Source organism: Oligosphaera ethanolica, assembly GCF_030814695.1.
In the GTDB taxonomy this organism is placed as follows: domain Bacteria; phylum Verrucomicrobiota; class Lentisphaeria; order Oligosphaerales; family Oligosphaeraceae; genus Oligosphaera; species Oligosphaera ethanolica.
Window position 1 is genome coordinate 1,902,262 of record NZ_JAUSVL010000001.1, and the last position, 230,686, is coordinate 2,132,947.

Below are 230,686 nucleotides of genomic sequence, written 5' to 3' on the forward strand. Positions count from 1 at the left end.
ACTGGGACCGCCACCGCCCGCCGGCCCCACGAAAGAACATCGCCATGAAAAGCATCTTCGCGCATATCGACCGCTACTGCCGGGAGCGCCGACTGTACTGGGCGCCCGGCGTCGACAGCATCTGGTCGCCCAAGTGGCTGCTGGTGGCGCTGGCCTACATCTTCGCCATCGGCTTTATGGCGCGGGACCCGTGGTTCGGCCAGCGCTTTTTTGTCTGGAACCACGGCCTGCTGGCGATTCTTATCAGTTTCATCATCGTCGCGACGGTCAGCTTCGAATGGCATCTGCTTGGCCGGCCCGAGGGCATCAACGTCTTCCTGCAAGCCCTGTTGATCTTTCCCTTCTCGCTCTTTCTCGGCCGCATCATCGGCAAGCCATGGAATTACAACAACCAGACGGGGCTGATTGGCGATGCCATGAGCATGATCAAGGACCTGCTGCGGCTCAGTGGCGTCAACTCGGTCATCCCCAAGGCCTTCCAGGAGATATTCGCCTCGCCGGGGCTCGCTTTTCTGCTGATCGTTGTCTGCGTGGCACTGTCCTTCGGCCAGCGCAAATCCACGCGCATCGGCCTGCTCCTCACGGCCTTGCTAGTGCCCTTCATCCAAAGCATCCTGAATACGCCACGGCCGTCGCTGAGCTTCGTCATCGGCGCCATGCTGATGCTGCTGGGGGTCATCGGCCAATACATGGACGTGGCCAGCTACGTCTGCGACCGGAATATCCTCCGGCGCCTCCGCCAAGTCCGCGACGACGCCGAACGCACCAGCAGCATCCGCATCGTCAAACGAGCCCTGCAGGACGGCCAGATCGCCGAACAGAGCGTGCTGGAAATCATCCGCCGCAACTACACTGACGGCTACGGCGTGCCCGCAGAAGACATACCCGTGATCGCCCGGTCGCTTAGCCACCGGCTGGTTTATGAACACGGCCTGCTCACGGTCCACCTCAGCTCAGACGGGCTCTTCCTGGCACCGGCGCGAAGTCTGTCCACTTACGACTCGCTGCTGTCCGAGGTGTCCCTGTGGCCACGCAGCATCCTCCTGGGCGCCTTGGCGGTGTTCTGGTGGCTCATGCCGTTGGACATCATCCCCGATGCCATGCCCGTGGTCGGCACGATCGACGACATCCTCTTGCTCGTCCTCGGCGGCCTCCCGCTTTTTCATCAGCTGGCCGGCAGCCACCGCCGACAATTCGAACAAGGCCGCATCCGACAGCCGCAATGAGGCGCGAGTACCGCAGCGGCGCAATCACGGCCGGGAGTAGATGACCACGTCCTTGAGCCAGTAGTCAATCTGGTCGCTGGACGTGCACATGCCCACGCGAATCATCTTGTAAAGCCCGGCGCGGTCGGGATTGAATGACACGAAGACCTCGCGCCACTCATCCTGCGGGTCGGTATAGCGCAGGCCGTCGTACTTGCCCTTTTCGTTTTCGTCCTGGTAGGCCATCATGACCAGCGGCGCCCAGATGCGGCCAACATTGCCGCCGCGCTTGACCTTGATGCTGAAGCCAATGCCAACGGCGTTCGCCAGCTCCTCGCTCCCAGCATCAAGCACGTACTCGGGAAAGACCCACCGATCGCTGTTGCTGCCCGCAAACGTGGTCGAGACTTTCAACGCCTGCTCGACAGCATCAAAACTGAAGGTGGACGCGCCCGAGCTGTTCTGCCGCCAACGCTCAGGATTCAGAAAATCGAAGGTCTTTTTCGCCATGAACGACCAATTGACAAAAGGCACGCTGCAGCCAGCCAGCGGGAAGCCAGTGTCGTGCAGTCGAATGCTGTAATACACGTCTTTACAGCCACTGAAATCCAAGGTCCAGGTCAGCGGCGTTTCGCTGCGCGGCGGGAGCACGCGCGCGGCAGCTGTCGGCGCCTGGGCCACTGAAACGCCCGCAGGCAACTGCAGCTGCGGGGCGATGCGCTGCTCGTCGTCACTGAAATTATAGACATTGACGCTGAAGCGGTCGGAATCAGCGTGGTAACTGACGCCGTCCCACGACTTCACCTGCCAATGGTCAAACTGATAGACCACTGGCGTGGCCACGCGCGGCCGCAGCTCATAGCTTATTGCCTCGCTACGCAAGGCCATGGCCGCCGTGGCCATATTAAGTGCGGCGGTGTTCAGCTTCACCGCGTCCAGACCGACGTAGGCCATGCCGCCAGCGAAGCGGATGGCGCCATCGGCAATAGCCAGTGGCCGGCCGTCGATCGACCACGCGCCCGTGGCCGGCATGTCGGCGATGGACACCGTCTGTTCTCGAATATCGCCCGTGTAGATCACCGCGACGGCGCCATTTGGCCCTTTGAAGACCCGGCAGATCATGGCATGGGCCGGCAACGTCGGCCAGTCGCCCACATAGTCCTTGTGCGCGAGTTGCTGCACGAACAGCATATACGCCGCCAACGACCGCAACGGCGTGGCGTGGTAGTCCATCATGCCGAAGTTGTTGTTGTTCTCCTGGAAAAATGGCATGGTGAAGGGAAAATACTTGGCGATGCCGGCGGCGCGGGACTCGACGCCTTTCATGGTGATCCACAGGGCGCTAACCATGTCTTCATCGCGCTCGGGATGGAGTTTCCCCAGCGGTCCGCCGTGCGGCCTGCTCAATTGCACCGACGGATCAAGGCCCCGCGACCACGGCTTGCCACATTCCGTGATCCACATGGGCAAGCGCCCCTTGGGATGGTTTGCCAACATATCCCGGTAGGTCTGAATCAACGGCACGAGCTTCTCCGGCGCGCCGTAATTGTGAAAGGCAAAGACGTCGATGCTGTCCAGCAGGCCGTTGTCCATGCCGGCACGCAGGCAGTCGCGGGCGGATTCACCGCGGCAGAACGGCGCCGCGACCATCAGCAGATCGCGGCCGCGCATGGCATAGGCCGCAGCCTTGATAATGGGCAAATGCGCCTCGCCAGGTATGCTGCGGGCGTCATACTCGTTCAATATGTGGAAGGCCTCCAGCCCCGCCGCCCGGCGATCCAGCATGCCTGACACGGACGGCACCAGCCCCAGCAAATGCCGCGGCATGACATAGCGGTCATTGACCGGCTCGCCGCCATACCAGCGCGGAAAATCGTTGAAGCAGAAGATGGACTTCAGGCCCATGTCGCCCGCAATGCCGTAAAAGCGCTCGCGCTCGATCTTGTACTCGCCCTGTACGGGCTCTTCAGCCGCGTAATTGCACCACTCGCGATTGGAACGGATGCCCGCCCGCAGCAACACCGCGACCGTCTGCCTAATGCGCTCTTCGCTGCGAGTGCTGATCAGGCCCTCAATCGCAAAAAACGGATCCGGCGCGCCATCGTAGGGCTCCAGTACCGTCAGGCCAAAAACCAAATCGGCGTCAGGGAAACGAAGCTCATAATAGCCGCGAGGCAGGGTCACGCTGATGGCCACGCGACCATCGGCTACCACGGTGGACGCGCCACTGACCACCGCCGCGCCGGCGTAGTCCGTGATGTCGTAACTCAAGGCCTGGCCATCGGCAAAATGCCCTGTCGCGAACTCAATGCGCTGCGGCTGCTCCGGCAGCGCGTAGAACTGCAGCAGATTGTCGCCCGTGGTCAGTTTCATCACCCGCGACGGGTCTTTCTTAAATACCTGCATGACCTCGTTCTTAGCATTGAACACGGCGATATTCCTGATATAGCAGTCAATGGCCAGCGACGTCGTCGACACAACCATCTGCAAGCTGCGGACCTTAGCCATGTCGAAACCCGCGCGCTCAAAATGCAGTTCCACGGGCTGATATGCGCCCGGCACCGGCGGCGCAAAACTGAAGTGGCCCGACAGCGCGCCCTGGTCGGCAAAATGTACCCGACACGACAGGTCCTTGAGGCCCTCGGGCAGGAGCTTCATCTCAAAACGGATGCCGGCCGCGCCGGCCATACCCGCCGGCAGAGGCACCAGCGGCCACACGGAATGCTGGCCGGCCTTGCTGAACGCAGCCTGGAAATGCAGCGCGCCCTCGGCGTCCGACCACGCTACCCGCATGTCCTCCGTGCCCATGGGTTTCCAGCTCTTCGCATCATTGAGCAACGCCGTATTCGCGCGCAATGCCACCGCGCCCAACAACGCCGCGCCTGCCAGAAAGCACCGGGTCAACTTCGTCGTGATCATAGCGTCATTTTGTCCTTCTACTCGTGGATCATACCTGTGGTTGGCTACATCTCGGCCAAGCTGTCATTACGGCGGGGTGGCGACGCCATTGCGGGCGACCTGGGTAAAGCCCAGATTGCGTAGGCGGCCAATATCGACGCTTTCAGCATGGCCGTCCATAAAGGACAGGGTCGTGCGTTCACCATGATTGAGACTGATCGGATAGCTTGTGTTCTTAGGTCCAAAACACCAGTCCGGCGACCAGGCCGTGGCAGTAATGTAAATCCCGTCACCAAGCATCATGGTGTCACTGGGTTTTTTCATGACCACGCGATTGTGCATGATAACGTAGGGCGGATTGCTGCACATCGACAGCAAATTGCCATATTCCTCCTTGCGGTCGGCTGTCAGCCAATCGCTATTCAAGTAGGGGTTGAAGATCGAGTAGGTCCACTTGGAAGTGCTGGTCAACGTGCCCGCTTTTTGCATCATGTTCGGACAAAGCAACGCCGGCGTGATGTCAATCAACTTCAAATCATAAAGCACGGAATGCCAGCGCGGCCGCGCGTAACTGCCATGCCAGCCATAAATGACGTCGTTATGCCCATCCGCATAGAGCAGATGCGCCAGCGTACATTGCTTGATATTACTGACGCACGATATGCTCCGGGCCTTCTCCCGGGCTTTCGCCAAGGCCGGCAGTAGCATGGCCGCCAAAATCGCGATGATCGCTATGACCACCAAGAGTTCAATGAGCGTGAAGAGACGATGTCGCAGGCTGTTCATGATCGGTCCTCCTTGTTTGGCTCGGGCTAGCAAAGCAGAAATGCCATTCTATCCGCCGACCAGCGATGCAAATAACTGATCGGCCATGTCGGACAAACTCGTCGTGATGGTCATGCTCGGAAAGGGACAAAAATACGGCAACTCGCGGTTGCGATGAAAAATCGTCTGGAGGTCCTCCGGCACCCGCAGACCGAGTTGCAAAATGGCCTGGATCACACCCGGCACCGCGTTGTCGGGGTAAACAATAAGCGCGTCCGGCCGAGGCGATGCCGTCAGCAGCTCCATCGCCGCATGATAACCCAACTCACTCCAGTCCCGCTCTAAATACGCAGCCTCAGCAAATATCCGCTGCCGCCTGGGCGGCATACGCACACCGGCATTCTTGAAGCCCTCGACAACAAAACTCCACGTGCAATCCTGCCCTTCGGGTGAAATAATGGCCACCCGCTGGCGCCCCTGCACGCGTAACTCCGCAGCCATGTCGTTGAAGCTTGGCATGGGAAAGCGGTTCGCGGTGAGAAAAGCCTTGTGTATCGGCAACGCCCCAAACCAGCGCATGTCATAGCGGCGGATATTCACACCACATACCGCCTGGACGCGTTTCTGCGTAATCGCCTGACGCATGACCGGCGGCGGACCGGTATGCTCCGCCGCCGGACGACTGTCGCGCCAGATCACATAGTCAATACCACGCGCATCCAGCCGCTCACAGAGAAGGTCGCATTGCGTCGCGAAAGCAATGAAATTCTGGCGATTCTGCGGCGTCCCCGACATGTATATCCCAACACGACTGATTGCCTCAGCCTGCGGCTGGTCCACAAACATGCCGCGACCTTGGTGCTTGCTCAACAAACCAGCTTCCTGCAACGCATCCGTTGCCAATTTCACCGAAAAAAAATTCGTGCCCCACAGCTGCGCCAACTCCCGCAAGGACGGCAGCTGCGTGCCCGGCTGAAGCTCGCCACGCGTGATCTTGTCACGCAGATACGACACAATCGCCAACTGAATACCGCCATTGCTGCGACGCTTGAAATCCTGAAATAATGCTAAATCGGCAGGACTCATGAAAACGCTCCGTTTTCTGCAAAAAACTATTTACAGTTATAACAGTAACAGTATACACAACCCGCGCCGGAACACAAGCGCAATCCCCCAAAAAATGCCCCAACAGCAAAAACGCTGCCTGTTGCCCCATTGACAAGCAATGGCGGCAACAGGCAGCGCGTTATGAACTCCCCCCCAAGGCGAAGCTTTTTCCTCCGACTGATCCGACTGATCCGACTGATCCGACTGATCCGACTGATCAAGTCGACGATCCGTCCGATCCGTCCGATCCGTCCGATCCGTCCGATCCGTCCGATCCGACCGCGATAAAAGACAGCCGAGCAGACCGGTGCATCCGCGTGCTTATTTTATCAGGTAGTCAGGCATATCGGTGCGGAAAGGCGATGCCGGGAAGTTCTCGCGGTTGCAGAGATTAGCGTTACCGGGGTAGCTGGCCCATGCGTAGCGGACAGTTTTGGGTTCGGGCACCTTGTCACTCCAGACCACGATGGTCGTGCCTTCGATCTTGGCATTGGCCCAGACGAAGACGCCGTCGGCGCCGGCGATGGCGAACGACGTCGGTTCGCCGCCCTTGCTGACCAGGCCCGAATCGGCGTTGTCAAAATGAATGCGGATGCGATTGCCCTCGATGGCCATGTCTTTGTAGAGCGGTCCGGCGCTGACGCCTTTGAAGCCGTAGCAGATGCGCATGGCCTCTTTGGCCAGGCGGTAGCCGACGACCTGCTTGTTCGCCGGGTGAATATCCGAATGGTCGCCGGCATCAATGATCACCGCCATGCCGGTGCGAGGAATCTTGAGGGTCGCGGTCTGGACTTCGCGGAGCTTCGCCCAGCTGTCATCGCTGGGTTCGCGGCCGACCCAGAAATCGTCCGCTAGGCGCTCGGTGGGCTTGTGACGTTCATAGGCGGCGAGCTGCACGAAGATGAAGGCCAGATCGGGGTCCTGCCACAACCGGCGCCAATCCTGGATCAGCAACGGATGGAGCGTCATGTAGCGTTCATAGGCACCCGCATTGGACTCGCCCTGGTACCAGATGGCGCCGCGAATCGGGTAGATCGTCCACGGCGCAATCATTGCGTTGTAAAGCGTGGTCGGATGCCCCGGCTTGCGCGAGGAAAGGGTGCTCAAGCCCGCACCCGCCGGGTCGGGCCGCTTGCCAATGACCGCGAGGTCAGCCACAAATTCGGTGCGACTGTGCCACTGACCAGCCAGACTCTGGCGCTGCTCGCTGTCCTTCGGACCAATGCTCAGGTCGTCGGTCTGGCCGGTAAAACCGCCGTCGCCATAATAATCAATAACGCGCACTGCGACGACAGCCTGGCCGGCTTTGACCATGGCCGCCGGCACCGTGTAATTCCGCTTCACGGACCAGTACTCGGCTGTATCCGTGCCAGTCTTGCCGACGAGTTCGCCGTTGAAATAGGTCTCGTCGCAGTCGTCAATAGCCCCGAGGCTCAGCGAGAGGTCCTTCCCGGCCCAGTCCGCCGGAATGCTGATGGCTTTGCGGTACCAGATGACGCCGTCCATGTCGCGCGGAAAGCGCTCGCCAGGCAGGTCAGCTGCCACCCACCCATCCGCCGACAAGTCAGCCTGGGCCCACCCACGGGCAGCATCGATCTGCTGCTGGTACTGCGTGAAAAAGCGCTTCTCCCAGCCCGCGAAGGCCTCCTTGGCCTTGGCGGCGGACGCGGCCTCCAGCGCCTGGATTTCTTCGGCCGTGAGCTTGCCCTGGCGAATGCGCTCGAGGTCCTTCTCGAGATTGGCGGACCGGAAACCCTCTTCGCTGATCCAGCTTTCAATGGGCGTGCCGCCCCAGCTGCTGTCAATCAAGCCAATGGGTACGCCCAACTCCTTGAAAAGCTGCCGTCCAAAGAAATAGCCCGCCGCACTGAAGAGCGCGACGCTGTCCGGCATGCAGACCACCCACTCCGGCCCCGCAATCTCTTTGCGCGGGCCCTCCGGCGCCATCCCGCGCTTCTGGCTGGTGTTGTGCAGGCGGATCTGCGGATAATGCGCATGCCGAGCCTCGTCCTCGCCATTCATGGCCGACCAAAACTGCCGGCCACTGAACACCGGCATGGACATATTCGACTGGCCACTGCACAGCCACACTTCGCCAATCAGCACATCGTCAAACGTGACCTGCTTCTCGTTGGCGCCACTGATGCTGACCACGTGCGGCCCGCCCGCCGGCATGGCCGGGAGCACCGCCGTCCACTCGCCATTGACGTCCGCCATAGCCCTAGCGCTGTGGCCGGCCAGCTTTACCACCACCGCCTTGCCAACCTCGGCCGTGCCGGCAATCTTGATCGGCCGGTCGCGCTGCAACACCATGTGACTGCTGTATATCTTCCGCACCGCAAAATCACCCGCCAAAGGCGCCTGCTGTTGACCATGGCACAGCGCCGCCGCCGCCATCAGAATGCCACATGCACCAACCGTCAATGCCTTTTTCATACTGCCCCTACTTCCTCTGCTGATTCTGTTTTTATCGGACTGATCGGACTGATCTGACTGATCTTCTGTCTTTTATCGCGGACCAATCTTCTGTCTTTTATCGCGGACTGATCGGACTGATCGGACCGATCGGACTGATCTTCGATTTGATCGGTCTGATCAGTCGGATCAGTCCGATCAGTCGGATCAGTCCGATCTTCAATTTGATCAGTCGGATCAATCAGATCAAAAGTGAATTTCGTAGGCGAAGGCCTGAGCGTCAAGCTCGATCGTCACGCGGTCGCCCTGCTGGCTCATCACGGGCTGGCGGGCGAATTCGAGCCACGGCATGACCAGGTTGGCGCTCCGGGCGGTCTTGCCACCGTAGCCGAGCTTAGCCAAGTCCAGTTCCGCCCGGAAGGGCAAGGATCCCGCCATGGGTATGACGACCACCGTCTGCGGATTGGGCGTCTGCAAACGGAAAGAGCCGTTCGTACTCAGCATGCCGAAGTCAATCATCGGCAGATCGGTGGTACTTATGGCAATTTCATCCAGCTTGCTGATGTATTCCGACCGGACAGCGCCACCCTGACGCTCGACCTTGATGACGCCGCCATTGACGCGGCCGCTCGTGACATCGGCCGCGCTCAACGACAGGCGATTGCCGTGCTTGGCGCTGTAGAGCCCGTAGCGGATATTCAGCTCGCCAGCCAGGACGTCGTCAGGAATGTCCACGATTATCGCCGACGTGTACTTGCCAGGCTCGGACAACTTCAGGTCGCTCGCCTTGACCGCGCCGTGAAACAGGATGCTCTCGGGATGCGTGCTGTCCGGATGACACACGTGAATGAAATGATTGATGTCGGTGCTGGCAAAGGCATACTGGAAATCCCATGATACCTGCAGCAAGTACTGCTGCTCAGATAGCTTTTCGACCTTCTCGACGCGAGTGGCGATGCTGGTGCGGCCACTCAGCGCTCCCGCCGGCGGCAAGGTGTCCACAAACAACATATTGGGACTTTGGGCCATGCGGACGCGCTTGCCGTCAATGGCGAAGGTCCCGGCGCTGGCCTCGGGCGTCTCCACCCAGAAGCCGTACTCCGGCAGCACCCGGCCATCGGCCAGAGTCCAGTCTTCCGCCCCACGATTGGCCCAGACGCGGCTCGCGCCGCCACCGAAAACGGTGTGCTGCTGCCGCACGGTCCCGCCAAATTCGTGCCGGTCAAAACTCTGGCGAGCGAGGACGTCACAGACGTCGTGAAGCAGCCAGTAGGTCAGCACCGCCGCACGGCTGAAGGGCCCGTCACTCATGGGATTGCGACCGCCCAGCACAGTATTGGACAGATAGTCGTCGCTGCCGTAGTCATGCCCGGGCTCGTCCTTGCCATAACGGCCGCCGAGGCCGCCAGCGAGAAGCACCATTTTGCCGTGGGTGACAATATCGTGCCAAGGCGTGCGATCAGTATCCAAACACTGCGCGCCCCAACGCCGCGCGTGATAGTGGTCGGACTGCGCGCCGTCAAGCGAGCCAATCAGCCCGTCGTGCCCGCACTCGCTGAGCATCGGCGAGCCCTTCTTGAGTATCCGCCGGCAGGTGTCAAAGGCCTCAGACCACTCTTTGGCCATGCGCTTCTGATCGTAAAAACGACCTTCGCGATCGTAGTAATCACGGGGTGTAATGGCCGTGAAGACGTCAATGAACAGACTGTTCGGCGCAAAGCCGTCCCGCATGAGCTGCATATTCTCAACCATCCACGGCTGGAACGCGTGCGGCAGCCAACGGTAACTCTGTGCTTTGCGGCCCTTGTTGTACCAGGCTTTCTGCGGCGTCCCATCGGCATTGAAAATGATGTGGTCGTAGCTAAAGCCCTTGGCGTCGGGATAGAAATCGATGTAGTTGTCATGCGGGGAAAAGAGTATCCCGGTGTCGTGGCAGGCGTCAGCCAGGGCCTTGAAGGCATCCAGGCCACCGGCGGGGGGATAGATCTCCGGCAGGCGGTAGTCGTAGCCCCAGCGCTGCCAGACGTGCTTGACAAAAACAGAGTGGTCCAAGCCATAGCGCGCCGCCATACGAATCTGCTCGGCGGCGGCCAGGTAGTCGCCACCCCACTGGTCCAGACATTGCCGGCCCTTGAGCTCCTCCAGCCCAGGCGAGGCCTTGAAGCCGGCGACCTTGCCATATTCCTTCGCGGCACTGAACGCGCCACCACTGGACGGCGCCATGAAATAGGTCAAGTCGTGATGCGCCTCAAGCGTAAACAGCTTGTCCGCCGGCACCACCCGCAGGCGGTCCGGAAAATAATCCGACGCCAAAGCCATGCTCAGGCCACTGCGATAATCCGCACCAACATGGCGCGTACTCAGCGTGAAACCGCCGGCACCCAGCGTGAAAGGCGCCTGCAAGTCCTCAATGACATTGCCGAAACCCGCATAGACCCGCCAGGCCGCCTCGCGCCCCGGACCAACCGCAATCTTCTCAAAACGCGGTTGGCCACGCTGGTCGCGATCCTGCCCCGGCATGCTCCACTCCAGCTTGAGCACGCCGCCGTCAGCCTGCGCCCGCAGCCGGAAAGGCACCACGTCGCCGCGAATGTCGACCTGATGGTCAACGATGAAGTCGCCCAGCCAACCGCGCCGCGCCTTCACGCGACGCACCGGCGCGCTGCCGGCGGCAATGCCAATATCCTCGCCGTGGATACGCAAGGCAAAGCCGCGATAGCACAAGTCCTTCGCTCCGTCGGAAAACGCAATGACGCCGTCAACCATACCCTCATCACCGGGAATAATGGCCGCGCCGTACTGGCCGGCTTCGCCACGCAGGGTGAAGGCGCCGGTGCCGCGCTTGCCAACGGCCGCCTGGCGGGCCAAGGCTATCGCCTGCTCCTCGCGCTCTCGCCACGCTTCTTCGCTCAGCGGCTGCGGCTGCACGCCCACAACCACAGTGGGCACGCCCCAGAATGCGCTGTCGCAAGTGGTGTTGCGCGCCGGACCAGGACCGGCAAGCAATGACAACACGATCTCTTGGCCGGCATACGCCGACAAGTCGACCGCAACGGGCTCCCAGACCTTGCTGTCACTGAAGCGGCTGAAGAGCCGTGCTGGCGCCGCGTCGTCAGCCGTAGCGACCGCAACGACGAATTCCACACCATCACTAGCTGGCTCGGTCTCGGGATTGTGATCGCGAATGGCCGTCTGCGCCTGGAAAACCGCCGGTTCGCCCGCCGGCAACTGCAGACGATACGACACCACGGCCTCGCCCGTACCGCCACGATAAGGCGGATGGACGCTGATGGCCGGCAGAGCCGTGCCACCGCGAGTGGCCGTGACACCCTGGAACGACACGCCGCTCGTACGGTCGCCACCACTGAAATCATGGGCGAGAACGACCTCGGTCTTGCCATCCATGATGTAACTGCAACGGCGGTTGGGCAGCTCGCCGAGCTTCCACACGCCCTTGCTCAAGGGCAACGCCGACAACTCGACGCCCGCGCTGGCCGTACTGCGCGCATCGCCCAGTTCGAGCGTAACATACGATGACGGCTTTAGCCAATACTGCGAACCGGTCCCACCCAGCGTGTACTCGTTGCGCCGCCGACCGTAATCGGCATCGCCAAGCATCAGATTGAAACCCAGGCGCTTGGTGGCGGCAATGCCCTCGCCAATGCCCGCAAAGGGCAGCTGTACTTCGAAGCTATAGCCGTCCGGCAAGCGCCGGGTGGCGACCTTGATGCCGCCTGGAATGGCGTCCTTGAAATAACCCGGGGCCTTCAGCAAGGGCTGGCCGCCATCACCACCAAAAAGATTGATCGCTACCACCCGATCATGTTCGCCAAGGCCCTCATGATCGGCACGACCCACTGCCGGCGATGCGTAGATGCGCAAGTAATCGCTGTCCATAAAATCGTCAGACGTCTTGTCATCACACGAAATGTCGTCGTCCTTAACCACCCCAGCGACATAGAGATTTTCCTCGTCATGCAAAAACATCAGCGTGCCGTTGAAGCTCTGCAGGGTCTCCGGGCTGATTGTGCCGACGCTGATGTGCTGATAGCCAAAAGCTACCGGCTGCGCCTGCTCAGACCAGTCGCTGAGCCCCCCGTCCACAACCACCGGCGTCTGCAGCCGTTGAGCACTGATCACGCCACCCGCCGGCTGCGCCGAAACGCTCTCGCTGGCCGCCGCCGGCCGCACGGCCGAGAAGATGGCAATGGGATGCAACAGCGCCATGTCGCCGTCATCAAAGCGCAACTCAACCTCGGCATGCACAGGATACAAGGCCGTCAACACCCGCGGCAAGGCCCGACCCGTAAAGGCCTGCTCAAACTGCGCGCCAGCAGCCAGCGTCTGCCAACCCGCCGCCGCCTGCGGCTCAACCCGCCAGTCGTCATTCATGTACACCCGCAGACGAAAGGACACCGCGTCGGCACGCTCATTGCTCACCTGAACACGAAAAACCACGCCGTCGCTAACGCTCACCTCCGCCGGGACTTGCACAATCCCGGCCGCCACATCCGCCTGGCGGTCCACCGGCGGATTGTATGCCCAGACGCCAAGAACAGTCAGCAACAGCGCCAATAATGCGATCTTCTCGATTTTCATAACGATGCCTTTCGTTGTGTTCAGATGACTTTGGAAGAAGACTCGGAAAGTATGAATATAGCGCCCGCTGCGCCTACGCGGCGCTGATACTCAAAAGTATCACCGCCGCCGCACCGCTGAGCACGGCGCTGAGCTTGCGCAGGGAAAAACCCTCGCCCAAAAAGACAATGCTGAGAATGAAGGTGCCGATGAAGCTCATCTGCGCTATCGGCAATACCACCGACGCGGCGCCATGCCGTAACGACGCGGCCATGAAAAAGACGATGCCAGATACCAACAGGCCGGAAAAAACTCCGTAGCTCAACAAGGACCGATCACGTATGGACGCACGGCGCTCCAACACCAACGCATACGCCATGCCCCCAAAAAGCCAGAAGAGACTGTTGATCACCACGACGCCATTGGCGTCCGCGCCATGCGTAAAGCCGTACTTGTAACTCAGGCCCATGCCGGCACGCAATATCGCCGCCAGCAACGCGAGATAAAATCCCGCCGAACGCACGCTGAACAGATGACTGCCCGCTGGAAAAAATGCCAAAATGGCCAGCAAGGCCAGCAAAATACCCACAATCTGCATAGCCGACACGCTCTCACCTAACCACAAAAACGCCCCGGCGACCACAAAAATCAGATTCAGCCGATACAAGGTCGAACACATGCCGGCACTCTCGCGCTTCATGGCCTCCATCAACAACAAATTCGCACTGAGCGAAAACGCGCCGGATATCGCCCCCCACAGCACGGTCGCGCCAACATCGCTGTCGACACCCCAGGGCAGCCACACCATCAACACAAACCACACCAGGCCAATCAACGATACAAAGGCGCCACGGGCACCAAATCGATCCGCGTACTTCTTGAACACCAGGTCATTCACCGCCGCAAACAGTAAACAAAACAAAGCATACACAACTGCCATGATCTCGCCCGCCCTTTATTTCTCAAAACACCTGGCCTTTGGCCGAAAACAACAACGGCGCGTCAGTTCAAGACGCGCCTGCACTTCTCAACCTGCACCGCAAATGGCAAATTCTGCCTAAGCCCCTACAAACCATCACCCGCGTTTCTACACTCCCCATGCATAGCCCGCATGGTAATCCGTATGCGTCGCCCGCATAACTGGCCATCGTCCAAAACCCAACAAACTCCGCCTGCAAACCACAAATACTCGGCGCTCGCCGAAACACCGCCATAAGTAAGCTCAAGGACCATCCCCGACGCAAACCGACCGACTGCCGCTTTACCTTGGGAGGGGGTCCCCCCAGGCTGGGTGGGCCATCCGAAATGACGAGCAAAAAACTACCCCGGCGACAGGCCATTTGCAACCGTAAACTTGAAATTGCATAGAGGAACATGGCTTTTGACAGCGGGCTGCTCAGCAGTCGTGAAGTAACCTAGCCGAAATTAGAGCCCGCTAACAGAATTTTTCCGCTCATAACCAAGCGTGCGGCAAGGCGTCAGGCCATCCCCAATGAGTCAAAATCAGTTCCCGCAGGCCAAGCCACCCACGGCAACACTAGGGACATTTTTGCCGCCGGGACGGCGGCGCTCCCAGGAGTCCCAAGAGTCCCCAAGCAGTCGAGGGCGTCTCCACGGTCCCGGCCATGGGGCGTGGATCGTGAGTCTTCGTCCCCGCGCCGTTGCCAATTAGTCACTATGGCCCCGTTGTCCACTGAAGTCGGTCGCCAGCAGTGGCTGACCAATTACCACTATTCATTTCGTCCCCAGTGATTTTCAGGGCAAGCGGCGCATAATGAGCTACATTATATCTTTTGACCGGCCTGTTTTACGCGGGCCATTTGTGTCTGCGAAAAAAACATTGTAGACTACTTGGCGATTGGCTCTATTGTCGCCACGCTGTTATAGCTCACGCGCCCACGCAACGGAGTACGAGGCCACTATGGGATCTTTTCGTTTTGCTGTGATTGGCGACACCCACTATTGCACCCTGGCCGGCCGGCCGCTGTCACGGCGCCAGCAAGGGATGCCGGCCCTGCCGGATTATCTGCGCTACGCCGGCATGAAAGAGCGCGTGCTCGACAAACTGGCCGCCAAGCTGGCCGCGCTGCGGCCGGAATTTCTGATTTCCACCGGCGATCTTATCGAAGGCGGCGCCGACTCGGCACTGGACGAAGCCGAAGCGCGCAAGCTCTTCACGGCCGCCGTACCCGAACTGCATGTCGCCCAGGGCACCCACGACCGCCGCAAGCCTCAGGGCGAGCAAAGCTACTACTCGTTCAAATATGACGGCGCGGTCTTTTTCATCCTCGACTACATCAACTGGAACAAGCAGCAGAGCACCTGGTTGCAGCACGAACTCGGCGCCGCCCACGGCGCCCGGCACATCTTCGCCTTCGCACACGCACCGTTGTATCTGTGGGGGCGGCATTTTTTTGACAGCCCGTGGTTCACGCAGGAAGTCCGCGACATCTTCACGCAGTACCCCATAGATATCTATTTTTGCGGCCACACGCACAACCAGGCCGTCAGTTGGCACCGGGGCATGCTACAAATCAAGGGCTCGGCCGTGGGCTACCCGCAGATGGACGTCGTGCCCCTGGAACGCATGCACGCGCTGGCGCCCGATGATAACGACAACCGCTTCTACTGGGGCATCGTCGAAGACAGCGCACCGGCTTTCTTCACCGTCGATGTCGACGACGACCGCCTGCATGTCCGCTGGCATTCCCTGCGCGGCTCGGCGGAGTTGCGCGTCCCGGCCCGTTTTGCACGACCGGAGATACTGTCCTTCCCGCCGCATCTCCCGCGCAATCAGCAACTCAGCGACTGGGATTTCGCACAGGTCCGCGCCGGTTGGCTCAATATCTTCAGCAGCATCAAGCAGGACAACAAGTCGCAGCTGCTGCTCAATGACGTGCCTCTGGGCGAGATACCGGCAAGCACCAGCTATGCCGCCCGCCGCGCGGCACCTCTCAGCATTGACGCCATCAACAGCCTGCGGCAGAAAAACACTCTGCGCATCCGCATGCCGGACTCGCCAGTGTTTGCCATCGGCTCCATGTCGTTGGAGCTGCTCCTGCTGGACGGCCGCATCCTCCACTCGCCCGTGGCGCCAGAGCTGTTCGTCTGCGGCGAATCACCCGACTACACCTTTGCCTCCGCCCGCGCCCAGCGGGTCACCCCCGGCGCCGATCTGACCATCACACTCGCTTTTGCCCCATAGAACCCACGCGACGCGGCCAACGACTGCCGCCAATCCAAAGCATGTCGACATCATGAGGAGGGAACTGCCTTTGTCAAAACATTTCATCAAGATTTTCACTCCAAAGATCATCCTGCTGGCCTTCGTGCTGCTGATAGCAGGAGGCAGTAGCGCCCTCTTTGCCTATTATCTGGTCCGGGGGCACCAGCGCACCATGCGCTTTCAGGAGGCGCTCAAGCAGCTGGACGCGGGCAACATCACCTTTGCCAAACGACTGCTCAACATCAGCATCAATGAAGATCCCAACAACGAGCTGGCATTTGTCAAAATGGCCGAACTGATGGTCCAGGAAGGCCGTTGGAACAACGCAGCCATACTGTGGCGGCGCGCCACCATCCTCAACCCCCTCAAGGCCGAGTACCGCCAGGCGGAAATCGATGCGTTGCTCCGTGGACGCCTCTACAACAGTCTGCTCACTGTCCTCGAACAGGACAGCAAGGACACGAAACTCACTCCGCAGCAAAACAGCTACCTGGCCTACGCCAACTACAAGCTCGACCGCGTCCTCGTCGCCGAAGATATTTACCTGAATATCACCGACCGCGAGACCCTGCTCTCGCCCATGGCGAGGCTGCTGGAAATTGTCTTGAACATCAAAAAGAACAGCCCCGAAGCGCGGCTGGGCCAACTTGCCGAGCTCGCCGAATCCAAAGACCCCGTTGTAGCCTTCGAAGCGCTGGAGCACCTCGCCCGCCAGTTCGTGCTGGACGACCAGCCCGAACGCGCTGAAAACGCCCTCAACCGCGCCCGTGACCTCAACCCTGAATGCGGCACGCCACTGCTTGGCCAATTCTACTTCTTCAACAACAACTTCGCAGCCGCCATTCCCATTTTTCAGGAGATCCTGGATAACGGCATTGACCCCGCCACCGCTGTGATGCTTGGTGAGGCCCTCGCCAGTCAAAACCGGTTGGACGACATCCACAAGCTGAGCGAAAAATACCGCGTCGGCAACAAGACCATCCTGCAGGTCGGCACGTACCTCGACGCGTTGCAGGCCTTCGGCCGCCAAGACTTTGAAGCCCTGCGGGACAACATCAAGCGCGTCAATGGCGTCTACAAGACTCCCGTCGCCTTGATGATGTCCCTACACGCCGCAGTCTACGAGCGCGATGTCAATGGCATTCGCCAAGTCGTTGACAGCATTCGCGTCACCCGGGACGACACCGGCCTCCTGGAACAGGCGCAGGCCATCGTCCTGCCGCTCATCAAGGCTTTCTTTGACGAGCAGAACCTCATCGCCGCAGCCAATCTGGCAGATCTCTTCCGAAATCCGGACAAGCCCGACCTCTTTCTCACCCGAGTATCGCTGACCGGCAACTTTGACAAACGGCTCCTGCAGCGCCGAGACGTCTTGACGGCCCTGCAGGCCTTTCCGGACGACCCGGTCGTGTTGCGCATCGCGGCCGCACTGGCGATGCAGAATCGCCAGTTTGACGAAGCCATCACGCACATTGAGCGCAATCTCCGCAACGGCAACAACACCGAGCCCATCCGCCTGCAGTACATCTTGGCCCTGCAGAATACCGGTCAGAGCGACCGCGCCATCAGCCAGTATCAAGAAGTACTCAAGGACAATCCCGACAACCGCGCCATGGTCTACAGCTATTTCGCCTTCTGCGTCAGCAACAACCGCAAAAACGAACTGCAGGCACTGCTGACTGACACCAAACAACGGCCTCAGCCCGAGCAACGCTACCTGGTGCCCTATATCGAGGCCGAGCTCGCCCTGCTGAACAACGACATCGTTAGCATGGTCGCGGCCCTGAAAAAAGCCATCGTCGAGCAACCGCTGAGCACCGACCAGCGCGAAGACGTCGAGCTGATCTACCGCGTCGCCTATCTGTTTGCACTGGTGGACGAAATTCAGCCCGCCATTGAACTCTACCAGCGCATTGCCGATGTCTATCCCATGCCCATCATGATCCAGCTCAATCTCGCCGAACTCTACGCCAGCATCGGTGAACACGAGCGGGCTCTGGAACTGGCCCAGGCCGCCTGGCAGGCCAACGGCTCGCTGCTGGCGGTGCAGGAATGCCTCGGTCTGCGCCTGGTAGAAACCAAACGCTACGCCCGCGCCGTGCAGCTGCTGGGGCTGCCCGTCGACAGCAAAAAAGCCACGCCGCGCGCCCTCGACGCCTGGCGCATCGCCACGGAAGCGCTGATAAAAGAGGCCTTCACCGCCAAAAAGTATCTCGACTGCCTCACTCTCAGCCAGCATCTGCTACGGCATTTCAGCAGCAACCAGGTGGCGCTCGATCATGCCGCGCAGTGCCGCGCTGCCCTGGGTGACGCCGCACCCTGACTATCCTCGCGGCGCAGCTCTCCCGACGGGCGCTGCAGACTGCACCGGTTATTAATATCCACACTTCGCTCAGACAAGGACCACCTGCATGAAGAACAGCTCGACAGCGACCGATGCAAAGCCTTCGCTGTTTCATCTGCCCGTGATCGGCGGTGCCCTCCTGATCGGCGCCATCCAGGGTTTGCGTAGTGCATCGGGGCACTGGGAGAACATCCTCATCATCGGCACGATCGTCGCACTCATGAGCTGGGACAGCCGCCACCGGATGTCGCCCAGCCGAGAAACTGTGCCGGCTCGGGAACGCCTGCTGGCCTGGGTTGCCCTGGCGCTGGCACCGTGCTTCCTCCTCATACCCGGCTCAGCCGTCATGGACCTCAATGCCAACGTCATTCTGCTTCTGCTGGCCTTTGCCTTCAGCGCCTTCCAGCGCGGCGCCCGCACGGCACTATGGTCTCTGCCGCCGTTACTACTAGCACTAGTGGCCATGCCGCTACAAGAGTTTATCTACCTCTCTTTCAGCTATGTTCTCCGGCTGCTGTCGACCATTCTCTGTTGCGAGACCATCCAGCTCTTCAACGCCAGCGTGAGCTACCACCACACCACAATCTACGTGGGGGACGCCAGCATCGCCATCACCGATGCCTGCAGCGGCATCTCGCAGCTCTTCGCGCTGTTTCTGCTTAGCTACCTGATTGTCCGCCGGCAGCACCGGCAGCTGCGCCGGGCACTGCTGCATTACTCGCTGCTCCTGCCCGTCGTCGTCCTGGCGAATGCGCTACGCCTGATCATCACCATCGTCCTGTTTCAGCGCATCGGCACCGTCATTTTCGCCGATTTCTTCCACATTCTTTTCGGCCTGCTGCTGGTCGTCGTCACCGTGGTTTTGATGTACGCCGCCGGCAAGCTGTTTCCCGAGCAGGAGTCCACCCCCGCTGACATTGCCGCGTCCCCCGAGTCCCCGGAGTCCCCCCATGACGCTAACTAAACTCACGCGAGCCTTTACCTGGTTGCTCCTCCTCGGCAGTTTTCTGCCCTATGCGTGGAAACTGCCCTACATGACTAATGCCTGGCGCAGTTCGCCAATGGACCGCTTTGACTGGCTCTTCCTCCTCATTGCCGCCGTAGCGCTCTTGGTGACATTACGGGTCCTCCTGGCCCGCCGCAGCCGCACTCAGGGCGTGTACATGGTCGCGCTGCTGCCATCCCTACTGCTCATGGCACTAGGCGTGGCTCTGGAAATTCATGCCGCTGCCATCATGGGCGCAGTCGCCTTTTCCTGGTCGATGCTCTGGCTTGCGCTCGGGTGGCGTTCAGCCTACACGGCCTTTCCCATCTATGCCATCATGGGCTTGTCCTGCACCAGCACCAGCTACTGGCTGGGATACTTTTCCGGTCCGCTGCAATGGAACGGCCTGGCCATCAAAGGCACGCTCACGCTGCTGCTACTCGCCTGGCTGCTGCATAATGTCTTGCGTGAACGCCAGGTCCGCCGGGAAACGTTCTGCTTCTACCTGGCCTTCGCCGTCCTCACCTTCGGCGCCTGGCAGGCTCGAACACTCTACCACACCGCCGCGCCCTTCCTTCCCGATTTCAGCACCCTCGATCGCGGCGAATTCTTCGGCCAGACAATGGAAATTACCCCCGCCGACGAACGCTTCTTCGGCACCAGCAGTTTCGGCAAATACATCTTCGCATCCGATGACCACATCGTCACTGTCCTGACAGTAACCTGTGTGGACGACATCCATCAGATTCATCCGGCCAGCCACTGCCTGCGGGTGTCTGGGTGGGCCATCGACGCCGAAAACATCGACAGCGTCGATGTTGCCAGCCAAAAACTATCCGTCAGCGAAATTATCGCGCGGCGCGATGGCCAGCGCATCATGGTGTGGGTGTGGTACAGCTCTGCCGATGCCTCCACCGGCAATTTCCTCGCCTTCCGCCGCCTCTGGCGCCAAGGCACGCCGTGGTTCACCGCCCAGGTCAGCACGCCCTGCGCCCAAGGGACCGAAAACGACGCCCGCGCCGTCCTCAGCAAATTCCTGGCCATCACCACGCCCTGAGCGCACGGACGCAGAAGCCGCAGCCCGAAAGAGCGCGCAACCACAGCTGCCAGGAGCGCCGTCTCCCCCCCGGTCTATCCTGCGCTGATTGCTGGCAAAGAAGCCAAGGCAGGATATTGTTTTGCCTACAATGAACCACGATATGGCCAAAAACGAAGATCGGGAGAAATGACCTTGTTGTCCGCAACGCGCTGCTTCTTGGCAATAATGCTCTGCCTCGGCGTCCTGCCGGCGCTGGCTGATGACAGCGCGCGCATCCGCTTGGCGACCTTCAATATCCGCTGCCCCATGGACAAGCCACCCAACGACTGGCCCAGCCGCGCCCCGCGCGTCAAAGCCCTCATCACCAGGCATCAATTCGACATCGTCGGCCTGCAGGAAGCAACCCATAAACAGCTGCAGTTCCTGCTCAGTGACCCCGACTGGGCCAGCATCGGCGTCGGCCGCGCCGACGGCAAGCGCGGCGGCGAGTACAGCTGCATTCTCTTCCGCCCCGCGCGGTTTGAGCTACTGGCCTCAGACACTTTCTGGTTATCGGAAACGCCAGAAGTGGCCGGGTCCCAGTCTTGGGAAAGCGCCAATCGCCGTATCTGCACCTGGGGCCGCTTCCGCGATAAGATCAGCGGCAAGGAATTCGTCCTCTTCAATACCCACCTGGATCACCGCAGCAAAAAGGCGCGCCTCAATGGCGTGAAGCTGATTCTACACAGGATGGACGGCATCGCCAATGGCGCGCCAATCCTTTTCACGGGCGACTTCAACACCCTCCCCAACAGCAAAACCATCCTGGCCGTGCGGGAAAAACTCCACAACAGCAAAGCACTCTCCGAGATCGCCCACCTCGGCCCCGTCGGCACTCTCAATGGCTTCGTCTATGATCGCGATCAGCCGCCGAAACGGGAAATCGACTTCATCTTCGTCAGCAAGGGCGTACAGGTTCACAGCCACCGCACCATCGATGACACCGATGACGGTCTCTGCCCATCGGATCACTTCCCAGTCCTGTGCGAAATCACCCTGCCCTGAGCGGCCCGGCCTTAATTACCCTCGCCGCCCCCGTCAGCGCGGAGGGGATAGCGGCTCGTGATAATTGTAGGTAGATAAGTAGCGCTCGCCCGTATCCGGCAGAATCACCACTATCCGCTTGCCCGCCAGCGCCGGGCGCTTGCTCAACTCCAGTGCCGCAAACAAAGCCGCACCGGCCGATATGCCCACCAATATGCCCTCGCGCTGCGCCGCCAGCCGCGCTGCACTCATCGCTGCGTCTGCCGCCACCGGCATCACCTCGTCCAGCAAAGCCATATCCATGACGCCGGGAACAAAGCCCGCGCCAATCCCCTGTATCTTATGCGGGCCGGGCAGCCCACCGGACAGGACCGGCGAATCCTCCGGCTCCACCCCGACCAGCATCACCTTGGGCAGTCGCTTGCGCAGTGCCCGGCCGACGCCAGTGAAAGTCCCGCCGGTGCCAATGCCCGCCACCAAGACATCCACCCGGTCAGCCGTATCATTGAGTATCTCCTGCGCCGTGGTCACTTCGTGCATCGCCGGGTTGGCCTCGTTCATAAATTGCTGCGGCATGAAAGCGCCGGGATTGGCCGCCAAGATTTCTTCCGCCTTGGCAATGGCGCCGAGCATGCCCTTTGTGCCGTCAGTCAGCACCAGCTCGGCACCATAGGCCGCCATCAGCTTGCGCCGCTCAATGCTCATGGTCTCCGGCATCGTCAGGATCAGCCGATAGCCCTTGACGGCCGCTACCAGCGCCAAACCAATGCCGGTGTTGCCACTGGTCGGCTCCACAATCAAATTGCCCGGACGCAAACAGCCCCGCCGCTCGGCGTCATCAATCATCGCCAGCGCAATACGGTCTTTGACACTGCCACCCGGATTGAAAAATTCGACCTTGGCCAGCACTTCGGCCGCACCGCGATTGATCTTCGCCAGGCGCACCAGCGGCGTCTTGCCAATGGTGGCCAGGATATTATTCGCAATGGCTTCCATCTCCACATCTCCCTTGCCTGCCTTGTTCAAATGCTGTAATCGACCCCACCATGCTGCTTCAGCCAGCCTTCCAGCAGCATGCGCAACGTGTACTTTTTCAACACCTCTTCATAGGCCTTCGCCAAATCGCACCACACATCGCGGGTCATGCACTGACCCACAGCCTTGCACATGCTCGGCGTATGCACACATTCAACCGGCTCAATGCGCCCCTCCAACGCCGTCACCACGTCGTAGGCGGTCATCTCGTCCGGCGGCATGGCCAACTCATAGCCGCCATTCGGACCACGAATCGCCCGGACCAATCCAGCCGTCTTCAACGAATTCATCAGCACATGGATGTAATTGATGGTGATCTCTTCACTCTCTGATAGTTTGTCGACCTTGACAACGCCCTTGCCGTACTGCGCCGCTAAAGCCGCCATCAACCTCAGCCCGTACCTTCCCTTCGTCGATACCTGCATGACACCCTCTCTTTTTATGTGATTCAATTATGATAAGATCAATAACTTCTTGGGGATTGATTCCTAAATTATTGTATTGATCTGGAATATCAAATAAATCACTTAATAATAGTAAGTTTTTTCGCATACGACTCTATGAGAACAAGTTACGTCAAATTTAACGCCAAATTACACCCTGCTCACAACGCAAATGCCTGTCAGGAATCAAATAGTCGTGTATAATGCCGCCATACCCGCCCTCAGACTTTGACGCAGTCCGATCCGACTGATCCGACTGGTCCGACTGATCCGACTGATCCGACTGATCCGACTGATCAAGTCGTCCGATCCGTCCGATCCGTCCGATCGGTCCGATCCGTCCGCGATAAAAGACCGAAGATCCGACTGATCCGACTGATCAAGTCGTCCGATCCGTCCGATCCGACTGATGCTCTTAACTTAACGATTTCCCTGGCGCAAGTTGTTTCAACCAACACAGCCTTTTGTCATCGCGGCATTTCATCGCCGCGAAGCGGCAGAAGCGCTGAAAGCGCGAAATATGACAGCCCAGGGCGTCGCGCCGCCTTCGGCGTCGCTTGCCCTGGGCTATCTTAGGTCGCGCCTTCGGCGCTCAAAACCTCGGCGAATGATCTTGCGCATGGTTACCAATCAACTCCTCGCCAACCATTGCCAGTACACTAAATGAAGAGCATTGGACTGATCCGACTGATCCGACTGATCAAGTCGTCCGATCGGTCCGATCGGTCCGATCCGTCCGCGATAAAAGACCGAAGATCCGACTGATCCGACTGATCCGACTGATCCGACTGATCAAGTCGTCAGATCGGTCCGATCGGTCCGATCCGTCCGATCGGTCCGATCCGTCCGCGATAAAAGACCGAAGATCCGACTGATCCGACTGATCCGACTGATCCGACTGATCAAGTCGTCCGATCGGTCCGATCGGTCCGATCGGTCCGATCCGTCCGCGATAAAAGACCGAAGATCCGACTGATCCGGCTGATCAAGTCGTCCGATCGGTCCGATCGGTCCGATCGGTCCGATCCGTCCGCGATAAAAGACCGAAGATCCGACTGATCCGACTGATCAAGTCGTCCGATCGGTCCGATCGGTCCGCGATAAAAGACAGTTGCTCCGGCGGAAAAACAAGTTGCGGCATTTCATCGCCGCTTCGCGGCAAGGGAAAAGTAGGCTGGTGGCAAGGTATTACATGTGAGAGCGTTTGCACTGCAAAGTGTAAACGTAATTTACGCCCGTCGCGCTATCGCCTTGGCGTTGCGTTCAGATTTTCCCGCGCACTTCCCACAGGGTCAGGGTGCTCGGTTCCGGCCATGGTTCGGGGCGCGGCCGATCGCGATTAACCGGCATGGTTTCCCAGCGCAGCAGGTAGATGACATCCGAACCGTCATCGGCTGTACTGCGCACCGACTTCACCTGCAGGCCAGGAAAGGTCCCTTGCACCTTGCTCCAGTCCGCCGGCATCTTATCCCGCTCGATAGCGATTTTGCCAACGGGCTTGAGGGTCTGCGGGTCGAGTTTCCAGGTCCCGCTGCCCTTTTCGCGATTGCGGTAGCCCTGGGCAAGAAAACCATCGTCCGTCGGCCTGACCGCATCGCCGCTCACCTCGCAGGGCACGCAGCCGCCACCGGTGAACTCCCAACGCCAGTCCCAATCGCTGGTCTGAACGATGTTCCAGCGGTCGCCTTCGCGACGCGCGTTGTAGATCTGACTGTTGCCCTGCGCGTCGTACTTGTGATAGCTGAGTATCACCCGCTGCTCGGCATCAAAACCGATAGTGAAACCCATGTTGATCATGCCACTGAACTCGCGCGGCGTGGGGTCGACAATAAGCCCGGGTGTCTCCAGGGTCATCGGCAGCGTCACGGGCTGGCCGTCGGCTGTTTCCCAATGCCGCAGGTCGCGGCTACGCGCGTAGGACAAATTGTGGTTCGTCTCGCACTTGTACGTGTCCCGCCACATCCAACAGAGATGGAAATAGCCGTCGGGGCCGGCTTTGGGACCCGCGCAGTAGGCGTTCATCAAGCCCTTGCCGTCAGTCAGCGGCTGATCCAAAAGCCGTCGCCACTGGCGAGTCTTGAGGTCATAGACGTTGTAGATGTCATTGCCGCTGCCGCTCTGGCCATCGCGATAGGCGAAAATCAGCTCGTTTTGCGCACCGCGCAGGAAGCGCGGATAGGTGCAGCGTTTCTCCTCGCTGCCGACCATCGCCGGCACCTGCTCGAAGCTGCTGATGTCCAACGGCCGCGTCGTGCGGAAGTAAATCAGCGGCACGCAGTGCATATTGCCAGAGAGATGGATGTGATTGTCGTCATCAATGACCATGGTGAGATAATTGTGGCTGTCCCAGCCCGTGGTCGACGGCAGCAGCTGGTAACGCCAGGCGTCACTGCCCAATTCGCGTGACGCCACCGTCAGGCGCCGCTCAGCATCGTAGTAGGCAATAAACTGCTGCCCGCCCTGAGTCAAAAACGCAAAGCCCACCGGGTGGCCCGCCCACACCTTGCCAATCTCATGCTTCTTCAACACGTCCGCCATCCTTTGCTGCGAAAACGCCATGACACTACTGAAGACAAAAACCCAAAAAACACCTTGCTTGCGTATACTTGGCACGATAATATCTCCTAACTGGCCTGGCAATACCGCATTGCCACCTTTATGGTGAAAAGCTGCTTGGTCATTCGTTTGCACAACGCTCCAGTCATCGCCATTACTGGCAACACCCCGCACATTTCCAACCCGAGCAGCTTTTGCCCCCACACCCACACTCCTCTGGGACAACACCCATGCCACACCTCGATTTGAGCCATGACCTATCGCGCCAAACCGTCGTCGCCGACGGCCGCGACCTCTACCAAGGCCATCCCAGCAGCATACTGCTGCCCGACGGGCAGACTGTCGTCGCTGCCTGGACCGTCCAGCACGGCGGCCCCTGCGGCCCGCTCAAAATCAGCCGTGATGGCGGCAAATCCTGGGGCGAGCTCATACCCGTGCCCCACAACTGGTCGCGCTTCCGAAATTGCCCGACGCTCTTTCACCTGCCAACGCCGCCGCAGCCGCGACGACTCGTGGTCTATGCGCTGGAAATCGGCACCGACCACCTGGCCTGCGCTGAATCCCTGGACTACGGCGAAAGCTGGTCGCCTATGCGCGTCTGCGGCGGCACACCCATCCGCTGCGTCATGCCCTGGTGTTCCGTCTGGCGCGATGGCGCCGTCCTGCGCGCCCTCAGCAATGCCCGTGACCCCGACAGCGCCGATCCCTTCTCCAACCTGATCATCGGCGCCACCTCCCACGACGACGGCTTGAGCTGGGGCGACGCCCACACGCAAATCAACATCCCCGGCGCCAAGCTCTGCGAACCATGGGTCATCCCCTCCCCGCAGGGCGACGAGCTGGCCTGCATCATGCGCAGCAACCAGCCCGGCCGCCGCTCCATGATCGCTTTCTCGCAGGACGCCGGCGCAAGCTGGGCCGTGCCCATCGAACTACCCGAAGAACTGCACGGCGACCGCCATGTCGCCAGGTACCTCACCGACGGACGCATCATCGCGGCATTCCGCCGCGTCAGCACTCGCAGTTTTGATTTCTGGATCGGCAGCTGGGAGGACCTCAAAGCCCAGCGCCCCGGCGAACTCACTGGCACTTTCCTGCACCAACAAGGCACCGCCACCAAGCCCGCCAACGCCGACATCGGCTACCCCGGCCTGGAAGTACTCGCCGACGGCAGCGTCCTCGCCATCACCTACGCGCACTACCGCGAAAGTGACGCCGGCAACTCCGTCGTCGCCATCCGCTGCCACCCGCAGGAACTGCAGAAATCAGGCGCGATATAACACGCGCCAAGATAACAGGCCTTAAGCAAATAAAGCTGGCATTCCAGTCCTCGCCAGCAAATAAAACGGCCGAGACTCACTCACGTGAATACCGGCCGGTATTATTACTTTGCTGTTGCCCCAATACTTCTCAGGCCTTTTGGCGGCGGCGTTTCTTCATGCCCGCCGCGCCGCTGATGGCGCCACCAATGAGCAAGGTCGCCAGAACGCCCGGCAGGGGCTTACCAGACGGCCCTTCTTCACCAACACCGTAAATCGTAAAATAATTCGAACCCGTACCCTTAAATGACAGTTCATGATAAGCGGTTCCGGTGGCATCAGTATCTATAAAGGGTTTGCGATAGACCAATTCGGGCGAGTTTATCGGATTGTCCTTGCCAAAGATCGTCGCACCCGTGAATTTCTGGTCATTGGGGGTCAGCCACACGCCAAACTGATCACCAACAGTAAATGTGCCCAACTCATAGCCGGTCTTGATTATCGGGCCGTCGGTACCTTTGGCAACCAAAATTTCTTGTGTTTTTCCCGTGGCAACAACGGCCTTGCCGGAGCTCATATCCGCCCAACCATAGTGTTCCGGTGAACTCATCTCCGCCGTTATACTCAAAAGCTCTTTGTTTCCTGACATTTTTTTCAAGTCGTCAATCCGGTCCGCAATGTAAATGGACCCCGTACCCTCGGTAATACGCACATAGTAGGGCATACCTTTGATGCCAGGATCGATGCCAACGCCCCCAACGCCAAATGGCCCCGTAACAATTTCATATTGGAAGACGGCAAAGACGGGCATAGCCATCAGCGCCAACACCAACACCAACACCTTCGTCCTCATAATCTCCTCGCTTTCTGCACCAGCCGGTCACAATAAGAAATAACTCCACACATGGCTGCTCGTTGCTATATAGTGTAACGACAGCGCATTCTTTCCACAATGCCGAAAATTTATAACTTGTTGCTAACAAGTAATCTTTTGCACTCGATAGGAATAGCCGAAAAGGCAGGCACAGCACTAGCCACGCCACTTGGGAGAGCGCTGCGATACGTTTATTGTGCCTAACCGCAACCAGCCGCCAATTGCCATTGTGATAAATTTGTCAATTCCTGCTGGCACATGCCTAGATCCTTCCCTATTAGGAACTACCTGCAGAAACCGCCTTGCTTTGCCTTGTCGTAACCGTAATCGGTCACTCTTTGCTACCAGCCGTGCAACAGCATTATGTTTTCAGCACCTTCCCGGCGCCAGAATGCGGTTTTCGGCCCGAAGGGCCGCCTGGAGTTTGGCATTTTGCGGCTGGGGAAAACCTTCCGGCTCTGGTCGGTTTTGAGCCGGAACGGAGAAAAACTGGCTTGGCTTTTGTGCGCTGTAGGCGCAAAAACATGGCCCTCGAATGATGGTGGTTTTTTGCCCGGATCGGACAAAGCACGTCGTCAGATCGGCCAAGTTCGGCCCGAAGGGCCGTACCATGCATAACCCCAGGTGAGGCGCCCGGAGGGCGCCGCAACCCGGGGTATAGCAGCAACCAAGAATTACGCCCGGAGGGCGCCACATTGGCCAGGTACGTCGCGCCCCACCGCGCCAGAGAAAGGCATTACTGGCATCCAATATCAATGGTGACCGATTACACAAAAAACCGGCCGGTACTCACTCTCGTGAATACCGGCCGGTTTTTTAGCTATTCAGTTGTCTCGCTATGCCGCTCAGGCCTTCTGGCGGCGGCGCTTCTTCATGCCCGCCGCACCGCTGATAGCGCCGCCGAGGAGCAAGGTCGCCAGCGCGCCCGGCAGGGGCTGGCCTATCGGCGCACCCGGGCTGGCAACGCCGGCCAAGCCGAAGAATATGCTACCAACGCCGCCCGTAAAGTCCAGCTGATGCAATGTCATGCCAGTAGAATCCGTGCCCACGTAGGCATTCCGGTAGTTCATCGAGTCAGAGTTGAGATCGGCTCTGGCCTTGTCTAACACCGACGCGCCAATGGCACCTTTTTTCTTGGTCGTCAGCCACACGCCAATCTCGTCGCCGGCGCTGAACTCGCCCAGTTTGTAGCCCGTCTGGGTGACTAGGTCGTTGTTTTCATTCATTTGATGGTTGTAGAACGTCGTGGTCGACCCTTCGGCGCTATATTTGGTGCCCGTAGCTACATCCACCCAGCCGTATTTGGTCGTAGAACTCATGTCGGCTTTCATGCTCAGCAGCTCTTTGTTGCCGCTCATGCTGTACAGGTTGTTGATTTTGTCCACGATGTATATGGACCCCGTGCCCTCGGTCACTTGGATGGTGTAAGCAAAGCCATTAACAGCAGCGCTACCACTCCCGGCCACCGTGCTTTCCACAACGCTCCACTGGAACGCTGCAAAGGTCGATGCGCTCATTAAGGCCATCGCTAAGGTCATCAGTATCTTTTTCATTGTCGTACCCTCTTTCTACACGTTCCGCATGCTCACACTGTTGTTATTCAATCTCGCGTCGTGTCATGCAATAGTATAGCATTTCACATATGGATGACAATAGCTAGAACAGAACCATTCCTAAAAGAAGCAGGATAAGACAAAAAGCACAACTTGTCACAAAAAGTCAAAGCATGACATTGGCTACGGGAAGCAATGTTCACGCTTGTCGGGCACCCTGCCTTCGTCGTCTGTAGGGTGTTGTTTGCAAGCGATCTACATCATTCTATAATCGCATAAAAAAGCCCATTGCCACCGGTGCCGACCCACAGTTTGTTTGGGCGCTGTGGGTCAAAGGCAATGCTGCCCGCAGAGAGATTGTGCAACTTTTCGTTGTTGAGGCACTGCCAGGTGCCACCGCCGTCATTACTCAGATAGACCCCGTCGCCAGTACTCTGGTCGTGGTAAGGGTGATCCACCAGACCAATGACAAGGCGCCGGGGATTGCGCGGATCCACCGCGAGGCCCTGGGCAAATTTGTTCGCAAAAAGCTTTTGCCAGGTCTTGCCGTCATCACGACTGGCAAAAAGCCCGCCCTGGTGATCACGGCTGACGCGCGCGACCACGTAGATCACGCCGTCGCTGGCGACCACGATGCGTTTGAGGTCCGAACAGGGCATGTCGCCGGCCTTGGCCCAGCTCTGGCCGCTGTCCAGCGACAGGTACGCCGCAGGCTCGCGGTCCTTGCCGGCGCTAAAGATGCAGATCATCTTGCCGGCCGTCGTGGGATGCGCGGCGAACAGGCGTATGCCCGTTTCCGGCAGGCCCGCATTGCGCGGCTGCCAACTCTGGCCGCCGTCAGTACTGCAGAGCAGCCCCTTGGAAGCCTGGGTGAGATAGAGCACGGTGCCACCGTCGACACCGGGCAGCGCCGTGAGATTACCGGGCTTGTCGTCACCGAGACCGCTGTTCTCGCGGTTCAGCGGTGTCCAACTCTGCCCGCCGTCCCGCGTTTCGGCCATGATGCCGCTGCCGCGGCCGCCCCAAGACCCGAAGACACCCCAGGCGCGAGCGTCATCACGGCAATCGAAGACCATGGCAAAGCACGAATTCTGATGCGAGCCGGGAATGCCCTTCAGTGAGCGCCGGAAACTCTGGCCGCCGTCCTCAGTCCAGAGCAGGCCGATGTCGAAGTAGCCGAAGAACACCTTGTCGGCGATGCGCGGATGGGGCATGACGTTGTGCAGGCAGGTGACCTCCAAGCCAGTGCCGGCGACGCGCCCGTCGTCGAATTGCCGGCAGTAACGTTGTTCCCAGCTGCCGCCGTCGTCGTCCGTGCAAATGACATGGCCCGACGTGCCGAAGTAGAGGCGATCGGGTTTGACGGGCGACAGCGTCAGGCAGGTGACGCTCGGGCCCCAGAAGTTAATCCAGCCAGGCTGGTAGTTGCTGTTTTCGTCGCGGGTGTTCCTGAGCAGAGCCTGCCAGTTCCGGCCGCCATCGCGGCTCAGATAGACCGTGGCATTCACCCAGGCGTAGCCGCCGGCCCAAACTTTGTCCGCATCACGCGGATCCACCTGCAGGCGATCGACATTGCAGGTGAGCATCACTGTGTCGCTGGCCTTAGGCGCCGCCCGATCCGGCAGCCCCGCGCTGCGGGCCTGCCAGCTGCGGCCGCCATCGTCCGAGCGGTACACGCCACCCTGCCAGGGCGTTTCGCCAGACGCGGCGCGCATGCTCAGATAAATCACATCGGGATTGCTCGGCGCCATAACCATACGCCGCGCGCGACGATGCGCCGGCAGGCCGTCGTTGCTCTCCTGCCAGCTGGCACCGCCATCGACACTGATGAAGACACCACGGCTGCTGGCGATCAGCAGGCGCTGGTCATTGCGGGGATCAATCTGCAACGCCGTGATATTGCACTTCTCCGGCAACTGGCCCGCAGGCACAATCTGCGACCAACTGTCGCCGCCATCCAGCGAACGGTAGATCTCGCTGCGGAAATGCTTGTCGCCGCGTGGGTCGCCGATAGCCGCATAGACCACCTGTGGCTTACCGGGCACAAAGGAAATAGCCGATATGGGCGCAGACCAGCCGTGCTCGTTGATCGCCGGAAAGCCCTCGCGCAGCCATTGCCACCTGCGGCCACGATCGCGACTGCGATACACCCCGCTACGGCAACCGAGGAAGATCAACGCGGGATCTGCCGGGTGCGGCGCAATCACCTCCACGAAGTAATCCTGCAAGCCCGTGTTGTACACCCGGTAGCTCTTGCCACCATCCGTCGAACGATAGAAGCCGCCGACATCACAGCCGACGAAAAGCTCGTCGGCGTCAAAAAGGCTGGCGGCGATACTCTGGATCCAGCCGCCGCCGCCAGGGCCGACATTGGTCCACGCCACCGCGCTGGGGGGCTGTTGCTGCTGAACTTGCGCGAGGGCCGCCGTAGCCGCCACGAGCAGGCAGGCGAGGGTCTTCTTCATTTTCACTCTCTCCTTGGGGTTGCCTGGCGACTGCCGAGCGGCCAACACGTGTCAGCGGCCTTCGTCGCCTCAGAGTTCTATCACGCGGTTGCTCTGCGCGGACTCGATCAGAGCCAGCGCGACTTTGACGGCATTGACGCCGTCTGCGACCGTCACTTTTACCTTGCCCTTGCCCAGAATGGCGTCCAGCCAGACATTGTCTTCAGCCTGGAAAACTGGCAGCGGATCGGGAGTTTTATAAACCACGGGGTCCTGGCCCTTCAAAGTCAGCGTCACTTCCGGCACGCCCCACTTGTAGCTCACGCAGCCATTCTCGCCATACACGTCCATGTAGTTGTTGCTGCGACCAAAGCGCTGCCAGCCGCCGCTGAGATTACAGATCACGCCATTGCGGAAAGTCATCGTCCCCGAGATGTAGTCGGCCGGCTCCGCTTGGTCGCGGCTGAGCAGGGAGCTCTGCGCATACACCCGCTGCGGCATACCAAATGACCAGTTGAACAAATCAAAATGATGGATGAACATGTCGAGCGCCATGCCGCCACTGCGGGCAAAATCCACAAACCAGTCGCCGTCCAGCCGCTTGAAAGCGCCGAACATCATATCAGCCGTCGCCACACGCAGGGTGCCAAGCACGCCCGAAGCGACAATCTCGTGAAATTTCTGTTGACCAGCGCCGTGCCGGCGCACAAAGCCCACTGTCACCGGCGCCTGGTAGCCCTTGAGCAGCTTGAGAATCTCGTCGGCTTCGGCCAGACTGCGACACAGCGGCTTTTCGCAGAATATCGGCTTGCCGGTCGTGGCCGCAGCGCGAATGCCCTCGATGTGCGCGAAGGTCGGCGAACAGATCATTACCGCATCGACATCGGCCCGCCCGGCGAGCTCCGGCGCCGACGCGCAGATGGCCGCGTGGTACTTGTCCCTGACGCCCTGCGCGGCCGCCGGCAACGGATCGTACACTGCGGTAATGGCCACGTCCTCGCGAACCGTAATCGCCGGCGCGTGCGTCGTCGCGCCCATCCGCCCAGCACCAATCAAGCCAATACGAATTGCCATCGCTCTACTCCTTACTCCTGCATTCTGTGATGAGACCAAACCCCATAACACCACGGGCCAAGGAAGCCAGTAATATACCCGCCGATCTCCCCCGGGCCATATAACAAAATGGACACGATGGACGCAATGGACACGAGGGACACGATGGACACGATGGACACGATGGACACGATGGACGCGATGGACACGCGGCTATGCGCGCTCGTATCGCGGCCGTGGAGTGGGCGTCTCGCCCACTCCGACAAGACGGCTCATGACACCGTCCTCGTCATCCACGCCGACCGTACCCGGCCCATCTCCCCCGCCGCACGAGCCGTGCGCACAGCGGCCGTGGAGTGGGCGTCTCGCCCACTCCGACAAGACGGCTCATAAAACCATCCTCGTCATCCACGCCGACCGTACCCGGCCCGTCTCCCCCGCCGCACGAGCCGCTGCTACTCTGGACCCGCTTTGACTCCGCTGCCGCAAAGATCGGCGGAAATCAAGGTCGAATGGTTGGGCGGCGGTTGGCCGTGGGTTTCCTGCAAATTGTCCCCGGTGTTTTCCTCACCGGGGTGGTTACTGACCGATTACGACCCATTCGTCCTTTTCACGCCCCCGCTGTTCTTCTCGCCGATTTTGCGACTACATTATCCCTGTTTCGCTACCTTCGCCCCCTTCACGCTTTCCCACCCCACCAGCCACAAACGGAGCACACCATCATGGAAATCTACGATGTCTGCATTGCCGGCGGCGGCACCGCCGGCGCCATTGCCGCAATCCAATCCGGCCGTCTCGGCGCCAAGACCATCCTCATTGAAATGACCGGCCAGCTCGGCGGCACCATGACCTCCGGCGGCGTGTCGGCACCGGCCTACTTCTGGAGCCCGCTGCGGCAGATCATCGCCGGCATCGGCTGGGAAATCGCCACGAAATGCCAGCAGCTCGGCGGCGCCAACATTCCGGATTTCACCGTGCGCAATCCGCGCCGCCCGAGCTACCACCTTGGCGTCAACGCGCCGCTGTGGGCCATCCTCTGCGAAGAAGCCTGCATCCAGGCCGGCGTGCACATCCACTACCACGAAGTGTTCTTCAAAGTCGCCAAGCACGACAGCGAATTCTGGCACGTGGAAACCGTCGGCAAAAACTGCCATCATAGCTTCCTGACCCGCGAGATCGTCGACTGCACGGGCGACGCCAACATCGTCGCCATGCTCGGCCTGCCACGCACCCGCGACGAAATTCGCCAGCCCGGCACCCTCGAATTCCGCATCGGCGGCATCGACCCCAACACGCTGAACGCCGACGCCGTCCAAAAGGCCTACGACCAAGCCATGGCCGACGGCACCCTCAAGCACGGCGATTTCTGCTACGCGAATCGGCCCTTCATCGACTACATCAAGAGCGGCGGTGGCAATCTCCAGCATGTCTTCGGCGCCGACAGCACGACGTCGCCCCTCCTCACGCAAGCCAATATCGACGGCCATCAGGGCCTACTGCGCATGCTACGCTTCCTCAAGACCGTCCCCGGCTGCGAAGGCGCCAAGATCACCTACATGGCTGACGACTGTACCGCGCGCGACACTTGGCGCATCGTCGGCGAAACCACGGTCACCTACGACGACTACATGAACGCGCGACATTTCCCGGACGCCGTCGCCTACACCCTCTACTTCATCGATGTCCACAATGACACCGGCACCTACCAGGAATTCCTCCCGCCGGAAAAAGTGCCGACGCTGCCCCTCGGCTGCCTGATCCCCAAAGACGCCGAACGCATCATGGTCGCCGGCCGCATTCTCGCCAGCGACAAGCTGGCGCACTCCGCCCTCCGCGTCGAGGCGTCATGCATGGCCATGGGCCAGGCCGCCGGCGCCGCCGCAGCCATGGGCGCTCTCCGCAAAATGCCTTCACGGAGCGTCCCGCTGGCAGACCTGCGCCAGGCCCTCCGCGACCACGGCGCCATCGTGCCTTGAGCTTTCCCAATACCCGCCTTGCCTCGCGCCATGCAGCACAATCGTCCAGTCGCCCATCCCTCAACCTCGAGGTGCCCTATGCGAATTCTGCTGACATTTCTGTCCATGACCGCAATGACTCTTACCGCCGCTGACAACATGCTCGGCAATGGCGGCTTTGAGGGCGACTGGCAAGATATCGACATCGCGGCCAAGGACGGCGGCCGCATTCAAGGCCAAATACCCGCCGGCTGGCGAGATAATTCCAACTGGGCCGCCGTGTCCGCCGTCTACAGCTGCGACCGCCAAATGCCCAACAGCGGCGACGCCTGCCTGAAGGTCACGGCCGCGCAGGTCAACAGCGGCAATGTCCAACTCGCCGCACAGACCTTGACCCTCACCGAGCCCGGCATCTATCGCATCAGCGTCCACCTGCGCAGCGAACGCGCCGGCGCCCTGCGCCTGCAACTGCGCCAGGAGGCCGCGCCCTATGCGGCCTACGGCGGCATGCTGGTCATGCCCACGCCCGAATGGGCCAAGTACGAATTCATCGCCGATGTACCCGCCGACATTCCTTTCATGCTCTTGATTCTCACCGGGGCGCCCACCGAATATTGGGTGGACGACGCCATCCTCGCCAAGGCCGACCTCCAGAATGTCCCACCGCCGCCCGGCGGCAATCTCGTCGCCAATGGCTCCTTCGAAGCCGGCATCGGCAACGGCTGGTCCGTGCAAAATGGCGAAAAATTGACCTGGGCATTTCAGGACAACCGACCCGAAGTCGTCACCGATGGCAGCGCCACCGCCGGCGAACGCTACCTGCGCCTGCGCGTGCCGCCAGGCAATAACGGCCAAATCCGTAGCCAGCTGATCCGCTGGTCGCCCGGCTACAACTACCGAGCCGGACTCTGGATCAAAGGCACCAACGGCGGCAAGGCCGCCCTCCGCCTGCGTGGCGCCACCCGCAACTCGCCCGTCGCCGCCAGCCACGACGTCGTTCTCAGCGGCGTCTGGCAACGCGTCGCCATGCCTTTCAAACTCGATAAGTTCATTGAGCTGGGCTGGCTGACCCTGGAAGTGCCCGCCCAGGAACAGGAAGTCATCGTAGCCATTGACGATCTGCGCGCCGAGGTCGATCCACCCCTACCACCGCAATTTGCCGCCAATGCCGAAATCACCATCGCTCTGGATACCCCCGGCAAGATCGTCCTCGACGGCGAAAAACAGTCCTTCGCCATCGCCTGCCACGGCGGCAACGCCGCCAGCGACGATCTGCTGCTGACTATCACCGATTTCCGCGGCAAAACCATCCTCACCCGCCGCCTGCCACCCACCAGCCAGACGCTGCCCGTGCCCAATCTCGCCGGCCATGGCGTCTTCAAGGCCCGCCTGGAACTGCGGCGTGGCGACGCCCTGCTGGCCCATCCCGCCGAACAACTGTGGTCGCAACTGCCCCAGCCGCGCGACATTCCCCCGACCGCATCGCGCTTCGGCGTCCACATCTCCCTCTCGCCATACTTCTTCGCGCTAGCGCGCCGCAGCGGCCAGCGCTGGCTGCGCCTGCATGACACGTCCATGATCGCCAAATGGGCCGAACTCGAACCCGAAGAAGGCCAGTTCCTCTTCTACGACGACGCAGTGTCCGGCGCCCACGACGCCGGCCTCGCCATCCTCGGCATGCTCGACGGCATTCCCTACTGGCTCACCAGCGGCAAACGCGAAACCGGCTACTGGAGCCGCTGGCATATCCCCGACCGCCCCGACACCATGGCCAAATGGGAACAGTACTGCCGCACCGCCATCAGCCACTACCAAGGCCGCATCGACCACTGGGAAATCTGGAATGAACCATGGGGCCGCTGGTGGCTCACCCGCGGCGGTAAACCCGAAATGTACGTCGAGTTCATGCGCCGCGCCTACCAAATCAAGCAGGACATCCACCCCGACGCGGTCATCGTCGGCGTCGATACCTACCGCGGCAATGAAAAATGGACCAGCGACGCCCTCGCCGGCGGCACGGGCATCTTTGATGTCTTCAGCTACCACGAATACAACAACGCCCTCATGGGCGAACCCGGCGCTCCCATCGGCGTCGCCACCAGCACCGCGCGCTGGCGAGAACTCCTGGCCGAGCACGGCGGCGAACGGCCCATCTGGAACACCGAGGGCGGCTCGGAAAGTATCGGCTCTTGCTACCGCCCCGAAACCGGCGGCATTCCGTACCTGCTGCAGCCAGCCTACATCGTCCGCTTCGATGTCTGCGGCATGGCCGCCGGCGTCGAACGCTTCTTCCTTTACTCCCTGCACCCGGACCGCGGCGAAGGCAATATCTTCTGCGCCAATCTCGAACACGACCGCGCCATCAAGCCCCTCCTCGCCGCCCGCGCCGTCCTCGCCAGTCTCATGGACGGCAATGGCCTACCCACTGAAATCGCAGTCGCCGACGGCATCCGCTGCTTCCGCTTCCCACCCGAAAATGGCCGCACCCTCCATGTCCTCTGGGGCAATGGCAATACCCCACTGCCCGACTCCATCACCAAAGACGCCGACATCATGGACATCTGGGGCAATCCCCTCCCATCAACCACCATCACCCCCAGCTTCGAACCCATATACCTGCGCAAATAAGCCCCCACAATCACTTTTGCCCGCCACAGCTTCCGCAGTGTGTAAGAGCCTTATCAAAAAATCGGCGGTATTCTGCGACATCTAATGTCAGCATGCATCCCCTCGCGCGCTCGTATCGCGGCCGTGCTGCGGGCTCTCAGCCCGCAGCACGATCGGGAGACACAACAGCAACGATCATTTTTCCCTGCCGTGACGATTGCAAACGAAACACCGCCAGCTACATTAATCACCGCTCATCAGCCGGAGTGGCGGAATGGCAGACGCGCTAGACTCAAAATCTGGTGTCCGTAAGGGCGTGCGGGTTCGACTCCCGCCTCCGGTACCACTGATAATCAAGGACTTACAGCTTCGGCTGTGGGTCCTTTTTTATTGCCCGAATAGCGCCATTTGGTGTCAAAAACGATGTCTTTTCATCAGACAAACGGATAAAAAGCGGATAAATTCCCCCTCACCCCAAAAAAGAACCGGCCGGTGGCGGAGGGGGTCCGCTACCGGCCGGTGTGCGTTCAATGGTGACGTGATGAGGGTTACGGAACGACTCCCCAGAATTTATCGGTATCGCCGGTATTGGCGTCGATTGGCAGGGCATTGAGTTTCATGCTGGTGACGTGGCCATCCGCGAAGCAGACATTGAGCATGGAGTTTGAGCTATGGCGGAGGAAGCCGCCGCCGGACATAGCCTCGGAGCGTTTGCTAAGGTAGCAGCTGACGCCCCACTGGGAGGTGGTGATGCGGCTCATGTCCATGCAGAAACTGCGGCTGGACGGATTCGTGATGTTCATGATGGTATTGACTTTGTCGGCGGCGCCGGTGACGCCATAGGACAGATAGCCGGCGGCGTTGCCGCCATAGTGCAGGGACTTGTAGCTGTAGTCGCAGCCTTCGGAGCTGGGGCAAGCGAAAGGATCGCGGGGTATGCGGCCGGTACTGGTGGTTTTGCCAAAGTGGAAGCTCCAATCGCCTGGGGTGACACCGGGATAAATGTAGGGCATGAGCACATCGGGCCATTTCCCGTAGGTCGTCGGCCGGATGGACCCGCTGCGTTTCTGGATGACGCCGTCGTTGTCGTCCAGGTACATGGTCTGGTAAAGACCGATCTGCTTGAGGTTATTGACGCAGGTGATGCTGCGGGCCTTGTCGCGCGCCTTGGCCAACGCTGGCAGCAGCATGGCGGCAAGAATAGCAATAATGGCAATAACGACCAGCAATTCAATGAGGGTGAAAGACATACCATTCTTCATTCGTCTCCAAGACATCGTAGGCTTCTCCTAAGTTTGTTCGTCGTTCTGTCAAAATTAACACCTGTTATGAAATCTTAACTAGCTTTAGTAGAACCACTTGCGACCTTTTCTTTCTCTATCCTGCAATTTAACTGAAAAACATCCTTGCATTTTGGCTTGAAAAGGGTCAACGTGGAGACTTTGTTTTTGTTGCACCAAGAAGCAAAGGAGCTCCACGTGACCACATCATTACCACGACTTGCCCGCTGGATTTGCCGCCAGCTCACCTACAACATGTTTGCGTCGTTGATGGTTATTCTCAACGAGATTCTCTCCGGCCAGCGCAGTGAGTATCCCTTCAAGGCGGAGAAGCCAAGCGAGAACTTCCGCGTTTTCCGCGTTGATTTGGAGCCCCCGCTGACCGAGGAACCGGCGTTGGACCGGTCGCCGGCAAGAAACTCCGACTATCGTCGTCTGCTTGCTGAATATGCCCAAGCTCATGGCAAGGCGCTTACGCCGGTGCGTTCCCGCAAGGGCGTACGCGTTCCGGAAGCTTGCCAGTGCGAACACTGTGGAGCTCCGGCCGCCTATCTTTATGTGAATGACGGGCGTCTCGCCAGTCAGTACCGCTGCAAAATCTGCCACGCGTTGGGACAGATTGCGCCGACTCGCCGGAAAAGTGAAGCCAAGTATTGGTGTCCGAGCTGCTCGCGTGCGCTTTACGTATGGAAGCAGTCCGAAACGGAAACCATCTACAAGTGTGGCAATGACCAATGTCGGCATTACCTGGACCGACTGGCGCGGCTGACGCCGGAGGAACGCGAAGCCAGGAAAAGGAACATATACGATCCCAACTACAAGCTGCGTTATCAGTTCCGCGAATTTCACCTCAAACCCGAGGATCTGGCCTGCCGACGTCCCCAAGGCGGCTCCAACGTCGACCTCTCGCGCATCCACAACTCTCCGCGGACCTTGTCCCTGGTGCTTAGTTGTTTCGTCAATGTTGGACTGAGCTCCCGGCAGACGCGCAACCTACTGGCCGGATTCTTCGACATTCATATCTCGCACCAGACGGTGATCAATTACGTCAACGCCGCGGCGGAACTGCTGGCGCCATGGGTGGACAAGCACATGCCCGTGCCGGAAGCAATGGCGGCCGCCGATGAAACCTACATTCAAGTCAACGGCCAATGGAACTACACCTGGCTGGTCGTGGAAGAGAAACGAAGAGCCATCTGCGGCTACAATCTCTCGCAGACGCGCGGCACGCAGCCAGCCGTCGCCACGCTCTACAACGCCTTCGGGCCGCCAGACGCCACGACGCCCACGCACACCTTTGTCAGAGACGGCTGCCCGTCGTACGACAACGCCGTGCATGCCTACAACAACGCGGCGCTCGAGGCGGGGCGGGAAGCGACCAACAAGGCCATAACCTCCATAACCGTCATCGGACTGGAAAATCGCGACGAAGTCTCAGCGCGATACAGAGCATTCAAGCAGCTTATTGAACGCTTGAACCGGACCTACAAGTTCCATACCAGGCCAAGAGCCGGCTTCAAAAGCTTTGATGGCGCCTGCGCGCTCACGACGCTGTTCGTCGCCTTTTACAACCACTTAAGACCTCATTCAGCCATTGGCAACGAGGTTCCGGTGCCTCTGCCGGAACTGGCCGGCGTCAAGCTCTATCAGGAACAGTGGAAGAGGCTGCTGGCGCTGGCCGCCGCGTAACGAGAAGCCTGAGAACCGGTTCGGCCGGAACGTGACCGTCTCAACGTTTGCCGGCGACGACGTCAAGGAAACCGTGGAATAACTTGCCTTGCTGAAGCAAGGCAAGCTTATGCCGCGAAAGTTCCTTGACGCAGAGGAGCCGGCAAACCCGCTTGCAGAACGTTCCGAGCCGAATACCGGGGCGAGGGCTTCGACAAAGACGCCCCAAATCGGTGATGTTTTTCAGTTTTTCAAAGAGCAATGCACTGAGTTGCCTCAGTTTTCATTCTTTCATGGAGATTTTACAGAACCTTGTTCGTGAAAAAATAATAGAAGCAAGAGGGACTGCGGCATTATACAAAAATAAAGCATGCAAAACAAGTGCTAATATAAGAATAGTTGCGTATTTACCAAGACAGCAGGGGAAAATAATCGCAGCGTGACGCAGAAGTTGTGACAGCCCACCGCGGCGCTGCCCACCATCAGCCAATGAAATAGCAGTTTGCAGAGCGCAAAACAATGCTGTGGGGCCATACTATTGTTTTCTGCCGAAGCTGGTGGATCGGACGGATCCGACGGATCGTCGACTTGATCGGTCGGATCCGTCTGATCCGTCCGATGATTCGTAGAGCGCAGCCGGTTGATGCGGCTGCGAACGGGAGCTTATAGCATGCACATCGTGATAGCGGCTGATTCGTACAAAGGCTGTATGCGCAGCGACGACGTCTGCGCGGTGATTGCGGCGGGTTTTGCCGCCGAATTGCCGACGGCAGAGCTTTGCTGCGTGCCCATGGGCGATGGCGGCGAAGGCACGCTGGCAGCGGTGGTCGCTGCCACCGGCGCGACCTTGCGGAGCGTGCCGGTACTGGATCCTCTCGGCCGCGGCATCACGGCGCAGTTCGCGATGATGCCGGACGGCCGCCGCGCCTTCGTCGAGATGGCCGCCGCCAGCGGCATTGAGTTGCTGCGGGCAGCCGAGCTGGATCCGCTCCGCGCCACTAGCTACGGCACGGGCCAGCTCATCCGCGCGGCCATGGACGCCGGCGCCAAGGAGATCGTCGTCGGCATTGGCGGCAGCGCGACGGTTGACGGCGGCGCCGGCCTGCTCCAGGCGTTGGGCTACCGGCTGCTGGACGCCGATGGCCGGGAACTGCCGCACGGCGGCGCGGCGCTGGCGTGCCTGGCAGCAATTGATAGCGGTGGCTGCGACAAGCGCCTGCGGGCGCTGCGCCTGCAGGTCGCCTGCGATGTCACCAATCCGCTGACGGGGCCCCGCGGCGCCGCGGCGGTATTCGGTCCACAGAAGGGTGCGACGCCGGCCATGGTCGCCGAACTCGACGCGGCATTGACGCACTGGGCGGCGGTCCTGCAGGCGCAAGGCCTGGCGAAGGACCTGGACCAGCCCGGCGATGGCGCCGCCGGCGGCGTCGGTTTCGTACTGCGGGCCATCGCGGGCGCCGACATGCGCTCCGGCGCGCGCATGGTCGCTGAACTGGTCGGCCTGCCGGAAAAACTGCGGCGCGCCGACCTGCTGATCACCGGCGAAGGACGGACGGACCGCCAAAGTCTCGACGGCAAATTGCCCGTGGTGCTGGCCGACCTGGCGCGCGCCGCCGGCGTGCCTTGCGTGCTGCTCTCGGGCGCCATTGAGGGCGACCAAGAGCCATTGCGCGCGCATTTCGCGGCCTGCTTCAGCACGGTACCGGCAGTCATGCCGCTCGACGAAGTCCTGGCCCAGGCGCGGCAGAGCCTCTACGACCAAAGCCGCGCCATCGCCGCCATGCTGCGCCTACCACACCCATACTGAAATGCGTTTTTCCGCAGCTGCCGCAGCTGAATGATCATTCTTCAAAAACTGCGATAAGCAGCGGTATCGGCGGGGAAAAAGGCCCAAGTGAACTGCGCCTAGGTTCTGGCAGGATGACGATCGGCGCATTACTGTAATTTACGGTACAGCTCCGGTATGGGGCGAATCCCAGAATGCAGGTAAAGGAGGATATCACGTGGGCATTGTCGTTGATCATGATGAACGGCAGCGGGAGATACTCATAAAGGCTTTGAAATTGTTCGGGGAGCGCGGTTATCCGGATGTGACTTACCAGCAGTTGGCTGCGGTCTGCGGATTATCGCGGACCACCTTATACAAGTATTTTCAGAACAAGCGGCAGATTTTTGGCAATGCGATCATGTACCAAGTCGGTGTAATCGGCCACCGTTTTCAGGAATCGATCAAGAGCAATCCCGACCTGAACGCATCTGAGAAACTCAATTTAGTGTTGAGTCAGGCGATAGACCTGCTGTTTCGCAGCCGGCATCTTTTGCAGGCCATTGTCGAGTACTTGATCAACCAGCGGCGGCAGGAGCAGCCCGTGGCGCGCAAGATCCGCCGCCACACGGTAGCCTTTCGGCGGACACTGAAGAAGCTGGTGCAGGAAGGCATAGAGACAGGGCTTTTCCGCGTGACGGATCCCGATTTGGCGACTAATCTGCTGTACGGCTTGATGGAAAGTGCCTCGCTGCGCATTACGCTGATCGAAGACGCCGACCGCGATGAGTTGCAGCGGCTCTGCCGGCTGATGATTCGGTCCATGGAAAAATAAGCCGCCGGAGTACAAGACTTGCCGACCTGCGGCCGGTGGCGCGCCAACATATTTTCCCCAACAACGGGTGTGATATAAACAGTGAATGACCAGGATGATATTCGATGGCAGCGCCGGGCGCTGCGTTTGGCGCAGCGGGCGCTGGGGCTGTGTTCACCCAATCCGATGGTCGGCGCCGTGGTGGTTCGCGACGGCGAGGTGGTTGGCGAGGGTTATCATCACCAGGCGGGCTGCCCCCACGCCGAGCCGCTGGCTTTGGCGCAGGCCGGCGAGCTGGCCCGTGGCGCGACGCTTTACGTCACGCTTGAGCCTTGTTCGACCTGGGGGCGCACGCCGCCCTGCACGGACGCCATCATTCAGGCCGGTATCAAACGCGTGGTCGTGGGCTGCGTAGACCAAAATCCCAAGCACGCCGGCATCGCCGTGACCAAACTACAGAATGCCGGTATTGAGGTCCGCTGCAATGTGCTGGAAGGACCTTGCCGGCGCCTCAACGAGGCTTTCTTCTTCTGGGTCACCAACCAGCGGCCCTTTGTCTGCCTGAAGATGGCCATGACACTCGATGGCCGCATCGCCACTGCGGACGGTCATTCACAGTGGATCAGCGGCCCGGCCGCACGCCTCGCCGTGCAGAAAATGCGCCGCTGGGCCGACGCGGTCATGGCCGGCGGGGACACCGTCCGGCACGACGACGCGTCCCTGCAGGTGCGCATGCCGGCCGACTGGCCACGGCAGCCACTACGGGTCGTCTGGACCTCCGCGCCGGCCCTGCCACCGGAGCTCAAGATGCTCCACGACGGCGGCGCCAAGCCCATCCTGGCCAAGCCCCGCAGTCGCGAGGAATGGCTGGACTTCCTGACGGCGCTCGGCCGGCACGAACAACGACCGGTGACCGCGCTGCTGCTCGAAGGCGGCGGCGAACTGGCCGCGTCGGCGCTGCGCGCGGGCATCGTCAACAAAGTGGCTTTTTTTGTTGCCCCGAAGATCCTCTGTGGTCGTGGCAGCCGTCCGGTCGTGGGCGGCGACAACCCGTTGGCACTCGCGGAGGCAAAGGAACTCATCAACATGCGTAGTCGCTCAGTGGGCGACGATCTGCTCATCACGGGGTACTGCAAAGATGTTTACCGGCTTGATTGAAGATATCGGCTCGGTCACCGCGCTGAACAGCGCCGGCAAGGCTGCGAAACTTTCCGTGCGCTGCGCGTTGCCGACGGCCGCCATCCGCGTCGGCGACAGCATCGCCGTCAATGGCGCCTGCCTGACAGTGGAAGCCGTTGGCGCCGACAGCCTGTCCTTTCACTCCCTGCGCGAGACCCTGTCGCGAACCAACCTCGGCGGTTGTCGCTCGGGCAGCCGCGTCAACCTGGAGCGGGCTCTGCGCCTGGGCGACGCCCTCGGCGGTCATCTCGTCAGCGGCCACGTGGACTGCAGCAGCGAGGTGACGCGCATTGGCCGGGATGGCGACGACTTTGTGCTCGACGTGGCGTTGCCGGCAGACATGCGCGAGCTAGTCATCATGAAGGGCAGCATCGCCATCAACGGCGTGTCGCTCACCGTCGCGCGCCTCACGGACGACGCCTTCGGCGTGTCTATCATCCCTCACACCTGGACGCACACGAATCTCCAGTACCTCAAGGCCGGCAACGCCGTCAATCTCGAATTCGACATGATCGGCCGCTACATCCTCCGCCACCTCGCCCTGCGCGAAGGACGAGGCGACAGCACCGTGACCATGTCCGCATTGGAAAAGGCCGGTTTCCTCTAAGTGCCACGCCGTCACCAGCCGGACCTGATCGGTCGATTGGTTTTTTTGCATTTTTCTAGTATCGTAATGCGCTTTACCCCCCAATCGGCGCTCCTTCCCAGGCAGCCACGGATCACATTTCGGCTTATGGATGCAATTTTTCAACAACAGACCATCCGCGTGGCGCTGGTTGGCCGCAATCTGGCAGACATCCTGCCATTGTTGGACCAGTTTCCCGTGCAGCTGGTTGAAGAGACGCCCGACCTGGTCATCTCCCACGGCGGCGACGGGTCGTTGCTCGGCGCGGAACGCAGCTACCCCGGCGTGCCGAAGTTTCCCATTCGCGACCGTCGCCAGAACCCCAAGTGCCCGCAGCATGACGAGAAGGCCGTGCTGACCAAGCTGTTCCGCGGCGAGCTCCGGCAGACACAGTTGCGCAAGCTGTCGGCCACAACTGAAGACGGCGAGGAACTCCGTGGCATCAACGACATCGTCCTGTCGCGCGAACTTGCCACGAGCGCAATCCGCTACCGGCTGTGGCTGGACGACGTGTTGTACCGCGGCCAGATCGTCGCCGACAGCCTGGTGGTAGCCACGCCTTTTGGCAGCACGGGCTACTTCCAGAGCATCACCCACGGCAATATCCAGACGGGTATTGGCCTGGCCTTCAACAACAGCATGGACTTGCTGGGCCACACCGTCGTGCCCGAAAAAACCAAGCTGACGGTCCAACTCCTGCGGGGACCGGCGGTACTGGTGGCGGACAACGACCTCCAGCAAATTCCGCTCAAGACGGATGATCTGCTCCACATACAAGTCATGCCGCAAAAGACTCCGGTCTACGGCATTGATGTCTTTCGCTGTTATGACTGTTACCATCTCCGCAGGGATGGCGTGATGTAGAGTGACGGCCAGGACGCGCCGGATGACGCGCCCGGAAGGTCAATCACCTCCGCGGCCGCAAGGCGCCGGCAGCAACCCGGAGTGGGTGCAGCCACTGGCCAGTCAGCACAAATGTATAACTTGATCGGCGGGCGCCGGCACGAGGCATACCAATGCCAAACGGCCGCTGCGCGACGGTAAATGAGGTGATTGTCATGCCCGATTCGCATTTTGTCAGTAGCGCCCTCGTCGTCTTTCTGCTTTCCTACCTGGTCGGCTGCACGCCCTGCGGCTTTCTCATTGGCAAATTCAATGGTTTGGACATTCGCCGGCACGGCAGCTGCAACATCGGCGCGACCAATGTGCGGCGGACACTCGGGCGCGACTGGGGCCTCCTCTGTTTCTTCCTGGATTTCTTCAAGGGCTACCTGCCCGTACTGGTCATCGGCCACGGCCTGGGCGCGGCGACAGCAGTGGGCTTTGAATGGGGCGGCATTTTCGCGGCCTTCGGGACCGTCCTCGGCCACGTCTATCCCTGCTGGCTGAATTTCAAGGGCGGCAAGGGCGTGGCCACCAGCCTCGGGTCGGTCCTGGGCGTGGCCTTTTGGCCGGTGCTCATCGGCGGCGTGTTCTGGCTGCTGAGTTTCCTGCGCTACCGGATTGTGGCCATCGCCAGCATGGTCGCTGGCGTGGCCATGGCCTTCACGGCGTTCGTCATGCGCGTGGCCGGCAACGACAAGGTGCACTGGCCAGCGGTGTTCCTGCTGACCATCCTCGCGGCACTCATCATCTACCGCCACAAAGAAAACATCCAGCGCATCCGCGATGGCAAGGAACTCGCATTCGGTAAGATCAGGCGCTGATAACATGGCCCGGCGCGCTGCACCCCGGCCCGCAAGGAGAAGACACGATGACGCGCAACCACATTACCGCCCGACGCAGCTTGTTGGCCGTGGCCATCACAGTAGCTCTGCTCACCAGCGTGGTGCGCGCGCAGGTCGCGCCTGCAGCCGCTGCCGGCGCTGAGGCTGACGCCCTGCCCATTGGTGCGCAGCGCCTGGCCGACGGCTCGCTGAAGGTCGGCGACATCATGGTGCGGCGCGAGCAGCGCGAGCTGGCCTTCCCGGCGCGTTTCATTCTCCAGGCGGGCGCGCTGGAGGCGATCATCGTCCATCCCCACGGCCGTCTGCACGAAGCGCTGCTGTGCACGGACGTCAAGGCCCTGCAGGTGCAGGCGATGCTCTATCTCCTCGGCGCCGAAAACGGCCCGCGGCAGGATGGCCTCACCGGCAAACGCGGCGACCTGGTGGATATCGACATCGAATGGACGGATGCCGCCGGCAAGACGCGCCGCGACCCCGTCGAGGCGTGGATCATCGACAACCGTACGGAGAAGCCCATGACGCGCGTCGGCTGGGTCTTCGTCGGCTCACGCGTGAAGGACGGCAATTTCTTGGCTGACGGCGAGGGCAACATCGCCATCAATTACGCCATTGGCGAAAGCGTGCTGTCCACGCCCGATGCGCAGGGCGAAGACGACACCATCCACTCCGTCAATCACCAGCAGCCACAGCCCCCAAGCGACGCCACGGTCACCGTTGTGCTCAAACCACGGCCAAAAGACGACGCCAAACCCTGAGCGGCGGCCACGCGCGCGGGGGGAAGCCAGCCACGCGGCCAGGTGCTCATCGCCATAGGCCGCGGCGGTCACGCGCGCGGGGGGAAGCCGTCGCTTGACGAAGATCTATGCGCCCGTTGTGGGCGGCGGCCACGCGCGCGGGGGGAAGCCCTTGTGACGACACCCGCGATATCGGTCAGCTTGGCGGCGGCCACGCGCGCGGGGGGAAGCCAGCGGCACGCGTACCGCACCTCCCGGCCCCCTGCGCGCAAAAAACGCGCAATGCGGCGCCGCCGGCACCGCAGATCCCGGCTCAGCCCCTGGGCGCGTAGAAGACGCTGCGGAATTCGACGTCGCCGCGGCGGGCGACCAGCCCCAGCGCGCCATGACGCGCATGTCCGGCGAGCGCGGGCGCTGCCAAGTCGTGGGTGCTCAAGTCCTGGCCGGCGATGGACAGCGTCACCTTGCCGTCCTGACAGACAATCTTGGCTGCCCGCCAGCTTGAGGCGATGCCGCCGATGCCCTTGGTGGCGGGTGAGAGACCGCGAATGGCGCCCGTCGTCGCCAGTCCCGGGGGCGCCTGGGGATCATCGGCGATAACGATTTCCAGACCGGACTTCGGGCCCTTGCGGGGATCGGCCCAGAAGATCACGCCGGCTTCGCTGCGACTGCCCAGGCGGATATCAAAGCGCAGCTCAAAATTGCCGAGGTCCTTGTCCAGGTAAATCCACGCCTCGGTCTTGTCGCTGCAGAGGATGCCGGCGCGACTGCGCCACGAGCGCTGCGGGGCACAGGTGAGGCCGCGGAGGTTTTTGCCGTTGAAGAAGAAGCGGAAGCCATCCTCCTCGTCCTGGGCGGAGATGTAGGTCGGCCAGTCAGGAATGACGATGTCGCCGTTGGCGAGCATGCTCAACAGCGGTGAGTCGTCTATCTCCAGTGGCAGAAAGACGCGTTCGCGACGCCGGGATGATTCGTAGGTGGCGAAGATCAACGACGTCGCCCGCAAGGCATTTTCGCTGCAGAGGATCGACTGGCGCTTGTTGAGCAGGCATTCGATGGAATCAAGAATGTGCAGGTAGGTATCGTCGGGCCGCTGCTCGCCGAGGGGCACGTCCGTCCACTTCTGGCCTTCGGCGAATATCCGGCATTTGCCGTGATAGACATCAATCATACCGGCGCTGCCCATGAGGCGTATTTCGTATGGGGTGGCGTTGCCCTGGCCGGTGGTGAGCAGGCCGGTGACGTCGTTGGGCCATTTGACGTAGGCGATGCCGGCGGTCTCCATGGTCGCGCCGAAAATCTTGTTGTCGGCTGCGCAACCGATTTGGCCCATGACCCACGACGCCTGCAAGTCGTTGTTGAAAAAGTGCATCATATCAAACCAGTGGGTGCCCCAGTCGAACATGTTGCTGGTGTTCATTTCCATGCGCTGTAGGGTGCCGATGGCACCGCTGTCCAGCAGCTTCTTGGCGGTGGACCAGCTGGCGCCAAAACGGCGCTGGTGGCAGAAAGTCAGCATAATGTCGCGATGCACGCAGGCCTCATGCATCCGCACGGCTTCGCCAAAGGTCGGCGCCATGGGCTTCTCGGAATTGATCAGCCGCGGCGGGTGATGCAGTGACGCGCAGTCCAACACGGCCTGGCAATGCAAATGCGGCCACACACAGACGCTGACCACGTCCAAATGCTCGCGTAATAGCATGTCGCGATAGTCCGCATAGCATTTCTTGAAACCGAACTTGGTCTTAAAGAAGTCCCGCGCGGGCTTGAATACGTCCGCGCAGGCCGCCAGCACGACTTTGTCAGAACGCATATACGCACTAGCATGCGCCCAGCCCCGACCACCACAACCAATGACACCAACCCGAAGTTTCTTTTCTGCCATCGACATCACGCTCCTGTGTAATGACCACGGTTCCTCTGCAACCGAGCCCTAAGATAGCGCCACTTGCCACGCACGTGGCTACATTGCTATTATTTTCGCGGACAGATCCGACTGATCCGACTGATCCGACTGATCAAGTCGACGGATCAAGTCGACTGATCGGTCCGATCGGTCCGATCCGTCCGCGAAGAAGACAGAAGAGCGGTCCGCACCGTCCGCGCCGTTTCCGCGGCTAGCCGTGCTGCAACAAATCTGCGGAAATCTGCGTAATCTGCGGATAGGCAATGCCGCTTGGTTCAGGCGCGGCGGCTGGTTAGGCGTTGGCGGCGATTGAAGCGCCAGCGGGTATCGGGGTCGTAGCCGGCGCGCGCCATGAGGTCGTAGGCGGCGGAGAAATTACGTTTGACGTTTGGGCAGCGGTGGGCGTCGGCAGAGACCATCACGGGTATGCCCAGGGCGCAGGCGCGCTGGAGGAGCGACAGCGACGGGTAGGGCTCGGCGCAGGGCTTGTCCAAGCCGGCGCTGTTGATCTCAATGACCATATTGGCGTCGCGAATGGCCGCCAGGGCGGCATCCTCTTCGGCGCGGAGATCGACGGTGGGATAAAAGGCGAACTTTTTGGGTAGATCGAGGTGGCCGACGATGTCGTAGAGGCCGCTGCGGGCGAGGTCGCGGATGCGCCGCCAGTATAGCCGCCAGATGTCGTCGATGCGCTCCTGGGATAATGGCGCCCACGTGTCGGCGCTGATATCGACGGAGAAGCGATCGACAAAATGGACGGAGCCAATGAGGTAATCAAAAGGCCGATCGCCAAGCGCGGCGACAACGACGGCGGCGTTTTCGGGAAAGAAGTCCACTTCCAAACCGAGGCGGACCTGGAAGCTGCTGTCACTGTAGTCTTGTTTGGCCTGGAGGACGCCCGCGATATAGTTATCCAGCTGGTCATGGGCCATAGACCAGGCTTTGATTTCGGGGTCGGCGAAAGGCGTGACCACCCAGTGGTCGCTGAGGCCGAATTCGGCGAGGCCGGCGGTCTTGGCGGCCTGAACCATGTCGTTGATGCTATCGATGCCGTCGCTGAAACGGCTGTGATTATGGTAGGAGATGTCGGTCATGGCGATGGCTGCCCTGTGGATAGGAGATGACGCTCAGGCGTTGCTTAGGGAATACGGCTGCGGAAGCCCTGCTTTTCGAACCACTTGGCGGCGCGTTCGCGCTGATCGCCCTGGAGTTCGAGCATGCCGTCAACAAACCGGCCGCCGATGCCGAGGGCCGTGCGGGCGCTGGCGCAGAGTTCCATCTGCGCGGCGGTGTCGAGGCTGTTGAGACCGCGCACGAGCGTGAGGGTTTTGCCACCATGGCCTTTGCGTTCAATGGTGAAGGTCAGTAGTGGCCCCTTGGGCAAGGAGATGACCTCGCCTTTGGCATTGGTGCTGCCGCCGCCGAAAGCCGCGAGCAACGCCTGGTCTTCCTTGCTCAATTGCTGCTTCTTGCGCTCTTCGGGACTGAGCGGCGGCGGCTCGGGAGCTTTCGCCGGCTCGGCTTCGGGCAAAGCGATCTTGAGGTCGCGAAAGGGGTTGGCCCAGGTATCGCCAAGGCGCTCTTCCAAGGGCAGGTCTTCTGGGCGTTGTTTTTTCTTTTTGCTCATGGGGAGTGTCATCCACGGGACCAAGGTACTGAAGGGGCGACCGATAAGGTCTTTGCCGAGGGGTAGCAGAGCACCATCCAGCCGCAAGAAACGCGTTCCATTGCCTCTTAGGTCCCGGTCAGCTTCGCCGACCGGGACCTAAGAGGCCGAGGAACACGGCCTTAGTTGGCGTTTCACCCAGGGCGGCGCACGCTTTCAGCGTGCTTGCCCTGGGCTATTATGTTTCGCGCTTTCAGCGCTTCTGCCGCTTCGCGGCGCTGAAATGCCGCGACGACCTAATGCTGATGGTTGAAACAAAAGGCGCCAAGTAAATCGTAACCGAAAGAGCATTGCGTCCACGGGTGTGGTCGTCTCGCTGGCGACGTCGGACATCAGCCAATGAGGCGATCGCAGCTCACGTAGCAGCTGGGGAAAAGCGCGTCGAGTTCAAGCATCAACTCGGGCGAGTTGAGGAATTCGTCAAGCAGCGCCAGATAGTCGCTGCTAGGGAGATGCACTTGCGACACTGGTTTGTTCAGTTCGCGATCAAAGACGATGAACACGATCTTGTCCTCGTCCTGATTGGAAAAATCGAAGAGCAGCCGGTGGCGGTTTTGATTGAGCTGTTCCTCGGGGATATTCTTAAAGAGCTGGAACTTGGCGTACTCGACCAGTCGGTCGTCGTAGCCGGCGCTGCGCAAAGCGATTTTTTCAATGAAGTCGCTGCGGGTGAACGTGGCTCTGACGGTCGGCCGTTCAGTTTCCTCACGGCTGCTGATGTCGGTGGCCATACAGTCGATCTCCTGCTCGATGGCGCTGGTGTCGCCATCATCGGGCATGGCGACTTGGTAGGCGATGAATGCCGAGGCGGTATCGCGGTAAACCAGCGGCTCGTCAATGAGGAACAGCGTCCCGCAATGCGGGCATTCCGGGCGGTTCAGCGTGCCGGCGAAGAGCGCCTTGATGTCCGGACTGCCGGGCAGTAGCGTCGTCGTGACCACCGTGTCCAGCACCGTACCGCATTTCGGGCACGCTACGCTGCGCACATTGGTGGCCGTCGCTGTCGGCGCTTTCTTCGTGGATTTGCGAGCAGGCATCTTACAGTTCCTGGAAAAACTCAATGATCTCGCCGTCGGGGCCTTTGCAGAAGGCCAGACAGACGGGAATTTCCTTCGGCTTGCTGGGAATGGTCAGGGTCTTGATGTCCATGGTGACCACCGCGCCTGCAGCAACCGCCGCCGCCAGGCAGGCCGCCGTATCAGCCACGCGGAAGGCAAAATGGGTGACGAAGCCGGCCGGCTTCTCGCCAGCGGCGCCGCCCGCAAAAAGCTCAAGGTAATTGCTGTTGCCGCAGTCAATCATGACCGCCCGGCCATCGCCCTCGCCCCAGGATGCCGCCACCGACATGCCAATGGCCGCGTAAAAAGCGATCGATTTGTCCAGGTCGGCGACTTTCATCGCCACGTGATGATAACCATTCGTCATGGTTGCGCTCATGTGGGTGCTCCGTGGGTGAGTGTTGTGTATAACCAAGACGGCCGACAGGGCCGTCCCAGCCAATACCAGCTGGTTACTTTTTCTTATTGCGGTTTTTCTTCTTGGATTTTTCAGCCATTTTCTTGCGGGCGAGGCGTTTTGCGGCCTGGCTGGCACTTTGGTTGCTGCTGCCGCCACCCATACCCATGCCGGGCATCGGTGGCATCCCGCCGCCCATGCCGCCCATACCGGGCATACCGCCCATACCGGGCATGCCGCCGCCGAAGAGCCCGCCTAGCGAGGGGCCGCCGGCCTGGCCGAGTTTGGCCATGACGGCCTTCATTTGGCTGAACTGCTTGAGGAGTTGATTGACCTCGTTGACCTGCACGCCGCTGCCCTTGGCGATGCGTTGCCGGCGGGGCAGGCCAATGATTTCGGGCTGGCGCCGTTCTTTCACCGTCATACTGTTGATAATGCCCTCAATGCGTTTGAATGCGTCATCATTGATATGCTGGTCAAGCGGCAGATTGCCCATGCCCGGGAGGAATTTGAGCAGTGAGGCGAAGCCGCCCATTTTGCGGATCTTGTTGAGCTGGCCGAGGAAGTCGTCAAAACCGAACGTGTTCTTGAAGAGGCGTTCTTCGAGCTCCTTGGCCTCGTCCTCCTCGAATTGCTCGGCGGCCTTCTCGACCAGTGACACCACGTCGCCCATGTTGAGAATGCGCTGGGCCATGCGGTCGGGATGGAAGACCTCCAGGTCAATGGGCCGCTCGCCCACGGTCACAAATTTGACCGGCTTGCCGGTGACCTGGCGCATGGACAGCGCCGCGCCGCCGCGGGCATCGCCGTCGAGTTTGGTCAGGATGATGCCGGTGATGCCCAACGCCTGATCGAAATGCTCCGCGACCGACACGGCCTCCTGGCCCAGGGCGGCATCGCCAACCAGGAGAATTTCCTTGGGCTGCACGCGCCGTTTGATGTCGGCCAATTCCTGCACCAGGTCCTGGTCGATCTGCAGCCGGCCGGCGGTGTCGAGGATAAGCGTGTCGCAGCCCTGTTTGCGGGCGGCGTCAACGGCCAAGAGCGCCAGTTTGGGGACGTCTTTGAGGTCGCGATCCAGGAACACCGGCACGCCAAGTTCCTTGCCGAGGAATTCGAGCTGGTCAATGGCCGCGGGGCGATTGACGTCACAGGCCGCGAGCATGACCTTGCGCTTCTGCTTGTCACGCAAATACAGGGCCAGCTTGGCGCTGGTCGTGGTTTTGCCGCTGCCGTGCAGACCGCAGAGCATGATGACCGCCGGCGAGCCGGACAGCTCCAGCGGCACGGCGCTCTCGCCCAGCAGCGCCACCAGTTTGTCGTGAACGACCTTGACCGCCTGCTGGCCCGGCGTGACGCTCTTCATCACCGCCTCACCAAGGCATTCCTCACGAACGTCAGCCACGAATTGCTTCGTCACCTGGTAATTGACGTCGGCTTCCAGAAGGGCCTTCCGGATCTCATTCAACGCGTCGCTGATGTTGCTTTCCGTCAGATGGCCGCGGCCGGTGAGGCTGCGGAAGGCCTGTTGAAAACGGTCGGTCAATTTATTGAACATGGCGTGTACTTCCTCATTCGGATAACGGCGCGGGCGCGGGAACTTATAGGGACAGCAGCTCGGCGCCGTCGGCGGCCTTGCAGATCATGACGTCGGCCTTGAGGCCGCTGCGCGTGGCGTAGGCGTCAATCAGCGCCTGCTGGTACTCGTTGGCAACTTCAGCTCTGACCAGATGCACGGTGATGCCGCCAAAACCACCGCCGCTGAGACGGGCGCCGAGAGCACCAGGCAACTCGCGGGCGATGTCCACGAGCATGTCGAGCTCCTTGCAGCTGTTTTCAAAATGGTGGCTGGAGCTGTACTGGGATTCATACATCAGGCGGCCAAAGCCCTTGATGTCACCACGCTGCAACGCCGCGACGCCATCGGCCACGCGGGTAATTTCGCCGACCACATGGAGGGCACGGCGATACGACAGCGGCTTGAGCCGCTCTTTGGCCGCCTCAAGCTGCTGCAGACTGACATCGCGCAGGGTCTTGACGCCGGGGTAGATGCCGGCGAGGGTCCGGGCAGCGTCTTCACAGGCTTCGCGGCGCTCGTTGTACTCGTTGGTCAGATTGTGCTTGACCATGCAATTGGCGACGACGAAGGCCGTGCCGGCCGGTATGGGCACATTCTGGACTTCGAGGCTGCGGAAATCCGAATAGACCAGCTGGCCGGCCTTGCCTTTCAGGGAGCTGAACTGGTCAAGCAGGCCCGTCTTGGCGCCGACGTAGTTGTTTTCGCAGGCCTGGCCGATGCGGGCGCAGTCCTGCCAGCTGATATCATCGGCCTTGGCAAGCTGGCGGATGATGAGAGTCATGGCCATTTCGAGGGCCGCCGAGCTGCTCATGCCCGCCGACATGGGCACGGTGCCGCCAATGGCGGCGTTGAAGGCCGGCACGGTCTTGCCGCGCTTTTGGAATTCCACAATCAAACCCTTGATGTAGTTCGCCCAGTCACCGCGCTTGGGCCGATCAAGCTTGTCGATCTCGAAACTGCGTTCGCTGCCGGTGACGGCGTCGAGAAGCCTGCAGGTCTTGCCGGCTACTGGTGCGGCGGCGGCGGTCATTTCGCGGTCAACCGCGACGCTCAGCACCGTGCCTTCGTTGTAATCCGTGTGATTGCCCAGAATCTCCAGACGGCCCGGAGCGCGGCTGAGGACAGTCGGGGCCTGGCCAAACTTTGCCGTGAATGCCTGTATAAGACGTTCTTTCATTGCGTATCCTCTTGCTGCTTGCGTAGCGGACTGATGCTCAGCGACTGCTCAGCGTTTGACAGCCAGACCGGCCTCGCGACCGGCGGCAAAAGCCTTGAGATTGACAGCGATGACCTCCGGGCCCTTGCGCGCAAAGGTGTCGCGGATGGTCGTCGCCAACAGATCATCGGGAAATTCCAGGAAGGGCGACACCGCGCCGAGCATGACCATGTTCATGGCGCGCGCATTGCCAGCGTCCTGCGCCACCTGCTCAGCGTCAATGACCACATTGAGCGGAAATGCCCGTAACGCGGCCAAAATGTCGTCCAGCTCCGGGTAGTCGCCGATGTTGCGCACGGGCCGCGCATTGGCCAGAATGACGCCGCGGGGCGACAGCGACTCGGCCTGGCGCAGGGCCTCCATGGGCTCGACGGCGAGAACGACGTCGGCGCTGCCAGCGGCGATGAGATCAGAGTGTATGGGGTCGCTGCTCAGGCGCAGGTGCGCCAGGACGGCGCCGCCGCGCTGGGCCATGCCGTGCACTTCGGACTGCTTGACGTGCAGGCCCTGCCGCACCGCCGCTTCGCCAATGATAGCCGCGATGGTGAGGATGCCCTGGCCGCCTACTCCTGCTAAAACTATGTCGTGTTTCATGAGCTGTTCCTGATATCTGCTGCGGGTGAAATGTGCTTCAGTGCTGCCGGTTTGGCACCTGCTCAGCGTTTTTTCTTGCGCAGGGTCTGCACGCATTCGCGACGGGCGATGATGACCGAGAGGCCGCGGTAGGCCGCTTCCTCGCGGATGATCTGCACATTGGCCGCGTGATTCTTGGGCAGCGGCACGAATTCGCGAATGTGGTCGCGGCTGACGCCGATGCCGGCACAGATCTCGGCCATGCGGCCGGTGCCCATGGAATCCTGCCCGCCGGTCATGCCGGTGGTGCCGTTGTCGAGAATCATGACAGTGATGGGGCTGTTTTCCCACACGGCGTCAAGGAGGCCGGTCATGCCGGAATGCGTGAAGGTCGAGTCGCCAATAACGGCAATCGCCGGAAACACGCCCGCATCGCCAGCGCCTTTGGCCATGGTGATGGACGCGCCCATGTCCACGCAGCTGCTGATGGCGTTGTATGGCGGCAGCGCCCCGAGGGTGTAGCAGCCGATGTCGCCAAAGACTTTCGCATCGGCAAAATCCTTCAGCGCCTCGCCGAGCGCGTCGTAGGTGTTGATATGCGGGCAGCCGTCGCAAAGCCGCGGCGGCCGTATCTTCACCAGCGGCGACAAGGTCGTCACCGCCGGCAACTCGAGCTTGAACGCCTTGCCCACCAGGCGGGGATTAAGCTCGCCTGTGCGCGGCAGCTCGCCGCTCAGACGGCCCAGGATGCGGTCGTTGCCCAGCGGGCCGCGTAGCATCTGTTCGACGAAGGGCATGCCGTCTTCCAACACCATCACGGTCTGGCAGCTGGCCACGAGCTGCGCGAGCTGCTTTTTCGGCAGGGGATACTGCGAGAGCTTGAGCACGGGATGCGGGCACTTCCCCCCAAAGGCCTCCTGCAGGTAGTTGTAGGCGATGCCGCAGGCGATAATGCCGACGCTCTTGTCCGCGCCGTCTTCATAGCGGTTGAACGGCGACGCTTCGCTGCTGGCGACCAGCGTGTCCTGCTTGGCGCAGAGCGCGTCGTAATTGCGCTTGGCAATCGCCGGCAACAGAATGAAACGGCGGGCAGCGGCGTCCGCCGGCTGCAGGCCGTTCTGCGCGGTCTTGCTCGCGGCTGTGCGCACGTCAGCCCGGGAATGGGACAGACGCGTGCAAAGGCGCAGCATGATGGGCAGCTGCTGCTGTTCGGACAGGCCGAACGCGTAGCCGGCCATGTCGTAGGCCTCCTGCTGAGAACTGGGCTCCAGGCAGGGTATCATCGCAAACTGCGCATAAAAACGCGAGTCCTGCTCATTCTGCGACGAATGCATCGACGGGTCGTCCGCTACCGTCACAATCAGCCCGCCATTGGTGCCCGTAATCGCCGCGTTGACAAAGCCGTCCGCAGCAACATTCAGGCCGACGTGCTTCATGCACACCATCGCCCGCTTGCCCGCATAGGACATGCCCAACGCTTCTTCCATGGCCACTTTCTCGTTGCTCGACCACTGGCGGTGAATGCCGCGCTCAGAAGCCTCCGCAGACGCCTGAAAATACTCCATGATCTCCGTGGACGGCGTGCCCGGATAGGCATAACAGCCGGAGAGCCCGGCGTCAATCGCGCCTTGCGCGAGCGCCTCGTCTCCAAGCAACAATTGTTGAGCCATGACAAACTCCTGATATGTCGTGATTAGGATGTATTATTGATGATCAACGGTAAACTGCCTAATATACCCCCGCCCTACCCTCTCGGCAATCGCAAAAAATGCACGGAACGGCAGAAGCGCAGAAGGCATTCTTTTCTGATCGATCGGACTGATCGGACTGATCGGACTGATCAATCGACCTGATCGGTCCGATCGGTCCGATCAGGCCGCGAAAAAAGAAAAAGAAAACGCCCGCCCCGGCCGCGAAAAAAGAAAAAGAAAACGCCCGCCTCGGCCGCGAAAAACAGCCGCCTCCGGCTTTTCTCCCGCAGTGTATATTCATGGTCTTGGCGCCAGCGCGATGCTTTCCGGTGAAACCGGGCCTCGTTTGAGCCCCGGCGGGCGCGCTATGCTGACGCCGCAGACGTGCCCGTTTTTCTCAGCCGAGGGCTTTAGCCAGTTCGACGCCGCAGGCGAAGAATGCTTCGAGGTCGGCGGTGGTGGGCATGTACTTCACCTGGCGGAGTTCGACGGGCTGCTGCGCGCCCATGGCGTCGAGTTCGGCGGCAATATTTTTCGCGCCCTCGCCGCTCCAGCCGTAGGCGCCGAAGGCGAAGCCGATCTTGTTTTTGGGCTTCAGGCCTTTGACGTAGGTGAGGACGTCCGCCATGGCCGGAAACATCTGGTTGTTCATGGTCGGGGCGCCGAAGGCGATGATGCCGGCGTCGCCGACTTCGGTCATAACCGCGCTGCGGTCAGAGACATTCAGGTCGGTGACCACGACGGTGACGCCCTGGCTGCGGAGGCCGTCGGCGAGCGCGTTGGCGCAACGCGCGGTGGCGCCCCACATGGTCGCGTAAGCAATCAGCGCCTTGCGTTTGGGCAGCTGTTCGGCGGCGCGGTGATAGATGCCAATGATGGTCTCCAAGTCCTTGCGCCAGAGTGGGCCATGGTCGGGGGCGATGATGCCAATATCAAGGCCGAGACTGGGCAGGGAATCCAGCAGCGCGAGCACCTTAGGCGCCTGGAAATTGAGGATGTTCGCGAAGTACTTGCGCGCTTCGTAGTCGAGGACGTAGGGATCCAGCTGGTCGGCCCAGCGGGCGCTGCTGGCTAGATGCATACCGAGGGCGTCTTGGGAAAACAGCACCTTGTCGCGGTCATAATAGCTGATCATGCTGTCGGGCCAATGCAGCATTTTGGTATCGACGAAGCTGAGGGTGCCCTTGCCGAGGGACAGCGTGTCGCCGGTCTTCACCGCATCAACGGCGAGTTCTTCGCCGTAATAGGCGCGTAGCGTCTTCACGCCCGTGACCGACGCCACGACCTTTTCCGGCTGCGTCGCCGCGATGACCGCCGGCAGGCCGCCCGAATGATCCGGCTCGGCGTGGTTCGAGATGATGATGTCGATCTTCGACGGGTCGATGACCGACGCCACCCGCGCCAGCAGCTCGCTCACAAAGGGCGCCTTCACCGTGTCAACCAGGGTGATCTTCTCGTCGATGATCAAAAAGGCGTTGTAGGTCGTGCCACGGCTGGTCTCATAGCCGTGGAAATTGCGCACGTTCCAATCAATGGCGCCGACCCACCAGACATTCTCGCTCACGCGTTCAGCTTTGAAATACTCTTTCATGACCTCGATGTTTCTCCTCTGGAAATGGCCACGCCGGCAGCAACACGCGCTCGCCGGCGTAGTGGGGGATTTTTGCATGCCGCCAGGCGGCGCCGGCGACGGGGGTTATATTTCCGCTTCAATATACACCAAGTTGACGGATTTATTTCAGAATCATTCCTGATTTCCAGGCAAAAAGACATCATGAAGGAAGGGGCAGTCATGGACAAATTGACGAAGATCGGCGAAGTCGCGGCCGTGCCATCGACGGCGGTGAAGACTTCCAAAATCGGCATTGGCTTTGAGAAGCTCGACCGCGGCGTTTTTGATCCCAGCAAGGCCTACGACAAAGTCGCGGCCATTGGCGTGAAGTGGATACGCCTGCAATCCGGCTGGGCGCGGACGGAAAAAAGCAAGGGCGTCTATGATTTTGCCTGGCTGGACGACATCGTGGACAACCTCTGCCGGCGTGGTCTGCAGCCCTGGCTCTGCCTCTGCTACGGCAACGGCCTCTACGACGAAGAAGCCGCGAAGGTGTTTGGCGCCGTGGGCTGCCCGCCCATCAAGACCGACGAGCAGAAGCAGGCATGGCACAACTATGTCGTCGCCGTCACCAAGCGCTACCAGGGCCGCATCGGCTGGTACGAAGTGTGGAATGAGCCCGACGGCAAGTGGTGCTGGAAGCACGGCGTCAGCGGCACGGAATATGGCGAGTTCGTCAAGGCCACGGCTGCCGCCATCAAGGTCGGCGATCCCGACGCCAAAGTGATTGGCGGGTCCATGTGCCTCACCGGCCTAGGCTGGCTCAACGACGTCCTGCAGACCGGCGCCGGCGAATGCATGGACGCCCTGACCTACCACAGCTACAGCCCCGACGAAGTCGGCGGCTTCGAGCGCGTGCGCAGCCTCCGCGCCGTCTGCCACGCCTTCAATCCGCGCATGGAGATCATCCAGGGCGAGACTGGCACGCAGTCCCGCGATGACGGCGCCGGCGCCCTCCGCGGTGGCGCCTGGACGCCACTGCGCCAGGCCAAATTCCTCGCGCGTCACACCATGGCTGATCTTTTCGACGACGTCATGTTCTCGTCGTACTTCTCCTGCATGGACATGATCGAGGCCCTCAATGGCGTGGTTGGCGACAAATCGAGCTACCTCGACTACGGCTACTTCGGCGTCCTCGGCGCGGATTTTGACGAAAATGGCGTCGCCACCGGCGACTACACGCCCAAGCCGTCCTACCGGGCCTTGCAGACCATCGCTGCGATCTTCCGCGAGGACGTCAAGCTGGCCGAGATGCCGCTGCAATTCAGCGCGGGCAAGGGCAGTCCGCGCTTGTTGCGTGGCGACGACTCGTTCAAGGACCTGCAGTACCACGGCTTCCGCAAGAGCAACGGCTCGGCCGGCCTGGTCTACTGGCGTTCCACCGAGCTACTGACCACCAGCTACGAATCAACCGTGTCGCTGGAGGCCGTGAAGTTGCCGGAACAGGTCCGCCTGGTCGATCTGGTCGACGGCTCCATCTACACGCTGCCGCCGGCGATGATCGAAGACAATGGCCGCGGCGTGCGCAGCTTCCTGCACCTGCCTCTGCGCGATTACCCGTTGCTCCTCACCTTCGGCGATTTCATCTGATCGCAGGCAGAAGAAAGCCCCCCGGGCCATGATGACTGCGGGGGGCTAATTATGCGGTGCCCTCACAGGGCACTATCGGATGTTGCCGATCTACCCCGGCCTGCGGCCGGGGCGACGATGAAAACGCCCCTCCGGGGCTTCGAAGAAGCAATTCCACGGTGGTGCGGGCATAAAGGATGTTAAAGTCGCTCTGCAAAGATACGGCAAAAGCGCCCTGGAAGGGCGCCATCAACGTAGCCCCGGGCAACGCCCGGGGTACGATTGCTTAATCACGAGGATGCCCTGAAAGGGCATTTCAACACCATCGGTTTTGCCCCGTGTGGCTTCTTTTGCGGTGCCCTCACAGGGCGTTTCGGCCGGTGCTGCCGTCTGCTCAGAATTTGCTGTTTTTGCGGATCATTTCCGTAACGCGGACGACCTCGAAGGCCTCGTCATTCTTGACGGGGAAGGGCTGGCCTTCGCGGATGGCCAGGTAGATGTACTTATAGAGATCGGAGACGGTGTCGCCGGAGCTGGGAGCGACGGGGACGGTCTCTTCGATCCACACCAGGCCGTCGGCGCTGCCGAAACCGCCTGCCATGGGCGGCGTGTCGCCCGTGGCGACCGGCGGCGGGGAGCATTTGGCGACGTCGAGATACTTGAGCTTGAGCTCCTTTTCGTTGTAGGCAACCAGCGTGCCGCGCTTGCCGTACACGGCGTAAACCGGCGAGGGAATCGCCACGCCGCCGGAGACTTCGACGTCAATGATGCGGCCGTTGGTGCCACGGATGACAGCCTTGAAGTGGTCTTCGGCATCACCGCTGGCGGCTACGAGCTTCATGTCGCCCCAAACGGATTCCACGGGGCATTCGAGGAACTGCAGCGCGTGGTCAATGAGGTGCGGACCCCAGTTGTTAAGCTGGCCGCCACCGCAGCCCTTAAGACTCTGCCAGTCATTGCGACGCTGATAGTTGTGGCGGCAGAGCTTGATTTCGAAAACCTCACCGAGCTTGCCGGAGGCGATGATCTCGCGCACATGCAGAAATGCCGCTTCCAAACGGCGGTTGTGACGGCAGAAGAGCTTGCCGGGATGTTTCTCGGCGGCGGCCTTGAGTTTGAGCACTTCGGCGTAATTGAGCGCCAACGGTTTTTCGATGAGCACGTACTTGCCGGTCGCGAGTGCTTCAACCGCCGCGGCGACATGTTCGGGCGAGCGGATGGCGACCGCGATGAGATCGACGTCCGTCGCCGTGTAGAGCTCCTGCGCGGAACCGTGGCTTTTGCAGCCCGGGTAGCGCTCGGCCATCTTCGCCATGCGTTCCGGCAGGACATCAAAGCAGCCGGTGATCTCGAACATCTCTTTGAAGCGATCAATTTCGTTGGTGTGCATGCCCCAGCCCGCGCGGCCAAGACCGATGATGCCGACTCTGATTTTATCTGCCATGATGCCCATTCTCCATGCTGTGGTGGTGTGACCGCCGGCGCCAGCAGAATCGCCGGCGCCAAGCGCGTTGCAAAGACGAGTAAAGACCGCGCGCGGCCGCCGTTGCTGTAAGCCCAAACAAATGCCCCGGCGAATGGCCCCGTCGAGCGTTGTTTTATACGGCCTCGCGCTTATTGTTAACGCCGGCAAATATAGCCGACGGACACCGGGCCGTAAAACCATCCAAACGGGGAATGCAGCCCTTTAGTCCGGTAAAGATGGACAGGATGGACAGGATGGACGGTGCACGCTGAAAGCGTGCGACATACCAGCCCAGGGCAAGCGCCTTCAAGGCGCGCCGCCCTGGGTAAGCGTCCCCCCAGAAATTGCACCCTGAAGGGGTGCGACATAGCAAACAAGATAAATGAGTTCCATTGTCCCTTTGGCGGCAGGAACGGCGAGTATCAATGGCTGACCGGCCACGCAAACCGGCGGCGACGACTTCAAAACACAACAACCGGCGACACGGCGGTCGTCGCAAACAGCATTTTTCCGGAGGGCATTTATGGCGCATATCTGGCGTGAAGCGGAATCCTTTGAGCATTTGGGCGGCTGGCAGATCGACCCGCAGTCCATGCGGCAGATGGGATCGGCTTATGTGATGGCGCACGGCCTGGGTCGGCCTGTCGCCGACGCGACGACGACCATCGCCATCCCCGAGGCCGGCGAGTGGACGCTGTGGGCACGCACCCGCAACTGGACCGCGCCGTGGGGCCGCGGCCGCGCGGCCGGGCGCTTCCAAGTGCTGGTCAACGGCGCGGCCCTCCCGCAGGAACTGGGCACCAATGGCCCGGAATGGTCATGGCAACTGGCCGGCAAAATCGCTCTACCGGCGGGTTCGGCGCACATCGCCCTGCACGACCTCACGGGATTCAATGGCCGTTGCGATGCGCTGTACCTGAGCAACGACCCCGCCGACGTGCCCGAGCGGGACCCGGCGAAGCTGGCGGCCTGCCGCCGGGCCAAGGCGGGCATTGTCGTCGAAGATGATCCGCGCGAGTACGACCTGGCGGTGGCTGGTGGCGGCATCGCCGGGCTCTGCACGGCCATTGCGGCACTGCGCTCGGGCGCCAGCGTGTTGCTGGTACAGGACCGCGGCGTCCTTGGCGGCTGCAACAGCTCCGAAGTGCGCGTGGGCTTGGGCGGCTTCGCGCATGCCGACCCGTATCCCAAGCTCGGCAATGTCGTCACCGAGATTGCGCCGGCCTTTGGCGGCCCCGGTACCTACCCCGCCAAATGCTACGAAGACGACCGCAAACACAATGTGTTTTTCATGCAGAATCCCAAGACCTACACCCTGGCGCTCAATGAAAGCGTCATCGCCGTCGATAAAGACCCCGCCGACTCCACGCGCATTGCCGCCATCATCACTCGCAGCGCCATCACCGGCAAAGAAAAACGTTATCGCGCCAAGAATTTTGCCGACTGCACGGGCGATGCGGTGGTCGCCCGGCTCATGGGCGCGCGGACGATGTACGGCCGCGATGGCAAGGAGGAATTCCGGGAGAATCTCGCGCCGGCGCAGCCCTGCCGGCAGGTGATGGGCCAATCCGTGCAGTGGTACACGGAGCCCTGCGCGGACGGCGACGGGGATTTTCCCGACATCGACTGGGGGCTGGAATTCAGTGACGACAAAGCCTATTTCGTGAACGGCGGCGACTGGGAGTGGGAAAGTGGCCAGTACCGCGATCAGGCGGAGGAGACCGAGTACATTCGCGACTACGGCCTGATGACGATCTTCGCCAACTGGTCATTCGTCAAAAATCGTTCGTCGCGCAAAAGCGAGTGGTCTCGGCGGCGGCTGGCGTGGGCGTCGCCCTGCGGCGGCAAGCGCGAAAGCTACCGCGTGGTCGGCGATGTCATCCTCACCCAAAATGACATTGAGGACCGCCGTAGCTATCCCGACGCCACGGGTGCCATGACCTGGAACATCGACCTGCATTTTCCGGATCCGCACAACGAAGCGCGTTTTCCGGAGCCGTTCCGTTCCTGCGCCTATCACCGCGATATCGGGGCCTTCTATCCGGTGCCCTACCGCTGCCTCTATGCCAGCGATGTCAGCAATCTCTTCTTGGGCGGCCGGCATATCAGCATGACGCACGTGGCTTTTTCCTGCGCGCGGGTGATGCGGACCCTGGGCATACTCGGCGAGGTCGTCGGCATGGCCGCAGCGCTCTGTGCGCGCCATGGTTGCGCGCCACGTGACATCTACGCCAAGCACCTCGACGAGCTCAAGGACATGATGCGGCAGGGCGTGCCGCAGCCCGTCTACCACGCTTACGCCTGCAACGACCACGAGTCGTATCACTTCAAAGACGTCGGCTATGTGCGCATCTATCCCGGCAAGCCCAACATCCCTATCACGCCCGAACTGCGCGAGCGCATCCGCGCCCTCGGTATGGTCCATAAACACGGCGTGCCCGAACTGGAGTCGTAACACTCATTACCGCGCCGCTACTGGTCAGAACCTCTCGGTAAAGAAGCGTGGTTTACGCGCGAAGACGCGTTGCAGCAGGTCGTGTTTGGCATTGACGGCCAGGTCCGTGCGCAAAGCGGCGCCGGCCAGATCGCAGAAGCCCAGGCAGAGCTGGGTGAAGCACTCCTGGGAGCAGCGCATATCGACGGTGGCGGTGGCGTATGGCTCGACGGCGCGGCTGCCGTCGGCCTGGAAGGCCACCCGGAAAGTGCCGCTGACTTCGGGCAGGAACACGTCGTCCACGGCGATGCTGAAACTGCCGTTTTCCGCCGGGTAGCGCATGAGTTCGAGGACCGCCTGGACATCGAGCACGCGGCCCTGGCCGCAAGCGCGGCAGGACTTCTGGCAGTCATAGGCCTCCGGCAGCGCGACGGCCAGATCAATGTCCGTCGGCAGACTGATTTCCAGCTTGGGGTACTGGGCGCTGAGGGTCGCCAGAAAGCCAAGGAGATCGCGGCCGGCGCCGGCGTCCACAAAGGCGTAATCGGTGACCTTGATGCTTCTGCTGCCATCGACTGACCCGGGGGTGAAGATCACGTAGGCGACCGGGCATTGCTGGGCGTCGCGCAGCAGATAGCGGTACACCTTGTCCTTGAATGGGTCTGGTGACAGCCGTCGCGACCACATGTCATCCGTCCGGCAGACGGACAGATTGCGGCCGCGGGTGAATTCGGCGAAGATCAGCTCGTAGGGCGTGCGGTCGTCATCAGGCAGTCCCAGGGTGGCTTCACAGCGGCTGCTTTTGGCGTATGCCGCGAGTGCCTTGGTGGGCAATGTGTACACTTCATTGAAATTGCACACGTCGTAGCCGAATTGCCGGTAGTAGGAATTGGCGAAAGGATAGAGCGTGGAGAAGAGCCAGCCGTCCTGCCGCTGCTGCAACAGCAGGTGCCGAAAGATTGCGCGGACGGCGCCTTTCCCGCGCGCTTCCACCAACGACGCGACGCCGGCGACGCCAGACATCTTTACCCGGTGCCCGTCAAAGATCATGTTGTAGGGGCAGTGCTTGAGCTTGGCGCAGAGACGGCCGCTCTCATCGAAGGCGCCGTAGATGCCCTGCGGCTTGGCATTGGCGGCGATGTTCTTCGCCGTCTCCTCCATATCGCAACTCGTGTTGAATGCCAGGACGCCGATTTTTTGCGCCGCCAGCAAATCGGCGTCGCTTTGCAGTTCACGGACGATCATGGAACAGGCCCTCCCTTGGCGAAGGTCGGCCGCCGCGAGCAGGCGGCGGCAACGGTGGTGTTATTTGTATTTCAGGAGCACATCGAGCATTTTTCGGTCGAGTTTATGGCCATTGAAGTCCTCGTAGGCCACGTCGGCGCGGCCGCTGTCGAGGACGCCGAAAGAGCCGCGGAAATTCCACATAGCCCAGCCCCAGCCGGCCTTCTGCCAGTTCGCCAGACAGTCATCAAGCCAGCGGAGGACGACGTCATGCGGCGTCTTGTTGAAGGCGCCGAATTCGCCGACCATCACGCCGATGCCCTGCTCGCGGAGTTTTTCCCAGGGCATGACGCTGTTGTCCCAATGGTATTGGCGATCGTACTGGTTATCGCATTGCCAGGCGCCCTTGGCGAAGCGGATGGGCTGGGGCTTGTTGCCGTAGCCAGTTAGCAGACTGACCTTCGCCTCGGGTTGCTCGCCGCGAGTGACACCGAGCTCCGAGATCTCCACCCAGTCGCCACTGATGGCCTCCAAGGTGAGCTCACGGGTGCCCGCCGGGATATCGATGATGCAGTCCAAGTCGTACTCATTCTGGTAGATTTGCCATTGTTCGACGAAGCGGGCTTTCTTCCACTCGCCTTCGCCAGGGCCACAGACGAATTTGCGGTCCCAGAGCGGCTCGCCGTCGGCCTTGAGCTGCAGGTGAATATGCTGGGAGACGGTGCCGATCCGCAGGCGCAGCGTGCTCGCGGCGCCTTCGTCCCAGGTGATCGGCAGTGGCGCGCTGAGGTCCTTCTTGACGGGCCCGGCCAGCCAGCCGACGATCACGGGCTGCGGCCAGGTTGGCAGCGCGTATTTCTCGCCGCCGGCCCACGACGCCTGATAGTGGCTGATGTTCATTGGCCAGTAGCCACGCGTCGCCTGCGCCACCTGCAAGGGCACGAGCTCCAGACAGGGTTTCTTGCCCCATTGCAAGCCATCGCAGATGACCAGCCGTTCCGGGTCTTCCTTGCGAATGGCGTCGGTGATGATCTTGACCACCTGGGCGTAGTTCTCGCCACTGATCGAGCTAGGTTCGTTGAAAAGATTGAAGCTCAGATTGGCGTTGGGCACGCCGCGGTAGCGCCGGGCGAAGGTCGCCCAATGCATGGCGCAGACGCGCTGGGCGTCGGCATCCGTCCACAGGTCCTTGGGCTCTTTCGGTTTGGCGACGGTGTAGCCAGGCGCGCGATGGAAGTTGATACTCACGTGTACGCCGTACTTCTTGCCGAAGGCGACCGCTTCGTCAATGTGCTCGAGGACGCCCTCGTCGATCTTCTCCCAATCGCCGTCGACGATCCAGTGGCGGTAGTCCATGGGCAAACGCACGAAGTTAAAACCAAGCTCGCTGATCAGCTGGAAGTCCTTCTCCAGAAAACGCCGTTGCTGGCCATTCCACATAAATTTTTCCAGCAGATTGAAACCGCGCCATTGGGGCAGTTGCTGGTAGCTGGCCGGCGGCAGTTCCGCCGCCTGTGCCACGGTCATGCCAGCCACAGCCATCATCACACAGGTCATTTTATGCCACATCATCGCGCACCTCCGGGTCATGGGTGAATAGGGAACTGAATTGCGGCGCCGGTGCTTGCCGACGCCGGCCTGGTTGTTGCGACCTTAGAAAAATTCGGGTTCGACCACTGTATGCCTAGTGGCGTATTTGCCGGGCTGATGGACGGTCTGGGTGCCTTTGCTGAGCAGCTCCGGCAGCGTTTCCGGCGAGATGAACGCCGGAGCGACGGAAGTATAGCGCCTAACGGTGAATTCCACGCAGCGGCCGCGATAGCGCTCGGGGACGTCCCAGAAGAAGGGCGGCCAGCAGCGCTTGCCGAGTGACACGCCGTCGACGAGGACCTCCGTGACCAATTCATCGGTCTCCAGCGAAAAACCACTGGTATCCGCGGGAATCTCCAGCCGCCGGGTCTGGGAAATGGCGCCGGCGTAGCATTCCAGGCCGCGGCCGTCCTGGCGGTCGGCGGCGAGGACGCCGGGTGCGAGGCCGACGAAATCGCCGGCGATCCACACCCGCGGCAGGAATGGATATTCCGGCGCGTCGTTCAGCAAGCTCAGCGTGTGTTTGCCGGGGCTGAGAGACATGGGCGCCGAGCTGCCGTAGAGGGCCTGGAAGCCCTCAGACAGGCGCGGCGCGGTCGCCTGCGCGGCCTTGAGCTCCGCGCCATCCAAGGCGACGCGCACGTCACCGCCGTAGCTGCGGATCGCGAAAACGACGTCTGCGAGCTCGTCCTGCACGGTGATGTCTACGCTCTTGGCCTCCGTCGCCCATTTTGGCCGGTAGAGATTGGGGCGATCACGGGTGACTTTCCAGCCGCCAAAGAGCTGTCGGCCGCGCCCGGGTAGATTGAAGGTGACGGACTGACCACGGTTGTCGAGGGTCAGCGCCCGATCCTGCGGGCGGTCGCTGAGATCCAGCACCAGCAGTGTCCCGTCGGCATATTCTTTCAACAAGAGTTCGCTGGCAAGATCGCCATTGAGCTCGCGCACGGCGGCGCGGCGGGGAACATGGCGGTCCAGATAGGCGCTGACGGCCTGCGGGCTGTCTAACAGCAGCCCGCCGCGTTCGAGCGCGTAGCCCCTCGCCGAGGCCACGATCACCTCCGGCACGTCATCGCCAACGGCGTCCTCGGCGGCGATCAGCCGCCATGGGCGCTGCTGCTGAACCAGCTCAAGTAGCAGTTCGCCGACCGACGTCTCGTCCACCGGATAGCGCACGGCGATTTCCGGCGCACTGGCCTTGCGCGCCAGGGCTGCAGCGCCGGTAGCATCGTCGCCGAGTTCTTTCATGCCGTGTTCGAACCACGGCTGATCGACGGAATAGGGGTTATACCAGCCGGCCTTGTCGGCACGGCCATTACCGCGACTGTCCAGCTGGGCGACGGCGAGGACGTAGTGGTCAACGCCGAAGGCCGCCGCGAGCCAGATCATCTGGCGCAGGCGCGCTAGCGGCAGGTCCGCCGGCCCGTAGGCGAAGAGCTCGGCGAGGCCGCCATTGCCGCGGGCGTCAATGCCGTAGCGGGCCGTGGCGAACGTCAGCCATTCGATGGTTCTGGCGTGGGTGCGGGTAGAAATCTCATCCAGCCCGGGCAGCGAGAAGCCCTGGATCGCCTGCAATGGTATGCCGCTGAACAGTTTGGAGTTGGAGACGGGCGATTCGCCCATGAGGTGGCCAGTGAGAAGGATACCGTGCGCGTCGCACCACGCGCGCAATTTATCAAAGTAGGTCGTGCGGAAGCGGCGGCCGATGAGCTGGTGGTGCAGTTCGGTGAAGTGCGGCGCGTCCAAGTCCTGGCGCATAGGCGCGCCACTGAGCTTCTCGTAGTCTTCTTCAATGCCGGGGTACCAGCTGAGCAGGCGCATGTCGGCGCTGCTTTTCTCGCAGTAGCGGCCGGCGTAGCCAGGCGATGGCTCGTCGGTGAAAATGCCCTTGATGAGCCCGCCGAAGTACTTGCCCAGGCGCTGCCAGTACTTCTCGTGGGTGAGCTCAATAAAGTAGTCCATGGCCTCGGGATTGAGCAGATTGGGGAAGCGCGGATTGCATTCCACCCGGCAGGCAAAGCTGCCGTCGGCCTGTTTTTCGGCCACGAAAGTCTGCAGCGCGAAGTCCTCCCGCGCGGCTTGGACTTTGCCGCCGCACTGACCGCTCGGCCAGTTGAATTCGTCGTAGAGCCAAACCGAGGTAAAGCCGAGTTTTTCCGCGCATTCGACGACATTCTGGCAGCAGTCCAACCACTCTTCGCTCATGTACTCCAGTTCGCAGCCCGAACGCGGGTAAAGCAGGAACTGGGTGATGCCCTGCCGGCGGTACTGCGAGAGTTTGTGCTCAATGAACTCGCGACTGGGCCGGCCGGTGATGGCTCCCATCGGAATCAACGGACATTCGGACATGACGGACTCCTTGCTCTCTGCTCCTGCCCCCCGGCGCTCCGGCCGGGGGGACTGCCTGCGTGAATAAACTCTAGCGGGGCTATTCCAGCACCGCGCTGGCGATGACGAAGCGCAGCGCCTCGCGCTCACGAGCATTCGCACCGCGCACTTTGTAGTAGAAGAACAGTTCGCCGCGCATGGTCGGGTAGCTGAAATGCGCGCCGGCGCGCATATCCTCGCCAATGCGCAGGCGGTAGTTGTGGAATTGGCCGTCGCCAATCAGCGTGAGATTGCCATCCATGGTCGATTTCCACGATTTTTCGGGCAAGGATACCATAATTGACGCCGGCCGGTCGCTCTTGATCCGCAGGGTCAGGTAGTCATAGCCGTCGCCAAGTGCCGCCTGGTCCAGCGTGAACTTGAAGAAGACCACGGGAACATCGCCCGAGCCCACCGCCGGAAAGTCCGCCTGCCAAGCGCGCCGGCCGTCAAGCTCAATCTCAGCGATGGCGCCCATGGTCTCGGAGCCGATGTCCTTGGCGCCGGCGCAGCTCTCGTAATAGTCGCCGAGGATGTCATAGCGCTTGGCGTGGGCCGTTTCCGCCGTCACCGCCACTAACACCGGCACGCCCGTGCTGCCGGGCAAATAGTCCACCTCGTTCTTGTCGTTGTACAGCGGCGACAGAAAATCCAGCGCCACCAGCGGCTCGGCCGGCCGCGGATTTTCCCACTCGGTGACGTATAGACAGACCCGCTGCCCCGCAGCATTTTTCTCCGACAGGCCAATGATCGCGTCGGGCAGCGTCGCGTTGTTCCACCAGTCGCCGATATTGTGGTTGCCGCGCAGGGGCAGTTCTGCCGTGCTGCCGTCGGCGTAGTGCATACGATAGCGGCCGACATTGTCCGCGCTTCCCCAGGCGGCGGTGTGCAGGAAGAACAAGCGCGAGAAAGTGCCCGCCAGCGCGATGCCCTTGGCCGCGTGCGGAAAGTCGGGTCGTCCCGTACCAGCGAGCACGACGCAGGACTTGCCGTCATTGGCCGCCGGATCGAGGATGGTGAAGGGCACGCCGGCGAGGACCTTGTCGCCCAGCGGCATCATGCGAAAGTCGTTTTCGCCCTGGTCAGTCCAGCCGCCGGCGCCATCGCCGTCCTTCTCATCGCTGAAGCTGCGGTTGGCGGCAGTGCGAATATCGATGCTCTGCGCCCGCTCGGGTTTGACGACGTAGCCCATGAGTTGCGCCGGCACCAGCTCGTAAGTATTCGCCCACCATTCCTCGCTGGCAAAAGCATAGTTGAAGAGATTGCGCAGGAACAGCGCGGCCGCGCTGTCGCGGTCCGCCGCCGCAAAGGCCGCCAGTTGCGAATAGACGACGCGGCCGCGGCCGTAGGTGCCCTCGACCATGGCCATGCCGGCGTTCTTCTGGCCCAGGCGCGGCCCGCGCGCAGCGACGGCATTCACGGTGAAGGGCATGTAGGCGGCGCGCACGACCATGCACAGCTCGCCGTCGTCCCAGGTGTCCAGATGCCGCAGAGTCATGCCGGCAAACACCGGGTGGTCGGGCAGAACCATGTCACAGAAGGTGGTCTCGCCAATTGCGACCGAGTAGGCGCCAGGCAGCTTGCTGGCGAGATCCTGCTGCTCCAACGCCAGGAGGACGCCGCCCTTGTTCACAAAGCGCTCCAGCGATTGCGTCAGGACCGGCCCGATGACCTGCGGGGCGATCTCCGGCGGCAGCACCAACACGGTCCCGGCGGCGACCGCGTCTGGGTCCTTGGCGAGGCTATAAGGCACACCGAAGGCATCCAGCCGCGCACACAGCGCGCCGACATTCGCGGCCACGCCGTTGTCCAGCACCGCCACCGGCCGCCGCGCCGTGATCGGCCGCGTCACGTCAGCTCGCTGCTGCAGCGTGATGTCGTAGTAGTTCTGGCCGATGCGCTGGCCCGCGCTGTCCCGCAAGGTCAGGCGCAACTGGTATTGGCCCGCCGGCACCACGGGCAGCTCCAGGCGCGCGGGATTGACACTGTTGGCCTGCGCTGGCAACGCCGGCACCGGCCAGTTCCCCAGGGGCCGCACGTCGTCATCCGTGGGGCCGACCAGCTCGCCCACCAGGACGAGGTCGCTGTAGGCCTGGTTGCTGCTGTTTACCACCTCGCAGAGCCAGTCACTGCCCTCGCCGGCAAAGAGGTGCCGCGGCGGGAAATTGCGCTCGGAATGCAGCGTCGGCAGCACCGGCTGGTTCCATAACGGCGCGCATTCGAGCGTGTCAATGTTGAACCACGGCGCAAAGCCCGTGTAGCGCCGGTCCAGGCGATAGAGCTCCAGAATGCGCCGGCCGTAGAGATTCATGGGCATCGCGGGGCTCTTCCCCGGCAACAACGCCTCGCTCAGGCCGATGGCGCCCGTGAAGCCGATGCCATTCGGCTGCCCCCACTTGGTATCGGCCTTCGCATACTTGAGATAGTCCTCGGCGTTGCCCACGCGGAAATTCTTGTCGGTTTTCCAGCCCCAGGAGAAGCCGACATTTTCCCAGGCGACCAGCGGCCGCGTCAGCCGTTCCTGCTCGCCGTAGATTTCGAGCAGCCCCTGGTAGATACTGTTGCTTTGCCGGTCGCGTTGCGTCCAGGGATTGGACAGCGCCACGTAGGTATGCAGATCAAGCACATCGGTGTCCAGCGGATCGCGGCCGTAGCTGCCCCAGCCGGCGGCACCAGAGAAATTGCTGATGGGGCGGCGCTGGCCATCGAGCTCGCGAACCAGGCCGACCTGCGCGTTGAGCTGCCGCCAGACATCCGGCCGGCCAGCATGGCGCACTTCGTTGCCCATGGACCACATGCACACCGACGGATAATTGTAGCTGTCCACCACAAATTGCCGGATCTCGCGCAGATTCTGCTCCGCGAAGGGCTCTTCGTCAATGGCCACGGTGAAACACCACGCCCACTCGTTGAAGATCATCATGCCGAGCTCGTCCGCAATGGCCAGGGCAATGGGCACCATGGGCATGTGGGAATTGCGGATGATGACGTAGCCATTGTTGCGCTCGTTCCGGATGCTGTCGGTCAACCGCGCCTCCAGCTCCTCGGCACTTTCGGCGTAGCCGCCGTAGCTTGGCGAGGCAATGTTCTCGCCAAAAAGATAGATTTCCTCGCCGTTGAGGTAGAATTTGCCCTCGCGGACTTCGAAGCGGCGGAAACCGAAGCGCTCGCTGCGGGCGGCGAGGACGCGGTCGTTGCTATCCAGCACCAGCAGGGTAAAAAAGTACAGATAGGGCCGGTCCACATGCCAGAGTTGCACCGGCAGCGCGTCGTCCAGGACCATCTGCACCTGGCCGCTGTGTGCGTTGGGCTGATCGGCCAGCGTCTTATACTCGGCGGCATTCCAGTCGGCAATGCGCTGCGACAGCTGCGCCGGATTGGCGGCATTGGCGTCGGCCTGCATCGCGCTACTCACCACGCCCACCAGGCGGATGTCCGTCGTCACCCCGCTGTAGTTCTGCACCACGTAGGACGCCCGCAGCTCATGCCGCTCCTGGTCATGTCCCGGACAACGCGGCCGCGGATCAATCAGCAGCCGTTCAATGCGGACCTGCGGCTCCAAGCGCAACGTCGCATTGCCCCAGATGCCGCCACGGATATTCGACATGCTCCACTGCGAGCCGTACGCGTGCGTGGCGGGCTCCCGGCGACCAAAGGCCGGCCCGAAATCCGTCAGCACCCGCAAGGCGATGCTGTTCGCGCCGGGCCGCACGGCATCCGTCACATCCACTTCGTACTCGGTGAAATCGCCCTTGTGTTCTCCCACTTGTCGCCCATTGACGAAGAGCAGCGCCTCGTAGCCAATCCGCTCAAAGTGCAGGACCACGCGGCGGCTGGCCAGGTCCGCCGCGCTGAGTTCGATCTGTCGGCGGTACCAGCCTTTGACATACGGCTGGTCCTTTTTGTAGGCCTGACGGTACTGCCGGAACCAGTCCAGCGGCACGGCAATGTCCTCCCAGCCACTGTCATCAAAGTCGGGCCGTTCATAGCCGCTGGCCAGATCGACATCCGCCGCAAAAGGCCCCGCCGCATTGACCAGACCAGATATCTTCCACGTGCCATTGAGCGAACGCCGCTGGACGAACTCCGCCGGCCGCAAGGCCTGGCCCGCCACGGTCACACTTACCGCCGCCGGCGCAATCACCGGCACGCGCTGAAAATCATGCGGCGGCGGCACGTACGCCGATGGCTCCGCAGTCGCCGCCATCACACACAAACCAAACAACACCGCAAGCGTATTCTTCATTCGTCACGTCCTCTTCTTTTTTGGAAAAAGAACCGGCACTTTCGCCGAAAATGCGCCGCCGGCCAGTCAGGATTTTTGGCGGTTGCAGCCCGCCTCAGCCGAAAATCTATAACATAGCGCCGCTTTCGCCCCCGCAAGAGGAAAAACCAGGCACGCAACCAGGCGCAATGGCCACTTTGCTTCTTCGCAGACCAATCCGACTGATCCGACGGATCCGACTGATCGGACTGATCAAGTCGACGATCCGTCCGATCGGTCCGATCCGTCCGATCCGTCCGCGATAAAAGACCGCTGATCAGACTGATCAAGTCGACGATCCGTCCGATCGGTCCGATCCGTCCGATCCGTCCGCGATAAAAGACCGCTGATCAGACTGATCAAGTCGACGATCGGTCCGATCGGTCCGATCCGTCCGATCCGTCCGCGATAAAAGACCGGCTGATCCGGCTGATCAAGTCGACGATCCGTCCGATCGGTCCGATCGGTCCGATCGGTCCGCGATAAAAGACCGCTGATCCGACTGATCAAGTCGACGATCGGTCCGATCCGTCCGATCCGTCCGATCGGTCCGATCGGTCCGCGATAAAAGACCCTTGATCCGTCCCCTCGGTCGGAAGAAAAAAGCCCTTTTCGCGGTATATATTGCGATTATGTCACGACACCTCCGCAAACAAAAAATGCTGTACGGCCTGTTGCTCCTGCTTGTCGTTATGGCGGCGTTGCTGGGCGGCATTGCCGCGTTGTATTACCTCTTTCGCGAACGGACAGTCGCGAAGCACGAGCAGGATCTGGCGCCACTGATCGCCGCCGCGGCGCTTCGCCACGACCTCGCGCCGGCGCTGATCAAAGCCGTGATCTGGAAAGAAAGTCGTTTCGACCCGACCTGCATCGGCAGCAAGGGCGAGATCGGCCTGATGCAGCTCACGCCCGGCGCAGTTGAAGAATGGCGCCAGCGCCATCCGCGGCCCGAAGTCGCCCCTGACGAACTCAAGAACCCCGCGTTGAACATCGAAATCGGCGCCTGGTACCTCGCCTGGACCGGCCGGCACTGGGAAAATTATGTATCCAAGGACATCCTCCAACTGGCCGAGTATAATGCTGGCTACGGACGGGTCAGCAAACTCTGGTTACCACACTCCCCAGACCTGCCAATCACCCTCGAAAAGATTAGTTTTCCGGGAACCCGAAGCTATATTAAGCAGGTCTTAGAGCGTAAGAGCCATTACGAAGAACAAATGGCCAAAGAACAAGCTCTCGCCCCGGTCGCCGCTATAGACGAGGGGATTTGATATACGGAGGTTCCCCATGACCGACACGCGATTAAGCAGACAGACGCTCAATGCGCTGCTGAAGCTCCTGGATGACGACGAAGGCCAGGTCGCTTCTCTAGCCATGGAACCGCTGCTGAGCATGAAGGGCATTGACAAATTCATCGCCAAGCATCAGGATTGCGACAATCCCAAGCTGCGCCGACGCATACACCAGCTCTCCAATGTCATCGCCCGCAGGCGCTTGCGCGACCACTTCCTCAGCCAGATCGACAACCCCAATTTCAGCGCCTGGGATGCCGCCCTGGCCATCAATGTGCTGGCGGACACCCGCCGCACAATCGATGAACTCGAAGAGCAGACCCGCTCCTTGGCCGGAGTTCTCCGCCGCAGCAAGACCACCACGGCGCAGATGCGCAGCTTCATGATCAACCAGGGCTTCGCCGTACCGCCGGATTTCGGCATGCGCTTCGAATATTACACCATCGGCGACGTGCTGGAAACCCACGCCGGATCAGCCGTGTTGCTCTGTCTCCTCGCCCAACGCATTGGCAAACTCTGCGGCTGGCCATCCGGCATCTGCATGTACGAAGGCCGCTTTTGCCTCCTCGACGCCAATTTCAACGTCATTGACGTCACCCGGAACTGGGAGCAACGCCGCTGGCCGCGCGATAAGTACCACATGTGCCTGCGCAAGGAAATCATCGCCTGCATTCTGAGCTACCTCACCGTCACCGCCATCCAGGAAGGCAGTCTGCACGAGTTGCACATCTTCGCCTCATTGCTCTGTGACATGCATGGCCAGGAACTCAACGAGCTGCCATACCCCCTCGGGGACTTCAATATTCCGCAACACGCCCGCAAGACAGCACAGTTGCCCGGATAGCACCGCGCGGCACCGCGGCAACAGACCCTTCGCCGGAGAAAGACGCATGGCCGACAATTTCTACCTTGACAACCACGACTTGGCTTTCCATCTCAAAACGCCGGTCGTCGCTGAGCTGAGCCGCCTGCGCGAAAATGACTTCAAGGATGCCGGCACAAGGCCGGACGCCCCCGTTGACGAGAACGCCGCGCTGGCGCTTTACGAGCGCTGGCTGGCCAAGGTCGGCGAGTTGTCGGCGCAAAAGATTGCGCCGCGAGCCGCGGCTGTTGATCGCGAGGGCGTCGCCCTGCAGCAAAACGACGTCGTCTTTGCGCCGGGCACGCAGGAAAATCTGCGCGAGCTGGTCGAAGCCGGCCTCATGGGCGTGATGCTCCCCCGCCGTTACGGCGGCCTAAATCTGCCAGTGACCGTCTACAGCATGATGACCGAGATGGTCTCCCGCGCCGACGCCAGCCTGCAAAATCTCTTTGGCCTCCAGGACATCGCCGAGACCATCTTTCTCTTCGGCTCCGACGAGCAGAAGGCCCGCTTTCTGCCGCGCTTCGCCAGCGGCGAGCTTGATGGCGCCATGGCCCTCACCGAGCCCGACGCCGGCAGCGACCTGCAGTCCGTACAACTCGCCGCCCGCTATGACGAAGCCAGCGGCAAGTGGCTCCTCAACGGCAAGAAACACTTCATCACCAACGGCTGCGCCAAGGTGCTGCTCGTGCTGGCACGCTCCGAAGAAGGCTCCAGAGACGGCCGCGGTCTGTCGCTCTTCCTCGCCGAAAAATCGCCGCAGATCACCGTGCTGCGCCTGGAAGACAAACTGGGCATACACGGCTCGCCCACCTGCGAATTGCAGTTCAATGACGCCCCGGCCGAGCTTATCGGCCAGCGTCGCCGTGGCCTCACCCGCTACGTGATGTCGCTGATGAACGGCGCGCGCTTGGCCATCAGCTCGCAGGCCGTCGGCGTCGCCGAAGCCGCCCGCCGTTGCGCCTGGGATTACACCAGCAAGCGCAGCCAGTTTGGCAAGCCCCTCTGCGACATCCCGGCCGTCTGGGAAATGCTCTCGCGCATGGACGTGCTCACCGCCGCCGGCCGCACGCTCCTCTACGAAACCAGCGCTTGCGTCGACAAGCGAGACGCCCTCGCCCAGCTCAATGAAGCCGGCGCCGGCAATGACGACACCCGCAATGCCGAAAAGGCCTACGGGCGACTCGCCGACCTGCTGACGCCAATGACCAAATTCTTCACCACTGAAATGGCCAACCAGGTCGCCTATGACGCCATTCAGTGCCATGGCGGCAAAGGCTATATGCGCGAACTCAACGCCGAACGCTACTACCGCGACGCGCGCATCATGAATATCTACGAGGGCACCACCCAGATGCAAGTCGTCGCCGCCATCGGCGGGGTCATGAAGCAACTGCTGGCGCCTGTCATGGACGAGCTGGCGGCGCTGCCCTTCGGCGAAGGGCTCCGCCCCCTGGCCGCCCGCGTCGCCGATGCCCGCCGTCTCAGTCAGGAATGCCTGGAAATGCTTAACGCGGACGACCTCGGCAAACTTGATCTGCTCGCCCGCCGCATGGTTCGCATGGAATCACTCATCTTCGTCAGTCTGCTCCTGCTGCGGGACGCCCAGCGCGCCCCCGCACGCCGCGCGCTGGCGGAGCGTTTCATCTGGGAGTTTCTCCCCGAGGTCGCCATGCAGGCGACCATCGTCAAAACGGCCCTCAGTTAGCGCCGTGTCCGGGGTTCTCCGCTGCCCGGCACGGGTCGCGAGAGCACCCGGCCGCCCGACGCAGAAGGAGCAACCACATGCCATCGACAGTGCTAATCACCGGCGCGGCTCTGCGCATCGGCCGGGCCATCGCGAAGGCCTTTGCTGCGCAAGGCGACCGCGTGGTGATTCACTACCGGCACTCGGCCACGGCCGCCCACGAACTCCTGGCCGAACTTGGCGGCGAGGCCCGTGGCCATCGGCTGGTCCAGGCCGACCTGGCTGATCTTGGCGCTGCGGCGCAACTCATACCCGACCTTCTGGCCCAGGGCTTGAGCATCGACTGCCTGATCAACAACGCCTCGCACTATTCGCGTCGCCCCCTGCGCGACTGCGATCAGCAGGCCATGGCCAACGCCTTCGCCATCAACTTCTTCGCCCCCTTCGCGCTCATGCGCGCCTTTGCACTGCATTGCCAACGCGGCTGCATCATCAACCTCCTCGATCAGCGCGTCAATGCCGTCGACCCCCAGGCCGGCGCCTACGCGCTGGCCAAAAAAGCCCTCCGCGATGCCACCGAAGCCGCCGCCAGCGAATGGGCGCCGGCCATCCGCGTCAACGCCGTCGCGCCCGGACTGGTGCTGCCGCCGCCCGGCGTCCCCCCCGAACGCATGGCGGCGCTCATCCACAACATCCCCAGCCAAAAGCGCAGCACTGAAGAGGACGTTGCGGCCGCCTGTCTGTTCCTCGCCCAAGCACAGGCCGTCACTGGCCAGATTCTCTATGTCGACGGCGGCCTGCACCTCGTCGGCGGCAATGCCACCGGCGAACGCAGCCGCCAAGACCACGCCGTATCGGTGGAAAACAAAATCAGGCCTTCGCCGTGACCAGCCGGCTGCTTGCGTGTATATTGCCGCCCTTTATCGACTTGTCGCCTCTGCCACTGAAAAAGGAAATCACCTCATGCACGACTGGGTAGAATCTCTACTGGCCCTTCAGGAACTCGATATCCGCCTGGCCAAAATGGACGAACAGCTCCGCAGCATTCCCGATAAACGCAAGGAAGCTGAAAAACAATACGCCGCCGAAACCGAGGCCCTCAACCTCGCTAAAGCCGCCTTCAAGGAAGCCGAGCTGGCCGCCCGCAAATACGACGGCGAAATCAACGCCCTGCTGGAGAAAAAAAGGGCCTTCCAGTCAAAATCGGCGATGATCAAAAATAACGACGAGTATCGCGCCGCGCTCCTGCAGATCGAAATGTGTGACCACGCCGTCGGCACCCTCGAAGAAAAACAGCTCGAAGCCATGATGGCCCTCGATGGCCTGAAGGAAACCGTCGCCCTCCGGGAAAAAGACCTCGCCAGCGGCAAAAAACGCGCCGAAGGCATGCTCGAAGACCTCAAGACCCTCACCGCTAACTGCCAGGCGCAAATCGACGAACTGCAGGCAAAACGGCCGGAACTGCTCAAGCCCTTCGCTGAACGCTACCCGGACGAACCTTACTTGGAACGCTATACCCGCCTCCGCGCCGGCCGTGGCAACCCAACAACGCCATGCGTCGTGCCCGTCCTGGATGAATCATGCGGACGCTGCCGCATGAAAATTACCGCCCAGCTCAAAAACGACACCGTCAACGGTAAACTTACCTTCTGCCCCAGCTGCAGCGCCATGCTCTTCTGGGAATGAGGACAGACCGATCAAGTCGACGATCGGACTGATCCGACTGATCGGACTGATCAAGTCGACGATCGGACTGATCCGACTGATCGGACTGATCAAGTCGACGATCCGTCCGATCCGTCCGATCCGTCCGCGATAAAAGACAGTAGATCCGTCCGATCCGTCCGCGATAAAAGACAGTAGATCCGGCCCAGAGGGCCGCGATAAAAGACAGTAGATCTGGCCCAGAGGGCCGCGATAAAAGACAGTAGATCCGGCCCAGAGGGCCGCGCTAAAAGACTGTAGATACGGCCGATCCGGCCGCGAGCAAAGACCGTCGATTCGGCCCAGCCGCCCGGTCTGCCATTTACTCACCGCGGACAACGACCTTTTGGACGTAGCCGCAGAGGATGTCGGCAGCTTCCTGCAGGCGTGAAGGCCGGGTGCGGGGCTGCGTGCGCAGGGCGATCGCCGGCAAGTTCTCGTGCGGCACGAAGGGCTGCAGCACCAGCAGTTTGGCGCCCTGGATAAGCTTGCCGCAATCGTGGAGTTCCTCGTTGGTATGGAGCGTCTCCAGGAGCGTCGTGCGGAATTCGTAGTCGCGCGCCGAGCTCTGTATCAACCGCAGCGAGCGGCGGATGGCCTCGACGTCTTTCCAGCCAGTGAGGGCCGGATAGCTGTCAAGACTGCATTTGAGGTCCATGGCCACGTAGTCCAATTCCGGCAGCAGCCGTTCAAGCATGTCCGGCCGGGAGCCGTTGCTGTCCAGCTTGACAGCAAAACCGTGCTTTTTGAGGAAAGCGATGGTATCGGGCAGCGCCGCGTGGATGGTCGGTTCGCCGCCGGTGATGGCCGCAGCCCGCACCCACTGTTTGCGAAAGCGCTGGAGGATCTCTCCCAGCTCGTCCCAGGTATAGCATTTGTCGCCGCCGGCGAGAAGGTCCGGGTTGTGGCAGTAGCCACAGCGAAAATTGCAGCCACTCGTAAAAAACAACGCGGACATGCGGCCGGGAAAATCCACCATGCTGGTTTCCGAGCGCATGGCGTGAAGAACGGACTCGTTGTGCATAAGGCAGTAAACTCTCCGCCGCGCGCGGTCGGAACGGCTGTCCCGACTGGCGCGCGGCTGCTATCATCAGCAGGTCGCTGCTTCTTTCAGTACGTGCTCAATCATCTCCGGTGTGATGATACCCTTGCCTTCCGTGCCGTAATCGGTTTGAATACCCACGTACTGGTATAGCATGGACGCGCCGCAGACGGGGTCCACGCCGCCGGCCTCCAGCCGTTCGATGAAATCCTCGTGGCCATCCTGGCCGACCTTCGCCATCAGCAGGGCGGGAATACGGTTAGGATTCACACACTGGGCCAGGCAGAAGTAGACCAGGCCATCTGCGGTCTCGACATCGTTGTAGCGCTTCTCGACCAGATCTTTCCACGGCTCTTCCGCCAGCAATGCATCCAGCCGCCGGTTCAACATGGTGCATTTCGCGCAGCCCTTTTTCCCAAAAACGTGCGCTACCAATTTTTTTGTCGTTGCTTGTTGTGTCATGACGCTATTCACCCTTGCTTGCTCTTCAGTAGGTTAGTCGGCTGAACGGCCCGTCAGGCCTTGGCCTCGACGGCGTAACGGCCCTTCTGCCGGGCAACCAGTTCGCCATAGCGCTTGGACTTGTTCCAGTTCTGAATTTTGCTGAAATAGCCCACGACCCGCGTCTCGCCCATGACTTGCTCCGACCCGCACTCGCGGCATTTCTCCTGCAAGCCACGCGACTGGTGCCCGCACTCCGTGCAGTAGGTGAACTCCGGCGAGATGGTCACCTGCGCGGACTGCGTCCGGAAGAAGATGCCCTGCATCAACTCGGCAATCGCCGTCGCCGACGGCCGTTCCTCGCCGATAAACGCGTGGGTGATGGCGCCGGATTCAATCACGCTGTGGAACATCGCCTGCTTTTCAACGCGTTCCACCAGGCACACCGGCGCTTCCGCCGCCAGGTGGATGGAGTTGGTGTAGTAGGCCACGTCGTCATTGGCGCCCTTGACCACTTCGCGGGCTTCCGCCGGGAAGAATATCAGGTCGGCCTTCGCCAGCCGCCGCGCCGCACTCTCCGCCGGCGATTCCTCCAGCGTGAACTTCAGACCGTACTGCTTGGTGAACTGCTTGGCGCGCAAATACATGTGCGAGACAATGCGCAGAGCCATCTCAAAGGCCACCTTGTCCTCATGCATTTCTTTGCCCATGAGGAATTTCACCGCGTCGTTAACGCCGATCAAGCCGATGATGTAGGTCGCCTTGTCGAGCTCCACGTAGGGACGGCCGTCGCAGGCGGTCTTGCCGATCTGCCACAGGGGTCGGCCCGGGCCACTCATCATCTCGGCGATCTTCGCCTTCTTCTGCAAGTGCGCCTGAACCGCCAGCTCCATGGTCGCGTCAATCTCCGCCAAGACGCCGTCGAGATTCTTCTTGCCGGCACGCGCCGCACGATAGGCCGCCTGCGGGATATTGATGGTCACGTTCTGGAAGCCGCAGAAACGCATGCTCTCCGGATGCCGCAGCATGCGATTGTCGTCAATCGTCGTCCGCAGCCGACAGCAGGCCGACAGCGTCACTTCGTCACGGTCAAAAATGAAGTAGGTCGAGCCATTCTTGCTGGAGAGCTCACAGGCCTCCTGGAAAATGCGGTACTGCTCGGGGTCCTCGAAGGTCTCTTTGCTGATATGGAAATCGCACTTCGGGAATTCAAAGACGCGGCCATTGCGGTCACCATCGCCCCACACCGCCAGCAGCGCTGACGTGAAGCGGCGCGCTTCTGCCAGATAGTCGCCATACACCATGATGTGCTCGCCGCGCGCGGTCACATCGGCTTCCACATCCACGTCCGTGTAAACGCCACCCTTTTCGCTATAGCATTCGTGGAGCACCAGACGCTCGCTGCCGTCGGCCTCCACCGCATAGAGGTCCATCAAGCGGTTGCCCGCGCCGTCAAGCGCGTCCTGCAGGCGGTCAACCAGCGGCACAATCTGTCCATCCGCACGCCGCAGCAGATAGTGCCCGCCTGGGCCGATCGCCGGCACCGTCTGCAGGTAACCCGGCACACCCGTGTGAATGTTGAAATCCAGAAACAGCGTCTGGCCGCCGCGCGAAAACGCATTCTGCGAGCCGTTGAAAATCAGCTCCTGTGCGACCTGCTTGATCTCTTTGTTGCTCATGTTAATCAAATACGGCGCGTAGAAGATGTTGATGTAGGCAATGCCCAGCGCACCCGCGTAATTCGCCTGCATCGACGCCAGGAAGGTGTTCAGATGACCCGTCAACACCGATGCGCTCCGCGCTGGATTCGACTCGGTGTTCAGATTCGACAGATCCCGCAGGCCGTACTTCTTGATATACTCAATGGAGTGCGACGAGCAGTACACGCGATGCGGATAGCCCAGGTCGTGCAAGTGCACCGCGCCCGTGTCGTGCGCCACTTTCACCGCCGGGCTGAAGATCGTTTCCAGCCCCCACTGCTTGAGAATCAACTCCGCGATGCTCAAATTCACCGCCTCGGGGTTGTTGCTCACGATATTACTGTTCTCGGTCGGCTTCGCGTACATCAGATTCTTGATGAATTCCCGCGGCACGTGATACAGCGACAGGTCTTCCAGCCGGTTCTTGTAGCCGCGCTCAACCAGCACGTTGTTCACCATCTCGCGGATCAGCGTGGTCCCTACGCTCTTCATGTTGCTGGCGATGATCTGATTCTCAACTTCCTTCGCCACGCTCACCGCCGCCTCGTCATCCAGCTGCAGATGCTCCACCAGCTTCGTCACTATGCGACCGCGATCCCAAGGCAGAATCGTGCCGCCACTGGTCGATTCAACCAGCAGCAAGCTTTGATCCGTAATGTCGTTCTTGCTGTCGCCACCGCCCTGACGCCGCACATGGATCGCCTCGCGCGCCCGCTCACGCATCTTCCGGTAGCGCTTGAAGGCCGCAACTGTCGACGACAGCTTGCGCTCCGCTAGCACAATCTCCACCATGTCCTGCACATCTTCCAGGCGGGGAATGCGCCGGCCGTCGCTGTCAGGCAGGGTGTAATACTCGCACAGGGGATTGTCCAGCTGGGTGGCCACCTCGTTGGCAATCTCATCAGCCTGCTCCGCTGGGAACGGCGTCCCGTCGTTGCGCGCCGCCGCTTCGCCGGCCTTCAGCACCGCATGCGCTATCTTCTCCAACCGAAATGGCACCAGATGCCCGTCGCGCTTCCGAAAATACTCAAATGGACCCTTCGTCATGATCATGGTCGTTCCCTTTCCTCTCGCTGGACGCAGTCTTGCCAGATGCGCATAGTAGCAACTCCATGCGCTCAATAGCCTTGTGATTTACTCTATAGTAGATGTATTTGGCTCTATTTAGTGTGCTTCAATAGCAAAACACACTATATATGCCGTGCAACCACCCGCAAACCACGTTTCTCGCTTTTTCTGCACTTTTTTTCCATCACGTCCTAACATCGTCAAAATCAAAGAATTACGGAACTGCTTTTTAAGAATGAATCTGCAACTAGGGGTGGATTTGCCCGTTCTGCCACCTGTCAAGCCACCGCAGGCGATTTCTTTAACACTACCGCTAGTGCCGCTTGCGACCGCTAACGCTAGCCCTTTGCCTCCACGCGCCCGGAATAGCCGGTCTGCGGTTAACGACAGCATCTAGCCAGATGCCGCCGCCATGCCTTGATTTGTGCGATCTCTTGCGTTATTATTGACTTATGTTGTTTAGCCGGCTTTGGTAACGGCCATGACGGCTTTGCGGTCCCATTCACAACCCAAGAATTTCGGGAGGAAAATCATGAAACGCATTCTGTCCTTCACCCTGATTGAGCTCTTGGTTGTCATCGCCATCATCGCCATTCTGGCGGCCATGCTGTTGCCAGCGCTGTCCAAAGCGCGGGAAAAGGCACGGCAGATCTCCTGTACGTCGAACCTGAAACAAATATCCACGGCGCACACGATGTACAGTGATGACAACGGCGGCACCAATGTCCCCCAGCGCTACGGCAGCAACGACTCCACCCAGGCGTCCTACGCCGTCGCCGGCTCCTGGCGGGTCGGTCTCAAGGACTACGTTGGCGACCTAAAAGTCTACAACTGCCCCTCCTACACCACCAAGTACACCACGCACGCTTACGCCGGCCAAATGACCGGCTTGGAACTGGGCGCCCAAGGCGGCTACAGCGTCACCGTCACCCACTGGACTGGCGGCGCCCCCACCCCGCTCGTCAGCCAAAAGCAGTCCTCCATCGTCAGCCCCTCCACCGCCGCGATGTTCCTGGAATACTCCGGCTATGAATTTTCGCTGGGCACCGCCGGCAGCAACGACCCGCAGGGCCCCCGCACCGACACTCACTCCATCCGTCACAGCAACGCCAGCAACTATGGCTTCCTGGACGGCCATGTCGCCAGTCTCCCGCAAAAGACCCTGCAATGCTCCGCCAGCTACTGCCCCTGGAGCGCCGAAGGCAAACACTAAGCATTGAAGAACGCAATTATTGACACAAATGTCCACATTTTTGCCACAAACGTCCATTGTTATTTCGCTTCATTAGAACCATAGTCTTATTATATGGTGGCATTGTATTAGGAATTCCTGCTTGCGAGAAGTAAGAATCTGGGAATTAACAAACAAGGACTGACCATGAAACATCGGACTTTCACCCTGATTGAGTTGCTGGTCGTCATCGCCATCATCGCCATTCTGGCGGCCATGCTGCTGCCGGCGCTGGCCAAAGCGCGGGAGAAAGCCCGCGCCATCAGCTGCACCAACAACCTCAAACAGATCATCTTGGCCAACGCCATGTACACCAACGACAGCGACGACGCGCTGATTTCCTGCTGCGAGGCCCGCGGCGGCACCAACTACACCTTCCGCTATCTGCTGGCAAGCGGCAAGTACCTCGACAGCCCCTCCAGCTTCATCTGCCCCAACGACACCAAGACCGGATAAACCTTCAACACGTCCCATACCTCCCCCTGCTCCTACGGCCTCAACAATGTCAATCGCCTGCATGCCTATCTGACCACCGTCACCGTCGGCCTCAAACTCCACGACGTGGTGTACCCGTCGTCAGCCATGATCTTCGGCGATCTCGGCTACCTGGCCAGTTCCAGCACCATGCCGCGCCACACCGCCATCGGCTGGGAGGCCGGTGGCACCTCCAACTACGGCTATATGCGCATGCCCTACACCTACAACCGTGGCAACAGCAATACCTGGTATGCGGACTCGTGGTACAACACCACCAGCACCGACCCGTGGCTCTTCTTCCCACGCCATAGCGACACTGGTAACTACGCCTGCTACGACGGCCACTGCGGCAATGTCAAACAACTCACCGTTTGGACCGCAAACCCCCAAAAAGACCCCGTCGGCTGCTTCTACGCCGCACAGTAATTCCGCCAGAGACGAATTAGCGGTCTTTTTCGCGGACGGAGCCGACGCAGCCAACCGATATTCTTTCTCGTTTTCGCGGACCGATCGGACGGATCGGACCGATCGTCTTTCTTGTTTTCGCGTACGCAGCCGAGCGATCTTCTTTCTGACCGATGACGTCTCGCGGCCGTGGAGTGGGCGTCTCGCCCACTCCGACAAGACGGCTCATTAATCCGTCCTCGTCATCCACGCCGACCGTACCCGGCCCATCTCCCCCACCGCACGAGCCGTGCGCACAGCGGCTGGAAGCCGCTGCTACTCTGGGCCCGCTATGACTCCGCTGCCGCAAAGGTCGGCGGAAATCAAGGTCCAATGGCTGGGCGGCGGCGGGCCGTGGGTTTCCTGCAAATTGTCCCAGCGGAGCGCCGGGTTGTACACTGACCGATTACGCTGAAATGACCTTTTTCACCACGCACGCCTTCTCCTTTGTGGCTTTTCGGCATTATGTTCACGACTCTGCGTTTTGTCGCCCTGGCCGATCTGCAAAGGAGATTCCCCATGCTCATTCATCGTGTTGTTGGTTTACTGACCAGCCTGTGCCTCATCGTGTCCGTTTACGCCGCTGCTTCCACGACGGTGCTGTTTGCGCCTGGTGAGACCATGCCGCGCGTGGGCTTCCCACCCGTACGTCCGGGTAAGGCCGAGCTGGCCGAGTACGACGGCCGCAAAGCCATCCGTTGTTCCTGGGACGCCAAAGAAAGCGAGTGGTACGAATTCAGCTTCCAGGGGACTTACACCCTGCCGGACATCTATGTCGGCGAAATCGTCGTTGAGCTCTGGCAGCCCGCCGACTGCAAAGCCGAGGCGTTCAATCTGCGCCTGGCTGACCGCGACGGCGAAACCACGCAATTCACCATGCTGCTCGACCGTGCGCAAAGCGGCTGGCAGAGCTATTCGTTCGAGCTCGACACTGCCAAGAAGATGCCCGGCAGCTGGGGCAAAGAAGACACCCTTAACAAACACTTCGATCTGCCCATCCGGGTAGCGGGCGTGTCCATCCGTTTTGCGGACAAAGAGTCCGCCGGCGAGATCGGCCTGGGCGCGGTGCGGCTGAAGAGCATTCTCGCCCAGCCGTCGGTAGAGCTCATCACCGGCACTCCCATACACATTCTGCGGCCGGGAGACGAAGCGCAGCTGGCGCTGGCCATCAGCAATCCCGGCCTGGGCGTCCTGCCCATCAGCGGCCGCTATGTCATCAGCGATGCCTGGCAAGCCACCCTTCACGACCAGCCTTTCAGCCTGCCGTTGCCGGCCGGTCGTAGTGTGTCGCTGCCCTTGCCGGTGCCGACGAAACGGGGCGTGTACTACGTCGATATCACCCTCAATGACAGCCGCCAAGAGCTCAGCCGCCGCGTCAGCTACAGCTATATGACGCCCGCCGGACCCACCACCGAGCAGCCCAGGGGCTTCCTCTTCGGCGTGCAGTCGCACTCTTGGCGCTATCCCGTCGCCGATCAAAAACTGGAAGCGCAAGCCATGGCGCTGTGCGGCGCCAAAATCCGGCGCTGCAGCTCGACTTGGGCGCAGATACAACCCAAGGCCGATGACGAACGGAATTTCGCCGTCTTCGGCGATCTCCTCGCTATCTATGAGCAGCAGGGCCTGGACTCACAGGTGTGCTTCCTCAACTATCCCTCCTGGGCGCGCGATCCCAACTGGCAGCCAGCCAATCCCGACTACGCCAACCGCTTCGGCAGCCGCGGCGTCGCCATGCTCGATCTCAAGCACTATGGCGACTTCGTCCACGCCTTCATGACGCAATTCCGCCATCGCGTCACCTACGTCGAAAGCTGGAATGAACCCGACCTGCTCAGCTTCGCCAATTTCTCCGTCGAGGACTACATCGCCATCATGAAAGTCTTTTACGAGTCCGTCAAGAAGGCCTCCCCGGAAGCGCGGGTGCTGACAGGCGGTTACACGGCATTGAAGCTGCCCTACCCGGAGCGCTCAAGCCACCCGGACCACATGGCGCTGAGCATGGCCGAAGCAAAGGGCTTTTACGAGATTCACGCCTTTCACGGCCACGGCTCCCACGCCCGCTACATCCCGCAGATCATTGGCCTGCGCGAACTCCATCGCCAGCTCGGGCTGGACATCCCTTGGTGGGCCAATGAGACCGCCGTGTCAGCCATCAACATCGGCGAGCTGGCCCAGGCCGAAACGCTCTTCAAAAAGCTCCTCTTCAGCTGGGCGCAGGGCGCCATGGGCTACAACTGGTACGATCTGCGCAATGACGGCTATGACCCGAAGGAAAATGAGCACAACTTCGGACTGATCACCAAGGACTTCTATCCCAAGCAGGCCTACGCCGCTTACAACGCTCTGGTGACGCTCTACCGCGAAGCGCAGTACCTGCGCGAATACACGGCGCCGGAGGGCATGCAGGCGTATCTCTTCCAGGCCGCCAATGGCGACTATCTCATCCCCACCTGGTGCATCGATTTCAAAGGCGAAGAGCGGCTGCTGACTCTCAGCGGCATCAACGGTAGCGTCCACGCCGTCGATATCTTCGGCAATGAAACGGCCATCGCCAGCGACCAGGGCCTGGCGTTTGTCGTCGCCGGTAAGGCGCCCACGACCATCCGCGTCAGCGGCCAGCAACAACAACCCGAGCTCGTCAGCAATATCATCACCGCGCCGCAGGATATCAGCGTGCATCCCCGCCGGGACGGCACCTTCGCCCTGTCGCTTCACAACCCGACCGCCGGGCCGCTACAAGCTACCGTCAGCGTCCGCAGCGACAACGGCTACGCCATCACGCCAGCGGAACTCGCCGTCGACATCGCCGCCGGCACCACCCGGCAAATCGACTTCAGCGCCCCAGCAGCCGCTGCAGCCCCAGCAGCCCAGGCAGCAGCTCCCGCAGCCGCGCCCGCGCCGCCACAGGCGGAAATCACCGTCGCCCTCGGCGAGAAACTCCGGCAGCAGTTCAGCGTGCCTCTGCGCTACCTGACTGTGATCGGCAAGGACCTACCGGAGCAGCCCACTTTCGTCCTCAAGGACAGCGCGCAGCTGCACAGCACGGTCGTCAACGAGCCCGGCAGCAGCCATCTCTTCTGGAAAGGCCCCGCCGACCTCAGCGCCGCTATCCGCCTGGCCTGCAAAGACGGCATCCTCACTGCGCAGGTCGGGGTGACCGATGACAAGCATTCGCAGCCCTTCACGGGCCGCGATGCCTGGAAAGGCGACAACGTACAGCTGGCCATCGCCACGCCCGGCCAGGACGGGATGTGGGAAATCGGCCTCACCCGCCTCGCTGACGGCCAAAGCGAGGTCACGGCCTGGGCGGCCTTCAAGGGCGTCGATATGGCTGCGGCCCTGGCCCAAATCATCCTCACGACCACCCGCGATGATGAGCGCACGACCACTACCTACACCGTGGCAATGCCCCTCGCCGCGCTCGGCATCGACGCGGCTGCCGCCCGTCAAGGCATCGCCATCAATGTCCTCATCAATGACAACGACGAAGGCAGCCGCGAAAGCTTCCTGGTCATCGCCCCCGGCCTCGGCCGCGGCGACAACAACAGCAGCCGTTATCCCGTCATCTGCTGCGAATAATTATCATCTACCGCCATCCCCGGACAACTGCTTGTGGGCACCGCAAGCACTCACGGCATGGGACAGGTGGCAGCGACGAGCAGAATGATGAAAATCGGGATGCCAATGAGGAAGCCAATCATCCAGATGGCGCCGGCGCGGGTGCCCAGATTCAGAGTCCAGCCCATCCAGGGGATTTGCTTGGGCACCCAGGTGCGCGTGTCCTTCTTGCTGAAATAGAGTCCAACGGACCAATTGTCCGGGTTCTGCCATTCCGCCTGGTTGATCTCTTGCTGATTCATGGTCCACTCCCTATTGAGCGGCGTTGTTACCGGCACCAGCCCAAGCCTGCGATGACATTGGACGGCGGCCGGTTTGCAGTTCACCGTTGGCCACATAGCCTTCGGCGCGGTCGCTGAGCTTGGCAATCAGGCGCCGGCGCCACTCGGCCAGGCGCGCGGGTTGCTCTTTGCTCAGATCGTGGCATTCGTCGGGATCGTCGTCGAGATTGAAGAGCAGCTCGCGACCGTTTTGCGAGAACCAGCAGTATTTCTCGTGGCCATCGCAGAGCCAGTGATTCGACCATTCGGCGTTGGGGTGCTCGCCGTGTATGGGCTCCTGCCGCCGCGTGGCCGCGAGCAGGCTTTGCCCGTCCAGCTGCGCCGGCGGGGTGATGCCGCAGACTTCGCAGACCGTTGGGAAGAGGTCCCGCAGCTCCGCCAGGCGTGCATCGGTCACCCCGACGCGGCCTTGCCGCATGGATTTTGGCAGACGCACAATCAGCGGCACGCCGCTGCTGCCTTCAAAAGGCACCGACTTGCGCACAAGATTGTGATCATAGAGCATGTCGCCGTGGTCGGCAACAACCATAATCAAGGTCTCATCCCACACATTCCGATCAGATAATTCGATGAAGAGCCGGTTCAGCTCGTAGTCAATCTGCGAGATTAGCGCGTGATAGGCTTTGCGTGCCCGCTCCCGGAATGGCCTGTCCGTCGGCACGGGATTTTCCGCCTGCCCGTGGGGCAGCTCGTGCTCGACCCAGTCGCCACGCAGCGGCTCCGGAAAGTCCACGTCGGCATACATGTCGAAATAGGTCTGTGGCGGATCCAACGGCGAATGCGGCCGGTGATAGGACACTTTGAGGAAAAATGGCTTGGTGGGATCCCGACGCCGCAGGAAGTTGATGCTTTCGCTGGTGACCCAGCTGGTCGGGTGCCAGCGTTCATCCCACGGCCAGCAGCGGCTGGCGTAGCCATTGCAGCCGGGGCCAACGTCGCAGATGTCCGCCGCCGGTCCCAGACGCTCGCGCAGCCAGGGCAGGTAGTCGTCGTAATCGGCGGCGTTGCGGTACTGGCGGCGCTTGTCATGCAGGAAGCCATCGTGGAGCACGACATGGTGAAAGCCAATGAGGTTTCTGGCCGGCTCGACATGCATTTTCCCCACGCATTGGGTGTGATAACCGGAGTTGGCCAGGACGCCCGGCAAGGTCACGGGATAGTGCCATTCGGGGCGTGAATCATAGCCCGTGAAGCCGTGGTTGATGTGCTCCATACCGGTCCACATGGTCGCCCGTGCCGCTATGCAGGACGGACAGGCCGAATAGGCTCGCGTGAAGTTGACGCCCTCACGCGCCAGCTGGTCCAGATGCGGCGTGTGCGCGGCGCAGGCATGGCCATTGACCCCCAAGGCGCTGCGGCGCATCTGATCAATCACTATCATCACGACGTTCGGTCTGCTGTCCATGCTCTTCCTCTGCTGCTGAAGTTCATGCTGGGGAAAATAATGCGGGGTGGGCCGACTGCCTGGCCCCGATTCCGCGCCACTCACTGTTCGGGCTGCTCCCAGTTGCCATTCTGGGGCTCAAGGTCGTCCTGGCGGTTGAGACGACTACCCACCGGGGCCTTGACGGGGCCGGCCAACAGCGGGTCCTTCGTGGCAACCATCCACGCCTGCAGGCGCTGACGCATGTCAGCCAACACCGCTGCATAGGACGCTTCTCCTACGACCGAGTGGCAGGTCAGCGGGTCGTAGTAGAGGTCAAACAGCTGCTCCTCGGGGATGCGCGGACGCGCCCCCAAGTCGGCTTCATGTCGCAGAAAACGCTTGTTAAGACCATCGTCAATATTCGGCAGGACAACGCGCTCGTAGCCGTCGTAGCGCCGCACATAGCGGTAGCGCTTGCTGCGGACAGTGCGCTGGACGTCCCGCGCGGCATGGAAGTTGATCTCGGCAAAGAGGTCGTCGTGCAATTCGCGGTCCTCGCCGCACAGTAACGGCATGAGCGAACGGCCGCGCAGTTCATGTTGGGGGCGCGGCAAGCCGATCCATTCGCAGAGCGTGGGGTAGACGTCCATATGCGACACCAGCGCGTTGCTGACGACGCCCGCGGGCATGCCCGGCATGCGCAGCATCAGCATGATGCCGCAACCGGCGTCGTTGAGATTGCATTTCATCCACGGAAAAGCCGGTCCGTGGTCAGTGGTGACGATGACCAGAGTGTCGTCGGCCAGGCCCTGCTCCGCAAGCGTCGTCAGGACCTGCCCAAAACAGCGATCGACATGGCGGGCCATGATACAGAATGCCGCCCAGTCGCGGCGACAGTCGTCATTGTCCAATATTGGCAGCGGTGCCCGCAGGTAATTGGCGTCAAGATCCGCATCGGGCTCTTCCGGAAAGGGCCGGTGCGTGGAGAATAGACCCAGCGAGATGAAAAAAGGCCGGTCCTGAGCCTGGCGCAGTATGTCGCAGACGCGATCGGCGTGGGCGCTGTCGCGCGCCATGAAGCGCCGGCCGGGGTCGGCTATAGTCTGATCCGCTGGCGCCTGGATGTTCTCCTCATAACCCAGCGTTGCGGGCTTGTCGTTAGTTTCGTGCTGAATTCCGGCCAAGACCGTACGATAGCCGTTGCTGCGCAGGTAGTTGGCCAGATGCTTGCCGGGGTCGTTGAGTCCAAAACCCCGGTGGGCGAGGCCAAGCATGCCGCATTCATGCGGCACCTGGCCGGTCAGCAGCGCCGCCCGGGCGGGCGAACAGGTCGGCCCGCAGTCAAATGCCTGCCGGAACAACGCGCCCTGACGGGCGAACGCGGCCAGGTGCGGGGTCTCCACAGCATAACCGTAAGGCTGGATGCAACGACCGGTGTCATGCGTGTGCAAAAGCAGAACGTTCTTTTTCATAGCTAATGTCTTCCTGGGATATAAGGGGAGTGGCATGCGACATTGAGAGTGGTGACGCATTGGCGTAGCGTACTGCATTTTGCTGTTTTTGGCAAGAGGTCCACTAACAAACAGCAGTGGACGCATAATCCGGAGCAAAAAAAAAAACAGCCGAGCTGTTCGACAGCCAGGCTGGTTTTGTGATTTCTATCTGTTGGCGCCCGAATTAGCGGCGGCGGGAATTGACGGCATCATTTTCGCCCTCGGCAGCGAGGAAGAAGGGGCATTTCTTCGGGTTGTCACAGCAAGCACGATAGGCCGTATTAAGATCGACGTAACGATAGGGCATGCTCAAACCATTCTGTTTGGCGACTTTGAGACCGAAATTCTTCAAGGCGCCGCAGTCACCGGCAATGCCGTCGTATTCAGGAATCAAGTTGCCATCTGGGCCCATCTGGGTGGACATGATGCGCTTGATCTCAAACTTCGGTGCATAACGGCAGGTAATGTGCTTGTTCAGCAGGCCAATGATTTCCGCAGGAGCAACGTCCTTTGCCCACTCAGGGGTTTCAGCAGACCGGCCTTCATAGACCTGACGATTGCGAGGACGAGACACCGTCGTGTTGTTGGTATTCTGATTAACAGGTTTGGGGGCAACGGGTTTCTTCCCAAAAAGGCCGAGTAGCGAATCCAAAAACGACATGTCTCTCACCTGTTTGTGCTTGTCTTCACTGTGGTTACGGTCATCGGCTGATGTCCGCACGAAATAATAAAGTTCACAATATACAATAATTGTTGGTATTATCAACCGGAATTATGATGGCCGGCAAAGAAGAAGGTAATCGGTCTGTCATTGATACTGGCGATTTCAAGGGACGCCTGGGACCGTGGGGACCAGTTGGCGGCGGCGCGCACTGGGGCGAGGACTCACGGACTCATGAGGCATGATCTCATGGATTGGACCGTGGGGGCGAATTGGACCGTGGGCATTGACTCCCGACGCCTTGGACTGATTGGGGACTGATTCGACTCCTGGGAGCGCCGCCGTCCCGGCGGCATGTGAGCGCTGAAAACAAAAGACTACAGGAAAGGCCAGTATCAATGGGTGAGGCATTACGAAGAAGGTAATTGGTCACCCATTGATAATTCAGCCATAGAGCTTCTGGTTGAGTCAAACGCGCCCGTTTCCCTGGCCGCAAAGCGGCAGAAGCGCTGAAAGCGCGAAACATACCAGCCCAGGGCAAGCAGCGCTGAAAGCGCGCGCCGCCCTGGGTACAACGGCGACTACGTCCGTGTTCCTCGGCCTCTTTGGCCCCAGTCGGCGCAGCTGACTGGGGCCAAAGAGGCAATGGAACTCACTTACATACCCGGGGTTGACATCGGCGATATGTCTGTGCGTCCGTTCTCAATGGCTCCTATGAAACCCGCTGCCTAGTTAGCCACCCTTATGTAATGGCTGGACGGCGGCGGGCCGTGGGTTTCCTGCAAATGGTCCCAGCGAAGCGCCTGGGTGTACACTGACCGATTACAGAAGAAGTCTTGGGGAAAGCTGGCCACGCACCACCGGCGGGCATTCGTTTTGAACTCATTCTGCCAACGCAGCAAAATCATTGTTTCACATCAATTGCGGCAGCCTCAGCCAGCTGACCAATCTGCTGGCGAACCTTGAGCATGTTATCAGTACCTAGTCGCAGGAAAAGTTTCTGGACATCGCTTAGAGCTTCCAGCTCAAGATCAGCCCAGCGATAGAGCTTGCCATCATTGGTAACCAATTCCGGCGCGCTCGCCGGCACCGGCACCGCCAAAATGGTCGTCATCGCTGACCGCAGCAAATCGCGAACGCTGCGATCATGATAGCCCAGGGCATTCACCGCTTCTTGCACAGCGGGTTCCAAACGACCGAACAACGCAGCGGCAGCAGCAGGGTCAATTGCACAAAAGCCGTTGACGACGGCATCATAGCGTTTTGTGCTGGCGGTACTTTGGGTGATACGGCCACCCTGCCCGCTGGCTGTAAAGGGCTCCCGCGAACGCAGAAAGGCGCAGGCAGACAAAGGTATCTCCCCCAGCGCAATGTCGTCCAACGCCCGCACCAGACGCTGCAACAGCTTGCCTTGCTGCAGCCACTGGCCCCAGGACGGATCAGCGCTGAGCGTGGCCGCCAGCTCGGGCAACGCGGCCTCAGCCTGTACCAGCGTCATCGGCACTGGCGCCTCGGCAGGAACTAAGGTCGCCGCAGCCAACGGCACCGCACCGTCCGGCAATGGTGCCGGAGGAAGCTGCTCGCCACCGGCGTCAACACTACCCGGAACCAACGCCGGATCAACGGGCGGCAACGGCACCAGCGAATCCGCAGAATGGACGCTATCACCCGGAACGCTGTACGCGCTGGGCAAAAACCCAGGCTCTTCCGGAGCCACCGATTGCGGCCACAGATAATAACTCAAAACGCCTACACCCGCAAGTACAGGCGGCAGGCCGTAGGACAAGATGGCTCTCCACGGTAATGACATGACCAAATGCCTCCAAGTAAATCGCTGCTAGCTCGGGGAATAATACAATATAAAGCCCCCAACGCACCCAACACGATAACAATCAAAATTTACTCCGAAACCAAAACCACGACTGGGTCCACCCCGTCCACCCCGTTCTTATTCGAGAAAAAATTCTTCATTGCCACTTGCCAAACCCCGCCCGGCGGTGTTTATTATAGCTAGATACAAAAACATCGATGTTAAAATACCCACACCAAAAAACATTGTTGTTGTACGAGCATTTGACCGTCAGGCGCTGGTGTGTTGCCGGCGGAGCGGAAAACAGGGTAAAAGCCCGGAAAGGAGTCGACATGAACAAGCAAGTGAAGGCCCAGGACGTGAAGGCGGCTGCGGATGTGGTTGTGAAGGACGCCGATGCGGCGGCGAAGGCTGCGAAAGAGGCGTTAGCGGCGCAGCAGTTGTTGGAGTTAGCGGAGACGATCAAGCGTGTCAAGGCGGCGCAGGAGAAGTACGCGTCTTACGGCCAGGAGCAGGTCGACGAGATCTTCCGGGCGGCGGCTTTGGCGGCGAATGAGGCGCGGGTGCAGTTGGCGAAGATGGCGGTTGCCGAGACGGGCATGGGGGTGATTGAGGACAAAGTGATCAAGAATCACTTTGCATCGGAGTACGTGTACAACAAGTACAAGCAGACCAAGACCTGTGGGGTGATTGAGACCGACGAATCCTTTGGTATTCAGACGGTTGCTGAGCCGATGGGGCTGATCGCGGGCATTGTGCCGACGACCAATCCGACCTCGACGGCGATCTTCAAGTCGCTGCTGGCCCTAAAAACGCGCAATGGCATCATCTTCAGCCCCCACCCGCGGGCGAAGAACAGCACAGTGGCGGCGGCGAAGATCGTCCTGGACGCGGCGGTGGCGGCGGGCGCGCCGGCGGACATCATCGGCTGGATTCCGGAACCGACGGTGGCCTTAAGCCAGGCGCTGATGAGCAATGGCAGCATCAGCATGATTCTAGCCACGGGCGGTCCGGGCATGGTCAAAGCAGCCTATTCCAGCGGCGTGCCGGCGGTCGGCGTCGGCTCGGGCAATACTCCGGCGGTGATGGACGAGACCTGCGATATCCTGATGGCGGTCAGCTCGGTGCTGCAGAGCAAGACCTTCGACAACGGCATGATCTGCGCATCAGAACAGTCAGTCGTGGTCGTCGAAGACATCTACGAGGAAGTCAAGGCCGAATTTCTGCGGCGGGCCGCGTACATCCTCAATGCCGATGAGGCGGCGAAAGTCGCGGCAGTAATCATGATCGACGGCAAGCTCAACGCAAAAATCGTCGGCCAAAGCGCTTACAAGATCGCGCAGCTGGCCGGGATCAAAGTACCGGAGAATGCCAAGGTGCTGATTGCGGAAACAGACGGCGTCGGGCACGACTATCCCTTCTCAATTGAGAAGCTGTCGCCCGTCCTGGCCATGTACAAGGTCAAAGACTTCACGGCTGCGGTAGATCGCGCCGACGAGCTGATCAAGTTCGGTGGCCTGGGCCACACCAGCGTGCTCTACACCAACCCGCAGAGCGCCGACCGCATCCGCGAGTTCGGCCGCCGCATGGAAACGGGACGGACGCTAATCAATATGCCGGCCAGCCAGGGCGCCATCGGTGACGTCTTTAACTTCAAGCTCGACCCGTCACTGACCCTCGGCTGCGGCACCTGGGGCGGCAATTCCGTCAGCCAGAACGTCGCGCCCAAGCACCTGCTGAACCTCAAGACCATCGCGAAACGGAGAGAAAACATGCTGTGGTTCCGTGTCCCACCGAAAATCTACTTCAAGTACGGCTGCCTGACGGAGGGTCTCCGCGACCTCGCCGACCGCAAGCGCGCCTTCATCGTCACGGACCGCTTCCTCTCGAACTCCGGCATCCTCACCGAGGTGTTTGACGTCCTCGATCAACTGGGCATCAAGACCGAGGTCTTTGCGGACGTCGAGCCGGACCCGACCCTCGCCTGCGCCTACAAGGGCATGGAACGCATGAACGCCTTCCAGCCCGACACCATCATCGCCATCGGCGGCGGCTCGCCCATGGATGCGGCCAAGATCATGTGGCTGCTCTACGAGCACCCGGACGTCCACTTCAGCGACATCGCCATGCGCTTCATGGACATCCGCAAACGCGTGTACCAGTTCCCGAAACTGGGCGCGAAAGCCACGCTGGTGGCCATCCCGACCACCTCGGGCACGGGCAGCGAAGTGACGCCCTTCGCGGTTATCACCGACGAGAAAACCGGCAGCAAATACCCGCTGGCAGACTATGAGCTCACCCCGGATATCGCCATCATCGACTCACGCCTGGTACTGAATATGCCCAAGAAGCTCACGGCCTTCTCTGGCATGGACGTCTTGGTCCACGCCCTGGAAGCCCGCGTGTCCATCCTCGCCAGCGAATACACCAACGCTTTGAGCATGGAAGCCATCCGGCTGATCTTCAAGTACCTGCCGCCAGCCTACGAACACGGCGCCAGCGACGAGAAGGCCCGCGAGAAGGTGCACCATGCGTCAACCATCGCCGGCATGGCCTTTGCCAACGCCTTCCTTGGCGTCTGCCACTCCATGGCGCACAAACTGGGTGCGGCGTTCCACATTCCGCACGGCCTGGCCAACGCGCTGCTCATCACCGAGGTCATCCGCTTCAACGGCACCAGCAAGCCGACCAAACAGGGCACTTTCTCACAGTACAAGTGCCCCGAAGCCAAGGAACGCTACGCGAGCATCGCGGATTTCCTCGGCCTGGGCGGCGGCACCGACAGCGAGAAGGTCGAACGCCTGATGGACAAGGTCGACGAACTCAAGGCCAAGCTCGAAATACCCAAGTCCATCAAGGACTACGGCGTCAACGAACAGGAATTCCTCGCCAAGGTCGATGAACTCAGCGAACAGGCCTTCGACGATCAGTGCACCGGCGCTAACCCGCGCTACCCGCTGATCGCCGAAATCAAGGAGCTGTACCTCAAGGCATACTACGGCAAGTAATAACCCACGAGGCACTAACACGCGGGGGCCTGGCGATATCGCAACCACTGTCGCCCGGCCCCCAATTGCTTTCAGGAGTGGACAAATGGACAAACCACACATCGTGATCTGCATCGGCAGCTCCTGCTTCGCCCGCGGCAACGAACGTAATGTCGCCATCGCCGAAGAATACCTGACCGGAAATGGCCTGGCCGACGACGTCAATGTCGATCTCGCCGGCTCGCTCTGCTCGGGCCGCTGCGCGGACGGGCCCATCGTCGTCATCAACGGCGAGGTCTTCAGCCACGTGGATGGCGGCGTGATGATTGATCTCCTGCGCCGTTACCTGCCGACTCCCTCGCCGGTACCGGCCGCCAGCGCCAATGAACGTCGCTGAGGGCACCGCCATGAATCACAATTTCCCCATTTACACCCAGGACAACAGCTGCCAGGACTGCTACAAATGCGTGCGGCATTGCCACTGCAAGGCCATCCGCATCATCAACTCGCGGGCGGCGGTTATGCCAGAGCTCTGCGTCAGCTGCGGTACCTGCGTCAAAGTGTGCCCGGCCCACGCCAAACAAATCCGCTCGGACCAGTGGCGGCTGCGGCGACTGCTGGACAACGGCGGCAAGCTCTACGCGTCCGTCGCCCCAAGCTACGTCGGCTATTTTCCCACTTTAACCTTGGAAAAACTGGCCGGCGCACTGCTGCAACTGGGCTTCACCGGCGTGTCAGAAACCGCCCTGGGGGCCGAACTGGTCAGCGCCGAAACAAGCCGGGTGATCAAAAAAAGCAGCGAACGGCTGCTCCTATCCAGCGCCTGCCCGGCCGCAGTGGACTACGTGCGCAAATATGCGCCGGATTACGTCTCCGCGGTGGTGCCAGTGGTCTCACCCGTGATGGCACACGTCAAACTGCTGCGACGCTACGTCGGTCCCGATGCCCAGGTGGTCTTCTTCGGCCCCTGCGCCGCGAAAAAGAACGAAGCTGACCGCCATGCCGACGAACTGGCCCTGGCGCTGACCTTCGCAACCCTCGCTGAAATGTTTGCCGCCGCGGGCATCGACCCCGCCGCCGCGCCACCAGCGCCACTCTTTCCCCATCGCGCCGAGGAAGGCCGCGCCTACTCGCTGGCCGGCGGCATGATTGACACCCTCCGCGAAGACGCCAAGGGGACCCGCTACGTGACCGTATCCGGCCTCGCCAATATCGGCCGCTTACTCAGCGGCGACAAAGCCGCGCTGAACGGCGCCGGCAAAAAACTCTTCGTCGAACTGCTCGCCTGCGAGGGCGGCTGCGTCAACGGCCCGGTCATGCCCGATACCGGCACCGACGCCGCAACGCTGCTGGCAACCCTCGAACACGCCGATGATGCCCGCAGCATCGGTCGCAACGTGGATGTACTCCTCGACGACCAGCACCAGCAAGAGCGCATCTCGGCGCCACACCACGACGACGCGGCCATCACAGCCGCCATGGAAAGCGTCGGCAAATTCCTCCCCGCCGACGAATTGAACTGCGGCGGCTGCGGCTACAACAGCTGCCGCGAATTCGCCGCGGCGATGCTTGACGGCAAGGCCGAACCCGCCATGTGCCTGTCCTACCTGCGCAAGATCTCGCAGAAAACCAGCAACGCCTTGATTCGCTACATCCCCGCAGGCGTAGTCATTGTCGACCAAGACTTGCAGGTCCTGGAGAGCAACCGGCAGTTCGCTGTCCTCTGCGGCAAGGACATCGCGGACATCTACGATAGCGCCGGCAGCCTTGCTGGCGCCAGTCTGCCGGCCCTGGTGGACTACGCGGACCTCTTTCGCGCCGCACTCCTCGGTGACGGCGGCGAAATCGAGCGCAACAACCAGGTCTTCGGTGACCGCATCCTCAATATCAGCGTCTTCACCATCAGCGCCGGCCGCGCGGTCGGCGCCGTAATTCAAGACGTCACCCAAAACGAACTACATCGCGAACAAGTCGCTGAAAAAGCCCGCGAAGTCATCCGCAAAAACGTGGACACGGTCCAGAAAATCGCCCAGTACCTCGGTGAACACATGGCCGAAACCGAAATCATCCTCCGTGAAGTCGCCGGCAGCTACGAGGAACACCAACCTATCGCCGGCGCCCCCGCCGGCAAACGAGGTGCCGCGCCATGACCAGCAGCCCGCTCTTTGTGGAAATCGAGTGCAGTCAGCGGGTGAAAACCGGCCAGGCCGCCTGCGGTGACGACTTCCGCTGCGTCCGGACCGACATGGATCGCCGCAGCATCGCTGTCCTCTCCGACGGCCTCGGCAGCGGCATCAAGGCCTGCCTCATGGCGCGCATGACCACCACCATGGCCATGGACTTCGTCCGCTCGGATATGGACATCCTCCAGTCCGCCGAAACCATGATGGACGCCCTGCCTGTTTGCGAAGTCCGCAAAATCAGCTACGCGACCTTCACCATCTTCGACATGCAGCTCTACGGCCGCACCCGCGTCATCGAAATGGGCAACCCGCCATACATTCACCTGCGCGGACAGGACGACATCGCGCCCGACAGTAGCCGCAAACTCGTCTCGGCGCGCTGGTCCGACCGGGCCCTGACGCTCTCCGAAATCACCCTCGCCGCCGGCGACCGCCTGGTCGCATTTTCCGACGGCGTCACCCAGGCCGGCCTGGGCTTCCCCGGGAGCAAATTCGGCTGGCGCCGCGAAGGCGCCTTGCAGTACATCCGCCAGCTCACAGCCGAAAACAGCGACATATCGGCCCGAGAACTCGCCGATCGCGTGGCCACACAGGCCATCCTCCGCAATCCCGACCGCAAATGCCGCGATGACATCAGCTGCATGGTGCTCTACTTGCGCTACCCGCGCGTCCTGCGTTTGCTGACTGGACCGCCATACCGCCGCGAAACCGACCGCGAATTTGCCGCCATGGCCCGTTTTCCCGCCGGCAAGGTCGTCATCTGCGGCGGCACGACCGCCAATATCGTCGCCCGCGAGCTCGGCAGCAGCATCGCTGTGGACCTGCGCGGGCTGCGCCAGAGCGGCAATCTGCCACCGCCCAACAGCATGCCGGACATCGGCCTGGTGACCGAGGGCATCCTGACCCTTACCCAGGTCGCCGCCGATCTCGACGCGGGACGCCTGCGCAGTGCCGGCGCCGCCTCACAGGACATCGTCGATCTCATGCTCAATAGCGACGCCATCGAATTCATCGTTGGCACCAAAGTGAATGACGCCCATCAAGACCCGTCGCTGCCGGTGGACCTCGAAATCCGCCGCAATATCATCAAACGGCTGCAGGCCATCCTGGAGAGCCGCTACCGCAAGCGCGTGAGCATTAGATACTACTAAAGACAGGAACATGACTATGAGCGAAAAATGCATGATCAAAGTCGAAGTCTGCTGCGGCACGACCTGTTTTTTGCTTGGCGCCCGTGAACTGCTGGCGCTGGCCGACGACCCACCGGCGGCCTGGCAGGGCCGCGTCGAAGTCATCGCCACGCCCTGCATGGACGCCTGCAACGGCAATCGCTTCAGCGGCTCGCCCTACGTGCGCATCAACGGCACACTACTCAGCGGCGCCACCCGCGATCTCGTCGAACAACGGGTCAACGCCATCATGGCCAAACCACAACCGGAAAGGAGCGCCGAACAATGATCAACGGCGTCATCAGAATGCGGCGAGAGCTGATGATCAGACTCCTGCGCTCCTACCTGGCCGGCACGATCGATGACGACATCGATAAAATTCCCTGCCAGCTACGCCCCCGCGACATGGCGTCGACCCGCTGCTGCCCCTACAAAGACCGCGCCATCATCAAATACCGCCTGATGGCACTACTCGGCGCCGCCTGGGAAGACGAACAGGACGAAAGCCGCCCTCTCCGAGACTACCTCCGCGACGCCTTGGCCGCACACGCCCGCCCCGCCCGGCCCCTCACGGTCTGCGGCACGGGCTGCTCCGGCTGTGAAGACGGCAAATACCAGGTGACCGACGCCTGCCGCGCCTGCTTCGCCCGGCCTTGCACCTACAACTGCCCGACGCAAGCCATCAGCTTCCGCAGTCAGCGGGCGCATATCGACCAAGACGCCTGCAAAAACTGCGGCAAGTGCATGGAACTCTGCCCCTTCCATGCCATCACCCGTGCCGTCGTACCCTGCGAAGAGGCCTGCCCCGTCGGCGCTATCCGCAAAAATGCCGCCGGCGTCGCCGAAATCGATTTCACTGCCTGCATCTTCTGCGGCAAGTGCTTTGCGGCCTGTCCCTTCGCCGCAATCCTTGAGCGCTCAGAGCTTCTGAACATCGTCGACGACCTCCAGCGCGGTCGCAAACTAGTGGCACTGGTGGCGCCGTCGGCGGCAGGTCAGTTCCCCGGCAGCATCGGCCAGCTGTTTGCGGCGATGGCCGCCGCAGACTTCAGCGATGTCATCGAAGTGGCCATCGGCGCGGAAATGACCACTGCCCACGAAGCAGCCGAATACCGCGAACGTATGGCCGCCGGCGCGCGGCTGCTGACCACGTCATGCTGCCCCGCATACGTCGAAGCAGCCAAAAAACACGCCCACGCCATCGTGCCATTCATTTCCAACACGCCCAGTCCCATGCTCTATGCCGCGCAAATCGCCCGCGAAAAACATCCCGATGCCGCCATCGTCTTCATCGGCCCATGCATCGCCAAACGCCACGAGGCCACACTCCACCCCGGCGTCATCGACTGGATCATGAGCTTTGAAGAACTCGGCGCACTCCTTGCCGCCAAAGGTATCGACGTCATGTCACAACCCGAATGGCCCATGCCACGGCCAGCAGCCGCCAGTGCACGACATTTCGCCCGCAGCTGCGGCGTGACCGAGGCCGTACTCAAGGAACTCGCCGCTAACACACACGACCACGACGTAGAAGCCAAAGCAGAAGCGGTGGCCGTCCAAGGCCGCGTCATCGACGGCATCACCACCAAAAGCGTCAAACAACTGCAGCTCTACGGCCTCGGTAAACTCCCAGGCAACTTCCTCGAAGTCATGGCCTGCCCCGGCGGCTGCAACAACGGACCCTGCTCCCTCAGCTGCTAATGCGTCGCCCAAATCACACGCAGGGAAACGCAATGAGCATCCAGTCAGGTGATAGAACATGGACTGTTAATTTGCACTTTACCTAGCCCCGGAAGGGCGCGTTCAGCCTAGCCCCGGAGGGGCGCGTTCAGCCTAACCCCGGAAGGGCGCGTTCAGCCTAGCCCCGGAAGGGCGCGTTCAGCCTAACCCCGGCGGGGCGCGTTCAGCCTAGCCCCGGAAGGGCGCGTTCAGCCTAACCCCGGAGGGGCGCGTTCAGCCTAGCCCCGGAGGGGCGCGTTCATCGTAGCCCCGGCCGCAGGCCGGGGTCGATCGCCAACCTATGAAAGTGCCCTGTAGGGGCACCTCAAAAACAGTGCCACGAGGCATAACCAATGGTGTTGAAATGCCCTTTCAGGGCATGATTTTGTGCTCCTTTTCAGCCTAGCCCCGGAGGGGCGCGTTCATCGTAGCCCCGGCCGCAGGCCGGGGTCGATCGCCAACCTATGTAAGTGCCCTGTAGGGGCACCTCAAAAACAGTGCCACGAGGCATAACCAATGGTGTTGGAATGCCCTTTCAGGGCATGATTTTGTGCTCCTTCTACCCCGGCCTGCGGCCGGGGCTACGTTGACGGCGCCCTTCCAGGGCGCTCAAATCTTATCCCCAGACATACCGTTCGTCATAATGTATACCGTACCGTACGAGGAAGGCACGAAACTCCTCTTGAAATGTCTGCTTGCGATGGTGCTCGACTTGCCCAACAATATATGCCCTGACTTCGTCGACATGGGTTGGCCCAACCGAAAACATGCCGTACCCGGCTTGCCAATAAAAGTCATAGTACTCGGACCCCAATGTCTTGATGAATTTTGACGAATCTTGCTTGACCTTGGCAATCATGTCGACGGGAAGAATTTTCTTGCCGATATCGGCCAAAAAATGCACATGGTCATCTGGTCCACCAACTACTGCGAAAGGGCACCCCGCATCCCGTAACAAAGTAGCCATATATGCATGAACACGGCCACGAATGGTATCATCAAGCCAACGTTGCCGTTCATTGGTCAAAAAATGACATGGATGTATATCTTGCAAAATGAATGCGCCATATCCCAAACTCCCCTTTGAGACGCCATTATAATGCGCGCTTTATCTTCTTTCCATGACGGGTTCCCTTGGTATTGCCTTGGGTGGGTCTGATTCAGTATCTTGGCTGACGACTTGTGGCCGGCGCTCTCAGCCGTTCACCGCCCGCGTCAGCGAATAGTCTGTCAACACACGGATCAACATTTCGTCAGCCGTTCGCCCGGCTTTTCCGGATCACGTCACTGGCGCGTCGCGTCACTTTTCCAAAAATAGTCCGTAATGCCCCGCCGGGATGATCATCTTCCCGCGATGAAACGCGATACGGTCGCAGTTACCTTGCGACAGGTCATAGCAGCGGTCCTTGACCACAACCGGGCTCTCCGGCGTGGACACATCAAGCGTCACCACTTTGCCATTACGGCGCGAGGCGAACGCAACGACGTCGCCACTCACCGTGGGAATGCCGCGCACCGGCATGTCCGCGACTATGCCGTTGACTTCGACGATCTTCGGCTCGCCAGGCGACGCCGGATCAATCAGCGCGAGCTGCGACCCGCGTACCGGAAACACGAACAGGCCGCTGTCCAACCGATCAATGCCGTCCATCTGGCTGCCCTCCGGTGGGTTTCCCGTGCTCTTCACGACTGGCTTCCCACCGTTCAGATCGTACCAGGCGATCCCCCGCGAATGCCAGTTGACCGGAAACACCCCGTGCCAATCGCGCGTCGGAAACATGTCGGCGTAGAGTATGCCGCCAGCACCACCGGCATAGACTGACTTCAGCTGGGTGACATCCGTCGCATCCAAGATGAAAAATTGCCCCGTCCCACAGCTGACCGCCAGATAGTTGCCACCCATGAAGGGGTGGATGATCTGCACACTCCCGTCCCGGGGCAATTGCCCGCGGCCAATCTCGGTCAGATCGCCGTCTGCCGCGATCCGGTACACGGCGAGGTCCCGAATGTTCTCCGCCACAAAAAGCGTGTCGCCATGGACGCTGACGTCGTACACGCACTCGCGCTCCCAGGTCCGCAGTTCCTTAAGCCCGTCCGCGCCGATGCTGAACAACTTCAACCCGGCATGCGAGGCCGCGACATACGCAAAGTCGTCCTTCACCGCGACACGACGCACTTGGCAGTGGAGGTCGTAGCGCCTCAAGCGCGGGTCGACCGCCGCCGGGACTTCGGCGGGAATATCCAAGCGCAGCTCCGGCTGGGGCTGCTTGTGGGCCGCCGCGGTACGCACCACGTGGATGCCGGTCGTCAATCCCGCGATGTAGACCACGCCATCGCCGGTCGCTAGGCTGGCGCAGCAGTCGTTGCGCAGTTTGCGCTCTTCCGGGATCTTCCATGCATAGACCGGCGGCGGCAGCTGCAAGTGGCCAATCCCCTTCATGTTCGCGGGATCGGACACGTCGATCATGTAGAAGCCATTGTGACTGTCAACGCAGTACAGCGTGCTGCCGCAGGCGCGCGAGGTCCAGTAGTCATTATCCCTAGGCAAAAAACGCGGAAACTTGAAGACGCCGAGCTTCTTCGGAGCCGTGGGATCGGCAACGTCGAAGACCTCAACGCCGCGGCCGTTGCCAGGCCGATCCTCCTTCGGCCCCGTCTTGGCGTCATGCCCGGTCGAACAAAAGCAGAGGTTGTCTTTCACAAACACGCCGTCGCCAAGGCCGTCCAGCGTGCCCTGGGCCACCACCTTGGGTTGACGCAGGTCATGGACATCCACGATGGTCAACTTGCCCGCGCCCCAGTCGCCAATGTACAGCATGCCGTCGCGATAGACGACCGACTGCGCCTCCGCCGTGCGCACCTGCGAGATGTGCCTGGGAAAGCGCGGATCGGTCACGTCCAGTAGCTGGACGCCATACACGCGGTGCGCGACAAAAATCACGTTCTCCGTCGCCGCAATGCCGGTCGCTAGTTCGATCGTGTCGAACTGACGGATCAGTTTCGGCGCCCGCGGATCCGCGATATCGACAATCCACAGTCCGCGATTGCGCGCCGTGATGTAGGCCCGGTCCTGGTAAATCGCCAGCTGCCGACTGCCCTTGATTTCCTTCAGTTCGCCAACCAACACGGGCTTGGCCGGATCAGTCTTGATGTCGTATACCGCAAGTGAATCGGCGCCTGCCGCATAGAGATAATCGCCAGCGACTTCAACCGCCGAACAGCCGCTGGAGCCAGCAACCGTCTCCGCTGCCAGCGCCGGACCATACACCGCCGGATCGGGCGCGGCCGCAGCACAAGTCGCTATAAGGACTGACATCAGGGCGATCACTTTCATCGTAATTCCTTTCTCGTGGTGGAACAGACGGCGCCCGCGCCATGCTGATCCCCGTCTCCAATTCTCGTCAGCGAACGATCCTACAGGGGCTTTTGCCTCCGGCAACAACCAGAATATACGCATCAACACCAGCACCTTCTACCATCGCAAAGCGGCAAATACGCCAAATATGTAATCCATCAGCGCCCCCAAGACGTCTCCACCGGCTCACGCCCCGGAAAAACAAAAAGCCGCCATCGCAACTAACGTTGCAACAGCGGCTTAAATTTGGTGGGCCCAGCTGGACTTGAACCAGCGACCAGACGATTATGAGTCGTCTGCTCTAACCGACTGAGCTATGGGCCCCAAGAAACGCCCCGCTTGTGTTCGGGTGCCGAGGCAGGGGCAAAATATGATGCCCTGAGCTTGGCTTGTCAAGCAAGAGAAGCCAACATCGCCGCACTTGGCGTAATCGGTCACCCATTGATAATTAAGCCATAGAGCTTCTGGCTGAGTCAAACGCGCCCGTTTCCCTGGCCGCAAAGCGGCAGCAGCGCTGAAAGCGCGAAACATACCAGCCCAGGGCAAGCAGCGCTGAAAGCGCGCGCCGCCCTGGGTACAACGGCGACTACGTCCGTGTTCCTCGGCCTCTTTGGCCCCAGTCGGCGCAGCTGACTGGGGCCAAAGAGGCAATGGAACTCACTTACATACCCGGGGTTGACGTCGGCGATATGTCTGTGCGTCCGTTCTCAATGGGTGACCGATTACCACTTGGCAATAACGCCACCTCTCGACAATACCGTGGCCCGATATGATATGGCCACCTTATGAATGGTTGCGCCGTTGTGGCACGGTCGAGCCCGTTCTCTACAATACCGCGGCCCAAGATGATATGGCCGTACTATGGCCACAACGCAAGCGTCGCTGGCATTTTTGCTTACTGCCGAGGCATGGAGCCACGATTTTTTTGCTGCGGTTTAAAATCTCCGGCGTTGTGGTGGCGTTATTGCAATTATTAGGCAGCACATCGGCAGCGACCAATGAAAGGGCCTTCTTTTCTCCATGACCGCAACGCAGCCTCCCGCGACAACACCTAATTCCGCCATGCGCGCCATATCCTGCACGCGGCTCTTTCTTATTTTCAGCAAGATTGGCCTGACTACTTTCGGCGGCGGTTTTTCCATGGCGACGGTATTGCGGCACGAGCTGGTGCTGAAACGCGCATGGCTCACCGAACGCGAGTTTTTCGATACGCTATCGACCGCGACAGCGGTACCTGGCGCGGTGGCCATCAACCTCGCCTTCATGCAGGGATGGAAAGCGCGCGGTTATCGCGGCGCCCTAGCGGCGGCGGCGGGCACCATGCTGCCATCCGTCGTCATACTGCTGTTCATTGCGCGTTTTGCCACGCCGTATTTTGAGCGCCCAATGGTAGCGTCATTTCTCAAGGGTGCCGGCATTGCCGTCGCGGCGCAGATTGCCTTTGCCAGCTACACCTTCGCCCGCAATCTGCGGGTGCATTGGCAGAACGTTTTTGCCTGTGGTTTGGGACTGGGGCTGCTGATCATCGGCCTGCACCCGGTTTTTGCCGTCCTCGCCGGCGCCAGCGTCGGCTACCTGCTGATGCATGAGCGTATGACGCGCCCCGATGACAACATAGCGAAAGACATCTAATCAGGACCATGAACACGCCATGATGCAGACATTTTGGACATTGATCGTCAGTTTCACCGTCATCGGCCTCGGCGCCTACGGCGGCGGGCTGATGACCGTGCCACTGATGCAACATGAACTCGTGGTCAGCCGAGATCTGCTGAGCATGACGCAGATGTCGCAGTTGGTGGCCATCGCGCAGATGACGCCGGGGCCAATCGCCGTCAACGGCGCGACCTTCGTGGGCTACAACATCGCCGGACTGGCCGGCGCACTGCTGGCGTCCATAGTTGTGGTGCTGCCAGGCGTTCTGGCGCTGGTCCTGCTCTTGTTCTGCCGGGAACACCTGCCAGTCAACACTCATTCTCTGCGTCTGCGCCGCGGCCTGCGCGCCGGTGTGCTCGGCCTGCTTCTGTTTGCCACCTGGTCCTACAGCCGCGGCGTCATCCACAGCTGGGTCGAGGGCGCCATCGCCGCAGCCGCCTTTGCCGTGCTGCTGACCTGCGAAGGGCGCGTCCATCCGCTGGCTGTCATCGTCGGCGCCGGCGTCCTCGGCATGCTGGTATTTTGACTCGGCGAGGCTCCCCCCACTTTTAGTCGCAAATGGCGCCGATTAACGCCGATTCCTTTTGGGGTGCAATTCCCAAAAGTGGGTAGCGCCTATGCAGCCAGGCCATTGAGTAAATCGGCGTAGAACATGCTCCAGTTGTTGGTTTTAAGCTGACACCTCAGGTGGAGTGCCGCCTCCGCGTTCTCCAGCTTCCAGAACGTGCCCGCACCTTTGATTCTCAGGTTCACGATTCTGCGCACGGCGCTTTCAATCGCTCCAGAGCCAATCGGCTGTTTCTCTCTGCTGAGCCTGGCATAGTCAATTGCCGACATGTTGGTTTTGAAATACGCATATTCCCGCCTGATGACCGCGTTGCCACGCCGTCTTGATTTGGCCAGTTCAGCAAGGAACACTGCGGGAGGAGCCTTCTTGAGCAGTTTTTTCATGTTGTCGAGCCACGCGCGCTTCTCGATCTGGCTTGCAAACGTCTTAGCCTCCGCGACGCGTGCAAGATGCTCGACCGCGTGGTAGTAGTCAAGGCAGGTTGACACGCGCGCTCTGTCGATGCCGACTTCTTCGATAATCTGGTCAATCCTGTTCCATATCCATTTTGCGCCGTCGCCCAGGAACGTGATTGATTTCGCGTTCTGCGCGCCCATCGCCCTGAGCTCCGCCACCAGCAGCCGAGTGATGTCCTCCGGGCCGCCGATGGTGCCGTCGCAGCGTTCAAGTCCCTTGCGCATTTTCCGGCCCTCGGCGTCCAGTTCGTAGATGATGAACAGCTTTGGTTCGCGCCAGTCGGCGGCATAGGTATGATAGCCCTTGGCGGTCTTGCGCCCGCGCTTGTTCGTTCGTATGAGGACGCGTCCCCCGTCCATGGCGACCGCGAGTCTTTTTCCCTCGGCCTCGTTGCTCACACGAAGACAAGCGAGCCGTCGTTCCCTCGCTTTCAGGGAAGCATGACCGACAGCCCGGCTGATCGTGCCGACGCGCTTGGCCGAAATGTCCCGGCCCCGTAAGCGCAACGCATTGGACGCCTCTTCGTAGGAGTCTCGCAGCCCTTCCAGCGTGACATCCTCGCACAAAGCAGGCGAAGCGCCGGCAAGGACGCCTAACAAAAGCAAAGCGGGAAACCTGCCTGTGCCCGCCACGCCGCGTCTACCCGTGCCGCGCTTGCGCCCGCGACGCTTCTCTTTTACGGGCAGATAGTAGGCCCCGGTAATCGAGGTATACTTCCCATGCTTGAGCTGAATGCTGGTCAGCCTTTGCCCGTGGTACCGGAGTTTTTTTTAGCGGGCCTTTCTATTCGGACGTCTCCCACCGTCTTTTGCAGCACCTCCGCCACGATGTCGTCCATCGCCTGTCCCAACAGGCGATCCGGTGTGTTTTCCGCTTCCTTGAAGGTCTTCGCCGACGGGCTCCGGTTGAATGTTTTCAGCGCCTGGACGATCTCGGCTTTGCGTTCGAGAAGCTTTTTTTCCACCAGGGCGTTCAGTTCTTCGTCCGTCATTCCCATTTTCCTTGATCTCCTTGATGTTGAGTTCAGACAGTTCCTCGATGATTGCCCATGCGCGCTCATACATGGCCACGGCACGCTCAAACGCTTTTTCCTCGGACGGCTTCACATACTGGATCTTGTTTTTCGAACCAGCTGAAGACCGCGACAGGTAGCAGAACGGATGCTGCTTGCCTTTCGCGCATTCGCATTGTGCGCGCCCGCACTTGCGCGTCGTATGGACAATCGATCCGCGCACCAGACCACACAGCTTCACCAGTTCCTTTGCCAAATCGCGTTGCTTTTCCATCGCCATCGTCGCAACTCCTTGAATATATGCGGTTTAGCATACCATACAACGACAACAAAAAAAAGCAAGTCGAGTACTTGCAAAAAAAATGGGGGGGGGTAGTGTTTACCCCATCGCGCAATGACCCACTTTTGGGAATTGCACCCTTCCTTTTGTGCCACACGGCGGGGCGCGAAGAAGACGTTATTTATCTGCAGATCACGCCGATTTTGCATGACAACTTAGCAAGTTGAGTTTATTGTCATAAGTTCTTCCACGCCATTTTTTTCGACCTGGGCCCATGTGATGAAGTGAAAGGGGGATTCTGTGCGTCTAAGATTGGTCCTTGCGTATTTCGTCTTTCTGCTTGCTCTAGCCGCGATGGCAGCCGACATGAGCCTGCAGCAGTCGCCGCTGTACGGGCAGGTCGCGGTCTTGACCGAGGGGCCAGTCCGCCTCGAAGTGGCTTTGACGGAGGGCTGCCGCCTCATCTCCTGGCAGCTCAATGGCCAGGAGATTCTCTATGCCGGTCGCAGCTGGGGCGGCGATGGCTACGACCGCTACAAAGTCGGCGAACAGGCCGGTGAAACGCGCCTGCTGCCTCCCACCGTCATCGACACCTTGCGCCAAGATGGCCTGGTCGCCCTGCGGGCGCGCTTCCAGCTACCCGGTGGCGCCGTCCTCCAGCGCGTCATCGCCCTGAATCCCGATGGCCTCTTCATTGACAGCAGTTTCAGCGACAGCGATGCCGCCGCCTGGTCTGAATTCGCCGTGCATCTGGCACGTAGCAAGGCGGTGTCGCTCGCCATGGTCTATCCCGACGGCGACAGCATGTCGTCGCACCCTCTGCAGCCCAAGGAGGACTACAGCGGCCTACCGCCGGCGCTGGCGGTCACGGGCTGGCGTGACGGCTGGTCACTCATCTGGCATTGTGGCGACGGCCTGCGCATCCAGCCGCGCGTCTGGAGCGACAACCTGTCCTTCGGGCTGGCGGGGACCTACGACGGCACGCCGCTGCGCGCGTCTTGCCAATGGCGGCAAGAAGGCATCGCCGATGCCGCCACCCTGCCCTCACCGGCGCCCTTTCCCGACTGCGCTGGCGACTGGTCGCCGCTGGCTTTCGCCGTGGGCGAGCAGCCACGGGCAGAGGTCTGCACCATCGCTCGCGAATTCGGCCCTTACGGCGTCTGCAATGGCGACCCACTGTTCATGGCGCCACTGGCCGCCGCCGGCATCCGCTGGGTACGCCTGGGCAGTTTCTCCTGGGCGGCCTGTGAGCGCAATGCCGGCCAACGCGACTTCAGCGCCGCCGATACAGCCCTGGCCGCTGCGGAGAAAGAGGGCATGGCCGTCATCGGCCTGATGAGCGGCACGCCCGGTTGGGCCGGCCTTGACGGCAGCCGCGCCGCTGTGCCCAAAGACTGGCGGCAATGGCGCGAGCACGTGGCGCAGACCGTCGCTACCTTCTGCAATCGCGTGCACGTATGGGAAATCTGGAATGAGCCCGACATCGACAAATTCTGGAAGGGCAGCGACGGCGATTTCGTGCAGTTGCTCCGCGTCGCCTATCAGGCAGCCAAAGAGGCCGATCCGACATGCCTGGTCATGAGCGCCGGCCTCGACGGCATGGGCGAAAGCTACTTCGCCCGAATGCTCGCCCTTGGCGCCGACGACGCTTTTGACCTGGTCGGCGTCCACCCCTACGCCAGCCAAGTCGCCACCGCCGAGCACCGCATGCGCACGATGCAGCGTATCATGGCCCACCACGGCATCAACAAGCCCATGTGGATCACCGAAGTCGGCTGGCAGTCCGGCGGCTGGAAAGGCGGGCCCGGCGTTGTCGCTTCCGAAGAGATCAAGGCCGCGCGGCTGAGCGAGGCATATCAGCGCCTCACCGCGCACGCGGACGTCGTCTGCTGGTACACCGGCGTCGAACCCGGCCAGATGTACGGCCTGCTGCAGCCCGCCGGCGCGCATGGCTTCGTCCTCACCCCCGCCTGGTTCGCACTGCGCGAACTGGCCATGCCTGCGACCGCCAACCTGCGCATTGACGCGACAGAGGCCGTGACGTTGCGCGCAGGCGAAGAACATGTGCTGCCAGCAACCATCTACGGCCAACAGCCCTTGCAAGCACGGTGGATCGGCCTGGAGCCTGAGTGGACGACGGACAACGGCGCCGCGCCCCTCTCTGGCACAACCATGAACGCCGCGCTGCGCCTCCGCCTGCCGGCGCATCTTCGTCCCTCCAGCCGCCATCTGCTGCTGGCCGTGCAGGATCAGCATGGCCGGCACCTTGCCAGTCATGCCGTCACCATCAATATCGAAAATCCCGGCCGCTACTGTGAATTGAAACTCAATGGCGACTGGATTCGGCGCGTGGACCGCGACGGCAACGACGTCGGCGCCTGGGCGCCGGCACACAACCTCGCCATCAGCGCTGGCGAGGGCTTTGTGCAGCCCATCCGCCCCGCCAATATGGGCAACGCCGACGAACGCCTGGCCCTGACCGTGCGCGGCAGCGCCGCCCCCTGGCTGGAGCCCCACCCCGACAGCATCGCGGTCCCGGCCGGCCAGCTCGGCTGGGTCGGCCTTCGCGCCCGCGTACCCGCCGGCACGCCCACTGGCACCTACACCCTCGACGTGCTTATTCAGTCTGAAACGTTCCCCGACGTCCGCACCGAATGGCACGGCAGTTACTCAATCGTCAACCCCAACGGCGCCACGGTAAAAGACTGAGGACCTACTCACATATTACCCCTAACTGTCGCGGTATAGCGGCCCCCAAAAATAGGACAAGGTAAAGAGTTAAGATGGACTGAAAGTTGGGGTCGGGACCATTAGGACGCCTTGACACTCGGGAGGCTTGGAGACCGGTTGGTTGACACTTCGGACTACTGGGAGCGCCGCCGTCCCTGCGGTTTTCGGCCCGGAGGGCGCCGCCACCCGGGGTAGGACAGCAACCTAGAATTGTGCCCGGGGGGGGGCACCACATTGGCCAAGGACGTTGCGTCCCACCGCGCCAGGCAGAGGCATGCCTGGCATACAGCATCAATGGCTGACCAATTACGACGAACGCGAATATTGACGCGAGTTTGCCTTGTTTTCAGGCGCTGTGAACCGTATAATTACCACGACAAGTAGAAGCAGGAAGATACATGGCCCCAAACCACGCGCTCGTGTTCTTTTTTATTAGGGATTTGCTTGGCCATGTCTTAGTATAAAAAGAAACAGTAAGGCTTGACTTCTGCGAATAATTACAATATTTTCACTCTCGGCTTTTTGTCGAAATATAAAACTTAGTAATACCGCGTTTTTGAGGGCTGTTGACGCGTTTTCCAAATGTGGGGAAGGGCGCCGACAATTGGCTCGGTTTTGCGTTGACGAGTGCAGGAAGGACTCTTGTCGCAATGACGCGTTGTGCATTAGAGGAGGTGTGTGGTGAGGCCGGGGTGAAGACCCAACGGCTATTACTTTTTTGACTCCCCCCATCGCGATCCGACATCGCCATACCAGAGGGGTTTTGTCTTACTGATGATTATTTTTACTGAATTCCCAACAACAAACAGCTATGGAGTAATGTTCACATGAAACGCATGCTTGCAGCCATCGCCATCCTCGCCCTCAGCGTCGGTCTCCCCGGAACCATCGCGCACGCGGCCAGCCCCGTAGTCAGTAATATTCTGACTGAAGTAACCGCAGAAAAACAGGTCAACATCACCTTCACTCTTGCCGATGCGGACGGCGACGAATGCTGGATTTTTCCCTTCGCTCATAACACCGAAACCAACGAGTACATTCCGATCACCTGCTTCCTGAGTGAAGATGGCCAAAGCCTGGTATGGCTCAATGACCTCGCCGCCCGCCAATATGCTCCCGGCACCCACACCATTACCTGGCTCCCGGGCGCCGATTGGGGCACCCGCGATTTTGGCCAGAACATCGTGGTTTATGTGCGTGCCGATGACAAACAGCGTTGCGCACCCGGCCGCTTCATGATCATCGATCTCGCCGCCGGCGCGGACGCCGAAAGCTACCCGCACGAAATCAAGCATTTCGTGGATGTGCGCCAAAACGAATTCAAAACCACCAAGCTCGTCCTGCGCGAATTGCCTGATGGCAGCTGGGCCGGCGTGTACGAAGTCACCCAAAAGCAGTACGAGCTGGTCACCGGCCTCACCCCCAGCAATTTCAGTGGCAATCCCATGCGCCCGGTTGAAAAAGTTTCCTGGAATAACATCAAAGACGCCGGCGGTTTCCTTGCCCGTCTCCGCGCCCGCACCGGCCTCAGCGACTTCGACCTCCCCCTGGACGCGCAGTGGGAATACGCCGGCCGCGCTGGCGCCGCCTTCAAATACAATGACTACACCCAAGATCGCGGCAAGGGCACCGATGCCATTGCCGCCCTGGCCAATCTCGGCTGGTATGGCTTGAACAGCGGCGAAAACACCCACGATGTGGGAACGAAACAGGCCAACGCCTGGGGCCTCTATGACGTTCACGGCAATGTCTGGGAGTGGACGCTGGAAGAGCGGGACGCCTATAAGGTCATTCGCGGCGGCGCCTGGGACCTCTCTGCCGACTACTGCCCCCTCAGCTACAAAGGCGACTACGGCCCGGCCAGCGTCGGCCGCGCCTACGGCTTCCGGATCTTCCAGCCGGCTCCGATAGACTGATGATATGACGCGGGGAGGCCGGGGCACCCTTACTCAGCGCCCAGCCTCTCCCAATGCCGGCGACTACGCAGCACAGGACGCCAGCACGCAACACATGCATAGGAGCGGGACTTGCACCAGAGACACGATGGAAACAGGCAGAGAGGTCATGCAGAAACGGTTGGTCATCAATTCTAGCCTTGCCCAAGGGGCGACGCGGGTGAAAACCAGCTGCGCGGGCTTTGCATTCGTCACCCCACTGGGGCGCGAAAGCCAGGTCGCCTCGCGCGTGCATGAGCAGCCGCAACTGGGCGCCTTGAGCGCCGCCCAGTCGCTTCCACCCAAGCATGACGCACTACGTTGCCGGTCCACCAATCCCGCCCCGCCGCCCAGGCGCAACGCCAAAGCGGCGGCTTCACCGGCCGCTGGCCACTTACGCAGCCCTTACCGCCCCGCGCTTCGGCATTTCTCCTGGCAGGCGTTACGCCGCCGCCGCCCTGCCCACTATGTTTCCGCCCACGAGCGGAACGATACCCTTTGCTTCCTCACGACCACCAGGTGTGTGTCCGCATGTGCCGGGAAGCCGACTCCGTCAAAACAGCCGTGGCTGTTCAGTGTATCCCCTTCATTCTGAGGCGAGAGATAGTTATGAAACAAAGCCTAGTAAAAATCGTGCTCGTTTTTCTGATCAGTCTGGCATATGGCACAACGACCTCCTGGGCCGATTTTGACCAAGGCGGGGGTGCTGATCCTTTTGCCTTAGCCAGCGAAGCGCTGGTGCTCACGGTCGCCGATGTCGGCCCATTCACCTACAGTGGCGTCGCCCAAACGCCTAACCCATTGGTGACCTATGGCGATTTCACGCTGCTCAAAGACCGCGACTACACTCTTGCCTACGCCAACAACCTCAATGCCGGCGAAGCAACGATGACCGTCACCGTCAATATCGGCAACGGCACCACGGTCGTAGACAAGCTCTTCACCATCGAAAAGGCGACAATTACGGTCACCCCCGATGCCGACCAAACCAAGATATTCCGCGATGACGACCCGGTGTTGACCTACACCAGCACCCCGGCGGTCACCGGCGAAACAGCCGTCTTCACCGGCGCATTGGGACGCATTGCGGGCGAAAACGTCTATGACGGCCCTTACGCCATCACCATCGGCTCACTCAAATTGGCCGATGGCCAAGATGGCAACGCCTTCCAGAAAGACAATTACACCCTGGAGTAGTCTGCTGACGTCGTGAACTTCACCATCACCCGCCGCGGCTACGCGCTCAGGTCCATCGACATGGACGCCCTGCCTGATTTCACTTACAATGGCGCTGCCCAAGAGCCCACGCCCGATGTCTGGGACGGCGGCGTCTTGCTGAGCAAAGACGCTGACCACCCTGACTACGAGCTGACCTATACCAACAACCTCAATGCCGGTACCGCCATGCTCACCGTCACCGGCATCAACAACTACATAGGTGAACAAAACCGCAACTTCGTCATTGACCGCATGGACATCACGGTCACCCCCGATGCCGGTCAGAACAAGATGCTCGGAACAGACGACCCGGTACTGACCTACACGGCTACCCCGGTAGTCGCCGGCGAAACTGCAGTCTTCCCCGGCGCGCTGACCCGCGACATCGGCGAAGACATCGGCGATTACGCCATCACCATTGGCACGCTAGTCTTGGCTGACGGCATCGCGCCCAACGCCTTCCTTGCCGCCAATTACAATCTGCTCTTCGACGAGACGCCGGTAACCTTCGCCATTACCCCCGTCGACGCCAGCACCTTCATCATTGCCGACATTGCCCCCTTCGCCTACGACGGCACCGCCCACATGCCCGAACCCGCAATGACCAAGGCAGACGGCATCACCGCCCTGACCGCAGGCACCGACTACACGCTCTCCTACGCCGCCAACACCAACGCCGGCACCGCCACCCTCACCGTCACTGGCATTGGCAACTACGTCGGCACCCAGGATAAGACTTTCGCCATCACGCCCGTGGCCCTCACCGTCACCCCCGACGCCGGTCAGTCCAAGACCTACGGCGATGCTGAACTGGCATTGACCTTTACCAGCGCTGGCGCCGTCGGCACCGAAACGCCCGCCTTCACCGGCGCCCTGGGCCGCGACGCCGGCGAAGACGTCGGCACCTACGCGATCAACGCCGGCACCCTCGCACTTGCCGAAAACGATCCTTTCTTGGCCACCAATTACACCCTGACATTCAACGCCGACCCTGTCGTCAACTTCGCCATCACGCCCAAAGACGCGGCCGAACTCACGATCGTCGACATTGCCACCCTAACCTACAATGGCGCCGCGCAGACCCCCGCACCCGTGGTCAAAGATGGCGAGAACGTCCTTGCCCAAGGCGACGACTACATGCTGTCCTACGCCAACAACACCAACGCCGGCACCGCTACCGTCACTGTTACCGGCACGGGCAACTACACCGGCACGCAGAACAAGGCCTACACCATCGCGCCCATCGCCATCACCGTCACCCCCACTGCCAGCCAGTTCAAGACCTACGGTCAGGACGACCCGGCACTGACCTATTCATATAGCGCCGCTTCGTCCGTCGCCGGCGAAACGCCGGCCTTCAACGTTGACGGCGTTCTAGCTCGCGTTGCCGGCGACAATGTCGGCACCTACGCCATTACCCAGGGCACGCTGGCGCTTGCTGACAGTGGCGCTTTCCTGGCCGATAACTATGCGCTGTCCTTCACCGCTAACGTTCCCTTCACCATTATCGCCAAAAATGTCGACGCTAATTTCACTATCGCAGCCGTCGCTCCGCTCACCTATAATGGCTTGGCGCAGACGCCCACGCCAAGCGTCAACGACGGCGATACCCTCCTTCTCTCTGGCACCGACTACACCCTCTCCTACGCCGACAACACCAATGTCGGCGAAGCCACTCTCACCGCCACCTTCAAGGGCAATTACAGCGGCACCAAACAAACAAACTTCAACATCACCCAGGCGACGCTCACTGTCACCCCAGACGCCAATCAAGCCAAGACCTTCGGCGAACTCGACCCGGTGCTGGCCTACATGGCCAGTGGCACAGTCAATGGCGAAACGCCGGCCTTCACCGGCGCCTTGGCCCGCGCAGCCGGCACTGACATCGGCACCTACGCGATCAACCAGGGCACACTCGCCATGGCGGACGGCGTCCCCTTCCTGGCCGCCAATTACAGCCTGGTATTTGCCGCTGAACCAGTCGTGAATTTCACCATCAACGCCAAAAACGCAAGCACCTTCACCATTGCTGATATCGCGCCGGTCGACTACACCGGCGTGGCGCAAATGCCCGAGCCGGCCGTCAGCGACGGCGGCACCGTCCTAACCAAAGACACCGACTACGCCCTGTCCTACAGCGCCGACACCATCAACGCCGGCACCGCCACCGTAACCGTCACCGGCATCGGCAACTACACCGGCACCCAGGACAAAGACTTCACCATCACGCCGATTACCATCACCGTCACCCCGGATGCCGGCCAGTCGAAGACTTTCGGCGACGCCGATCCGGCGGAGTTCGCCGACACGCGAACTTCAACGACAGTAGTCGATGGCGAAACGCCCGCCTATACTGGCGCCCTAGTGCGCACCGCCGGCGAAAACGCCGGCACCTACGCCATCAACCAGGGCGACCTGCTCCTCGCCGATGGCGTCGCCCCCAATACTTTCCTGGCCGCCAACTACAGTCTGGATTTCACCGCCGGCGTCGATTTCACCATCAACGCCAAGGACGCCACTACCCTCACCATCGCCGACATCGCCCCCCTCGCCTACACCGGCATCGCCCAGACACCCGAGCCCGAAGTCAAGGACGGCGCCACCGTCCTCACCAAGGGTACCGACTACACCCTGTCCTACGCCAACAACACCAACGCCGGCGTCGACACCGCCACCGTAACCGTTACCGGCACCGGCAACTACACCGGCACCCAAGACAAGTTCTTCACCATCTCACAGGTGGCCATCACGGTCACTCCGGACGCCAATCAGTCCAAGGTCTTTGGCGCCGCCGACCCGGCAGTGCTGACCTACACGGCCACCGATGGCGTCAATGGCGAAACGCCGGCCTTCACCGGCGCCCTGGCCCGCGCCGCCGGCGAAGTCGTCGGCACCTACGCCATTGAGCAAAACACACTCGCATTGGCCGGCAATGGCACTTTCCTGGCCAGCAACTACAGCCTTGCTTTCACGACCGGCGTGACTTTCGCCATCGCCACTTATGACGCCAGCACCCTCACCATCGCTCCAATAGACCCTGTTACGTACACCGGCGCCGACCAGACGCCCACCCCCGAAGTCAAAAACGGCGAAACTGTCCTGACCGAGAACACCGACTACATTCTGTCTTACACTGACAATATCAACGCCGGTACCGCCACGCTGACGCTCACCGGCATCGGCGATTACAGCGGCACCCAAGACAAGGCCTTCACCATCTCGCCGATTACCATCACGGTCACGCCCGACGCAGGCCAAGGCAAGATCTATGGCGAAGCCGACCCGGCAGAGCTGACCTACACCGCCACCCAGGCAGCAGTAGTCGCCGGCGAAACGCCGGTCTACACCGGCGCCCTGGCCCGCGTCGCCGGCGGAAACGCCGGCACCTACGCGATCGGGCAAGACACGCTCGACCTCGCCGATGGCGTCGCCCCCAATAACTTCCTTGCCGCCAACTACAGTCTGTCCTTCTCCGCCGGCGTAGATTTCACCATCAATGCCAAGAATGCGAGCACCCTTACTGTCGCTGATATCGCTCCCCTCGCCTACACCGGCGCCGCGCAGATGCCCGCGCCCGAAGTCAAAGACGGTGACACCGTTCTCACCAAGGACATCGACTACACGCTGTCCTACAGCGCCGACACCACCAACGCCGGCACCGCTACTCTCACCGTCACCGGCATTGGCAACTACACCGGCACCCAGGACAAGACCTTCACCATCACGCCCCTGACCATCACCGTCACCCCGGACGCCGGCCAAAACAAGACTTTCGGCGACGCTGACCCGGCGGAATTCACCGACACGCGAACCCCGACAGAAGTGATCCCCGGCGAAACGCCCGCCTACACCGGCGCACTCGCACGCGTTGTCGGCGAAAACGCCGGCACCTACGCCATCAACCAGGGCAACCTGCTCCTCGCCGACGGCGAAGCCCCCAATAACTTCCGCGCCGCCAACTACAGCCTGGTATTCACTGATGGCGTAGATTTCACCATCAATCCCAAAAATGTCGACGTTAATTTCACCGTGGCGGCCGTCGGGCCCTTCATCTACAACGGCACGGCATGGACACCCACGCCAGCTGTCAAGGACGGCGATACCGACCTTACCAAAGACACCGACTACACTCTGTCCTACACCGACAATACCAACGCCGGCACCGCCACCCTAACAGTCACCTTCACGGGCAACTACAGCGGTACCTTGGCACCGATTTTCACCATCAACAAGGCGACAATCACTGTCACCCCCCTTGCCGGCCAGTCCAAGATCTTCGGCGAGGCCAATCCAGTCTTGGCCTACACGGCCGTCGGCGCCGCCGCTGGCGAAACACCGACCTTCACCGGCGCCTTGGCACCGGCACCGGGCGATGATGTCGGCGAATACGCCATCGTCCAAGACAGTTTGCTCCTCGCCAATGGCACCGCCCCCAATCCCTTCCTTGTCACTAACTACAACCTAGTCTTCACCCCCGGCGTGACCTTCGCCATCACCCCAAAGAACGCTAGTACCTTCAGGGTTGCCGACATCCTACCGCAAGTCTATAACGGCGCCGCGTACACGCCCGAGCCCGAAGTCAAAGACGGCGCTACCGTCCTCATCAAAGACACCGATTACACCCTGTCCTATAGCGCCGACACCACCAACGCCGGCACCGCCACCCTCACCGTCACTGGCATAAACAACTACGTCGGCACCCAGGATAAAGACTTCACCATTACGCCCGTGGCCCTCACCGTCACCCCCGACGCCGGTCAGTCCAAGACCTACGGCGAAGCGGAACCGACTTTGACCTTCACCAGCGCTGGCGCCATCGGCACTGAAACGCCAGCCTTCAGCGGCGAGCTAGCGCGCGTCGACGCCGGCACCGCCACCGGCGAAAACGCCGGCACCTACGCCATTACCCTGGGCTCTCTCGCCCTCGCTGACAACGGCAGTTTCCTTGCCGCCAACTACAGTCTGGCGTTGTCTCCAGTTCCCGTGACCTTCGCGATCACCCCCAAAGACGCCAGCGGCTTCCCCATCCCCGCTATTGGTCCCTACACCTACGATGGCCAACGGCACCGCCCCACGCCAGAAATCAAGGACGGCGACATCCCGCTGATCAAGGACACCGACTACACCTTGGTCTACAACCGTAACTTGCACGCCAGTGTGGACACCGCAAAAGTAACCGTCACCTACAAAGGCAATTACAGCGGCTCGGCAATCAAGTTCTTTAACATCCTGCCTGCGCCCCTCACCCTCACCCCGGACGCCGAACAAACCAAGACCTTCGGCGATTCCGACCCCGCCTTCTCCTACGCTGCTCCGGACGCGATCGTTGGCGCCATCACCGGCGAAACGCCGGCATTCACCGGCGCACTCGCGCGCGTTGCCGGCGAAGACGTCGGCACCTACGCCATCACCCAAGGCACCCTCGCACTCGCGGACAATGACCCCTTCATCGCCAGTAACTACGACCTAACGGTCAGCGCCGAAGTGCTGTTCGAAATCACCAAAAAGGACCTAAGCGCCTTCCCTGTCGCTGCTGCAGGGCCCTTTATCTATGACGGCTCCGAACATACGCCCGAGCCGCAGGTCAGCAATGGCGCCACCGTGCTGATCAAGGACACCGACTACACCCTGGCCTACACCAATAACACCAATGTCGGCACCGCCACCCTCACCATCACCGGCATCGGCAATTACGAAGGCACGCAGGACAAGACCTTCACCATCAACCGGGCGACGATCGTCGTCACTCCCAACGACGGTCAGGATAAGACCTTCGGCGAGGCCGACCCGGAATTTGCCTATGTTGCCCCAGGCGTAGTCGCTGGCCAGGAGCCGATCATCACCGGCGCCTTGACCCGCATCGGCGCCGGCACTGTCGCCGGCGAAAATGCCGGCACCTACGCCATCACCCAAGGCACCCTTGCACTCGCGGACAACGGCCCCTTCCTGGCCGCAAACTACAAGCTCGTGCTCACCGAAGGGAAGACCTTCACTATCAACCCCAAGCCGGCCGGCGATTTTGCTGTCCCTGTCAACGCGTCATACACCTACACGGGCCTCCCCCAGGAGCCCACGCCCGAAATCAAAGACGGCGACATCACGCTGATCGAGGTTACCGACTACACCCTGGGCTACAGCGCTGACCACACCAACGTCGGCACGGTCACGCTAACTGTCACCTACAGGGGCAATTACAGCGGCACCAAGGCTGTGACCTTCGCCATTACCTCAGCACCACTTACCGTCACCCCCCTCGCCGGACAAACCAAAGTTTTCGGCTCGGACGACCCGGTCTTCGCCTTCTCCAGCACCGGCGCAGTCAACGGCGAAACGCCAGCTTTCACCGGCGCCCTGAACCGTGTTCACAACGACACCAGTGAGAACATTGGCGATAGGTACGCCATCTTGATCGGTGATTTGGAACTTGTTGATAACGCCCCCTTCCTGGCCACCAATTACAACCTGTTCTTCAATGCGACGCCGGTAACCTTCACCATCACCCGCAAAAACGCCAGCACTTTCACCATCGCCGACATCGCTTCCCGCACCTACGATGGCACCGCCTACGCGCCCACGCCAGACGTTTACGACGGCGAAAATCTCCTGGTTATCGGCGCTGACAAGGACTACACCCTGTCCTACGCCGCCAACACCAACGCCGGCACCGCCACCCTCACCGTCACCGGCAGGGGCAATTACACCGGCACGAAGAACAAGGACTACACCATCGCGCCCATCACGATCACCGTCACTCCGACCCCCGATCAATACAAGACCCTCGGCGAACTAGATCCAATTCTAACCTATACCTACGCTGCCGATGCCGTCATTGCCGGCCAAACGCCGAAATTCACCGGCGCCCTAAGCCGCGACGCCGGCGAAACGGTCCGCGACGACTACGCCATTACGCTAGGCACGCTCGCCCTCACCGATGGCGACGGCGACAATGCCTTCCTGGCCGCCAATTACTCATTGGCCATTGACGCCGAAACCTTCGAAATCACCATCTTCGACCAAGACCTCTCCACGCCCTTCGCGCTGGATATTAATAGCTCCGCCGTAGTTGATGGCCCGTTCATCTACAACGGCACAGAACATACTCCAAAGCCCGCCGTAACCTACGATGGCCTCCTCCTCAAAGATAGCGACTACACCCTCACCTACGCCAACAACACCAACGCTGGCACCGCAACCCTGACCGTCACCGGCATAGAAAACGGCGACTACGAGGGCTTGATGATAACCACTTACTTCACCATCACGCCTGCTACGCTCACCGCCACCCCAGACGCCAATCAAACCAAGACCTTCGGAGAACCCGACCCGGTGCTGGACTACACGGCCAGTGGCGCCGTCAACGGCGAAACGCCCGCCTTCACCGGCGCCCTCGAACGCGCCGCCGGCACTGACATCGGCGAATACGCGATCAACCAGGGCACACTCGCCATGGCAGACAACGCCCCCTTCCAGGCCGCCAACTACAGCTTGGTATTTGCCGCTGAACCAGTCGTGAATTTCACCATCAACGCCAAAGACGCGGGCATCTTCACCATTGCTGATATCGCTCCGGCCGACTACAACGGCGCCGCCCACATGCCCACGCCCGAAGTCAAAGACGGCGAAACCGTCCTTGCCAAAGGCACCGACTACGAGCTCTCCTACACCAACAACACCAACGCCGGCGTCGACACCGCCACCGTGATTGTCATCGGCAAAGAGGGCAGCAACTACACCGGCGCTAAGGCCAAGACTTTCACCATCAACGCGAAGGACGCCAGCACCCTCACCATCGCCGACATCGCCTCGCGCGCCTACACCGGTCTGGCGCAGATGCCCGCGCCTGAAGTCAAAGACGGCGGCACGGTTCTGGTCAAAGGCACCCACTACACGCTGTCCTATGCCGACAACACCAACGCCGGCATTGCCACGGTGACCGTCACTGGCATCGGCGACTACACGGGCAGCGTAAACACGACCTTCGCTATCAATCCAGCGACCCTCACCGTCACGCCCAACGCCGGGCAGTTGAAGGTTAAAGGCTCTACCGACCCCGTACTGACCTACGCGGCCACTGGCGCGGTCAACGACGAAACCCCGGCCTTCACCGGCGCGCTGACGCGCTCTGCGGGCGAAGACGCCGGCGCCTACGCCATTAGCCAGGGCACCCTGGCCCTAGCCAACGACGGCGCCTTCAAAGCCAGCAACTACACGCTGGCATTCACTCCCGGCGCGACCTTCGAAATCAAGACGCCCAGCAACTTCACGATTGGCGACGTCGTCCTGGTCTACACCGGCACAACCCACGCCCCCACGCCGGAAGTCCGGTCGGGCGAAACGCTGTTGACGAAGGACACCGACTACAGCCTGTCTATCGTTTCCGGCGTCAACGCCGGTGAGGACGTCCGCGTGACAGTCGTCGGCATGGGCGATTACCTCGGCGCGCAAGAAAAAGTCTTCACCATTGAGCCAGCGAACCTCACCATCACCCCCGTCGCTAATCAATCCAAGGTTTATGGCGCGGTTGACCCGGTTCTGACCTACACCTCCACCGGCGCGATCGTTGGCGAAGCCCCGGCCTTCACCGGCGCATTGGGCCGCGAAGAGGGCGAAAACGCCGCCCCCTACGCGTTCACCCTGGGCACCCTCGCTCCCGCCGATGGCGACGGCGAAAACGCGTTCTTGGCCACCAACTACACCCTGGCATTGAACGAAGAAGCCCCGACCTTCGCCATCACCCCGGCGACCATCACCGTCACGCCTGTTGCCGGCCAGTCTAAAGTCTATGGTGCAGACGATCCGGTGCTGACTTTCACTGCTACTGGCGCCATCGCCGGTCAAACCTCGGCTTTCACCGGCGCGCTGGGCCGCACTGAAGGCGAAGACGTCGGCTCCTACGCCTTTACCCTGGGCACCTTGGAATTGGCCGATGGTGCCGGCGACAATGCTGCCTTCAAGGCCGCTAACTACAGCTTGGCATTGGCCACCTACGAGGCACCCGAAGAAGCCCCGACCTTCGCCATCACCCCGACGGTCATCACCGTCACGCCCGTTGCCGGCCAGTCCAAAGTCTATGGCGCAGACGATCCGGTGCTGACCTACACAACCAGCGAAGCCGTCAATGGCGAAACGCCGGCCTTCACCGGCGCGCTGGGCCGCACTGAAGGCGAAGACGTCGGCTCCTACGCCTTTACCCTGGGCACCTTGGAATTGGCCGATGGTGCCGGCGACAATGCTGCCTTCCTGGCCGCCAACTACACGCTGGCATTGGCCACCTACGAGGCGCCCGAAGAAGCCCCGACCTTCGCCATCCGCTATAACGCCAGCACCCTCACCATCGCTCCAATAGGCCCTGTTACGTACGACGGCACCGCCTACGCGCTCACGCCCGAAGTCAAGAACGGCAACACGGTCCTGACCAAGGGCACCGACTACGAGCTCTCCTACGCCGCCAACACCAACGCCGGCACCGCCACGCTAACGCTTATCGGCATCGGCGATTACAGCGGCACGCAGGATAAGACCTTCACCATTGTACCGGCAACCATTACCGTCACCCCCGACGACGGTCAGGATAAGGCCTTCGGCGCCCCTGACCCGGTGCTGACCTATGAAGATGAAGACGCGGTAGTCGGCGCGATCGACGGCGAAACCCCGGCCTTCACCGGCGCATTGAGCCGTGTCCAAGGCGAAAATGTCCGCGACGGGGGCTACCCCATTACCCAAGGCACGCTCGCGCTCAAGGACAACGGCACCTTTAAGGCCGCCAACTACACGCTGGCTTTCGCGGCTGATCCCGTTGTCTTCACGATTGAACCTGAAGACATTAGCGACTCCACCACGGTGGCTGATATCAACGATGTCATCTACACCGGTCTAGCGCAAGAACCCACGCCGGTCGTGACCAACACCACCACTGGCCTGGCCTTGGTCAAAGACACCGACTACACCCTGTCCTACAAGAATAATACCAACGTCGGCACCGCTACCGTAACCGTCACCTTCAAAGGCAATTACACCGGCTCTAAAGAAACGACCTTCGCCATCACCGCCAAGGACGCCAGCACCCTCACCATCGACGACATCGCCCCGCTCACCTACAACGGCGAAGCGCAGGAACCCGCCGTGACTGTCAAGGACGGCGCAACGACCTTGGCAATGGGCGAAGACGAGGATTACACCGTCTCCTACACCAACAACACCAACGCCGGCACGGCCACGGTGACCGTCACTGGCCAGGGCAACTACACGGGCACGAAGGACAAGTCCTTCACCATCGCGCCAATAGCCCTCACCGTCACGGCAAATGCCGGCCAAACCAAGGTCTTCGGCGCGGCTGACCCAGAAACGATCGAGTATACCGTTACCCCGGCCGCCGTGGTCGCAGGCGAGACCCCGGACTTCGACGGCGCGCTAGTGCGCGCTGCCGGCGAAGCCGTCGGCACCTACGCCATCAGCCAAGGCACCCTGGTCCTAGTCGATAACGACCCCTTCAAGGCCGCCAATTACAGCCTGGCCTTCACGCCCGGCGCGACTTTCGCCATTACGGCCAAGAATGCCAACACCCTCACCATCGCCGACATCGCCGAGCGCGCCTACACCGGTCTGGCGCATATGCCCGCGCCTGAAGTCAAAGACGGCGGCACGGTTCTGGTCAAGGACCGCGACTACACGCTGTCCTACAACGCCAACACCAACGCCGGCAAAAACACCGCCACGGTGACCGTCACGGGCCAGGGCAATTACACCGGCACGCAGGACAAGACCTTCACCATCACGCCGGTGGCGATCACCGTCACCCCGAAAGCCAATCAGTCCAAGCTCGTCGGCGACGACGACCCGGCCTTGACCTACACATTCACCGGCGCCGTCAATGGCGAAACCCCGGCCTTCGCCGGCGCACTGACGCGCGCTGCGGGCGAAACCCTCGGCACCTACGCCATTACTAATGACGGCGACGACGTCCTCGTACTGGTTGACAACGACCCCTTCAAGGCCAGCAACTACACCCTGGAGTTCACCCCCGGCGTGCTCTTCACCATCGCCGCCAAGGACGCCAGCCATCTCACCATCGCCGCCATCGCCGAGCGCGCCTACACCGGCTTGGCGCAGACGCCCACGCCCGAAGTCAAGGACGGCGACACGGTTCTAGTCAAAGGCACCGACTACACCCTGAACTACGCCGACAACACCAACGCCGGCATTGCCACGGTGACCGTCACTGGCAGCGGCGACTACAGTGGCAGCGTAAACACGACCTTCGCTATCACCAAGGCGACCATCACCGTCACGCCCAACGCCGGGCAGTTGAAGGTTAAAGGCTCTACCGACCCCGTACTGACCTACGCGGCCACTGGCGCGGTCAACGACGAAACCCCGGCCTTCACTGGCGCGCTAGAGCGCGCAGCGGGCGAGGACGCCGGCACCTACGCCATCACCCAAGGCACGCTGGCCCTTACCAACGACGGCGCCTTCCTGGCCGCCAACTACACCTTGGCATTCACCGCCGACAAGACCTTCGAAATCAAGACGCCCAGCGACTTTACGATTGGCGACGTCGTCCTTGTCTACACCGGCGCACCCCACGCCCCCACGCCGGAAGTCAAGGACGGCGACAAGGTTCTTGAAATCGGCAACGACTACAGCCTGTCTATCGTTTCCGGCGTCAACGCCGGTGAGGACGTCCGCGTGACAGTCGTCGGCATGGGCGATTACCTCGGCGCGCAAGAAAAAGTCTTCACCATTGAGCCAGCGAACCTCACCATCACCCCCGTCGCTAATCAATCCAAGGTTTATGGCGCGGTTGACCCGGTTCTGACCTACACCTCCACCGGCGCGATCGTTGGCGAACCCCCGGCCTTCACCGGCGCATTGAGCCGCGCTGAGGGCGAAGCCGTCGGCACCTACGCGTTCACCCTGGGCACCCTCGCTCCCGCCGATGGCGCAGAAGGCAATCCCTTCCTGGCCGCCAACTACACGCTGGCATTGGCCACCTACGAGGCGCCCGCAGAGGCTCCGACCTTCGGAATCACTGCCAAGTCTCTCGCTGGCGACACCTTCACCATCGCCGCCATCGCCTCGCGCGCCTACAGTGGCCTGGCGCAAAAGCCCACGCCCGTGGTCAAGGACGGCGCAACCACGCTGATCAAGGACACCGACTACACGCTGACCTACGCCGACAACACCAACGTCGGCACCGCCACCGTGACCGTCACCGGCAAGGGCAACTACACAGGCAAGACGGACAAGACCTTCACCATCACGCCCGTGACCATCACCGTCACCGCGGACGCGGGTCAAAGCAAGACTATCGGCGATGCCGACCCGACCTTAACCTACGCCGCCACCGGCGCCGTCAATGGCCAGACCCCGGCCTTCACCGGCGCCTTCGCTCGCGCCATCGGCGAAACCGTCGGCACCTACGCCATCGGTCGGGGTGACCTGGCCCTGGCCAATGGCGAAGGCGAGAATGCTGCCTTCCTGGCCGCCAACTACACGCTGGCCTTCACGTCCGGCGCGACCTTCGCCATCACCGCGAAGTCCCTCGCTGGCGAGGCCTTCACCATCGCTGACATCGCCCCCCTCACCTACACCGGCGTGGCGCAAAAGCCCGAGCCCGACGTCAAGGACGGCGACGACACCCTTGTCTTAGGCACCGACTACACCCTGACCTACGCCAACAACACCAACGCCGGCACCGCCACGGTGACCGTCAAAGGCAAGGGCAACTACACGGGCACGAAGGACAAGACCTTCACCATCGGCAAGGCGACGCTTACCGTCGCCCCGAACGCCAATCAGTCCAAGGTCTTCGGCGCCGCCGACCCGGCACTGACCTACCAACAGCCCATCGCCCAAAACGGCGAAACACCGAAATTCGCCGGCAAGTTGGCTCGCGCTGCCGCTGGCACCGATTCGGGCGAAGCCGTCGGCACCTACGCCATTACCCTGGGCACCCTGGCCTTGGGCGACAACGGCGCCTTCAAGGCCGCCAATTACACGCTGGCCTTGGCCACCTACGAGGAACCCGCAGTAGCCCCGACTTTCGCGATCACCGCCAAACCCGCCAGCACCCTCACCATCGACGACATCGCCCCGCTCACCTACAACGGCGAAGCGCAGGAGGCCACTCTGACTGTCAAGGACGGCGAGAGAACGTTAGAAATGGGCGAGGACAAGGATTACACCGTCTCCTACGCCGCCAACACCAACGCCGGCACGGCCACGGTGACCGTCACTGGCCAGGGCAACTACACGGGCACGAAGGACAAGACCTTCACCATCGTACCAGCAACCATCACCGTCACGCCAAATGCCGGCCAAACCAAGGTCTTCGGCGCCGATGACCCGGCAACGATTGAGTATACCGTTACCCCGGCCGCCGTGGTCGCAGGCGAGACCCCGGACTTCGACGGCGCGCTAGTGCGCGCCGCTGGCGAAGCCGTCGGCACCTACGCCATCACCCAGGGCACCCTGGTGCTCAAGGACAACGGGGATTTCAAGGCCGCCAATTACAGCCTGGCCTTCACGCCCGACAAGACCTTCGAAATCACGGCCAAGAACATCACCGGCGAAACTTTCACCATTGCCGACATCGCCTCGCGCGCCTACACTGGTCTGGCGCATATGCCCGCGCCTGAAGTCAAAGACGGCGACACGGTTTTGGTCAAGGACCGCGACTACACGCTGTCCTACGCTGCCAACACCAACGCCGGCGAAAACACCGCCACGGTGACCGTCACGGGCAAGGGCAATTACACCGACACGAAGGACCAGACCTTCACCATCACGTCGGTAGCGATCACCGTCACCCCGAAAGCCAATCAGTCCAAGCTCTTCGGTGCCGATGACCCGATCTTGACCTACACATTCACCGGCGCCGTCAATGGCGAAACACCGGCCTTCGCAGGCGCACTGACGCGCGCTGCGGGCGAAACCCTCGGCACCTACGCCATCAGCCAGGGCAGTTTGGCCCTCGCTGATAGCGACCCCTTCAAGGCCAGCAACTATACCCTGGCATTCACCCCCGGCGTGGTCTTCACCATCGCCGCCAAAGACGCCAGCCATCTCACCATCGCCGACATCGCCGCGCGCACCTACGACGGCTTGGCGCAGACGCCCACGCCCGAAGTCAAGGACGGCGACACGGTTCTAGTCAAAGGCACCCACTACACGCTGTCCTATGCCGACAACACCAACGCCGGCATTGCCACGGTGACCGTCACTGGCATCGGCGACTACACGGGCAGCGTAAACACGACCTTCGCTATCAATCCAGCGACCCTCACCGTCACGCCCAACGCCGGGCAGTTGAAGGTTAAAGGCTCTACCGACCCCGTACTGACCTACACGACCGCCGGCGCGGTCAACGACGAAACCCCGGCCTTCACTGGCGCGCTGACGCGCGCAGCGGGCGAAGACGCCGGCACCTACGCCATCACCCAAGGCACGCTGGCCCTCACCAACGACGGCGCCTTCCTATCTGCCAACTACACCTTGGCATTCACCGCCGGCGTAAACTTCGAAATCAAGACGCCCAGCGACTTCACGATTGGCGCCGTCGTCCTGGTCTACACCGGCGCACCCCACGCCCCCACGCCGGACGTCTGGTCGGGCGAAACGCTGTTGACGAAGGACACCCACTACAGCCTGTCTATCGTTTCCGGCGTCAACGCCGGCGAAGAAGTCCGCGTGACAGTCGTGGGCATGGGCGACTATTCAGGCGCGCAAGAAAAAGTCTTCACCATTGAGCCAGCGAACCTCACCATCACCCCCGTCGCTAATCAATCCAAGGTCTTCGGCGCAGTTGACCCGGTTCTGACCTACACCTCCACCGGCGCGATCGTTGGCGAAACCCCGGCCTTCACCGGCGCATTGAGCCGCGCTGAGGGCGAAGCCGTCGGCACTTACGCGTTCACCCTGGGCACCCTCGCTCCCGCCGATGGCGCAGAAGGCAATCCCTTCTTGGCCGCCAACTACACCCTGACTTTGGCTGACGAAGCCCCGACCTTCGCCATCACCGCCAAGTCTCTCGCTGGCGACAGCTTCACCATTGGCGCCATTGCTTCGCGTGCCTACACCGGCCTAGAGCAAAAGCCCACGCCCGTGGTCAAGGACGGCGTAACCACGCTCGTCAAGGACATCGACTACACGCTGACCTACGCCGACAACACCAACGTCGGCACCGCCACCGTGACCGTCACCTGCAAGGGCAACTACACGGGCGAGACGGCCCCGACCTTCGAAATCACCCCGGCGATCATCACCATCACGCCCGACGCCAAGACCAAGGTCTTCGGCGCGGACGACCCGGCCTTAACCTACACCGCCACCGGCGCCGTCAATGGCGAGACCCCGGCCTTCGCCGGCGAGCTGACGCGCGAAGAGGGCGAAACCGTCGGCACCTACGCCATCACCCAGGGCACCCTGGCCCTGGCCAATGGCGCAGACGGCAACGCCTTCAAGGCCGCCAACTACACGCTGGCTTTCACCCCCGGCGCGACCTTCGCCATCACCGCCAAGCCCATCGCCGAGGCCTTCACCATCGCCGACATTGCCCCCGACAACACCCTCCCCTACACCGGTAAGGCGCAGACGCCCACGCCCGAAGTCAAGGACGGCGACACGGTCCTGGTCAAGGGCACTGACTACACCCTGTCCTACGCCAACAACACCACCCTCGGCACCGCCACCGGCCCCACTCCCCCAACAGTCATCGTCACCGGCAAGGGCAACTACACGGGCACGAAGGAAAAAACCTTCGCCATCATCCCGGCGACCATCACCGTCACCCCGACTGCCGGCCAGTCCAAGGCCTTCGGCGCCGCCGATCCGGCGCTGGCCTTTACGGCTACAGCCGCCCAGAATGGCGAAACACCGAAATTCGCCGGCGAGTTGGCTCGCGCTGAAGGCGAAGACATTGGTGATGATTACGCTATCACTATAGGCACCCTGGCCCTGGCCGACAACGGCGCCTTCCTGGCTGCCAACTACACGCTGGCATTGGCCACCTACGAGGAACCTGCAGTAGCCCCGACCTTCGCCATCACCCCGGCGACCATCACCGTCACGCCTGTTGCCGGCCAGTCTAAAGTCTATGGTGCAGACGATCCGGTGCTGACTTTCACTGCTACTGGCGCCATTGCCGGTCAAACGCCGGTCTTCACCGGCGCGCTGACGCGCGCTGAAGGCGAAGCCGTCGGCACCTACGCCTTCACCCTGGAAACCCTGGCCCTGGCCAATGGCGAAGGCGAAAACACGTTCAAGGCCGCCAACTACAGCTTGGCATTGGCCGAATACGTGGCGCCTGCAGTGGCTCCGACCTTCGCCATCACCCCGGCGGTCATCACCGTCACGCCGACCGCCAATCTCAGCAAGGTCTTCGGCGCCGCCGACCCGGAATTGACCTACGCATTCAGCGACGCAGTCAACGATGAAACGCCAGTCATCACCGGCACACTTGGCCGCGCTAACGGCGAAGCCGCCGGCACCTACGCCTTCACCCTGGGCACCCTGGCGCCCAAGGACAACGACGCCTTCCTAGCCGCCAACTACAGCCTGGCATTGGCCGAATACGTGGCGCCCGCAGTGGCTCCGACCTTCGCCATCACCCCGGCGGTCATCACCGTCACGCCTAGCGATGACCAGTCCAAAGCCTATGGCTCAGACGACCCGATTCTGGCCTACACGGCCACAGGCGCTATCGCCGGCGAAACCCCGGCCTTCACCGGCGCGCTGGCGCGCGCTGAAGGCGAAGCCGTCGGTACCTATGCTATCACCCAGGGCACCCTGGCCCTCGCCAATGGTGAAGGCGACAACACGTTCAAGGCCGCCAACTACAGCCTGGCGTTGGCCACCTACGATGCGCCCGCAGTGGCTCCGACCTTCGCCATCACCCCGGCGGTCATCACCGTCACTCCCGACGCCGGGCAATTCAAGGTCGCTGACGTGGCCGATCCGGTGCTGACCTACACATTCAGCGACGCAGCCAACGGCGAGACGCCAGTCATCACCGGCGCACTGGGCCGCGCCGCCGGCGAAGACATCGGCACCTACGCCTTCACCTTGGGCACCCTCGTCCTCGCCGCTGGCGATGCCTTCCTGGCTGATAACTACATCCTCGCCCTTGCCCCAGGCGTGACCTTCGAAATCAAAGAGGCCAACGATTTCACGATTGGCGACGTCGGCATGGTCTACACCGGCGCGACCCACGCCCCCACGCCGGACGTCTGGTCGGGCGAAACGCTGTTGGCCAAGGACACCCACTACAGCCTGTCTATCGTTTCCGGCGTCAACGCCGGCGAAGACGTCCGCGTGACAGTCGTCGGCATGGGCGACTACCATGGCGTGCAAGAAAAAGTCTTCACCATCGTACCGGCAGTCATCACCATTACTCCCGATGCCAAGACCAAAGTCTATGGCGCAGCCGACCCGGAATTGACCTACGCCGATGTAACAGCAGTGGTCGAAGGCGAGACGCCAGTCATCACTGGCGCACTTAGCCGCGAAGAAGGCGAAAACGCCGGTAACTACGCCTTCATCCTGGACGACCTATTCCTCGCAGATGGCGACGGCGACAACGCCTTCCTGGCCGCCAACTACACGCTGGCATTGGCCACCTACGAGGCGCCCGCAGAGGCTCCGACCTTCGGAATCACGCCAGCGACCATCACCATCACGCCTAACGCCGGCCAGTCCAAGGTCTATGGCGCAGCCGATCCGGAATTGGCCTACGCATTCAGCGACGCGGTCAACGATGAGACCCCGGCCTTCACCGGCGCACTTGGCCGCGCTGACGGCGAAGCTGTCGGCACCTACGCCTTCACCCTGGGCACCCTCGCCCCCGCCGATGGCGAAGAGGGCAATCCCTTCCTGGCCGCCAACTACACGCTGGCATTGGCCGAATACGATGCGCCCGCAGTGGCTCCGACCTTCGCCATCACGCCGGCGACCATCACCGTCACCCCGACGGCCAATCAGTCCAAGGTCTATGGCGCAGCCGACCCGGTGCTGACCTACGCATTCAGCGACGCGGTCAACGGCGAAATTCCGGCCTTCACCGGCGCGCTGGCGCGCGCTGAGGGCGAAAACGCCGGCACCTACGCCATCACCCAGGGTACCCTGGTCCTCACCAATGGCGAAGGCGACAATGCCTTCCTGGCCGCCAATTACACGCTGGCTTTGGCCGAACCCGCAGAGGCTCCGACCTTCACCATCACGCCCATGACCATCACCGTCGCCCCGACGGCCAACCAGTCCAAGGTCTTCGGTGCCGCCGATCCGGCGCTGACCTTCACAAACACCGGCGCGCTCACCGGCCAGACCCCGGCCTTCACCGGCGCGCTGACGCGCGCTGCGGGCGAAACCCTCGGCACCTACGCCATCAGCCAGGGTAGTTTGGCCCTCGCTAATAGCGGCGCCTTCCTGGCTGCCAACTACACACTGGAGTTCACCCCCGGCGTGGTCTTCACCATCGCTGCCAAAGACGCCAGCCATCTTACCATCGCCGCCATCGCCGAGCGCGCCTACACCGGCGTGGCGCAAGAACCCACGCCCGAAGTCAAGGACGGCGACACGGTTCTAGACAAAGGCACCCACTACACGCTGTCCTACGCCGACAACACCAACGCCGGCATTGCCACGGTGACCGTCACTGGCAAGGGCAACTACACCGGCACGCAGGACAAGTCCTTTGCCATCACGCCCGTGACCATCACCGTTACGCCAAATGCTGGCCAAACCAAGGTCTTCGGCGCTGCGGACCCGGTGCTGACCTACGCATTCAGCGACGCTGCCAATGGCCAAACCCCGGCCTTCGTCGGCGCGCTCACCCGCGTTAAGGGCGAAATGCTTGGCGCCTATGACATCACCATCGGCACGCTGGCTCTCGCTGACGGCGAAGACGACAATGCCTTCCTGGCCGCTAACTACGCCATTGGATTCACCCGCGGCGTAAAAATGCTGATTGTGACGTCAAACTTTGATCAGGACAAGAGCGGCACCTTTGCACTATCCAGCACGGCCTTACAACTCACCATTTCTGAGGTCGACGATGTGATCTACGCGCCAGAAACGGCTTGGACACCCGAGCCCGAAGTGAAATGGAATGACATGGTGCTGATTAAGGATCACGACTATCTGCTGCACTACCAGGACAATGTCAACGCCGGTACCGCCCATGTGATCGTCACCGGCCTGTGCAACGTCGATTACAGCAAGTCCTTCGCCATCGGTCAAGCCACGGCAACTATCACCATCGACGACGCCAGCTTCGCATACGATGGAATCCCCAAAGAGCCTGCCGTGACCACCACACCGGCCGGCCTCAGCGTCGCCATTCTCTACAATGGCGCCGCTGACAAGCCCATCGCTGTCGGCACCTACACTGTCGCAGCAAGCATCAACGAGCCAAACTATCAGGGCGTAGCCGTACCCGTCCAAATTGAAATCACCAAGGGTACTGCAACAATCAGCTTTGCAGATACCAGCGTTGGCTACGATGGGACCGCAAAGGTACCCACCGTAACCACCGAGCCAGCTGATCTCGCTGTCGTCCTCAGTTACCAAGACGCCTCGGGCGAGCAAGTAGACGCGCCCATTGCCGCCGGCACCTACGCCGTCACCGCAACAATCGACGACGCAAACTATCAGGGTGAAGCCGAAACGGAATTGGTGATCAACAAAGCGCCGGCCACAATCAGCTTTGAAAACCTCGAAGTCACCTACGATGGCACCGCCAAGGCCCCCACCGTGACCACCGAGCCGGCTGATCTCGCTGTCGTCCTCAGTTACCAAGACGCCTCGGGCGAGCAAGTAGGCGCGCCCATCGCCGCCGGCACCTACGCCGTCACCGCAAGCATCGACGACACAAACTACCAGGGCGAAGCCGAAACGGAATTGGTGATCAACAAAGCGACGGCCACAATCAGCTTTGCAGGCACTAACGTCACCTACAATGGCACCGCCAAGGCCCCCACCACGACCACCGAGCCGGCCGGGCTCAAGGTCGATATGCTCTACAACGGCGCGGCTGATATGCCCATCAACGCCGGCACTTACGCCGTCACCGCAAGCATCGACGACACAAACTACCAGGGCGAAGCCGAAACGGTATTGGTCATCAACAAAGCGACGGCCACAATCAGCTTTGCAGACCTCGAAGTCACCTACGATGGCACCGCCAAAGCCCCCACCGTGACCACCGTCCCGGCCGGCCGCAAGGTCGATATGCTCTACAATGGCGCGGCAAGCGAGCCCATTAACGCCGGCACCTACGCCGTCACCGCAAGCATCGATGACACAAACTACCAGGGCGCAGGCACTGCGGATTTTGAAATCAAGAAGGCCAAGCCGACCATCACGTGGCCCACTCCCCTCTCCATAAACGAAGGCACAGCACTGTCGGCGACGCAACTGGCCGCAACGGCTAATATCCCCGGCACATTCGTCTACGAACCGCCCCGTGGCACAATATTGCCCCTAGGCACCCACACGTTGCAGACGACCTTCGTCCCGAAAAATCTGGCGAACTGGGAATCGCCCATAACCACCAGTGTTGAGTTGTCCGTTATTACCGACGTGGCAGCCATGTGGCTGGCCGTCACTCCCCACAATACGCTTGACCATATTACTCTCGTATTCGGTGAAGCCGAGAACGCCACCAATGATCTGGACGTAAACGACGCCTTGGCGCCCGAGGCGCAAGTGGCCAAGCTGGTCTGCTCGCATATCACCGACCCCGACAAGCGCTATTTGGGCCGCGATTTCCGACCCATCCCCACCCCAAATGGCGAAAGCCGCTGGCGCCTCGAAATAAGCACGCCAAACGCTTCCCAGATATTCGCACTGACCTGGGATGTCACTGCAGCCGAACCGACACGAAAGATATACCTGCAACGCTTGGTCAATGAGCAGGCAGTGGGTTTCCCCGTCAATATGCGCGATGTCTCGGCCTTTGATGTCGTTGGCAACGGGGTATTCGAAATCGCCTATGCGCCAGCCGCTGAAACGACCTTGTCTCTGAGAAGGGGCTGGAACTTCGTTGGCAATTCCATCATGTCCGAACAGTCGCTAGCTGACATTCTCAGCAAGAGTAACACGCGTGCTGATGACATCTTCGGAGAAATATGGCTGTGGCGCAATGGCCGCAACCAGCTGGTTACGCTTGACCAGGCTCTAAATCCCGAGTGCGGCTACTGGATCTACTGCCAGGAGGCATTCGAAACGGCTCCCATCTTCGGCGTTGAAGCCGACGGCGTCATCATGCTGCAGCCTGGCTGGAACCTCCTCAGCCCGCCCTACGACTGCACCATGCCCAGCGCCGACGGTATTATACCCATGGCTTGGCAAGTGGGTGGCGACGCCTTCCACATGGCCGATGCCAACAGCGCCCTCAAGGCCGGCAAAGGATACTGGCTCTTCGTCGATGCCGCCGCGCCTATCACAGTGAAATTGGCCCGGGAAACACAAGCTCAGCCGTAATCACCAGAGCAGCACCGAACACGAGCCTCTTTTCAATACCACGAAAAGAGGCTCGCTTATTTCTATCCAAAGCCTGTCCGAAAAGCATAGTTGGGTTTTGCGAGGGGAGGAAAATACCCTTCGCTTCGCTCGGGCCGCCGCTGCGCGGCTATCAGACTATCCCTGCACCTACGGTGCAGGTCTGCGGCCCATTGGCCCTTTCCTCCCCCTCGCAAAACCCCACCTATCCCTTTTCGGCTCAGCGCCTGGCGTCAATCGCTTCGCGTTTGCCGCCAGGCGCTGAGCGTCAGCAGCTGAGGGCTCGGACCGGGCTTTTCGCCGCTGTTTTCGCAGAAGTCATGGCTATTTTATGGCTAAAGAAAGGCGGAAAGCACGCTTACGGCACGCAAATATAGTTTTCGGATGACCTCTATCTACTTACCACAGCCCAGGAAAACGTGCTATTTGGGGATAATCCCCCACACGCAAGGCAGAAAAACCGTAGAAAATACGACTTCACCGGAGACCGCCCACATGGCAAACGTCTCATGGCTGCTTTTGGGAGCCGGCAATATCGCCAAAATCCGCGTCGGGGCAGCCTTGCGCGACGCCGCGGGATCCGAGTTGGCGGCGATCTGCAATCTCGATCGCTCCCGTGCCGAAGCCCTCGCCGCTCAGCTGCAACTGCCAGTGGCCTTCTATAGTGATTACGACCAGGCCCTGGACGAAAGCGGCGCCGAGGCAGTTTATGTGGCCACCCAGGTGCCAGCACACGTGCCGTGCTCACTAAAGGCCATGGCCGCCGGCAATACGGCCATCAACAAATGCGCGCCTCTTATCCGCAGAGGCGGCAAATTTCTTTATATCTTACAAAATCCGCGTTAATCGGCGACATCTGCGGAGAAAACATTCTGTGTATTTTGCGGATCCGGCTGGCCGGCGTCATTATGGGCGCGCGCCAAAGGCGAACGAGTCCAGATTGAGACTGTTACCGCAGTTGACGAAGCGTATCAGCTGCCGTCCTTGCCGCAGATGGAACAGGAACGGCCGGCCCTCTGCATCCGGCACCGTGGTCCATGCCCAGTTGTCCTGCCCCGAACTCCAACCGCCTGTTTCCGGAAAAGCCAGCTGGGTCAGATCGGCATGCGGACAGTACCCGTTGACCATAATCGCGCGCACGGCCGTAGGGCCTGACGAACAATGGCGGATATGCAGCGGATATGCACCATCAGCGGGAACCTCGACCGCGTATTCCAGCCAATGGCCGGTCTTATCCCAATTCAGAAAGGCGCGGCCGTCGGCAGCCGTCTTGGCATCGGTCACCGTGACCCGCCCGCCACCCTGGGCCGCAAAATTCTCCGCTTGCACCAGAATGGACAGCCCGGCCGGCGCCGCCGGCAAGGACGGCAGCACCCGCACCGGCAGCGACAGTACCCCGGCCGCAGCCTGCTGTTCCGCCGCGCGAATAGCGTGAACACTGTCGCCACCCCAGGTCAGCTCGTATTCCTGGCCGGCGGCCGCCGGCCACGCCAGCGTGCCGTCCGCGCCGCGCGTAAAGGCCACTAGCGACACCCGGGCGCCACGCCGATCCAGTGCGTGCAGCGACAGGCCTGCCGCCGGCACCAGCGCCAAGCTCAAAGCCACGTCAGTCGTCCGGTCCGTACTGACCACCAGCGCCTGCGCCGAGGCCGCCAGCACCGCCAGCGTCGCCGGCTCGCTAACACTCGCCGCGTAGCCGGGCCCGGCAACACGGCGGCCATGAATCAGCAGGAGCCGAAAAGACGCCCCCGTCCCGCCGGCGACTGCGGCCTGACCATCTGTTTCCAGCTGCACCGGTCCGCCCTGGTCATCGGCAAAAGCCTGCATGGCCTGCCCGGGAGCATCGCTGTGCAGCCACGCATACGCGTCTGCCGCCCCGACCTCAATCCTAGCGGCCTGCGCTTCCGGACTGCACGCCATGGACACGCAACGGGTCTCGCGGGTTTCGGTGGCCGGGAACGGCTGCACGACCGTCACCACGTCTGACCGACCCTGCCATGGTTGACGGAAGATCGCGGTCGGCACCGCCGACATCGGTATGCCCTTCTGCCGGTTCCGCCTGACGTTGGCCGACCATCCCTGTGCCGGCGGCTCCATCTTGCCCGTCACGATCTCCACCGCCAGCTCGGGTTGCGGCCGAGCGGCCAGGCGCAAACCGGCCTTGTCCTTGTTCGTTGCCAAAATCGCCACCCCGCCGTCGTCGTCGACGGCGGCCGTCTCCGCGTCAATGTGATACAGGACTTCCGCCGTGTGCGGCTCCTGGTCGGTCGCGAACAGCGTGTCATGAACGACCCACAGCCCGGGCTTGATGAACAGCACGGCGCGCCGATGCTGCACTGTGTCCAAGACCCTGGTCGCGTTCGTCGCCGGGTTCTGACTGTCGACATACTCGCGCCAGCGGCCCTTCCACCAGCCCTGGCAATAATCAACGCCCGGCGACGAGTGCCACAGCGTGTCGCTGCCCGCAGGCCGGTCGCCCGCCCACGGCAGCGGCCAGACCTTGGCTGCCATGGCATTCTCGCCAAACTGGTCCATGCCGTCAACCAGCACCGTGTTGTGCGCACGCGTCAGCAGCTGGTAGGCCCGCCAGCGCGATTTGTCGTACATGGTCACCCCGCCATCCACCAGCAGCTGCTGCCCGTAAGCCGCCAGCGCCAGAGTCAGCTTATCCTGGTGAATATGCCCCCGGCCCTGCAGTCCGGCGTCCATGTGCAGGACATTGGCCTGAGGATGCCAGCCAGAGCGCATGACATAATGCCCGACCCACTCCTGGCCAAACGAATCCGTCACCGGCGGCTCGCCGGCCTGGCCATCCGTGGCCGCGAACAGGAACTCGGGGCGCTTGAACAGGCGATAGCCGTCCATAAGCTGACGCCTGACGTTGCTGTTGCCGGCGTCATTGAGCGCAAAAGCCACTGCGCCCGGCATGACATTGGCCATCAGATAGACATACATCTTCTCCAAGCGGGAAGCATAATCTGACGGCAGTTCATGTTCCATGCCGTTGAGAACGGCCGCATCATACAAATCGGTAAATTCCCGCAGCGTCCAGTTGCTGTAGCCCAGGGCCAGCTCAAACTGCAGGCCGTCCGGATACACCTCCTCCTGCAACTGCCGGTACAGGCTATCAATGCCGTACTGACGCCAGGCTGCGGCCTCCTTGAACTCTGGAAGCAACAGGCCGGTGACGTATACGCCCCACGCCTCCGCCGTCAGCCAGTTGCCGGTCGATGGCCAGCGCAGCAGATGCCGGGCCTGCTCCACCTGCGATTTCATGATGTTGATGATGATATCATCGGTGAATGCCTCCGCCTCAAGGCAATGCGCCAGGGCATTGGGCCAGCTCGCATGCAGGCGAATGCCCGTATTGAGCGTCTCCCAGGCATGATGATAGGGGCTATTCCCGGATTGCAGCAACAGCACCGGGTTGTCTTCGATCCAGCCGTTCATCTGCTCGGCCAGCTCGGCCGCGTACTTTTCCTCCCCAGTCTCCCACCAGGCCCTGGTCAGATGCTCGAAGTGAAAATGACGGTTGAGCTGGGCGTTCCATTCAATGGTGCGCGACTCGCCGTCACTCATGGCGTTGGCCGACCAGTCAATTCGCTCGCCAAACGCATAGGGATGATCACGAAAACTGCCAATCGTAAATGTCCGGCTGAGAATCTCGTCGGCACGGGCGGTGTTAGGCGCCGCCGACATGACTTTGACGACCAGCCGGCCGCATTCCACCGCCGGAGCATGCACCCACAGCGCCACGGTTTCATAGCCGGACCAGTCCGCCGGATAACGCCGGCACACGACGTCCGGATTCATGTCCGGAAACCACCATTTGCCGGTAGCCGTACCGGCCCGGATGAACTCGCGGTCCTGAAACACCTGGTCCCAGCCCGTCTGAATGGCGTCGAAATCTCCCACCAGGCGCTGCCCGGCCGGGCCGTTCAGCGACACATCGTCAAGATGCAACGCCGTCCCAGCGGGCAAATTCACGGGCGCGTCCCAGCTCAGGTGCAGTCCGCTGACCACCCCCCAGCCCAGCGGCCGGCCCACGGCCTGAAAATCCTCCAGGCGGAGTTCCACGCGCTTCCAGCCGGTCCAGTCCAGGGTAACTGTCGACTGATAACGTCCGCCCGCCCCGGGAACCGCCCGGAGCGTCTGCGGTGGCAGGCCCCGCCCAGGACGATCTCGGGGATCAACCAGCCAGCGCGGCTCGCGCCGCGTCCGCAGATGCTCACTCAGGGCGTGCCGCGCCGCCGCATAGTCGCCGCCCGCCAGCGCCGCCTTGACCCCGGATAGCTCAGGATGACCCGTGTCCACTAGCGCGAAAAATTCCTCGTCCGACAAACGCGGCCCGCGAACGTTGACGATGCTAAAATCCTTGACCAGCCGAAGATCACTGATGGTAACGACGTTGTCCGCGTCCGGCGGATTGTTCCCGATCCAATCGCGGTGGAAATCCACGCCGTCAATTTGGTCCAGTCCGCGTGGCGAACGAACCCGGCTCAGCTCCGCCAACGGCAACACCAGCTCGTGCGTGCCGGAGAAACGCGCTGGCAACGCGAACGAAAAGTAGTCCGGCCCGGGCATGTCCCGATTCTCAGACCTGATGATAAGCGAATAGCGCCCGGCTAGCGGCTGCCGGCAGGACACGGTCAGGGCCAACGCGTGATAGGCGCTCCAGTCCGCAGGCACGCGCTGCAAAGCCACCCGCGATTGGTCGCGAAAAACATGCACAAGGGTATCCCGACCGTCAATCGCCTGCAACGCCCCGGCCGGCACAACCCCCGCCGCCCGCAAGTCGAAAAGCAGCTGCCCGTCACCTGCGCTCGCCTGCCCCGCTGTATTCGCCTGCGCGACCGCGGCCAACCCCACCAGCCAAGTTGCAGTCATCATGACCATCAACGCCTTTCGCTTGCCAATCATGCGATCACTTCTCCTGTCCGGCTTTTGCCTTGCCATCTATCCGCTGATTATGCCGAAGCAGCAGAATTGATTAAGTATAGTGGACCCCATAAATAGGACAAGGCGATAAAAGAAGATGCACTGAAAGTTGGGCTCGGGCCCCTTGGGGACGCCAGCGTCCAATCGGTCCCCAATCAGTCCAACCGGTCCCCGAGCGTCCCCAGCCTCCAATCGGGTTCCAACTAGTGCCACCTGCCAGATATCATGGCCAACGGCTTGTGGCAGGTGATTCCAAGCCGACTTTAGGCTCGGATGGGCGGCGGAAGAAGCCGTGCTCATCAAGAGAGTTCCCGCAGCCGCCAGTTCAATGCCAGCCTGCGCCTGGAACCCAGGTCAGTGTGCTGGCTTGAGCTTCAATTACTGGTCCGAGTGTTCTGCCCATCGGTGAATCGAAATTTTGGCATCATGCCTTAACCGCGATTACATTCTGTCAATCGCCCAGCCGCAGGGAACACCCGAATGCTATAATTGAAGTACCAGACCCATCGCATAGTCCAAGCGTTCACCCGTCACTTTCAAGATAGCGAGCCCATCTCGTTCATCTGTGCGGAGCGGCGAGAGTCGCCGCCGATTCCGTCCACAAGCCTCTGATTGACACCGACAAGGAAACGGCCTTCGTATTGCAGTCGCCATCCGGCAAGGAGGTATTACATGCACCCTTTTCTGCTTGCAGCGCTGGCCGCCGCCGAAGCCCATTTCCGGGCGGACGCGCGCTGTGTCGGCATGTACCTGCACGGTTCCATCGGCCGCGGAGACACGGATGCCTATTCGGACATCGATGTCTGCGCCGTGATTGAAGACGCGCACTACCCAGCCGTGAAAGCCGAGATGCGGGAGCTTTGCGGCAAGCTGTTCGGCCCAATTGTCGCCTGGCTCCCAGAAGGAGAGCGCCCCAACTACTGCAATTACGCCTTCCTCTTCAAGAACGGCGACGACTTGCTGCTCACGGATTTCGACATCATCTCCCGCTCCCTCTTCGTCGAGCGCAACCAGCCGCCCGACCGCGTCCTCTGGGACCGCACCGGTATACTGCACGAGGTGGCGGCAAAGGTCCACCCCAAGACCACCGTGGCTGCGGAGCGCGTGCTGCGCTTGATCGACACTTTCTGGGTCTATGCCTACCTCGATGGCAAATACTGGTGCCGCCAGGACCTGTACAAGCTGCTTTACGTCCAGGAAACGCTCCTCCGGACGCATGCCCGGGTGCTCAATCTTCTCCACCGCGAAAGCGAAGGCTCATGGTGGGCCGGCGACATGGCCAAGCTGCCTGCCCGGGACCAGCGGCGGATGCGCGTCTATTTCTCGGCGGCGACCCCGGCCGCCGTGGCCCGCTCCCTCGCCCGATCGCTGGATGCCTTCGCAGAGGATGCGCGCCTGCTGTGCCAGCAACTACATGTGCCCTACCCCGCGGAGCGCGAAACCGCCGTGCGCAAGCACCTGCACGCGCTGGGATTGCCGAAGCCCACCCGGAAAGTATAGTGGCCCCAAAAATTGGCCAAAGCCATATGTGAAGAAGTCATTAACCATTGCCCCCCCAGAAGGCCCCACAAATTAGCCAGAAGAAGCGACTTATCGCACCCTGGTTCAAAGCCAAAGTGGCCATGCCACGCCCAGAGAGGAAATGACCATGGCTGAGCTTGCCAACGAGTAAGGCGTCCCCCCACGAACCAGATCAGTCAATCGCGAGAGCAAAAACACACTTCCCCAGCTGAGGTCTATATTAGCAACGCTAAAGGCCGACACCTGGACAAGGAGTCCACAATAAGCGAAGCAGCTACACAAAGAGGTTGGTAGTCTTCACACCGAGCCGGTCTGGGTAATAAAAGTCAATGCAGCAGATCTTGTCCGTCTTGGCGCTGCTCAGCCGCTCTTCTGCGGAGATCCCGCCGGCGGCTTCGCGGCTAAATGCCTCCGCTAGTCCATGCGTCCACTGCTATTTTCATGTTTATTCGTCCTTGTCATTGGGTCCCTTTCACCCTTCTGCCGGCTATAGGAACATGGGCTCAGCAATTTTGGACCAGAAGAGCTGGCCCTCACATCAGATGATAAAAAGGAGTTGAACGACAATGAAAATCAGAGCCATCACCGCAATCGTGATCAGCGCTGCGTCGTGCTTGATGACCAATGGGTGTGGGAAACCGACGCCGAAGCAAACCGACGAACAGCCGGCCAGTCAGACCGCCGCGGCGCCGGTATTGCTCAAACAGACACAATGTCCGGTCATGGGGGGGGATATCAATAAGGACATTTATGTGGATGTCGAAGGCAAGCGGATCTATCTTTGCTGCAAAGGCTGCGAGGAAGCAGTCAAGAAAGAACCATTGAAGTATATACAGCAGATGACGGCAGCCGGCATTGCTTTGGAGTCTGCCCCGACGGCACCTCAGTCTGACGCCGACCAGTAGGGCATCCTAAAAAGCGTGTGCAGTCGTTGTCGCCTATCAGGAGAGCTGATGTGAAAAGGATAATAGCGTATATCATCCTGTCCGGCACGATATGCTGCATCGCGGGTGACAAGACGCCGTCGTCGCCCGCGCCGGAAGTCGGGCTGAGTCTCAGTCAGGCAGTACGGACCGTACTGGCCGTCCACCCGGAACTGGAGGCGCTGCGCCTGCAGGCCGAGGCGGTTGGTGAAGAGAGGGAACAGGCGATGACGCCGCCAGAACCCATGTTATCCTTCGGCCTAATGGACATGACGAATGCAGGCAGTGACTGGACTGATGCCGCCGAGAAACGGGTCACCCTCGAACAGAAAATTCCCTGGTACGGCAAGCGTGAACTGCGTCGGCAGATCGCCGACCGGAAGTACGAAGGCGCCGGTCATGCACTCGCCGCCCAGGCATTGCGGCTGCAACGCGAAACCAAAGAGGCATTCCACAGTCTGTATGCCATTCGTCGCACCCTTGCCGTCACCCGTGCCGATGAGCAGGTTATACAGCGCATTGCCGATCTGGCGGAGGCCCTCTATGCGACCGGCAAACGTTCGCAAAATGATTTTATCAGAGCGGAGGCGGAAAAAACGGTTCTGCGGCAGTCCCTCATAGAGCTTGATGCCCAGGAAGCTGTGCTGGGCGCTACGCTGAATGTGCTGATGAACCGGCCCCCGGAGCATCCTGTCGAGACCTTGTTACCGCCGCCAGAGTGGCCAGCCCTGGATGCATGGTCGTCAGATTTGCGCGAGGCGGCCGAAACTCGTCCGAACGTTCTGACTGCACTTGCCAGAAGTGCCATGTATGGACAGCAGGCCGAACTTGCGCAAAAGGAATTCTGGCCCGATCCGATTGTGAGCGTGGAATACCGTGGCAACCGATCGGGTGAGGATATGCTGATGCTGATGGTCGGCTTTGATTTGCCGGTCTGGCGCTCCAGTCTGCGTGCAGGCGTGCGGCAAGCAAAACTGCTGCGCCAGGCGAATCTGGCAGAAGCCCGAGTCGCCGCGCAGGAAAACGCCCTGCGGATTGAGACGGCGCGGATTGCCCTCCAGGCTGCGCAGCGAAGCCTTGAACTCTATATCAATGAATTGTTGCCGCAGGCAGATGCGGGTTTCCAAGCAAGCGAGGCTGGTTATCGCAACGGGCAGGTCACTTTCACCGAATTGCTTGAGCAACACCGGATACTACTGGCAACCAGACTCAAAATCATCGCCACTAAAGGGGAAATAGGCAGACAGACGGCGCGCTTGGAAGAGGCCACGGACGTCATCGCAATCGGCGAAAATGGAGAGCGACGACCATGAAGAAGAAAAAAATCATATCCACCCTTGTGCTGCTTGTCTTCCTCGTCGCCGTCGCCCTTGCCGGGTATCTGACCGGTCGGAATGACTTTTTGAGGCGATTGTCAGAAAGCCCAGTCACCGGCTCCCCGGTCCTGGCCGCTCCCCAAGTCTGGATCTGCTCCATGCACCCGCAAATTCGCTTGAGCGGACCGGGGCGTTGCCCGATTTGCGAGATGCCGCTGATTCCGTCCGATTCCTCCGCCCAGGATTCGGGAGAGATTCCGTCCCTTCAGCTGAGCGCGCAGGCATTGGCGATGGCCCGAGTGGAAACAACGCCGGTAGAACGCCGAGAGCTGACGCACGCCCTCCGGGCAGTCGGTAAAATCAGCTATAACGAGTCGTCGCTGGCCACAGTAACTGCAAGGGTCAATGGCTATGCGGAAAGACTCTTCGTCGATCTGACCGGCATTGAGATCAAGGCGGGCGATCATTTGCTGGAAATCTACAGTCCGGAATTGATCACTGCCCAGCAGGAGATGCTGATTGCCCTGGGAACGGCAAATCAACGCCTGGGGAGTTCTCTCGTCGAGTCGTCCCGCCATAAACTGCGGCGTTGGGGGCTGACCGAGGAGCAAATTGACTCCCTTGCCACAAAAAAGCAGATTGCCGAGCGGGTAACCATCTATTCGCCGATAACGGGAACGGTTCTGGCTAAAATGGTGGTGAAAAACAGCTCTTTCAGGGAGGGCGACGTCCTCTACCGGGTCGCCAATCTTGATGTCGTCTGGGCTTATGTCGACGTATATGAATACGATCTACCCTGGATACGCTACGGCCAGACGGTAAAATTGACGGCGGAAGCCCTCCCCGGCCAGGAGTATGCGGGGCGGGTGTCCTTTGTGTTGCCGGTAGTAAATGAGTTGACGCGGACGATCCAGGTGCCCGTCTATATTGTCAATCCCGACCATGCCCTCAAGCCAGGCATGTTTGTCAGTGTCACCATCCAGTCGCTGCTGCAGGCCGATGGGCAGGCAGCGCCGACCGGCGTCGAAGGGCAGTTCACCTGTCCGATGCACCCACAGGTACTGAACCGGAGCGAGGGCGAGTGCCCGCACTGCGGGATGTCATTGGTCTTGATTCCCGGTGCCGCCAAGGCCCCAGCGGAGCCGACAGCGGCTCGCGACAAACCCAAATACGCCTGCCCCATGGGCTGCGAAGGAGACAAAACCTATTCCGAGCAGGGTAATTGCCCGGTCTGCGAGATGAAGCTGACGGCCGTGAAATCCCCATCGTCGCTTAGCTCCGGCGGCCTGCTTGTCATCCCGGCTAGTGCCGTGCTGGACTGCGGCAGCCGTCAGCTGGTTTATGTCGAAAAAAAACACGGTTTATTCGAGTCGCGGGAGGTCGTGCTGGGACCACGGGCCGAGGGCTTCTATCCCATTCTGCGCGGCTTGACCGAGGGAGAACGGGTGGTGACCCGAGGAGGCTTCCTGATCGACAGCCAATTTCAAATCAGCGGACGGCCCAGCCTGCTTTATCCGGGCGGCTTGACCGGCGATCTCCCGACGGGGCCAAAGCCGGGAGCAAATACCGGCATGGGCGGTGTGTCCGACCATCCGGCCGCCGAGCCAGCTCACCACGAGCATAAATAGGAGGAACCGGCCATGGTCAACGCCGTAATCCGCTGGTGCCTGACGCACCCGTTGGCGATGACAATAGCGCTGCTTGCCCTGCTTGGGGGCGGCTATTATGCGCTCAAACACACCCGGGTTGATGCCATTCCTGACATTGGCGAAAAACAGGTCATCGTCTATGCAGACTGGCCCGGCCGCAGCCCGCAGGATGTGGATGACAAGGTGACCTTTCCTCTCGCCACCAGTCTGACCGGCACTCCGGGCGTCAAGACCATCCGCTCCATGTCTGGTTTCGGTTTTGCCATGGTCTATGTGATCATTGATGATCGGGTTGACTACTATTGGGCCCGGTCTCGGATACTCGAACGGCTGAACATCGCCCGCTCACGGTTGCCGGCCGATGTCATCCCGGAGCTCGGACCCGACGCAACCGCACTGGGACAGATTTTCTGGTACACCCTGGAAGGTGAGGGATTTGATCTGGAGGAACTGCGTTCGCTGCAGGATTGGTATGTTCGCTATCAGCTTAATGCCGTCCCCGGCGTCAGCGAGGTCGCCAGCGTGGGAGGATTTGTCAGACAATATCAGATTGATCTGCATCCCGATCGTCTCCGCGCCCATAACGTCACTCTCATGGATGTCTATAATGCGGTCTCCCGCAGCAACGTCGATGTCGGCGCCAAAGCAATTGAACACAATGGCGTCGAGTCATTCATCCGCGGCGTCGGTTTTATCAAAAGTCTCGATGACATTGAAAAAATCGTCATTCGACAGCAGGAAGGCACGCCGTTGACGGTGCGAAACGTCGCCACAGTGCAGCTCGGCGGCGACTTTCGCCGCGGCGCTCTGGACAAGGCGGGCATGGAAACGGTCGGGGGCGTCGTCAGCATGCGCTACGGCGAAAATCCTAAGGAGGTGGTAGAACGGCTGAAACAGAAGATTGCCCAGCTCGCGCCGGGACTGCCCAGCCGTTTATTGGCGGACGGGCGCCGCTCCGGGGTGCGTCTCGTCCCGTTCTATGACCGCTCCGACATCGTCAGCCAGACCATTCAGACGCTGAAAGGAGCCTTGGGCGAAGAGCTTCTCCTAGCCAGCCTGGTGATCCTATTTTTCCTGCTGCATCTGCGCACGACGCTGACGATATTATCGACGCTGCCCTTGGCGGTGGCCCTGACCTTTATTCTCATGAAGTTCTTCGGTATCGACAGCAATATCATGTCCCTGGCAGGCCTAGGCATCGCCATCGGCGATGTGGCCGATATTGGCATCATCATGTCGGAAAACATCTACCGCCATGTCGCCTCAGCTACGGACGAGGAAAAACAGGGCAAAGGCTATTTCAAACTCGTCTATAATGGCGCAACCGAAGTCGGCGGAGCCATTGTCACCGCTGTTTCCAATACCATCGTGTCCTTCCTACCGGTATTTTTTCTGACGGCTCAGGAAGGCAAGCTGTTCCGGCCGCTTGCCTTCACCAAGACCTTTGCCATTGGCTCATCGGTGGTGCTAGCCGTGACGGTGGTTCCTTTTCTCTGCTACCTGCTTTTCCGCCCCGTCAAACTGCGAAACAGGCTGGTCTGGGGAGGATCCGCCCTTATCGGTTTGGCCGTGATGGTCATTGTCCGGGCCGCCTTTGTCTTCGGCCTGGGAGTGACCAGTCAGGGCTGGCTGATTGCCGCAGTCACCGGCGTCGGAGTGGCGCTCTGCTGCGTGCGGATGACTCGGGAAAAATTTGTGCCGTTGGAACGGAATCGTGTTTCACGGGGAATTAACCGTATTTACGTTCCGGCGCTGACCTGGATTCTTGATCATAAAAAAACTTTTCTGATCCTGCCCTTTCTGCTTTTGGCCTGCGGGCTTAGCGTCTGGCTCGGCATCGGCCGCACCCTCTATCCCCTGGAATGGCTGGTGAATCTGGCGTCCCGCGAACTGGCCTCGCCGGGATTGTGCACGGTTATGCAGGTGCCCGCCAATGCTGGAATCAAGCGACCGCTGCTGGAATTGTCCCACCTGGCCTTGGAACAGGTCGCTGACGGCAGCGGTCGCCAGCGAGGACGCCTGCTCTGGCGGCGCCAGGACCCCAGTGAGCAGGCAGCCGAAAAAGCGGCTGGACTAATGTCACTGAATCGGCGGCGCATTCTGCCTGGCATCGGACGGGAGTTTTTCCCGCCTTTGGATGAGGGGTCATTTCTGTACATGCCATCGCTGCTGCCCCAGGCTTCGCTGGCGCAGGCAATTGAGGTCAACAGCATGCAAGACCGGGCGATAGCCCAGGTTGCGGAAGTCGAGTCGGTGGTAGGCAAGGTGGGGCGAGTGGAGTCGGCGCTAGATCCGGCGCCGATCGGCATGATCGAAAGCATCATTATCCTCAAGCCGGAAACGGAGTGGCGCCGCCTGCCGGTCCGGCGTTTCTTCTCCAGCTGGCCGGACTTTTGCAGAGTGCCTCTTGCCCGGCTGTGGCCGGAATCCCGGAGGATTCATAAAAGCGAGATTCTGGAAGAGTTGCAGCAGGTCACAGCCATTCCCGGCGTTCTGCCGACCTTCTTGCAACCGATTCAAACCCGGCTGATCATGCTGCAAACCGGACTCAGGGCCATGATGGGCATCAAAATCTACGGCTCTGACCTGCGTGAAATTGAGCGCGTTGGGCTGCAGATGGAACAGCTTCTGCAAACGGTGCCGGGAGCAGTCGATATCGTTGCCGACCGCATTGTCGGCAAACCCTATCTGCAGTTGGAGATTGACCGGGAACGGATCGGACGCTACGGCGTGAATATCCGCGATGTGCAGGATGTCATTGAAATGGCACTGGGCGGCGTCAATCTGATGGAAACAGTCGAAGGACGCGAACGCTACCCGATCCGAATCCGGCTGGCGCGCGACTTTCGCGAAGATGCAGAAGCGATCAGCCGCATCAGCGTGCCGACAGCCACCGGCGCACAGGTTCCCATGGCGCAACTGGCGACCATCACGACCGTTCTCGGTCCCCAGGAGATCAAGAGTGAAAAAGGCCTGCTGGTTGGCTATGTCACGCTGAATACGCGCGAACGCGACGAAGTATCAGTCGTCAATGAGGGCGAAGCGTTGCTCCGGCAGGCTCTGAAAGATGGCCGTCTGCAGATGCCACCGGGGTATTACTGGGAATGGTCAGGACAGTTTGAAAACCAGGTGCGGGCCATGAAGCGACTAAAAATACTGGTTCCCTTGACGCTGCTGATCATGTTCGGCATGCTGGTTATGGGATTCAAACGATGGTGGATCGCACCGATCATCTTTTTCGGAATCCTGGTGTCAGCCAGTGGTGGTTTTATGATGCTGGCACTCTGGGACTACAACCTGTCCGTTGCAGTCTGGGTGGGCTTTCTCGTGCTCTTCGGCGTTGTCGATGACGACGGCGTGATGATTGCCACTTATCTCGAATCCGTGTTCAAGGACAGGCAGTTCGCGTCCGTACAGGAGATTCGTGCCGCAGTCATTGACGCCGGACTGAAGCGCATCCGTCCCTGCTTGATGACCACAGCGACAACGGTCTTCGGGTTGCTGCCAATCTTCTGGGCGACCGGACGCGGCTCAGACGTCATGCAACCGATGGCAATACCCTCTGTCGGCGGTATGGCGGTCAGCATAATCACCCTTTTTATCGTACCGTGCCTTTTCAGCGCCGTGGAAGAGTGGAAATGGAAACGCCGGCATACGACTATGAGCGAATTGCCGGCGGTAGCAAGCTTGCCAAGCTCTGACTGAAAATGTATCGCCCGGCCAAGAACGCACAGCACAATGAAGCTATAGCGGACCCCAAAAATAGGTCAAGGCAAAAAGTGAAGATGGACTGAAAATCGGGCGCGGGACCCGTAGTCCAATCCATGGGACCATGCCTTATGAGTCGTGAGTCCTCACCCCAACGCCGCGCTTAGCGGTCCCCAGCGTCAAGACGTCACCCTTGCGATTGGTCCAGGCGACCGCAAGCGGCCGCCTCCACGGAACCGTCCCAATCACCTTGGTGCCAGTCCCAAGCGTCCCAAAGCCTCCAGAGCGTCAAGACGTCCCCAAGAGTCCAAGGCGTCCAACGAGTCATTCTCCAGCGTCCCGAGCGTCCCCGTAGTCCAATCCATGGGACCATGTATGAGTCGTGAGTCCTCACCCCAACGCCGCGCTATCTGGTCCAAGCGGATAAAAAAATCACTTGAGGTAGAAGGCCGCAAGGGGGCGGCAGCCGCGTTGGGCCATGAGGTCGTCCCAGTGGCCGGGCAGGTCAATTTGGCGCTTCGGCCGCTTCGCGGCGGTGAAACGCCAACCCGAGCAAGTGCCGGCGCTTGCCGGCGAATGGTGTAGGGGCGGACCTATGTGTCCGCTCGCGTGAGTGCCGGCGAATGCCGGCGAATGGTGTAGGGGCGGACCTATGTGTCCGCCCGCGTGAGTGCCGGCGCTTGCCGGCGAATGGTGTAGGGGCGGACCTATGTGTCCGCCCCAGCCACCGCCAGATCGAGTGCCGGCGAGTGCCGTCTTTGAGCGCTGAAGGCGCTTGCCCTGGGCTAAGGCACCACCCGAATTGAGCCATGAGGGGCGACCTATAAACAGCTCCGGGGGCGTAACGTAAACGACGGCGAAGACGTTTCATCGGGTTCCATTGCCTCTTTGGCCGCAGTCAGCTTCGCCGACTGCGGCCAAAGAGGCCCTGGACTTTGGACAATCTTGCACGGACTCCTACGCAACGTCCGGTGCTGATTTTTTTCCCTCCGCCAGCTCGCTTTGCATTAAACGCACCAGATCGCGCAGGGATGGACGGGTGACCGGGTCGTTTCGCCACCGTTCTCGCGTTGGGAATGCCTCGTTTCGCTTGTCATCGTAGAGTCGTATGCTTGCCAGAAGCAAAGCGGCATAGCAAGCCGAGATGAAAGCGGGCACTTTAGCTACTGAATCTTTGTTCCACACCTGGGCTTTGCCAATGCCAAGTATTGCTTTCTGGTCTCGAAAGCTGACTTCGATCTCCCAGCGAAGCAAGTAAGCCCTTATAGCCTGTTCGATCGTGATCTTGTTTATGGCACCGGTTACGACCAGGAAGGCAGGCTGCCGATAGAGAGTGCGCCCATTCTTGGTCAGACGATAGGGAAAAGGCTTAATGACTATGAGATTACAGGGCTGATCGTGGGTCGCACCCGGCCACCTGACGTTTTGGACGCACTTGTAATGCACGGCAAGTTTACGTCCGTGCTTGAATACCTCCATGGTCCGCGTTTCGTAGTTGTCGCTGGCAAGAATATCCTTGGGTGAAGGCAGACGTTGGCCGTACTTGCGATTGCCTTTGCGTTGTTCGGGGCAAAGAGGCTCGACAAAGACCGTGTCCTTCCTCGCTCGCGCGACGATCACGGTGTTGTGAGGAGGATCAGTCAGGAAACAGCTGTTGGCAAAACTGCCGTCGGCGCTTTGGATAAGGACACGGTCGTAACCGCCAGGTATTGCGTCGATTGCCCCACGAAGGGAAAAAAGCTGCTGGCGACCGCGCACACTCATGTTGTGCTTTTTCTTCTCTTCCTTCAGTATCTGTTCCTCCTCCGGACTTGTCACTTTTCCAGCCTTGACCGGTGGTGCGTGTCTGAACGCCACGGGTACGGCTCGACTGGAGTTGGGATCAGAGCCGTGGCACATGATGGTCGTTTCCAGATAGCGCTGGCCAATGACCAGATTGACATGAAACGGGGGGCTGATAGGGTCCCGGGCGTAAGCAGTACCGGGGATTTTTTTGCCGGTCTTGCGCACGAGCGTATCGTCGATGGCGGAAATGATGGGGTCGTAGACTGGGCAGAGACTGACGGCCTCCTGGATAATGGGCCCGAATATGCCTTCACAGTCCCATTTACTCCGGGAGAAAAGTTTATAGAACGCGCTCCAGTGGAACACCATATCTAGAAAGTTAATGGCGCTGGTTATGGTTTTTGGATGACTGGCGCCCAAAAGGCCGATGCCTATCGTGACAAATCGCTTTCGTGACCGAACATCCTTGATGCCCACGCTCAGAGTCGCCAAAAAGGCACGCAACCACACAAGCAGCGATTTGTTTTCCATGGCTAATCGTCCTCCTCTTGGTCCAGCAGTGCAAATTCGTTGCGTCCTGTACGCCGGAACGTGTGTCCGTCGAGAACCTTCTTGGTCATCGCCGACACGATGGACTCGCGACGCAGCTTCACGCCATGGCGCTTCTGCACGCGGTCAAGGATCTCATTGATGTGAAGAGGCTCCCCCGCTTCTCGGAGTATATCACTAACTAGTAACATGTTAGATATTTTTCCGGCTGCCTTTCGGTTCGCTTCCAGGCGACCGTCCAAACCTTTGGCCGAGCGCAATGCCTTTAGGCCGGATTCAAGCATTGTTTCCAAGACATTACAGAGATCGTTGCCGCTGATTTCTTTTGCCATACCCGTAGCCTTTCCTTGTTGTGACCAGACACGCCAGCATTCAAGCTACGGGTAGCATAATACGGAGTAGGTAGAATGCAAATTCATTTTTAGATTTATTTTTAAACAAAAAAATTGTCCAAAGTCCAGGCCGCGCCGCTTGCGGCGCGGATTCCGCCGTTCTGTGCCGCGCCCCCGTTCTGTGCCGCGCCGCTTGCGGCGCGGATTCCGCCGTTCTGTGCCGCGCCGCCGTTCTGTGCCGCGCCGCTTGCGGCGCGGATTCCGCCGTTCTGTGCCGCGCCCCCGTTCTGTGCCGCGCCGCTTGCGGCGCGGATTCCCCCGCGCCGCCGTCACGGACCAAACGAGATGCGCTGGCCGTTATCCTGCGATGCTTGGTCTTCTTATGGCTATACGTTTGGTTGTTCGTAATAACTTCAAAAGGGCGAAAAAGTCTCCTTAATTCCGCCTTGTTGGGTGTTGTTCTCTTTGCCTATTGGAGATAGGAAACCACAGCCCAAGACAAAACATTTTCGGCCATCGTGGTTGGCAGAAACGCGGCCATTTTTCGTGGCAGGCAACAACCCATTGATATTGGTTGTCCCTGTGGCCTTTTTGATCGCCCAGCCGGAAACCATCATCCGATTGGCATTTGAGCGCTGAAAGCGCGATCTATGATAGCCCAGGGCAAGCGACGCCGAAGGCGGAGCGGCGCCCTGGGTAGAACGCCATTATTGTTCGTGTTTCTCGGCCTCTTTGGTCTCAGTCGGCGAAGCTGAATGAGACCAAAGAGGCAATGGAACCCGAGGTAACGTCTTGAATAGACCGGACGCGGTAAATACTCGGTGCCGCGGCGGACCTGCATGTCCTCGGGCATGGACGCATGGCCGGTCGTACGGATGCCTTCCGCTCCGGCAACGACGAAGAATTCCTGCGCCCGTTTGTTCTTCTCAGAATTCTCCGTGTGGACCGCGAGAAGGTTGTTGCATTCCTTGGTTTTGCTTATGCTCCACCGCCGCCCGCCTTCACATGTGGCCTTGTCTAATTTTAGCGCCCCGCTATATTCAAGCACATGCACAAAAACAAGTCCGTTCAGCTTTGATTTCATGCACCAGCCCCTTTTTGAAAATGGCTCCCGCAGTTAGCAGAAACCACATTCAATGCTGTTCAATTCCTACATTTTTATTTTAGTCTTTTGTCCAGCAGTCATTTCTCTTTACTTCCTAGCAACAAAGCGGCAAATTCGTTGCGCAAAAGTCGGCTTGGTGCTTGCTTCGTTGTTTTTTTACAGCTACTTCAAACTGGCTTATCTGCCAATTATTGTTTTTTCGATACTCTTCAATTTTTACGTTGGCCGTGTGCAATACCGCGCACGCGACCTGGGACGGCACCATTGTGAGCGCTGGATCCTGGCTCTGGGTGTGACAGTCAACCTCGGCATCCTGTTTTACTTCAAGTACTACGCCTTTACGATCAGTATAATCAACCCGCTTATTGGCACGTCGTGGGCCTGCGCCAAGATTCTGTTGCCGCTCGGCCTCAGTTTCTACACGTTCCAACAGCTGTCATTCTTGGTTGACAATTACCGCAGCAACCAAGTGCACTATGGCTTTTGGGATTATGCGCTTTTTGTTACGTTCTTTCCACAGTTGATCGCCGGCCCGATCGTCCTGCCGGTGGAAATGCTGCCGCAATTCGACGACCCCACAAAAAAAGCGATCAATTTCCGCAACTGGTCAGTCGGCCTCTTCCTCTTTTCCTGCGGACTGGCTAAAAAATGCTTCATTGCCGACACCCTGGCGATATACTCAAACCTCGGCTTCGACTCCAATTCGATCCTAACGTTTGCAGAAGCGTGGGTGGTCGCGCTGGCCTTTTCACTCCAGCTGTACTATGATTTTAGCGGCTATTGTGACATGGCGATGGGCCTGGGCCTCTTTTTCAATATCCAGCTGCCATTGAATTTCAATTCGCCCTACAAAGCCGCCGATTTCCAAGAATTCTGGCGGCGCTGGCATATCACGTTAGGCCGCTTCATGCTCAACTATTTGTACATACCCTTGGGAGGCAATCGCCGCAGTTCGGCAAGAACACTGATGAATCTGCTGATCGTCTTTACCCTGAGCGGAATTTGGCATGGCGCCGGCGTGCTGTTTCTCGCTTGGGGAGCGCTCCACGGATTCGCTATACTCACCCATCGGATGTGGAAACGTGTCGGCTGGGGACGATTTTGCCCGACGGGTGGCATGCCCCGAGTAGCGGGAATTGCAGTGACCTTTGTTACGGTAACCATTTTCTGGGTCTTTTTCCGCGCGCAAAGCTGGACCCGGACAGTCAGCATCTTGCGCAGCATGTTTTCTTTCCACCGTCTCCAATGGCTGTCTAACGACTTCAAAGTAGCGGCTTTCGATGCGACTTTTTCAGTCAACAAAGTCGGCGCCATCCTCGTCGCCAGCATGATGATGGCATTCTTCTGCCCAAATTCGCTCGAGTGGTCACAGCGAATCAAAACGCCATGGAAAATGGCGTTTCTAACTATCATCCTTTTTATGCTGGGCTTTATTTTCGTCGGCCGGCGCGTGCCATTCCTGTACTTCAATTTCTGACCTGACATCTGCAATGGAATATAAAAAAACATTCTGGATCACGATCGCGCTGCTAGCGGCCGCCATAGCATCAATCGCCCTTTTCATCCACGCCGCGGATATCTACGGGACGCGTGAAAACATTCTCCTGGCGGGCATTCCCGAACGTAGCTACCACGCTATCACCGCCCGCAATACGCAGTACGACGCGGCTGTTTTCGGATCGTCGGTGTCGGAAAATTTCAAATGCAGCGAAATAGACCGGGCCTTCGACGTCCACTCAATGAAATTTACCCTGCAGGGCGGCTCGGTAACCGAACGCGCCTACATCTGGAATTACGTCAACCAACAACAGCCACTTAAGCTGATGATTTCAGATATCGCAGAACAAACTTTTGCCACGACGACACCCAATTTCCGCATCGACCAAAGTCTCTACGAAACCAACCATATACAACTCCGTGAGTATCTCTCGGCAGACAACTTGAAAAACGCTATCTACAAAGTCTTCCTCGGCGTCCGCAGCAAAACCGACCGCGATGGCCTATATACGTGGCACCAAAATTTTGAATTCGGCAAAAAACGCCTGGCACGCCTTTTTTATCATGTGGATATCAGCAGGACCACTTGGCCGGAATCACTCCGTATCGAGGACTTACAGGCCAATCTTAGGCAAACCCTCCTGCCTTGCATCCGCCGCCGGCAGACGCCTGACAGCCGCATCATTTTCTTCTTCCCCCCCTATTCCATATTGCATTACCAGCCCAATGCCCTCGACCGACGGATGAAATTCAAGGCGGTAATTATGGACGAACTGCTCGCCATCGACGGACTCGATCTATACGATTTCCAGGCAGCGGAAAATATCGTCTGTAACCTTGGTCTTTACCGTGATGACATACACTACGATGAAACGGTCAATTCCTGGATCGTTAGCGAATTCGCCTCGTCACGCTTCTTGGTCACACCCAATCGGAAGGACGAATTCATTGAACGGCATCGACAGATGGTCAACTCCTACGACTACGCCGCGACAGCCGCCGAACTCAAACAACTCGCCCATAAATGAAAAAATGTCTGCGCTGCGCTGCGCTGAGCTGAGCTGAGCTGCGCTGCGGATAAAACAATCGGCCCTAATCCACGCCATCCACAGGTACAGTTGACCCCAAAATTGGCCAAGGCAATACGTAAAGAAGACTGATGTTTGGACTATAAACGCCGGAGACACTTGAGAACGTCGGGGACGCCGCCCTGTGCCGCGCCGCTTGCGGTGCAGAATGCAAAACCCTTCTCCGGCCAACCGCCGGGGGCTCAGTTCCTCGCCGAGAAGCGCAACAGCGAGGTGAATGCGTCTTCCGTCCGCGGGAGAGACGGGTGGACGGTAACTCGTATGTCCAGCTTCTCGCATGGGCCACGCAGGAGGGAGGCTATCTGCGCCGTACGTACGCGGAGTACCTCTGGCCGGAGGTTTCGTTTCACCAGCGCAGCGAGCAGCACCCCCGCCGCTCGACGGTGGACGGTAGCCAGGGTCGGTACCGGCGCCATCATTTCGCAACCGATGACGGTACCGCCATCCCGTTCAACTACCAGCAAAACGGAGGGAAAAAAAGGACGCTCTGCGCGGCCATCCTGGACGGGATTCGGCAGCATGCGGATATCGACTTCGAGTTCATTCTTGACGACGGGTAAGCGCCTAACGCGTTCCAGGAGGTCTTCATTTAAGTCCGAGACGATCTCAGGCACGGCCGGGCGGGCGATCTTGACCATGCTTTCCTGCCATTCGCTGCTTCCGGCTTGGCTGACCGGCGTGCGCATCAGAAAGACGTGCTCGTCCATGCCCAAGTTGGTCAGGCGATTCAGCCCATCCACATCGTCTTTAAAGCGCGGAGCCACGGCAAGAACCTGTTCGAGAGCAAGAATGAGCAGGCGCAGTTCATCGCTATCCACCTGCCACGGGAACTGCCCCGGCAAAAAACTGCGGAAACAGGGCCAAGCCTGCTTGCCGCGAAACCTGAGCTTCAATTGCTTGATAATCCGCATGTCCGCGGGAACCAGGTAGTCCCGGTCCTCAAATGACAGCTGTAACTGCGATGTCTCGAGGATCGCATCGGCGTTGGCACCCGGATCGTCAATCATATCAAGGATGTGAAAAAGGTCTTCCACGCGCCGGTATACGGCGACCGCAAAATGCTCGCCCTCCTGCCCCATAATGCTGATAAAGTGCGGCGAAGCGTCTTTGGGATCCACAAAACCCAGATGGGCATTGTCATACATCCAGACCCAGGGTGCCAGGTCATATACTTCACTGGCCAGCCTGTAGGCGCGCCGCCATTGCTCAATAGTCGGTTTTTCTGCACTCATCGGACTCATCTCCAATATGTTCGAACAGATTGCACGGTTTCTGGAGGTTTATACCAACCGCACTATGTTACCGCCAAAGCCGTATCCGATGGGCGGCGCGCAGCCGTTGGACGCCTCGACAGAACGACGCCGGCGGCATCGGCCCGTTACTATCAGTCATCAAAGCGCTTTTTGCCACAAACCCAGCGATCTTCACAGCGCTTTTTGCCACAAACCCGGCAGAACCAAACAGCAGTACTGGAACCGCCAAAAACGATTCGAAACCCTATGCAGCACCCTGATTGACACAATAGCTGATTCGATTCCTGTACGGCATATTCCAAGACTGAAATATTCCAGTTTCCTAAAACCGGGAAGAGCCGAAATGCCCCCGGTCCGCGTGAAGCGGATCGGGGCGGTGGCGCGATAGTGTGCGGGTAGTGTCAGTTGCGTGCGGGAGTCCAGTTGTGTGGCAGCAAGGAGTCAATGTCGTTATGCCGGGTGGTGCCGAGGCGGGTGACTATAGTGTACCCACAAAATCGGCCAAGGACATAAGCGCAGAAGACATTGGCCATTGGCTTCCAGCTACCGGTCGCGCTTCATGCCGGGTTAGCCATGGACTGCATCGTCCGTCACCAGCCGATGGCCAACCACGTCATATTGCGGAAGGCAACGGCGGCGGTGTGATGACAAGCCGGCACGCAACCCGTAGCAGGGCGCGCAATCAGCAGCAGAGTGGGACAAACGTTCGTGGCGCGGGTTGCCCGTGTCGTGCTGAGTGGTACAAACGTGCAGCGGCGATAACCTGTGTCGCGCGACACAGCAAACAGAGACGATTTTCGTGTGGCGGCCGGATGCTTCGCGGTGTGGGTGAAAGTAAAACCGGCCGGGGGATAAAAAATTGCGTGCCTGATAATCAGCGAGTTACGCCCTGTGTCTAAATTTGGGGGTGACACAGGTCGCAGACAAGAAATCTGAGCAGTTGAGCAGATTGGAGAGAGAAAAGACGTGAAAAGCTGTGTCTCAGAGATGCTTTGCGGCAAAGGCCCGCCCGCTGCCGGATTTCAAATACTGTTCAAATGCGCGGGCCTTTTCTTCCGATGTAAAGGCAATGCTGGTTTCTATGCGCCACGGTGCAAACGGCGCAGTATGCGGAACCTGTCCACGGTTGTGACGCGCAAGACGATCGGCCAAATCTTCCGTAAAGCCCGTGTAATGATGGGTTTCCGTGGCAATGTCCTTCAGGAGGTAGACGAAATAGTATTTCGACATATTATCCTCCTTGATACGAAAAAGCCGCCAGGACTGGCGGCAAGGAATGCAAACTTTATCTGAAAGCAACGCTGAGGTTGCAGCCCGCCTGCGCTCGCTGGGGCAAGCTACGGCGTGGCATTTTTTTTGCTGGAGCAATGTTGTATCGGAGGAAGGCCCGCCTGCGCTCGCTGGGGTGAGCTACGGCGTGGCATTTTTTTTGCTGGAGCAAAAAAAATGGTGGCAAGGGCCGGGGTCGAACCGGCGACACAAGGATTTTCAGTCCTCTGCTCTACCAACTGAGCTACCCCGCCACGGGCATGTCATAAAAGTGGCGTACCTGGAGGGGTTCGAACCCCCGACCTTCTGGTCCGTAGCCAGACGCTCTATCCAACTGAGCTACAGGTACGCATTTGTTGCTGACGAGTTATTACATTATGACCGAAAACGGGATTTTCAAATAGGCGACGGCGCAAAAAGCGGTGAAAATGTAATCGGTCAGTAACCACCCCGGTGGGGAAAACACCGGGGACAATGTGCAGGAAACCCACGGCCCGCCGCCGCCCAGCCATTCGACCTTGATTTCCGCCGTCCTTTGCGGCAGCGGAGTCATAGCGGGCCATTGATAATAGCCGGGATCGTGGTGACGCCTGGGACCGATGGGACTAATTGGCGACTGTGCGCAGGAGCGAGGACTCACGGACTCATGAGGCATGATCTCATGGATTGGACTATGGGAACTTTTGGGACTGTGGGGAATGACGCCTTGGACGCCGGGGACTGTTTGAGGACTTGTTGGACTCTTGGGAGCGCCGCCGGGGAGGTAATCAGGGAACGTTTGCGTGAGGCTGTTTGGAGGTCGTGTGAGGTCCTGGCCCCATGCGACGGTGCGGGCGGGAGACGGGCGCGCGACAAGACGGGAGACGAGCGCGCGACAGGCCGGGGACCGCCCGCACCACAATCGGGAGACGGGCGCGCGACATAACCGGGCACGTTTACGTGTGGCTGTTTGGAGGTCGTGTGAGGTCCTGAACCCATGTGACGGTGCGGGCGGGACGCCCGCACCCTGGACTTTGGACAATTTTTTTTGTTTAAAAATAAATCTAAAAATTAATTTGCATTCTACCTACTCCGTATTATGCTACCCGTAGCTTGAATGCTGGCGTGTCTGGTCACAACAAGGAAGGGCTACGGGTATGGCAAAAGAAATCAGCAGCAACGATCTCTGTAATGTCTTGGAAACAATGCTTGAATCCGGACTAAAGGCATTGCGCTCGGCCAAAGGTTTGGACGGTCGCCTGGAAGCGAACCGAAAGGCAGCCGGAAAAAGATCTAACATGTTACTAGTTAGCGATATACTCCGAGAAGCGGGGGAGCCTCTTCACATCAATGAGATCCTTGACCGCGTGCAGAAGCGCCATGGCGTGAAGCTGCGTCGCGAGTCCATCGTGTCGGCGATGACCAAGAAGGTTCTCGACGGACACACGTTCCGGCGTACAGGACGCAACGAATTTGCACTGCTGGACCAAGAGGAGGACGATTAGCCATGGAAAACAAATCGCTGCTTGTGTGGTTGCGTGCTTTTTTGGCGACTCTGAGCGTGGGCATCAAGGATGTTCGGTCACGAAAGCGATTTGTCACGATAGGCATCGGCCTTTTGGGCGCCAGTCATCCAAAAACCATAACCAGCGCCATTAACTTTCTAGATATGGTGTTCCACTGGAGCGCGTTCTATAAACTTTTCTCCCGGAGTAAATGGGACTGTGAAGGCATATTCGGGCCCATTATCCAGGAGGCCGTCAGTCTCTGCCCAGTCTACGACCCCATCATTTCCGCCATCGACGATACGCTCGTGCGCAAGACCGGCAAAAAAATCCCCGGTACTGCTTACGCCCGGGACCCTATCAGCCCCCCGTTTCATGTCAATCTGGTCATTGGCCAGCGCTATCTGGAAACGACCATCATGTGCCACGGCTCTGATCCCAACTCCAGTCGAGCCGTACCCGTGGCGTTCAGACACGCACCACCGGTCAAGGCTGGAAAAGTGACAAGTCCGGAGGAGGAACAGATACTGAAGGAAGAGAAGAAAAAGCACAACATGAGTGTGCGCGGTCGCCAGCAGCTTTTTTCCCTTCGTGGGGCAATCGACGCAATACCTGGCGGTTACGACCGTGTCCTTATCCAAAGCGCCGACGGCAGTTTTGCCAACAGCTGTTTCCTGACTGATCCTCCTCACAACACCGTGATCGTCGCGCGAGCGAGGAAGGACACGGTCTTTGTCGAGCCTCTTTGCCCCGAACAACGCAAAGGCAATCGCAAGTACGGCCAACGTCTGCCTTCACCCAAGGATATTCTTGCCAGCGACAACTACGAAACGCGGACCATGGAGGTATTCAAGCACGGACGTAAACTTGCCGTGCATTACAAGTGCGTCCAAAACGTCAGGTGGCCGGGTGCGACCCACGATCAGCCCTGTAATCTCATAGTCATTAAGCCTTTTCCCTATCGTCTGACCAAGAATGGGCGCACTCTCTATCGGCAGCCTGCCTTCCTGGTCGTAACCGGTGCCATAAACAAGATCACGATCGAACAGGCTATAAGGGCTTACTTGCTTCGCTGGGAGATCGAAGTCAGCTTTCGAGACCAGAAAGCAATACTTGGCATTGGCAAAGCCCAGGTGTGGAACAAAGATTCAGTAGCTAAAGTGCCCGCTTTCATCTCGGCTTGCTATGCCGCTTTGCTTCTGGCAAGCATACGACTCTACGATGACAAGCGAAACGAGGCATTCCCAACGCGAGAACGGTGGCGAAACGACCCGGTCACCCGTCCATCCCTGCGCGATCTGGTGCGTTTAATGCAAAGCGAGCTGGCGGAGGGAAAAAAATCAGCACCGGACGTTGCGTAGGAGTCCGTGCAAGATTGTCCAAAGTCCAGGGTGCGGGCGGGACGCCCGCACCACAATCGGGAGACGGGCGCGCGACAGGACGGGGACCGCCCGCACCACAATCGGGAGATGGGCGCGCGACAGGCCGGGAGACGGGCGCGCGACAGGCCGGGAGACGGGCGCGCGACATAACCGGGCACGTTTACGTGAGGCTGTTTGGAGGTCGTGTGAGGTCCTGAACCCATGCGTTGGTGCGGGCGAGACGCCCGCACCGCGGCCGGGAGACGGGGTCCGCGCCACGGCCGGGAGAGGCGCCGGGGAGGTAATCAGGCACGTTTGCGTGTGGCTGATCGGAGGTCGTGTGAGGTCCTGAACCCATGCGTTGGTGCGGGCGAGACGCCCGCACTGCGGCCGGGAGACGGGGTCCGCGCCACGGCCGGGAGAGGCGCCGGGGAGGTAATCAGGGAACGCTTACGCAATGCTATTTGGAGGTCGTGTGAGGTCCTGAACCCATGCGTTGGTGCGGGCGAGACGCCCGCACCACGGCCGGGAAACGGGGCGCGCGATGGGACTGAGGACGGTGGCGCGCGTGTCTTTCACACAGGCAATTATTGGCTCTTTTAGGAGTTTATATCCGTTGCTGCCGGTGGAGGGTTTGGGCCCGCTGCTGTCGGCGGGGGACTTTGGTCCGCTGGGGCGGACGGAGACGGAGACTTAGCCGTTATGACCGGGGTAATTGGGGCGCCTGGTTCAGGCAGGACGACGGCGTGCGGTTGTTTGGCGGCGTTATGGATTGCCTGGAGTTGGTCGTTGATGTAGTTGAAGACGGACTGGAAAGCGTTTGCGCAAGCAGTGCCGTTTCTTGCCGGTAGTGCAATCACTGCCCGGTTGTTCTGGGTTTGCACGTAGAGCAATACGGACTGATCGGAAGTGAAAGCGGGGGCTTTTGCGGAAGGCTTGGCGGAAGGGAGGCCGGCGTCGAGTTTACCAGTGACAAAAGACGTGAGGATGACGCCGTGTTGCGGGCGGCAGGTGTTGATTTGGCCGGTTTCCCACTTTTGGAGAGTTGACCAGCTGATGCCGAGGAGAGGGCTTAACTCTCTCAGGCTCAGGTCCAGGGATTTTCTTTTTTGCCGCAGGAGCCGGGCCAAATCCGGGGTAATGTGGCCATCGAAGACAATGTCGTTTGCGGGTTCTGGGAAGGTACTGCCAGCACTTGCCTCTGCCATGTGTTCTGCTCCTCCGTGCTTTTGCCGGTTACACGCATGTCATGCACTAAACATGCATGGTTATGCATGATACTGTTGCAGGCATTTTCTCTTCCTGGGCATATAATGGACTAATTTGCATGATATTCAATTCGATTATATGATTTTTTTGTTTTTTTAACCTTCCTTATTTGGTGATGATGGAATTTTTGAGCGAAAGGGGTGCGCAGGCGAAGTGACGACATCGGTCAGTAACCACCCCGGTGGGGAAAACACCGGGGACAATTTGCAGGAAACCCACGGCCAGTCGCCGCACATATGGGAGGCTAAGGGGCTGTTCGATAATTACGTTTACATCTATACCCAGGCACGCTGAAAGCGTGCGATAGCGCAAACAAAAAAAGGTGAGGTTCCATTGCCTCTTTGGTCCCAGTCAGCTACGCCGACTGGGACCAAAGAGGCCGAGGAACACGAGCGTAGAGGGCGCGCTACCCAGGGCGGCGCTCCGCCTGCGGCGTCGCTTGCCCTGGGCTATCATATTTCGCGCTTTCAGCGCTTCTGCCGCTTCGCGGCGGAAATGCACGACGAGAAAAGGCTGCTTGGTTGAAACAACAAGTGCCATGGATACCGCTACATGAAGAGCATCGGTTTCATAGGAGTAACCACCCCGGTGGGGAAAACACCGGGGACAATTTGCAGGAAATTCACGGCCAAGCGCTGCCCAGCCATTCGACCTTGATTTCCGCCGTCCTTTGCGGCAGCGGGTTTCATAGGAGTCATTGATATTGGATGCCCGACATGCCGCCGACGTCAACCCCAGGCAAGCTAGTGAGGTTCCATTGCCTCTTTGGTCCCAGTCAGCTACGCCGACTGGGACCAAAGAGGCCGAGGAACACGAGCGTAGAGGGCGCGCTACCCAGGGCGGCGCTCCGCCTGCGGCGTCGCTTGCCCTGGGCTACGATGACAGCGCCCCTCCAGGGCGCTTGCCGCTTCGCGACCAGGGCGCTTGCCGCTTCGCGGCCAGGGCGCTTGCCGCTTCGCGGCCAGGGAAATGTTGGCCGTCGACAAGGTATGACATGAAAGAGCGTTTGTACTGCAATGTGTAAACGTAATTTGTGAACGGCACCTAACCAGGCAACGGGTTTCATAGTAGGTCGGCCCCTACTGCGGGGTGATAGCGCCGCCTTGCGGAGTGCGGGCGATATGCCAGTGTCGGGTGGTGACAGCGTCGAGGAAGCGGCGGTCGTGGCTGACGAGGAGTAGTGCGCAGGGGCATTCAGCGAGAGCTTCTTCGAGACATTGGATGCTGGGGATATCCATGTGGTTGGTGGGCTCGTCCATAATGATCAGGTGGGGCGTTTTGCAGATACCGAGAGCGAGGAGGATCTTGCGGATTTCGCCGGGGCTGGGCTCGCTGCTTTCGAGGAGGCGCTGGGGGCGCGAGCCGAGGCGGCTGACGATGGTCATCAGCTGGCCGAGTGGTTCTTTGGGGAGCGCGGCGACCTCGCGGATGATATCGCGACAGGCTTCCGCGCTGATTTCTTGGGGAACGACGACGAGGTGTTCGGGCTCGACCTTGAGTAGCGGCAGCACGTGGCGGATGAAGCTGCTTTTGCCGCTGCCATTGGGGCCGGTGAGCGCGATGCGGTCCTGCGGGGCGATACTGAGTTCGGGGAAGGCCAGGATGCGGTCGCTGGCGATGTCTATGTGTCCAGGTTCGAGGCGGAGCAGCGCGGCGCGTTGGGAGCAACCGCCATTTTCGAGCCAGATGCCCATCTCATAGACCTTTTTGACGCCGCTGCTTTGGCGGCGTTCTTCGGCTTGGCGGAGGCGCCCGCTCATTTGTCGCAGGCCTTTGTTTTGGGCGCTGTCCTTATCGCTGACCTTAGCGCGGGCGATTTTGTCTTTCGCGTCGTGGTCTTTGGCGGCGACGCTGCTGCGGGAGCCTTTTTTTGCGGATTGTTCGCTGAGTTCGCGGCGGCGTTGCTGTTCGCGTTTGAGGCGTTGCAGTTCGTGCTTGGCGTGGTCGTCGTTGCGGCGGGCGTCTTGTTGTTCGATACCCGACTGCTGTAGGCCCTGGGTAACGCCGCCGGGTCGCATGGCGACATTTGGCGGGTCAATAAAGAGGCACTGACTGCAGAGCGTATCGACCATGTCGCGGTCGTGGCTGACGAGGAGGCCGACACCGCGGAACGCGCGCAGGGCGGTCATGAGCATCTCGCGGGCGTCGCTGTCGATGTGGTTGCTAGGTTCATCGAGGGCGAGCACGGCGGGGTCTTGCCAGAGGGCGACGGCGATTTGGGCGCGTTTACGTTCGCCGTGGCTGAGGGACGGCCAGCGGTCGGGCCAGTCGTCTTCCAGGCGCAGCTGGCTGCAGATGAGGATAGCTTCGCGATTGTAGTCGGCCAGAAGCGCGGCGAGATCAGTGGGGCAGTGGTCGGTACGTTGCGGGCAATAGCAGCAGTCGCCTGAGCTGCGGATCAGTCCGGACTGCGGACTGAGCAGACCGCAGCAGAGTTGCAGCAGGGTGCTTTTGCCCACGCCGTTGGCGCCGACCACGCCAGTCCAGCCGGGGGGGAAGAATGCCGATACGTCAGCCAGAATGGGTTCAGTCGCGCGTTCATAGCGGAAAGAAACGCCTTGGAGTTGCAGGAAAGACTGGGGCATGTGATAGAGCGTCTCTTCAGTCGCGACTGAGCAAATTGTATTTGATGATGTACCAGATAGCGGCGACACCGTCTCGCCAGCCGATTTTCTTGCCGTCGTCGTAGCAACGGGCCTGGTAGGCGATGGGCACCTCGTAGATACGGGCGCGGCGGCGGGCGAGTTTGGCGGTGATTTCGGGCTCGAAGCCGAAGCGGTTGCATTCGAGGGTGAAGCTGGTGAAGAGATCGGCGCGGATCATCTTGTAACAGGTCTCCATATCGGTGAGATGGAGATTCGAGCAGATATTGGAGATGGCGGTGAGGACCTTGTTGCCGAAGTAGTGCCAGAACGTATCCACGAGGATTTCGCGGCCGGAGTAGCGGCTGCCGAAGACCGCGTCGGCCTTATTGTCCATTAGGGGCCTGATCATGACGGGAAATTCGGTGGGGGCGTATTCGAGGTCGGCGTCTTGGATGATGACCGCGTCGCCGGTGACCATTTTTTGTGCACTGCGGATAGCGGCGCCTTTCCCCTGGTTCTGGTCGTGGTGGAGGATTTTGAGGTCGGCAGACGGCGGCATGGCTTCGAGGATTTCGCGGGTGCCATCGCTGGAGCAGTCATTGACGACAATGATTTCAATGTCGGGCAGGCCGCAGGCGCGGACCTGGCCGATGACGGTGGCGATGGTCTGTGCCTCGTTGTAGGCCGGAATGATGACGCTTAGTTTCATGACGTGAAAGACCTGCTGCGGTGAGGTGAGAAGGCGCCGGGGGCGGTTCCGCCCGGGGACAGCCTATACATTAGCTGTGATGGGCCAGTGCGTCCATTGTTCGCCGGAACAATTCGCTCAAAGGGCCTTTACCAAGTATATTTTCCGTTTTGGAACAACGGGCCGGTGTGGACGTCCTAGAGGCGTTATCGCCACCCGCAGACACAGACTTTGGAGGCCCCGTGGAAAACGTATTGTTCATATTTGGCATGATCTGGAAGATCATCTTCATAGCGTTCTTTTTTGGTTTTTGCGTCTTCATCCACGAGTTTGGCCATTTGCTAGCCGCGCTATGGCGAGGGCTGCATGTGGAGAAATTCTCCATTGGTTTTGGCAAGCGCCTATGGGGTTTCAAGCGCTGGGGTGTTGAGTTTGTGGTGAGCATGCTGCCCTTTGGCGGCTATGTGATGTTGCCGCAGCTTGATCCGACGGACGAGCCGAAGACCAGCACTGGCGAGGCGCTGCCGGCGGGCAAACCGAGTGCGCGGGCGATAGCGGCGTTTGCGGGTCCCCTGTTCAACATCCTCTTTGGCTTTGCGCTGGCGACAGTGATGTGGGGGGTGGGCGTCTGGGAACCGACGCCGGCGAATTCCTGCGTGGTATTATCGGTGCCGCAGACCCTGCCCCTGTACCAGGACGGATTGAAGTTCGAAGACACGATCATCGCCCTCAATGGCGAGCCGGTTGAGGCGACTTGGGAAGAGCTCTGTGAGAAGATACCGGTCGATGCGCCGCCGCAGACCCTGACGGTGCGGCGCAAGGACGGCCCGGTCGAGCTGACGATTGCGCCGGTAGCCAATCCCGAGTGGCTGGCGGGCTTACGCGCCGGCCACCGCATTGTCGCCGTCAATGGCAAGCCTTTCAACCGCGGCGTTGACGAAGTGACCAAAGAGTACGTCTATAGCAAGACGCCGGAGGTGACCCTGACCGTGGACAGCGGCGATGGCCAGCAGCGCGATCTGCGTTATTTGCCGGCGCCGAATCCACGGGTTGAAGACCTCGGCCTGCCCTTTTTCACGGCGCGCAATCCCGTGGCTGTCGGCGCGGTGTTGCCGGACAGTCCGGCGGCGCGGGCGGGCCTGCAGGCTGACGACCAGTTGCTGGCGATTAACGGCAAGACCATCACCAGCGCACGCATGTTCCTGGAGGAGGTTCAGACCCTGGCCGGGCAGCCGGTGCGGCTGCTGGTGAACCGCAAGCGGAGCGAGCTGGAGATTGCAGGTATGGAGCTGCCGGCGCGCGTGGGCGACCGCGACATCGGCATGGAGCAGCTCGGCGTAGTTTTCACCGTGATTGTCGAGGCGGTCGTGCGGGACATGCCCGCGCACGCCGCCGGCATCCGTCAGGGCGACCGCATCAAAAAAGCCAACGGCCGTGACATCACCGACAGCGCGATGTTCACCGAGCTCGTGCGCGAAACTCGCGGTGCGCCGCTGACGCTGCTGCTTGAGCGCAATGGCAGCGACGTGGAGCTGAGCGGTCTTGCGGCCGTGCCGCGGGAGATCAATGGCAAGACCATCCATTTTGTGGGGCTGACCCTGTCGGACAACGTCCCGAAGGTCATTGGCCATCCCTCGCCCTGGGCGCAATTCACGGAGGTCGTCAGTACCACTGGCCGTACGCTTGGGCTGCTGTTTTCGCCGCTGACGTCACGTCTGAGCGGCAAAGAGCTGCCGGCGAATCGCGCGCAAGTGAAAGTGGAGCACATGAGTGGCCCGCTGGGCATCGTCATGATGCTCTGGTACAAGTTGAAGCTAGAGGGCATCCGTGGCGGCCTGTCTTTCATCATCCTGATATCCTTCAGCCTGGCGCTGATCAACCTCCTGCCGTTGCCCATCTTGGACGGCGGCCACATTGTCTTCGCGGCAATTGAGGGCGTCACGCGGCGGCGCCTGCCGGCGAAATTCCTCGGCATCATCCAGAATGTCTTTGCTTTTCTGCTCATTGGCCTGATGCTCTACATCACTTTCTTTGACAGCAACCGGCTGTACCAGCGCGCCAAGCTGATGTTCCAGGACAGGAGCGAACAGGTCGCGGAGCCCGCCAAAGCGGCGGAGCCCGCGCCCGCGCCCGCGCCGGCGCCGGTAGCGGAGGACGCGGCGCCATGACGGGTGGATGCAAGCAGTTGCAGATTGCGATTGACGGCCCGGCGGCGGCTGGCAAGAGCACGGCGGCGAAAAAATTAGCGACGCGTCTTGGCGGCTACTACGTGAACACTGGCGACATGTACCGCACGCTGGCCTGGGCGGTGTTGCGGGCCGGCGTCGATCCGCGGGCAGACGAGGCCGGCGTGGCCGCGTTGCTGCCGCAGTGGGACATGCATTACCGGCCGGCGGCCGATGGCGGCCTGCAGCTCTATTTCAATGGCGAGACCGTGCGGCAGGACGACATCCGCGCGCCGGAGGTCGCCGCCGTGGTCAGCTACATCGCGCAGATACCCGCCGTGCGGGCGTGGATGCTGTCCCGCCAGCGCGAATGCCGAGCGCTCGGCGTGATTGTCATGGAAGGGCGCGACATCGGCACGGTGATCTTCCCTGACGCCAAGTACAAATTTTTCGTCACGGCATCGCCCGAAGAGCGCGCGCGCCGGCGTTTTTTGCAGAAGGGCGAAGTCGCCGACGGAGCGACGCTGGCGACGGTCGCTGCTGAGATTGCCGAGCGCGACCGCATTGACTCCACGCGGGCGACGGCGCCGCTCAAGCCGGCGGCGGATGCGCGGGTGCTGATGACGGACGGCCTGGATCAGGATGCCGTCATTGAGGCGCTCTTGGCCCGCATAGCTGTGGAGGACCGTCCATGAGCGCGCAGTGGTTTGGCCAGCTGGAATACCGGGTGCCCTATGCGGACACGGATCAGATGGGCGTAGTCTACTATGCGAACTACCTAGTATATTTTGAGCGTTCGCGCAACGAGCTGATGCGCGCCATGGGCCTGACCTACAAGGAACTCGAACAACGACAGCTGGGCCTGCCGGTCGTCAGCGCCCAGATCGACTACAAGACGCCGGCGCGTTACGACGATGTGCTGACGATTCGCGCCGAGCTGGCGTGGGTCCGCGGCGTGCGCCTACAGGTGAATTGCCGTGTCTGCCGGGGCGACCAGCTGCTGGCGACGGGCCACACCGTGCACGCCGTCATTGACCTGCGCAGCCTGCGGCCCACCCGGGTGCCCGACGAACTGCTGGCCATGTGGTCTCAGGCCGTTCCTGGCGCGGACGAAGCCCCTGCTCCGATCGCTGCGGCCGGCACCGCCGATCGACACCACCCAACGACTGTTCACAACGCGTAAGGAACGCTAATGAGCTGGCATCTTCTCTATCTCATGGCATGGCTGGCGGCCGCGCTGCTCGGGTGGCTGGCGACTTGGTGTTGCCGCTGGCTGGCGCCGCGCTGGGGATTTGTGGACAAGCCCAAGAACGAGGCGCACAAGAACCACCGCCAGGCCACGCCGGTGCTGGGCGGTTTGGGCATGTGCCTGGCCTGGCTGGCCGTCATCGGCGGCGGTATCGTCGCCGTGAGAATCATGCCGGCCGTGATGGGCGAGGACATCCGGCGTTTTCTGCCTGGCATCGCCAGCGTGAAGGGCCCGTTGCTGGTGATCATGGCTGGATCGGTAGCCATCACCGCGCTGGGTATCCTCGACGACCGCAAGGCCATGAAGGCACTGCCAAAATTTCTTGGCCAGGCGCTGATTGCGGGGGTGACGGCGTGGCTTGGCGTGCGGGTGACCTGCCTGGGGCCCAATCCGGTGGTGAACTGGCTGGTGACGACGCTGTGGATTATGACCGTCATCAACGCGCTCAATTTCTTTGACAACATGGACGGCCTGGCTGGCGGGACGGCGATGATCGCGGCGTTCTTTCTGCTCTTCATCGCGGCGATACGTGGTCAGCACTTCGTGGCGATGCTGGCGGCGGTGACCAGCGGCGTCAGCGCGGGTTTTCTGCTGCACAATGCGCCGCCGGCGCGCATTTTCATGGGCGATGGCGGCAGCCACTTCCTCGGCTACGGTCTGGGCGTCATGGGTGCGCTGACGACCTTCTACGTGCCTGGCGAGAGCCCGACGCCGGCGCCGCTGCTGATTCCGCTGCTGGTGCTGCTGCTGCCCCTGTTTGACGCCGTGGCGGTGGTGTGCATCCGTCTGCGGGCGGGCCTGCCGATCTACGTCGGCGACAACCGGCACATATCGCATCGCTTTGTGCAGCTGGGATTGTCGCGGCCCTCGGCGGTGCTGCTGGTCTGCCTCTTGTGTTTCATTGGCGGCGCCGGTGCGCTGACGCTGTTGTGGCTGCCGCCGAGCGGCATCCTGCTGATCATGGCGCAGCTGGCGGCCATGCTGGCGGTGATATCCATTATTCAATTCAATCGCACGAAGGAGCAGTAGTCATGCAGCTCAACGAAGCCCATTTGCAGAATTTCTGCCGGACGGCGCTGGCCGAGGACGTCGGCAGCGGCGACGCCACCACGCTGGCGGTAGTGCCGGAAGGCCTGGAGACCGAGGCGCATTTTGTCGCCCGCAAGGAATGCGTCTGCGCCGGCCTGCCCGTGGTGCGGGCGCTGTTTGGCGAGCTTGACCGCAAGCTGGTCTTCATGGAGTATGTCAAGGAGGGCGAGCTCTGTCCGCCCGGGACGCGCATGGCGACGGTGATTGGCAATGCCCGGGCGATCTTGACGGGCGAGCGGACCGCGTTGAACATCCTGCAGCGCCTCAGTGGCATCGCCACGCTAACGCGGCAGTACGTGCTGGCGCTTGACGACCCGCACACGAAGATACTCGACACGCGCAAGACCACGCCGGGCATGCGCATGCTGGAAAAATACGCCGTGGTTACTGGCGGCGGCCAGAATCACCGCATCGGCCTCTACGATCGCATCATGATCAAGGACAACCACCGCGAGATGGCCAAGTACGCCGGGCCGGACTCTATCGCCCGCGCCGTGCGCGCCTGCCGCGCCAAATACCCGCGTTTGGAAATCGAGGTCGAAGCCGACAGCATGGACGACGTCGCCGCAGCCGCAGACGCCGGCGTGGAGTATATTCTGCTGGACAACATGAGCGACGCCGAGATGGTCGAGGCCATCAAGCTGGTGCGCGGCCGTGCGCGCCTGGAAGCCAGCGGCAATATCACCCTGGAGCGCCTGCCGCGGCTGCGCGGTATGGGCCTGGATTACATCAGTGTCGGCGCCCTGACCCACAGCGCGCCCGCAGTGGACATCGGCTTGGACATCATGAACTGACAGGCAGTCGCGTGATGAGCCGCTGCGGCAATCGCGACCATCGGGCTATGCGGCAAAGACAAACGGAGGGTATTCGGATGTGCACAAAACAGCGTTGGTATGGCTTGGTCATGTTGGCGGTAATAGCCTTGGGCATAACCACCCACGGCAAGGACTTCATGGGCGACTGGCGCGGCACTCTCAAGGCGCCGGACGGCGCCACGCGCACGGTGTTCGCGCAAGTGATCAACTGGGGCAAAGGCGAGTACCAGGCGAACATCCTTGAGAGCATCTACACCCAGCCAGTGCCCGAGAAGCCCCTGCTGGTCCTGCGCGGCAAGCTCGACGGCCAGCGCGTGCAATTCGGCGACAGCCAGGCGGCCATCGCCGCCGGCACCTTCCGCGGCGCGACGGCCATCGGTGAGCTGGATTTGCAGCCGTATCGCCTGGAATCGCCCACGCTCGGGCTGGCCGCGCCGGCCGGGGCGGAAATGATCATCGGTGGCGACAAAGGCCTGATCGGTCTGCGCAGTCCCCGTCGCGCCGGCGGGGTCGTCGACCTCAACAAGAGCCTGGCAAAAAGCGCGAACTGCGCTGCGTATCTGCGCAACAGTCTGATCGTCGACGCGCCCTGCCAGGCGCTGTTGCGCTGCGGCAGCGACGACGGCATCGTGGTCTTTCTCAACGGCGAAAAAGTGTACGAAAAAGCCGTGCCGCGGCCGTTGACGGCGGACGAAGACCGCGTTGAGCTGTCACTGCGCGCCGGCGAGAACGTCTTGATGCTGAAAGTGCTGCAGGGTGGCGGCGACTGGTCGGCGCAAGCGCGCGTGGTTGATCTGCAGGGCCGGCCGCTGGCCGGGCTGCGTTATCGTCTACAGCCGGAAGGCGTGCCGATGGCGTCGGACGGCGCGATCCTCGCCTGGGACGTCTCCGGCCCCTATACGCAGGCCGGCAAGAGCGGCATGGCGTTGGCGGTGCAGGCTTTTGCGCCGGAGAGCGACCCGGCGGGAGCGACCTGGCAGCTGGTGGAGAACCGCCAGCCCAGCGGCGAGCGCTGGAAGCTCTTGGACGACGGCACGATTGAGTTGCTCCCCAAGGGCGGCAGCATGGTCAGCAACTATGAATTCGGCGATGGCACGTTACACGTGGAATTCCGCACACCGGTCATGTTTGAAGCGCGCGGCCAGGGCCGCGGCAACAGCGGCGTCTATCTGCAGGGCCGCTACGAAATACAGGTACTAGACAGCTATGGCCTCGCCGGCAAGGACAACGAATGCGGGGGCATCTACCAGCTGGGCAAGCCGCTGGTAAACATGTGCCTGCCGCCCGGACAGTGGCAGACCTACGATGTGGATTTCACCGCGCCGCGCTTTGACGCCGATGGCAACAAGACAGCCAACGCGATGGTGACGGTCCGCCATAATGGCGTGCTGATTCACGACCGCCTGGAACTGCCGAAGGCCACCGGCGGCGCCATGGGCAAAGAAGCCGCCAAGGGCCCGCTGGCGCTGCAGGACCACGGCAATCCCGTGCAATTCCGCAACGTGTGGTTCCTCCCCAAGCCGTGATTTTTTTCGCGCCGCGCCTTCCTGGGCCGCGCGCGGGCGCCAAGCAATCCGTGATAGACAACCAGCAACAGCCGCAGGACAACGCAGTATGAAATTGGATCCGACCAAATTTGCCGACTGGCAGATCGCTGAAGCCGCTGAAGCGGACATGAAGAGCGTCGCTCAGCTCGCCGCCGAGCTGGGCCTGCATGACGACGAAGTCATACCCATCGGGCGGCAGCTGGCGAAAATAGACCAGCGGCGCCTGCGCGAACGCCTGGCGAACAGCCCCCGCGGCAAGTACATCAACGTGTCGGCAATCACGCCCACGCCGCTCGGCGAGGGCAAGACCACCACGACGATCGGGCTGGTACAAGCGCTTGGGCGCCGCGGCCACTGCGTCACTGGCGCCATCCGCCAGCCCAGCGGCGGCCCGACGTTCAACATCAAGGGCTCCGCCGCTGGCGGCGGTCTGGCGCAGTGCATTCCCCTGACGCCCTTTTCCATGGGCCTGACTGGCGACATCGACCGTATCGTCAACGCGCACAATCTCTCGATGGTGGCCCTGACGGCGCGGATGCAGCACGAGCAAAACTACGACGACGCGGCCCTGGCCAAGCGCAATCTGCGCCGGCTGGACATTGATCCGGCGCGGGTGCAGAGCCGCTGGGTGATGGACTTCTGCGCGCAGTCCCTGCGCAATATCACCATCGGCAAGGGCGGCAAGATGGACGGCTACGAGATGGACTCGGGCTTTGCCATCGCGGTGTCCAGCGAACTGATGGCGATTCTGGCGGTGGCGGACAGCCTCGCGGACATGCGTGAGCGCATTGGCCGCATGGTCATGGCCAACAACCGCTCGGGGCGGCCGGTAACGACCAGCGACCTCGAAGTCGCCGGCGCCATGTGCGCCTGGATGGTCGATGCGCTGGACCCCACGCTCGCGCAGACTCTTGAAGGCCAGCCCATGCTCGTCCACGCGGGCCCCTTCGCCAATATCGCCATCGGGCAAAGCTCGGTCATCGCCGACAAGATCGGCACGCGCCTCAGCGACTACCACGTCACCGAAAGCGGCTTTGGCGCCGACATAGGCTACGAGAAATTCTGGAATCTGAAGTGCCGTTACTCCGGCCTGACGCCGGACGCGGTGGTGATTGTGGCGACGATTCGGGCTCTGAAGATGCACGGCGGCGGCCCGGAGGTCAAGCCCGGCTTGAAGCTGGACGACGTGTACACCAGGGAGAATCTGTGCCTGCTGGAGCAGGGCTGCGAGAATCTCCTGGCCCATATTGAGACGGTGCAGAAAAGCGGTGTGCGGCCGGTGGTATGCATCAACAGCTTCTACACGGACACGGCGGCGGAAGTCGCCCTGGTGAAGCGCCTGGCTGAGCAAGCAGGCGCCTACGCGGCGCGTTCGGAGCACTGGCTGAAGGGCGGCGAAGGCGCGCAGGAACTGGCCGAGGCCGTCGAGGCGGCCGCCGCCGAGCCCAACGACTTCCATTTTCTCTACGACCTCGACCTGCCGCTGCGGGACCGCATTGATCGCATTGCCCGCGAAGTGTATGGCGCCGACGGCGTCGAGTTCCTGCCGGCTGCCGAGGAGAAACTGCAGGCGCTGGCGGCTGACCCGGCGAGCAAGGCCCTGGGCACTTGCATGGTCAAGACGCATCTGAGTCTGTCCCACGACCCGGCGCGCAAAGGCCGCCCCCGTGGCTGGACGCTGCCGGTGCGCGACATCCTCATCTATCAAGGCGCGGGTTTCGTGGTGCCTGTCGCCGGCGATATCAAACTTATGCCCGGGACGGGATCGGACCCGGGTTTCCGCCGCATTGACGTCGATACCGAAACCGGCCGCGTCCATGGGCTTTTCTAGACCGCAACGTAGTAGCAGAGAAAGTGTAAGAGACATGAGCGAGAAGAATGGCCAGACTGCCGGCGTCATGGTGGGCGCTGACGAGCGCCTGCGTTTGGAGCAACTGGCAAAATTATTTCACCGCAGTCGCGCCGAAGAGGTGGCCAACGGCATCAGCCACATGGTCGGGATTATCTTCGGCATTGTGGCTCTGACCCTAATGTGCGTCTATTCGGCCCTGCACGGCAATGCCTGGCATGTGACCAGCTGCGCCATCTACGGAGCGACGATCATCCTGCTCTACAAGAGCTCCATGATGTACCATCTGGTCAAGGGCCTGAAGGCCAAGCGCGTTTGGCAGATTTTCGACCACAGTACGATTTTTCTCTTGATTGCGGGCACCTACACGCCCTACGCGCTGGTGACGCTACACGGCCCCACTGGCTGGTGGATGTTCGGAATCGTGTGGGGCCTGGCGGCGCTGGGCATATTCTTCGAGGTGGCAGTGCCGCGCTGGGCGACCTACGCGTCGCTGCCGATTTACCTCCTGATGGGCTGGCTGATCGTCTTCGCTTTTGGCGCCATTCGGGCGAGCCTGCCCTATGGGGGGCTGGTGATGCTGATTGTTGGCGGGGTGGTGTACACCGTCGGCGTCATCTTCTACTGCTTGGATAAGGTGCCCTACATGCACACCGTCTGGCATCTCTTCGTCCTGGGTGGCACCGTCTGCCACTGGGTCAGCATCATGTTCTACGTCATTCCCCAATAGGCCAGCGGCAACCAGCAGCGGCGGCAGCGCCCGCCGCGCGCCACGATTGATTCGATGTTAAACAAACGCCACAGCAAGCTCTTGACCAATCTGCAGACACGGCACGGCCGCAAGAAAAGCGACGCGTTCATTGCCGAAGGCTGGCGTTGCTGCGAAGAAGCGCTGCGGCGGCGTCCCGAGTGGCTGGAGGCGCTGTTCTGCAGCGCCGGCGCGCAGCAGTCGCCGCGCTGGCCGGCCATGGCGGCGCTGGCGGTGGCGGCGGGCTGCGAGCCGGAAATGTTGTCCGAGCAGGACTTCGCGGCGCTGACGGACACCGAGAATCCCCAGGGGCTGCTCTGCGTGCTGAGGCGTGTGGAATGCGCCCTGCCCCAGGCCCTGGCCGATCCCTTCTGTCTCATCCTCGACCGCGTCTGCGAACCGGGCAATCTGGGCAGCATCCTGCGCACGGCCTGGGCCGTCGGTCTACGCAGCGTGTGGCTGATCAAGGGCTGCGCCGACCCCTATGCGCCGAAGGTGGTGCGAGCGGGCATGGGCGCGCAATTCGCCCTGGACCTGCCGGTATTTGACGACCTGGCGGCGGCGGCGGCGCACCTGCGACAGCTCGGTGGCAGTGGCCTGTGGTGCACGCTGCCGGCAGCGGACACGACGCTGTTTGCGGACGCCTTCGACCTGCGCGGCTGCGGGCTGGTCATCGGCAACGAAGCCAATGGCATCAGCCACCCCGAGCTCGGCCGGGGAGTGACCATACCCATGCCCGGACACGCGGAGTCCATCAATGCCGCGCAGGCCGCGACGGTGTTCCTCTTCGAAGCCGTGCGGCGCGGTTTGTTTACCAGCAATCCCTGAGCAACAACAAAGGACGACGGACACATGAAGATGCTATTTATCGGCGCCGGAAAAATGGCCACGGCTCTGGCCACGGGCATTGTCAAGAATGAGCTGCTGCCGGTGTCGGATCTGCTTGCCTGCGATATCTCCGCGACGGCGCGACAGGCCTTCACGGCGGCGACGGGTGTGCGTTGCGAGGCGCCGTCGCAGGCGCTGGTTACGGACGCCGACGTGCTGCTGCTGGCGGTGAAGCCGCAGCTGGCGGCGGCGGTCGCGGCGGAGCTCATGCCCATTCGGCCGGGCGCGCTGGTAATATCAATCTGCGCGGGCATTGGCATCAACAAGCTGCAGCAATGGTTCGGCACGGGCAACATCATTCGCGTGATGCCGAATACGCCACTGATGGTCGGCAAAGGCGCCAGCGCCTACGCGCTTGGGCCCGACGCCGACGCCGCGGCAGCGGCCCTCGCCGGACGTATCCTGGGCGCGCTGGGACTGGCCCGGCAGGTGGACGAAGCCCTGCTGGATGCCGTCACCGCCCTGAGCGGCAGCGGCCCGGCTTATGTCTTCGAAATGGCCAAGGCCATGGCCGCCGCCGGCGAAGAAGCCGGACTGCCCGCCACTCTGTCACTGGACCTGACTATTCAGACCATCGCCGGCGCCGCCGAAATGCTCGCCCGCCGCCTTGGCACACCCGATGAACTGCGCGATGCCGTGACCTCGCCCAACGGCACCACCGCCGCCGGCCTGACCGTCATGGCGCAACACGAGTTCCGCGCCATGATGCGCGATGTCGTCACCGCCGCCCGCAAACGCTCCGCCGAACTCGGACGCTAGACGGCGCGGGCAGGAGCTGTTTTATCCACAGATTACGCAGATTCACGCTGATTATTTTTGGGGGGAAGGTTTTTCTTCGCGGGCGGATCAAGCGGGTCTCCTGTCTTTTGTCGCGGACGGATCGGACGGATCCGACGGATCGGACGGATCGTCGACTTGATCGGTCCGATTGTCTTTCTTGTTGTCGCGGGCAGATCGGACTGATCCGACGGATCGGACGGATCGTCGACTTGATCGGTCCGATCGGTCTGATCGGTCCGATGATCGGTCCGATGACCGGTCGGCGCGCCCTCTCCGCAAAAATCCGTTTTGTTGTTGGTCACGCCATGGTTGCATTGTGCTATATTACGAGTTTTATGATTTTCGTATGCCTGAGTGCAGGCTCACCTGCCGGGCAAAAGGTCACAAGCAATGGAGAAGACGACCTTCAGCAGCACCCCCAAACGCACCGAGAAAAGCTCCAATGCCGCAGCTAACAAGCCAACGCCAAGCGCCAAACGCAAGGCCTATGACGCGCCGGACAGTCTTCGTTCTGTCGGCATGACCCGGCCTAAGCAGCTGGTCTTGGCGGATGAGAAGCATCCCTTCCGGCTTGACAGCGGCAAGTTCCTTGCGCCCATGACGGTCGAATACGAGACCTACGGCGAACTCAATCCCGATCACAGCAACGCCATCCTGATTACCCACGCATTGTCGGGCGATGCGCACGTCGCCGGCTGGGACGCGGCGGCATCGAGCAGCTTCCGGCCCTGGCGTCAGAAACGCCCGGGGTGGTGGGACGACGTGGTCGGGCCGACCAAGGCCATTGACACCAACCGCTTCTTTGTCATCTGTGCCAATGTGCTCGGCAGCTGTTACGGCACCACCGGCCCGAGCAGCAGCAATCCCGCGACTGGCAGGCCCTACGGCTTGGATTTCCCGATTGTGACCGTTGGCGACTGGGTGCGCATGGAAGCGCTGCTGCTGGACAAGCTCGGCATCTGCCAGCTTTACGCCGTCTGCGGCGGTTCCCTCGGCGGCCAGCAGGCCCTCGAATGGGCCCTGGCCTTTCCCGACCGCGTGCTCAAGTGCATCGTCCTGGCATCGGGGCCGAAACTGCCCGCGCAGGGCCTGGGCTTCAACGCCGTCGGCCGCCACGCCATCATGCACGATGGCAATTTCAATAATGGCAACTACTACGACAAGGGGCGCAAGCCGCCGCACGAAGGCCTCATTGCCGCGCGCATGCTCGCGCACATCACCTACCTGTCCGGCCAAGGCATGGATACCAAGTTCGGCCGCCGCGTGCAGAATGAGCACACGGAACAGGGCGGTTTCAACGCCGAATTCGCGGTCGAGAGCTATCTGAATTATCAAGGCCGGTCCTTTGTGGAGCGTTTTGACGCGAACAGCTACCTGTACATCACCCGCGCCATGGATTACTACGACGCGGCGGCGCTGTGGGGCGACGGCGATCTGGTCAATGCCTGTTCGCGCATTCGCGCCGAGGTCATGGTGGTGTCCTTCTCCTCCGATTGGCTGTACCCGCCGGAAGAAAGCAAGACTTTCGTATCAGCGCTGATGCAGAATCGCATACCCGTGACTTATGTGAAAGTCAAGAGTAACTACGGCCATGACGCATTCCTGGTCGAAGCGGACAAAGTCGGCCAGCTGCTACGCGCATTCCTCCTCTCGCCGACCATCGCCAGACGACTCGCCGACCAGGGCAAAGGAGGCACGCCATGATCAAAAAACGTCAGTCATTGGATATCCTGCCGGGATTTGAAGATTTCCTCCGGCAGATCGGCGTCAGTTCTTTTGACAGCGATTTTGACGAGCTGCTCAAGCAGGCTCAGAATACCATGCAGGCCCAGCAGAGCAAGGGCAGCTATGAAAACCACGCGCCGCATCGTTGGGAAGACCCGATCATCGCCAAGATCGTCCAGCCTGGCGAAACCGTCATTGACCTGGGTTGCGGCGATGGCGAATTGCTGGTGCGACTGGTCTACGAGCGCAACGCCCGCGTGCAGGGCGTAGAAACCAACGAAGACGCCGTCGTCCGCTGCATCGAGCGCGGCATGCCCGTCTGCCATGAAGACTTGTATCACATTCTGAGCGTCGTCCCAGACCAGAGTTTCAGCTACGCCGTGCTTGAACAGACCCTGCAGACCCTGCAGGAGCCACTGCAGGTGCTCGACGGCATGCTCCGGGTCGCCAAGCGCTCGTTTGTGTCCTTCCCCAACTTTGCCCACTGGAGCGTGCGTCTGGCCTTCAGTCTTGGCGGGCGCATGCCCGTGACCAGCGCGTTGCCGCACGAGTGGTACAACACCCCGAATATCCACCTCTGCAGCATCACGGACTTTCTCGACTGGGTGAACAAAGCCAACGTGCGCATCTGCCAGGCATGGGTGCTCGTGGAAGGCAAGGTCGAGGAATTTGGCCAGCCCAATCACAATATCAGCGCCGAACAAGCGATGTTCGTCATCGAACGCAAAACCGACGCCGACGGCCACGCCGGCAAGAAGCCATGAGCAGCAGCACGGACAGTCCCTGCGTGTGGATTATCGCCGGCGAGGCCTCCGGCGACAACTATGGCGCCAATCTCGCCCAGGCGCTGCGGCAGCGCCGGCCGGACCTGCGCCTGCGCGGCATGGGCTCCGAGCAAATGCGCGCCGCGGGCGTGGAGCTCTTCGTGGACTCCAGCGAGCTCGGCGTGGTCGGGCTGATTGAGGTGCTCAAGTCCATCCGCTTTTTCATCCGTCTCCTGCGCGACGTCAGCGCGCGGGCCATAGCCGAGCGGCCGGCGGCCGTCGTGTTGATCGACTACCCCGGTTTCAACCTCCGCCTGGCGGAGCGCCTGCATCGCGCAGGCATACCCGTCGTGTATTACATCAGTCCGCAAGTGTGGGCGTGGAAAAAGGGCCGTATTCCCCGTATTGCCCGCGATGTGGACAAAATGCTCTGCATCTTCCCCTTCGAACCGGCGGTCTATGCCGGCACCGGCCTCGACGCCAGTTTTGTCGGCCATCCACTGCTGGAAATTCTCGCGCCGCTACGGCGCGATCCGCCGCCGCGTGATCCCAATTTGGTGCTGTTGCTGCCGGGCAGCCGCAGCAGCGAGCTCAAGGCGCTGTTTCCGGATTTTCTGCGGACGGCGGCGCAGCTGCAGCAAGCACGGCCGGAGTTGCATTTCATGGTGCCCCTGCCCCGGCAGAGTTGCCTGGAGCAGGCAAAATCCCTGGCAGCGGCCACGCCGCTGCCGGTTGCGTTGTCGCTGGAGTACAGCGTTGGCGAGACGCGCCAGTGGCTGAGCCGTGCGGCGGCGGGTCTTGCTGCCAGCGGCACGGTGACGGTTGAGGCGGCCATCCTCGGCCTGCCGCTGGTGGTCGCCTACCGGCTCAACGCCGTCACCTGGCACATTGTGAAGCACATGGTCAAGCTGCCCTTTGTGACCATAGCCAATTTGGTTACCAAGCGCTGCGTTTACGAAGAGTACCTGCAAGATGACGCCGTGCCTGAAAAGCTCGCGCCGGCGTTGCTCACTATCCTCCCCGGCGGCAGCCGGCATGACGAAGTCGTCGCCGGCATCCGCGAATGCACGCTGCTGCTAGGTGGCGATAACGCCATCAGCCTGCGTGTCGCCGATGCCGTGCTCGCGGCCATGAAGAATGACGCCCCCAACGCCTGAGAATTGTTCACTATGGTATCCAGTCAGAATCATCTCGGAGTCACCGTGCTGGGCAGCGGCAGCAAAGGCAATGCCGTGCTGGTCCACTGCGGCGGCGACGCCATCCTTATCGATGCCGGTTTCAGCCTCAAGGACACCCGCCGGCGCATGACCGAAGCGGGCCTGCCCGAAGACATGCTGCGTGCCATCGTCGTCACCCACGAGCACGACGACCACGTCCGCGGCCTGCGCGTCTGCGCCAACCACTATGACGTGCCCATCTATGCGACGCGCAAATGCGCGGACGTACTGCGGCAGCGCGACGATAAGATTGGGCAGCTGGCGCTCTTCGCGGCCGGCAGCAGTTTCAGCATCAGCCGTTTCGTGCTGGAGCCGTTTTCCATTCCCCACGACGCCAATGACCCCGTCGGTTTTGTCATCCGCTGCGGCGACCGGAAGATCGGCATTGCCACGGACATGGGGCACGTCAGCGCCATCGTCGAATACCAGCTGCGCGCCTGCGACACGCTGGTGCTGGAAAGCAACCACGATATGAATCTGCTGGCCGCGTCCACGCGTCCGTGGTCGCTCAAGCAGCGCATCATGGGCCGTCACGGCCACCTGAGCAACGAGGCGTCGCGGGATCTGCTGACGCATGTTGTCGCCGAAAATACCCGCAATGTCATCCTCGCCCACATGAGCGAGGAATGCAACCGCCTGGACCTCGTCGAGCGCTGCGCCCACGACTGCCTGGAGCACATGCAGCGGCCGGATATCGCCATGCGCGTCGCCTACCAGGACCGCCCTATTCCCACCGCCTGGGTGGATTGCCTGTAAACCAGGCCGCGTGCAAGCACTCGTGTGCCCAAGCCAAGCGCCTCTCGCGCCGACTATTAGTTCCCCATTTGAAGAAAAGCATGAGTTCACAAATCAGCGTATTTCAGCCTATGTTGCTTGACCTGGGCGCGCCACGGCGGCCGGTTCCGGCGGCGATTGACTGGCGTGGCGGGCTGTTGTTGCGTTCCACCAACTGGCTCGGCGACTGCTTGATGACGCTGCCGGCGGCCTGGCAACTGCGGCAGCTGCTGCCGGCAGGCGCGCGCCTGCAGGTGCTGGCGCCGGCCTTTCTGGCGCCGCTGTGGTCGGCCTGCCCCTGGGTTGACGGCGTAATCAGCATGGCCGGCAAGCGCATCAGCGCAGCAGAAATTGCGCAGGTGAAGGCGCTCAAGCTCGGCGTCGGCGTCATCTTTCCCAATTCCTTTGGCTCGGCCATGGACCTGTGGCAGTGCTCCTTGCCCCTGCGGGTCGGCCGGAGCGGCCGGCTGCGGTCGCTGCTGCTGACCCACGCGCAGCGCGAATGGCCTCGCGGCGAAAATGTCGGCAGGTGCCATCAGCTGTCCTACTATCTCGAATTGTTATCGGCTTTCGGGCCGGTACGCCTGGACAGCGCCTGTCCACGCCTGGAGGTCAAGCCCGGAGTGGCGGAGTCGCTGGGCGTGAGCGGCCCGGGCTGGCTGGCCTTGGCGCCGGGCGCGGCCTACGGGCCGGCGAAGCAGTGGCCGATGGAGTCTTTCCGGGAGCTGGCGGCCTGGCACCACGGCTGCGGTGGCCGGGTGCTGCTGGTGGGCACCGGCAAGGAAGCTGCCGTGGCGGCGGCGGTTGCCGAGGCGGCGCCGGGCGCTATCAATCTCGCGGGCAAGACCAGCCTCGCCGAGCTGATGGCCGTGCTGGCGGCGGCGGACGCCGTGGTCGCCAATGACAGCGGTGCCATGCACCTGGCGGCAGCGCTGGGCACGCCCGGCGTAGGCATTTTCGGCTCAACGGACCCCGTTGGCACTGGCCCCTTGGGCGCGCCGTGGCAATTGGTGCTGGCGTCTGTGCCCTGCCGACCCTGCTTCCGGCGTGAATGCCCGTTGTGCTCGCCCGACGAGCGCTATTGCTGCCTGCGCAGCATCACGCCGGCCGAGGTCATTGGCACGCTTGCGACTGTGCTCGCCGGGCGCGACGCCTGAGCGCAGCCCGCTTTCGGCGCCCAGCTCTCAGATGAGCGTATTGCGATGGCGCCGGCGGTATTCGCCGGGAGTCAGCCCGACCCGCTGGCGGAAAAGCCGGTTGAAATGCTCGGCGCTGCCCAAGCCGCAGAGCTGCGCAATCTCTTTCATGCGGTAATCGGAATTGACCAGGAAATGCCGCGCGGTTAGCAGCCGTTCGCGCGCGACCAGGTCGACGAAGGTCTCCCCGAAGAGCTCCTTGACCAGATGGCCCGCCCGCGACGGCGAAAGGCCCAGGCGCGCCGCAAGATCCGGCAGACTGAGCGCGCCGCGGCAGTGGCTGCTGATGTAGTCATGTATCTCGCTCTTGCGGCTGTTCTCCTGCGCGACGGGCTCTTCCCGACGGAGGCAGAGGTCGAGGAGCCCATCAGCAAAAATCGGCAGGATAAGCTGTAGGCGCTGCAACTCGACCCGTGCCGCTGGCGGCAGGCCGTGGCCCGCGTGGCTATGCGTGGCGCCCCACATGCCCGCAAAGAGCGTGCCGACGTGATTGCCGCCGCGATACAGCGGCGCCACGACCTCGATGGTGCCACGGGGACAACGTTTCAGGAAACAGCGCTCATGCCGGCGCTCGACGCGGCGATTCAGGCGATGCATGCAATTTTCCAGGCAGAGCTCGCGCTCAGTCGCCCCGCAGATGGCGTGGGTGACGCGATGCGACCCGCGATTGAAGCCGATAGTGCGCTGGCCGTCACTACCCGTGAACAACCGCGCGTGGTCGTGCACGCAGAGACGACAGCCCGCCAAGGACTCGAAGGCCTGTAAATGCGCTTCAATTGATGCGAGAGTGGGCATTGATGATATCCATTGATTATAGCGGAATCGGTCAATACTATAGCGCTTTTTGTAACTGGTGACAGCCCACGGCAAGTACTACTGTTATCACAGGCCAGAGAACGGACGGACCAGCGGATCGACGGTTTCTTTCGCGGACCGACGGTTTCTTTCGCGGACCGATCGGACCGATCAGTCCGATCAGCAGACGACGACGAAGACGAAGACGACGACGAAACAGTCGCAGCCACCGCAGCAACGATGGCTGCGGGCTGTGCGGTGCAGCAACAGAATGGAGCGTCATCATGAAGTACTACGTCATTGACCGCGGTTGCAAGCTCTGCGATGCGTGTTACTGGGCCTGCCCGGCAAAAGCCATTCGCATTGTTGACGACGTCCGCGCAGAAATTATCCAAGACCAGTGCCGGCACTGCGGTGTGTGTTATGACAGCTGCGCCAATGAGGCGATCAGCATCTATGACGACGCGGCCGCAGCGCAGGCCGCCATTGTGCGTTTTGCGCAATCGCGGCCGTCCTGAGCCGGCCGGCGTGACCTTTTCCTTCCCGTTGTGTTTCTCAAGTAGCGGCAAACAAGGAGTGTACCATGATTTCCCTGAGTATGCAGAATGGCCAGATCATTGATCCGCAGCGTTCCCTGCCCTGTTTTGGCGAGTTCGACGTGTTAGTCTGCGGCGGCGGCATGGCGGGTTTTGGCGCGGCAGTGGCGGTGGCGCGTGAGGGCTGCAAGACCATGCTGGTCGAGCGCGAGTCGTGCCTGGGCGGGCTGGCGACAGTCGGCCTGGTGAATATCCCGCTGGACTTCGCGGCTGGCATCAGCAAGGAAATGCTCGCCCGCCTGGACGAAGTCAACGGCCATTGGCACCGCAATTCCGACCCGGAAAAGCATAAACTCATCCTGGACCGCATGGTGGTCGAGGCCGGCGTGACGCTCCTGCTGGTATCCCACGCGGTAGACGCCATCGTTGAAAACGGCGCGGTTCGCGGCGTGGTCATTGAGAACAAATCTGGTCGCCAGGCCATTCTCGCCAAACGCGTCATTGATTGCACGGGCGATGCCGACATCGCCTTCTTCGCCGGTTGCGAATGCCTGTCCGGCCGTCCCAGCGACGGCAAGCACCAGGCATGTTCACTGGAATTCCGCCTCGGCGGCGTGGATTGGGACGCCTACCAGAACTCGGACCTGAAGAAGAACGACCCGACTTGGATCAAGCTCATCGAAAAGGCCGTCGCCGAGGGCGATCTGCCCTACCCCATTGACAACCACCTGAACTGGGTCACGCACGTACCCGGCCGCCCGCAGCACTGCGGCAAAGACGAAATCAGCATGTGCTTCGCCCACTCCCGGAACTGCCAGCCACTGTCGGCCAAAGACCTCACGCGCATGTACCTCGAAGGCCGCACGCAGGCCGACATCCTGTCGAAGTTCATCAAGAAATGCGTTCCCGGCTATGAAAACAGCTACCTGATCGACACCGGTACGCTTCTGGGCGTGCGCGAAAGCCGCCGCGTCCTCGGCGAATACGTGCTTAAAACCATCGATTTTGCTCGCGCCCAGACCTTCGAAGACACCGTCTGTCTCACTGGCCACCATTACGATCTGCATAACCCCGATGGCCCCGGCAATATCAAATGGGCCGAAATCCAGATCGACGGCAAGACCTGCTATGTCTCTACCCACGGCAAAACCGGCTCCTGGGCGCCTCCCGGTGGTTTCGATGTCATCACCGACGGCTTCGGCCGCGGCGGCGACGCCTTCCAGCGCAAGACCCTGCCCAGCTCCATCCCCTACCGCTCGCTGGTGCCGCAGAGCATGGATAACCTGCTGGTGGCCGGCCGCTGCCTGTCTTCGGAATTCATGGCTCAGGCCGGCTGCCGCCTGGTCTTGACCTGCCTCAACATGGGCCAGGCCGCCGGCACCGCCGCCGCGCTCTCCCTCAAACAACAGATCGCGCCGCGCAAAGTCGACCGCAAGGATCTGCAAATCAAACTGCTCCAGGCCGGCTGCGAACTCGGCCAGTCCTACTTCGGCATTCCCGGCATCGACGTCGAGAAGGTCGTCAAGGGGTAAAACTGCCACCAGGAGCCCTCTCGCACGCAACATCGCCTGAGGCCGGCTCCTCGGGCAGTCTGTGCGAGGCAGTGGACATAGTGGACATCGTGGACATAGTGGACTTGGTGGACAGGCTTACACTCACGTACGCGCATGTTCCCAATCAGTCCCGTCCGTCTCCCGACCGTGGGCCCCACCGCATTTCCCTGGCCTCGGGGCATGCCGTGGGGCTTTCGCATGGCGTTTTAGGGACTATATTTATGGCACTTTTGGGGTGCTTCGGCCGAGTTGGCCGTTGCTGAGATCATACCCTCTGAACCTGATCCGGGTAATTCCGGCGTAGGAAAGGCCACAATGACTGTTATTAATCACACAGCCAGGCATTTGCGCTGCTGCAAGCGGCAGTCCCTTTCCGGCACCCCACTGTCACGGCTACGGCCACCAACTGGGAAAGGACTGCACCATGTCTATCGAGAATGTCATTTCATCCGCCATCGTCCGGAGCTTCTGCGGCAAGCTGGATGACTATCTGAATATCGACGTCGCCCTGGTCGGCGGCGGCCCGTCGGCGCTGGTCGCGGCCCGCGAGATCGCCCGCAACGGCTTCAAAACGGCCATTTTCGAGCGCAAACTTGCGCCGGGTGGCGGCACCTGGGGCGGCGGCATGCTCTTCAACGAGGTCGTGGTCCAAGACAGCGCGACAGCCATCCTCGACGACTTCAACATCAGCTATAAGCCCATTGCCGACGCCGACGGCTATTACACCCTCGACTCCGTGGAAATGGCCAGCGGGCTGATTTTCGGCGCTCTCAAAGCCGGCGCGAAGATATTCAACTCGATTAGCGTCGAGGACATCGTCTTCAAGGAAGGCAAAGTCAACGGCCTGGTGATCAACTGGACGCCGGTGGAACGCCTGCAGATGCACGTCGATCCGCTGACGGTGATCGCCAGCGTGGTGGTCGACGGCACCGGCCATCCCAGCGAGATCATCCGCCTGGCCACCGAAAAGGCCCAGATCAAGCTGAACACCGAAACCGGCAAAATCCTCGGCGAAAAGCCCATGTGGGTGGATAGCGGCGAGGCGTCAACCGTCACCAATACCCGCGAGTACTTCCCCGGGCTCTACGCCTGCGGCATGAGCGCCAATAACACCGCCGGCGGCTACCGCATGGGACCCATCTTCGGCGGCATGCTCCTCTCTGGCCAAAAGGTCGGCCGCATGATCGTCGATAAACTCAAGGGCTGATAACACCACGCGCCCAACGCCACGGCCGGCCGGCATTGCGAAAATGCCCAGAGCGGTTATTTTCCTGCGCAGTGTTTTTTCCCTCAAAAACGGATATGAGTCAGCCTGTCCAGGCATGGAGGACCGCATGAAGACAATGGCATTGACCGCGATGGTAAGCATGACCGTGGCGCTTGGCGCCGCCGAAAGTCCCGCGAAGATGACCGTGATCGGCGACTGGCGCATTGCGGTGGAGGCCGCCGGCAAGCGCGCGGAATTCACCATTGAGTCCGTGGAAACGGTGACGGTAATCGCCGAAAAGCATGGCCAGCTGGCCATCTACGACGAGAAGAAGCCCGGCTATGGCCGCGGCAACAAGCTCCGTGGCGTGCTCGCGCAGGAATGCACCGCACGGAACATGCTCATACCCGAAACGCTGGTGCTGCGCGCCGGCGCCGACGAGCAGTCGCCGCTTTTCGTGCGTGGCAAGGACTACGAGTTTGCTTCCGACTGGGGCACTTTCGGACGCCTGCCGGATGGCGCCATCGGCGAAAAACAGCCCGTTTTCTGCAGCTACCAATACAGCCTGCCGCGCCTGGACAGCGTCATTCTCGACGCCAATGGCCAGCTGCAACTGCGCCGCGGCGTCGGCCACGTTGCCAATCCCGTGCCGCCGGCGCTGGCTGCGGGTGAACTCCGGCTGGCGAATGTCTGGCTGGCCGGGCGCATGGACAAACTTGGCGACGCCCAGCTCTTCCCGCTGCTGGAGCAGGCCTATCCCGAGCCACCCAAGCAGTCGCCGACCGTCGCCGAGCAGCTCCTGCCGAAGACCATCGCCAAACTGCGTTCCGGCGAGCCCATCCGCATTCTCGCCTGGGGCGACAGTGTCACCGTCGGCACCTTCGTGCCCAATCCCGACACCGAACGCTGGCAGATGCAGTTTCTCGCCCGCCTGCGTGAGCGCTTCCCCAAAGCGCAGATCGAGATGCTCACCGAGGCGTGGGGCGGGCGCAATACCTCCAGCTATCTCAATGAAAAACCCGGCAGCCCGAAAAACTACCAGGAGAAGGTGCTGGACCTCAAACCCGACCTGATCGTCTCCGAATTCGTCAACGACGCCTTTATGACCGAAGAGCAGGTCTATGAGCGCTACGGAAAACTGCTGGCGGATTTCAAGGGCATTGGCGCCGAGTGGATCATCCTCACGCCGCACTATGTCCGCCCCGATTGGATGGGCCTCAATCGCGAAAAAGATATCGACGAGGATCCCCGCCGCTACGTCAAGGGCCTGCGCATTTTCGCTCAGCAGAACAACATCGCCCTCGCCGACGGGTCACTGCGCTACGGCCGCCTCTGGCGCCAGGGCATCCCCTACAGCACCCTCATGCTCAACGCCATCAATCACCCCAACGCCTTCGGCATGAAGCTTTTCGCCGACGCCCTCATGGCGCTGTTCTGAATAGACACGAGGGGCCTGATGGACGCGATGGACAGGGAGACCGCTTGGCCGTTGCGCCGCGCAGTTCTTTATGTTCCTATGCTCTCCTCCGTGCCGAAAAGGGATAGGTGGGGGAGCGCGAGGGGGCGGGAAGGGTCAATGACCCTTCCCGCCCCCTCGCAAAAACCAACTATGCTTTTCGGACGGCCTCGATAATGATTGCGGCGCGGATTTTCATGGCCTCGGCCGGGTCGAAGACCGACGGCGTGTCGGTGAGGCAGGACGCGGAGGCGCAAGCGAGGGCCTCGGCGTAGAAATCGGCCATAAGCTCGTCGGTGGCGTCTGGTTTTTCGGCCAGGCGCCGACAGAGAATGGCCGCCGTGCAGTCGCCGCCACCAATGGCGCTGACGACACGCGGCAACGCCGGTAGCGTGAAGCGCCAACTACGACTGCGGGAGAAGAGCTGGGCCGGCCGGGGACCGTCGGTAACTGCGAGCCAGGCCAACGCAGCAAAGCGGCGGCAGAGGCGCTGCGCGCTCTCGGCCACATCGTCGGCACCGCCGAGCTCGCGCAATTCGGCGGCGTTGATCTTTAGCATGGTCACGCCGGCCTGCAGCGTCGCCGCGATATCCTTGACGGCATCCAGCAACACTGGCACGCCATGCATCGCGGCTTCGCGGGCGACTGACGCGTAAAATTCGCCACTGATGCCCGGCGGGACGGTTCCCGACAGGGCCACGGCACCAAAACGCCGTATTTGCCCGTTTATGAGCATTTGCAGTGCCTCTGCCTCGCGAGCCGCGATGGGCCCTGACGGCTCAATGAGCTCGGTGACAACGCCGTCGTCTTCGCTGATGACGGTAAAGCAGCAGCGCGTGGTCGCGGCGACATCGACGACGATGGGTTCGACGCCGACCTCACCGAACTCTCCGCGCAGGCGCTGTCCCGGATACCCCCCCGCAAAGGCGGCCACGGCGACGGGCAGGCCCAGCCGCCGGAACACTCTGGCGACATTGACGCCTTTGCCGCCGCCGCACTCATGCACCCGCCGGGCGCGATTGACCTCGCCGGGTTGCAGGTGGCTGAAGATCAGAGTCTTTTGCCAGGCCGGATTGAGACACACGGCCAACACCGGCCGGGGTTCCATGTTAAGTTGCATAGGCATACTCGCTGCTGTTGTCGTCGTCTTTATGGACGCTATGGACGCAATGGACGCTATGGACGCTATCTTGGTCGCCGCCAAGCCGTCCCCGGCGGCCAAGCCGTCATTCCCCGGTAATGTGCGAAATCTTGTGATAGAAAGAGAGACTTGACACAGTAGTTCCGAACCCTTTGTCTGCGCCGTGGGCTCTATCCCAGGGCTGGTATGCGTCGCGCGCCCGTCTCCCGGCCGTGGTGCGGGCGTCCCGCCCGCACCGTCGCCTGGGATCATGACCTTACCCGACCTCCAAACAGCCACACGCAAACGTGCCCGCAGCAGCAATCAATGAGTTCCATTGCCTCTTTGGCCCCAGTCAGCTGCGCCGACTGGGGCCAAAGAGGCCGAGGAACACGGACCAATATGGCGCGCCACCCAGGGCGGCGCGCGCCTTCGGCGCTGCTTGCCCTGGGCTGGTATGCGTCGCGCTTTCAGCGCTTCTGCCGCTTCGCGGCGGAAATGCGCGACGAAAAAAGGCTGCCTGGTTGAACAAGTGCCATGGATACCGTAAAGTGAAGAGCATCGGTTTCACGGGAGCAGGTTAGTGTAAAAAGTTTTCTCCATAAGAAGAGAATAGTTCTTATTTACACCTGGAATCATTGGTTGGCAACTACAAGTGTTCATCACAAGATTTCGCACATTAACCATTCCCCACGGTCCCCGGGGTCCCTTGGGACCAGCTTGCCAATGCCGGCACGGCTCAGGTATGGTAATCCGCATTGATTTTCACGTAATCGTAGGTCATATCGCAGGACCAGACGGTAAAGGCGCCCGGCCCGGCACCGAGGTCGAGATTGATGGTTAATTCCTTGGCTTTGACGATCTCTGCCAGCTCGGCTTCCGGCGTGCCAGCGTCCATCCCGCGACGCACCACCGGCGTGCTCATGAAATCCAGATTGACCGTGGTCGGGTCAAATTCGCAGCCGGAGTAGCCCGCCGCGCAGAGAATGCGGCCCCAGTTGGGATCGGCGCCAAACCACGCCGTCTTGCAGAGCGCGGAGTTGGCGATAGCCTCGGCACAGCGGCGCGCCTCGGCGGCGTTCTTCGCACCGCAGACATTGATTTCGACAAAGCGGGTGACGCCTTCGCCGTCAAGCACCATCTCGCGGGCGAGTCGTGCGACCACTTCGACGAAGGCCTGGAAGAACAGCTCGGCCTCAGGCGTGCCGACCTTGATGAGATCGTTGCCGGCGGCGCCGTTGGCGAGTGCGATCACGGTGTCGTTGGTGCTGGTGTCGCCGTCGACGGTGATGCGGTTGTAGGACAGGTCCAGCGCCCGCGCCAGGCAGTCGTGCAGCGCCTGGCGTTCAATAGCAGCGTCGGTAGTGATGTAGGACAGCATGGTCGCCTGCGGCGGCTGCATACGCAGTTTTGGTGCGATCATGCCGGCGCCCTTGGTCATGCCGCCAATGCGCACGGTAGTTCCGCCAACATCCACGGCGACGGCATGGCTCTTGGGCCTGGTGTCCGTAGTCATGATGGCATCGGCGGCATCGCGACCGCCAGCCGCGGCGAGGGCTTTGACTGCCTTGTCCACACCGGCGAGGATGATGCCCATGGGCATGGGCACGCCAATGCGGCCCGTGGATGACACCAGCACCTGCGACGGATGCAAGCAGAGGAGACTGGCGGCATGCGCCGCGGTTTTTTCCGCATCCTGCAGGCCTTGCTGGCCGGTGCAGGCATTGGCGTTGCCACTATTGATGACAATGGCGTGAATGGGGCTGTCTGCCGCAATGAGCTTGCGATCGTAGATGACTGGCGCCGCTGCAAAAAGGTTGCTGGTAAAGGCACCGACGGCCACGCAGGGTCGCGGACTATACAGCATAGCCAGGTCTTTGGCGCCACTGCGCTTCAAACCGGCAATAATGCCTGACGCCTGAAATCCGGCTGGTGAGGTGACACTGCCCTGCTCAATGGGACGAATGCTCATCGTGATGTACTCCTGCTGGACGCAAAGAAACGGATGATGAATGGGTATGGGGTGACTAGGTGTCGCGGCGGGCGATATGTGCTCTCCCCCGCCGCCTTGACGCTACCAATGGCCTGCTCCCGGCTGGTTTGGCTCCAACACCGTTGGCCGCTGCCAGCGAAGACGGCTATTGCCGGGGGCCAGCCAACGCCGGCAAGCGGTGTCAGGGCGCACATTTCAGCGGCTTGGCGACGCTTAGGTCTGGGTGTTGGGGATGACGATGCCGTATTCTTCCGCCTGGTGTTTCAGCATGCTCGCCAGCACGTTGCAGTTATTGATCCGTTGAGCCCGTTTGGGTATGGTGCACTCCCGGATTAGCTCGGCAATGCGGGGATGATTTTTGAGCTCGGGAATTTCCATGACCGTCGGAATCGTCGTGTTGTCCAGATGATAGCGCGCCTCTTGGCGCACTTGCCGGGTCAGCAGGTCTTCCTGGGTCTGGCTGAGCGGCTTGGCGCCAAAGAAGACCGAAAAAGCCACGCCGAGAGCAAAGATGTCCGTGCCCTCGTCCAGTGTCTCTTTACAGATCTGCTCTGGTGAAAGATAGCCGCCGGTGCCGGTAATGGCATTGGCGCGGAAGCCACTGAGCACCGACACGCCAAAGTCAATCAGCTTGACCTGGCCATCGTAGAGCATGAAATTCGACGGTTTGATGTCCAAGTGGATGATCTTCCGCCGGTGCATGTAGCCCAAGGCCAGAATTGCCTGGTGGAAGACCTTGATCTTGTCTTCGGTGCTGAGGTTTTTGACCAGATTCTTGTCGCTCAGATCATGGCCCCGCAGGTACTCCATGATGAGATCGTAGCCGATTTCCAGCCCAAAGCGCTTGACGCGCCGCAGCGCGTAGATATGCACCACCGGCAAGGGGCCGTCGTCGTAGAGCTTTCTGGCCACGGCATACTCGTTTTTGATATGCCGCATTTTCGTCCGATACGACACTTTTTCGAGCTTTTCATCGTTGCGGCGGGTGATGGCCTGGCCGATGAATTTGCCCAGCTTGTTGCGCACGGCCTTGATGCAGTACAGCCGGCCCTCGCAGGTGCCGCGGTAGAGGACGCTTTCGGCCCCGCGGGCCAGCAATTCGTCCAAGCTGTACCGACTGCGTTCGAGTGCTTCCCGGGCTTCTTTCCAGTCTGCTTTGTTCTTGGACTGGGTTATATAGCGGCGCTGCGTCGGTTCGATCGCGTTGCGTACTTCAGGTTGTTTTTTTTCGTCGTCGTTCATTCAACTATCAGTATCCCCTCACGTTTCCCAACGTAAGCGCTTATGCCGAAAGGTCATAAAGGCTGCGGTTAGCGCGATGTTTAGTTTGCGCTTACAGTTTCCCCAGTCGCCGCAAGGTGGCCAGGACGTCTTCGGTATCGCCGCGCTGTTTGACGGCCCGCCGCGCTTCCTGTTCCATGTTCACGTCAAGCTTGTGCAGGACGACATTCTGATCGAGGGATTTCTTTACCTTGGCCTGCACGTGCTGCTCGGTGATGCGGTTGAAGTCGTCCACCAGCTCCGCCGGCTTCCGCGAGTAAAGCTGGGCGACGGTCAAAAAGGGCTTCTGGCGGTCGGGATTCTCAACCACGCTGTAGATCGGCGAGACATTCTTATCCGAGAAGTACTGCAAGATGTTGTAGAAAATGGTCGGATCGCCGCCACGGGGCACTTCCAGCAGAAACAACGCCTCGATGGCTGCTTCCGGTTCCAGCAGCAGCGGATTGCTGTTGGCATCCAACTGCTCGCCAAAAGGCTTGGCCGGGTCGTAATCCAGGAAGGTGAAGTGGTTGAAGTACGGCTTGGAGATGAAAAGCGCGAAGTCCTCATGATCAATGTGGCCATCAAGCAGCCGATACACGTCATTCTTGTCCGGAATGCTCAAGAAGAGCTTCAGCGAATCCACCAGTAGCTGATTGTAGCGGTCCTCGGAAATCTTTTCCTCAAACTTCTTTTTGTTATTGAACAACACGATGTTGCCCGTATTGCCGCTATCAATGGCCTCGGCCAGCGGCCCGGTCAGAAACTCTATCGTGTTGTTGACAAACTCATTGGACTCCAGCTTGGCATAAGGCAGAATGATCCCAAAGAAGGTCTTGTCCGCAGTGTTGATGTCGCCGACCTTCGAGAGGTCCTGCAGCAGCCCGGTGGCTATGCCGTTGCCAGTACCACCGCCGCTTGAACAGAAGACCATGTTGCCGCGCACCAGCTCCAGCAGCTCCCGGCGAACCGACTGATAGGCGTCATGGCCAATCTGCGGGTTCTTCCGCGAGCCGCGAAACTGCCCGTGCGCCGCATGCACACTAGCCAATATGCGTCTGGCACCGCCGGGGACCTTGTTTAACTCGGTCTCCGACACATTCACCAGCACCGCCTGGCTGTCCAGCTTCGCTGCAATCTTGCTGCCCGCGCCACCTATACCGATTGTCATTTTACTGCTCCTCCAGGAACGCTGAGGGTTTCGGCTGGAACTGGTTGCTCATCACCAGGGCTTCCAGGGCTTTCGCGCCGTATTTGGTAATATATATGTTCTTGCGGTTGCGTTCGTCACGGATGTCGATAAAACAGAGCGTCGCCAGCCCCTCAATCGCCGCCACCGCCGTCTGTTTCGTGCGCGTCACACCGGCATGCTTCAAGTCGTCAAAACAATTCGTGATGTTATACTTGCAGCCACGGCCTTCCCCCTGGGCAGCCCAAAATAACACCAGATAATGCAACTCGTGCAAACGGCTGACCTGCTCATCAAAGAGCTTGCTGCTGTCCTGACTGCTCTGCGGCATCGTGCGTCACCGTCCTTATTCTCTATCATACCGGGCCGCCATACCGGGTCGCCGCTTTCCAGGCCACACCCGGCCACGCCTAGCCAACTCTCGGCCGCCTACTTGTTATTTGTACCTCGCAGCCAAGGCTTCGCCGTCCTTGGCCCTCCCTCCCCGCTGCAGACATAGCCAGCCCTAACAGCCCGGCCGGCATAACGCCCAAAGCCCCTCCATAACCCCACTGGCCCGCCCCACACCAAGCCACTGCGCATTAGCCACCAGCCACCAGCAAAAGCCTATAGAAACAAGCTGAGTATAGCATACTACACTTCTAAGGGCTTGACAAGAGCAGACAATAAAGATTGCAAAAAAAGACGTAAGTAATTGCAGGAGAGTAACCAAGGCAAATAAATAATTATTAGTATACTGTAGTGTAGTGAAGTTTACCTAACTACAATCTAGTCTAATTAACTATTGATAAAAACCACGTTTTTTGTTGTCTTGCCGGGCCTTCCCGGGCCGGTGTTATCGGCGGGTGTCAATACGTGCTCTGTCAGCCATTGCTAGTGTATGCCAGGCATGCCTCTACCTAGCGCGCTGGGACGCGACGTATCCTGGCCAAAGTGGCGCCGCCAAGGCGCAAAGCCGGGTTGCTGGATACCCGGGGGGGCGTCGCCCTGCGGGCGCCTCGCCTGAGGTTACGCATAGTGCGTCCCCGCGGGCCGAAAACCGCCTAAACAGCGGCTGCGTTCCCAGTAGTCCCGAGTGTCAGCCAACAGGTCCCCGGAGTCCAATGCGTCATTCCCCACCGTCCCTAAAGTCCCCACAGTCCTATCCATGGGACCATGCCTTATGACCTGGATTCCCGGGAAATATAACAAGGCGCGCCTCGCGCCTTTCATTTTGAGCTGAAAAAAACGTCTGCCGGGCTCTTGCCCGGCTTGTTTTTTGCTATTCATTGTTATACTATATAACTAGTTTCATCTTGTTGTTGCTTATCACTGGTTCACGGAGGCAAGACCATGGCAGATTCTGAAGGCGCAGCGCCGAAACGGCGGGTTCAGGTGATCAATGGCGTTCCGCGGGTCTATGAGGACTACCCTTACTGGGACACGGATAAAAAACAATGCCGTCATCGGCGCACATACATTGGCCGTCTGGACGAGCAAGGCGCTTTCATTCCCAGCAAGTCCTACTTGGCCGGCCAAGCATTGTCGGCTGTGGATGCGGTCAAATCGGCTGAGCGGCGTTTTTACGGCGCCGGCTACCTGTTGGATCATATCGGCAAAGTGACTGGCGTGGAGGAGGATATCGCCCAGAGCTTCCCCTCCATGAAAGATCAGATCATCTCCTTGGCCTACTTTCTGGTACAGGAGGGAGAAAGCGCCGTCTATCGTTTTCCGCGCTGGATGCTCTCCCACTGGCATCGCCTCACCCATGCCTTGGGATCACAGGGCATCAGTCGACTGTTCGGGAGTATCACCGAGGAAGCCAAGCTGGACTTCTTCCGCCTGCAGGCGAAGCGCCGCCTGGAACGGGAATACCTTGCCTATGACACGACCAGCATCTCGTCGTATTCCGAACTGATCAAGCAGGTCAAGTACGGCCACAACAAGGACGGCGAGCGCCTGCCGCAGATCAATCTGGCCATGGTGTTTGGGGAGGAGTCGGGACTCCCCGTGTACTACCGCTTGCTGCCGGGTAACATCAGCGACATCAGCACCATGGAAAACATGATTGCCGACGCGGCGTTTCTTGAGTTCGCCAAGGTGAAACTGGTCTGGGATATGGGCTTCTTCAGCGCGAGGAATGTCAACGCCCTGTATCACGCACACTACAAATTCATCGGCGGCCTGCACCCGGACACGACCCTGGCCTGCAGCAGCGTGAAAGCGGTTAGGGACAGGCTGGTTCACTACGCCAACTATATTGAGGCTGACGATGTCTATTGCATCAGCACCATGATCAACTGGGACTATGCCTGGAGCATGCGTAATGGCGGTGAAGAACGGGGAAAGCGCCGCATGTACGTCCACGTGTACTATAATGAACAGCGCGCGGCAGCGGAAAGGGCCCAGTTCAACCACGATCTGACGGAACTCAAGACCGCCGTGCAAAGTGGCAAAGCCACGGACGCGCAGCTGAAGAGGGCGCAACGGCTGCTGACCATCAAAACCACACCAGTCAAGGGAACTCGAGTCGAGTACAATGATGAGGCTATCAAGCAGCACACGAACGATTTTGGCTACTTCGTGCTGTTGTCCAATGACGTGAAAGAAGGAGACAAGGCTCTGGAGTGCTACCGGAACAAGGACCTGGTGGAAAAGACCTTCAACAATCTGAAGAACCGCCTGGATTTCAACCGTACGCTGGTCAGTTCGGTTGAAAACCTCGAAGGTAAGCTGTTCGTGGAATTTGTCGCTCTGATCTACATCTCCTACATCCACAAGGTCATGAAAAGCAGGAATCTGTACCGCAACTATTCCATCCAGAGCCTGCTGGATGAACTCGACGTCATTGAGCGTTTCGACTATCAGGGGCAACGCGCACGATACAGCGAAATCACTGAAAGACAACGGCAAATCTATGAGGCCTTCGGCATCCTGGCCCCCGATGGCAAGCCGTCCAAGACCTACAAGCCGGAGACGGCGACCGCCACCCCCGCCCCGGAGGCATAGTTATATTTCCCGGGAATCCAGGTTATGAGTCGTGAGTACTCGCCCCTGCGCTGCGCCGCCAAGGCGTCCCCATGGTCCCCGGTGTCCACTGAGCCCGGCCACAAGCTATGGCCGACCGATTACGTAAATACGGGCTGTTGGGGCGTTTGTTATGGGTAAGTATTTGAAAGATTGTTATATTAAAGGGTTTACGGCGCCCTGCCCTACTCAAAGCGAATGGTTAGGGAGTGTTGTCTGGGCTTGGGTGTGTGATAAGGATGCATAGGAGACGGCATTTTGGAAAAGAGCAGCAAACGCGTTTCGCGGTACACCGTTGGGATAGATCTAGGGACGACGAACTGCGTCTTGTCGTACATAGACAGTGAGGATATTGCTGCGGGCCTGCAGGTCTTGGCAGTACCGCAGTTGATTGCGGCTGGTGAGATCGCGGCCTTGCCGCAGTTGCCTTCTTACATCTATTTGGCGGGCGGGAGCGGTGATAGCGGGGGTTTGAACGCCCTGCCCTGGGAGAAGGCAGCGAAGGGTCATTTGGTTGGCGAGTATGCGCGGCTGATGGGCAGCCTGTCGCCGTCGCGGGTGATATCGTCCGCGAAATCGTGGCTATGTTCGAGTAGCATCGACCCACGAAGCGCCTGCTTGCCGGTTGCAGCGGAAGATCCGGCCGAGCAGTTATCACCGGTGATAGCGACGCAAATGATCTTGGAGCATCTTCGGGACGCCTGGAATTACTGTGTAGCCAAGGGCGACAAAAAGATGCGCCTGGAGAATCAGGAGCTGATCATTACGGTGCCGGCGTCTTTTGAGCCGATGGCCCGAGATTTGACGGTAGCGGCGGCGACGGCGGCGGGGCTGGCCTTCACGCTGTTGGAGGAGCCGCAGGCGGCCTTTTACGCCTGGTTGGCCGATCATGAAGACCGGTGGCGGAAGATCATCCAACCGGGTGATGTCGTATTAGTCTGCGACATTGGCGGCGGCACCAGCGACTTCAGCCTGATCATTGCCGATGACAGTGACGGCGAATTGGCCCTACAGCGGCTAGCGGTTGGCGAGCACACCCTGTTGGGTGGCGACAACATGGATTTGACGCTGGCATACGCGATTGCGGCCAAGCTACAAAAGGAAAAAGGGCTGCGCCTGACTGCGCATCAGATCAACGGCCTGGTCCATGCCTGTCGGCAAGCCAAAGAGCATTTTGGTGGTGGTGCCAAGGAGCCCTTTCCGCTCACGGTGTTAGGCCGCGGCACGGGCGTTGTCGCAGGCACCATCAGCACGACATTGAGCAGGGATGAATGGGAAGCAATGCTGCTGGACGGCTTTTTCCCGCCCTGCGACATCAGCGAGGGCCTGGCCGGCGCGGCCCAGTCGGGGCTACGCAGCATGGGCCTGCGTTACGCCGCGGACCCGGCGTTTACCCGCCATTTGGCGAACTTCCTGAATCTGCACAGCTTCCACGATGCCGAAGGGCGGCCCATTTTGCCGACGCTGGTGCTCTTCAACGGCGGCGTCGCCAAGTCGACCGCCTTTCGCGAGAAGCTGATCTCAGCGCTGACCAGCTGGCGCGGTGCTGGCGCACCCGAAATTCAGGAGCTGGCGCAGCAGGACAGCGACATGGCGGTAGCACGCGGCGCAGCGTGGCTGGGCCATGTCCGTCGCAGCGGTGGCATTCGCATCAAGGCCGGTAGCGCCCGGGCCTTCTATATCGGCGTGGAAGCGCCGATGCCGGCCGTGCCGGGCTTCACGCCGCCGCCAGAAGCACTCTGCGTTGTGAATTACGGCATGGAAGAGGGCAGTGAAGCCGACATCGCCGCCGCCGGCTTGGCACTCGTCGTCGGCGAGCCCACGCAATTCCGTTTCTACGCGAGCACCACGCGGCAGGAGGACGCCGTCGGCGAACGGCTAAGCGATTGGCAGGACGGCGAATTGACCGAATTGCCGCCATTGCAGGCGACCTTGCCCAACGACGACGACGGGAAAAAGGCCGGCGTGATGGTACCCGTCAGACTACGGGCTGTCCTGACCGACATTGGCACGGTCCAACTGTGGTGCGATGAGCTCAAGGGTAAGCGCAGTTGGAAACTCGAAGTCGATCTGCGCCGGCAGGACGAAAAAGCATCCTAACGTCCAGGTGTGACTTTAGCCGCCCGGCGGCTGACGTTTGGACGATAGCATGGCCAAGGAAGGCCCGTGCCGCGTCGAGGAAAGTCAGGCTTGGGCGACGTCGGAGCAACGCTGTGGAGCGGGCAGGGCGGCGGGGTAGGGCGGTGCCATTACTGTTACCAATAGATGACGATGATAAAGCCTGTGCGCCACATGGCAACGGGCAGCAACCAGGAAAGAACAAGCGAACATGGCTTTCTGTATAAAATGCCGCGATCCGCACAGTCGCGCCCGCCGGGGCGAACTCACGACCGCCCATGGAACGGTGCAAACCCCGGTTTTCATGCCGGTCGGTACCCAGGCGACCGTGAAAGCCATGGCGCCGAATGAACTGCGCGATATGGGCGCGGAGATCATTCTCGGCAATACCTACCATCTCAATTTGCGCCCCGGCATGGACATCATGCGCGCGGCCGGCGGCCTGCATCGCTTCATGGCCTGGGAGCGAGCGATTCTGACCGACAGCGGCGGCTTCCAGGTTTTCAGCCTGAGCAAACTCGGCAAAAAGACCACCGAAGGCGTGCATTTTCAATCGCATATCGACGGCACGCGGCTCTTCATGGGCCCCGTCGAATCCATGGCCATTCAACGCGATCTCGGATCAGACATCGCCATGGTCTTCGACGACTGCACGGCGTGGCCGGCGACCTGGGATGAAGCGCAACGGTCGCTGGATTTGACGCTGCGCTGGGCCGCGATTTGCCGCGAACAGCCGCGCGCGCCGGGCCAGCAGGTCTTTGGCATCGTCCAGGGCAGTGTCTTCCCCGATCTCCGCGAAAAGGCGGTGAAAGCCCTCTGCGAACTGGATTTTGACGGCATTGCCCTGGGCGGCGTCAGCGTTGGCGAACCCGAGGCCGAAATGGTCAAAGTGCTCCACACCTGTGCGCCGCTGCTGCCGGAGGACAAACCGCATTACCTCATGGGCGTGGGTACCCCGCGGCAGCTCATCATCGGCGTCATGAACGGCATTGACATGTTTGATTGCGTCCTGCCGACACGCATGGGCCGCAATGGCAGCGCCTATGTCCCTACCGGCACCCTGCCCATCAAAGCCGCAGTGTACAAAGAAGACTTCACGCCCATCCAGGATGGCTGCGGCTGCTATGCCTGCCGGCATTTCACCAGGGCCTACATCCGCCACCTGCTCAATACCAACGAAATCCTCGGCGCCAGGCTGATGACCACCCATAACCTCTTCTTCTTCCTCGACCTCATGCGGCAAGCCCGTGAACACCTCGAAAAAGGCGATTTCCAGCCCTTCGCCGAGGAAATCCTCCGCCTCTACCCCGAAGCCATGGGCAAGGACGACGAGGAATAAGACTGCCGAGGAACAACGACGTCGATGGCGGTTTACCCAGGGCGACGCGCCTGCCAGCGAATGCCAGCGAATGCCAGCGAATGCCGGCGAATGCCAGCGGATGCCGGCGAATGCTGCCGGCGGATGTATTTGCGCCGTAGGCGCTTAACCATGCTTAACCCCAGGCTTTAGCCTGGGGACGCAGCCCCCCAAAGGACAGTGCCTCGTAGAGGCACCACAGTTCACGCGCCGGCGCTTGTCACCGCTTGCCGTTGAATTGCCATCGATTGCGGTCTATATCCGGCGGATGTATTTGCGCCGTAGGCGCTTAACCATGCTTAACCCCAGGCTTTAGCCTGGGGACGCAGCCTGCCAACAGACAGTGCCTCGTAGAGGCACCACTGTTTTGCTTATCAATGACTGAGCGATTACCGGCTAAGCGTAATCGGTCACCCATTGAGAACGAACGTCCAGACATGTCGCGACGTCAACCCCGGGTAAGTAAGTGAGTTCCATTGCCTCTTTGGCCCCAGTCAGCTGCGCCGACTGGGGCCAAAGAGGCCGAGGAACACGGACGTAGTCGCCGTTGTACCCAGGGCGACGCTCCGCCTTCGGTGTCGCTTGCCCTGGGCTATCATAGATCGCGCTTTCAGCGCTCAAATGCCAACAGGATGATGGTTTGCGGCTGGGCGATCAAAAATGACGCAGGGACAACAGATATCAATGGCTCCTATGAAACCTGCTGCCGCAATCGGTCAGCCATTGATATCGGATGCACGAAATGCCCCCTCGCCGGTGCGGTGAGACTAGACGTGCTAGCCAATGTGGCGCCCTCCAGGCGCAATTCCAAGTTGTTGCCACACCCCTGGTTGCGGCGCCCTCCGGGCGCCTCACCAGGGGTTATGCATGGTACGGCCCTCCGGGCCGAACTTGGCCGATCAGACGACTTGCTTTGTCCGATTCGGGTCGAAAACCTCCATCATTTAATATCCATGTTTCTGCGCCGTAGGCGCTTAACCATGCTTAACCCCAGGCTTTAGCCTGGGGACGCAGCCCCCCAAAGGACAGTGCCTCGTAGAGGCACGACAGTTTTCGAGCCATCGCCTGATTGCGGGCGGGTGCCGTCGAGCGCCGTCGAGCGCCGTCGGATGCTATCGATTGCCGGTGCCATTTGGCCGCTGTCGCCGGGCAAATGAAGCGAATGTCCATGCGATTGGCGTAAACGTCCATTATTATTCAGCTCTATGAAGGTGAATATTCTACGTGTTGGGTAACAAGACGATAGAAATTCTTGTTCACTAGCAACTGGGTAATGGGCAACTAAATAAAGGACAGCGCCATGAAACATCGGACTTTCACGTTGATTGAGCTCCTGGTAGGTTCCTGCCGCAAGTTTTAGTGTTTAAGCGTTCGTTGCATGCCTAAGAGCCGCGTTGCGGCTCTTTTTTTTGCTTTTTTTCTTCGTCCTACCGCTGGGCGTAAATTTTCATTACTTCCAGGTCTACCACCAAATTTTTATTAGCATGTTTTCCATAGACGTAGGTGACATTGATTTTGGTTTTTCGGATGTCACGTTTGAAGCCATCGACAGGGATGATTTTGTAGGTGAATCTCGGAAAATTACGGAATTTCCCCTTCATGAAGCGTTCGAGGGTGAAATCGCCATAGACGGTTTTCAGCTCAAGGTGATCATTAAAACAGTCAATGCGCGTTACGGCTCCGCGGAGGAGTTCCTCAAAGACGTGGTCTTCCAGTCTATCAGCCATGAGGTCATCAATTTTCAAGAGGAACTGCCGTGCTCTTTCCTCGACCTTGTTCTGGCTGGCGCAGGCATTTTCTATCTGCGCGATTTCCTTTTTGGTCTTGAGTATTTTGCCGTTCAGCAGCGCCTCAACCTTCTGAAAACTTGCCAGAGACAGCTCGCCGGCGCCATAGGCAGAGGCGGCGGCGTCCAGGCGCGACACACACGCGACGAGGTCGGTTTTGAGCTTTTCCAGCTCATGTCCTTTCATTCTCATGACGTCATGCTGTTCAATTTCTTTATAGAGGGCCAGTGCCAGTAGGGGAGCCACGCTGGCCTTCAGACCGACGAACTCATCCGAGTGTCTGATGAGATTGATGGTGACTCGCGCTGAACGGCAATTGGCGTCAGTATTGATGTTGGCGCCTCGGAAGCAGTGATAAAACTCCTTGTTGCCGTCCTGCCCGACGATCATCTTCGCGCCGCAGTAGCCACAATGCAGTAGATGCGAAAAGGGATGCGGCAGGCTTTTTCTCCTCTGCGGCTCCGCACGACGCCGGCTCATAATGCGTTGGACTTTCTCCCAGGTTTCGTACGTTATTATTTCTTTCCCCTGCATTTGCTTGGCCTTGATCAGGGCGCCCTGCGTATCGTACATGTAGCCACAGTAGAAAGGCTGCGAAGCGATATGCCGGAAGGACGAGTCATAGAAGCCCTTCCCCGCACAGCGCCCGGCAAATCGGCTGTTCATCTGGCGAACGATCTGGTTGTAGGGCTTCAGCAAGATGATTTGGTCGAAGACGAAGCGGATGACCTCCACGCACTCGGGAATCACTTCAACCGCCCGATCCTTACCACCAAGGTAGCGGATGCCGTACATTTTGGGCCCAGTGGCATAGTAGCCGTCGTCCTTCAATTTGCTCATCGCGGCTTTTGACTTTTCGCTGGTCAACTTGATCTGATTGTCGTTGACATGGGACTTGATAGTGGTCACCAGGCTGTCTGAAAAGTCCGACGGATTACTCTCACCCTCCTTGAGGGTCAGAAGCTTGACGCTGTTCGCAATAAGCTGATTGTCAACGTAATTCTGCAGATAGCTGCGCTGGATGGGACGGTAAAGTCGCGTCGTATCGTAGACAATGACATAATCAATTCTTGACAGCTGCTCCAGAACTTGACGCAAGCCGGGGCGATACTTTTTTTCGGCCGTGTTTTTCCGGTACCAATCCTGAAAGACGCTGTCCTGATCGGCAATACTCTCTGCACCAGATGGATAGAGGCGGCCCGATGCATTTGCGTCGTTATACGTGGCGATGACCTCAATTTTGCGTTTCCTTGCCAACTCCATGCATTTCTCAATCTGCATGGCAATCGATTCGCTTTCTTCTTCCTTGCCACTGGACTGACGGGCATAGATCACTGCGTTGACTTTTGACATGGTCGGCACTCCTGAAAAAAGGGAATTACTCAGACGAATAAAGCTCCCTGTATATAATATATATTCGCTAAAATTCAAGGTAGGAACCAGTTGTGATTGCCATCATCGCGATATTAGCGGCGATGCTCCTGCCGGCGTTGAGCAAAGCTCGGGACAAAGCTCGGAGCATTTCCTGCACGAGTATTATGAAGCAGATGGGCACGGCGTCGGTCATGTACACTGGCGACAACCATGATTGGTGGCCGCCAGTCAATACCCTACCAGACAATTGGACGTGGTGCAACATGGATGCCTATCGCAGCTACCTGGGCGTGCCATTGGTGGCCGTGACGGGAAATTACAATTTTCCTAAGAACATGCTCTGCCCAAATTCCCGCGGCTCGCGTGCAAGCGGCACTTGGGGAAGTATTACTCTGTCCTACGGCGTGTGCTACTCCGGCCTGAACACTGGCACGTGGGTGGCGCCGGGGTTCCATCTGACCGAAATCACCCGGCCCTCCGAGCGCCTGTCCTACACGGACAGCCTGGATCGGCTCCTGTGGAGCTGGAACGCACTTTCCGGCAACGGCTATATCATTCTTGGCGGCGAGGACTTAGTACCAGCCGGCAAAGGCACGGTAGCCTATCGTCATAACGACTGCATTAACGCGGTTTTCTTCGATGGGCACGTCGAGCCCCTGCATTACCGTAGACTGCTTACTGATTCGGCTGTGCGCACACCGCGTGCGAAATAAAGGCGGCTGGCGGCACTGCCGTCACACATCACATCTTCACTTGGCCCCGGATCATCTAGTCCGGGGCCTTTTTTGTGTGCCACTATTGTTTTCTATGTTACGATTGTGTATAATCATTGACACCCGCAGTTAACCCGTCACAGCACCTAACAAAGAAAGCGTTGCAGGCTATGAAAAAAGTCTTTACGTTGATTGAGTTACTCGTTGTAATAGCAATTATAGCGATATTGGCGGCGATGCTCCTGCCGGCCTTAAGCAAAGCACGGGACAAAGCCCGGAGCATCTCCTGCACGAACATCATGAAGCAGATGGGCACGGCATCCATCATGTACGCTGGTGACTACAGTGATCGCTGGGTACCGGTGGTCACGCCGACGGTGTATGACAACAATCCTTTCCGCAGTTATCTGGGCGTACCAGAAGTGGCTGTTACGGGTACCGGCGGGCGCTTTCCGCCAAATATGCTTTGCCCGAGTTCCCGCGGCGCGCGTTCTCTGAATACGGCCGGCTACGGCTATTTTGGTTCCTCTTACGGCGTTACCTATCAAGGCTTACATAGCGGCACTTGGGTAGAAACCGGCTATGTGCTGACGGCAATTCCAAAGCCTTCCGAACGCCTGGCCTACGCCGACGGCCTGGATTGGCTGCTCTATAACTGGGACCCCTATACAGCCAGCAAGGGCTATATCGCTATTGGCGGTGACGTGTCAACTGTCGGCGGCGTCGGCACGGTGGCTTATCGACATAATGATTGCGTCAACGCGACGTTCTTCGACGGCCACGTCGAGCCACTGCACTATCGCCGCCTGCGCATCGATGGCGCTGTACGTGGCGATCCAAGGAAGTAAGCGGTCCTTCGTAGGGATATGGCAGTATGTGTCTTCACACAGCCCCGGGGCATCAGCTCCGGGGCTGTTTTTATGCTGGGGCGCCAGGCCCGCCGCATATTTGTCAAGACGACTGGGCGCCGCCGCGGCGGAAGAAGCGCGATGCCTCGGCGCGGTAGGAGAAGGAGAAGTCCACGGGCTCGACGTCCAGCGACTCCAAGGTGACGCCGATGTCGTCCTGCGCGGTAGTCAGGGCGTTAAGAATGTCCTTGCTCTGCGCACTGCGGACAACGAAGGTGCAGCGTTCGCAGGCGCCGCCGGGGGCATCGCCGAGGCTGATTTGCTGGAGGCGCGCGCTGGTAGCGGCGCCCGCACCGGCGGCGATGGCTACATCCGCATACTTGCCGGCGAATTCCTCTTGACAGATGAGGGTGATCTTTTCGCTGCGGGATTGCAGACTGAAGCCACTGTCGGGGTCAAGCACGGGGAAACGCCGGCGCCAAGCGGTGCTTTTTTCGAGTCGGTCAATGGCAGCGACGACCTGCTCGATGGTGGCGGCATGCTGCTGCGGACCGACGAGAAGACTGGTGTCGAGGATACCGGCAGCGACAGGACTGCAGTAGATGAAGCCGCGGCCGGGCCGGTTCAGACGGCCTTTTTCGATCAGCATGCGCATCAGGCCCTCGGCGTCCCAAGCGGGCACCAACAGGCGGATGACCTCTTTCTCGGCGGGCACGGTAATGCGCAGGAGGCCCAGGCGGTCGCGCAAGCCCGTGCCGGCACCGAGGGTGACGACGGGCACGCCGGTGCCGAGCTCCAGGGCCACGCGCGCCAGCTCTTCGCCGGTGCCGCTAATGGATGTAATGCAGGTGATGAGGGCCAAGTCGCGCAGCAGTCCCGGTGGGTAGTCATCTTGGTCAACAATGGGCGCCGCCGCCGTCAGGGGATTCTGGAAGAACGAGCGGCATTCCTGGGTGAAGATGGTGCCATGTCCGGGCTGATTGATCTGCAGGGCACTAGCCAGGCGTTGCACGACGGGCTCGGAGAGCTCGGGTGGCACACTGAAGTGGATGACGTCAATCGGGCTGTCTTCCAAACGCTCGCTAAAGCCCGGGAGGCCAAAGGGCCGACCGCGCCGACGACGACGAACGCAGCGGCCGCTTTCGACGAACACCGAGCGCAAGCCGATGTTGCCCAGTTGTTCCATGGCGCCATGGTTGCGCTCGCGGCGAATGGCGCAGGTCACGCGGTGTATGGTCTGCAGCTGCTCACTCATGGTCATTTGCTCCTTCTGCCGCGCGGGCGAAGGTCCGTTCCCGCAGGCGAATGGCCACGCCAAAGAGCATGACAGTGAGGATCGGATAAACCGATGCCATGGCGAGAATGCCGAAGCCATCAGCAATATGGAGTTGTTCTCCCAGGCCCAGGCCCATGGCCAGCACCAGCGGCACGGTGATGGCGCCGGTGGTGACGCCGCCGCAGTCCCAGGCGATACCAGCGAAATCATCGTCGCTGGCGATAGTTAGCGGGAACAGCAGCAGGTAGGGCGGCAAGAGCATCCAAGTCATGGGGATGTTGTAGAGAATGCGGATGACGCCCACAATCAGCCCGATGCCGACGCCGATGGACACGGCGCGGATGATGGCCACGCTTTTGACTGTGCCAACAGTCAGGTCTTCCACCGTGCGTCCCAGGGCTTTCAAGGCCGGCTCGGCGATGGTCGAGCCGTAGCCCATGCCGAAAGCGAAAAGGAGGATGAGCAGCAGACCAATGCGCGTGAGTTCCGGATGCAGCAGCGGCGATGTCCTGACATGATGCGTGTAGACGCGTTCGGCCTCGTTGTACCAGTCGGGGTTGAAGGTGAGCGCCTGGACCTTTTGGCCGTCAAGGAGCTGAAAGACCTTGACGCTACCGCCATCCCGGCTGACGGCTGGGAAGAGAATCGCCGGATCGAAGTCCTTAATGACGATCTGGCCCTTTTCGACCGTGGTATCGCGATAGACCTGCGGTAGCCGGGCGCCGACTTCATTGCCGAGGGGGCTCAGGCCCACGCGAATGCCGATGCCGAGCAGGCACATGCCAAGCAGGCAGAAGGCAATGCCAAGGAGGACTTCGTCAAGAAAGCGCGGGCGGTCACGAAGCAACAGGATAAGGATCAACGCCAGAAAGACCGTCAACGGCAGGACCGCGCGCGCAGCATGCCCGAACTCCTCCCGCAGCAGCCCCAAGGGCGTGATGCCGGCGGCCGGCACAATCGGTTTTCCGGCGTCGATCGCGCCACCTGCATTGACTTTGCTGACAGCGTCCGTTTCAGCAAACTGAGAACGGCTACTGGCACTGCCCATGCGCATGGCATAGGCGCGCAGCGCGTCGTCGCCACCGAGGAGCGCCACCGCTTGCGGCCGCATGGCCGGCGAGAAGAATTCCTCTTCGCTGCATGGTTGCGGCACATGGGAGAGGAGCAGCGCACCGAGCAGCAGGACGGTCAACACGGGCAGGGCAGAAGCGAGGGCGACGGTGCCAAAGCTATCGGCAGCGCTTTCACTGCGACCGGATGAACGGGAGATGCCAATGCCCAGGGCCAACATCAGCGGCACCGTCACCGGGCCGGTGGTAACGGCGCCGGCGTCCCAGGCCAGGCCGAGCACGGCCGCCAAATTGCTGGAATGCGCAGCCAGAACCGTCAACGGCAAAGCCAGCGTCATGACGCCCAGAATGATCGGCTTGATGGAAAAGCCCAGATAAAAGCGCATCAGGCCAATAGCCGCCGCGATGCCGACGCCGATGGCAATAGCGCTGATCAACCACTCCGGACGCTGCTGCAGCAGAAAATACAACAAGGGCGCATCCCAAGCGCAAATCGTGCTGCCGACGGCCCGCAGGGCCGCCACCGCCGGTTCCGCGAAGGTCGCTCCGGCACCGATACAAAAGCCGATGGGGATGATAATCTTCAGACCGCCATGGGAGGTCAGCTGTATGCCCACACGCTGAGCCAGCGGCATCAGCCCGAGTATCAACCCCTCCAAAAACAGTGCCAGGCCCACCACTACCAGCGCAATGCCACCCGCTATCACCAGTGCCTGCGCCGGTGCCCGACCAAACACCAGCATCTGAAAAGCCACGAGGTAAATGACAATAAACGCTACGGATTTGAGCTGCTCGCGCAAGCGCGACGACAAATAGTCGCCAATCAACCGCAAAACAGTGGACGGCGGGAGTGATATTTTATTCTTGACCATGATGTTTACAGAAAAAAAAACGCCAAACAACAACCGGAAAACGCTAGGGAGGACATGACTGCAAAAAGATGCGCGCGCAGCGTGACTTATTCTGCTTCGCAATTGGGCTTTTGCAAGACGGCAGGGGAGAAGTTTCTGGCACGGAGAGGGTACGCTGTCTAGCCAGGATAGGCGGTGGGGAGACGGGCGTGGCGACAGGACGCCGGGAGACGAGCCAGTTACGGTCGGCGGGGATGGCGAGGACGGTTTGATGAGCCGTCTCGCCGGTGCGGGCGAGACGCCCGCACCACGCCGCGAGACGAGCGTCGTGAGGAGAACGGGGAAGTCCTGACGACACCAAGCAGCCAATCTAAACAAATAATCTGCGGCAATCTGCGGCAATCTGCGGATAAAAAAACGACGACTGCCGCCGGGACGGCGGCGATCCCAGGATGCATACCGCCGGGACGGCGGCGATCCCAGGATGCATACCGCCGGGACGGCGGCGGTCCCAGGATGCATGCCGCCGGGACGGCTAAAGTAATCGGTCAGTGTACACCCCGGCGCTTCGCTGGGACAATTTGCAGGAAACCCACGGCCCGCCGCCGCCCAGCCATCCGACCTTGATTTCCGCCGACCTTTGCGGCAGCGGGTTTCATAGGAGTCATTGATATTGGATGCCCGACATGCCGCTGACGTCAACCCCAGGCAAGCTAGTGAGTTCCATTGCCCCTTTGGCCCCAGTCAGCTTCGCCGACTGGGGCCAAAGGGGCCGAGGAACACGAGCGTAGAGGGCGCGCTACCCAGGGCGGCGCGCGCCTTCGGCGCCGCTTGCCCTGGGCTGGTATGTTTCGCGCTTTCAGCGCTTCTGCCGCTTCGCGGCGGAATGCACGACGAGAAAAGGTTGCTTGGTTGAACAAGTGCCATGGATACCGTTAAATGAAGAGCAGCGGGTTTCATAGGAGTGTACACCCCGGCGCTTCGCTGGGACAATTTGCAGGAAACCCACGGCCAGTCGCCGCCCAGCCATCCGACCTTGATTTCCGCCGACCTTTGCGGCAGCGGGTTTCATAGGAGTAACCACCCCGGTGGGGAAAACACCGGGGACAATTTGCAGGAAACCCACGGCCAGTCGCCGCCCAGCCATCCGACCTTGATTTCCGCCGACCTTTGCGGCAGCGTGTTTCATAGGAGTCATTGATATTGGATGCCCGACATGCCGCTGACGTCAACCCCAGGCAAGCTAGTGAGTTCCATTGCCCCTTTGGCCCCAGTCAGCTTCGCCGACTGGGGCCAAAGGGGCCGAGGAACACGAGCGTAGAGGGCGCGCTACCCAGGGCGGCGCGCGCCTTCGGCGCCGCTTGCCCTGGGCTGGTATGTTTCGCGCTTTCAGCGCTTCTGCCGCTTCGCGGCGGAAATGCACGACGAGAAAAGGCTGCTTGGTTGAAACAACAAGTGCCATGGATACCGTTAAATGCAGAGCATCGGTTTCATAGGAGTCATTGATACTGTATGCCAGTCATGCCTCACTCTGGCGAGGTGGGATGCGTCGTTCCGGGCGAATGTGGCGCCCTCCGGGCGCAATTCCAGGTTGTTGTCACACCCCTGGTTGCGGCGCCCTCCGGGCGCCTCACCAGGGGTTATGCATGGTACGGCCCTCCGGGCCGAACTTGGCCGATCTGACGACGGTGTTCGTGCTTCTTAGCGTCGCGTGGATACGGCCCTCCGGGCCGAACTTGGCCGATCTGACGACGGTGTTCGTGCTTCTTAGCGTCGCGTGGATACGGCCCTGCGGGCCGAACTTGGCCGATCTGACGACGGTGTTCGTGCTTCTTAGCGTCGCGTGGGTACGGCCCTCCGGGCCGAACTTGGCCGATCTGACGACTTGCGTTGTCTGATTCGGGCCGAAAGCCACCTTTATTCAATCCCCATGTTTTTGCGCCGTAGGCGCTTAACCATGCTTAACCCCAGGCTTTAGCCTGGGGACGCAGCCTGCCAACAGACAGTGCCTCGTAGAGGCACCACTGTTTTGCTTATCAATGACTGAGCGATTACCGGCTAAGCCGTGATTCGAGACGGCGCTGCTTGAGAAGAGCTTCTCTTTGCATTATCTTAGAGTGTTTTTTTGTGTCTTTTCGTGCTGAGAGATTTGGCACAAACAAGCTAGTGGGCCTGTTGCGCGCATACTGCTTGTCGCCTGGTGGATGACGGTTTGTGGCAAGCAACTGATTGGTCTTCATTCATGAAAAGAAGAATAGTGGTTACCGGTGCCGGAGTCACCAGTTCACTGGGGTATACGCCAGCAGAATTATATCAGTCACTGCTTGCGGGCAAGAGTGCGGTACGGCTGATGCCCGAATGGCAGGGGCTGGTGCCGGTCGGATCGGACCACGTCAGCGCGGCACCGGTGGCGATATCACCGGAAAAAAGCAAAAGCATCAAGAGGCACTATCGCCGTTCCATGGGCAATGCGGCCCTGTTTGCCACGCTGGCGGCGCAGCAGGCCGTTGTCGAGAGCGGCTTGGCAGCCGAGATTCTCGGCAATGGTCGGGCCGGCTGCATCATCAGCTCCACCATCGGCAGTTCCTCTGAGGTCTATGAATCGACCAAGGCGGTCATTGAGCATCGCTTCAATGACCTGTCGGCTTGTCAGTTTTTCCGCATCGTGTCGCATTCATCGGCGTTCAATGTGGCCAATTTTTTCGGTATCAACGGTGTGCAGTTGTCGCCGTGTTCGGCTTGTGCGTCGTCCCTGCAGTCCATTGGCCTGGCCTACGAGCAGATATTGGCGGGCCGTCAGGAGCTGTTTTTGGCAGGCGGGTCAGACGAAGTGACGCCGATTGTGCTGGGGTCATTCCGGCATCTGTATGCGCTGGCGGACAGTGACGAGCTCCCGCCGGAGGAATTATCGCGGCCCTTTGATGCCCGGCGTTGCGGCCTGGTCTGCGGCGAAGGCGCCGGCATTTTGGTCGTCGAGGAATACGAGCACGCCCGGCGGCGTCAGGCGCCGGTGCTGGCTGAGATCATCGGTTATGCGACCAACTGCACGGGCACGCAGATCAGCCAGTCTGACAGCGCGTCCATTGAAGCGTGCATGCGCCTGGCCCTGGCGGATGCGCAGATTGCGCCCGACGATGTCGATTACGTCAGTGCTCACGCCACCAGCACGGTCGCCGGTGACCGAGAAGAAGCGGCGGCAATTCGGGCCGTTTTTGGCGATCGGGTGCCGGTTTCAAGTGTGAAGGGCCAGCTCGGGCACACTCTTGGCGCCTCTGGCGGGATTGAAACTGCGGCGGTGCTGGCGATGATGCGCCATGGCGTGATCCTGCCCAACGCCAATCTCGCGGCGGTGGCCGAGGACTGCGCCGGGCTGGACTTGCCGGCGGCGCCGCGGCAACAGCCGGTCCGAACCGTGGTGAAAAACTGCATTGCCTTTGGCGGGGTCAATGCCACACTGATAATGCGTAGCGCTGAAGCGGGAGCATGAGCCGGCCGGGGCGCGCGCTGAGCTGGCGAGGAAAGGACTTGTGATGACGCGGGACAGACTTATTGAGTTGATCAACCAGATATTTGTCGACCAATTTGAACTTGAGCCGGAGGAATTGACTCCGGAAAAGCGCATTTTTGAAGACTTTGCGTTGGACAGCCTGGATATTGTTGATTTGATCACCGGCCTACAGCGGAAATTTGGCATCTCACTGCGTGACAACAAGGATGTGCAGCAGATCCGGACCCTGCAGGACATCTATGACTTAGTGGAGAAGCTGGCCCGTGACAACCCTGATTTGATTGCCAAACTGCCGGAATAATGCACAAGCATGTGGCTGTCCATACTCATCTATAGCCTGCTGGTTCTTTCATCGCTGCTTTTCTGCCTGATATTTGGCCTGCCCTACCTGCTGTCCTTGGCGCTTCCGGAGCGCCTGCGGGGCCGGGTGATCCGTTATATCATTTTGGTATACGGGCGCATGATTGTCTATGTTGCGATGCGGCCCTGCATTCGCGTCCGTTTCGAGGATTTGTCGGGCGGCCAGCGCCGTCCCGGCATCTACGTTTTCAACCACCGCTCGTCATCCGACCCCTTTCTGGTGTCCGTACTCGGCGAAGAGATAGTCCAGATTGTCAATGGCTGGCCGATGCGCCTGAAATTCTACGGTTATTTCGCCCGTCTCGGCGAGTACATTGACTCGACGGCGGGGGATTACGCGTCTTTCGCGGCGCAGATCAGAATGCTGAATGAGCGGGGCGTATCGATTGTGGCCTTTCCGGAAGGCACCCGCTCTGGCGGGCGGCACATGAACGCCTTCCGCAGCGGCATTTTTCACCTGGCGCGGGAATTGCGCCTGCCGATCTATCCCGGCTGCATTGCCGGCAACGAAGAGATGCCGACGCGGCGGTTCAAGTTCAAGAAAAGCGGTACGATCATGGTGCGGCTGTTGCCGCCCATCTTGCCGGCCGAGCAAGATCAGTTCCCCAGCGCCTACGCATTGAAAATAGCCGTGCACCGCCGCATCAGGCAGGAAACGGCGAAGATGGACAAGGAGTTGGACGATGCCGTCATTCAGCCTGGAAAATGACTTGTCCCTGCAATCGGCGGCGACGATCCGCACTGAGCAGGAGCGGCTGCTGAACGAGCATGTGGCCTACTGCCGGCGGCATTCGCCCTATTATCGCCGACTGCTGGCGGGGCTACCGGAGCGCGCCTTGCGGCTGGAAGAGCTGCCGTTGCTGCCCTTGACCAGCAAGGGCGATCTCGCGGAGCATAACGACGATTTCATTGCCGCGCCGCAGCGTGCGATTGCCGACATCTGTTTTACCAGTGGCACGACGGGCCGTCCCTGCCGGATTGCCTACACGACGTCGGACCTGGAGCGCCTGGCCTACAATGACGCCCGCGGCTTTCTGGCCGCCGGCTTGAGCGCTGACGACACCGTACTGATGACCTGCACGATGGACCGCTGTTTCATTGCTGGGCTGGCCTATTACCTGGGCGTGGTCAAGATTGGCGCCGCGGCTGTGCGCAACGGCCTGACCAGCATGGAAAGCCACGCGGAGATCATCCGCGATGGCCAGATCACGGCGATCGTCGGCGTGCCGTCCTTTTTGGCCAAGCTCGGGCACTATCTGCAGGATAAAGGCATTGACGCCAGCGGCATCCGCCACCTGATCTGCATTGGTGAGCCGCTGCGGACCCGCGCGATGGGCCTGACGCCGCTGGGCGAGAAGCTGGAGTCATATTGGCCCGGGGCGGTGTACTCGACCTACGCATCATCGGAAATCGTCACCAGCTTTACCGAATGCGCCGGTCGCTGCGGCGGGCATCCCCCGGCCGACCTGGCGCTGGTCGAGATACTGGACGACGCGGGGCAGCCGCTGCCGCCGGGGCGGGAGGGCGAAGTGACGGTGACGCCCTTGCAGGTCACCGGCATGCCCCTCCTACGTTTTCGCACCGGCGACATCAGTTTCCAGCTGGCGGCTGACTGCCCCTGTGGCCGTCGCACGCTCCGCCTGGGGCCCATTCTCGGCCGCAAAGCGCAGATGCTCAAAGTGCGGGGAACGACCTTGTTTCCCAGCGCCTTTTTTCATGTACTCGATCAAATTGACGGCGTCGACAATTACTACCTGGAAGTGTCAGGCCAGGCTCTGTCGGACGAAATTGACCTGTATATCTCCTTCCATGCCGGGGATATGGACAGCCTGCGCATCGAGGACGCGCTTTTCGCCAGCACCCGCCTGCACGTCAATCTGCACAGCGTGTCCTGCACGGAAGCGCGGCAGAAAGTCTTCGGCAGCTCCAGGAAGCCCGTGCGTTTCTTCGATCTGCGCCAGCCCTAAGCCCCCCCGGAGCCGTCGTATGTTTGACATTCACCACTATGATTTCACGGATGCCGAGATAGCCGCGGCGGCGGCGGCGGACCGTCTGCTCTCCCTGGAAGTCGAGTTCAACCGCCAGTGCAACTACCGTTGTCCCTACTGTTATGCGGCGGCATCGGAGCAAGTGCCAGCCCAATATGATCCGCGGGTGATTGATGTCGCGGTCAGTCAGGCGGCAGAGTTGGGCGCCCGGAAGATCGTCATTCTGGGGGGTGAGCCGTTTCTGTTCAAGGGTCTGCGGGACAAAGTATCAATGATCAGAGCTCGCGGTCTCGGTGTCGAGATACACACCAATGGCTCGATCATGACCGCCGAACTGGCCAGCTTTCTCTTTGCCCAGGGCTGTCGCGTGGTCGTCAAATTCAATACCCGCAACCCGGCCGTGCATGAGCTGCTTACCGGCGTGAAGGAATCGCTGGACAACTCCTTGAACACCCTGCGACTGCTGCAGGAAGCCGGGTTCAGCGAGGACATGCTAGGCGCCAGCAGCGTGATTTCCGCCGACAATATCGACGAAGTGGTAGACTTGTGGAAATATCTGCGCCAGAGAAAGATCCGGCCACATTTTGAGATATTGACGCCCCAGGGTCGGCTTCTTTCCCACCAAGAGCTGGAAGTGGACCTCCGCCGGCTGCAGGCGGTCTTCACCGAGATAGAGCAGTATGACCGCAGCATCGGCCATGCCTGGGACGCGCAGCCACCGTTGGTCGGCGCAAAATGCCTGCGGCACACCTATTCGGCGCTGATCAACGCCGAGGGCGAGGTCTTTCCCTGCGTGGGCATTGACATCGCCATCGGCAACATTCTCGCGCAGCCCCTGGCGAAGATTTTGCGGGACAGCGTGATCATCAAGGATTTGAAGAACCATCTGGAGATGATCAAGGGCCCCTGCCGGGTATGCGACAAAGCGGCGAGCTGCTATGGCTGTCGCGGCGCCGCCTATCAGCTGACGGGCGACTACCTAGCGTCGGATCCCCTGTGTTGGCGGAACGCCGACAAACAGGCACAGATTCAGGCATTGCCCATGGCGGCGCTACCTTACATCCCGCATCGCCCGCCGATGGCGATGGTGGAAAAGATCGTCAAGGCCGGGGTGACGCATGTGGTATCGGCGGTGATTCGTCCCGACAACCTCTTTGTCAATGGCGCCGGCGTGCTTGACCGCGCGGTGATTCCAGAGTTGGTAGCGCAGGCCGGGGCGGCGATGGATTCGTTCCATTACGACGGGCGCGTCCGTCCGGGCTTTCTCGCCATTGGCCATGCCATTCGTTGCAGCCGCGATATTCACTGCGGGGACGAGATCAGCATCACCCTCAGTGAAGACAACATTCTGGACAACTGGTATCAACTCAACTTCAGCATCAGCAACCAGCTTGGCGAGCTGTGCGCGCAGGGCGAGGTTAACGTATGCATTATATGAGAATCATCGCGTTGCTGTTGTTGTGCCCTCTCAGCCTGCTCCGGGCGGCAGACACCGCGGTGGCCGCGACGGCCGCGCCGCCGACGCTAGCGACGCTGGCGGAGTTCGCGGCGTGGTTGCGGCCGCTGGCGGCCGTGCGCAGTGTCCAAGCGGAGTATCGGCAGACGCGCCTGCTGCGCTCGCTGAATTTCAGTCTGAGCATCCATGGTCACATGGCGCAGGAGCAGGGCCGGCGCCTGCTCTGGGCGACCACCAGTCCCATGCGCTCGACCTGCATTTTCAGCGAGGATTCGTTCCAGCAATGGGATGCCGAAACCGGCAAGGTCACGAGCCTTTCGGCGGCGGACATGCCATGGCTGAAGGTACTGTTCAACTGCCAGAAACAATGGCTAAGCGGCGATCTCGACGCCCTTGCCACCGACTTCAGCATCGAGCCGCTGGACGACCACACGCTGCGGCTTACCCCCCGGCGCCAGGAGTTCCAGCTGTTCTTCACCCAGATTGAGATGCGTTTCCGGCCGTCCTACGACGCCATTGCACGCCTGGTGTTCAGCGAAAAGAATGGCGATTCCATGCAGATGGATTTTTTCAACATCAGAAATAACGAGCCCATACCCGAGCAGCTATGGATGCTACCGCCAAAATAACCCGATGGCTGACCGGGGCACTATGCCTGGTCCTGCGGCGGCGCCGAGCGGCCTGGGCTGCCGTGCTCGTCCTGGTCGGCGTAATGGCCGTCACGGCGCTGCGCGTGGGCACGTTCAGCAACGACCTCGGCCACATGTTCCCCGCCGACTCCCTCTCGGGCAACCTATACCGCCTGATGACGCGGAGCGGACTTGGCGACTTGATCCAGCTGGAATTGGCCAGCGGTCAGGCCGGCGGCGCCCCAGCCATGCTGCCGGCCGTCGACCGGCTGGTTGCGGAGTTGAGCGGCATGCCCAGCATCAGCTCGGTGGACTTCAGGCTCACCGGCGGCATTGCCGACAGCTGGAGTGAACTGGCGCCGGCGTGGCCGCTGTTGACCGACGCGTCCATCCTCGCGACGGCTGACCCCGCCCAGGCGGTTCAGAAGCTGCGCCAGGCCTTAATGCTGCCGGCCGCACCGCTGGCGGCTTGGCGACATGACCCCTTCGGCTGGCAGGGCCGGCTATTGGGCGAGTTGCAGGACTTCCATCGGCTGAGCGGCATGAAGATATCGCTGCAGCATCCCTACATGACCGACGCCGACGCGTCCCGTCTCCTGCTCACCCTGCAATGCCGCCCCGGCGAACTCGCCACCGCCGCGCAGATCGCTCCGCTGCTGGCGACTATCCGCCAGGCGGTGGCACGGGAGCTGCCGGGAGTTACGCTCACCATCATCTCGCCACTGAAGCATGTGCTGGACAATGAACGGGCGGTGCGGCGGGACATTCTGCAGGTCAGTCTCCTGTCGCTGCTGGCCTTGCTGATCCTGTTTCTGCTGTTGTACCGCGGCGCCTATGACGCGGTGTGGATACCGGTCATACCCTTTGCCACCACGGTCATCGTCACCGGCCTGATGGCTGTCATCTTCGACGAATTCTGCCTCTTCATACTGGGCATTTGCGGCAGCATCGCGGGTCTGGCGGTCGATCAAGGCATCCACGTCTACGCGGCCTACAGCGGGCGCTGGCGGGTCCGTGCGCTGGCGCGCATCTGGCCGCCGCTGCTGCTCAGCGCGGCGACCTCGGCGCTGGTGTTCTTCATGTTTGCGCTGACCGGCATCCGCGCCTACAGCCAGCTCGGCATTTTTGCAGGCTGCGCCCTGCTGGTCAATGTCGTCCTCTCTTTTTTCATTCTCCCCACCCTGTTGCCGCAGCGCCCACGGCTGCAGTTTGCCTGCGCCAGCTTCCAGCCGGGGAAAAAGACCGCGTGGCTGATTGTTTGCGCGTGGCTGCTGGGCTCCGCAGCCGCCGTCAGCGTCCTTCCCCGCATCCGTTTCGATTTCAACCTCAGCGCGCTGGACGGCGCCAGTGCCGAAACCCGCCTGAGCGAGGAGGAATTCCAGCGGCGCTGGCGGCGGGATGACGCCGGCAATCTGATCGTCGTCAGCGCCAACGATCGGGACGAGCTGCTGCAGTCCTGCGAAGCACTGGAACGGCTGCTGGGCGCCAGCGGTACGCGCTGCTTTCATCCCGCCAGGCTGTGGCCGTCCCGCCAGACCCGGGAAGCGCACCGGCAAACGTGGCGGCAGCCGGAAGCGACCGCAGCCTTGCGCCGGCTGGAAGATGAACTCGCCCGTGAATGCCAGCGCACTGGCTTGCCACCGGCTTTTTTCACGGCATTTTTTGACTCGCTGCGCCAGGGCATCGCCGGCGACGCTGAGCGGCCGGAGCCGGCTTTTTTCCGCGACGTCACGGCCCGGCTGATTCGTGAGCGTGGCCACACGCTGTCGGCCATGTTCTTCTTTGCCGGCGCCCTGAACGACGGCGAGCTGGCGGCGCTGCTGGAAAAGCTCGATGGGCTGGGCAATTGCGCGTTGCTGTCCAACGATGCGTTTCGGGTGGCGACCGGCCGCGATTTTCGGCCTTTGGCGAGTCGGGTCCTGCTATGGGTCGCGCTAGGGCTGTTGTTGTTGTTGCTGCCGGTGTATCGTTCGCCGGCGAAACTGCTGATCATCATCCTGCCGGGTTTCACGGCCGCACTGTGGTTTGCGGGTCTGGTCGCAATCAGCGGCCGGCCCGTCAACATCGCCACTTGTTTCGGCATGATTATGCTGATCGGGCTGGTGATTGATTACGGCATCTTTGCCCTGCATCACGTCACCGCCCGCGATGCGTCGACAATACCGACGGCGATATTTCTTTCTGCGGGTACCACCCTACTGACCTCAGCCGCACTTTTAGTTGCCCGTCACCCCATACTCTTTCACACCGGCCTGGTGCTATTCGGGCAAATCCTGCTGGCGGCGCTGACCGCGCTGTATGTCGTCCCAGCGCTGGTGCGGCTGTGGCGCGGGCGGCGCGGCGGGCTGTTTGTCGCCGCCCTGGGACTGCTTTGGCTCGCTGCGGGCTGCAGGATCACGAGCGGGCAGGGCGAGGCGCCGCGGCAACTCACAGCGGCGGCCGCCGCCGGCGAATGGCAGGCGTTTCAGCAGGCGCAAGGCGACGAACCGGCGCAGATGCTGACCATGAAAGTCGACATTCTCTGGTACAGCTTCCCCATGCTGCTGGTCGTGCAACGCGACGCGACCAGCCAGCGCCTGCAGGCGACCGGCATGCTGCCAACGGGCGCCGTCGTCTTTGCCGTGAGTGGGGAAGGGGGGCGGCAAAGCCAACATCACGTTGCCGCAGTCGTGCCGGCCATCGCTCGCAAACGAATCTTCGCCGGGATCTACGACGACCTCTGCAATATCTTTCTGACCTCGTCGCAGCCGGGGCCATTCCCCGCCGTTGCAAGCACGCCCATCCGGCAACGGCTGCCCTCGGGCATCGTCCAGACTCTCGACGGCTCGCCCCTGCGACCCGTACACAAGAAACTGGGGACTTTTCCTCGGCGCCAATGGGTGGTACACTATGCCGACTGGGATGACGACCTAAAATCCTGCCGGCGCATTGTCTATAAAAATTACCGGACGAGATGCACCTTTACCTTCCAGCGCCCCGCGCCGCCGGAGAAAGAGACCTTGGCGCCATGACCTTATCACCCATCAAAAACGATTTGCGCCGACGCCTGCAGCCGCTGTGCCGGCAGGACGACGGCAGCTACCTCACCAGCATTCATTTTGACCGGGCCTTCTGCGGCTTCGCCGGGCATTTTGACCACAATCCCATTGTGCCCGCCGTATGCCTGGTCGCAGCCGCCGAAATGCTGGCCAGCGATGCCGTCGGCAAGCCGCTACAGCTACGGGAAATCGCTCAGATGAAATTCAAGAAGCTGCTCGCGCCGGAAGCAGACGCCGTGTTCAGCTTCCGGCAGAACGCCGCCGAGAGCGGTCTGTACACCTTCATCTTCACCATCACCACCGGCGACGGCCAGTCCGTGGCCCGCATCAAACTCCAGCTGGCAGAAAGCGCATGAGACGCAAAAAACGTTATTTCCCGGCCTATCCCGGCGACCCGTCGCCGATCAGCATTGTTGTCAAGCACCGTCTGACCTTCAGCGAAGTCGATGCCCTGGCCATCGCCTGGCACGGGCATTATCCCCGGTTTTTTGAGTTGGCGCACACCGAGCTGATGCGCAAGGTCGGGCTGACTTACGAAGCCTACAAGCAACACGACGTCGGCGCACCGATTGTGCAATGCCACGTGGACTATTTTGCGCCGCTCCTGCTCGACGAAGAATTCAGCATCCGTGCAGAGCTGCACTGGAGTGACGGCGCCCGTCTGAACGTCAGTTACACGGTGCAGGGCGCCGACGGCCGCATCGCCGGCACCGGCTATACCGTGCAGATGTTTTTCAATGTCTATACCCACGAGCCGTACATACTGCCACCGCCACTGGTGGCGGAGATCTGGCAACACTGGCAACATGGCGAAATCCAATGACTGCAGCGCTCGTCCATATTCACCATGCCGAGGCCATATCCGCCGCTGGCGACGATCTCGCCGCTGCCCGCGCGACCTTCGCCGCCGGCGCGCAGCCCTTTGTCGTCCCGACGCATTTTGCCGCGCGGGGCGTCCACCACGGCCTCTGCGCGGCGCTGCAGCCATCGCCAGGTGAATCCCGGGCCATCGCCCTGCTCAAGCGGCTGCTGTCGCGCCTCCCGGCGTTGGGCGACGACGATGCCATTTATCTGGCGACCACTGTTGGCGCCATAGACTGCCTGGAACAGAACGCCAGCGGGCCCACGCCGGATTGCATCGGCATACTGCTTGATGCGGTCCTGCGGCATTTCCCGCGCTGCTCGGTGACCCTGGTCGCCGCGGCCTGCGCATCCGGCCAAAGCGCCACGGCCGCGGCCATGCGGGCGCTGCGTGGCGGGCGTTGCCGCCGCGCGCTGGTCATCGGCATCGACATCTGCAGCGAGTTCGTGACCTCGGGCTTCGTGTCCCTCGGAGCCGTGTCACGAACGCTGACCGTGACGCGCCCTTATGACGCCCAACGCGACGGCCTACTGCTCGGCGAAGGCGCCGGCGCGCTGCTGCTAGGCCTGGACGCCGGCGGCGCCGGCGGTACCATCGGTGCCCTGCTGGCCGCCGGGGAATCCTGCGACGCCGCCCACATCACCGCGCCCAACCTCGCCGGCGAGCAGCTGGCCGCCTTGATCACGCAGACCCTGGGCCGTGCCGGCCTGCGGCCGGAGCAGCTCGGCGGCATCATCGGCCATGGCACTGGCACTATCCACAATGACCAGTCCGAGCTGGCTGCCCTGGACTTGGTTTTTGCCGGCCAGGGCGCCTGTCCGCCCCTGCTGTCCATCAAAGGCAACACCGGCCATACTCTCGCCGCCACCGGCGTCCTGCAGATCGTCTACGGGCTGGACTTCCTGCGCCAGGGGCAGCTACCCCCGCAGGCCGGCCTGCTACAGCCCGCCGCCGGAGCCGAGCGCTGGGTCGCCGCCCAGGCGCGGCCGCTGCGCTGCCCGCGCCTGCTGTCACTCAATGTCGGCTTCGGTGGCTTGAACAGCGCCCTGATCCTGGAGGGACGAGCATGATTACCGCTGGCGTTTGTCTAACTCTGCAGCAAGCCGTCTGCCTTAGACGCGAAACACTAGCCTACGACGGCCTCGGCGAACTAAAAAAACTCATCGTCGCGGCCGCCGACCGCTTTGTTCCGGGCGACCTGGAGGACTTTCGCCGTGCTTGCGACATGGTGCGCCTGGCCCAGCTTGGCGCCATCCTCGCGGCATCGGACCGCCGCACGTGGTCGCCGGCGGGCACGGCGCTCATCGGCTGGAATGGCTGCGGCTGCACCCCGGCCAACCAGGCCTACTGGGATGACTACCAGCAGCACGGCCGGGAAACGGGCCGCGGCATGTTCTTCGTGCCGACGCTGCCGTCCATTCCCGTCTGCGAGGCCGCCATCACCCTCCATCTGCAGGGGCCGGTCTGCTACATCCGCACGCCCCCGCAGACGCGAAAGCTGCAGGAGCACCTTGACGATCTGTTCTCCGACGACGCGACTATCCGGCAAATCATGCTTGCCGAAATCCATGTGGACCATGCCTGCCTGCTGCTCTGCGACAGGCAGCCCGGCCCACTCCCGGATCACAACGACTTGACCGCAGTATTTTGGCAAGCGAAAAAGGACCTCACGCCATGAAACTCAAATTGATCTACCCGCAATGGCCCAAACTGCCCAATCAGCCGCGCTTCAACCTGCCGCCCATGGGCCCCGTGTCCTTCGCGGCAGCACTGCCCGCAGACGTCGACGTCGATTTCTGCGACGAGAATGTCGAGGCGCTGGACCTGCAGTCCCCGGCCGATCTCTACGCCATTTCCTGCATGCTGACCTGCCAGACACCGCGCGCATACGCCATCGCTGACGAACTCCGCGCCGCCGGCAAAACCGTCATCATGGGTGGCATCGCCATCATGCTCCACCACGAAGAAGCCGCGGGCCACGCCGACAGTATCTTCCTCGGCGAAGCCGAAGGACGCATGGACGCCGTCTTCCGCGATTTCGCCGATGGCAAGCTCAAGCCGGTCTACAACTTCCTCGGCCAGTTTCCCGACACGGCCCTAATTGGCCCGGCGCGGCGCGACATCCTCAAGCGCGAGCTCTACAACTACCGCGGCGTCCAGATGGTCGATCTCGTCCACGCCTCCCGCGGCTGTCGTTTCAACTGCTTTCCCTGCTGCACGCCTTTCCTGGGCGGCCGGCAATTCCGCCCCCGCCCCATTGACAAGGTCGTCGCCGAAATGGCCGCCATTCCCAACAACCGGCTGTTCATCGTGGACAATTCGCTCGCGCAGGACGACCAGTGGGAAAAAGACCTCTTCCGCGCCATGGCGCCACTGGGCAAAAAATGGGTATCGCACCCCATCAAGGACGACCCGGAGATTCTCAAGCTGGCGCAGGCGGCCGGCGCCTGGTACGTCTATCAGGCGATCTTCGACACCTCCGATTTCATCCGCGCGCGCATTCAGCGCTACAAGGACCACGGCATCGGCGTGGAGGGCACCATCATCCTCGGCACAGACGATCAAAGCCTGGATGACATCAAACGACTCGTCGACTTCCTCCTCGAAATTGATCTCGATCTGGCTGAATTCACCGTGCTCACGCCTTTTCCGCACTCGGCCATCTGCACCCAGCTCACAGAGCAGGGACGCATTCTCCACCGCGACTGGGGCCGTTACACCGCCGGCGAGGTCGTGTTCAAGCCAGCCCGTATGAGCGTCGACGAACTGCAGTGGGCCTATCAGTACGCCTGGGATAGCTTCTACAGCGAGGAATCCAAGGAGTTCAAAATGGCCAAGCTCTACCTGGACGTGCTGAAAAAAGAGCAGGCGCCACTGACCGAGTCCCTGCGTCCCAGCAATGTCAAGTGGGGGCATCAGGCATGAAAATCCTGGTCTCAGCCGCCAATTTCTGCCGTGAGCCCCTGCCGGTATATCCGCTGGGCATGGGCGTCATCGCCGCCGTCCTGAGCGCGGCGGGCCACGATGTCCGCCAGTTCGATCCGCTGCCCTGCGGCGAAAACGACTACCCGGCCCGGGCGGCGGAGCTCTGTCGCGATTTTATGCCCGACCTGGTCTGCGTCAGCATCCGCAATCTCGACGTGGCCGACAGCCAGTCCGCCAATCAGGCGCTCTTTCAAGCGGTCTGTGCCGTCATCGCCACCTGGCGCCGGCTGTGTGCCGCCCCGATTATCCTCGGCGGTTCCGGCTTCACCATGAACCCCGAAGCCGTGATGAAACATTCTGGTGCGGACTACGGCATCGCCGGCGAGGGCGAGAGCGCGATCCTCGAGCTGGTCGCGGCCATCGCTGCCGGCCGGCCACCGGTGCGGGGAACTATCATCCGCAAGCCAGCCGCAGCGCTATCCGGCGCCCGTTATTCGCGCCAGATCGCGGCCTATTACGATGACCAGACCCACATCATGCCGCTGCAGACCAAGCGCGGCTGCCCCTTCCACTGTGTCTACTGCACCTACCCGAGCCTCGAAGGGCGCACGCTCCGGCTGCGGCCACTGGACGAGGTGCTCGACGACATCAGCTACCTCAAAATGACCTATCCCGACGCCATGCTCTACTTCACCGACTCCGTGTTCAATGATCCCAGCCACCACTACCAAGACATCCTGCGAGGGATGCTGGAGCGCGATCTGACCATGCCCTGGACGGGATTCATCACCCCCTTTGGCGTCAACGGCGACGACCTCGACCTCATGGCTGCCTCGGGCCTCATCTGCGCCGATCTCGGCATGGACGGCACAACCGACGCCACCCTGGCCGGCCTCGGCAAGCACTTTACCTTCCAGGAAGCCAGAACCTGCTGCGAGCAACTCCTGGCGCGCAAAGTGAGCGTGCACGCCAACGCCATGTTCGGCGGCCCCGGCGAAACCTGGGACACGGTCCGGGAAGGCATTGCCAACCTGCTCGCCCTTGCCCCCGTTTACACCATCATCTTCTCAGGCATCCGCCTGCTCAGCGGCGCACCCATCATTGCGACAGCCCGCCGGGAAGGCCTGATCGCCGACGACTGGGATGACACCCAGCCGCTCTACTACTACGCGCCCGGCATCGACGCCGATACGCTCCACCAGCAACTGCTCGCGGCCTTCAAGGACAGCCCGTACTGCGTCTACCCGCCATCAAGCCGCAGCAACGACTACCGCACGCTCCATAAATATGGCTTTGCCAAACTCAAAAAGCTCGAACTGAGCCAGCAGCGCCGGAGAAGCTAGGGCATGAAGGTCGCCTGCGTTATTCCCCTCTATAACAATGCATCCACCGTCCTCGCAGTGGCCGGCGACTGCCGGCGCTACCTGGAACAGGTCGTCGTCGTCGATGACGGCAGCAGCGACCTGCCACCGCATTTCGACCGCGATCTGCAGGCCATCGGCGGGGAATTGATCCGACATAGCCACAATCGCGGCAAGGGCGCCGCCATCAAATCCGCCCTGGCGCTCCTCAACCGCAGCGATACCGACTACATGATCACCATCGACGCCGATGGCCAGCACCTCCCCGACGACCTGCCGCAATTCCTCGATCTGCTGGCCAAGGACGGCCAGGACGGCGACCTCATCGTCATCGGCGCCCGCGATTTTACCGGCAAAAATATCCCCGATGCGAGCAAATTCGGCCGGCAGTTCTCCAATTTCTGGGTGAAACTCGAAACCGGCGTCAACTGCGACGACAGCCAGAGCGGCTTCCGCGCCTACCCGGTCAAGGCCCTCAGCCGCCTAAAGCTACGCTGCTGCCGGTACAATTTTGAGATTGAGGTGCTGGTGCGCTGCCTCTGGGGCGGCTTGCGGCTGCGCGAAATACCCATTGGCGTCATCTATGCCCCGCCCGGCGAGCGCATCACCCACTTCCGGCCGTTTATGGACAACCTGCGGCTGTCGCTTTTACATACGGCCCTGGTGGCACGCCGGCTCAGTGGCCTGCCTTCGCGGCGACTGGTGGCGACCGCGCCAGCGCCAAACACGCCGTCGCCATGGAAAAGCCCCAGGGCGTTTTTCCTCTTTTTGTTGCACGAGAATGCGACGCCAGGACTACTGGGCCTGTCAGCCGGACTCAGCAGCTTTCTGGCGATTTTGCCCTTGCTGTCCTGCCACATGCTGGTGATTCTCTACGTCTGCATCCGCTTGCGCCTGAACAAGGTGATGGCCCTAGCGATTCAGAATCTGTTCATGCCGCCGCTGACGCCTTTTCTTTGCCTGCAGCTGGGTTATTTTATGCGCCACGGTACATTCCTGCGCGAAGCGAGTATGCAAACCGTTGTCTACGAATTACATCTGCGTTACTTGGATTGGCTGCTCGGCAGCCTCGTCCTGGCACCGCCGATCGCCGTCGTCGTCGGCTTGACGGTCTACGCCGCCGCCAGCCGCCTGAACCGGAAAAAAAGCAGGTTGGACCATGCCGGTTGCAGCGAAAAATCTTAGCGACCAGCGGGGCAACGCCCTCGGCATCGGTTTTTTCCGGGTCGTCATCCGCGCCCTCGGGCCGCGTTGCGCCTGCGCCATGGTCTGGTTCGTCGCCTTTTTCTACGCCGTCTGCGACGGCACTGCCCGGCGAGCGGCGACGCCCTATTTACGCAGTCGTTTCCCCAAGGCGGGCACCATGGCCCGGCGCTGGCATTTCTACCGCCTGATTGTCGCCCAGGGCCAGGTGATCATCCTTGCCCACTGGCTGCGTAGCGGCCGGCAGGTGCCCATCCGCGAAGAACAACCCGAGCATCTGCGCGACGCCTTGTGCGACCGCCGCCGCGGGCTGATTCTGCTCATCAGCCACGTGGGCTGCTGGCAGGCCGCACTCACCTACCTGGAAAACTACCAGCGGCCAGTCAATCTGCTGATTCAGGCCAACGCCAATGTCCACATCGCCAAAATGTTCCTGGGCCAGCACGTCACCATCATCAATAATGACGGCCCCTTCGGCGGCCTGCTTGATTGCGTCGCCGCGCTGGAACGGGGCGAAATCGTCTGCATCATGGGCGATCGCCAAGCAGGCGACCACGAGGAAGCGCTGCCCATGACCCTGCTTGGCCGACAGCTCTTCATCCCCCGCTCACCATGGCTGCTGGCCGCGCGCTGCCGCTGCGCCATCGTGCCCGTCTTCACGCTCATGCGCGGCATGGCCGGCGGCATTGACTTCTTTTTCGCGCCGCCTATCACCATTGAGTACAATCTGCCACGAAAACCCCCTGCCGACATCTTTACGCCATATATTGCCCAGTATGCCGCCGCGCTGGAAAAAATGGCCGTTGACCACCCGTATCAATTATTTCATTACGACCACCAAGCAAGTACTGCAACGCCCCGGGAGACCTGAAGATGGATGACGCCACCGCTGCCTTTCGCCAAGAATTCAAACAGAAGCTCATCACCTGGCTGCACCTCGAAGACAAAACGCCTGATGACATCAAGGACGACGACGCGCTCTTCGGCTCCGGCCTGGGCCTGGACTCCCTCGACGCCGTGGAAATCGTCATCGCGCTGAAACGCGAATACAACATTCCCCAGAGCGCCGTTGATCAGCGCCGCGAGATCTTCACGACCTTCACCACCCTCAGCGATTTCGTCCAGCACTATCACGAACAGCAGCACTAGTCAGCGCCTCAGACACGACTCATGATGAGCACTACGCACAACCTGGCCGGCGTCATCGGCAAAGGCATGATTTCCACCCTGGGGAATACTGTCGCCGAGACTCGCGGCGCGTTATATCAGCCTGTTCCCCGGCTGCCGGAATTGCCGCGCCGGGTGGCGACCACGCTGTCCCTGCCGGTGTTCGAGGTCGCCGACCTGGCGCCGGACACGGGCATTCCGGGCGGCTTCAGCCTGCAGCTGCTTCGTCACGCCTTACGCGAAGCGCTGGACGACGCGAAGCTGGCCGGCGGCGACCTGGCCGGCAAACGGGTTGGTGTCTGCATGGGCACCACCGTGGCCTGTCAGCTCAACGACATTCCCTTCTATGCCACGCTGCGCAGCGGCGCGCTGCCGCCGGCACGGCCACTGAACAACTACATTGCCGGCAATCCCGCCGAGTGGATCCGCCGGGAACTCGGGCTCAATGGCCCCGCGCTGACCATTTCCAACGCCTGTTCCTCCGGCGCCGACGCCATTGGCATCGGCCTCCTCTGGATCCGCCAGGGCCTCTGCGATCTCGTCATTGCCGGTGGCACCGACGAGCTCAACCGCGTGCCTCTGGTGGGATTCAACGCGCTTGGCGTCTGCGCGCCTGGGCCCTGCCGGCCCTTTGACGCCGATCGCGCCGGCCTGAATCTCGGCGAAGCCGCCGGCGTCGTCATCCTCGCCCCCGCCGACGCGGCAGCGGGCGACCGGGCCGTCTGCGCGGTCGCCGGTTACGGTAACAGCGCCGACGCGTTTCACATCACCCAGCCCGACCCCGAGGGCCACGGTCTCGAACGCGCCATCAGACTCAGCCTGGACAGCGCCGGCATGATTCAGCCCGGCGACATTGACTTCATCAACGCCCACGGTACCGGCACGCCCGCCAACGATCGCGTCGAAGCCATTGTCTTCCACCGCCTTTTCGGGGCCGCTGCCCGCTTCCTGTCCACCAAAGCGCTGACCGGCCACACCCTTGGCGCGGCCGGGGCGATCGAATGCATCCTCACCCTGCTGATGCTTGAAGAGTCCACCGTGCCGGCTAGTATGCGCTTCGAGCGCCTGGCTGCGGACATGCCCTGCGGCCCCTTGCGCAGCCCTTGCCGGCTGCCGGCAGCGCAGTGGGCACTCTCCACCTCGCTGGCCTTCGGCGGTGCCAACAGCGCGCTGGTCCTCAGGAGACGCTAAGCCATGCCTGATCTCTACCTGCAAAACTGTCGCGTCTTTAGCCGTTTTACGACGCCGCTGAGCGAGGACGACCTCAAAGCGGTACGCATCGCCTGCTCGCTGCGGCGGGCCGACCGTTTTACCACGCTGGCAGCGGCCGCCGTGAAAGCCCCCGCCGGCCAGGCGTTTCCCGCTACCCTGCCGCCGTCAACCGGCCTGATCACCGTCAGCGCCTTTGGGCCACACAAGACCGTCTTCGCCACGCTTGACGACATTCTTGATTATCCCGAGGACATGATCCTGCCGGTCCGCTTCTCCCACTCGGTCCACAACGCAGCGGCAGCCTACCTGGGGACCATCCTGGCAATCACGGGACCGACCTTTGCCGTCACGGGCTTCGAGGCGCCGCTCTTTGCAGCACTGGAACTGGCTCAGACCCTGCTGCACGCCGCCGCCTGCCCCCTGGTGCTGCTGATCGGCATTGAAGAACGCGGCAGCTTGACACAGGCGGCGCCGGCACTTGCCCCCGAGCGCTTCCCAACCGAGCCGGAAGAAATCGTCTGCGCCATGCTGTTGAGCACCGAAGCAACCGCCGGCAGCCGTCGCGTGATTCACGAACGCCACCCCAGCACCAGCACCAGCACCGGCACCGGCACCAGCACCAGCCAACCGGCGGCG

The 230,686-nt window shown here is 60.9% G+C and carries 156 protein-coding genes, 4 tRNA genes, 1 pseudogene and 1 riboswitch (1 of these 162 cut by a window edge); of the genes and pseudogenes, 96 read left to right on the plus strand and 65 right to left on the minus strand.

From position 1 onward, the window contains the following. Positions 1 to 44: 44 nt before the first annotated feature. Positions 45 to 1,226, plus strand: a complete 1,182-nt coding sequence (locus tag J3R75_RS06430; protein ID WP_307260597.1) for a DUF1232 domain-containing protein — start codon at positions 45 to 47, stop codon at positions 1,224 to 1,226. A gap of 24 nt (positions 1,227 to 1,250) precedes the next feature. Here J3R75_RS06430 and J3R75_RS06435 read toward each other — a convergent pair whose 3' ends face one another. The 6 genes from J3R75_RS06435 to J3R75_RS06460 all read right to left on the minus strand — a co-directional run bounded on the left by J3R75_RS06435 (position 1,251) and on the right by J3R75_RS06460 (position 13,908). After that, positions 1,251 to 4,124, minus strand: a complete 2,874-nt coding sequence (locus tag J3R75_RS06435) for a hypothetical protein (protein ID WP_307260599.1) — start codon at positions 4,122 to 4,124, stop codon at positions 1,251 to 1,253. A 66-nt stretch (positions 4,125 to 4,190) separates the two neighbouring features. After that, positions 4,191 to 4,889, minus strand: a complete 699-nt coding sequence (locus J3R75_RS06440) for a prepilin-type N-terminal cleavage/methylation domain-containing protein (protein ID WP_307260601.1) — start codon at positions 4,887 to 4,889, stop codon at positions 4,191 to 4,193. A 48-nt stretch (positions 4,890 to 4,937) separates the two neighbouring features. Further along, positions 4,938 to 5,954 (minus strand): GntR family transcriptional regulator, encoded by a 1,017-nt coding sequence (locus J3R75_RS06445; protein ID WP_307260603.1) that lies wholly within the window; start codon positions 5,952 to 5,954, stop codon positions 4,938 to 4,940. Positions 5,955 to 6,296: 342 nt separating this feature from the next. Further along, the gene (locus J3R75_RS06450) at positions 6,297 to 8,411 is read right to left on the minus strand and encodes a sialate O-acetylesterase (RefSeq protein WP_307260605.1); all 2,115 of its coding nucleotides are present in this window, start codon (positions 8,409 to 8,411) and stop codon (positions 6,297 to 6,299) included. A 225-nt stretch (positions 8,412 to 8,636) separates the two neighbouring features. Then, complete coding sequence (locus J3R75_RS06455; protein ID WP_307260607.1) at positions 8,637 to 12,989, minus strand: sugar-binding protein; 4,353 nt, start codon at positions 12,987 to 12,989, stop codon at positions 8,637 to 8,639. Positions 12,990 to 13,062: 73 nt separating this feature from the next. After that, the gene (locus J3R75_RS06460; RefSeq protein ID WP_307260609.1) at positions 13,063 to 13,908 is read right to left on the minus strand and encodes an EamA family transporter; all 846 of its coding nucleotides are present in this window, start codon (positions 13,906 to 13,908) and stop codon (positions 13,063 to 13,065) included. Between the two features lie 981 nt (positions 13,909 to 14,889). On the opposite strand from J3R75_RS06460, the gene J3R75_RS06465 reads away from it, so the two are divergent. From J3R75_RS06465 to J3R75_RS06485, 5 genes are all read left to right on the plus strand, one after another. Further along, complete coding sequence (locus J3R75_RS06465) at positions 14,890 to 16,173, plus strand: metallophosphoesterase family protein (RefSeq protein WP_307260611.1); 1,284 nt, start codon at positions 14,890 to 14,892, stop codon at positions 16,171 to 16,173. 70 nt (positions 16,174 to 16,243) lie between these two features. Beyond that, the gene (locus J3R75_RS06470; protein ID WP_307260612.1) at positions 16,244 to 18,517 is read left to right on the plus strand and encodes a tetratricopeptide repeat protein; all 2,274 of its coding nucleotides are present in this window, start codon (positions 16,244 to 16,246) and stop codon (positions 18,515 to 18,517) included. An 88-nt stretch (positions 18,518 to 18,605) separates the two neighbouring features. Further along, positions 18,606 to 19,502, plus strand: coding sequence for an archaeosortase/exosortase family protein (locus tag J3R75_RS06475; protein ID WP_307260614.1), 897 nt, complete (start codon positions 18,606 to 18,608; stop codon positions 19,500 to 19,502). Beyond that, on the plus strand, positions 19,489 to 20,580 hold the full coding sequence (locus J3R75_RS06480) for an exosortase-associated EpsI family protein (RefSeq protein ID WP_307260616.1): 1,092 nt from the start codon (positions 19,489 to 19,491) through the stop codon (positions 20,578 to 20,580). The genes J3R75_RS06475 and J3R75_RS06480 overlap by 14 nt, the downstream gene beginning before the upstream one ends. 168 nt (positions 20,581 to 20,748) lie before the next feature. Next, positions 20,749 to 21,606, plus strand: coding sequence for an endonuclease/exonuclease/phosphatase family protein (locus J3R75_RS06485; RefSeq protein WP_307260618.1), 858 nt, complete (start codon positions 20,749 to 20,751; stop codon positions 21,604 to 21,606). A gap of 33 nt (positions 21,607 to 21,639) precedes the next feature. On the opposite strand, the gene cysK is transcribed toward J3R75_RS06485, so the two are convergent. The 3 genes from cysK to J3R75_RS06500 form a co-directional block, all read right to left on the minus strand. Continuing rightward, positions 21,640 to 22,581, minus strand: a complete 942-nt coding sequence (gene cysK / locus J3R75_RS06490) for a cysteine synthase A (protein ID WP_307260619.1) — start codon at positions 22,579 to 22,581, stop codon at positions 21,640 to 21,642. A gap of 26 nt (positions 22,582 to 22,607) precedes the next feature. Further along, on the minus strand, positions 22,608 to 23,045 hold the full coding sequence (locus J3R75_RS06495) for an RrF2 family transcriptional regulator (protein ID WP_307260622.1): 438 nt from the start codon (positions 23,043 to 23,045) through the stop codon (positions 22,608 to 22,610). A gap of 1,281 nt (positions 23,046 to 24,326) precedes the next feature. Next, positions 24,327 to 25,592 (minus strand): BNR repeat-containing protein, encoded by a 1,266-nt coding sequence (locus J3R75_RS06500; RefSeq protein ID WP_307260624.1) that lies wholly within the window; start codon positions 25,590 to 25,592, stop codon positions 24,327 to 24,329. A 257-nt stretch (positions 25,593 to 25,849) separates the two neighbouring features. Between J3R75_RS06500 and J3R75_RS06505 the strand changes: the two genes are divergently transcribed. Then, on the plus strand, positions 25,850 to 26,899 hold the full coding sequence (locus J3R75_RS06505; RefSeq protein ID WP_307260625.1) for a sialidase family protein: 1,050 nt from the start codon (positions 25,850 to 25,852) through the stop codon (positions 26,897 to 26,899). Between the two features lie 130 nt (positions 26,900 to 27,029). Here J3R75_RS06505 and J3R75_RS06510 read toward each other — a convergent pair whose 3' ends face one another. The 4 genes from J3R75_RS06510 to J3R75_RS06525 all read right to left on the minus strand — a co-directional run bounded on the left by J3R75_RS06510 (position 27,030) and on the right by J3R75_RS06525 (position 32,823). Then, positions 27,030 to 27,731 carry a hypothetical protein gene (locus tag J3R75_RS06510; RefSeq protein ID WP_307260627.1) on the minus strand — a complete coding sequence of 234 codons (702 nt, stop codon included), beginning with the start codon at positions 27,729 to 27,731 and terminating at the stop codon, positions 27,030 to 27,032. Between the two features lie 866 nt (positions 27,732 to 28,597). Further along, entirely contained in the window at positions 28,598 to 29,305 is a 708-nt protein-coding gene (locus J3R75_RS06515) for a hypothetical protein (protein WP_307260629.1), read from the minus strand. Between the two features lie 260 nt (positions 29,306 to 29,565). Further along, complete coding sequence (locus J3R75_RS06520) at positions 29,566 to 31,770, minus strand: sialidase family protein (protein ID WP_307260631.1); 2,205 nt, start codon at positions 31,768 to 31,770, stop codon at positions 29,566 to 29,568. A gap of 69 nt (positions 31,771 to 31,839) precedes the next feature. Continuing rightward, a complete protein-coding gene (locus J3R75_RS06525; RefSeq protein WP_307260633.1) occupies positions 31,840 to 32,823 on the minus strand; it encodes a Gfo/Idh/MocA family protein in 984 nt (327 codons plus the stop codon). Between the two features lie 701 nt (positions 32,824 to 33,524). On the opposite strand from J3R75_RS06525, the gene J3R75_RS06530 reads away from it, so the two are divergent. The 3 genes from J3R75_RS06530 (at position 33,525) to J3R75_RS06540 (ending at position 37,710) form a co-directional block, all read left to right on the plus strand. Continuing rightward, positions 33,525 to 34,778 (plus strand): FAD-dependent oxidoreductase, encoded by a 1,254-nt coding sequence (locus J3R75_RS06530; protein ID WP_307260634.1) that lies wholly within the window; start codon positions 33,525 to 33,527, stop codon positions 34,776 to 34,778. A gap of 78 nt (positions 34,779 to 34,856) precedes the next feature. Further along, entirely contained in the window at positions 34,857 to 37,385 is a 2,529-nt protein-coding gene (locus J3R75_RS06535; protein ID WP_307260636.1) for a carbohydrate binding domain-containing protein, read from the plus strand. A gap of 239 nt (positions 37,386 to 37,624) precedes the next feature. After that, positions 37,625 to 37,710 (plus strand) — tRNA-Leu (locus J3R75_RS06540). Between the two features lie 202 nt (positions 37,711 to 37,912). On the opposite strand, the gene J3R75_RS06545 is transcribed toward J3R75_RS06540, so the two are convergent. After that, positions 37,913 to 38,614, minus strand: a complete 702-nt coding sequence (locus J3R75_RS06545) for a prepilin-type N-terminal cleavage/methylation domain-containing protein (protein WP_307260638.1) — start codon at positions 38,612 to 38,614, stop codon at positions 37,913 to 37,915. A gap of 228 nt (positions 38,615 to 38,842) precedes the next feature. Between J3R75_RS06545 and J3R75_RS06550 the strand changes: the two genes are divergently transcribed. The 8 genes from J3R75_RS06550 (at position 38,843) to J3R75_RS06585 (ending at position 47,177) form a co-directional block, all read left to right on the plus strand. After that, positions 38,843 to 40,333, plus strand: a complete 1,491-nt coding sequence (locus J3R75_RS06550) for a DDE-type integrase/transposase/recombinase (RefSeq protein ID WP_307260639.1) — start codon at positions 38,843 to 38,845, stop codon at positions 40,331 to 40,333. Between the two features lie 649 nt (positions 40,334 to 40,982). Beyond that, positions 40,983 to 42,119, plus strand: coding sequence for a glycerate kinase (locus J3R75_RS06555; RefSeq protein ID WP_307260641.1), 1,137 nt, complete (start codon positions 40,983 to 40,985; stop codon positions 42,117 to 42,119). A 196-nt stretch (positions 42,120 to 42,315) separates the two neighbouring features. Beyond that, on the plus strand, positions 42,316 to 42,912 hold the full coding sequence (locus J3R75_RS06560; RefSeq protein ID WP_307260643.1) for a TetR/AcrR family transcriptional regulator: 597 nt from the start codon (positions 42,316 to 42,318) through the stop codon (positions 42,910 to 42,912). A gap of 81 nt (positions 42,913 to 42,993) precedes the next feature. Then, complete coding sequence (gene ribD / locus J3R75_RS06565) at positions 42,994 to 44,049, plus strand: bifunctional diaminohydroxyphosphoribosylaminopyrimidine deaminase/5-amino-6-(5-phosphoribosylamino)uracil reductase RibD (RefSeq protein WP_307260644.1); 1,056 nt, start codon at positions 42,994 to 42,996, stop codon at positions 44,047 to 44,049. Then, positions 44,042 to 44,677, plus strand: a complete 636-nt coding sequence (locus J3R75_RS06570; RefSeq protein ID WP_307260645.1) for a riboflavin synthase — start codon at positions 44,042 to 44,044, stop codon at positions 44,675 to 44,677. Before ribD ends, J3R75_RS06570 begins: the two co-directional genes overlap by 8 nt. Before the next feature lie 126 nt (positions 44,678 to 44,803). Next, a complete protein-coding gene (locus tag J3R75_RS06575; RefSeq protein ID WP_307260646.1) occupies positions 44,804 to 45,559 on the plus strand; it encodes an NAD(+)/NADH kinase in 756 nt (251 codons plus the stop codon). A 194-nt stretch (positions 45,560 to 45,753) separates the two neighbouring features. Next, a complete protein-coding gene (gene plsY / locus J3R75_RS06580) occupies positions 45,754 to 46,401 on the plus strand; it encodes a glycerol-3-phosphate 1-O-acyltransferase PlsY (protein WP_307260647.1) in 648 nt (215 codons plus the stop codon). A 47-nt stretch (positions 46,402 to 46,448) separates the two neighbouring features. Next, a complete protein-coding gene (locus J3R75_RS06585; RefSeq protein ID WP_307260648.1) occupies positions 46,449 to 47,177 on the plus strand; it encodes a YdjY domain-containing protein in 729 nt (242 codons plus the stop codon). Positions 47,178 to 47,469: 292 nt separating this feature from the next. Here the strand turns inward: J3R75_RS06585 and J3R75_RS06590 are convergent, their stop codons facing one another. The 10 genes from J3R75_RS06590 to J3R75_RS06635 form a co-directional block, all read right to left on the minus strand. Beyond that, entirely contained in the window at positions 47,470 to 49,041 is a 1,572-nt protein-coding gene (locus J3R75_RS06590; RefSeq protein ID WP_307260649.1) for a 3-keto-alpha-glucoside-1,2-lyase-like domain-containing protein, read from the minus strand. 296 nt (positions 49,042 to 49,337) lie between these two features. Next, positions 49,338 to 50,156 (minus strand): histidinol-phosphatase, encoded by an 819-nt coding sequence (locus J3R75_RS06595; protein ID WP_307260651.1) that lies wholly within the window; start codon positions 50,154 to 50,156, stop codon positions 49,338 to 49,340. A 44-nt stretch (positions 50,157 to 50,200) separates the two neighbouring features. Then, complete coding sequence (locus J3R75_RS06600) at positions 50,201 to 50,689, minus strand: translation initiation factor (RefSeq protein ID WP_307260653.1); 489 nt, start codon at positions 50,687 to 50,689, stop codon at positions 50,201 to 50,203. A 371-nt stretch (positions 50,690 to 51,060) separates the two neighbouring features. After that, complete coding sequence (locus J3R75_RS06605; RefSeq protein WP_307260654.1) at positions 51,061 to 51,765, minus strand: CpXC domain-containing protein; 705 nt, start codon at positions 51,763 to 51,765, stop codon at positions 51,061 to 51,063. A 1-nt stretch (position 51,766) separates the two neighbouring features. Beyond that, a complete protein-coding gene (locus tag J3R75_RS06610) occupies positions 51,767 to 52,165 on the minus strand; it encodes a VOC family protein (protein WP_307260656.1) in 399 nt (132 codons plus the stop codon). A 73-nt stretch (positions 52,166 to 52,238) separates the two neighbouring features. After that, complete coding sequence (gene ffh / locus J3R75_RS06615) at positions 52,239 to 53,741, minus strand: signal recognition particle protein (protein WP_307260657.1); 1,503 nt, start codon at positions 53,739 to 53,741, stop codon at positions 52,239 to 52,241. 43 nt (positions 53,742 to 53,784) lie between these two features. Next, positions 53,785 to 54,939, minus strand: a complete 1,155-nt coding sequence (gene galK / locus J3R75_RS06620) for a galactokinase (RefSeq protein ID WP_307260659.1) — start codon at positions 54,937 to 54,939, stop codon at positions 53,785 to 53,787. A gap of 48 nt (positions 54,940 to 54,987) precedes the next feature. Further along, positions 54,988 to 55,572: an indolepyruvate oxidoreductase subunit beta gene (locus J3R75_RS06625; RefSeq protein WP_307260661.1), complete on the minus strand. Its 585-nt coding sequence runs from the start codon at positions 55,570 to 55,572 to the stop codon at positions 54,988 to 54,990. 62 nt (positions 55,573 to 55,634) lie between these two features. Then, entirely contained in the window at positions 55,635 to 57,221 is a 1,587-nt protein-coding gene (locus J3R75_RS06630) for a thiamine pyrophosphate-dependent enzyme (protein WP_307260663.1), read from the minus strand. A gap of 418 nt (positions 57,222 to 57,639) precedes the next feature. After that, complete coding sequence (locus J3R75_RS06635) at positions 57,640 to 58,833, minus strand: FprA family A-type flavoprotein (RefSeq protein WP_307260665.1); 1,194 nt, start codon at positions 58,831 to 58,833, stop codon at positions 57,640 to 57,642. Between the two features lie 201 nt (positions 58,834 to 59,034). On the opposite strand from J3R75_RS06635, the gene J3R75_RS06640 reads away from it, so the two are divergent. After that, positions 59,035 to 60,444: a GH39 family glycosyl hydrolase gene (locus J3R75_RS06640; RefSeq protein ID WP_307260667.1), complete on the plus strand. Its 1,410-nt coding sequence runs from the start codon at positions 59,035 to 59,037 to the stop codon at positions 60,442 to 60,444. 373 nt (positions 60,445 to 60,817) lie between these two features. Here the strand turns inward: J3R75_RS06640 and J3R75_RS06645 are convergent, their stop codons facing one another. Further along, positions 60,818 to 61,867, minus strand: a complete 1,050-nt coding sequence (locus tag J3R75_RS06645) for a Gfo/Idh/MocA family protein (protein ID WP_307260669.1) — start codon at positions 61,865 to 61,867, stop codon at positions 60,818 to 60,820. A gap of 544 nt (positions 61,868 to 62,411) precedes the next feature. On the opposite strand from J3R75_RS06645, the gene J3R75_RS06650 reads away from it, so the two are divergent. Next, entirely contained in the window at positions 62,412 to 64,343 is a 1,932-nt protein-coding gene (locus J3R75_RS06650; protein ID WP_307260670.1) for an FAD-dependent oxidoreductase, read from the plus strand. A 24-nt stretch (positions 64,344 to 64,367) separates the two neighbouring features. On the opposite strand, the gene J3R75_RS06655 is transcribed toward J3R75_RS06650, so the two are convergent. From J3R75_RS06655 to J3R75_RS06670, 4 genes are all read right to left on the minus strand, one after another. Beyond that, positions 64,368 to 65,567, minus strand: coding sequence for a GNAT family N-acetyltransferase (locus J3R75_RS06655; RefSeq protein WP_307260671.1), 1,200 nt, complete (start codon positions 65,565 to 65,567; stop codon positions 64,368 to 64,370). 60 nt (positions 65,568 to 65,627) lie between these two features. After that, positions 65,628 to 67,118: a glycoside hydrolase family 5 protein gene (locus J3R75_RS06660; protein WP_307260674.1), complete on the minus strand. Its 1,491-nt coding sequence runs from the start codon at positions 67,116 to 67,118 to the stop codon at positions 65,628 to 65,630. A gap of 81 nt (positions 67,119 to 67,199) precedes the next feature. Further along, the gene (locus J3R75_RS06665) at positions 67,200 to 69,485 is read right to left on the minus strand and encodes a hypothetical protein (RefSeq protein WP_307260676.1); all 2,286 of its coding nucleotides are present in this window, start codon (positions 69,483 to 69,485) and stop codon (positions 67,200 to 67,202) included. 79 nt (positions 69,486 to 69,564) lie between these two features. Further along, positions 69,565 to 73,749 (minus strand): glycoside hydrolase family 2 protein, encoded by a 4,185-nt coding sequence (locus J3R75_RS06670; protein ID WP_307260677.1) that lies wholly within the window; start codon positions 73,747 to 73,749, stop codon positions 69,565 to 69,567. A gap of 650 nt (positions 73,750 to 74,399) precedes the next feature. Here J3R75_RS06670 and J3R75_RS06675 point away from each other — a divergent pair. From J3R75_RS06675 to J3R75_RS06695, 5 genes are all read left to right on the plus strand, one after another. Further along, positions 74,400 to 75,038: a transglycosylase SLT domain-containing protein gene (locus J3R75_RS06675; protein WP_307260679.1), complete on the plus strand. Its 639-nt coding sequence runs from the start codon at positions 74,400 to 74,402 to the stop codon at positions 75,036 to 75,038. Positions 75,039 to 75,054: 16 nt separating this feature from the next. After that, positions 75,055 to 75,903: a hypothetical protein gene (locus tag J3R75_RS06680; RefSeq protein ID WP_307260681.1), complete on the plus strand. Its 849-nt coding sequence runs from the start codon at positions 75,055 to 75,057 to the stop codon at positions 75,901 to 75,903. A 46-nt stretch (positions 75,904 to 75,949) separates the two neighbouring features. After that, positions 75,950 to 77,629 (plus strand): acyl-CoA dehydrogenase family protein, encoded by a 1,680-nt coding sequence (locus J3R75_RS06685; RefSeq protein ID WP_307260683.1) that lies wholly within the window; start codon positions 75,950 to 75,952, stop codon positions 77,627 to 77,629. 77 nt (positions 77,630 to 77,706) lie between these two features. Further along, the gene (locus J3R75_RS06690) at positions 77,707 to 78,495 is read left to right on the plus strand and encodes an SDR family oxidoreductase (RefSeq protein ID WP_307260684.1); all 789 of its coding nucleotides are present in this window, start codon (positions 77,707 to 77,709) and stop codon (positions 78,493 to 78,495) included. Positions 78,496 to 78,571: 76 nt separating this feature from the next. Next, complete coding sequence (locus tag J3R75_RS06695; RefSeq protein ID WP_307260686.1) at positions 78,572 to 79,294, plus strand: zinc ribbon domain-containing protein; 723 nt, start codon at positions 78,572 to 78,574, stop codon at positions 79,292 to 79,294. Between the two features lie 340 nt (positions 79,295 to 79,634). Here J3R75_RS06695 and J3R75_RS06700 read toward each other — a convergent pair whose 3' ends face one another. The 3 genes from J3R75_RS06700 to nrdD form a co-directional block, all read right to left on the minus strand. After that, positions 79,635 to 80,336 (minus strand): anaerobic ribonucleoside-triphosphate reductase activating protein, encoded by a 702-nt coding sequence (locus tag J3R75_RS06700; RefSeq protein ID WP_307260687.1) that lies wholly within the window; start codon positions 80,334 to 80,336, stop codon positions 79,635 to 79,637. Between the two features lie 66 nt (positions 80,337 to 80,402). Beyond that, positions 80,403 to 80,816 carry a hypothetical protein gene (locus J3R75_RS06705; protein ID WP_307260689.1) on the minus strand — a complete coding sequence of 138 codons (414 nt, stop codon included), beginning with the start codon at positions 80,814 to 80,816 and terminating at the stop codon, positions 80,403 to 80,405. 53 nt (positions 80,817 to 80,869) lie between these two features. After that, positions 80,870 to 83,548, minus strand: a complete 2,679-nt coding sequence (gene nrdD, locus J3R75_RS06710; RefSeq protein WP_307260691.1) for an anaerobic ribonucleoside-triphosphate reductase — start codon at positions 83,546 to 83,548, stop codon at positions 80,870 to 80,872. Between the two features lie 547 nt (positions 83,549 to 84,095). Here nrdD and J3R75_RS06715 point away from each other — a divergent pair. The 3 genes from J3R75_RS06715 to J3R75_RS06725 all read left to right on the plus strand — a co-directional run bounded on the left by J3R75_RS06715 (position 84,096) and on the right by J3R75_RS06725 (position 85,697). Beyond that, complete coding sequence (locus J3R75_RS06715) at positions 84,096 to 84,776, plus strand: DUF1559 family PulG-like putative transporter (protein WP_307260693.1); 681 nt, start codon at positions 84,096 to 84,098, stop codon at positions 84,774 to 84,776. Between the two features lie 165 nt (positions 84,777 to 84,941). Continuing rightward, positions 84,942 to 85,250, plus strand: coding sequence for a prepilin-type N-terminal cleavage/methylation domain-containing protein (locus J3R75_RS06720; protein WP_307260695.1), 309 nt, complete (start codon positions 84,942 to 84,944; stop codon positions 85,248 to 85,250). 108 nt (positions 85,251 to 85,358) lie between these two features. Next, on the plus strand, positions 85,359 to 85,697 hold the full coding sequence (locus J3R75_RS06725) for a hypothetical protein (protein WP_307260697.1): 339 nt from the start codon (positions 85,359 to 85,361) through the stop codon (positions 85,695 to 85,697). A 294-nt stretch (positions 85,698 to 85,991) separates the two neighbouring features. Here J3R75_RS06725 and J3R75_RS06730 read toward each other — a convergent pair whose 3' ends face one another. Continuing rightward, complete coding sequence (locus tag J3R75_RS06730; RefSeq protein ID WP_307260699.1) at positions 85,992 to 86,114, minus strand: hypothetical protein; 123 nt, start codon at positions 86,112 to 86,114, stop codon at positions 85,992 to 85,994. 120 nt (positions 86,115 to 86,234) lie between these two features. On the opposite strand from J3R75_RS06730, the gene J3R75_RS06735 reads away from it, so the two are divergent. Then, the gene (locus tag J3R75_RS06735; RefSeq protein ID WP_307260701.1) at positions 86,235 to 89,294 is read left to right on the plus strand and encodes a DOMON domain-containing protein; all 3,060 of its coding nucleotides are present in this window, start codon (positions 86,235 to 86,237) and stop codon (positions 89,292 to 89,294) included. A 50-nt stretch (positions 89,295 to 89,344) separates the two neighbouring features. Here the strand turns inward: J3R75_RS06735 and J3R75_RS06740 are convergent, their stop codons facing one another. The 5 genes from J3R75_RS06740 to J3R75_RS06760 form a co-directional block, all read right to left on the minus strand. Continuing rightward, entirely contained in the window at positions 89,345 to 89,575 is a 231-nt protein-coding gene (locus J3R75_RS06740) for a DUF5808 domain-containing protein (RefSeq protein WP_307260702.1), read from the minus strand. A 10-nt stretch (positions 89,576 to 89,585) separates the two neighbouring features. Then, the gene (locus tag J3R75_RS06745) at positions 89,586 to 91,019 is read right to left on the minus strand and encodes an arylsulfatase (RefSeq protein ID WP_307260704.1); all 1,434 of its coding nucleotides are present in this window, start codon (positions 91,017 to 91,019) and stop codon (positions 89,586 to 89,588) included. A gap of 80 nt (positions 91,020 to 91,099) precedes the next feature. Continuing rightward, on the minus strand, positions 91,100 to 92,452 hold the full coding sequence (locus J3R75_RS06750; RefSeq protein ID WP_307260705.1) for a sulfatase family protein: 1,353 nt from the start codon (positions 92,450 to 92,452) through the stop codon (positions 91,100 to 91,102). Positions 92,453 to 92,657: 205 nt separating this feature from the next. Then, entirely contained in the window at positions 92,658 to 93,134 is a 477-nt protein-coding gene (locus J3R75_RS06755) for a hypothetical protein (protein ID WP_307260707.1), read from the minus strand. A gap of 904 nt (positions 93,135 to 94,038) precedes the next feature. Further along, positions 94,039 to 94,827, minus strand: coding sequence for a DUF3014 domain-containing protein (locus tag J3R75_RS06760; RefSeq protein WP_307260708.1), 789 nt, complete (start codon positions 94,825 to 94,827; stop codon positions 94,039 to 94,041). 449 nt (positions 94,828 to 95,276) lie between these two features. Here J3R75_RS06760 and adhE point away from each other — a divergent pair, with 449 nt between their 5' ends. The 6 genes from adhE to J3R75_RS06790 all read left to right on the plus strand — a co-directional run bounded on the left by adhE (position 95,277) and on the right by J3R75_RS06790 (position 102,984). Beyond that, positions 95,277 to 97,952 carry a bifunctional acetaldehyde-CoA/alcohol dehydrogenase gene (gene adhE, locus J3R75_RS06765; protein ID WP_307260710.1) on the plus strand — a complete coding sequence of 892 codons (2,676 nt, stop codon included), beginning with the start codon at positions 95,277 to 95,279 and terminating at the stop codon, positions 97,950 to 97,952. 64 nt (positions 97,953 to 98,016) lie between these two features. After that, a complete protein-coding gene (locus tag J3R75_RS06770; RefSeq protein ID WP_307265507.1) occupies positions 98,017 to 98,328 on the plus strand; it encodes an NAD(P)H-dependent oxidoreductase subunit E in 312 nt (103 codons plus the stop codon). A 10-nt stretch (positions 98,329 to 98,338) separates the two neighbouring features. After that, positions 98,339 to 100,081 carry a [Fe-Fe] hydrogenase large subunit C-terminal domain-containing protein gene (locus J3R75_RS06775; protein WP_307260712.1) on the plus strand — a complete coding sequence of 581 codons (1,743 nt, stop codon included), beginning with the start codon at positions 98,339 to 98,341 and terminating at the stop codon, positions 100,079 to 100,081. Continuing rightward, entirely contained in the window at positions 100,078 to 101,265 is a 1,188-nt protein-coding gene (locus J3R75_RS06780) for a SpoIIE family protein phosphatase (protein WP_307260714.1), read from the plus strand. Before J3R75_RS06775 ends, J3R75_RS06780 begins: the two co-directional genes overlap by 4 nt. Before the next feature lie 16 nt (positions 101,266 to 101,281). Continuing rightward, complete coding sequence (locus J3R75_RS06785; protein WP_307260716.1) at positions 101,282 to 101,572, plus strand: (2Fe-2S) ferredoxin domain-containing protein; 291 nt, start codon at positions 101,282 to 101,284, stop codon at positions 101,570 to 101,572. Next, complete coding sequence (locus J3R75_RS06790; RefSeq protein WP_307260717.1) at positions 101,569 to 102,984, plus strand: monomeric [FeFe] hydrogenase; 1,416 nt, start codon at positions 101,569 to 101,571, stop codon at positions 102,982 to 102,984. The genes J3R75_RS06785 and J3R75_RS06790 overlap by 4 nt, the downstream gene beginning before the upstream one ends. A 634-nt stretch (positions 102,985 to 103,618) precedes the next feature. On the opposite strand, the gene J3R75_RS06795 is transcribed toward J3R75_RS06790, so the two are convergent. The 3 genes from J3R75_RS06795 to J3R75_RS06805 form a co-directional block, all read right to left on the minus strand. Next, positions 103,619 to 104,056, minus strand: a complete 438-nt coding sequence (locus J3R75_RS06795) for a transposase (RefSeq protein WP_307260719.1) — start codon at positions 104,054 to 104,056, stop codon at positions 103,619 to 103,621. Between the two features lie 246 nt (positions 104,057 to 104,302). Then, positions 104,303 to 106,471 carry an LVIVD repeat-containing protein gene (locus J3R75_RS06800; protein WP_307260721.1) on the minus strand — a complete coding sequence of 723 codons (2,169 nt, stop codon included), beginning with the start codon at positions 106,469 to 106,471 and terminating at the stop codon, positions 104,303 to 104,305. 133 nt (positions 106,472 to 106,604) lie between these two features. Further along, positions 106,605 to 106,681: transfer RNA gene (locus tag J3R75_RS06805), tRNA-Ile, on the minus strand. A 696-nt stretch (positions 106,682 to 107,377) separates the two neighbouring features. On the opposite strand from J3R75_RS06805, the gene J3R75_RS06810 reads away from it, so the two are divergent. Then, positions 107,378 to 107,989, plus strand: coding sequence for a chromate transporter (locus tag J3R75_RS06810; protein ID WP_307260723.1), 612 nt, complete (start codon positions 107,378 to 107,380; stop codon positions 107,987 to 107,989). A gap of 19 nt (positions 107,990 to 108,008) precedes the next feature. Beyond that, positions 108,009 to 108,539, plus strand: coding sequence for a chromate transporter (locus tag J3R75_RS06815; protein ID WP_307260724.1), 531 nt, complete (start codon positions 108,009 to 108,011; stop codon positions 108,537 to 108,539). 89 nt (positions 108,540 to 108,628) lie between these two features. On the opposite strand, the gene J3R75_RS06820 is transcribed toward J3R75_RS06815, so the two are convergent. The 3 genes and pseudogenes from J3R75_RS06820 to J3R75_RS19840 form a co-directional block, all read right to left on the minus strand. Continuing rightward, positions 108,629 to 109,435, minus strand: a complete 807-nt coding sequence (locus J3R75_RS06820; protein WP_307259864.1) for a hypothetical protein — start codon at positions 109,433 to 109,435, stop codon at positions 108,629 to 108,631. 341 nt (positions 109,436 to 109,776) lie between these two features. Beyond that, entirely contained in the window at positions 109,777 to 110,028 is a 252-nt protein-coding gene (locus tag J3R75_RS06825) for a hypothetical protein (RefSeq protein ID WP_307259863.1), read from the minus strand. Positions 110,029 to 110,137: 109 nt separating this feature from the next. Then, positions 110,138 to 110,329: pseudogene (locus tag J3R75_RS19840) on the minus strand (DUF6788 family protein); the annotation flags it as partial. A gap of 300 nt (positions 110,330 to 110,629) precedes the next feature. Here J3R75_RS19840 and J3R75_RS06830 point away from each other — a divergent pair. From J3R75_RS06830 to J3R75_RS06850, 5 genes are all read left to right on the plus strand, one after another. After that, the gene (locus tag J3R75_RS06830) at positions 110,630 to 113,038 is read left to right on the plus strand and encodes a beta-galactosidase (protein WP_307260726.1); all 2,409 of its coding nucleotides are present in this window, start codon (positions 110,630 to 110,632) and stop codon (positions 113,036 to 113,038) included. A gap of 848 nt (positions 113,039 to 113,886) precedes the next feature. Further along, positions 113,887 to 114,975: a formylglycine-generating enzyme family protein gene (locus J3R75_RS06835; protein WP_307260728.1), complete on the plus strand. Its 1,089-nt coding sequence runs from the start codon at positions 113,887 to 113,889 to the stop codon at positions 114,973 to 114,975. Positions 114,976 to 115,602: 627 nt separating this feature from the next. Then, a complete protein-coding gene (locus J3R75_RS06840; RefSeq protein ID WP_307260729.1) occupies positions 115,603 to 116,190 on the plus strand; it encodes an MBG domain-containing protein in 588 nt (195 codons plus the stop codon). Between the two features lie 12 nt (positions 116,191 to 116,202). Beyond that, the gene (locus tag J3R75_RS06845) at positions 116,203 to 137,688 is read left to right on the plus strand and encodes an MBG domain-containing protein (protein WP_307260730.1); all 21,486 of its coding nucleotides are present in this window, start codon (positions 116,203 to 116,205) and stop codon (positions 137,686 to 137,688) included. Positions 137,689 to 138,201: 513 nt separating this feature from the next. Continuing rightward, positions 138,202 to 138,552, plus strand: a complete 351-nt coding sequence (locus tag J3R75_RS06850) for a Gfo/Idh/MocA family oxidoreductase (RefSeq protein WP_307260732.1) — start codon at positions 138,202 to 138,204, stop codon at positions 138,550 to 138,552. 60 nt (positions 138,553 to 138,612) lie between these two features. On the opposite strand, the gene J3R75_RS06855 is transcribed toward J3R75_RS06850, so the two are convergent. Further along, complete coding sequence (locus J3R75_RS06855; RefSeq protein WP_307260733.1) at positions 138,613 to 142,626, minus strand: heparinase II/III family protein; 4,014 nt, start codon at positions 142,624 to 142,626, stop codon at positions 138,613 to 138,615. 690 nt (positions 142,627 to 143,316) lie between these two features. On the opposite strand from J3R75_RS06855, the gene J3R75_RS06860 reads away from it, so the two are divergent. The 5 genes from J3R75_RS06860 to J3R75_RS06880 all read left to right on the plus strand — a co-directional run bounded on the left by J3R75_RS06860 (position 143,317) and on the right by J3R75_RS06880 (position 151,758). Further along, the gene (locus J3R75_RS06860; protein ID WP_307260735.1) at positions 143,317 to 144,144 is read left to right on the plus strand and encodes an aminoglycoside 6-adenylyltransferase; all 828 of its coding nucleotides are present in this window, start codon (positions 143,317 to 143,319) and stop codon (positions 144,142 to 144,144) included. Between the two features lie 587 nt (positions 144,145 to 144,731). Then, positions 144,732 to 145,070 (plus strand): hypothetical protein, encoded by a 339-nt coding sequence (locus J3R75_RS06865; RefSeq protein WP_307260736.1) that lies wholly within the window; start codon positions 144,732 to 144,734, stop codon positions 145,068 to 145,070. Between the two features lie 50 nt (positions 145,071 to 145,120). After that, the gene (locus J3R75_RS06870) at positions 145,121 to 146,401 is read left to right on the plus strand and encodes a TolC family protein (protein ID WP_307260737.1); all 1,281 of its coding nucleotides are present in this window, start codon (positions 145,121 to 145,123) and stop codon (positions 146,399 to 146,401) included. Beyond that, complete coding sequence (locus J3R75_RS06875; RefSeq protein ID WP_307260738.1) at positions 146,398 to 148,032, plus strand: heavy metal-binding domain-containing protein; 1,635 nt, start codon at positions 146,398 to 146,400, stop codon at positions 148,030 to 148,032. The genes J3R75_RS06870 and J3R75_RS06875 overlap by 4 nt, the downstream gene beginning before the upstream one ends. A 12-nt stretch (positions 148,033 to 148,044) precedes the next feature. After that, entirely contained in the window at positions 148,045 to 151,758 is a 3,714-nt protein-coding gene (locus J3R75_RS06880; protein ID WP_307260740.1) for an efflux RND transporter permease subunit, read from the plus strand. 960 nt (positions 151,759 to 152,718) lie between these two features. Here the strand turns inward: J3R75_RS06880 and J3R75_RS06885 are convergent. From J3R75_RS06885 to J3R75_RS06895, 3 genes are all read right to left on the minus strand, one after another. Then, positions 152,719 to 154,077 carry a transposase gene (locus J3R75_RS06885; RefSeq protein WP_307259069.1) on the minus strand — a complete coding sequence of 453 codons (1,359 nt, stop codon included), beginning with the start codon at positions 154,075 to 154,077 and terminating at the stop codon, positions 152,719 to 152,721. A gap of 2 nt (positions 154,078 to 154,079) precedes the next feature. Then, positions 154,080 to 154,427 (minus strand): HTH domain-containing protein, encoded by a 348-nt coding sequence (locus tag J3R75_RS06890; protein ID WP_307260742.1) that lies wholly within the window; start codon positions 154,425 to 154,427, stop codon positions 154,080 to 154,082. A gap of 613 nt (positions 154,428 to 155,040) precedes the next feature. Next, on the minus strand, positions 155,041 to 155,511 hold the full coding sequence (locus tag J3R75_RS06895) for a hypothetical protein (protein WP_307260743.1): 471 nt from the start codon (positions 155,509 to 155,511) through the stop codon (positions 155,041 to 155,043). A gap of 52 nt (positions 155,512 to 155,563) precedes the next feature. On the opposite strand from J3R75_RS06895, the gene J3R75_RS06900 reads away from it, so the two are divergent. Then, on the plus strand, positions 155,564 to 157,009 hold the full coding sequence (locus tag J3R75_RS06900; protein ID WP_307260744.1) for an MBOAT family O-acyltransferase: 1,446 nt from the start codon (positions 155,564 to 155,566) through the stop codon (positions 157,007 to 157,009). Between the two features lie 13 nt (positions 157,010 to 157,022). Next, the gene (locus J3R75_RS06905) at positions 157,023 to 158,057 is read left to right on the plus strand and encodes a hypothetical protein (RefSeq protein ID WP_307260746.1); all 1,035 of its coding nucleotides are present in this window, start codon (positions 157,023 to 157,025) and stop codon (positions 158,055 to 158,057) included. Between the two features lie 242 nt (positions 158,058 to 158,299). Here J3R75_RS06905 and J3R75_RS06910 read toward each other — a convergent pair whose 3' ends face one another. The 4 genes from J3R75_RS06910 to J3R75_RS06925 all read right to left on the minus strand — a co-directional run bounded on the left by J3R75_RS06910 (position 158,300) and on the right by J3R75_RS06925 (position 160,988). Continuing rightward, a complete protein-coding gene (locus J3R75_RS06910) occupies positions 158,300 to 159,349 on the minus strand; it encodes a DUF7309 domain-containing protein (RefSeq protein ID WP_307260747.1) in 1,050 nt (349 codons plus the stop codon). Between the two features lie 1,002 nt (positions 159,350 to 160,351). Further along, complete coding sequence (locus tag J3R75_RS06915) at positions 160,352 to 160,600, minus strand: GIY-YIG nuclease family protein (RefSeq protein WP_307260748.1); 249 nt, start codon at positions 160,598 to 160,600, stop codon at positions 160,352 to 160,354. A gap of 217 nt (positions 160,601 to 160,817) precedes the next feature. Next, positions 160,818 to 160,893, minus strand: a tRNA-Phe gene (locus J3R75_RS06920). An 18-nt stretch (positions 160,894 to 160,911) separates the two neighbouring features. After that, a tRNA-Arg gene (locus J3R75_RS06925) sits at positions 160,912 to 160,988 on the minus strand. 787 nt (positions 160,989 to 161,775) lie between these two features. Here J3R75_RS06925 and J3R75_RS06930 point away from each other — a divergent pair. Beyond that, positions 161,776 to 162,123 (plus strand): HTH domain-containing protein, encoded by a 348-nt coding sequence (locus tag J3R75_RS06930; RefSeq protein ID WP_307259070.1) that lies wholly within the window; start codon positions 161,776 to 161,778, stop codon positions 162,121 to 162,123. A 2-nt stretch (positions 162,124 to 162,125) separates the two neighbouring features. Continuing rightward, positions 162,126 to 163,484, plus strand: a complete 1,359-nt coding sequence (locus J3R75_RS06935) for a transposase (RefSeq protein ID WP_307259069.1) — start codon at positions 162,126 to 162,128, stop codon at positions 163,482 to 163,484. Between the two features lie 599 nt (positions 163,485 to 164,083). Here the strand turns inward: J3R75_RS06935 and J3R75_RS19845 are convergent. After that, positions 164,084 to 164,692, minus strand: a complete 609-nt coding sequence (locus J3R75_RS19845; protein ID WP_370882364.1) for a helix-turn-helix domain-containing protein — start codon at positions 164,690 to 164,692, stop codon at positions 164,084 to 164,086. A 214-nt stretch (positions 164,693 to 164,906) separates the two neighbouring features. Between J3R75_RS19845 and J3R75_RS06940 the strand changes: the two genes are divergently transcribed. After that, positions 164,907 to 165,047, plus strand: coding sequence for a hypothetical protein (locus tag J3R75_RS06940; RefSeq protein WP_307260749.1), 141 nt, complete (start codon positions 164,907 to 164,909; stop codon positions 165,045 to 165,047). Positions 165,048 to 165,274: 227 nt separating this feature from the next. Then, the gene (locus J3R75_RS06945) at positions 165,275 to 165,454 is read left to right on the plus strand and encodes a hypothetical protein (protein ID WP_307260751.1); all 180 of its coding nucleotides are present in this window, start codon (positions 165,275 to 165,277) and stop codon (positions 165,452 to 165,454) included. 378 nt (positions 165,455 to 165,832) lie between these two features. On the opposite strand, the gene J3R75_RS06950 is transcribed toward J3R75_RS06945, so the two are convergent. After that, the gene (locus J3R75_RS06950) at positions 165,833 to 167,338 is read right to left on the minus strand and encodes an ATP-binding cassette domain-containing protein (protein WP_307260753.1); all 1,506 of its coding nucleotides are present in this window, start codon (positions 167,336 to 167,338) and stop codon (positions 165,833 to 165,835) included. A 16-nt stretch (positions 167,339 to 167,354) separates the two neighbouring features. Beyond that, positions 167,355 to 168,047: a glycosyltransferase family 2 protein gene (locus J3R75_RS06955; RefSeq protein WP_307260755.1), complete on the minus strand. Its 693-nt coding sequence runs from the start codon at positions 168,045 to 168,047 to the stop codon at positions 167,355 to 167,357. A 221-nt stretch (positions 168,048 to 168,268) separates the two neighbouring features. On the opposite strand from J3R75_RS06955, the gene J3R75_RS06960 reads away from it, so the two are divergent. The 10 genes from J3R75_RS06960 (at position 168,269) to proC (ending at position 179,135) form a co-directional block, all read left to right on the plus strand. After that, positions 168,269 to 170,194: a site-2 protease family protein gene (locus tag J3R75_RS06960; RefSeq protein ID WP_307260757.1), complete on the plus strand. Its 1,926-nt coding sequence runs from the start codon at positions 168,269 to 168,271 to the stop codon at positions 170,192 to 170,194. Next, entirely contained in the window at positions 170,191 to 170,886 is a 696-nt protein-coding gene (gene cmk / locus J3R75_RS06965; RefSeq protein WP_307260758.1) for a (d)CMP kinase, read from the plus strand. The genes J3R75_RS06960 and cmk overlap by 4 nt, the downstream gene beginning before the upstream one ends. Further along, positions 170,883 to 171,374, plus strand: a complete 492-nt coding sequence (locus tag J3R75_RS06970) for an acyl-CoA thioesterase (RefSeq protein WP_307260759.1) — start codon at positions 170,883 to 170,885, stop codon at positions 171,372 to 171,374. Before cmk ends, J3R75_RS06970 begins: the two co-directional genes overlap by 4 nt. A 9-nt stretch (positions 171,375 to 171,383) precedes the next feature. Further along, positions 171,384 to 172,469: an MraY family glycosyltransferase gene (locus J3R75_RS06975; RefSeq protein WP_307260760.1), complete on the plus strand. Its 1,086-nt coding sequence runs from the start codon at positions 171,384 to 171,386 to the stop codon at positions 172,467 to 172,469. 2 nt (positions 172,470 to 172,471) lie between these two features. Next, positions 172,472 to 173,323, plus strand: coding sequence for a carboxylating nicotinate-nucleotide diphosphorylase (nadC, locus tag J3R75_RS06980; RefSeq protein ID WP_307260761.1), 852 nt, complete (start codon positions 172,472 to 172,474; stop codon positions 173,321 to 173,323). A 77-nt stretch (positions 173,324 to 173,400) separates the two neighbouring features. Next, complete coding sequence (locus tag J3R75_RS06985; RefSeq protein WP_307260762.1) at positions 173,401 to 174,870, plus strand: 3-keto-disaccharide hydrolase; 1,470 nt, start codon at positions 173,401 to 173,403, stop codon at positions 174,868 to 174,870. A gap of 88 nt (positions 174,871 to 174,958) precedes the next feature. Continuing rightward, positions 174,959 to 176,722 carry a formate--tetrahydrofolate ligase gene (locus J3R75_RS06990; RefSeq protein WP_307260763.1) on the plus strand — a complete coding sequence of 588 codons (1,764 nt, stop codon included), beginning with the start codon at positions 174,959 to 174,961 and terminating at the stop codon, positions 176,720 to 176,722. A 34-nt stretch (positions 176,723 to 176,756) separates the two neighbouring features. Beyond that, positions 176,757 to 177,470 carry a PAQR family membrane homeostasis protein TrhA gene (trhA, locus tag J3R75_RS06995; protein WP_307260764.1) on the plus strand — a complete coding sequence of 238 codons (714 nt, stop codon included), beginning with the start codon at positions 176,757 to 176,759 and terminating at the stop codon, positions 177,468 to 177,470. Positions 177,471 to 177,524: 54 nt separating this feature from the next. Beyond that, complete coding sequence (locus J3R75_RS07000) at positions 177,525 to 178,316, plus strand: TrmH family RNA methyltransferase (protein ID WP_307260765.1); 792 nt, start codon at positions 177,525 to 177,527, stop codon at positions 178,314 to 178,316. Positions 178,317 to 178,340: 24 nt separating this feature from the next. Then, positions 178,341 to 179,135: a pyrroline-5-carboxylate reductase gene (gene proC / locus J3R75_RS07005; RefSeq protein ID WP_307260766.1), complete on the plus strand. Its 795-nt coding sequence runs from the start codon at positions 178,341 to 178,343 to the stop codon at positions 179,133 to 179,135. Positions 179,136 to 179,167: 32 nt separating this feature from the next. On the opposite strand, the gene J3R75_RS07010 is transcribed toward proC, so the two are convergent. Beyond that, positions 179,168 to 179,458 (minus strand): hypothetical protein, encoded by a 291-nt coding sequence (locus J3R75_RS07010; RefSeq protein WP_307260767.1) that lies wholly within the window; start codon positions 179,456 to 179,458, stop codon positions 179,168 to 179,170. An 88-nt stretch (positions 179,459 to 179,546) separates the two neighbouring features. On the opposite strand from J3R75_RS07010, the gene metX reads away from it, so the two are divergent. The 5 genes from metX to waaF all read left to right on the plus strand — a co-directional run bounded on the left by metX (position 179,547) and on the right by waaF (position 184,793). Beyond that, positions 179,547 to 180,860, plus strand: a complete 1,314-nt coding sequence (gene metX, locus J3R75_RS07015; RefSeq protein WP_307260768.1) for a homoserine O-acetyltransferase MetX — start codon at positions 179,547 to 179,549, stop codon at positions 180,858 to 180,860. Then, complete coding sequence (gene metW, locus J3R75_RS07020) at positions 180,857 to 181,645, plus strand: methionine biosynthesis protein MetW (protein ID WP_307260769.1); 789 nt, start codon at positions 180,857 to 180,859, stop codon at positions 181,643 to 181,645. The genes metX and metW overlap by 4 nt, the downstream gene beginning before the upstream one ends. Continuing rightward, entirely contained in the window at positions 181,642 to 182,802 is a 1,161-nt protein-coding gene (lpxB, locus tag J3R75_RS07025) for a lipid-A-disaccharide synthase (protein ID WP_307260770.1), read from the plus strand. Before metW ends, lpxB begins: the two co-directional genes overlap by 4 nt. Before the next feature lie 12 nt (positions 182,803 to 182,814). After that, entirely contained in the window at positions 182,815 to 183,618 is an 804-nt protein-coding gene (locus tag J3R75_RS07030; protein WP_307260771.1) for an MBL fold metallo-hydrolase, read from the plus strand. An 80-nt stretch (positions 183,619 to 183,698) separates the two neighbouring features. Continuing rightward, positions 183,699 to 184,793, plus strand: coding sequence for a lipopolysaccharide heptosyltransferase II (waaF, locus tag J3R75_RS07035; RefSeq protein WP_307260772.1), 1,095 nt, complete (start codon positions 183,699 to 183,701; stop codon positions 184,791 to 184,793). Positions 184,794 to 184,820: 27 nt separating this feature from the next. Here waaF and J3R75_RS07040 read toward each other — a convergent pair whose 3' ends face one another. Further along, on the minus strand, positions 184,821 to 185,627 hold the full coding sequence (locus tag J3R75_RS07040; protein ID WP_307260773.1) for a helix-turn-helix domain-containing protein: 807 nt from the start codon (positions 185,625 to 185,627) through the stop codon (positions 184,821 to 184,823). Positions 185,628 to 185,911: 284 nt separating this feature from the next. Here J3R75_RS07040 and J3R75_RS07045 point away from each other — a divergent pair, with 284 nt between their 5' ends. From J3R75_RS07045 to J3R75_RS07060, 4 genes are all read left to right on the plus strand, one after another. After that, on the plus strand, positions 185,912 to 186,145 hold the full coding sequence (locus J3R75_RS07045; RefSeq protein ID WP_307260774.1) for a ferredoxin family protein: 234 nt from the start codon (positions 185,912 to 185,914) through the stop codon (positions 186,143 to 186,145). Between the two features lie 65 nt (positions 186,146 to 186,210). Next, a complete protein-coding gene (locus J3R75_RS07050; protein WP_307260775.1) occupies positions 186,211 to 187,695 on the plus strand; it encodes an FAD-dependent oxidoreductase in 1,485 nt (494 codons plus the stop codon). 242 nt (positions 187,696 to 187,937) lie between these two features. Further along, positions 187,938 to 188,038, plus strand: a riboswitch (TPP riboswitch). Between the two features lie 102 nt (positions 188,039 to 188,140). Further along, positions 188,141 to 188,923, plus strand: coding sequence for a sulfide-dependent adenosine diphosphate thiazole synthase (locus J3R75_RS07055; RefSeq protein WP_307260776.1), 783 nt, complete (start codon positions 188,141 to 188,143; stop codon positions 188,921 to 188,923). Positions 188,924 to 189,050: 127 nt separating this feature from the next. Next, positions 189,051 to 190,361 carry an SGNH/GDSL hydrolase family protein gene (locus J3R75_RS07060; protein WP_307260777.1) on the plus strand — a complete coding sequence of 437 codons (1,311 nt, stop codon included), beginning with the start codon at positions 189,051 to 189,053 and terminating at the stop codon, positions 190,359 to 190,361. 169 nt (positions 190,362 to 190,530) lie between these two features. Here J3R75_RS07060 and J3R75_RS07065 read toward each other — a convergent pair whose 3' ends face one another. The 5 genes from J3R75_RS07065 to J3R75_RS07085 all read right to left on the minus strand — a co-directional run bounded on the left by J3R75_RS07065 (position 190,531) and on the right by J3R75_RS07085 (position 196,272). Continuing rightward, complete coding sequence (locus tag J3R75_RS07065; protein WP_307260778.1) at positions 190,531 to 191,505, minus strand: 1-phosphofructokinase family hexose kinase; 975 nt, start codon at positions 191,503 to 191,505, stop codon at positions 190,531 to 190,533. Positions 191,506 to 192,238: 733 nt separating this feature from the next. Next, positions 192,239 to 193,471 (minus strand): bifunctional glutamate N-acetyltransferase/amino-acid acetyltransferase ArgJ, encoded by a 1,233-nt coding sequence (gene argJ / locus J3R75_RS07070; RefSeq protein ID WP_307260779.1) that lies wholly within the window; start codon positions 193,469 to 193,471, stop codon positions 192,239 to 192,241. A 234-nt stretch (positions 193,472 to 193,705) separates the two neighbouring features. Next, positions 193,706 to 194,734 carry a serine/threonine protein kinase gene (locus J3R75_RS07075; protein ID WP_307260780.1) on the minus strand — a complete coding sequence of 343 codons (1,029 nt, stop codon included), beginning with the start codon at positions 194,732 to 194,734 and terminating at the stop codon, positions 193,706 to 193,708. Between the two features lie 91 nt (positions 194,735 to 194,825). Beyond that, on the minus strand, positions 194,826 to 195,923 hold the full coding sequence (locus tag J3R75_RS07080; RefSeq protein WP_307260781.1) for an FtsZ/tubulin family protein: 1,098 nt from the start codon (positions 195,921 to 195,923) through the stop codon (positions 194,826 to 194,828). Between the two features lies 1 nt (position 195,924). After that, the gene (locus tag J3R75_RS07085; RefSeq protein WP_307260782.1) at positions 195,925 to 196,272 is read right to left on the minus strand and encodes a hypothetical protein; all 348 of its coding nucleotides are present in this window, start codon (positions 196,270 to 196,272) and stop codon (positions 195,925 to 195,927) included. Between the two features lie 1,001 nt (positions 196,273 to 197,273). Here J3R75_RS07085 and J3R75_RS07090 point away from each other — a divergent pair. The 3 genes from J3R75_RS07090 to tgt all read left to right on the plus strand — a co-directional run bounded on the left by J3R75_RS07090 (position 197,274) and on the right by tgt (position 202,404). Next, positions 197,274 to 198,929 carry an IS1634 family transposase gene (locus tag J3R75_RS07090; RefSeq protein WP_307260783.1) on the plus strand — a complete coding sequence of 552 codons (1,656 nt, stop codon included), beginning with the start codon at positions 197,274 to 197,276 and terminating at the stop codon, positions 198,927 to 198,929. Positions 198,930 to 199,205: 276 nt separating this feature from the next. Beyond that, positions 199,206 to 201,047: an Hsp70 family protein gene (locus tag J3R75_RS07095; RefSeq protein ID WP_307260784.1), complete on the plus strand. Its 1,842-nt coding sequence runs from the start codon at positions 199,206 to 199,208 to the stop codon at positions 201,045 to 201,047. Positions 201,048 to 201,276: 229 nt separating this feature from the next. Continuing rightward, positions 201,277 to 202,404, plus strand: a complete 1,128-nt coding sequence (tgt, locus tag J3R75_RS07100) for a tRNA guanosine(34) transglycosylase Tgt (RefSeq protein WP_307260785.1) — start codon at positions 201,277 to 201,279, stop codon at positions 202,402 to 202,404. Positions 202,405 to 203,849: 1,445 nt separating this feature from the next. Here tgt and J3R75_RS07105 read toward each other — a convergent pair. After that, entirely contained in the window at positions 203,850 to 205,562 is a 1,713-nt protein-coding gene (locus tag J3R75_RS07105) for a recombinase family protein (protein ID WP_307260786.1), read from the minus strand. Between the two features lie 92 nt (positions 205,563 to 205,654). Here J3R75_RS07105 and J3R75_RS07110 point away from each other — a divergent pair, with 92 nt between their 5' ends. Together J3R75_RS07110 and J3R75_RS07115 are read left to right on the plus strand one after the other, a co-directional pair. Next, a complete protein-coding gene (locus tag J3R75_RS07110; protein ID WP_307260787.1) occupies positions 205,655 to 206,296 on the plus strand; it encodes a hypothetical protein in 642 nt (213 codons plus the stop codon). A 170-nt stretch (positions 206,297 to 206,466) separates the two neighbouring features. Continuing rightward, positions 206,467 to 207,144: a prepilin-type N-terminal cleavage/methylation domain-containing protein gene (locus J3R75_RS07115; RefSeq protein WP_307260788.1), complete on the plus strand. Its 678-nt coding sequence runs from the start codon at positions 206,467 to 206,469 to the stop codon at positions 207,142 to 207,144. A 103-nt stretch (positions 207,145 to 207,247) separates the two neighbouring features. On the opposite strand, the gene J3R75_RS07120 is transcribed toward J3R75_RS07115, so the two are convergent. Then, a complete protein-coding gene (locus J3R75_RS07120) occupies positions 207,248 to 208,399 on the minus strand; it encodes a hypothetical protein (RefSeq protein ID WP_307260789.1) in 1,152 nt (383 codons plus the stop codon). Further along, positions 208,392 to 210,362 (minus strand): DUF1538 domain-containing protein, encoded by a 1,971-nt coding sequence (locus J3R75_RS07125; protein ID WP_307260790.1) that lies wholly within the window; start codon positions 210,360 to 210,362, stop codon positions 208,392 to 208,394. The genes J3R75_RS07120 and J3R75_RS07125 overlap by 8 nt, the downstream gene beginning before the upstream one ends. 943 nt (positions 210,363 to 211,305) lie before the next feature. On the opposite strand from J3R75_RS07125, the gene J3R75_RS07130 reads away from it, so the two are divergent. From J3R75_RS07130 to J3R75_RS07220, 19 genes are all read left to right on the plus strand, one after another. Continuing rightward, positions 211,306 to 211,542 carry a hypothetical protein gene (locus tag J3R75_RS07130; protein ID WP_307260791.1) on the plus strand — a complete coding sequence of 79 codons (237 nt, stop codon included), beginning with the start codon at positions 211,306 to 211,308 and terminating at the stop codon, positions 211,540 to 211,542. Between the two features lie 1,041 nt (positions 211,543 to 212,583). Continuing rightward, positions 212,584 to 213,828 carry a beta-ketoacyl-[acyl-carrier-protein] synthase family protein gene (locus J3R75_RS07135; protein ID WP_307260792.1) on the plus strand — a complete coding sequence of 415 codons (1,245 nt, stop codon included), beginning with the start codon at positions 212,584 to 212,586 and terminating at the stop codon, positions 213,826 to 213,828. Between the two features lie 43 nt (positions 213,829 to 213,871). Beyond that, entirely contained in the window at positions 213,872 to 214,150 is a 279-nt protein-coding gene (locus J3R75_RS07140) for an acyl carrier protein (protein ID WP_307260793.1), read from the plus strand. Positions 214,151 to 214,159: 9 nt separating this feature from the next. Next, on the plus strand, positions 214,160 to 214,918 hold the full coding sequence (locus tag J3R75_RS07145) for a lysophospholipid acyltransferase family protein (RefSeq protein WP_307260794.1): 759 nt from the start codon (positions 214,160 to 214,162) through the stop codon (positions 214,916 to 214,918). Further along, complete coding sequence (locus tag J3R75_RS07150; protein WP_307260795.1) at positions 214,893 to 216,176, plus strand: phenylacetate--CoA ligase family protein; 1,284 nt, start codon at positions 214,893 to 214,895, stop codon at positions 216,174 to 216,176. The genes J3R75_RS07145 and J3R75_RS07150 overlap by 26 nt, the downstream gene beginning before the upstream one ends. 19 nt (positions 216,177 to 216,195) lie before the next feature. Next, entirely contained in the window at positions 216,196 to 217,635 is a 1,440-nt protein-coding gene (locus tag J3R75_RS07155) for a radical SAM/SPASM domain-containing protein (RefSeq protein WP_307260796.1), read from the plus strand. After that, positions 217,623 to 218,282 carry a LolA family protein gene (locus tag J3R75_RS07160; RefSeq protein ID WP_307260797.1) on the plus strand — a complete coding sequence of 220 codons (660 nt, stop codon included), beginning with the start codon at positions 217,623 to 217,625 and terminating at the stop codon, positions 218,280 to 218,282. The genes J3R75_RS07155 and J3R75_RS07160 overlap by 13 nt, the downstream gene beginning before the upstream one ends. Further along, the gene (locus J3R75_RS07165) at positions 218,261 to 221,293 is read left to right on the plus strand and encodes an MMPL family transporter (protein ID WP_307260798.1); all 3,033 of its coding nucleotides are present in this window, start codon (positions 218,261 to 218,263) and stop codon (positions 221,291 to 221,293) included. Before J3R75_RS07160 ends, J3R75_RS07165 begins: the two co-directional genes overlap by 22 nt. Further along, on the plus strand, positions 221,290 to 221,676 hold the full coding sequence (locus J3R75_RS07170; protein WP_307260799.1) for an ApeI family dehydratase: 387 nt from the start codon (positions 221,290 to 221,292) through the stop codon (positions 221,674 to 221,676). The genes J3R75_RS07165 and J3R75_RS07170 overlap by 4 nt, the downstream gene beginning before the upstream one ends. Then, a complete protein-coding gene (locus J3R75_RS07175) occupies positions 221,673 to 222,143 on the plus strand; it encodes an acyl-CoA thioesterase (protein WP_307260800.1) in 471 nt (156 codons plus the stop codon). The genes J3R75_RS07170 and J3R75_RS07175 overlap by 4 nt, the downstream gene beginning before the upstream one ends. Beyond that, the gene (locus tag J3R75_RS07180; protein ID WP_307260801.1) at positions 222,140 to 223,252 is read left to right on the plus strand and encodes a beta-ketoacyl synthase N-terminal-like domain-containing protein; all 1,113 of its coding nucleotides are present in this window, start codon (positions 222,140 to 222,142) and stop codon (positions 223,250 to 223,252) included. The genes J3R75_RS07175 and J3R75_RS07180 overlap by 4 nt, the downstream gene beginning before the upstream one ends. Then, entirely contained in the window at positions 223,249 to 223,860 is a 612-nt protein-coding gene (locus tag J3R75_RS07185; protein ID WP_307260802.1) for a hypothetical protein, read from the plus strand. Before J3R75_RS07180 ends, J3R75_RS07185 begins: the two co-directional genes overlap by 4 nt. Further along, positions 223,857 to 225,107: a B12-binding domain-containing radical SAM protein gene (locus J3R75_RS07190; protein WP_307260803.1), complete on the plus strand. Its 1,251-nt coding sequence runs from the start codon at positions 223,857 to 223,859 to the stop codon at positions 225,105 to 225,107. Before J3R75_RS07185 ends, J3R75_RS07190 begins: the two co-directional genes overlap by 4 nt. Beyond that, positions 225,104 to 226,450, plus strand: coding sequence for a lipid biosynthesis B12-binding/radical SAM protein (locus J3R75_RS07195; RefSeq protein ID WP_307260804.1), 1,347 nt, complete (start codon positions 225,104 to 225,106; stop codon positions 226,448 to 226,450). The genes J3R75_RS07190 and J3R75_RS07195 overlap by 4 nt, the downstream gene beginning before the upstream one ends. Before the next feature lie 3 nt (positions 226,451 to 226,453). Next, the gene (locus J3R75_RS07200) at positions 226,454 to 227,653 is read left to right on the plus strand and encodes a DUF2062 domain-containing protein (RefSeq protein WP_307260805.1); all 1,200 of its coding nucleotides are present in this window, start codon (positions 226,454 to 226,456) and stop codon (positions 227,651 to 227,653) included. Continuing rightward, positions 227,628 to 228,542, plus strand: coding sequence for a lysophospholipid acyltransferase family protein (locus tag J3R75_RS07205; protein WP_307260807.1), 915 nt, complete (start codon positions 227,628 to 227,630; stop codon positions 228,540 to 228,542). Before J3R75_RS07200 ends, J3R75_RS07205 begins: the two co-directional genes overlap by 26 nt. 2 nt (positions 228,543 to 228,544) lie before the next feature. Continuing rightward, positions 228,545 to 228,820, plus strand: coding sequence for a phosphopantetheine-binding protein (locus tag J3R75_RS07210; protein ID WP_307260808.1), 276 nt, complete (start codon positions 228,545 to 228,547; stop codon positions 228,818 to 228,820). A gap of 21 nt (positions 228,821 to 228,841) precedes the next feature. After that, on the plus strand, positions 228,842 to 230,029 hold the full coding sequence (locus tag J3R75_RS07215; RefSeq protein ID WP_307260809.1) for a beta-ketoacyl-[acyl-carrier-protein] synthase family protein: 1,188 nt from the start codon (positions 228,842 to 228,844) through the stop codon (positions 230,027 to 230,029). Between the two features lie 3 nt (positions 230,030 to 230,032). Continuing rightward, a protein-coding gene (locus J3R75_RS07220) for a beta-ketoacyl synthase chain length factor (protein ID WP_307260810.1) crosses the window boundary here: on the plus strand, positions 230,033 to 230,686 show its 5' portion. The gene runs 81 nt beyond the window's last position; only the first 654 of its 735 coding nucleotides appear in the window; it begins with the start codon at positions 230,033 to 230,035; its stop codon lies beyond the right edge, outside the window.

Excerpts from the sequence above, each read along its gene's own strand:
- J3R75_RS06430 (WP_307260597.1), top strand. The coding sequence starts at position 45 with ATGAAAAGCATCTTCGCGCATATCGACCGCTACTGCCGGGAGCGCCGA.
- J3R75_RS06435 (WP_307260599.1), bottom strand. The coding sequence starts at position 4,124 with ATGATCACGACGAAGTTGACCCGGTGCTTTCTGGCAGGCGCGGCGTTG.
- J3R75_RS06440 (WP_307260601.1), bottom strand. The coding sequence starts at position 4,889 with ATGAACAGCCTGCGACATCGTCTCTTCACGCTCATTGAACTCTTGGTG.
- J3R75_RS06445 (WP_307260603.1), bottom strand. The coding sequence starts at position 5,954 with ATGAGTCCTGCCGATTTAGCATTATTTCAGGATTTCAAGCGTCGCAGC.
- J3R75_RS06450 (WP_307260605.1), bottom strand. The coding sequence starts at position 8,411 with ATGAAAAAGGCATTGACGGTTGGTGCATGTGGCATTCTGATGGCGGCG.
- J3R75_RS06455 (WP_307260607.1), bottom strand. The coding sequence starts at position 12,989 with ATGAAAATCGAGAAGATCGCATTATTGGCGCTGTTGCTGACTGTTCTT.
- J3R75_RS06460 (WP_307260609.1), bottom strand. The coding sequence starts at position 13,908 with ATGGCAGTTGTGTATGCTTTGTTTTGTTTACTGTTTGCGGCGGTGAAT.
- J3R75_RS06465 (WP_307260611.1), top strand. The coding sequence starts at position 14,890 with ATGGGATCTTTTCGTTTTGCTGTGATTGGCGACACCCACTATTGCACC.
- J3R75_RS06475 (WP_307260614.1), top strand. The coding sequence starts at position 18,606 with ATGAAGAACAGCTCGACAGCGACCGATGCAAAGCCTTCGCTGTTTCAT.
- J3R75_RS06480 (WP_307260616.1), top strand. The coding sequence starts at position 19,489 with ATGACGCTAACTAAACTCACGCGAGCCTTTACCTGGTTGCTCCTCCTC.
- J3R75_RS06485 (WP_307260618.1), top strand. The coding sequence starts at position 20,749 with ATGACCTTGTTGTCCGCAACGCGCTGCTTCTTGGCAATAATGCTCTGC.
- cysK (WP_307260619.1), bottom strand. The coding sequence starts at position 22,581 with ATGGAAGCCATTGCGAATAATATCCTGGCCACCATTGGCAAGACGCCG.
- J3R75_RS06495 (WP_307260622.1), bottom strand. The coding sequence starts at position 23,045 with ATGCAGGTATCGACGAAGGGAAGGTACGGGCTGAGGTTGATGGCGGCT.
- J3R75_RS06505 (WP_307260625.1), top strand. The coding sequence starts at position 25,850 with ATGCCACACCTCGATTTGAGCCATGACCTATCGCGCCAAACCGTCGTC.
- J3R75_RS06510 (WP_307260627.1), bottom strand. The coding sequence starts at position 27,731 with ATGAGGACGAAGGTGTTGGTGTTGGTGTTGGCGCTGATGGCTATGCCC.
- J3R75_RS06515 (WP_307260629.1), bottom strand. The coding sequence starts at position 29,305 with ATGAAAAAGATACTGATGACCTTAGCGATGGCCTTAATGAGCGCATCG.
- J3R75_RS06520 (WP_307260631.1), bottom strand. The coding sequence starts at position 31,770 with ATGAAGAAGACCCTCGCCTGCCTGCTCGTGGCGGCTACGGCGGCCCTC.
- J3R75_RS06525 (WP_307260633.1), bottom strand. The coding sequence starts at position 32,823 with ATGGCAATTCGTATTGGCTTGATTGGTGCTGGGCGGATGGGCGCGACG.
- J3R75_RS06530 (WP_307260634.1), top strand. The coding sequence starts at position 33,525 with ATGGAAATCTACGATGTCTGCATTGCCGGCGGCGGCACCGCCGGCGCC.
- J3R75_RS06535 (WP_307260636.1), top strand. The coding sequence starts at position 34,857 with ATGCGAATTCTGCTGACATTTCTGTCCATGACCGCAATGACTCTTACC.
- J3R75_RS06545 (WP_307260638.1), bottom strand. The coding sequence starts at position 38,614 with ATGTCTTTCACCCTCATTGAATTGCTGGTCGTTATTGCCATTATTGCT.
- J3R75_RS06555 (WP_307260641.1), top strand. The coding sequence starts at position 40,983 with ATGCACATCGTGATAGCGGCTGATTCGTACAAAGGCTGTATGCGCAGC.
- J3R75_RS06575 (WP_307260646.1), top strand. The coding sequence starts at position 44,804 with ATGGATGCAATTTTTCAACAACAGACCATCCGCGTGGCGCTGGTTGGC.
- plsY (WP_307260647.1), top strand. The coding sequence starts at position 45,754 with ATGCCCGATTCGCATTTTGTCAGTAGCGCCCTCGTCGTCTTTCTGCTT.
- J3R75_RS06585 (WP_307260648.1), top strand. The coding sequence starts at position 46,449 with ATGACGCGCAACCACATTACCGCCCGACGCAGCTTGTTGGCCGTGGCC.
- J3R75_RS06590 (WP_307260649.1), bottom strand. The coding sequence starts at position 49,041 with ATGGCAGAAAAGAAACTTCGGGTTGGTGTCATTGGTTGTGGTGGTCGG.
- J3R75_RS06595 (WP_307260651.1), bottom strand. The coding sequence starts at position 50,156 with ATGACCGACATCTCCTACCATAATCACAGCCGTTTCAGCGACGGCATC.
- J3R75_RS06600 (WP_307260653.1), bottom strand. The coding sequence starts at position 50,689 with ATGAGCAAAAAGAAAAAACAACGCCCAGAAGACCTGCCCTTGGAAGAG.
- J3R75_RS06605 (WP_307260654.1), bottom strand. The coding sequence starts at position 51,765 with ATGCCTGCTCGCAAATCCACGAAGAAAGCGCCGACAGCGACGGCCACC.
- J3R75_RS06610 (WP_307260656.1), bottom strand. The coding sequence starts at position 52,165 with ATGAGCGCAACCATGACGAATGGTTATCATCACGTGGCGATGAAAGTC.
- ffh (WP_307260657.1), bottom strand. The coding sequence starts at position 53,741 with ATGTTCAATAAATTGACCGACCGTTTTCAACAGGCCTTCCGCAGCCTC.
- galK (WP_307260659.1), bottom strand. The coding sequence starts at position 54,939 with ATGAAAGAACGTCTTATACAGGCATTCACGGCAAAGTTTGGCCAGGCC.
- J3R75_RS06625 (WP_307260661.1), bottom strand. The coding sequence starts at position 55,572 with ATGAAACACGACATAGTTTTAGCAGGAGTAGGCGGCCAGGGCATCCTC.
- J3R75_RS06630 (WP_307260663.1), bottom strand. The coding sequence starts at position 57,221 with ATGGCTCAACAATTGTTGCTTGGAGACGAGGCGCTCGCGCAAGGCGCG.
- J3R75_RS06635 (WP_307260665.1), bottom strand. The coding sequence starts at position 58,833 with ATGAAAGAGTATTTCAAAGCTGAACGCGTGAGCGAGAATGTCTGGTGG.
- J3R75_RS06640 (WP_307260667.1), top strand. The coding sequence starts at position 59,035 with ATGGACAAATTGACGAAGATCGGCGAAGTCGCGGCCGTGCCATCGACG.
- J3R75_RS06645 (WP_307260669.1), bottom strand. The coding sequence starts at position 61,867 with ATGGCAGATAAAATCAGAGTCGGCATCATCGGTCTTGGCCGCGCGGGC.
- J3R75_RS06650 (WP_307260670.1), top strand. The coding sequence starts at position 62,412 with ATGGCGCATATCTGGCGTGAAGCGGAATCCTTTGAGCATTTGGGCGGC.
- J3R75_RS06655 (WP_307260671.1), bottom strand. The coding sequence starts at position 65,567 with ATGATCGTCCGTGAACTGCAAAGCGACGCCGATTTGCTGGCGGCGCAA.
- J3R75_RS06660 (WP_307260674.1), bottom strand. The coding sequence starts at position 67,118 with ATGATGTGGCATAAAATGACCTGTGTGATGATGGCTGTGGCTGGCATG.
- J3R75_RS06665 (WP_307260676.1), bottom strand. The coding sequence starts at position 69,485 with ATGTCCGAATGTCCGTTGATTCCGATGGGAGCCATCACCGGCCGGCCC.
- J3R75_RS06670 (WP_307260677.1), bottom strand. The coding sequence starts at position 73,749 with ATGAAGAATACGCTTGCGGTGTTGTTTGGTTTGTGTGTGATGGCGGCG.
- J3R75_RS06675 (WP_307260679.1), top strand. The coding sequence starts at position 74,400 with ATGTCACGACACCTCCGCAAACAAAAAATGCTGTACGGCCTGTTGCTC.
- J3R75_RS06680 (WP_307260681.1), top strand. The coding sequence starts at position 75,055 with ATGACCGACACGCGATTAAGCAGACAGACGCTCAATGCGCTGCTGAAG.
- J3R75_RS06685 (WP_307260683.1), top strand. The coding sequence starts at position 75,950 with ATGGCCGACAATTTCTACCTTGACAACCACGACTTGGCTTTCCATCTC.
- J3R75_RS06690 (WP_307260684.1), top strand. The coding sequence starts at position 77,707 with ATGCCATCGACAGTGCTAATCACCGGCGCGGCTCTGCGCATCGGCCGG.
- J3R75_RS06695 (WP_307260686.1), top strand. The coding sequence starts at position 78,572 with ATGCACGACTGGGTAGAATCTCTACTGGCCCTTCAGGAACTCGATATC.
- J3R75_RS06700 (WP_307260687.1), bottom strand. The coding sequence starts at position 80,336 with ATGCACAACGAGTCCGTTCTTCACGCCATGCGCTCGGAAACCAGCATG.
- J3R75_RS06705 (WP_307260689.1), bottom strand. The coding sequence starts at position 80,816 with ATGACACAACAAGCAACGACAAAAAAATTGGTAGCGCACGTTTTTGGG.
- nrdD (WP_307260691.1), bottom strand. The coding sequence starts at position 83,548 with ATGATCATGACGAAGGGTCCATTTGAGTATTTTCGGAAGCGCGACGGG.
- J3R75_RS06715 (WP_307260693.1), top strand. The coding sequence starts at position 84,096 with ATGAAACGCATTCTGTCCTTCACCCTGATTGAGCTCTTGGTTGTCATC.
- J3R75_RS06720 (WP_307260695.1), top strand. The coding sequence starts at position 84,942 with ATGAAACATCGGACTTTCACCCTGATTGAGTTGCTGGTCGTCATCGCC.
- J3R75_RS06735 (WP_307260701.1), top strand. The coding sequence starts at position 86,235 with ATGCTCATTCATCGTGTTGTTGGTTTACTGACCAGCCTGTGCCTCATC.
- J3R75_RS06740 (WP_307260702.1), bottom strand. The coding sequence starts at position 89,575 with ATGAATCAGCAAGAGATCAACCAGGCGGAATGGCAGAACCCGGACAAT.
- J3R75_RS06745 (WP_307260704.1), bottom strand. The coding sequence starts at position 91,019 with ATGGACAGCAGACCGAACGTCGTGATGATAGTGATTGATCAGATGCGC.
- J3R75_RS06750 (WP_307260705.1), bottom strand. The coding sequence starts at position 92,452 with ATGAAAAAGAACGTTCTGCTTTTGCACACGCATGACACCGGTCGTTGC.
- J3R75_RS06755 (WP_307260707.1), bottom strand. The coding sequence starts at position 93,134 with ATGTCGTTTTTGGATTCGCTACTCGGCCTTTTTGGGAAGAAACCCGTT.
- adhE (WP_307260710.1), top strand. The coding sequence starts at position 95,277 with ATGAACAAGCAAGTGAAGGCCCAGGACGTGAAGGCGGCTGCGGATGTG.
- J3R75_RS06775 (WP_307260712.1), top strand. The coding sequence starts at position 98,339 with ATGAATCACAATTTCCCCATTTACACCCAGGACAACAGCTGCCAGGAC.
- J3R75_RS06780 (WP_307260714.1), top strand. The coding sequence starts at position 100,078 with ATGACCAGCAGCCCGCTCTTTGTGGAAATCGAGTGCAGTCAGCGGGTG.
- J3R75_RS06785 (WP_307260716.1), top strand. The coding sequence starts at position 101,282 with ATGAGCGAAAAATGCATGATCAAAGTCGAAGTCTGCTGCGGCACGACC.
- J3R75_RS06790 (WP_307260717.1), top strand. The coding sequence starts at position 101,569 with ATGATCAACGGCGTCATCAGAATGCGGCGAGAGCTGATGATCAGACTC.
- J3R75_RS06810 (WP_307260723.1), top strand. The coding sequence starts at position 107,378 with ATGACCGCAACGCAGCCTCCCGCGACAACACCTAATTCCGCCATGCGC.
- J3R75_RS06815 (WP_307260724.1), top strand. The coding sequence starts at position 108,009 with ATGATGCAGACATTTTGGACATTGATCGTCAGTTTCACCGTCATCGGC.
- J3R75_RS06825 (WP_307259863.1), bottom strand. The coding sequence starts at position 110,028 with ATGACGGACGAAGAACTGAACGCCCTGGTGGAAAAAAAGCTTCTCGAA.
- J3R75_RS06835 (WP_307260728.1), top strand. The coding sequence starts at position 113,887 with ATGAAACGCATGCTTGCAGCCATCGCCATCCTCGCCCTCAGCGTCGGT.
- J3R75_RS06840 (WP_307260729.1), top strand. The coding sequence starts at position 115,603 with ATGAAACAAAGCCTAGTAAAAATCGTGCTCGTTTTTCTGATCAGTCTG.
- J3R75_RS06850 (WP_307260732.1), top strand. The coding sequence starts at position 138,202 with ATGGCAAACGTCTCATGGCTGCTTTTGGGAGCCGGCAATATCGCCAAA.
- J3R75_RS06855 (WP_307260733.1), bottom strand. The coding sequence starts at position 142,626 with ATGATTGGCAAGCGAAAGGCGTTGATGGTCATGATGACTGCAACTTGG.
- J3R75_RS06860 (WP_307260735.1), top strand. The coding sequence starts at position 143,317 with ATGCACCCTTTTCTGCTTGCAGCGCTGGCCGCCGCCGAAGCCCATTTC.
- J3R75_RS06865 (WP_307260736.1), top strand. The coding sequence starts at position 144,732 with ATGAAAATCAGAGCCATCACCGCAATCGTGATCAGCGCTGCGTCGTGC.
- J3R75_RS06875 (WP_307260738.1), top strand. The coding sequence starts at position 146,398 with ATGAAGAAGAAAAAAATCATATCCACCCTTGTGCTGCTTGTCTTCCTC.
- J3R75_RS06880 (WP_307260740.1), top strand. The coding sequence starts at position 148,045 with ATGGTCAACGCCGTAATCCGCTGGTGCCTGACGCACCCGTTGGCGATG.
- J3R75_RS06885 (WP_307259069.1), bottom strand. The coding sequence starts at position 154,077 with ATGGAAAACAAATCGCTGCTTGTGTGGTTGCGTGCCTTTTTGGCGACT.
- J3R75_RS06890 (WP_307260742.1), bottom strand. The coding sequence starts at position 154,427 with ATGGCAAAAGAAATCAGCGGCAACGATCTCTGTAATGTCTTGGAAACA.
- J3R75_RS06895 (WP_307260743.1), bottom strand. The coding sequence starts at position 155,511 with ATGAAATCAAAGCTGAACGGACTTGTTTTTGTGCATGTGCTTGAATAT.
- J3R75_RS06900 (WP_307260744.1), top strand. The coding sequence starts at position 155,564 with ATGCTGTTCAATTCCTACATTTTTATTTTAGTCTTTTGTCCAGCAGTC.
- J3R75_RS06905 (WP_307260746.1), top strand. The coding sequence starts at position 157,023 with ATGGAATATAAAAAAACATTCTGGATCACGATCGCGCTGCTAGCGGCC.
- J3R75_RS06910 (WP_307260747.1), bottom strand. The coding sequence starts at position 159,349 with ATGAGTGCAGAAAAACCGACTATTGAGCAATGGCGGCGCGCCTACAGG.
- J3R75_RS06915 (WP_307260748.1), bottom strand. The coding sequence starts at position 160,600 with ATGTCGAAATACTATTTCGTCTACCTCCTGAAGGACATTGCCACGGAA.
- J3R75_RS06930 (WP_307259070.1), top strand. The coding sequence starts at position 161,776 with ATGGCAAAAGAAATCAGCAGCAACGATCTCTGTAATGTCTTGGAAACA.
- J3R75_RS06935 (WP_307259069.1), top strand. The coding sequence starts at position 162,126 with ATGGAAAACAAATCGCTGCTTGTGTGGTTGCGTGCTTTTTTGGCGACT.
- J3R75_RS19845 (WP_370882364.1), bottom strand. The coding sequence starts at position 164,692 with ATGGCAGAGGCAAGTGCTGGCAGTACCTTCCCAGAACCCGCAAACGAC.
- J3R75_RS06950 (WP_307260753.1), bottom strand. The coding sequence starts at position 167,338 with ATGCCCCAGTCTTTCCTGCAACTCCAAGGCGTTTCTTTCCGCTATGAA.
- J3R75_RS06955 (WP_307260755.1), bottom strand. The coding sequence starts at position 168,047 with ATGAAACTAAGCGTCATCATTCCGGCCTACAACGAGGCACAGACCATC.
- cmk (WP_307260758.1), top strand. The coding sequence starts at position 170,191 with ATGACGGGTGGATGCAAGCAGTTGCAGATTGCGATTGACGGCCCGGCG.
- J3R75_RS06970 (WP_307260759.1), top strand. The coding sequence starts at position 170,883 with ATGAGCGCGCAGTGGTTTGGCCAGCTGGAATACCGGGTGCCCTATGCG.
- J3R75_RS06975 (WP_307260760.1), top strand. The coding sequence starts at position 171,384 with ATGAGCTGGCATCTTCTCTATCTCATGGCATGGCTGGCGGCCGCGCTG.
- nadC (WP_307260761.1), top strand. The coding sequence starts at position 172,472 with ATGCAGCTCAACGAAGCCCATTTGCAGAATTTCTGCCGGACGGCGCTG.
- J3R75_RS06985 (WP_307260762.1), top strand. The coding sequence starts at position 173,401 with ATGTGCACAAAACAGCGTTGGTATGGCTTGGTCATGTTGGCGGTAATA.
- J3R75_RS06990 (WP_307260763.1), top strand. The coding sequence starts at position 174,959 with ATGAAATTGGATCCGACCAAATTTGCCGACTGGCAGATCGCTGAAGCC.
- trhA (WP_307260764.1), top strand. The coding sequence starts at position 176,757 with ATGAGCGAGAAGAATGGCCAGACTGCCGGCGTCATGGTGGGCGCTGAC.
- J3R75_RS07000 (WP_307260765.1), top strand. The coding sequence starts at position 177,525 with ATGTTAAACAAACGCCACAGCAAGCTCTTGACCAATCTGCAGACACGG.
- proC (WP_307260766.1), top strand. The coding sequence starts at position 178,341 with ATGAAGATGCTATTTATCGGCGCCGGAAAAATGGCCACGGCTCTGGCC.
- metX (WP_307260768.1), top strand. The coding sequence starts at position 179,547 with ATGGAGAAGACGACCTTCAGCAGCACCCCCAAACGCACCGAGAAAAGC.
- metW (WP_307260769.1), top strand. The coding sequence starts at position 180,857 with ATGATCAAAAAACGTCAGTCATTGGATATCCTGCCGGGATTTGAAGAT.
- lpxB (WP_307260770.1), top strand. The coding sequence starts at position 181,642 with ATGAGCAGCAGCACGGACAGTCCCTGCGTGTGGATTATCGCCGGCGAG.
- J3R75_RS07030 (WP_307260771.1), top strand. The coding sequence starts at position 182,815 with ATGGTATCCAGTCAGAATCATCTCGGAGTCACCGTGCTGGGCAGCGGC.
- waaF (WP_307260772.1), top strand. The coding sequence starts at position 183,699 with ATGAGTTCACAAATCAGCGTATTTCAGCCTATGTTGCTTGACCTGGGC.
- J3R75_RS07040 (WP_307260773.1), bottom strand. The coding sequence starts at position 185,627 with ATGCCCACTCTCGCATCAATTGAAGCGCATTTACAGGCCTTCGAGTCC.
- J3R75_RS07045 (WP_307260774.1), top strand. The coding sequence starts at position 185,912 with ATGAAGTACTACGTCATTGACCGCGGTTGCAAGCTCTGCGATGCGTGT.
- J3R75_RS07050 (WP_307260775.1), top strand. The coding sequence starts at position 186,211 with ATGATTTCCCTGAGTATGCAGAATGGCCAGATCATTGATCCGCAGCGT.
- J3R75_RS07055 (WP_307260776.1), top strand. The coding sequence starts at position 188,141 with ATGTCTATCGAGAATGTCATTTCATCCGCCATCGTCCGGAGCTTCTGC.
- J3R75_RS07060 (WP_307260777.1), top strand. The coding sequence starts at position 189,051 with ATGAAGACAATGGCATTGACCGCGATGGTAAGCATGACCGTGGCGCTT.
- J3R75_RS07065 (WP_307260778.1), bottom strand. The coding sequence starts at position 191,505 with ATGCCTATGCAACTTAACATGGAACCCCGGCCGGTGTTGGCCGTGTGT.
- argJ (WP_307260779.1), bottom strand. The coding sequence starts at position 193,471 with ATGAGCATTCGTCCCATTGAGCAGGGCAGTGTCACCTCACCAGCCGGA.
- J3R75_RS07075 (WP_307260780.1), bottom strand. The coding sequence starts at position 194,734 with ATGAACGACGACGAAAAAAAACAACCTGAAGTACGCAACGCGATCGAA.
- J3R75_RS07080 (WP_307260781.1), bottom strand. The coding sequence starts at position 195,923 with ATGACAATCGGTATAGGTGGCGCGGGCAGCAAGATTGCAGCGAAGCTG.
- J3R75_RS07085 (WP_307260782.1), bottom strand. The coding sequence starts at position 196,272 with ATGCCGCAGAGCAGTCAGGACAGCAGCAAGCTCTTTGATGAGCAGGTC.
- J3R75_RS07090 (WP_307260783.1), top strand. The coding sequence starts at position 197,274 with ATGGCAGATTCTGAAGGCGCAGCGCCGAAACGGCGGGTTCAGGTGATC.
- tgt (WP_307260785.1), top strand. The coding sequence starts at position 201,277 with ATGGCTTTCTGTATAAAATGCCGCGATCCGCACAGTCGCGCCCGCCGG.
- J3R75_RS07105 (WP_307260786.1), bottom strand. The coding sequence starts at position 205,562 with ATGTCAAAAGTCAACGCAGTGATCTATGCCCGTCAGTCCAGTGGCAAG.
- J3R75_RS07115 (WP_307260788.1), top strand. The coding sequence starts at position 206,467 with ATGAAAAAAGTCTTTACGTTGATTGAGTTACTCGTTGTAATAGCAATT.
- J3R75_RS07120 (WP_307260789.1), bottom strand. The coding sequence starts at position 208,399 with ATGAGTGAGCAGCTGCAGACCATACACCGCGTGACCTGCGCCATTCGC.
- J3R75_RS07125 (WP_307260790.1), bottom strand. The coding sequence starts at position 210,362 with ATGGTCAAGAATAAAATATCACTCCCGCCGTCCACTGTTTTGCGGTTG.
- J3R75_RS07135 (WP_307260792.1), top strand. The coding sequence starts at position 212,584 with ATGAAAAGAAGAATAGTGGTTACCGGTGCCGGAGTCACCAGTTCACTG.
- J3R75_RS07140 (WP_307260793.1), top strand. The coding sequence starts at position 213,872 with ATGACGCGGGACAGACTTATTGAGTTGATCAACCAGATATTTGTCGAC.
- J3R75_RS07145 (WP_307260794.1), top strand. The coding sequence starts at position 214,160 with ATGTGGCTGTCCATACTCATCTATAGCCTGCTGGTTCTTTCATCGCTG.
- J3R75_RS07150 (WP_307260795.1), top strand. The coding sequence starts at position 214,893 with ATGCCGTCATTCAGCCTGGAAAATGACTTGTCCCTGCAATCGGCGGCG.
- J3R75_RS07155 (WP_307260796.1), top strand. The coding sequence starts at position 216,196 with ATGTTTGACATTCACCACTATGATTTCACGGATGCCGAGATAGCCGCG.
- J3R75_RS07160 (WP_307260797.1), top strand. The coding sequence starts at position 217,623 with ATGCATTATATGAGAATCATCGCGTTGCTGTTGTTGTGCCCTCTCAGC.
- J3R75_RS07165 (WP_307260798.1), top strand. The coding sequence starts at position 218,261 with ATGGATGCTACCGCCAAAATAACCCGATGGCTGACCGGGGCACTATGC.
- J3R75_RS07170 (WP_307260799.1), top strand. The coding sequence starts at position 221,290 with ATGACCTTATCACCCATCAAAAACGATTTGCGCCGACGCCTGCAGCCG.
- J3R75_RS07175 (WP_307260800.1), top strand. The coding sequence starts at position 221,673 with ATGAGACGCAAAAAACGTTATTTCCCGGCCTATCCCGGCGACCCGTCG.
- J3R75_RS07180 (WP_307260801.1), top strand. The coding sequence starts at position 222,140 with ATGACTGCAGCGCTCGTCCATATTCACCATGCCGAGGCCATATCCGCC.
- J3R75_RS07185 (WP_307260802.1), top strand. The coding sequence starts at position 223,249 with ATGATTACCGCTGGCGTTTGTCTAACTCTGCAGCAAGCCGTCTGCCTT.
- J3R75_RS07190 (WP_307260803.1), top strand. The coding sequence starts at position 223,857 with ATGAAACTCAAATTGATCTACCCGCAATGGCCCAAACTGCCCAATCAG.
- J3R75_RS07195 (WP_307260804.1), top strand. The coding sequence starts at position 225,104 with ATGAAAATCCTGGTCTCAGCCGCCAATTTCTGCCGTGAGCCCCTGCCG.
- J3R75_RS07200 (WP_307260805.1), top strand. The coding sequence starts at position 226,454 with ATGAAGGTCGCCTGCGTTATTCCCCTCTATAACAATGCATCCACCGTC.
- J3R75_RS07205 (WP_307260807.1), top strand. The coding sequence starts at position 227,628 with ATGCCGGTTGCAGCGAAAAATCTTAGCGACCAGCGGGGCAACGCCCTC.
- J3R75_RS07210 (WP_307260808.1), top strand. The coding sequence starts at position 228,545 with ATGGATGACGCCACCGCTGCCTTTCGCCAAGAATTCAAACAGAAGCTC.
- J3R75_RS07215 (WP_307260809.1), top strand. The coding sequence starts at position 228,842 with ATGATGAGCACTACGCACAACCTGGCCGGCGTCATCGGCAAAGGCATG.